The sequence below is a fragment of the Oceanidesulfovibrio marinus genome, assembly GCF_013085545.1.
Lineage (GTDB): Bacteria > Desulfobacterota > Desulfovibrionia > Desulfovibrionales > Desulfovibrionaceae > Oceanidesulfovibrio > Oceanidesulfovibrio marinus.
The window spans coordinates 688,329-919,014 of record NZ_CP039543.1 but is presented as its reverse complement, the minus strand read 5'-3'; the positions used below and the strand labels follow the sequence as shown (position 1 = coordinate 919,014).

The following is a 230,686-nucleotide window of genomic DNA, read 5'->3' as shown; positions in this document are numbered from 1 at the left end:
GGACGGCACCGAGATTGCGCTTTTCCGCCTCCTGAACAAAGGCGTTCTCCACGGCGTAGGCCGCGTCTTCCTCGCAATCCTTGTTGAAGAAGAGCCGTAGAGGCTCACCAGCATGCTCCGGAAACTGGACCATGAAGACGTTGTGCGAGGCGAAGACAAGGTCGTCGTAGGCGTACGTGGCCTCGAAACCGATTGCTTCCATGATTTCCCGCAGGACGCCGAGGGGACGATTATTCGGTGTGGATTCCTGTGTCATGATGCTGATCCGTTCTTTTTGAAGGGAAGGCGACGGACAGGCGTGTGACCAGCCGCAACCGTGAATACATGAAATGACATACAATAAGAAAACGCCGCGGGCCGGAACAGACCCCGCGGCGTTTCGCAACGTATTGGCAACGGCGGCGCCTACTGGGCGTCGATGGTGTTGTCCTGCTGTTCCTGGGCCAGATCCTCGGGGCTCAGGTTCCACCAGGCCATGCCGTCGCTGGTCTTGCGGACCTTGATGAGCTTGGTGTTCTCGCAAAGAATCTTGTTCATGAGAAAGACCCACTCGCCGTCGATCTCGTTCCACACGCCGTACACCTTGCACTGATCGCCACGGCGCAGCATGGAGAGGTCCTTGTCCACGAAGTCGGACGGCCCGACATGCACAAGGATCTCCTCCTTGGTGTCGCGGTCCTCCACGATAATGCCGGTGCCGGGTGCCATGTCCGGGAAGGGCTCGATGGGCACGGTGCGCATGAATGTCGCGTAGAACTTTTCCCGGTCCTCGGGAATGTAGAGCTGCTCGTACTCGCTGTCCTTTTCCCAGCCTTTCAGATTCATGTCGTCCGCGGCGTGCGCCGGCAGGGCGAGCAGAACGCCGAAAAAGAGCAGGGATGCGATGAGGCTGAATCGGTGGAGCATTGTTTCCTCCGAAGTAATTTGCAGTGTGCACAAAGCTTGATCTGCCGATAACAAAGCAGTGTAGGTATTTTATCCGCATTTGCAACCGATTTCTCTTGGCCGGACGTGTTCCAGCTCCCTCCGGGCCGCCTTGTGCCGGGCTTCGGGACCGCGTATTCTACCAAAATGGGACCACCCTCGGTCGGCGTGGTCTGGCACCGCAAACCGGCCTGTGGCCAGCATACATGGAGGCATCGATGCCGGCGAAGATGAGCTTTGGAACGGATGGCCCCGAGGTCACACGCGTGGGCCTGGGCGGAGAGGGCGTGTTGCGAACCTTCGGCCGCGAGGAGGAGGCGCGGTCCGTCATCCAGGCGGCCATTGACAACGGTATCGGCTACTTCGACACCGCGCCCGCATACTCCGGCAGTGAAGGCTATCTGGGAGAGGCGTGGCGCGCCAATCCCGGCGTGCGGGAGACGGTGTTCCATACGAGCAAATCGGCCCAGCGCACGGCCAGCGGTGCTTTGGCTGATCTGGATCGCACCCTCGAAACCCTTGGCACGGACTATCTCGACCTCTGGCAGATCCACGACGTGCGCACCATGGACGACGTGCAGGCCATCGAAGGGCAGGGCGGCGCCCTCGAAGCCTTCGTCACTGCGCGGGAAAGGGGGACAGTGCGGCACATCGGCGTCACCGGCCACCACGACCCGCGTATCCTCACCCATTGCATCACGCACTGGCCGCTGGATAGCGTGCTGCTGCCGGTGAACCCACTGGAAGGGGCCCTAGGCGGGTTTTTGACCGAGACGATGCCGGCGGCGCTGGAGCGCGGCATGGCCGTCATCGCCATGAAGATTCTGGGCGGCGGGCATTATGTCGCACCGGAAAGCGGCCTCACGGCGCGCAGCCTTCTGGCCTACGCGCTGTCGCACCCAGTCACCGTGGCCATCGCAGGGTGCTCCACGCCCGAGGAGGTCAAAACGTTGGTTACGGCCGGAGCCGAAGACGCGCCGCCGATGGGCGCCGATGAGCGCCGGGCCCTGGAAGATGCCTTCCGGCCACATGCCAGGCGGCTGGCTTTCTACCGCGGCGTGCTGTGACCTGCCGGGCGGAGCGTATCTACCGTCCGATTTTCGGTCAGATTTCAGTGACATCTTTCTCCCCGAGTTTATTGACACTTCTGTACGAGTATGCAATCTTTAGAGAAGCTCTAGACTCTTCCTACGCGAAATCTGGACTCTTTCAAGGACCTTCCAGCTACAGGAGCACTGTCATGGATCCGTGTGAAGCGCTGCGAGAACACCACCGACGGGAAATGGAACGACTGGAAAAGCAGCAGCTCGAGGACGCAAAACGCAGAGCGCAGGATCTTCGGGAAATCGAGATTATCGTGGAAGAAACCGTACGCATCTACACGGAACGTTCTGATCAGGAGTGCGTGTAGGACATGCGGCGCGCGTGATCATGCGCCGCATCGCCAACATGCCTGCTCCACCTGCTGGGTGTCTTGCTCGGTTTTTCGTGCCGGGCTTGCGGAAGGCCCTGTTCCCGTTTATAAAAATTCGATGATTGCATCCATCCGCCTTGAATCGAAAACGGTGAGCTTTGTCCTGGCCGCCGTGCTTCTCATCAGTGTCGGTTTTGTCATTCTTGGCGTCAGCCACAAGGATACAGGGCAAAAGATACTGGGGAAGGCCGAGGCCGATCTGGCCGCCTTCACCATTCGCTTTACCGAGCTTGCGAACCAGGACAATCAGGACGCGATTTCCGTGAAGGTGACCAGCGCCATGGTTTCCCATTGCATGCGGCTGAGCGAGGTGTGCCGCCTGTCGCAACGCCGTCTGGTCAGGCAGGGCGATCTCGTCCAGCTTGCCCGGTTCGAGCGGGATATAGTGAATGTAGTCGCCGTGGCGACAAGTAACCTGACTGTCGTACAAGATCCGCGAGTTCTTAACGCAATGCTCGTATTCCAATCCGCCGGGGTGGAGATGGCGAGCAGGATTCGGGCCTTCCGCCTGGGCACTTGAGCCGTTTTTTCGGGTTGCGGCGTTTGGTGCTTCATGCGTATAGTCCGCCTGGCTTTGTCCTGTGTCGGCAGGTAAATGGGTGTTTGCTTGCGCTCGAAAAACCTTCCCGCAGAATACGCGTACGGATGGAAAGAGCTCCCTGACGGCACCTTTGTCGTGCCGTCTCGGATGGCAAGGACGTTGCATTTGCTGATTGCGTTCGTCGGTTCAAATGACGGTATGATCAGGCCAGCACACGATACAACAACGAGCACCCAAGCCCACGGCTGAATTGATCCATGGCTGAGAAGTCACTCTTTTGCAAAACGACGATTTGGAATCTTCTCAAGAGGAACGAGCCCCTCTTCGGTGGATGGACCGTTGTCGACTTCATCGGAGCCGGCGCCTTTGGCTGCGTGTACAAGCTGGAGCGCGAGGACCTGGGACAGAAGTTCACCTCGGCGCTCAAGGTCATCTCGTTGACGCGGCGTCTTTCCCGCCACGAGCGTTCCATCAAGCAGTTGGAAGACTCCATCAGCCAGGATGCGCGCGAGCTCGTCCACCTCTACAGCCTGGGCGGCCACCAGAACATCGTGGGCTGGCACAACCACCAGGTTTTCCATCAGAAGGATGAGGAGTCCGTCACGGCGCTTGTGGCCGTGATGATGGACTATCTGCCCAACTCGCTGGCCGAGGAGATGAAGAAGGGGCCGATTCCCTGGCGCCGGACCATCGAGATTCTCTCCGACTGCCTGCGCGGCCTGGCCCACATCCACGCCAAGAGCGTGATCCATCGCGACATCAAGCCCGAAAACATCTTCATCACCGCGGAAGGCACGGCCAAGATCGGCGATTTCGGCGTTGCGCGCCGCGTTTCCGAGACCGACCACGCCGAGACCCGCGTGGGCACGCCGCTGTACATCGCCCCGGAGGTCATTAAGGACCCCTTCGGCCACGGTTACGACTTCCAGGTGGATATTTACTCCATGGGCATGGTCGCCTACGAGATGCTCACCGGCAGGCTGCCCTTCGAGGTGGAGTGCGAGGGCAACAAGAACTGCATGGTGAAGAAGCGCCTCTCCGGCGGCACGGTGCGATTCGAGACCGACGGCGTGCCTGAAGGCGTGCAGCAAGCCATCCTCGGCGCCCTCAGCTACGATCCGCTGACGCGCTACTCCACAGCGCTGGAGTTCCTGGAATCGCTGGAACGCGCCGTGGCGACCGGCGGGCAGGAGTCCATCAGCCCGTTGGAAATCGTCATCCCGTATCCGGACGACCCGGAGGCAATTGCCGGGTCGGAGTCCGCGCCCGAGGCTGCCGCTCCCAAGCCGCAACCCGCGGCCGCGGAGAAGCCGGCGCCGTCAAAGCCCGCTGAAACGCCACAGAGCAAGCCGGCTGCCAGCCCGACAGGAAACGGCCAGTCCAGCTTCTACAGCGATGACGACGAGGACGACGAGTTCTTCAAGCGTTCAAAGAAGTCGCGCACTTCCTCGTCCTCAACCTATCCGCCGCCGCGGCAGAACGGCGCTCCCGCGTCCATTTACGGCGATGTGTACGGCAGCTCGGACAAGGGAAGGCACAAGGTCCACAATATCGGCGTCTCCCTGTTCATCGCCGCGGTAGGATGTGCGCTGGCCCTGTGGGTGCGAGACAACGACGTCTCGTCATCCGCAGTGTTCATCGGCGTTTATGTGCTGGCGGCCGGCTACTTGATCACCATGAGCTATCGCTCCCGTGTGGCCACGGCCGCCGTCTTTTTTCTCTCGCTGATGGTCTACAACTACGTGTACGTGGGCTACTCCTTCGAGGGCATACTCGGCGCCGTGGAAGTGTTTCTGCTGTTCTTCTATATCGGCTGTATCTTCCTCTCCCAGCTCATCCACAGCTATTTCGGCAGGTGACGTGCGCCCGGCGCGCGCCGGGCATATGCCGCGTCCGCATCCAGGCATCCTTGCGATTTTCTCGCATGATGCGTATTTCGTTATCGGGCATATTGGAATGCGCACGTGTGATGGTGTATTCTTATCTGGCATTGGATGTGCATGTCGACCGAAAACGTTGCCGCATCGAATGGGTTTTGACGCGGCAGTTGCGTGCGATACTGCTGCAACCTGTGCAGTGTATTGCTACCTGTTCCACGATAACGATTCTGCCAGGACTGAGACGCACCCGATGAAGAATACTCTGTACTGCGCCACATGCGGATTGAGCGGTGCCGATTACGAGCTGCTCCAGGACATGCTCGCTTTCGAGGATATCAAGGCGTTTGACGGCTACATGCCGCGCAAGCTGGCCATGACCCGCGCCGAGGAGGATATCCAGCGTCTGGAAACGCTGGGGTTGATAACGCGGGGATGCTGGGGACAGTGCGACAGGATGCGCGGCATGAAGCTGACACCCAAGGGCCAACGCGTCATCAGGATGTGGCAGGAAGATATCGAAGCGTTCGCCGGCCCCAGGCAGTGATCACGGCCGGGATGCCGCAGCGGCGACGCTTTTGGTCGAATGCTTACGGAATCATCCGGTCAGCCAGCGCTCAAAGAGTCCAGCCCCTCGGTCCGTGTGTACCGTAGTTTCAGGATAGATTGAGAGAGTCTGCGGCAAACCGTGGCTCGGCATCCTGGCCTGACCAACCCCAGACAATGAAAAGACCGCCGTATGGAACGGCGGCCGCGCAGACTTTCTGTCTATTCATGCGCATCGTTTCCGGATGCGCACGCCCCTGTCAGAGCTTGTCCTTGATCAGGTCGTACCAGACTGCGTACCCCTTCTGATTGATGTGCAGGCCGTCGAGAGACAATGCTTTCTTCAGATTGCCGTTGTCGTCTTCAAAATGCGGCGCCAGGTCTATGAACTCCAAGCCGCTTTGGTCGGCGAGTCTCTTCAGCCGTTTGTTCACATCGCGGATCTTGTCGTTGTTCACGTATTCGGTGATGCGCGGGAAATCCTCCCAGTTCACCGGCAGCAGGGACTGCATGTAGATCTTCGTGTCCGGCAGGGCCAGCTCCAGCGTGTTCACAATGTACTCGTAGCGCTGGACCAGCCCGTGGAACTGGTCGCGGATGATATCGTTCACGCCGAGCAGGATGAAGATCTTGTCCGGCTTCTCCAGGACCAGCTCGTTCAGACGCATGAGCACGCCAAAGGTGGTATCGCCGCCAATGCCCCGGTTGCGCAGGCCGTGCTTGGCGAACTCCGGGAAGACCAGCCAGCCTTCGGTTATGGAATCGCCGAGAAAGACCGTGCCGCCGCGCCGTGTATCCTGGGCAAAGAGCACCACACGCACCAGGTAGTGATGGCTGGGCATGAAGGGGGGAATGTTTTTTGCCGCGGAAGTCGTTGCCGAAAAAAGCACCACGGCGCACAGCAGGACGACTGTCGAGAGGATCTTACCAAGAGGCATGAAAAGTCTATACGCACGAGGCGCCGGGAAGCAAAGTGAAAAGCTCGTAGGACTCATCAGTACAGGATGTGCAGCGTGAGCGTGAGTACGACCAGGAACAGGATGCTCAGCGGGGTTCCGGCCTTGACGAAGTTCAGGCTGGTGTAGTTGCCCGGTCCCAGGTAGAGCGCGTTCACCTGGTTGGTGGGCAGGAGAAACGAGTTGGAGACCGCCATGCCCACAACCAGCGAGGCCACGCGGGGGTCGGCGCCAATCTTCTGGGCCATGCCAATGACCAGCGGCACCAATAGCACCGTGGCTCCCACGTTGGACACGACCAGGGTCAACCCTGTGGCGATGATGCCCACGAGCAGATAGAACAGGAGGGGCGACGGCGAGCCCACAATGTCCAGCATGTGGAAGGCCAGCCATTGCGCGGCTCCTGTCTGCTGCATGGCGAGGCCCAGAGGGATGAGGCCGGCCAGCAGGAAGACCGTGCGCCAGTCCACGCCGCGATAGGCATCGTCTATGGAGAGCACACCGGTCAGGATCATGCCCAGGGCCCCGGCCATGAGACAGACCGAGATGGGCAGGCTGGTGAACGCCACGAGCCCGGTGCCCAGGCCGAAGCAGCCCAGGGCGATCCGCGCCTTGTGCGGCTGCAGGACCTCGTAGTCCAGGGACTGCGCGAACAAAAGCTGTCGCAAAGGACGCATGCGGTGGAAGCTTTCCCAGCTCCCGTGCATCAGGATGACGTCGCCGGGCTCCATTATCCATTTCGCCAGAAAACCGTAGTGCGTGTGGCCGCCGCGGGAAACAGCCATGACCGCCATGTGGTACCGGTGGCGGAAGCGGCCGTCCTGGACGGACTTGCCCACAAACTCGGAGTGGGGCGGCACCACGGCCTCCACCAGCCCGGCCAGATCGTCGTTCAGGTCGGCGGCGAAAAGCCTCAGACGCGGCCGGACCAGAAAACCGTGCGCCTCGGCCAGCACCCGCAGCTCCTCGGGCGTGGCGTAGACCGCGATGGTGGTGCCGGGGACAATGCGCGTGCCGCGGTCCGGCGGCAGCAGCTTACCTTCACTCTTCGAGCGGTACAGCCCCACCGTATGCACATGGAATTGGTCGCACAGGGTGCCCACCTCCAGAGTATCCTCGGCCGTGGCCGGATACTTCAGCTCGTAGAGGTTGCCTATGCCCGGATAGAACGGGGAGGGGTCGCCGTCCGGGTCGATCTCCTCGGTCTGGCGCGTTTCGCCGCCGGGCAGCATGCCTTTGCCGAAGATCACAAAATAGGCGATGCCGGCCGCCGCAAGGGCCAGTCCCACCGGCGTCACGTCGAAGAGGTCGAACGGCTTCAGACCAAAGGGCGTCATCAGATCGTTAAGCATGAGCAGCGGGCTGGAGCCCACCAGTGTGATGGTGCCGCCCAGAATGGCCGAAAACCCCACGGGCATGAGCATCTGCGAGATGGGCCGGCCGGTGAGGCGGCTCATGCGCTGGACCACCGGCAGGAAAAGCGCGGCCGCGCCTATGTTCTGCATTAAGCTGGAGCTGATAGACACGGCGACGCACAGAAGCAGGGTGGTGCGTCGTCTGCTGCGACCGGCCAGACGGGTGAGCGGTCGGACCATGCGGCTGACCAGGCCCGTGTGGTCCAGCCCCCGCACCATGATGATGGTGGCGATAATGGAGATGACGGCCGTGGAGGAGAACCCGACAAAGGTATCTTTGCCCTGCACCAGACCCAGCAGCGGCAGGCTGATCATGACCAGGATGGCGACCACGTCCACACGGAGCCATTCCGTGAGGAACAGGAGGATGGTGACTCCGACAACGACGAAAACAAGAGCGATATCGAGTGTGAAGGGGGGGGCGGTCATGGATTCGTTGTCAGCGCTCCATCGTTGCAGGCCGCATGGCCAGATTGGGATCGGTTGAGGAGTGCCACCGCCAGGAAGCGATTTTTGATGAGGGCAACACCGCAGCTCAACGCCGCCGGTGTTTCAGCGCACTAAGTTCAGATGACTCCCGCCATCTTGAGGACGCGTCCCACGATCCCGGACTCTCTGGTGTCGTCCTTGACGATGAGCCAGCCCTGGCCGTTTTTAGTCAGTTCCAGATGCTTGTGGAAGTTGAAATGCTTGGAGAAGGCGAACAACCTGCCGCGCGAGGGGATCACGCAATCCACAGTGGCGTTGTCGCCATCGATGTCTAACGATTCCACCTCCACGCTCTTGAACCTCGCGTTCACGTCCTTCCAGGCGCGGACGGCACGGCGCATGTTTGTTTGCAGGTCATGCTCCATGGGGTCGCCCTCCAGGGAGATGACCGGTGAATCGGCGTAGAGATCGAGCAGGCCATCGAGGTCGCGCCGGTTGGCAAGGCGGATGTAGCGGGCCAGGACAACGTCGATACCGGACTCGTGGACCTCGTCCGGACCCTGTACGGTGGAGGTGTCCTCGCCGGCGGCGGAACTGTGTTGCGTGTCGTGGGAATGTCTGGTCATGGCTTCCGTTTATACAGGTGGACACCGATCGGCGCAACATGTGTGCGGGAAAAGGCCGGAAAGGCAGTCCGGACCCATCGAAAGCGGCGGCAGAAGCAGCTCCCTGTATGGAAACAACAAACCCCGCCAGGTGCGGCCATTCATGTGGATGAACCGTGGCCCGGCGGGGCGAAGAATGCGCAGGGTGATACGCCGCTATGATTGCGCCGCGGCCGTGGGCCGCACCCAGCCTGCCACGTAGATGAACGGTGTGTCCAGGCAAGCCACAAACGCCTTCATCAGGAACGTGGTGAAGAAGATCTCCCAGACCACGTTGGCCGGGAACACGCCCCAGAATGCGGCCAGGGTGAAGATGGCCGAGTCCAGGAACTGCGAGGCCAGGGTGGAAAGGTTGTTGCGCAGCCACAGATGTTTGACGCCGGTGCGCGCGCGGATTTTGTGGAACGCCCAGACGTCGTGCAGCTGGGACACGAGGTACGCCACCATGGAGGCGGCGGCCACGCGCGGCATGAAGCTGAAGATGGCCTGCAGGTGCGGCTGCACGAAGTCGTCCGCATTGGGCGTGAAGAGCAGAGCGATCTGCATGTAGACCGTGGCCATGAGCAGCGCGAGGAAGCCCAGGAGCACGGCGCGGCGGGCCTCTTCCTTGCCGTGGTGCTCGGAAAGGATGTCCGTGGCCAGGAACACGCTGGCGTAGAGTACGTTACCCAGGGTGGTGGTCATGCCGAAGATATCGATGACCTTGAGCACCTGGATATTGCAGAGCACGAGGTTGAAGACCACCAGGGCGAACATGCCGGCCTTGCCGAAGAAGCGGTATATGAAGACTACAAGGGTCAGATCGAGAAGGGCGAAGCCCAGCCACAATGTCTCGTTCATGGAAAATACGTCCTTAACTGGCGTCCTCTGGAGGGCGGGATAAAATCAGTGCTGCCGGAAACAGTTTTGATAGCGCATCATGTGGGGGTTGTGAAGGGGGAAAGGATACGAGAAAAGGTGGTGGCGAAATAGGAGAGGTGATGTGAACTGAGATGGATATAACCTGACACTGACCACCAAAAGGTTGTGGTCATGCCGTCCCTGGCTGGGTATCGATGGAGTTGCGAAGCTTCATCCAACCCGCAGCGAGGAGAACGCCATGACCACGAAACGCAAAGTAGCACGAAGGAAGATGAGTCTGCTAGAGCTGGCTACCGAGCTGGGAAACGTCAGCAAAGCCTGCAAAATCATGGGCTATTCCAGGCAGCAATTCTACGAAATCCGGCGCAATTACCAGACCTTCGGCGCTGAAGGCCTGCTGGATCGTCTGCCCGGGCCGCGAGGCCCGCATCCCAACCGCGTTGACGAGGCTGTCGAGCAGGCAATCCTCGACTACTGCTTGGCCCACCCCACGTACGGCCCGCTCCGCGTCGCCCAACAGCTTGTCCTGCAGGGCGTTCAGGTCAGCTCCGGCGGCGTCCGCGGCGTCTGGAGCCGGCACGGCTTGCTCACCCGACACGAGCGACTGCTACGGCTGGAGAAGAGCGTGCGGGCGCAGCGCCTCGAACTCTCGGACGAGCAGATTCGCGTTCTGGAGCGCTTCAGCCCCGAGTTCCGCGACCGACACATCGAGACGCGCCACACCGGCGACCTCGTGGCCGTGGACACCTTCTTCGTGGGCACGCTCAAAGGCGTTGGACGCGTGTATTTACAGTCTGTTATCGACTGCCACAGCCGCTACGCCTGGGGCCGACTCTACACCACCAAGCTGCCGGTCACCGCGGTTCACGTGCTGAATGAAGACGTGCTGCCGTTCTTCGAGGAGCACGCCGCGCGCATCTCCACGATTCTGTCGGACAATGGTCGCGAGTTTTGCGGTCGACCGGACAGGCATCCGTACGAATTGTTCCTGCAATTAGAAGGTATTGAACATCGCACGACACAGGTTCGGAGGCCGCAAAGCAACGGTTTCGTGGAGCGGCTGCATCGGACGCTGCTCGACGAACATTTCCGCATCAAGGGCCGCGAGAAGTGGTACGAATCGGTGGAGGAAATGCAAGAGGATTTGGATAGTTACCTGAACCACTATAACCGGGAACGCACCCACCAGGGTCGCGGCATGAACGGCCGAGTGCCCTACCAGGCGTTCCTGGACGGCATCGTAAACGACGAGGCAGAGGCAGAAACAATCGAAGAAGCAGCATAACCATCACCCCGCCAGGGGCGGAGTGTCAGGTGAATACTATCTCTGTACAGGTGATGGTAGAAGAGAGTCAATTTTTGTAGTGTGTTATCTGCTTAGATATTGATACTCAGATTGATAAATGGCACATGTCCCTTTGTAATAATTGCTTTAAGCTATCTCGTGGAATATGGGGCCAACAGGATAGTTTGCTATGAATATAACTGTTTAGAGTCTAAAAAAATGATCGATCTGATTCTCTATGTCTTTGGCATTTTATATATTGTCTGCATATTTTTTTGTATTTGTATATATATTTCTGGGTTTGTTGTAAGCATCATTGCGCTGTGTTACCGATTTGAAGTTGATAGGTTGTATAAGGAAATCAAACATCGTGAAGGAAAAATTAGTTTGATTAAATCCAAAATAATGAAACGGGATGTGTGGATGAATCGAGCTTTCAAGATGTACAGAAATATGGTCATCGCTTTGACCCTATTGATTCTGTATTCAATTCTCTGGGCACCACACTTGGATGCTTTCAATGCTTTGATCGGCACTTTCCAGTGATACTAATACGTTTCACAAAAAAAGACGCCGCCCCATGGCAGCGCCTTTCCGAAGCAATCCGTTCTTCGTAGTAGCTCAATGCATTGCTGCAATTGATGGGCACTCGTTTTCATACGGTGCCACCACAACCTGGTTGCGGCCCTGGTGCTTGGCCCCGTACAGGGCGCGGTCCGAGCGGCGAATCAGCTGCGGCGCCGTGATATGCGGCGAATCCGGTGCGATATCCGCGATGCCGATGGATGCCGTGATCCTGAAGTGCGCCCCTTCCTCGAAGAAATCGAGACCCGCGATCTCATGGCGCAGACGCTCAGCCAGGACGGAGGCCTGCACGCCGCTGGTCTGCGGCAGAATCACGGCGAACTCCTCGCCGCCGTAGCGGGCCGGGTAGTCGCAGGTGCGCACGGCGTTGCGGATGGTCCGGGCCACGGCCGCCAGCACCGCGTCGCCGGCCAGGTGGCCGTAACTGTCGTTGATGGGCTTGAAACGGTCGATGTCCAGCATCAGCAGACTCATGGGGTGGCCGTAGCGTTGATGCCGCACGATCTCTTCCTTGAGCCGGCGTTCGAATGCACGGCGGTTGTGGATCATGGTCAGGCTGTCGTAGTCGGCCTCGTTGCGCGCCTCGCTGAAGAGGATGGCGTTGCGCAGGGCCAGGCCCAGGTGGCTCACGGCGGAGTGCATCAGCTCCACCTGGTCGCGCCCCAGCGAATAGTTGATGGAGCCGGCAACGGCGATGCAGCCGAACACGTCTCCGGCCGCCTTGAGTGGCAGAATAAGGGTCCTGCCCTTGGACGGCGGACGCACGATCCGGCCATGGGCGGGCAACTGCACGATGCGGTAGTCCTTCAGCTTTCTGGAGCTCAGGGACGCGGCGCTTTCCAGCAGCAAGCTGCACCAGCTCTGACGGGCGCTTGCGGAAATGTTTTCCGCCAGGAAGAGCTCGGCCTCGAAAGCCGCATCATCCTGCGGCCCCCAGATGCAGGCGTGCAGGGCGCTGATGTCTACGAGCTTGGAAAGCTCGGCCTGGGCGATGCCCAGAAGCTCCACAGGGTCCATGCTCTCGGCCGTTCGGGCCAGGAATCCGTTGATGAACTTGAGCTGCTCGTTCTTGCGCGAAAGAAGCTCCCGCTCCAGAACGATCTCCTGGGTCATACGGTAGATGTCATCGTAGAGCCGGCGCACGGAAATGGCGCGTTCGATGACCGCCGTGAGGCTGTCCTGCTCCAAGGGCGTATTGATGGCGGCGTCCGCGCCGGAAGCCGTGGCGTTCTGCACGGTCTCTGCGTCCGCGTCTTCGCTCAGGATCACCGCTCGGGTGACGCCTTCCAGAACAGGGACAGCCTGGGATGCGCGCCCCCACGCGCTCCAGGTAGCCAGAACGAGAAACGGTTCGTCGCGGTCGAGATCTTCGGCCTGGGGAAGCGTATCGCCGCTCCAGGTTGCAAGACGTGCCCTCCCGCGCGCCGCGTGGCGTATCGCCTGAGCCTCGAGCTCTGTCAGCCCGATCCCCCACATGATCAGTTCGTTGCGTGCCATAGCGCTCACGTCATCAGCTCCTTGTCAGTACAGTAATCGGACAGTAATTTTTGCAGCGTGAGATGGATGACTTCATTTACAGCAATTCCTGCGCCCAGTTTCTATTTTATGAAGAGCGACGGCATGTTGCATAGGTGAAATCTATGCCAGTAGGCAAAAGAGTCGATCATTTGACAGGCCGCGACAGATGTGGCTTTGCTCCCGGTATGACACAGCACGCAGATTGGGGAACCCTGGACCCGTTCTACGAGGGACTTGCTGGCAAGGTGGTCATGGGCCGGCCCGTGGCCAACGCCGGTTTTCTGGATGCCTTGCTCCGGCGCGATCCGTTCCCGCGCTACCATTTCTATCTGGAGAGCGAGCGACTGGCCGCCATGCAGAGCCAGGAGCTGGAGCGGCGCCATCCAACGCTGCACGCTCGCGGCGCCTTTGTCGTGGATACATGGGCCGCGTTGCCGCACGCTCTGGCCACGAACAGGTTCCACGCGTTTCACCTTTCGGATTGCCACAACAGGCCGGGGCCCATGGTCAGGCTGCGCAACCTCCATGCGCCGGACATCTTCCCCATCACCGCCACCACGCACTCCCTGAGCTTCCAGGAGTTCAAGCGGCACGTGCTGGCCCACCTGTGGCAGGGCGTCACCCCGCGGGACTGCACCGTGTGCACCTCGCGTGCGGCAGAGAAGGTCATGCAGGGGTATTACGGCTGGCTACGGGAGGCGTACGGCCTGGGCAACGCGCTGTTCCGCGAGCCTACCCTGGAGATCGTGCCTCTGGGCGTGGAGCCGAAGGCGTACCTCGCGCCGGACCCGGCGGAAAAGCGCTGGCTCCGGGAGATGCTGGCCGCGCACGAATCCGACGAAAAAGTGCAGGGCGGTCTGGCCATTCCAAAAGACGCGGTCATGCTGCTGGCCCTGGGCCGGGTGTCGCCCGGCCTCAAGATGGACCTGCTGCCTGTGGTCCGGGCCGTGCAACGGCTTGTGGTAAAGGGCCGCGATCCCAGCAGCCTCTGCCTCGTGGTGGCCGGCTCCATGCCGGCAAAGGACCCGTACCTGGATCTGCTCCAGGCCCTGGCCAGAAACATCGGCCTGACCGTGCGGCGCGTGCCGCGGCCGGACGAAGGCCTCAAGCGCACGCTCCTGGCCGCCGCGGACATCTTCATCTCGCCATCGGACAACGTACAGGAAACCTTCGGCCTGACCATCCTGGAGGCCGGGGCCTCGGGTCTGCCGGTCATTGCCTCGGACTGGGACGGCTACCGCGACCTCGTGGCCAGTGAAGGAGAAAACGCCACGGGCATTCTGGTGCGCACCTTCGGCCGTCAGGAACAATCGCCGATGGACGACGCCATGGGCTCCATCCTGCCCGGAGATGTCCACCATCTGCGGCTCGCACAGTCCACGGCCGTGGACGTTGCCGCGCTCGCCCGGGCCATCGAGACCCTGGCCAGCGATGAACCGCTACGCCAAGCCATGGGCCGCCGGGCGCACGAGCGCGTGACCGGGCAGTTCTCATGGGATCACGTGGTGGAGCGCCACCTAGCGCTCTGGGACGAACTCTGGACCCGCACGGTGGATGAGGACGCGGCGCGCAAGGCCACGCCGCCGTTCGAGCTGCCGTATGGACGCATCTTCGGCTGGCATCCCTCGGCGAAGTTGAATGGGCTGATTGTTCAGACAAGCCGCAGCGGGGAGAACGTCTATCGCGGCCGGGAGTTCCCCCAGGTCTACGCGGACCTGGACGGCTGGCTGCCGGAGCAGGCGCTCAAGCCGTTGCTGGTGCTGGCGCGCAAGCCCCGCCCGGCGGCCGAGCTTGTGCAGCGCCTTGCCGCGGCGCAGTCCCTGACGCCGGAGGAGGCCGAACGCCTCGCGCTCTGGGCGCTCAAGCACGATCTGCTGGAGATTGTGGAGTAGGGGTGAACCGCCGCAGCTCATGCTATCAACCGGATAGGACAGGCAGCACGACCTTTAGCGGTAGAGCCTTCTGCACAGCTACACTGACTTCACACATTCCTTGAAGAACTCCGCCACACGGCGCATCACTGGCCGGCTGAAGAGCATGCAGACGTGCGTCACGGCCGGGCTGTGCTCTGTGCGCCAGCCATGCATCTTCGGGTCCATGGAGCTGTTGGGCAGCACAAAGTTGTCGATGGGCGAGTAGATGGCCAGGCACGGGAAGGGCGGCGCGACGTCGCGTTTTTCCAGCTCCTGAATCAGCTCGCTGCGATAGATGATGGAGCGGCCCAGCTTGCCCACGGCCAGGGCGGCGAGCTTGCTGCCTTCCAGGGGCGCGCCTATGGTCGTTGCGCCGGCAATCTTGCACTCGCCATTTTCCACAGCCATGCCGCTGGAGGCGTAGCCGCGGATGAGCAGCCCGCCCAGGCTGTGTCCCACCAGAAAGACGGGCCGGCCGCCATGCCTGGCGCGGGTTGCGTCCACCATGCGGTCCAGCTTCTCCAGCAGGGCGAAGTAGTCCGGTCCGAAGGAGTTGTAGGAGTAGGCGTAGACATGGCGCACTCCCGACCGTTTGAGCTTCCAGCGGAATGCCAGCCAGTTGGAGGCGTTGCCGTACAGGCCGTGCACCAGGAGCACCGGGACATCGCCGTTGTCCTCATTTACTTCGCCGCGGCGTTTGGGTGACCAGATCCAGCCGGTCACGGGCGTGGTGAGGGTCTGCAGGTAGATGCCGATCTCGCTCAGAAAGCCGAAGCCCAGGATGCGCCGGATTATGGCGGAGGAGCTGTAGCCCATGTCGGCGAGGGTTTTCACGTAGCCGGAGTTGCGCGATTCATACAGAAAGAAAAGCAGGGTGGTGGCGGCGACCCAGAACCCGGCGGCGCAGGCGATGAGGAGAATGATAAAGAGAGTGGTCATGGGGGTGGTTCTCCGATATGGATACTGCTCGGTTACGGTTTTGTGTGCTACGCCGTGCGAGCTGTCAACGTAAAGCGGACAGGCCAAGGGTCCGGACATTCGTTTTCCTTGACCGCTCATACACGAATGTTATTCTAGCGTACCAATACTGCATACAAAAAGAATCTTGAGCAACTTTTCACGAAGAGTTGGAGGACGAACATGAACGCCATGGAAGCCATACTGACCCGGCGCAGCATCCGCGCATATACCGAAGAGGCGGTTACCGACGAACAGGTAGAGACGCTGCTGCGCGCGGCCATGGCCGCACCCTCGGCAGGCAACGCCCAATCCTGGACTTTTATGGTCATTCGCGACCGCGAGCTGCTGGACGCCGTACCCACTGTGCATCCCTACGCCAAGATGACGCCCCAGGCGCCGTTGGCCATCCTCGTGTGCGGCGATGTCTCTGCGGAAAAATATCCCGGTTTCTGGGTGCAGGACTGCAGCGCGGCCGTGGAGAACCTGTTGCTGGCGGCTCACGCCACGGGCCTCGGCGCTGTCTGGACTGGCATCTACCCGGACGCCAGCCGGGTGGAAGGTTTCCGCCGTCTCTTTTCTCTGCCGGAGCACATCATTCCCCTGGCCCTGGTGCCTCTGGGCCATCCCAAGGAGCACAAAGAGCAGGCGGATCGTTTCAACCCCGACAAGATCAAGCGCGATCGCTGGAGCTGATGAGCATGGATCAGGAAAACGGCGTGGAGTCGCAGATCGAGTGGGACGATTTTCGCCGCGTGGACATACGCGCTGGCCGCATCCTTTCCGCAGAGCCGCTGGCCAAGGCGCGCAAGCCTGCGTACGTGCTGACCATCGACTTCGGACCGCTGGGGCAGAAGCGTTCCAGCGCCCAGATCACCACCCTGTACGATGCTGACGAGCTGCCGGGCAAGCTGGTCCTGGCCGTGGTGAACTTCCCGCCCAAGCGCATCGCCGGCTTTGTCTCGGAGGTGCTTGTCCTGGGCCTGGACTCCGAGTCCGGCGAAGGGGTCTCGCTCATCGGTCCGGATCATGACGTGCAGCCGGGCTCGCGTCTTTACTGATAAAACGGAACCGGCCGCAGCCCCTGGAGCACAAGGCCTTCGAGACGATATCCCAAGAAAATAATGGACGATTGCGTTTGACGCCTAAATATTTGCGCAAAGGTCGTCGATAGAACAAGTACGCCAGCACAATTTGTAATAACGACCAAACAGCGCAAGACCAATGGACGTCAAGAAACCAGGATACGCAGCCGAACACGCAGCCCGGGCCGAGGCCCATCAGGCGCGGACCAGGCGCAACGCCAAGAGCGCGGACGGCAACGCCGACTTTGCCGCGAAGCTTGCCCGCTGCCAGGAAAGCGGAGAACGGGACTCGTCCCGGACTTCTGCGGATCAGGAGCGCGCCGAGCGCGTTCTGGCGCTCAAGAAGAAAGTGGCCGAAGGCCAATACCGCGCCGATCTGCACGAGGTGGCGCGCAATCTGCTGTTCAACGACAACAGCGAACCCCTCCTGTAAATTCCGGCGGCGCAGCCGGAACGCACACCCGGCGCTAGCCGCTGCCGGACACTTCCAGACCTTTCAGCCGACCGTAGCGCGACATGATCAGCGCCACGTAGCGCCGCGTCTCGCCGTAAGGCGGCACGCCGCCGTACTTGAGCACGGCGTCCGGCCCGGCGTTGTACGCCGCCAGGGCCAGCGGCACGCTCTTGAACTTGTTCATCATCCAGCGCAGGTAGCGCGCCCCGGCCGCGATGTTCGCCGCCGGATCAAAGGGGCTGGTAAGTCCCAGCTCGCGCTGCGTTCCCGGCATTATCTGCATGAGCCCCTGTGCCCCCTTGGGCGACACGGCTCCGGGTACAAAGCCGGATTCGAGCTCGGCCACGCAGTAGACCAGCAGCGGGTCCAGGGAGTGGCGCTTGGCCGCCTTCCGGATGAACTTCATGTACGAGCTGCTTGCGCTCGGGTGGGGATAGGGCCGGCTGGCCCAGCGCTGCGGCGTGAGCGAGGAGGGAATGCCGCGCGCGTGGGAGACCTCGGGCAGGTTGGTGAACCCGGTGAGCGGCCCTTCCGGATCGTCGATGGCGTCGTTCTCACGCAGCGACTTCACCAGCTTCTCATATCGCTCGGCGTCGCCCTCCGTGTTGCTCTCGCCTTTGCCGCGCTCCAGATTCTTCAGGGGCTTGTACTTGTCGTTCTTCTTGGTGCGGCTCAGGTGGAGCATGCCCAGCGGATCTTCATACCCGTACCACTCCGCCTGCGCGCACGGCGCGGCCAGAGAACCTGCGGCGATAACGGCGCAGAGGAGGAGGACAAGGCGAATCAGGCGGCGGATGGTCATGGGCGCGTGGGTTGTTGCTGGTGGAGAACGAGAGGAACCCTCGTTCACAATACATGAATATAGGACGCGTCGTTTCCAGGTCAAGCCACCTCGCACGAGCACATCGTGTAAAAAACACGCACAGTTCGGTTGAACTCCGGCACGGTTCTGCATACAAATGGATGATGATGATTCGAGACGGCGTTCGCCGGCTCCCATAACCGCCATGCTCTTCTAATCCCGATACCGCGAGACCAGCCAGGAGGCTTCCATGAGCGACGACCGGAACAGAATGAAAGATAAAGGAAAGAACTTCCTCATTGTCGCGCTCATAATAGTCGCCGCAGTCCAGGCGGGTCTGCTGTTTTCCAAATCGCGGTCGGACTTCATGGAGAAGGGGCCGGCGGCCTACGCCACCAACGAGACGGCCCCGGACAACCAGACTGAGCCCGCCGTAACGCTCTCGGCCCATGACGTGGCCGTTATCGATGCCATCCTGGATCGCGCCCGCGGCTCCTTCGCCCTGGTGGCCTTCAACCGGCCCGTCGTTGATAGCTCCGCCGTAGGTAAGAAGCTGACTCCCGAGCCCGGGATATTCAAGCCCGCAATCGAGGGTGAGTGGGTCTGGGTCAGCCCCTTCATGCTGCGCTTCGACGCCAAGGACACATTCGACAGCTCCAAGCCGTACACCCTGACGCTTGATCCACAAAATATCGTGGCGGCCGGGGAATCCTTTACCGGACCCACGGACTTTACGCTCAAGATGCAGGACTTCGAGACCGAGGATATCTCCCTGAACACCGCGCCGGTCAGAGGCGCGCCGGGCTCTGTACAGATCCGCGGTTCCGTCGAGTTCACCCTGGACGTTGATCCCGAGGAGTTCCTGAAGCACGCGTGGCTGGATGACCCCAGCTCCGAGAACGGCACCGTGCCCATCGTCATGGAGCGCTACTACCAGAGCAGTGAGGTCTACTTCGCCTCCGATCCCGAGCATCCCATCGTCAAGACCGCCGAGCCCAGGGAGCTGACGCTGGTGGTGGACGAGTCGCTGCCTGCCGCCGGTACGAAGTTCACTCTGGGCGAGACCGCGCGCAAGAGCATCACCATCGTGCTGGACCCGAACCTGACCGTGAGAGGAACCGATGCGCGATCCTCGCAGCAGGGCGGCTCCATCACCCTGTCCTTGTCCACCTCCGTGGATGCGGACACGGCGCAGCAGTACATCCACGTGGGGCCGGAGGCCCAGTACAGTCTGAGCTTGGACGGCAACGACCTGGTGCTGAGTGGCGACTTCGCCGCCGGCCACACCTATACCGTGCAGCTGGACAAGGGCCTGCCCGCCCTGGACGGGGCCAAGCTGCCCGAGGCCAAGAGCCTGAAGGTGCGCATTCCGGACCTTGAACCTTCCGTTGCCTTTGACGACACCGGCGTGTTCCTGGCCAAGAGCGGTCTGAAGAACATCGCATTCACCAGCGTGAATGCGGCCGACGCCGACTTCAAGGTGGACCGCATCTACCGCAACAACATCCTTTACCTGCTGCACGACTACTCCACGGGCATGCTGCTCAACGACGGCTACTACTCTGGCGAGCTCTCCAGCTATCTGGGCGATCGGGTGCTCCAGAAAGAGCTGAAGCTGGACGCGCCCAGGAACACGCCGCAGAAGTTCGTGCTGAGCACGGACGAGTATTTCCCGGACGAGCCGGGCCTGTACCGCGTGCTGCTTTCATTGCCCGGGCAGTGGCATGCCTCGCAGCGCTTCGTGCTGGTCACGGACCTGGGCATGGTGGCCAAGCGCGGCGTGGACGACATGCTCGTCTGGGTCGCCTCGTACAAGGACCTCTCGGTCAAGCCCGGCGTCACGGTGCGGCTCGTCTCCTATCAGAACCAGACCATGGCCGAGGGCAAGACCGACGAGAACGGCGTGGTCCACTTCACGGACATGGCCAAAACCTTCCAGGATAACACGCCGTACATCATCACAGCGGAGCTCGGCGACGACATGAGCTTCCTGGTGTTCAACGAGTTCGGCATAGACACTACGGGCCAGAACGTGGGCGGCGTATCACCCACTGCGGCCGGGTACATGGGTTATGTCTATGGCGAGCGCGACATCTACAGGCCCGGCGAGACCGTGGAGGGCGTGGCCGTGCTGCGCCAGGCCGACCTGGCCACACCACCGTCCATGCCGCTTACGTTGAAGTGGGTCGATCCGCGCGGCCGCGAGCTGGCCAAGCTCTCCCTGACCATGAACGAGCAGGGCATGGCCCCATACAGCTTCGACGTGCCGGCCTACGCCCTGACCGGGCACCACACCTTGCAGCTCGAAGTGGCCGAGGAGATCGTGGCCACATACGACTTCCAGGTGGAAGAGTTCATGCCGGATCGCATCAAGGTGGATATTGCCTCGGAAAAGGGCGCGCCGCTGCCCGGCAAGGAATTCACATATACGGTTGAATCTCGCTACTTTTTCGGTCCACCGGCATCGGGCCTGCCCGTGGAAACGCAGGTTCGCCTGCTGCCGGCGCCGTTCGCGCCCAAGGGCTTTGACGGCTACGTGTTCGGCGATTCGGACAAGTCCTTCGAGGACATGGACCTGAGCTCCAACGACGGCGTGCTGGACGGCAACGGTACGGCCGCGTTCACCTTTACCGTGCCGGAAGGGCTGACCCCGCCTGCCGCCCTGGCCGCGCAGATCACCGCCCGCGTGAGCGAGCGTGGCGGCCGCGGCGTGGCCTCCATGCAGCAGATCACGGCCCATGCCTATCCGCGCTATCCGGGCATCAAGCGGCCGAATCGCTACGGCTACGATCCGGGCAGGGATGTCAACTTCGATTACGTGGTGGTCGCGCCCGACGGAACAAAGGTGGCCGGCCAGGACCTCACGGCCGAGCTCTACCTGGATCGCTGGCAGACAGTGCTGCGGCGTACGCCGTCCGGCAGCTTCCACTACCAGTCCGTGCGCGATTCGCAGCTTGTCTCCACCAAGACCGTGGGCAGTGCGGAAGAGGGCGCCTTCACCTTTGCGCCGCCCCAGGCAGGCAGCTACCGCGTGGTGCTGCGCGACGGCTCCGGTGCGTCCTCGCAGCTCAACATCTACGCCGGCGGCTGGGGCTACTCGCCGTGGGCCGTGGAGAACCCGGCGAACATCGAGCTCGTGCCCGACAAGAAGGAGTACGCGCCGGGCGATACCGCCTCGGTCCAGGTGCGCGCACCGTTCTCCGGCAAGCTGCTGGTCACGGTGGAAGGCCGCCGCGTCTACCACGTGGCCTCCTACCCCATGGACTCCAACACCGCCCAGGTCTCCTTCCCCATCAAGGAGGAGTATGGGCCCAATGTGTACGTCACGGCCGTGCTGGTGCGTCCGGCAGAGGCAACCGCGCCGGGCAAGGCGGGCCGCGCTTTCGGCTCCGCACCCATCTTCGTCAACCGCGAGGTGAACAACGCCCCGGTCGCCATCGACGCACCGGAAGTCATCCGGCCCGAGACCACGCTGGACGTGACCGTGCAGGCCGATGCCGGCGCCATGGTTACGCTCTCCGCCGTGGACGAGGGCATCCTGCAGCTCATCGACCAGGAATCGCCCGACCCGTTCCCGTACTTCTACGCCAAGCGGCAGCTGGAGGTGAGCAGCTACGACACCTTCGCCATGCTTCTGCCCGAGGTGGAAGGCCGCGCACCGGCCGGCGGCGGCGAGGGCTCCAGGCTCTCCAAGTACGTGCGCACGGAGTCCCTGCGGCGGGTCAAGCCCGTGGCCTTCTGGTTCGGCCCGGTGCAGGCGGACGCCGAAGGCAAGGCCACATTCCACATGGACATTCCCGAGTTCCAGGGCGCGCTGCGGCTGATGGCCGTCACGGTGAAGGGCAAGCGCTTCGGCGCGGCGGACGCCCAGACGCGGGTCAAGAGCCCGGTGGTCCTCACGCCGACCTTGCCGCGCTTCATGGCCATCGGCGATACGGCCAAGGTGCCTGTGGCCGTGCGCAACGACACCCCGGAAGACGGCGTGTTTTCTGTCTCCTTTAATGTTTCGGGCCCGGGCGAGGTGAACGCCTCCACCATGGACATCGAAATACCCCAGGGACAGGAACGCCTCGCCGTGTTCACCCTGAACGCCACGGAAGAGGGCATCATCCAGGCGTCCTTTACGGCAAAAGGCAACGGCGAGACCTCCAAAGCGAATGTGGAGCTTCCGGTGCGTCCGGCCCTGCCGCCCAAGACGGTGATCCAGTCCGGCGCGCTGAGCGAGCCTAGCATCGAGCTGCCCACGCCGGAGGCCGACACCTTCCGGTCCCAGGGCATGTACCGCGAGGTCTACCTGAGCACGTCGCCGATCGTGCGCTATACCGGCTCGTTGAAGTATCTGCTCGGTTATCCCTACGGCTGCGTGGAGCAGACCACGTCGCGCGTCTTCCCGCTTCTGTACATCGGTCCGCTGGCCGCGGAGCTCGATCCGGATCTGGATACCCGCGGCGTGCCGTACATGGTCCAGGCCGGCATCGAGCGGCTCTACAGCATGCAGGTGGATGACGGCGGGTTCTCCTTCTGGCCGGGCGGCCGCGAGGCCTACGCCTTTGGCTCCTTCTACGCCACGCACTTCCTGGTGGAGGCATGGCACGCCGGATACCGCGACCACGAAAACGAGATAAATCGCGCGCTGGATTACGTCACCGACCGGGTACGCGAGTACCTGGACAAGGATGATGCAGAGCTCGACCGCATCGCCTATGGGCTCTACATTCTCGCCCTTGTCGACAGACCGGACAAGGGATCCATGGACCACATCCGTTCGCGCTACGGCAACAAGCTCTCACCGGCTGCCGGCGCACTCCTCGGTGCTGCGTACGCCATGACTGGCGATACCAACGCCCTGGAAAAGCTGATGGAAGGCCGCTGGGAGGGGAAGAAGGGCGAGACCGGTCGCGAAACCGGCGGGTTCCTGCGTTCGCCCCTGCGCGACACGGCGCTGCGCTTGGCCGTGCTCCAGCTTCAGCTGCCCGGCGACCGCCGCATTGGCGAGCTGGTGCAGGACCTCGTCCGCATGATGGACGCCAAGCGTTACATCTCCACTCAGGAAGCGGCCTGGGCTCTGGTTTCCCTGGGGCGCTTCTACAAGGCCCAGGCGGAAAAACCGCCGTTCTCCGGCCGGCTGCTTGCAGACGGCAAGGAGGTGCGGCGTTTCTCCAGCGACACGACCCTGCGTCTCTCCGGAGAGCACGCCATCCAAGGCGCGAAGAAGCTGGAGATCATGATGGATGAGGGCTACGAGCCCGGCTCCCTGTTCTACACCGTGCGCACCGTAGGAACGCCTACGGAGCAAAGCTACGCACCATACGTCAACGGCCTGAAGGTGGCGCGCACGTTCTACAACAGAACGGGCGACACGATCGATCTGAAGGACGTGAAGCAGGGCGACCTCGTGGCGCTCAAGCTGAGTATCTCCAGTCAATCCGGTCCTGTGGACAACGTCGCCGTGGTGAACATGCTGCCGGCCGGCCTGGAGGTGGAGAACCCCCGCCTGACCACGACGGAACGGTTGCCGTGGCTGGACAAGAAGCCGGACGCGGCGGCGCACCACGACATGCGTGACGACCGCGTGATCTTCTTTGTCGATCTCGGCAACAAGAAGACACGCACGGTGTACGCACTGCTCCGGGCCGTGACCTCGGGCGAGTTCAAGCTGCCGCCTGTGCTGGCGGAAGCCATGTACGATCCGCAGCTCGCGGCATCCACGGAGCTCGGCGCCATGTCCGTCATCTCGGAGCTGCCGGTGGGCGAGGCCGCTGCCGGTGCGGCTTCCGGTAATGCGACCACACTGGAAGTATCTGCAATTAGCGGAGAGCAGGATAACGCAACAGCCGGAACGTCCACGGCGAATGCGACGAGCTCCGAGCAGTCGGAGCCCGGCTCTACACAAGAATAAAAATGGATAAGGACCCGGTAGGGCAGGATGTAATACATGCGTAATACTTTTCGAGTTTTTGCGTATTGCGCGATTGCACTCTGCCTTGCCGGGTATGTCGCATTCTTAGCGCTCGATGCCAGCTTTCCCTTTCCGGACAGGGCCTTGCGTGCTGATCCAGCGGTCATGGTCCGCGCCAGAGATGGTACGCCCATGCGAATCTTCCTGCCGGAAGACGGCCGCCGCCGCTTCCCCTTGGCGTTGCAGGATGTTTCCCCGGTTTTCCAGAAGGTTATCATCGCATCTGAGGACCGCTACTTCCGCTACCATCCCGGCGTCAATCCATTCTCCATTCTGCGCGCCGCGTTGCAGAACCTGCAGGCGGACGGGGTGGTCTCCGGCGGCTCCACCATCACCATGCAGCTTGCCCGGCTGGCTGAGCCGAAATCGCGCTCAATCAAGGGCAAAATCGTTGAGGCCTTCCGGGCGCTCCAACTTGAGTATGGCTTGTCCAAGGACGAAATACTCAAGCTCTACTTGAACAACACGCCGTACGGCGGCAACGTGGTCGGCGTCGGCGCTGCGGCGTACACGTACTTTGGCAAATCGGCCGGGGCGCTCTCCCTGGGCGAGGCCGCCTTGCTGGCCGTGCTGCCGCGGTCGCCGCAGGCGTACGATCCCATTGCCCATCCCAAAGCGGCACAGGCTGCGCGGGATCGGTTGCTGGACACGCTGGAGGAGCGGGGCGTGTTCCCACCGGATCGGGTAGCCCTGGCCAAGGTGCAACCACTCCCCACCAGGCTGACGCCTCCGCCCATGATCGCGCCGCATGCCAGCCGAATGGCCTATGAGCAGCTTAAGCGTTCAGCATTGGCGCGGTCTCCTAAACTGTCGGTATGGGATGTGACGACTACCATCGATCCGGCGTTTCAAAATCAGGCGCTCACTGCCATGCGCCGGCGGCTGACATCGCTGCGGCTGGCCGGGCTGGAGAACGCCGCCGTGGTGGTGCTGGACCGAAAAACCAGGGAGATTCGGGCGCTTGTGGGCACGCATGACTTCTTTGATACCGCGCGCCATGGCCCGATCAACGCGGCCCTGGCCATGCGCTCGCCAGGCTCCACGCTCAAGCCGTTCCTCTACGGTCTCGCCTTTGACGAGGGCATCGCGGTTCCGGAATCCATGGTCCTGGACATCCCCACGGATTACTCCGGCTATGTAGCCACAAACTATGACGATCGCTACCGCGGTCCGGTCACGGTGCGGCAGGCGCTGGTCCACTCGCTGAATGCGCCGGCCGTGCGGATGCTCGCCAAGGCCGGGCTGCCGCGCTTCCACCGGCTGCTGCGGCAGGGCGGACTGGAGCTGCGCTATGGCCCCGGACACTACGGGTTGCCGCTGGCCCTGGGCGCATGTGAGTCCTCGCTCGTGCAGCTCACCACACTGTACGCTGCCCTGGCTGACGAGGGCGTGTGGCAATCGGCGCGTCTGCTCGCCGATCAGTCGGAACCCCTGGAAATCAATCGGAAAGAAACATCCATACAAAATGACGGCTCGGTGCGGTTGCTCTCGCGCGAATCGGCGTACCTGGTGCGCTCCATTCTGGAGGAAGTGCCGCGGCGGGACCTCCCCACGGCGTGGGCCATGACCCTGGATGCGCCGGAGGTGGCCTGGAAGACCGGGACGTCCTTTGGCCATCGGGACGCCTGGGCCATCGGCTTCAGCGCGCACTACGTGGTGGGGGTGTGGACCGGCAACCTGGACGGCCGGGCCGCCAAGGGCATTTCCGGCGCGCGGCACGCCGGGCCGCTTCTGTTCGACGTGCTCCGCGCCGTGGAGGAGCCCGGAGCCCCGCTGCCCATGCCCGACAACCTCGCCCTGGACACGGTAGAGGTCTGCACCGAGGACCGGGAGCTGCCCAACCCGTTCACGCCGCGGACCATGGCCATCACGGTCATTGCCGGCCGGACCAAGCTCAAACGCTCCACATTGCACCAACGCATCTTCGTAAACCCGGACACAGAGTTGCGGGTGGAAGGGCGGTGCCTTGCCACCATCAAGGCCGAGCCGCGCGTGGTGCGCACGCCGCCGGAAGAGCTCATCGCCTGGGAGCTCTCGCGGGGCATCCCGGTGCAGACCGCGCCGCCGCTCTCGCCGGAGTGCAGCGCCGTGCCGGCCACGGGCGGGCCGGCCATTGTCTCGCCTTCGGCAACCACGCCGTATGTACTGCGCTCTGACGCGCCGGACGAGTTCCAGCGCATCCCCCTGGTGGCGCGCACTGACGGCGGCGATTCCAATCTCTACTGGTTCCAGGACGGCGCCTTGGTTGCACAGGGTGGCGTGGCCGAGAACCTGTTCCTCGCGGCCCGGAAAGGTGAGCACCGCATTGTGGTGCAGGACTCCCAGGGCCGTAGCGACTCCCTGACCTTTACTGTGGAATAAAGTGAATAAATAGCGTATGGCTGTTTGAAAAGAAGAGCGCTACGCCCGGAGGAACGCATCTATTCTCGCAATTCATGCTGACAGATAATTCGACCCGCACCGTGGCCAATAGCTGAGCGCACTGCATTATTCTGTTGTCTGCCTGCGTAGTCAATGATGTAGTGTCGCACACGACGGCGACATGGACGGGGTCGGACATCAACGTTTTGGTACATCGCTACTTAAACCAAGGGGAAGGCAGATGAAGCGAGTACTTTGTGTTGTTGCTTTTGTACTGTTGGCGTGTTCCGTTGTGTATGCATCCAACTCAAACAGCTTACCAATGTCCGCATTCGCCATTGAATCGCAGGGGGACGGCTCGTTCGGCCCTGTCTCGGTTAGCGGACAACACAACGGCGCAGGCATTGTGCACATCCAGGCCACGGCATTCGACCAGGAGTTCACCCTGTCGCAGGCCCAACTCGACCATCTGCGCGACTTCATGCCCAACGGCGTCAAGCTTTCTTATGCCGGCGGATTCAATAACCTTCCCAGACGCGTGCACGTACAGTTCACCAAGGGAACCATTCCGTTTACAGAGCAAGCAACCACGTTGATTCTCACGGAAAACGGCGACGCCTGGCTCGACACCTCAGGCAACGTCTATTACGAAGCGGACTAGCTTAGACTAAGTAGCGGCCCGGGCTTCGTATACGGAGTCCGGGCCTTTGTTATGTAAAGGATTTAGAGTGAAGACTGTATTATTGGTTGTAATGATTCTTTTCCTCTGCGTCCCAAGCGTTCATGCTTCGAAAGAAGGCGCATTAGCTCTGTCGTCATTTTTTTTGGAATCCAAAGGAATTGGTTCCTCTGGGCCAGTCCTGGTATCCGGTGAGCAAGATGATACCGGAATTTTGAGCATGCGCGTTGAGGCCTTTGGACAGACATATCTCGTTCCGGCGGAGTTGCTGGCAGGACTAAGCGGTACAACGGCAAACGGCATCCGGCTCGTGTACTGTGGCGGCATGGGAAATATCAGCGCAAGTGTGTACGTCATATTTTCATTCGGCTTTACATCAAGAGAAATACAGACAACAGCTCTAATTTTCGGAGAGGACGGTTCGATCGAAATAAAGCACGAGGAGCATACTCAATAGTTAATGAAGATAGGGACTGCTATTGAAATGCAAAATTACTCGTGACTCAATCTTCCCTCACCGCCGTCCCGTTACTTCCCGCCACCAGGCCAGCAGACGCGGCTCCTGACCGTTGTCCGATGGCTTGTAGAAGCGCGCGTTAACCTCGTCCGGCAGGTAGCGTTGCTCGGCCCAGCCGCCCGGGAAGTCATGCGGATACTTGTAGCCTTCGCCGTAACCCCACTCCTTCATCAATTTGGTCGCAGCGTTACGCAGGTGGATGGGCACCGGGTCTGTCCCGTGCTCGCGCAGGTGGTGTTGCGCACGGCGGTAGGCGGCGTAGCTCGCGTTGGATTTTGGGCTCACAGCCAGATAGACCGTGGTCTCGGCCAGGGGGATGAAGCCCTCGGGCATGCCTACGAACTCCACGGCCTGCTGGCAGGCCACGGTCATGGGCAGGGCCTGCGGGTTGGCCAGGCCCACGTCCTCGGATGCCGAAAGGATGAGCCGGCGGCAGACAAAGCGCGGGTCCTCGCCGCCCTCCAGCAGGCTGGCCAGGTAGTAGAGCGCGGCGTCCGGGTCGCTGCCGCGGATGGACTTGATGAGGGCCGAGGCGAGGTCGTAGTGGCTATCCCCGGCCTTGTCGTGGCGCTGCACGAACTCGGGCAGGGCGGATTTCAAGTGCTCCACGTCGCGCTTGTCTGGCTCCAGGCTGGCCGCGTGCTCCACGAGGTTCAGTAGTGTGCGGGCGTCGCCGTGAGCCACGGTGACGAGAAGGCGCATGGCGTCCTCGGATAACTCAAGACTCAGGGCCTCGGAACCGCGGCGGACGATGGACAGCAAATCCTCGTCGGTGAGTGGCCCGAGCCGGAGCACGTGCAGCCGCGAGAGGAGCTGCCGGGTGACCGAGAAGGACGGATTCTCCGTGGTGGTGGCGATAAGGGTGATCTCGCCGCTTTCCAGGAGCGGGAGGAAGAAGTCCTGCTGCGCCTTGGAGAAGCGGTGCAGCTCATCGAGCACCAGGAGCCGCGCCCCGGCGAGTTGCTTGCGGAGCTGCGCAAGGCCGGCCTCCGGCGCACTGACGCGGATGTACGGCAGGCCGCTTTTCTCGGCCAGGAGCAGGGCCAGGGTGGACTTGCCGCAGCCAGGGGGGCCGAAGAACAGGAGCGAAGGCAGCCGCTCCGCCGCCATGAAGGTGGCGATGCGCTCGCGCAGGTGGCCCTGGCCAACAAACTCGTCCAGGGTATGCGGCCGGATGCGGTCGGCCAGGGGCTGGCGCGCCGGGGCCGGTCCGGCCATGGGGGCGAGCAAGGGTTCGTCCGTCTTCTTTTTCGGGCTCACGATCCGCTCCAGAACGCCAGGCCGAGGCAGAGCAGGGCCGCTGTCTCCCAGCGCAGAATGCGCCGGCCCAGGCTTACAGGGACAAAGCCGGAGCCTTCGGCCGTGAACAGCGCCTCTTCCTTGGGCGAGAAGCCGCCTTCCGGACCGAGGACAAAGAGCATGGGTTCGCTGGCGGCGAGGTCCTGCGCTGTGAGCATGCGCGGTTGCTGCGGGTCCTCCCAAAGGATGTAGCGTCCGGGAATGGAGGCCGCGGCAGCGGCGACCTCTGCCAGGCCTTTGGGAAAGGTGCGCAGCTCCGGTATCCAGGCCGACTCGCACTGCTTGGCCCCGGCCACGAGCTGCCCGGTCCAGGTTTCCTTGGGCTCGTCCGGAATTCTTCCCTGGGAGCGGTCCGCCTGCCAGAACCAGATGGCCGAGGCTTCCAGCTCCACGGCCTTTTCCAGCAGCCAGCTGCGGCGCAGGGCCTTGGTCCAGGCCACGGCCAGGGTGACCGGGCGCGCAGACGGCTGGACCACGCGAATCTCCACCGGTGCGAGGTCCACGCGGTTCTTGCCCACATACTCCACAGCGGCGAGGGCCTCGCGGCCCAGGCCGTCAAAGACGCGGACCTCCTCGCCGGGCTGCACGCGGACCACGCGCGAGGCATGGTGGGCCTCGGCTTCGGTCAGGCTCAGCCTCTCGTCAGGCAGCTCCGGCCAGTCCGAGGAATCCAGATAAAAGGAACGCATAAGCCTCCTCGAAAGGCCGTTTCTAACAGTTATACCAGTTTCTTGCGGGCGGTGCCTTCGGTGTAGAAGGGCAGTTCCACGCGCTTTGCCGGCAGCTCGGTGCGGGCGGTCTTCACGGCGAACTCGTCGGCGTCGGCCTGATCCGCCTGCACAAAAGCCAGGGCCGCGGCGTGGCCGATGCTGGGGCAGTAGGAGCCGCTGGTCACGCGGCCCACTTCCACGCCGTCTGCGTTCAGCAGGATGTCTCCGTGGCGGGCGCTGCGCCGTCCTTCCAGGGCCAGAGCGATGAGCTTTTCGCGCACCTCACCCACATGGGGTTTGCCGATGTAGTCGGCCTCGGAGGTGAGCATGGCGCCGTAGCCGGCCTCGGTGGGGTTGTGGTCCTCGTCCAGCTCATGGCCGTACAGGGGCAGGCCCACCTCCAGGCGCAGGGTGTCCCGCGCGCCCAGGCCGCAGGGCTCCACGCGCACGTCGCTCTCCAGCTTTTCCCACAGGGGCAGGGCCTTCTCGGGCGCGATGTAGAGCTCGAAGCCTCGCTCGCCGGTGTAGCCGGTGCGGCTGACCAGCATGGGCTCGCCGTCGAACTCCACCTGCTTGAAGCCGAAGTACTTGAGGTCGGTGAAGTCCTGGCCGGTGGCGTCCTGGAGCACGTCCAGGGAAAGGGGGCCCTGCAGGTCGATCTTGGCTGTGCCGTCGGAGATGTCGGTCACCTCCAGAGGGCTGTCCACAGGGGGCAGGTTATCTTTGAGCCACTGGCCGATGACATCCACTCGGGCGCCGTTGCAGACGATCATGTACTGGGTTTCGTCCAGGCAGTAGACGATGCAGTCGTCAATGACGCCGCCGCGCTCGTTGAGCACGAAGCCGTAGCGGCAGCGGCCCGGCACCAGGGTGGCGAGGTTCTGGGTGACCACGCGGGAGAGCGCAGCCTTGGCCTCGCGGCCGGAGATGAGGAACTCGCCCATGTGGCAGATGTCGAACAGGCCGGCCTTAGTGCGGGTCTGCTCGTGCTCTGCAATGATGGAGGTGTACTGGATGGGCATGTCCCATCCGGCAAAAGGCGCGGTCTTGGCGCCGCGGGCAACATGCCAGTCAAAAAGCGGAGTCTTCTTCAGGTCACTCACAGAGGGCTCCTTAGCCGGTTTCCAAGAGCGAAGGGAGGAGCTCGGCGCGCGTCTTGCGGATGGACTTGAACTCGTCGAGCAGCGAGACGAGCTTGCCGTAGTTGCGCTTGACGGTTTTGCCGTAGTCGGTCAGCTCCTCTTCCTTCTTCTCCATGTATTTTCGTGCAAGATAGCGATCGGACAGCATGGATTCGCTGATGCCGATGACGCTCTGTACCAGGTCTTCAAAATAGTTGACGATCTCGAACTTGAGCTCTTGCAGGAGCTCGCACGCTTCCTTGAGCCGGTCGAGATGGGAGATGCGGTTGCCCTTGCGGTCCACGCCGTCGGAGATCTCCTCCAGATGGCGCACCTTGCGCGCCTGCTGGATGTAGGAGTACTTGGCCCAGACCTCGTGGTAAAGATCGTACGAGTTCTGGAAGACGTCGTAATTTTCCGGGTTGAGCAGGTAGTTGTCCAGAACCTGTACGACCTTTGCGTAGAAGTCGTCCGAGTAGCTGATGATCCGGCGCTGGTGCTTGGAAAGCCACGAGTACAGAAACTTGAGGCGCTTCTCGTCCGTGTCCGTGTTCTCCACGACCTCGTTACGCTTGAACACGATGGTCCCCACATACTCGCCGCGCACGATGTCGTTGAGCCGCAGGAACATGTTCGTGGCGTCCTTGATGATGTTGAGGCCCGTGTAGGCGCGGCCGGTCAGGGGGTGGATGACCTCCTGGTTCTCCACGGACAGGGCGCGGTCCTGGCGCACGTTGTGGGGGTTGAACTTGTGCTGCTTGTAGCGCACGCGCAGGAGCACCACGAGCTTCTTGGGATCAATGAAGTAGCCGCCGTCCTTGAGCAGGCGGATGACATCCTTCTGCTCCTTTTCCACGCGCACCAGGGCAAGTTTTTCCACGCGAGGGTAGCGTTTTTCCCCATCTTCGGAGTACAGTGTGGTGATTGTCCGGTCGGACTGGCCCAGCACGCGGACCAGGAAACGCTCGCCCAGCTTGTGTAGCTTGCGGGCAAAGAGAGCGGATGAGGTGCGCCGCTCCGAGACGATGGGGAAGCCGTACAGCTCCATGAGGAACGTGTAGACGAAGATGCGGTGCAACTCGTAACGGATGCTGTCGCCCACGGTGAACTTGCCGATGCGCAGGCCGAAGCGCTTGATCTCCGTGTCCAGATCGGACGGAAACGAGCCGTAAACGCCGGTAAGGATGAAGTTATCGTACATGTCCCGCGCCAGCACATGGGCCCGATCCATCTGGAGCAGAAACGGCAGCATCTCATGGTAATGGTCCAGATCGGTGACGTCGCGATTGGAAAACTTCTCGGAGAGGTCGTCCTGCATGCGCTTGGGCAGGCGGTTCAGCAAAGTCTGGAGGTTATTCTGCAGAACGGCGGGCTCCAGCGGGCAGGCCATGCCCTGAGCCGTGTCATTCTGGTCCAGCAGGGAGTGGAGAATGTCGAACTGGAAAATCTCGTCGAAGTACTCCATGGGCCGCTCGAAAGCGACCATGCTGAACCCGGGCAGCTCCTCGTACTCGAAGGGGTCGGACTCGAACGAAGGCAAAAGCTCGCGGGCGTCCACCAGCGGATACTTGGGATGCTCGAAATACGGTTTGATCAGGCAATACTTCGCATGGACGACATCAAGATACGCCTTGAGATCGGTCAGGGTGGTGATCTGCGGGTGGAGGCTATAGTCGTCCGGATTATCGACGAGCGTCCACCTCGAATCCTTGAATGCGTGTTTCCATGTCTTGAGCATCGTAATTCACCCCGGGGTGGTCGCCGCCTGAACATTTATCCATATACGCACACGGCATATTACTCAAGCCAGCAATCGAAAACCGCGCGGATTGGCGCCCGCATTTTTCGCTTTCACAATTCGGCCAATTGTGCTAAATATTTTTTAGAGAAAATCCAGATCGTTAGCAAGTGTTATGAGCTATTCTGAGCAAAATCGCCCAAGGGAAATACATAGCCAACAATATCAGGCTGTTGACATTTGTTCGCCTCTTCCACTAGGTTTCCTGCTCATGGGGTGCTCCATGTCCTCAGCTCCCGGCCGCACTCCTCTCATGCAACACATACTTCTTTTGCCGGAATATTCTCATGGATGAGCACAGCTATCTGGAACGTCTTCTGAGCATCGTCTGCAGCGTCTTCGACGCGTACTCCGTGGTGCTCTACATGCATGACAAGCGTTCCGGAACATACCGGGTTGCCGCACACTTCAGCCTGGGCGACCATGTGCTCACGGAATCCATTGCCGAGCCGGGCAAGGGCTTTGTCGGCTGGATCGTGCGCAACCGCCAGCCGCTGCTCGTCAACAATGTGGACAAGAAGAAGGGCAAGCTGGGCTACTACCCGCAGGATGTGGAAGCCACCATCAAGGCGTTCATGGGCTGTCCGCTCAAGCGCGGCGAGGGCGTCATCTGCCTCGACTCCAAGCGCACCTTCTGCTTCAGCGAGAAGGACCAGAAGATTCTCCATCTCTTCGCGGACTTCCTGCTGGACCTTCACGAGCGGTTCGAGCTGGCACGCGCCAGCCAGAGCCAGTTTCAGTACTACCACTGCCTGCAGCTCATCCACGGCATGCGCACCACCATCAAGCGCTGGCCGGACTTTCTGGGCAAGTTCCTGGCGCTGATGAGCGACGCGGCCGGCTTCGAGCACTCCTTTCTGGCGGCGCGCGATCCCAACGGGGAGCGCTACTACATCGAAGGCGCCCATGTGCCACTGATGACCGCCAAGGACGCCGAGATGCATCTGGACATGAGCGTGGGCCTTGTGGGATTCGTCTTCCGCAACGGCCAGCCGGTCATTTCCGGAGAGGGCGAGGGGGCCTGCAACCTCACACCGCTTTTCGGCAAGGCGGCCAAGACCCAGCCCATGAAGAGCGTACTGCTCATGCCGCTGGTCTTTCAGAAGCAGGTGCGCGGCGTGCTCGGGCTCTCCAGCCCCTCGGCCCTGCCCATCGGCGATGATCTGAAAACCTTCTGCACGATGGCCTCGGAGCAACTGGCGTTGTTCCTCGAAAATCTGTATCTCAGAAGCAAACTGCAGGAGTCCGAGGCCTTTGCCCGGCACCTGCAGGATACATACAACAATTCGCCCGGATCGGCTCCGGCCGGAGGCGCGTGACGACTATGGGACTCCACCGTTTATTCGGTTTTCTCGGCAAAGACTTGGCCATGGACCTCGGCACGGCCAACACCCTTCTGTACACCCCGCGCAAGGGCATCGTGCTCAACGAGCCATCGGTGGTAGCCTTTGACAAGCGCAACAACAAGGTTCTGGCCGTGGGCGCAGAGGCCAAGGCGCTGATGGGCCGCGCGCCCGACAACGTCTCCACGGTCCGGCCGCTCAAGGACGGCGTCATCGCCGACTTCGACGTGACCAAGGCCATGATCTCCTACTTCATCCGCAAGGTCATCCGGGGGCTGCGCTTCGTCAAGCCGAGCATCGTCATCTGCGTGCCTACGGGCATCACCCAGGTGGAGAAACGCGCCGTGGTCGAGTCGGCCGTGGAGTCCGGCGCGCGCGACGTCCGCCTCATCGAGGAGCCCATGGCCGCGGCCATAGGCGCCGGCACCTCCATCCACGAGCCAGTGGGCAACATGGTGGTGGATATCGGCGGCGGCACCACCGAGGTGGCCGTCATCTCCCTGTCCGCCATTGCCTACTCCGAGTCCGTGCGCATGGCCGGCGACGGCATGAACTCCACCATCCAGCGCTTCTTTCAGGACGAGCACCGCCTGATCATCGGCGAGAACATGGCCGAGAAGGTCAAGATCGGCGTGGGCTCCGCCTATACGCTGCCAGAGCCGCTCAAGATGACCGTGCCCGGCAAGGACCTCATCCAGGGCGGCCCCAAGTCCGTTACCATCACCGACGCCCAGATCCGCGAGGCGCTCAAGGAGCCGGTCAAGGTAATCGTCCGCGCCGTGCGCAAGGCCCTGGAAAAAACCCCGCCCGAGCTCGTGGTGGACGTGGGCCAGAACGGAATGCTCCTGGCCGGGGGCGGCGCGCTGCTCAAGGGCCTGGACCAGCTCATCACCCGCAACACGAGCATCAAGGTCCTCGTGGACTCCGATCCCCTGACCACCGTGGTTCGCGGCACGGGCCGCACCATCGAGGAGAAGGGCGCCTTCGACATGGTCTACATCAACTGACCGACTTTGCGCCGGTCCGAGGCATGAGCCGGCGCCGCCTTCCAATCATCGCAGATCCGGCCGGGCCGGAGCCTTGGAGCGTGTCTCGTGGACATCGATCTTTCGAACATTGCCGCAGCAACGCAGGACGCCGTGCGCGAAGCCGGCGCCATCATCCGCACACAGTGGGACCAGCCCCGGCAGATTCGCCACAAGGGCCGCATCGATCTGGTGACCCAAACCGACGTGGCCGTGGAAGAGGCGCTGCGCAAAAGCTTGGGTGCCATCCTGCCCGAGGCTGCCTTTATGGGCGAGGAGGGCTCCAGCGCCACCAAGGTGGAGGGTCTGACCTGGGTGGTTGATCCTCTGGACGGCACCACCAACTACGCACATAAGCTGCCGTTCGTGGCCACGTCCGTGGCGCTGTGGACCGGAGAGGGCGTGGGCCTCGGCGTGGTGTATAATCCAATACTTGAAGAAATGTTCGTGGCGGTGCGCAGCCAAGGCGCTTTCCGGAATGGCGAGCGCATCGGCGTGACTGACACTGATTCTTTGCAGGACGCGCTGGTGGCCACGGGATTTCCCTATGACGTGGACAAGCAGGTGGGCCGCATCACCGCTTGGCTGGACGCTGTGCTGCCCGTCACACAGGGCGTGCGGCGCTACGGCTCGGCCGCGTTGGACCTCGCCTATCTCGCCTGCGGCAACTACGACGGCTACTATGAGATCAACCTGAAGCCGTGGGACATGGCGGCCGGCTGGCTGCTGGTGGAAGAGGCCGGCGGACGCGTGAGCGCTTTCGAACCAGACGCGCCGTTCACGCTGTTTTCGTCGTCGGTACTGGCCACCAACGGGCCCCTGCACGAGGCTATGCGCGCGTTGATTACGGAGTAAGCCGGGTCTCTGGAAAGAGCAGGCCGCGCTCCCAGAAGTAGACCAGGCCGGGGGTGAGCTGCTCGCGGAAGTTCTCCACCAGTGCGGCGGCCTCCTCCTGGTCTACGAAGAGACCACCCTCGGTCTCGTCGGACAGGGGCTGCGGTTCCTCGTCCACGGCGCCTGCCGAGAACAGGCTGACAAAGGCGTAGCCGGTGTGGTGGCTGGCCTCCACCGAAGCGATCATGGTGAGCCGGAGGCCGGTCAGGCCGAGCTCTTCATTCAGCTCCCGCGTGGCTGCGTCCAGGCGGGACTCCCCGGCGCGGACATGGCCCGTGGCCGAAAGATCGAGTCGGCCTGGATAGAGCTGTTTGGTGCGGCTGCGGCGCTGTAGATAGAGCCTGCCGGCGCGGTCGTACACCAATACGAGCACGGCGCGGCGGAAGAGGGATTGCTTGATGGCCGTGGCCAGCGGCATCACGGCAAAGGGCGTGTCGGTTTCGTCCACGATATCCACGAGCTCTATCTCAGCGGAAGGGGCCGGCAGCAGCGGTATATAGTAATGAGCAGACATTCGTGTGTTCCTGTATGGGCATGCGCAAGCAACCGCATTGAAAGGACATGACGGCAGACAGCGCCATATTTCGCAAGCTGGACGACAAGGACCTGCCCGAGCTGCTGGCTCTGGAGAGCGCATGCTTCTCCTGCCCGTGGGGGGAGGAGCAGTACTCCCTGGCTTTCAAGCAGAACATCTGCCACGTTTTCGGCCTGTTCGAGCCGTCCTCGCGCTTGTTGCCGGGCGCTCCAGACCACCTGGCCGCCTACGCCACCATATACCTGCTCCCTCCGGAGATGGAAATCCTGAACATCGCCGTGACCCCGGACATGCGGCGCAAGGGATACGGCAGGCGTCTTCTACGGCTTGTCTTGCAAATAGCACGTAAAATGGGCATACAAAGAACGTTTCTGGAAGTGCGTGAAAATAACATCGCTGCCCAGACGCTCTACGAGAGCATGGGCTTCGAGGCAGTCGGCGTCCGGCCCCATTACTATCCGGACACCGGCGAGGACGCACGACTCATGCGCCTGGAAATGGACTCGGAAAACGGCGACGGCGCCGCCGAACACGACTTGGACCAAGGAGACACGACCGAATGAAAAAGCTCATGGCCGCAAACTGGAAGATGTACAAGACTGCTGCCGACGCCGAGAAGACGGCGCGGGAGCTTGTCGAGGCGACGGACAACCTGCCCGAGGACCGGGAGGTCATGGTCTTCCCGCCGTTTACGGCCATCGCCGGAGTGGTGGAGGCCTTTGCCGGCAACGAGAACTTCATCGTGGGCGGCCAGAACTGCTACCCGGCGGATGAGGGCGCTTTTACCGGCGAAATCTCCCCGCGCATGCTGCTTGATCTCGGCTGCCGCAGCGTCCTGACCGGCCACTCCGAGCGGCGGCACATCCTGGGCGAGTCGGACGAGTTCGTAGGCAAGAAGACCGCCTTTGCACTGCGCTCCGGCCTGCATACCGTGCTCTGCATCGGCGAGACTCTGGAAGAACGCGAAGCCGGCGCCCTGACCGACGTGCTCTCCCGACAGCTCAAGGCCGGCCTGGCCGAGCTGGACAACGGCGTGAACCAGGAAATGTTCTCCGTGGCCTACGAGCCTGTCTGGGCCATTGGCACCGGCAAGACAGCCGGTCCGCCAGAGATACTGGAAGCGCATGGAATCGTTCGCAATATTCTGAGCGATCTCCTGCCCAAGACTGGCAAGAACATCCGCATTTTGTACGGCGGCAGCGTGAAGCCGGCCAACATCGGCGAGATCATCACCCTTGACAATGTGGAAGGGGTCTTGGTAGGAGGCGCGTCCTTGCAGGCAGACAGTTTCAGCCAGATTGTCCTTGGCTGAAAAAAGTTGAAAAAAACACTGGACGACGTTGCAAGTTTGATCTAGTAAAACTGGTCTTTCGCTGATGAGCGAACAAAGGATTTTGGAAGGGATTCCGTGCAAACACTGATCTTGGCATTACATATCATCGCCTGCCTCGTGCTCATCGTGGTGGTGCTCCTTCAATCCGGCAAGGAAGGGATGGGCGTCATCTTCGGAGGGGGCTCGAGCTCCCTGTTCGGTTCTTCCGGCGCAGGCGGTCTTCTCGCCAAGGTAACGGCAGTTGTCGCCGGTATCTTCCTGGCCACCTCGCTCGGCTACAACGTCATCACCAGCCCGACCAAGGTCGAGTCCAGCGTGATGGACGAGGCTCCGGTGCAAAGCCAGCCGCTCGACTTTGAGCATATGGGCAACGCCACGGAGCAGAACCAGAGCGCGGCTGAGCCCGCTGCCCAACCTTCCGAGGACAAGGCAGCCGACGAGCAGCCCGCACCGGCGAATGAAGACACAGGCGTCACTGCTCCCGAGCAACCTGCACAGCAGGGGAACGCCACAGAATAAGTCAGTACCCGCGTGCCGAAGTGGTGGAACTGGTAGACACGCTATCTTGAGGGGGTAGTGGACACCTGTCCGTGGGAGTTCGAGTCTCCCCTTCGGCACCATTTTTCATAAAAGCGGCCATGCCCATACCGGGCGTGGCCGCTTCCTTTTTGGATGAACCTCGGAACACCCCGGAGTTCCCACCAGCCGATCTGCGCGCACAATTCTTTTACAGAGGGCGTGCTTTGCAATCTCGATAAAGCTGACTGCCCCGCAGGGCTTACGTACCTCCCTTCCGATTCAGGAAATACCGTCGGCAACCGGTTCTGATGCATCATGATCCGCGAGTCGCAGTGGTCATCAAACCTTTCAATTCTGGTTGACTCCACAGCATAACACGGTATCACGAAAGGATGGTCGCAACGGGTTGGCATCTCCCCACAGAGCCATGCCCGCATCATCGAGAAGGAGACTGCATGCGCACACTACAGATATGGTTGATGATTCTTTTCAGTTCCCTTGTCTTTTGCCTGCCAGCCGCCGCGCAACAAAACGGCACCATTGTTATCGAAGCCACGCCGCCGGATGCGCTCATCCGCATCATGAACATTTCGCCGCCGTACGAGTCCGGCATGCAGCTGGAGCCCGGCACCTATGACGTCGAGGTGTCCAAGGAAGGCTACATCACCCAGCGCAGGGACGTCACCGTGAAGGGCGGCACGCAGAACCGCTTCAGCTTCGACCTCAAGGAAGCGCCGCCCGAGGGCGCGCTCTTTGTCCAGACTCAGCCCGCGGACGCCACCGTGCGCGTGATGAACATCGCCCCGGCCTACGAGGACGGCATATCCGTGCCGGCCGGCGATTATGATCTGGAGATATCCAAGTCCGGCTTCGCGACCATCACCAAGACCGTGACCGTCAAGGCCAATCAGGAGAACCGCTTCTCCTTCACCCTGACGGCGGAGGCCGCGGCCAACAACGCCTCGCAGACAACGACTCCGGCCCAGCCTGAGCAGAAGTCAGAGCCCGTAATCGAGCAGAAGCCGGAGCCCGTAGCCAAGAGCGGCACGCTCACCGTTGTGACCGAGCCCAAGGATGCCGAAATCCACATCATGAACATCAAGCCGGCCTATGAGGCGGGCATGCCCGTGTCGGCCGGTGATTACGATCTGAAGATTTCCAAGCCCGGCTACGTCACCCTGACGCACACCGTGACCGTGAAGGCCGGCCAGGACAACAGCTTCTCCTTCACTCTGGCTGCGGAGCCTGCCAAGGACGCCCAGGCCGTGACCGAGGCCGAGCAGAAGCCCGGACCCGGCACTACCAATGGAACCCTCACCGTGCAGACCGATCCCAAGAACGCCACGGTCCGCATCCTGAACATCAAGCCGCCCTACAAGGACGGCATCGAGCTGGAGCCCGGCGAGTACGCCATCGAGGTCTCGCATCCCGGCTACATGACCCGCTCCATGGACTACCAGGTGGAGGCCGGCAGCGAGAACACCCTGACGGTGAAGCTTGCGCCGGAGGAGACGGCCGCCGAGCAGACCCCTGTCAAGAAGACGCCGGCCATCGCCTCCGTGGTGCAGCTGGAGGAGTTCTCCAACAACGACCGCAAATGGTTCGAGGCCTCCACGCCGCAGGTGAACATCGCAGTGCAGGACGGCCACTACCACATCGACCACAAGGCAGGATCGGAAGGCTGGATTGCCTGGAATACCATGGACTTCGATCCCAAGAGCCAGTTTGTGATCGAGGCCGTGTTCAGAAAGGTGGATGGCGTGCTGGACTACGGCTACGGCGTCATCTGGGGCGTGACCAACAAGGGCGAGGCCTACAACAGCTTCCGCATCAGCGGCAACGGCCTGTACAGCTACCGCCAGGAGAAGGACGGCAAGGCCGACACGGTGATCGACTGGACGCCCAGCGACGCCATTGCGCCGGGCCTGGGCGCCACCAACACCATCCACATCCGCCGCAACGGCGATACCCTGGAGTTCTACGTGAACGGCGTGAAGGTTAATACGGCGCCGTACAAACCGGCCGGCGGCACCATGGTCGGTTTCAAGGTGGATAACCGCCAGGTCGTGGACGTGGACCAGCTCATGGTCGGCCTGGCCAAGTAGCCATCCGTTCAATAAGACAAAACAAAGGCCCGGGCGGTTGCGTCGTCCGGGCCTTTCGTTTGTTCGCACCATCGTGTTGCGGCGCCGAACAACCGCGCCAAGCTATGCCTCGCCGCGTCCCACCGGGTAGCTGTCGCGGTGCGGCACGGTGGCCTTGCCGAGCCAGTCGATGGCCTTGCCCAGGTGCTCGGCGTTGCGCATGCCTTCCTCATCGCCGGAAACTTCGCCCTTGTTCATGCCGTAGCCCATGTTCCAGTATGTGGAGCCGGGCACGATCATCTCGGACATCAGGTACATGTGGTTGATGGAGTCGAGCACGTGGGTGGCGCCGCCGCGGCGCACGGCCACAACGCCCGCGCCGATCTTGCCGCGCAGCAGGCCGCCGTTGGCTATGGAGACAAGGCCGGCGCGGTCCAGCACGCCTTTGCAATCGGAGCTGACGTCGGCAAAGTAGGTGGGCGAGCCCATGATGATGGCGTCCGCGCGGACGATCTTCTCCATGACGTCGTTGAACGCGTCGTTCTTTACGGCGCAACGCTGGTCCTTGTTTTCGAAGCACTTGTAGCAGGCGATGCAACCGCGCACCTTGTTGCCGCCCACCTGGACGATCTCGGTGTCCCAGCCGGCGTTCTTGAGCTGCTCGGTCACTTTTTCGAGCAGGACGCGCGTGTTGCCGTCTTTGCGCGGGCTGCCATTGATAGCCAGAGCGTACATGGTAATTTCCTCCAGAATTGTATGTGATTACAACGGACAGAAGACAAGAGGGACCATCGTATCAGGAAACCCCATCCTGGCAAGCGGGTAAATTCTATACCTTAATGTAGGATTTCCATACTGGTATGGTTGTACAAGAAAAAAGCCCCGGATGGAAACCATCCAGGGCCATTTCGTCAAGCATTGATTGAATGCAATTTAGATCTTGTCCAGGCAGCTCTTCTCGGCTTCCACGAGGTCTTCGTACGTCTCCCGGCGGCGCGCCAGGATAGCCTGGTCGCCGTCCACGAGGATCTCGGCTACACGGGGACGCGAGTTGTAGTTGGAGCTCATGGTAAAGCCGTAGGCACCGGCCGAGTAGACCGCCAGGAGCTCGCCGGACTCCACGGCAGGCAGGCTGCGCTCCCGCGCCAGGAAGTCGCCGGACTCGCAAATGGGGCCCACCACGTCCACCACGTGCTCGGGCCGGCCCTTGGGCGTAACCTCGCCGATGCGGTGGAACGAGCCGTACAGCGAGGGCCGCACCAAGTCATTCATGGCGCCATCCACGATGACGAACTCCTTGGTCTCACCGCCCTTGGTGTAGAGGACCTCAGTGACCAGGATGCCGGAGTTGCCGGCGATGACGCGGCCAGGCTCCAGGATGACCTTCATGGGCAGGCCGGCCAGCTTCTGCGTCAGGGCCTCGCCGAATGCCGAGGGGTGGGGCGGCTCTTCCTCGTCATAGGTGATGCCGAGCCCGCCGCCGAGGTCGAGGTACTGGATGTCCAGGCCCATGGCCGTGAGCTTGTCGCGGAAGGCCATAATCTTGTCCAGGGCCTCCAGGAAAGGATCGATGGAGGTGAGCTGCGAGCCGATGTGGCAGTCGATGCCCACGGGTTCGATGTGCTCCAGCTCTTTGGCCTTGGCGTACGCGGCCAGGGAGGACTCGATGTCCAGGCCGAACTTGGCCTTCTTCAGGCCGGTGGCAATGTAGGGGTGGGTCTTGGGGTCCACATCCGGGTTGATGCGCAGGCTGATGCGCGCCTTCTTGCCCATGTTCCCGGCGATTTCATTGATCTTTTCCAGCTCGGCCAGGGACTCCACATTGAACATCAGGATGTCCGCGGTCAGCGCCTCCTCAATCTCGTAGCTGCGTTTTCCCACGCCGGAGTAGACGATCTTGGACGGATCGACCCCGGCCTTAAGCGCGCGGTAGAGCTCGCCGCCGGAAACGATGTCCATGCCGGCGCCCATCTCCGCGAGGAGCTTCAGGATGCAGAGATTGGAGTTGGCCTTCACCGAGTAGCAGGTGAGGTGGTCCAGACCGGCAAAGGCGGAGTCAAAGGCCTCGAAATGCCGGCGAAATGTCTTGGCAGAGTAGATGTAGAGGGGCGATCCGAACTCCTTGACAAGGTCGGTAACACGGAGATCCTCGGCATAGAGCTCGCCGCCACGATGTTCAAAAAAATGCATATGTATCAGTCCTTGGCGTTTAGAGCATATTAGCCTTGAAAAGGTTTAGATGCTCTCATGCATTTATCTGAAACAACAGTAAGTTGTTTCAGATGGGAGTCTTGTTTCAAGACGAAAATGCGCTAATTCGAGCAAATTTGGCGGATGCGGCCAGGCGCTGTTCTCCGCTCTTGCCGGAAGACGTACCGCACGCGGCTGAAATATGTCCAATATATTGTTGCAGAATCAACGATATGAAAAAGATGTATGATCCTGCGGGACAGTTGTGGACCGTCAGTTTTATTCCAGGCGTTTTTTTAACGAACTCAGCATGTTGAGAGCTTCCAGCGGCGAGAGGGCGTCCAGATCCACGGACGCCAGACTCTCGGCGATCTGGTTCAGCAGCTCGGCGCGCTCCGGGGCAATATCCTCGAAGCCCGGAGGCTCCTCCGGAATCTCGTTCCTGTGTCCGGGCCGGTCCATGCCGGGCAGGGTGGTCGGGCAGGTCTCGATGCGGGTGAACGCACCGCGGTGGGACTCCCCGCGTTTGGCGCGCTCCTCCAGTTCGGCCAGAATGGCCTTGGCCCGCTGCACCACGCGCGGCGGCACCCCGGCCAGCTTGGCCACCTCGATGCCGTAGCTGCGATCGGACGGTCCGGGCACGAGCCGCCGCAGGAACACGATATCCCCGCCCCATTCCTTGACCGCGATGTTCAGATTGCGCACGCCAGGAATGGTGCCCTCCAGGCTGGTGAGCTCGTGGTAGTGGGTGGCGAAGAGGGTGCGCATGCCGTCGCCGCCGCGGGCTGCCAGCTCCTCCACCACGGACCAGGCCAGGGCCAAGCCGTCGAATGTGGATGTGCCGCGGCCTATCTCGTCCAGGATGATCAGACTGCGCTTGCCGGCCTGGCGCAGGATACGCGCGGTCTCGGTCATCTCCACCATGAAGGTGGACTGGCCCTGGGCCAGGTTGTCCGAGGCGCCCACGCGGGAGAAGATGCGGTCGGCCAGGCCCAGCGTTGCCTTGGACGCTGGCACAAAGGAGCCCATCTGCGCCAGAATGAGGATGAGCGCGGCCTGCCGTAGCACCGTGGACTTGCCCGCCATGTTCGGCCCGGTGATGAGCAGAATCTTGCGGTCCTCGTCCATGGCCAGATCGTTGGGGATGAAGTTGGCCGCGCCCTGCACGGCCTCCACCACGGGATGCCGTCCGCCGGAGATGTTCAGCTCCCGTCCCGTGGTCAGCTCCGGCCGGGTCCAGCTGTTCACGCGGGCCGCCTCGGCCAGGGCCTGCCAGTAGTCCACGGCCGCCAGCACGTCGGCCATGTACAGGAACCGCGGTCTGGCCTCGGCCACCTGGTCGCGCAGCTCCAGGAAGAGCTTGTACTCGAACCGCTTGCGCTCCTCGCTGGCATTCATCAGCTTCTCTTCCAGGCCCTTGAGCTCGTCGGTGGTGAAGCGCTCGGCATTGGCCAGGGTCTGGCGCCGCACGAACCGCTCTGGCGCATCGCCGCTCTGGCCGCGCGGCAGCTCGAAGAAGTAGCCGAACACGCGGTTGTAGCCCATCTTCAGCTTGGGCAGGCCGGTGTCCGCGCGTTCCCGCGCCAGGAGCTCGTCCAGGGCGGACTCGCCGTGCTCCGTGAGGTTCAGGAGCTCGTCCAGCTCAGGCCTGTATCCCTGGCGGAAGAGGCCGCCCTCGGTGATGACCGGCGGCGGGTTGTCCACCAGAGCCGCTTCGAGCAGGGCGTGGAAGTCGGAAAGGTCATCCCAGTTGGCCAGGATGGCGGCCAGGGCCTTGGGCGGGGGCGCGGCCTGGCCATGCTGCTCCAGGAGGTCCCGTACGCCGGGCAGCCGGGCGATGGAGGAGCGCAGTGCCGTGAAGTCCTTGGGTGTAGCGCGGCCCAGAAAGATGCGGGTGATGCAGCGCTCCAGGTCGTACACGGCATCCAGGGCCTCGCGGACCTTGGCGCGCAGGGTCTCGTCATCTGCGAACCAGGCCACGGCGTCCAGCGTCTCCTCGATGGGTCCGGCCTCGCGCCAGGGGTGCTTCAGGCGTTCGCGCAGCAGCCGGCCGCCCATGGGCGTCTTGGTCTTGTCCAGCACGTGGAGCAGGGTGCCCGGCCCGGTGCGGCCGTCCAGCCGGCGGAAGAGTTCCAGGTTGCGCTCGGTCACCTCGTCCAGCAGCAGGTGCTTGCCCAGGGTCAGCGGCTTGAACGGGGCCAGGTGCTCCAACTCGTGCTTCTGGGTCTGCACGCAGTAAAAGAGCAATCCGCCAAGCGCCCTGACCAGCTCGGGCTTGCCGGCCAGGTCGAGCACGGCGAGGTCGGCCACGCGTTGCGCCTTGCAGATGCGCTGCTCGGCTGCGGCGCCGTCAAAGGGGCCCTTGCCGGGCAGGCGCACGATCTGGGAAAAGTTCTGGGCCAGGGAAGCGGGAACCTCGTGCCCTTCCGGAACCAGCAGCTCGCGCGGGCCGATCTTCTGCGCCCACTGCCACAGCTCGGTCTCGCGTGCGGACTCGAACCCGGACCAGTCGCCCGTGGAGTAGTCCAACCAGCCAAGGCCGCCGCGGTTCTTGGAGGAGTTCCAGAACAGCGCGGCAAGGAAGTTGTGGTCCTTGGCCTCCAGGGAGTCTTCGTCCACAACAGTGGCCGGAGTGAGCACCCGGGTGACCGCGCGCTTGACCAGGCCCTTGGCCTCCTTGGGGTCTTCTATCTGATCGCAGATCGCGACCTTGAAGCCTTTCTGCAGGAGCTTGCCCAGATACTCCTTGGCAGCGTGGTGGGGCACGCCGCACATGGGCACGCGCGCCTCGTCGTTGGGGTTGCGGCTGGTAAGGGCGATGGAGAGCTCGCGCGCGGCGATCTCCGCGTCCTCAAAAAAAAGCTCGTAGAAATCACCCATACGATAGAACAGCAGCGCGTCGGGATACTCCTCCTTGATCCCGAGGTACTGCTCGAACATGGGTGTGAGTTTGACAGCGCTCATAGAATGGAAGACCCCGTACGCCGCGACGGGCGGCGCACGGGGCGTGTGTTTTCAGTGTGTGAGCCGGAGCTCCGGCAATACGCCGGACAGTCGGCCGGCTTAGGATTCGGCCGACTCGGAATCCGAATCATTCGAGGAGGAGCTCGTGTACGAAGAGGTGTAGCTCGTGGAGGAGGCGCGCTCGTTCTCCAGCTCGCGCTTCAACCGGTCACGCTCGTGGCGGAGGCTCTTGGCCGCGCCCTTGGAGCGCAGGTACTCGGTGAGCAGATAGATGAACATGAGCAGGCCGCCGAGGAGGAAGGCGCCCACAACGAGGAGGTAGAGCGGAAGCTGGCCCGTCTCCCAGGTAACCCAATGCAGGTCGAGCTTGAACAGCGTGCCGGATGTCAGCACGTCGGAGTTCTGCGCTGCGAAAAGCACAAGGAAGGCGACGATGACCAGGAGCAATATACCTTTGACGAAACGCATGTGTCCTCCTTTCGGCGGTTGTTATGTCCGGCTCGAATTCATGAAATGTGGTTTGAGCTTATCATAACTCGCGAGCAGATGCTCGGGAATGACGCGAGTCTCGGAAAAGACGGCCATGAACGAGGAGTCGCCATTCCAGCGTGGCACGAGGTGGAAGTGCAGGTGCTCGCGGATGCCGGCGCCTGCGGCCTCACCCATGTTCAGGCCGATGTTAATGCCTTCGCAGTTGAAGTGCTTCTTGAGGATTTCCGCGCAAAGCGAGATGAGGTCCATGGCCTCGTGCGTCTCGTGAGGCTCCAGCTCGTACAGGTTCATCACATGGCGGTAGGGTGTGACCAGCAGGTGCCCGTTGTTGTACGGGAACTTGTTCATGATCACGAAGTTGTGCTCGCCGCGATGGAGCACGAGGCGTTCACGGTCCTCGCGCGTATGATCCGGCAGGCAAAAGACGCACTCGTCAGGTTTGGGTCCCAGGATATAATCGATGCGCCACGGCGCCCAGAGGTTTTCCACGTGCAAAGTTCTCCGCTACATTCGTCGTTCAACGTGCGCCCACGATTTTAGTGAGCTCCATGACAGCCTCGGCCGGACTATGTGCGTAGATCAGCTCGTCAAAGCCGGAAAAACGCGCCAAGGCGACGACTTCTTTACCTGTTTTTTGCGACAAAGCCAATTCCGAGCGGGTTCCGGCGCCGCCTTCAAAGGCCAGCACTGCATCGCCGTTGAGTATCACAAGATAGTTGCGCATGGGGCCCAGGCCCGTGGCCACCGGCGTATCCACCCAGTCGTTGGCGTCGGCCGGATCGGAGGTGGGCAGTATGCCCACGGTGCTACCGCCTGCTTTCTTGGCGCCCTTGCACACGGCCTCCATCACGCCGCGCAGGCCGCCGCAGACAACGGTCCAGCCAGCCTCGGCCAGCAGGCGACCCGCTTCCAGCGCGAGCTCGTACTGCGGGCTGCCCGGCAGCGCATCGCCGGAGCCGATGCACGATATGCGTATGGTCTTCATGTCACTGCGCTCCATTGCTCCAGGCCACTCCGACTGTGGGGCAATCTACGGATAAAGGCCAGCAAGGGCAAGGTAGAAAACACGAACCGCACCAGCTGTAGAAAATATCCTGCTGATTGCGTTGCTGTGGAAGTTCAACCCCTCGCATATCTTTTGTACGCGTCAGCCTTGAACTTTTCTTGCGCCTTGCCAGCATGATTATCGAACAGCCTGCCGCAGTGGACTTTTTCAACAGGTTCTTATTCTTCTGTCTTGAGCTTGCGGAAGTTGAGCCCGCCGAACGCCTGCTGTGCAACGCCGATGACCATGAACGCCTTGGGATCGATCTTGGCCACGATATACTTGAGGTCATACACCCGCGAGCGCAGCACCGTACAGTAGATCATGGTGTGCGACTGCTGGGTATAGCCACCCGTGATATCCCAGAAGGATACGCCGCGCCGAAGCTCCGTCATCAGCGCATAGGTCAGGGGCTCTGGCTGGTCGGTAATAATCATGGCCGTGCGCACCTGGGATGTGCCTTCCAGAGTGAAGTCCGAGATGATTCCAGAGAGCACCAGCGTGAGAAAGGCCAGCAGCGCGGACTCCCAGGTAAAGACCACGCCCGCGGCGATGATTACCGAGAGGTCCGTGTACAGGTACGCCTGGGACATGGGAAAGCCGGTGGCGTTGTGCACCAGCCGCGCCGGGATGGAGGTGCCGCCCACGGTGCCGCCGTTGCGGAAGACCAGGCCCATGCCCACGCCGTAGAGAATGCCAGCGTATATGGCCGAGAGCAGGGCGTCGTCCGTGACCGGGAAGCGCCTGAGCACCTCGGGCAGGACGTGGCCGAAGATGTCCGTCAGGAACGAGAAGGCCACAACGGCCAGGATGGTGGAAAACAGGAACCGCCAGCGTCCGAGCTTGTAGAACCCCAGCACCAACAGAGGGATGTTGAGAACGAGGTACAGCGTGCCGGGTGGAAGAGCCGTGTACTTGTTGACGATGATCGCCAGGCCGGAGACGCCTCCGGCGGCGAGGTTGAAAGGCACCTGAAAGAGCGAGTAGCCCAGGGCGGCCAGAGCCGATCCGATAAGGATGAGCCATTGCTGCACCAGAATGCGGCGCACTCGGGTGCGCGGCGGCAGCGTGAGCTTTCTGTGGACTCGTTCGCGGGTACGCCGTGTGAACTTCATGAAAAAGACTCCTCGCGTCCTGCATGTTCCATGGACGCGGCAAAACAAGCGGAATCAGGGACAGGGCCGGTCAGAGGGTGATGTCGCATATCCTCATCCCCGCTTCCTCCGCCATTTTTCGGGGAGCAGGTCTAACAGCGCGGACGTGGAGTCGTCCACCCCGGATTCCGGACGGGAATCACTGCACTCGCTTTTTGCCGGAGCCCCCGCCACGGCGCATCTCCCGCACCAGACGCTCGGCATAGCCAAGCTCGGCCAACAGGGTGGGCGCCTGGCCATCCAGCTTGGCGGCCAGAACCTCACGCAGAATCTTGCCAAAATCCGGGCCGGGCTGCAGGCCCATGGCGATGAGGTCTTCGCCGGTGATCTCCAGCGCTTCGTGGGAGAGCTTGGTCAGATGCAGGGAGATGTGCTTGCGCAGATCCTCGTCCCCAGTGCGCGCCATGATGAACAGGATGCCCTCCAGGGGCAATGACTCCAGGATAAAGTAGAGGCCGCTGCGGGAGCCGTCCGCATACTTCCAGGTGTTGAGCCGATCGAGAGTCTCGACGCACAGCGAGCGGAGGTTCAGGAACTCCCGCCGTTCCCTGGGAGGAATGGCCAGTCTGGTGGCTACGCCGCGGGCGTCCTCGTCCGGAAAGCGCTCCGTGAGCCCCATGAGCACCAGGAGCCACTGCCGCGGGGCCGTGGGCTCGTACAGCAGGGCGTACCAGTTGAGGACCTTTTCGATCTCGCGCAGCAGCTTCTCCACGCGCTGGTTCATGCTGAAGGCCGGGTAGATGGCCTTGAGCACGTCGAACTCCTCCATGCGCAACAGATCCAGCAGGAAGTCCTTTTCCCGCAGCATGAGTTTGAGCTCGTTGAAGAGCCGCGCGCCCGAGAGCCGGTCCACGAGCTTGAGCTGGATGGCGTTCTTGATGAGTCGGGTGGTCTGCTTGCCGATGCGGAAGTGGAAGCGCTGCTCGAAGCGGATGGCGCGGAGGATACGCGTGGGGTCCTCCACAAAGGACAGCGAATGCAGCACGCGGATGACGCGTTCCTTGATGTCGCGCTGCGCGCCGAAGAAGTCCACGAGCCGGCCAAAGTCTTCCGGGTTGAGCTGCACGGCCAGGGCGTTGATGGTGAAGTCCCGGCGAAAGAGGTCCATCTTGATGGACGAAAGCTCCACCGTGGGCAGGGCGGCCGGGTACTCGTAGTACTCCAGACGCGCCGTGGCCACGTCCACCTTCTGCTCTTCCGGCGGCAGGCCGTTCTCGCCTTCCCCTGGCGGCGTGTACACGATGACCGCCGTGCGGAACTTCTTGTGCGCGCGCACGCGTCCCCCCAGCTTTTTGGCCAGGGCCCGGGCAAAGGCGATGCCGTCACCCTCCACCACGAGGTCCATGTCCAGCACGTCGCGCCGCAGCAGAAGATCGCGCACGAACCCGCCCACGGCAAATACCTGATGGTTCATGGACTCGGCCAGGCGGCCGGCTTCCTCCAGCAATTGCAGCCGGTGCTCGGACAGCCGTTCGCGCATCAGCGAGCGGATGCTGCGCTCCCTGGACCGCCGTTCCGGCAGCAGGGTCTCGGGAATGCGCGCCGGCTCCTCGATAAGGTGGTTGATGAGGTCCGTACGCGTGACCACGCCGACCACCATGCCGTCCTCCACCACCGGGCACAGCCGCTGGCCCATGCCCACAATGATCTCCATGACCGGGTAAAGGTCGCTGGCCGGGTTGATGACCTGGCAGTCGCGGGCCATGTAGGCGTCCACGGTCACCTGGCCCAGGCCGTGGGCCTTGGCCTTGTCCGCGGTGGCGTGGTCCAGGATGCCGGCGCAGGAGTCGTTCTCCCGTGCCAACACAGGCAAGGCCTTGAGGCCATACCGCGTCATGATCTCCACGGCCGCGTCGATGGGCTCGTCCTCGTGGATGGAGATGACCGGCGAGGTCATCAGGTCGCGCACCAGGCGCTGTGGGTTGATGTGCGAGTAGAGCAGGGCGAAGAGCTCGTCCTTGACCTGGGTGAGGGTGCGGTCCTTCACCGTGGCCGAGGCCGCGAACTCGTGCCCGCCGCCGCCCAGAGACTTGCAGATCACGCTCACGTCCACATCCGGAGTACGGCTGCGCGCCACCACGTGGACGCGGTCGCGCATCATGCCCAGGGCGAAAAGCACGCGGATATTCTCCATTTCCAGCAGCTTGTGCGCGAGCAAGGCGAAGTCGCCCATGAACTCGTCAATGGCGACCTCGGCCACCACCACGGGCACGCCGTTGATCTCGTGCGTCACTGCCGATTCCAGCAGGTCATTGAGGATGGAAATCTGCTCGGCCGTAAGATCGCGGTGCAGAATGTCCGTCACCACGTTCAGGTCCATGCCCTGGCTCTTCAGATACGCCCCGGCCAGAAAGTCGTGCTCTGTGGTGGAGGCGAAGGTGAACGAGCCCGTATCCTCGTAAATGCCCAGGGCCATCATCGTGGCCTCGTCCTCGGTGAGGCGGATGCCGCGCTTCTCGATCCGGTCCACCAGAATGGCCGTGGCCGATCCCCAGAACACCACGGCGCCGTCGTCATAGGCGATGTCCTCGCCTTCCTCGCTGGAGTCCGGATGGTGGTCCCAGACGTGCACTTTGACCTCGCCCTTGTCCGCGCGCTCCAGAATCGGCTCCACGTGCGCCAGCCGTGACCGCTGCCGCGTGTCCACCACCACCAGCGTCTCCACGCTGTCCGGGTCGATGTCCCGCGGGTTCTGGAAGTTGAACAGATACGTAGCCGACTGGATGAAGAAGTTGCGCAGGTTCTTCTCCTGACTGCCGGGAAAGGCCAGGGCCGCGCCCTCGTACAGCTTGCTCGCAGCGATCATCGCCGCCAGACAATCAAAGTCTGCGTTGACATGCGCGGTTATCACAACGGACGCCTTGATGCGCTCCTTCTTTTTCTTCTTGGACATAAGAGGGATAGGTACCTGCTCGCGTCGCTTTGGGCAATCAGTTGGTATGGAGAATATTAATCAACAGGGGGCATTTCCGAGGGCTCTGCCCTCGGGCACCCGCCAGGGGCAAAGGCCCCCTTTCTGGGGGTCTGGGGGCAGTATAACTGTTCCCCCAGCCGCCGGAGGCTTTCTTTATACGATCACTGCATCACTGGCTCCGCGGGTGATGGGCGCGATGGATGGCGGCCAGGCGGTGGGCCTGGACGTGGGTGTAGATCTCGGTGGCGCTGATATCGGCGTGGCCCAGGAGGATCTGCACGGTACGGAGGTCGGCGCCGCCTTCCAGGAGATGGGTGGCGAAGGTGTGGCGGAAGGTGTGCGGCGAGATATCCTTGGTGATGCCAACCTGGGCCGCGTACTTGCGAATGATCTTCCAGATGGCCACGCGGGAGAGCCCCTTGCCCGAGCGGTTGAGGAAGGCGGCGTCTTCCACCGGGGAAAAGGAGCTGCGCCAGGACTTCAAGTACTCGTTGAGGAAATCCTGCGCAATGTCGTGTATGGGGACGATCCGCTCCTTGCTGCCCTTGCCCCAGACTTTGACGAGACCGGCCTGGGGATCATAGTCCAGGGGCCGCAGGGAGATGAGCTCCGAGACGCGCAGACCGGCGGCGTAAAGGAGCTCAAGCATGGTGCGGTCGCGAAAGCCGAGCTTGGTGGAGAGGTCGCAAGCGCCGAGCAGGGCGCTGATCTCCTCGATGCTGAGCACGTTGGGCAGGTTGCGCGTGAGCTTGGGGTTTTCCAGGTTCTCGGCCGGGTTGGCGGGCAGAAGCTGCTCGTCGAAGAGGTAGCTGAAAAAGCCCCGGAGCGAGGACAATCGCCGCGCCATGGAGCGCGAGTTCATGCCCCGCGCGCGTTCGCGGACAATATAGTAGAGCAGGGAGTCCTCATCCACATCCTCCAGGCTGGAGCCGCGCTCCTGCAGGAAGGCGAGGAAGGTGCCGAGGTCGTGGGTGTAGGATTCCAGCGTGCGCTCGGCCAGTCCTTTTTCCACGAGCAGGTGCTCCAGGTAGCGGTCCAGCAGCGGGGAAGAGACGGCGTCGCTTGGGGATTCAGGGGCAGGGGGTTGGGGCATGGAGGCTCGGGCACGATGTTGACAGTTCTAAAAAACCTATTCTAGGAAAATCCGCGGTTGTAGACAATGACGTCTGTGCGGCGACGTCATCCATAGCATTCCAGTATGGATGGCTGCCCATCATTATATTGGACAGCATTCCCAGGGGTGCGTATCCAGAACGTTACCGTCTATCAGAACCTGACAATCCGCGCGATTTTGCAGAATCCGCGCAATCCAGACAAGGAAAGTGAACATGTCGAATTTCAAGTTTGCCAAGCGGATTGAGACGCTGCCGCCGTATCTCTTCGCCGAGATCGACCGGATCAAGGCCGAGGTCGCGGCGCGCGGCGTGGACATCATCAGCCTGGGCATTGGCGACAACGACTTGCCCACGCCCGATTTCATCATCGACGCCATGTGCGAGGCGGCGCGCAACCCGCGCTTCCATCGCTATCCCTCGTATGTCGGCCTGCTCGCGTTCCGCGAGGCCGTGGCCGAATGGTACAAAACACGCTTCGGCGTGGAAGATCTCGACCCCAAGACCGAGATCATCACCCTGATCGGCTCCAAGGAAGGCATCGCGCACTTCCCACTGGCATTTATCAATCCCGGCGATCTGACCCTGGTGTGCACGCCCAACTACCCGGTGCCGCCTGTGGCGGCCGGTTTCCTGGGCGGCGAAGTGGAGTTCCTGCCGCTGTACGAGGAAAACAACTTCCTCCCGGATCTCGACAAGGTGAGCGAGGAGACCTGGCGCCGCGCCAAGATGATCTACGTGAACTATCCGAACAACCCAACCTCGGCTGTTGCGCCGCGCGAGTTCTTCGAGAAGCTCGTTGGCCTGTGCCGCAAATACGAGGTGATCCTGATGCAGGACGCCGCGTACACCGAGGTGTACTACGACGAAGCCGACAAGCCCATGTCCGTGCTGGAGATTCCCGGCGCCAAGGACGTGGCCATCGAATTCCACTCCCTGTCCAAGACCTTCAACATGACCGGCTGGCGCCTGGGCATGGCCGTAGGCAACGCCACGCTGGTGAAGGGCCTGGGCAAGGTCAAGGAGAACGTGGACTCCGGCGCCTTCGAGGCCGTGCAGCAGGCTGGCATCGTGGCCTTGCAGCAGGGCGCGCCCTACACCGAGAAGTTCCGCGCCGTGTACCGCGAGCGCCGCGACGCCGTGCTGGCCGCGCTCAAGGAGGCCGGTATCGAGTATGTGGAGCCGAAGGCCACCTTCTATATCTGGGCCAAGGTGCCCAAGGGCTACGGCTCGTCGGCCGAGTTCGTCAGCCGCGTGATCCAGGAAAAGGGCGTTGTGCTCACCCCTGGCAACGGCTTCGGCGAGCCCGGCGAAGGCTGGTTCCGCATCTCCCTGACCATTGACACCCCGCGCCTCATGGAGGCGGTGGAGCGGATCAAAACACTGTGATCTACGTCGCCCTGGGCGCCAACATAGCCGGGCCAGCAGGCCCGCCCGAAGCGACCATCGCCGCCGCGCTGAAGCGTATTGCCCAGCGCGGCGGTTTGACGCTCGAACGCGCCTCGCGCATGTACCGGACCGAGCCGCAACACGTGCGCGCCCAGCCATGGTTCCTGAACCAGGTGGCCGCGTTCCGGCCGGTTGATAACGCAACGACGACGCCTGAAGACGTGTTGAATGTGCTGCAGGCCGTGGAGATGGAGCTGGGCCGCGATCGCTCGTGGGAGATCCGATTCGGACCGCGCGCCCTTGACCTGGACTTGCTGCTGTTCGACCAGGTGCGCATGCAGACGCCGCGGCTCACGCTGCCGCATCCGCGCATGCGCGACAGGGCGTTTGTGCTGGTGCCGCTTCTGGACATTGCGCCGGAGCTGGTGCTGCCGGACGGCACTCGCTTGAGCGAAGCCCTTGCCGGATTGCAGTATCGTGTCCATAATGATGTCATCCGCCAATAAAAAGGAGGCGAGATGCTGAAATTCGTCATCATAATCGGCGCGGCGTTCCTGCTGTATCGCATGTTTGCGAACGACCAGAAGAAAAAGAAGGACACCAAGGTCAAGGAACAGGTCAAGAGCGCTTCCCGCGGCGAGATGGTCCAGGACCCGGTCTGCGGCGCCTACGTCTCTGTGGACAGCGACATCCGCGTGCGTGAAGGAGACAAGGTGCACCGTTTCTGCAGCTTCGAGTGTCGGGACAAGTACATCAAACGCCTGGACCAGGGCCATTCCGCGCAGACCGAGTCCCAAACGGCCAGCGCGCAGAAAGAAAACGCCTGAAGAATCGCAAAGCTGCCATCTGTCGCGGCAGCGAATCCATGGTCCGGCGGTTGAGGCTGCCAGGACCCGAAAGCCATTGCACGAAAAGGCCGCCGGTTTGTCACGCCGGCGGCCTTTTTCATGATGAAACGAGACACGGTTTCGCGCGGCCGATTATTCAAGGAGCGAGAAACCACGCACCATGGCAGGGCCCAGGAAGGTCCAGATCAGGACAAGCACCCACAGCCGGCCCCTGGCAAGGTCGTAATCGGCCAGAAGCCGCGACCAGGGGTGTTTCAGCACATAGTGGCCGAACACGAACTCAAAGAGCACGGTCAGCGCGAGCCAGAACAATCCGATGGCAAAGGCCTCGGAATAGCTTGATATCTGCCAGAAAAAGCTGAGAATCCAGTAATAGACAGCGAACAGGATCGTGCCAGTGAGCGTGGAAAGCTGATGCGCCCGCAGCTCCGGTAGCCCTTTGCCGAAGGTCAGCTCGCGAGCAGCACCATTGGCGATGGCGATGGGGACGAGGATAAGCCAGTACAAGAACCAGAGTCCGACCATGGATGTCTATCCTTCATACATGATGAAGCCGCGCCTGGGATATTCTTGCGCGCGCGGCAAGGCTTGCGGCTTTTGCCTCGCCGCGCATTTCGAGGACATGCTGAGGGTGGCCGAAGCCTTTCCGGATGTCCAGCCTTAGCGAGTAAATCTCCAGGAACGGCTTCCATCACGCAAGCTCCAAGATTCCGTACAGATGACTTGGTTTAGAGCCGCATGGACAGCTCGATGTCTTCGGCGAACGGTGTGGACAGGTAGCCTCCTGTTGGCGAGTTCACACGCGCCAGGTAGTCGGGACTGTAGTCTGCATCGTCGGCGATGATGAGCGCCCCCGGCCTGAGACGGCTCTCCACCAGGCTCAGAACCTCGGAGTAGAGCGCTTTGGCGCCATCGAGAAGGAGCAGGTCGATCGATTCCGGAAGGTCGACGCTCAATGTTTGCAACGCATCGCCTTCGCGGATATCCACCAGGTCGATGAGCCCGCCGGACGTCAGGTTTTCTTTTGCCCGCGCCACTTTGGACGGCTCGAACTCGCTGGTGATCAGACGTCCGCCGCCATTGTCCCGCAACGCCGCGGCAAGGTGCAGAGTCGAGATGCCGAATGAGGTTCCGAACTCGACGATCGACCGCGCGCCGCAGCTCCGCGCCAGCATGTAGAGCAGGGTGCCTGTCTCTCGCGAGACGGCGAGGGGAAAGTCTTTCAGCCGTCCGTAAAAGTCCTGATAATCGGTTTTGCTCCGCATAAGCCGAGCCCGCTCTCCATCGGAGAGGTTTGCCGCCGCGAGGATCATCTCCTGGGAAGTTTCCTCCGCGCTCTTGAACAAACTTTCCAGCAACGGAGCAAGGGGGGTGGTAGTCAGGGTGGTCATTTAAGCCTCCGGTTTAAAAAGTTGACTCCTTTTTCAGGTCGGCTTAAAAATACGACTGATTATTCAGATTCACAATTCGCATTGGGGACATCGCGTATGACTGACCATCCAACTAGTGATATTTCTTTACGAAAACAGCCAAAGCAAGCTCGTTCTACGGAGCTTGTCTCCGTCATCTTGGAGGCTGCGGTTCAGGTTTTAGCCAAGGAAGGGATACAGCGTTTCACCACGGCGCGGGTGGCCGAAAAGGCCGGGGTCAGCGTCGGGTCGCTGTATCAATATTTTCCGAACAAGGCAGCGATCCTGTTTCGACTCCAGAGCGACGAATGGCGGCAAACGACCGCGTTGCTGCGCAGCATCCTGGAGGATGACCGGAGACCGCCGCTTGAACGGCTGCGCGCCTTGGTGCACGATTTCATTCGCTCGGAATGCGAGGAAGCCGAGATGCGCGTGGCGCTTAATGATGCGGCGCCGTACTATCGTGATGCGCCTGAGGCGAAGGAAGCGAGAGCATCCGAAGACGACATCGTCATGGTCTTCATGCGGGAGGCGTTGCCCACGGCCTCGGATGCGACCCGCGCGCTAGCGGCCGACCTGATCACAGCGACGCTCAGCTCGGGCGGTAAAAACTTTTCGGAAAGCCCTCGATCTCCCGAAGAGATCGAAACCTACGCCGACGCCATGGCCGACATGTTCTGCGCCTATCTGAGAAGTCTCGAACACGACTGAGCCAGGCTCAGAAATGCGCCTGGAACGAGCGATCGGTGTAAGGCCCGGAATATTGAGAAAAATTCGGCTTCGTATTTTGCCCAGAGAAGGCCGGAATGGACAGATCACGATAGATTGATCATGGCGCAGGCTTTTTTAAACGAGACGGCTCGACACGGCGAAAACTTGAGGAGAGCAATCTCTCACATACTAAAGTTAACATAATTTACATTATGAGACATAAACAAACACGCAGTGTGAGAGCCAAACTTGGTGTCCGGCTCGGAAGCGCCCAGCACTCTGAACATGCTCGTGCCCATCAGATACACCAAGCAATGATTTGCCGTAAAATATCATCTGCCATTAATGTCGCCAGTCTCGAAGATTATCCACCAAGACGATGATTACCATCTCGTCCACAAGCATGGCCAGATCATACTGCGGCGCGACGCTGAGTCTTAGAAGTCATATTCGATTCTTTCCATTCCGACTTGTTCGGAGAGCTCTGCGTGAGCAAGCTCCTGGCTGTCCACGCCATCAAGCCACAACGTCAACAGCATATTGAGAACTTCACGATAGACAGCCGGGATGACCGGCCTCGATTCTGGTCAAACGCTGATCGAGGAAAGATTCCAAAGGTCGGTAGTCTTTACCTTTGTAGCAGCCTCGTTTCGTACGGTTTTAACGTATACCAAGTAATCCACTTATTCCATACGCGCCAGCGAGGTGTGTGCCGTTAGTTCAATATATACGTACTACCCATTGACGCTTGCTATTCCTCTGAGCGAAAAACTTTCTGCCTCTCAACCCCAGTGCCTTTGTGTATTCATAGTATGGATCTCGCAAAAGTCATTACTAACTTGAATTGTTTAATATTTCTTCCAAAAAACGACGGCTGTTCTTGGCCCGAGCGAGCATCGTCCTAGGGAGTCGATCGGTCACTGCGGTCGCTAATCGTGAATAAAGGTCACATTTGACGAGCCTGTGTATACACTATTACTGTACTTGCACAGTTAACCCCAGAAGTACTTTCCCGGAGCTATCCCCACCTGCTCTATTCCCGCGCATCTGGATCTGCCCGCCCCCCATGCTCATCCTCCCGCCCTTTTGATGCTGTTGCTTTTTTGGGGCATGGTGGCAAAGTGGCTGGATACATCCACCATATATCTATGCGAGGTATTCATGAATACGACACTTGATTGCAAAGGTTTGGCCTGCCCGCAGCCAGTGCTGCGCTGTAAGCGATGTATCGAGGACGAGAGCCCGGACTCCATGGAAGTCGTCGTGGACAACGATGCCGCGCGGCAGAACGTCAGCCGGTACTTGCAGAATCAAGGGTACGCGGTGGAGGTTACCGAGGAAGACGGCCTCTTCCGTATTCTTGCCTCCCGCGAAGGCAGTGGCGGCGTGGCCAACGAGCCGTGCGGCTGCGAGGTCATGTCCACACAGGAGCTGGAGGAAGCTACCCAGCGCATTGTCGTTTTCCTCACGGCGGACACCATCGGCCGCGGCGATGACGAGCTTGGCGGAAAGCTCATGCTCAACTTCCTGTCCACTTTGCCGGAGCTGGGCGAGACCCTCTGGCGAATCGTCATAGTAAATGGCGGCGTACGCATGGCCACAAAGGGCAACCCGTGTCTGGAAAAGCTCGCCGCACTGGAAAGCGACGGCGCCCAGATCCTGGTGTGCGGCACATGCCTCGACCACTTCGACCTGCTCGACCAGAAGGCCGTCGGCGAGACTACCAACATGCTCGACGTCGTCACCTCCCTGCAGCTGGCAACCAAAGTCCTCCAGCCGTAACGTGGCCAGAAGACCTAAACAGCAGCCACCCTCCGCAAGGAACGGGCGCAAAGGACCGCAGCGCCGGCGGTCTCCTTCGTCGGACAATGGAGTATCTGCCAAACGCATTACAGAAAAGGAATCGCCGGCGATCCAGTCAAGTAAAGCTTTACGTCCTACCGAGGGTGAGCTGCCCTCCTCCATGCGCATCAACAAGGCCCTTGCCGCGGCCGGCGTGTGCTCTCGCCGCGCGGCGGATGAGCTGATCGCTTCCGGCACCGTACTGGTCAACGGCCAGCCGGCAGAACCCGGAATGCAGGTTTCGGCAAATGACGAGGTCACGGTGGAAGGCCGCGCTGTGGCTCTGCCGTTGGGCCAACGGACGACCTTCACCTACCTCCTGTGCAACAAGCCCAGAAAGTATGTCTCCACGGCCAGCGATCCTCAGGGCCGCCGTACGGTCCTGGATCTCGTACCGGCAGCGCACGCGGATACACGGCTCTATCCTGTGGGCCGGCTGGACTACGATTCCGAAGGGCTGATCCTGCTCACCAACAATGGCGAGCTGACGCACCGGCTGACCCATCCGAGCCATCATCTGCCAAAAACGTATCGGGTGAGCGTGGCTGGCCCTGTGAGCGAGAAACAGCTCCAGACCTTCCGCGCCGGGATGACCCTGGCCGAGGGGGACAAGGTGGCTCCGGTCGGGGTTGAAATAATTAAAGGAGCAAGGAACGGCGGAGATTCCACGCTGCTGGAAATGGTGCTCATCCAGGGCTTGAACCGCCAAATCAGGCGCATGTGCCGCGACGTGGGCCTTGAAGTGAAACGCCTTGTCCGCATCGGTCAGGGGCCGCTGAAGCTGGGCAGCCTGCGGCCGGGCGAATGCCGGCTGCTACGCGAGAATGAGACCACCGCCCTGCTCCGCGATTCTGGATTGGCAAAGCCTGGCAAGGATTGATAGGCAAGCGCTGCAGGATATTTTATCAACAATTGCTTTAATTAAAAATCGCATTTTCGGAGCTGAAAATGGAGCAACGACTCAGCATGGTGAGCCTGGGGGTCGAGTCTCTGGAGCGCGCCTCGAAGTTCTATGCGGCCATGGGCTTCGCCCCTGCCGGATGCAGCGATGAGCACATTGTCTTCTACCAGCTCAAGGGCATTGCCTTGGCGCTGTACCCGCGAGACCTTCTGGCCGAGGATGCACAGGTGCCGGCCGAAGGCAGCGGATTTTCCGGCATCACCCTGGCCTACAATGTTCGCGAGCGTGAGGAGGCGGACCGCGTGCTTGCCCAGGCCAAGGCCGCGGGCGGCACGGTGGTCAAGCCCGCGCAGGAGGTATTCTGGGGCGGGTACTCCGGATACTTCGCCGATCCGGACGGCCATCTGTGGGAGGTGTGCTGGAACCCGTTCTTCCCCATTGCGGAGGACGGCTCCATCATTGTTCCGGAATCGCTGAAGTAATCTCAGCGATCCGAGTTGAGAAAATCGCGCTCAACCATGGGCGTGTAGATGCGCGCATCGCTCGGGGGCTCGAAGTAGCCGTCGGGCCATTGCGCTCCGCGGCGATAGCCCTCCAGCTCGATAACCGCGAGCCGCGCGCCGTCGGCGTCCTTGACCACGGCGCGGCGCAGCCAGCCGCTCTCTTCCTCGATGTCGAACAGAACTTCGGTGACGTACGGCAAGGAATCCGCAGTAACCAGGCGGACACGAGCCAAGCCGTTGCCCAGCTCCTCCCGCGCGGTGGGCCGCAGGTAGGCCAGATAGCGCCGCATGCCCAGGAAAATCTCGTACGCCTGCGCTGGACGAAACGACGTATCGTCGCGATAACGGTACGCCTTGCCTTCATTCGGAAAGTACTCGAATTGCCCTTCGCCGCCCGCCATGTACACCTTTTGCGGCGGAGTTCCGAACTCCACGCGCAGGCGGCGCGGTCGCTCCAGGTCCACATGTCCCTTGATGGTATTCTCCGTGAGCACGCAGGATTCCACGAAAAAATCAGCGCTGAGCCGCTCGGCCGACTCATACGCCACGACCATACGATCGAGCAGCGCGGCGCCTGTCGGGTCGGCCTGCGCCGTTCCGGAGGAAGCTGGTTGGGCGGATGCCGCCGTCTGAGCCAAGGCCGGCATCGCCAACCACAGGGCCAGGACAACGAGAAGCCCGGCTAGACCGAGGCTCCACGTCCGATGCGCACGAAGGGAACAGCGAAGATCCTGCGTCATGACCTTCTGCGCCTCTACTGGGTGAGCGGCGTCTCCTGCGGAAGCGGAGCTCCCTGGGGCGCGCCTGTATTGTCGAAAACTTCTGCGTCCGGCGGCGGAGTGAACTGGAACTCGTCCTTCTTGAACGTGGGGTCGAGCTCCAGCTTGTCGAAGATCACCGTGTTCTCGTTGCCGTAGAAATCGAGGAGGGTTATCTTTTTGAAGAGCGCTTCCTTGGGCTCTACCCAGACGAACGCCTGCACGAGCCCCGGCTCCGGCATCTTGGGCACGAGGTCGAGCTTCACCAGGTCCTGCGCCTCCGGATCGGCGATCTGGGTCACGAAGAAGTCCTCTTCCAGGCTGGCCTTGCCGGAGATGAAGCGGAGCATGGTCTTGGAGTTCAGCAGCTCCTCCACATCATACTTATAGAGCGTCCCTTCCTCCGGGTAATAGTCCCAGACGAAGTCCTGCCCCACCATGAGCAGCTCCTTCTCGGGCGCCACGGTTTCCCAGCGGATAAGGTCCGGCTTTTTGAAAGCGATGACGCCGGTGCGCTCCTGCGTATCGCCGCTGGAGGTGTTCACGAGAATCTGCGTGAAATCGGCGCGGAAGCCGTCCAGTGTTTCATACCGCTTCTGGAGCGTCTTCATAAGCTCCGGGTTGGGGTCGCCTATAACTGTCGTTTGCGCATGAACCTGCGTCGCACCTAGCGTGAAACACAGAAGACAAAAAAATATCAGCGTGAGATGTTTCACGGTTCGCACCATCTCTTTGGGTTATTCGCCGCGTCCGCGCAGCACGGGTCGCGGTTTGGAGCCGTCCGCCGGTCCCACAATGCCGTCCACCTCCATCTGCTCGATGTAGCGGGCCGCCTTGTTGAAGCCGATGCGGAAACGGCGTTGCAGCAGCGATATGGACGCCTTGCCCTGGCTGGTCACAAAGTCCACGGCGTCCAGATACTTCTGGTCGGAGTCCATCTCGCCGGGGCCGATCTCGCCGCCGCCCTCCTCGCCGCCTTCGGATGACCAGCTTGAGAAGTCCATGGAGTAGGACGGCTTTTCTTGACTCTTCCAGAACCCTACAACGGATGCCACGTCCTCGTCGCTTACAAAAGCGCCATGAATTCTTTGTAATTTCCCTCCGCCCGGCTTGAAGAGCATATCGCCTTTGCCCAGCAGATGCTCCGAGCCCACCGTGTCGAGGATGGTCCGGGAGTCGTGTTTGGACGTCACCTGGAACGAGATGCGGCAGGGGAAGTTAGCCTTGATCAGGCCGGTGACCACGTCCACGCTGGGCCGCTGGGTGGCCAGGATCATATGGATGCCCGCTGCGCGAGCCAGCTGCGCCAGCCGGACAATGGACATCTCCACTTCCTTGGCCGCTATAAGCATGAGGTCCGCGAGCTCATCGATGACGATGACGAGGTAGGGAATGGGTTCCGGGTTGTCCAGGGCGATGCGCTGCTCCTGCGTAAGCGTTTTGAGCTTTGCGTTGTATCCAGAGATGTTGCGTACGGCGAGCTTGGCCATGGCCTGATAGCGCTGGTCCATCTCGTGCACGGCCCACTCCAGGGCGTTCTTGGCGTGGCTCATCTCCGTGACCACGGGATGGATGAGGTGCGGCAGGTCGGCATAGACCGCGAGCTCGATGCGCTTGGGGTCCACCAGGAGCATCTTCACTTCGCTGGGCTTGGCCTTGAAGAGCATGGAGAGCAAAAGCGCGTTGAGGCAGACCGACTTACCAGTGCCCGTGGCGCCGGCCACCAGAAGGTGCGGCATCTTGGCCAGGTCGGCCACGCAGGGTTCGCCCTCGATGTCCTTGCCCAGGACCAGGGTGAGCAGCGACTCTGATTTGGCGTACGCGCCGGACTCCAGAACCTCGCGGTAGTGGACCGTCTGGCGGTACTTGCTGGGAATCTCGATGCCTACCGAGTCCTTGCCTGGGATGGGCGCCTCGATGCGGATGGCCATGGCCTTGAGCGCCAGGGCCAGGTCGTCCGTGAGGTTCGCTATCTTGGATATCTTCACGCCCGGGGCCGGCTTGTACTCGAACAGCGTGACTACAGGGCCGGGCCGTACGGCGGAGACCTCGCCCTGCACGCCGAAATCTTGCAGCGTGGTGTGCAGCGCCTGGGCCTGCCGGCGCAGCTCCTCCGTGGGCGTGGACTTGGTGTCGCCTTCCACCGAGGCGAGGATGTCCTTGGGCGGCAGGATGAGCTTCTTGAGCTTCCGCTCGCTGAGCGGTTTTTCGCGGACCAGGTCGGCCTCGGGGTCTATCTGCCCTTCCATGACCACGTCGCGGCCCTCGCCCGTGGATGCGCGCGGCTTGCTGACCGGCACGTCTCCGGCGTCCTGCTTTGGCATTGGCTCTGGCACCGGCTCAGGCGCGGGAGCAGCCTTGGGCTGGGGAGCGGGCTCCGGCTCCCAGGGCACTTCGACTTCCTGCACCCCCGGCTCAACCTCCACCTCCGGACGGGTGCTACGGCGCAGCCGCTCCAGGGCGAAGATGGGGTCATCCTCGTCATAGTCCTCGTCGTAATTTTCTTCATCCAGCTCGTCGCCGCTGATGATGTCCGGCTGGTCATCGGCCGGCTCGGCCACGCCAAGGTCCATGGGCTCGTCGTCATCCGCGCCGTTGTCCCACGACTCCGGTTCGGACTCACCCTGCTCCTGTATATAAGGATGCGGCTCGTCATCGTCGTCCTGGTCAGCGTCAGGCCCAATGTATGACTCGGCGCCGGCAATCTCGTCCTGCTCCTCTTGCTCCAACCGGGCCAGGCGCGCCTCGATCTCTTCGGGCGTAGGATCGCCGCCTTCCTTCTCCAGAGTCTTGAGGAGCTTCTTCAACCGCTCCTTGCGCTTGCTGCGTTCCTGGTACTTGGAGAAGAAATCGCCCACCGAGGTCGTGAGCGGCGCAAAAAGCGGCGCCCAGATGTTTCCGGCCAAAAGCTGCACTGCGGCAAAAAATCCCACCACGGCAAGGATGCGCGCACCCCACGGGCCGAGCACGTAGCTCATCCACTCACCAAGGAGCTGGCCGAAAAAGCCGCCGCCCGTGATCTTGCCTATGGTTATTCCGGCCAGAGCAGTAGAGGAAAGTTCCGCAACAGCTAGCGCGAAGACAGCAAGGCCTACCCAGCGCCACCAGGGAAACTTCAACCGATGGATGAAATTTTTGAGCGCCAGGACAATGAACACCACCGGGAACACGTAGGTCGCCACACCAAAAAGATCCACGAGGATGCCGGCTATGTATGCGCCGGCAAGCCCCGCGCCATTGTGCACCTTTGCGCCTGGCGAGACGACCTGGGAGAAGCTCGGGTCGTGCGGATGGTAGGTGACGATCCCCAGCAGCAGGAAGCACGCAAGGAAGGTGCAGGCGAGACCGAGAATGTCCCGGCCGAGTCCGTTGTGTCGTGATGAAGTAGCCTGCATATCCGGCGTTGCCGCCCGGGGCATTTTAGGCAGACCCCTCCCGGCCGAGGTAGCTCCCGCTCCGGGTGTCGATTTTGATGCGGTCGCCAATGTTGATGAAGAGCGGCACCTGGATGGTGAGGCCGGTCTCCATGGTTGCCGGCTTGAACGTGCTGGACACCGTGTCGCCCTTCACGCCGGGCTCGGTCTCGACCACTTCCAGCACGGTGGACACGGGAATTTCCAGATCCAGGGGCTGGCCGTTGTAAAACAGGACCTTGGCCTCCTGGCCGTCCTTGAGGTAGCCGCCCTTGTCCCCGGCCTGGTCCGGATTGATGTGGACCTGCTCGTAGGAGCTCATGTCCATGAAGACGTAGTCGTCGCCGTCCTTATAGAGGTACTGCATGGCGCGGGTTTCCATGTCCGGCTTGCCAACCTTCTCGCCGGAGCGGAAGTTGTTCTCCACAATGCCGCCGGTGAGCATGTTGCGCAGCTTGGTGCGCACAAAGGCGCCGCCCTTGCCGGGCTTGTAGTGGCTGGCTTCCACGATCTCGTAGGGCGTGCCGTCCCATTCAATCTTGAGTCCGCCTTTGAAATCTTTCGTCGAATACATGGTGCGCCCTCCTCAGGCGTTGTTGATGTGGTGGTAAAGCGCCTGCACCGCCAGGGCGTAGCTCATGATGCCGAAGCCGGCTATCACGCCCACGGCGTGGCGGCCGATGTAGCTCTGATGCCGCAGCGGCTCGCTTCGCGCCCAGATGTTGGAGATATGGACCTCCACACACGGCAGCTTGACCCAGGCCAGGCAGTCGGCCAGAGCAAGGGACGTGTGGGTGTAGGCCCCGGCGTTGAAGACAACGCCGTCAGTCCTGGCCTCGTACGCTTGCTCCAGGCGGTCGATGAGCGCGCCTTCGGAGTTGGCCTGGAAAAAGTCCAGCTGGATGTCGCCGGCGGCGTCGCCCATAAGGGTTTGGACCTGGCCGGGCACGGCGTCCAGACCGGTTGCGCCGTAAATTTCAGGCTGGCGCTTTCCCAGGTGGCCAAGGTTGGGGCCGTTGAGTATGAGGAAGTCGAAACGAGGCGTGGACACGAGTACCCCCGGTAGTCCGATGCTGTCAAAGGATAATGAACTGGTCGTACCACTGGGTCCAAATTAGCATCTGTCTTTGTGGTCCCAGAGTCTAGAATTTGTCAAGATATTTCTTTTCAGGTACATATGGCAAAAATGAGAGGAAGCATGCCCCCTACCCTTATCCTGGAAACCACGGCCTACACCGAAGGTCAGCTCGCGCACAAGGATGTTCCCCAGGTCGCCCTGGCCGGACGCTCCAACGTGGGCAAGTCCTCGCTCATCAACACCCTGGCCGGCAGGCGCAAGCCCATTGCCAAGGTCAGCGCCACGCCCGGCAAGACGCGCTCCATCAACTTCTACCGCGTGGAGCCCGGCGACTTCTTCCTGGTGGACCTGCCTGGCTACGGCTATGCGCGCTGCTCCAAGTCGGAGCGGGCCAAGTGGGCAAAGCTGACGCAGACCTACCTGACCAAGACGCCGGAGCTGCGCGGCGTGGTGATTCTGCTGGACTCCCGGCTGGAGCCCCAGCGCATCGACATCGAGCTGGTGGAGTACTGCCGCTCCCAGAAGCTGCCCATACTGCCGGTACTGACAAAAGCGGACAAGTGCAAGCAGCGGGAACGCGCCCGCGTGCGCAAGTCCTGGGGCCTGCTGCTGGGCAATGTCCCGCCCCTGTTCTTCTCCAGCTTCACGGGCGAGGGCGTGGACGAGTTGTGGGAAGCCATCCATGACGCCACGGCTAACGATGAGCAAGAGCAGGCGGAAGACGCCTGATCCCGACAGTTTTCAAGCACGAACCACAGGTCCGACAGCACGACCGGACATTTCTTTACGCCTGCCGCAGGCGTCGATTCCGGTCTTTTCTTCAATGATAAGGGACTGTCTTCCCTACCATTCCCTGCACGTGGGCATGCGACTCGTTCCGAATGCCCGTCGCTATGGTCGTAGCGCACTGTAATATTCCACACACGTTTGCTCCAAAATAACAATTGGCAGTGCAATCTTCGGAAAAATAAAGTACGCCTATACCCTTTGCGGATCATATCTCAAACAAGCGCACGCTGGCGCTGTGTATCGAAAGGAGTTCACATGGCTTCGAAACGCATTGTTGTAGTCGGAGGCTCCGCAGCCGGCCCGAAAGCCGCCTCCCGGGCCAAACGCATGAACCAGGACGCCGAGGTTGTGCTTATCCAGAGAGCGCCGGAGCTTTCCATGGCCTCGTGCGCCTATCCCTATTTCATCAAGGGTGAGGTGGCCAAGCGTGATCAGCTCCTCAGCACGCCCACCGGCGTTGTCCGCAACCCGACCTTTTTCGAGGGGGCCAAGGGCGTGCACGCCTACGTGGAGACTGAGGTCGAGTCCATCGATCGTGCGGCAAAGAAGATCGTGGCAAAGAATCTCCGCGATGGCTCCACCCAGGAGATCGAGTACGACTCCCTCATCCTCTGCACCGGCGCCAACCCGCGCATGCCGCCCCTTCCCGGATCGGATCTCAAGGGCATCACCCCCCTGCACGCCATGAAGGATGCGGACTTTCTGGCCTCCGTGCGCGGCAATCCCGAGATCAAACGCGCCGTCATCATTGGCGGCGGCCTCATCGGCATCGAGACCTCCGAGGCGCTGCAGCACATCGGCCTGGAGGTGACCGTGGTGGAGCTGCTGCCGCAGATCCTCATGTTCCTGGACTGGGAGCTGGCCCTGGTTGTTGAAAACCACGTCCGCGCCAACACGGTGGACGTGATCGAAGAGAACGGAGTGAGCGAGTACCTGGGCGAGAACGGCGCCGTTACCGGCGTCCGGCTCAAGGACGGCCGGGAGATTCCCTGCGACCTCGTCGTGGTCTCCATCGGCGTCTCCCCCAACACGGAGCTGGCCCGCAACGCCGGCCTTACCATCGGCGAGACCGGCGGCATCCAGGTGGATGCGCACATGAAGACGTCCGACCCGAGCATCTACGCGGCCGGCGACTGCACGGAAAAGGTGAACCGCATCACCGGAAAGAAGTGCCTGGCGCCGTTCGGCGACGTCGCCAACCTGGAGGGCCGCGTGGCCGGCGAGAATGCGGCCATCGGCGATACAGCCACTTTCCCCGGCGTGGTGCTCAGCGGCATCTGCAAGGTGTTCAACCTCTCCGCGGGCTCCACCGGCCTGTCGGAGCGCATGGCCCGGGCCGCCGGCTACGATGTGCTGACCGCCACCAACGCCGGCCCGGACAAGCCCGGCTTCATGGGCGGCAAGCTGGTGATCTCCAAGATGGTGATCGAGCGCGAGACCGAACGCGTGCTCGGCTTCCAGTGCATCGGCGCGGGCGACGTGAACCGCCAGGTGGCCGAGGCCGCCACGGCCGTGAACCTGGGAGCCAAGCTTTCGGACCTGGTGAATCTGGACCTGCCGTACGCCCCGCCCTTCTCTCTGGCGCTGGACCATTTCCTGACCACGGCGCACGTGGCCGAGAACAAGCTCCGCGGCCTGTTCCACGGCGTGAACTGCAACTACGTGCTGGAGGCGTCCAAGAAGGAGCCGAAGCCGTTCATGCTCGATGTGCGCTCGCCCGACGAGTGGGAGGAGATCCGCATTGGCATTGGCGAGATCCTCATCCCCCTGGGCAACCTGCGTAACCGGCTGAACGAGCTGCCCCAGGACAAGGACGCCGAAATCCTCTGCTGGTGCAAAGTCTCCATGCGCGGCTACGAGGCGGAGCGCATCCTGGCCGCCCACGGCTGGACCAACATCAAGGTCATGGAAGGCGGCGTTATGGCCTGGCCCTTTGAGCGGGAGAAGTAGCGTCTACTGTCTTTACTGAATGCTCCGAGGGGCGCTGCCCCTTGGACTCCCCGCCAGGGAGCAATGCGCCCTGGACCAATTCCATATGTATTGAAAAAACAGGGAGGAGGTTCGCCCCCTCCCTGTTTTTCTATATGTTCCTGGCTTAGTCCTTCTTGCTGAAAAACTCTTCGAGAAACACGCTCTCCTGGGGGCCCAGGCTGTACAGGACGGCCGCCTCCTCGCAGACGCGGCGCAGGGTTTCGCGGTCGCTCGCGTCCACGCCTGCTCCCTTGAGCTTCTCGTCCACATAGGACACGGCTTTGCGCACGTGCGGCAGGCTGGGATCTATGACGGCCATGTGACGCCTCCTTTTCGGGCGATTGTAACAAAATCGTATTGTTCCGGATGGTTGCCAAAACAGGGCGCAATGAACTCCTTGCAACGCATATCAGCTTCGTGTAGCTGGGTCTGCCATACAGCGCAATCCCGCGTAGCGTGAACCAGGACATCCCATGCCATTTCTGCTCTCCGCCGTCATTCTCGGAATCGTCGAAGGCCTCACCGAGTTCCTGCCGGTCTCGTCCACGGGCCACCTCATCCTCGTCGGCCACCTGATCGGGTTCACCGGCGCCAAGGCCGCTACCTTCGAGGTGGTCATCCAGCTCGGCGCCATCCTCGCCGTGGTGGTCATCTACCGCCGGCGTTTTCTGGACCTGCTGCACCCGGCTCCGCGTGACGAAAAATGCTTTGCCGGCATGCGCGGCATCGGCTTTCTGGTGCTCACCTCCATTCCCGCCTCGGTGGTCGGGCTGCTGACCAAGGACGTCATCAAGACGTACCTCTTCGGCCCGCAGACTGTGGCCTGGGCCCTGGCCGTGGGTGCGGCGGCCATCCTCGTGGTGGAAGCCAGGCCCCGCAACAGCCGCTACCACAGCCTGGACGACATGACCCCGGCCCTGGCCCTGGGCATCGGCATGTTCCAGTGCCTGGCGTTGTGGCCCGGCTTCTCCCGCTCCGCCGCCACCATCATGGGCGGCATGATCCTGGGCGCGGACCGCAAGCTTGCAGCCGAGTACTCCTTCATCGCCGCCGTGCCGATCATGGTGGCGGCCACGACCCTGGACATGGCCGAGAACATTAGCCTGTTCAGCGCCAACGACCTTATCCATCTAACCGTCGGCTTCGTGGTCTCGTTCTTTGCAGCGTGGATCGCGGTGAAGGGCTTTATCCAGCTGTTGCAGCGCATGACCCTGCGTCCATTCGCCGTGTACCGGCTGGTACTCGCGCCGCTTGTGCTGATTTTCTGGCCGGAATAGAAAAAAATCCCCTTGCCAAGCATGGGCAGTGGTGCTATCTACCCATGCTTCGCAGGACGTGGCAGGTTTCGCGCACGCGCAATTCGTCCGGCCCGCGAACCAAAAATGGCGAGGTAGCTCAGTCGGTGAGAGCATGCGGCTCATATCCGCAGTGTCGGGGGTTCAAGTCCCTCCCTCGCTACCAGAAATTCCAGGGATCGAGCTCAGGCTCGGTCCCTTTTTCTTTGGGAAAACGTCTCGACCGAGCTTTAACCCGGAGCCCGGCGTTCCCTACTGCCCTGCTCCCTCCTCCATCTCTCGCACGATGGGCGCCAACCGTCCGTACATCACATCGGCAATGCGACTCGCCCCCAGCGGTGTGGGATGAATGTGGTCATAGAAGTTCTCCGGCACGCCGGAAAGCGCGGTGACATCCATAATATCCGCCGCCGGCGTCTCCTCGTCGATCACCCGGTATATCCCCTGAAAAGCCCGCACATGGGCGCCGAGGTCCATGCCGTGGAACTCGAATTGACAGCGTTTCTGCTGCTCCAGCGAAAGGTTCGGCACAAAGAGCGTGGCCTGCTTGGCCACCAGAAGCTGCGCGCCCATGATCCGACACGCACCGGCCAGCAGCTCCAGGTTGGTGCGCCATATCTCCAGCCCGCGCGGATCGAAATCGTTGGCCAGCTCCTTGGACTTGGATTCTTTAACACCCTGCCCGGCCTCCCCCATGGCGCGCGTGGAGAAACGCAGCCGGAGCCGTGTCAGCCATTGGGACCACTTGATGAACGGGTCGATCCGCCACGGTTTGTACATCTGGACCACGTGCTCGGTCTTGAATGACCAGGAGCCGTCCGGCAGGGTGCGCCACGAGGCAATGTCGTCTACCTCGTCGAAGTAATAGAGCTCGTTCCAGCCGTGGTACACCACCACGATGTCCGGGGAGAAGTGGCGGATTCTGCTCCACAACCGGCCGTAAGACTCGAAGGATGTGTAGCCGCCCAGGGCGCCGTTGATAAAATCAACATGCAGGCCATCGGCGCGCAGCTTTTCCACGGTCTGCCAAGGCCATGTCTCCTCGTCCTTCAGGTTATGGCCGGTTCCGGCCGTGGAGGAGCCGCCCAGAAAAACGATGCGCACCACGCCGTTCGGTTTTTGGGTCGCAATCTCCGGCGTGGAAATGAAGCCGTAGGAGTCGACGGTCTTGCCGTCATCATACTGTCCGGGCTTGGCCCGATATGCGCAAAAGGCGTCGAGGTACGCCCACTGCGCCATGGGCGCATCCATTTTCGTCCTGCCCGTGAGCGCGTCCAGGTCGATGGTCGTGCCTGTTGCTCGCGTGTAGATCTCCATGAGCGCGAAGTCGAGGACAAAAATCACGATGCCGAGAAAGACGGCGAACTGGAGGATACGCTTTGCGGACCAGCGCTTCTGGTCTGTGCGGGATGTCTTGCTCATGGTCGCGGCGTCCTTCGAGTATGGCGGTTTCAGGATATGTGCTGTATTGCTTCCGGACTGTCTGGATAAATACACAGCTTTTCTTGCATGTTACAAGCCAGGAAATGCAGGTGATCCGCCTCTGGCCTTTCCGAGGCCTCGACTATATGGTCCTCAACAAAAAGGCCCGCCACTCCTGACCGGCATGCATACGAGGATGATCATGGACACAGGCCGTCATGCGCTGCATCCCAGGCTCAAGCCCGTGATGCGCGTCATCACCGTTTCGCGCTGGATGTTGTTCAGCACCGTCGTGCTTCTGGCTGTGGTGTTTGCTGTTCTGTACATCATCCATCCAGGGCGTGTTCTGCTCATTGCGGCGGCCATCACCCTGCCCCTCATGTCTGTGCTCTTTCTTGTGCTGGACCGGCTTGTCATGAAGACCGTCATCCGGCGCATTCACAGCACCAGCACGCTGATGCTTTCCACCCAACCAGAGGCCATGGTCATGCAGCCCACAGGCGTAAGCCTGATGCAGGGGCACATTGTGGAGTTGCGGAAGCAGGATACGGCCCAGGACTCGCCGCCGTGGGGGCTCGCCTGCATCACCACCAGTGGACAGAAATACCTCGGCCGCAAACCGCGTGAGGTGCTTGTCTACCACGACGCTGCGGACCGCGAGTCCAGGCTTGCCTTGGACGGCGGAAAGCAGATCTTCTGGGGCACGCTGACCACAGCGGAGCAGCGCGAGCAGGGCCGGCGCTCCTTGAACCGTGTGCTGTTGCTCGTGCTGGCTCTGCTCGTTGGCATCGGCGTGCTGTTCTATGTGCAAAGCACCATGAGGATGGAGACCGTCCGGGAAAACCTGCGACTGGCCGAGCAAAGCGCGCACTGGCCCTCGGTTCCCGGTGTGGTCCAAAGCTCTGGCGTGGAGAAGCGGAAGGTGAGCCGGGGGCGCTCCAAGGTCACAGCCTATGCGGCGGAGGTGACGTACCAGTATACCGTAGCCGGCGACACCTATACCGGCAGCATCATCCGCTTCTGCTACGCGCCCACGCGCTCGCTCCAGACGGCCCGGGAAGAGGCGGCGCAGTACCCTGCCGGCGGTAGCGTGACCGTGGCGTACGATCCGGCCGCGCCAGCCTTGGGCGTTCTGCAGCCCGGCTACACCGACGCCTGCCAGGCCGATGCGCGGGAGATACGCGTGGGCGGAATCGCCATGACCGGGATGATGATTCTGGTCATCGCCATATTCGCCGCGATCATGTGGTGGCAGAACAAATGCTACGCGCGCACGGCGGCCCGGCTGGCCCGCTACGGTATCCGGTTCTGACCCCTTGGAATGAAAACGGCGGATACTCGCGCACCCGCCGTCGGTTCATCCAGTAAATCTGATAGCTACTCATCGCACGGGCCGAGATAGTGCCCCTCGTAGTCGTGGGTCATTTCCATCTCGTGTTCGCCGTGCATCACCATGGTCAAAGAGCCCTTCATGGTCTCGCCCTCGTAGATGGCCATGCCCTTGCCTTCCAGCTTCCCTTCAGGCGTGTCGCACTTTGTGGTGAAGTGCACGGTGTTGCCGTCCACCGAGTAGTCGGTGGTGCAGTTCGCGCGGGGCTGCTCGGTGCGCGGGGTCAGGTCCTCCTTGGTCAGGCACTGGGTGTGTGTCATTGGGGGCATGTCCATGGGCATGCCAACCATGTTCACCTTGGTGGTGATTTCCCATTTGCCGTACTTGATCTGCTGCGCGGACGCCGTTCCGGCGGTGGCCAGCAGCACGGTGACGATGAGCATGAGACACAAATGGCGCATTGCATGACTCCGATAAGTTAATGGTGATACGGCGTCGGCCGGGGATCATACCGCGCCGCGTTTCAGGATCAGGGCGCGCGCAACCTCAGGATCGGCGCACGTTTCCAAAGCCTCTTTCGGGATGATCTCACCCACCAGGGTATCCAGCCGCAGTATAAACAGATTTTTCGTTTCCATGAGGTCGAGAACCGCGTCCCAGGTATGCTTCACTGCATAGCCCCTGGTCTGGATGGTCACGCCCCTGGCATCGAGCTGCATCTTCTTGGGGCCGAGCACGATGCCGTCCCTGTGCGGCAGACTCATGGCCGCGATCCGGCGCTGAAAGTAGACCGTCAGCGGCAGTACGAGGAGCAGCAGGAGCACCAGCGCTACTCCGAAGGAGGTCAGGTTGATGGCGATGTACTCCGGGAGATAGATGAGCAGAGCCAGAATCACCATGACCAAGGCGATAAACACCAGGAAATTGCTGCGGCTCCTGGCGACGCCAGTGGCCTCGGCGCGCACGCGTTTCATGATTTCCTTCTGAAACTCCAGGAAGTCATCGGTGGTAATCTCGTACGTCAATGTCGAGGGCATCGTCCGCTCGCTGTCGGTTGTGGGGCGCAATGTCCAGCGGTCCGGTACTTCTCTCACGATTCCGGTGTGTAACATCTTTTTTGGCGAATATCACCAGCGGATTATGGAGCCGGCTGTATTCATCACGCTTGCTTCCGGCAACGACCACGGGTATGAATTCCCCCTCTCGCAGCATCCATTTCACCGGAACAATCGCAGACAGGACGCCATGCCAATGTTCATCCTCGATGATCCATATGTTTCTGATTTTCTGAAGCAAACAGTCCTTTCCCGCAAGGGAGCCGTGCTGGACAACGCCAAAGCCCGCGTCAGCCTGAATGACGAGGCAAGCGACGTCCGACTGCTCGACGATGAGGAGTTCGCCGCCGAGGCGCGGAAGGCTCCCCGCATTTACGCCAACTCGGAGAACGCCATCGGCTGGATCGCCGCGAACCTGGCGGACACCAAGCTTCCGGCCATGATCGACGTGTTCAAGGACAAGGTTGCCTTCCGCGATCTCATTGCGCCCTTGTACCCGGATTACTTCTACAAAGGCGTGGCCTACGACGACCTGGACGATGTGGACCCGGAGGAGCTGTTCTACCCTTGTGTGGTCAAGCCGGCCGTGGGTTTCTTCAGCCTGGGCGTGCACCGCGTGGAGTCCGCCGCCGACTGGAAGCCCATCGTGCAGAAAATCCGCGACGAGGTGGAGCGCATCCGCCAGTACTATCCCCCCGAAGTCCTGGACGTGGACCGCTTCGTCATCGAGCAGTGCATCGAGGGTGAGGAGTTCGCCGTGGACGCCTTCTACGACGGCGACGGCAACGTGGTCATCGTGAACATCCTGGGCCATCTCTTTGCCTCGGCCGACGACGTCTCGGACCGCGTGTACATCACCTCCCCGTCCATCATCGAGCGCTGGCGCGAGCCTTTTACCGAGTTCCTGGCCGAGCTGGGCCGCCGCGCAAACCTGGCCGACTTCCCGGTGCATGTGGAGATGCGCGTGGATGAAAATGGGCACATCGCGCCCATCGAGGTGAACCCCATGCGCTTTGCCGGCTGGTGCGTCACCGACCTGGCCTACCACGCCTACGGCGTGAACCCGTACGCCTGCTATCTGGACGGCGCGGCCCCGGACTGGGAGCGGATACTGCCCCAGCGCGAGGGCAACGTGTACGCTGTTGTCGTGGCTGACATAGCGCCTGACGTGGACTGTGCGTCCATTGTTCAAGTGAATTATGAAGAGTTCAAAAACCGCTTTTCCACACCGCTGGAGCTGCGGCCGGTGGATTACAAACGGTACGGCGTGTTCGCCTTCCTCTTTGCGCAGGCGCGGGAGGACGACCTCTCCGAGCTGCACGCCATCCTGGGCTCGGACCTCAAGGAGTTCATGAAGCTGGGATAAGGAATCGGGTCTGGCGCACAACTCGTCCCGGCAAGAACTTGCTAGAGCGAGGCAAGGAATGCGGACCAGGCATTGCCCTGATTCACTCGGGGCGCTACAATAAGGATTGTACTCCCTTGATGGAACGCGCCCATGCTATGGTCGTATTCCGGGGTTGGGCCTTCTGGCCGGCGCCTTTGCCGCAGCCGGAGTGATCCGCACCTGACCCGACCGGGCATGACCGCCCTGGCCGTGGCCAGAACTAAAGGTTTTGTCCCCATGGCACTGCCCGTCTCCAGCCTCATCGTCGCCGCCACCGCCGCCTTGGTCTGCGGCGTGCTGCTGTTCTACAAGCCGCTGACCGCCTCCCCGGCCTGGCGCGCCACGGTCACGCCACTGGCCTCGATCATGGGCAGCGGCTTTCTCGTCTGCGTGCCGCTGCTGTACGCCAACATCGGCAACTACTCCGTCCTGGCCATGGCCGTGCTGCTGGGGTTGGCCTATGCCGTGGGCTCGGTCATCCGCTTCAATATCCGCTATGGCGAGCCGCTGTTCCAGAAACAGAATCCGCCGGACGTGTTCGAGCGCATCGAGCACCGCCTGCACATCGCCCACCGGGACGCGGCGCACCGCATCAAAATCGGCGAGGCCGCCGACCTGCTGGAGAAGATCTCACACGTGGCCTTGTCCGGCGCTTACTGCATCTCGGTGTCGTACTATCTGCAACTGCTTGCCAGCTTCGCCCTGCAGCCCCTGAACCTGCACACGGCCTGGATCGCCAAATCCCTGGTAACCCTTATTCTCGCGGGCATCGCCATCATCGGCTTCACGCGGGGCCTGAAGGGCATTGAGCGCGTGGAGCGCATCGTCGTAGGCGTCAACCTGGCCATGATCGCGGCCCTTGTGGCCGGGCTCGCGCATTTCAACGCGGTCAGTGCCATGGACGGCTCCTGGCACCTGCGGCACCTGGGAGTTTCCGGGGACAAGCTGCACGTCGTCCGCCTGCTCATGGGCATGCTCATCGTAGTGCAGGGTTTCGAAACCTCCCGCTTTCTGGGCTCGGAGCATTCCCAGGGAGAACGCATCCGGACCATGCGCTGGGCCCAGCTCATCTCCACGGTCATCTATCTCGTGTTCATCGGCCTCATGGCCGCGGTCATCGGCAACACTCAGGGCGATCTGCAAAGCGGGATCACGGCCATCGTCGCCCTGTCTGCGGTGGTCGCGCCCATCCTGCCTGCCCTGCTGACGATCACGGCCATCGGCAGCCAGTTCTCAGCGGCCACGGCTGACGACGCCGGCTGCTCCGGCCTGCTGGAAGCCATATTCAAGCGCTGGATGCCCGCTCGCTACGCCTATGTTGTGGTCTCCGCCCTGTCCATCAGCATCACCTGGATGACCGACGTTTACCAGATCATCAGCTATGCCTCGCGTGCCTTCGCCCTGTTCTACGTCCTGCAGTGCGTTGTCGCGCTGCTTGTCATGCGCAAGGTGTCCGACGTGCCAGCACGCAGGGCCAAAACCGGCCTGTACGCCGGCCTGGCACTGATCTGCCTGCTCATCACCCTGTTCGGCATTCCCGCCGGGTAGCGATGGCCAGGCGCGCCTTCAAGCCCTAGACAAACTTCGGACACGCTCCAGACTGGGCCAATACAAAGGGCGGGAGCCCGGCGCTTCAAAACGCCCGGCTCCCGCCCTGTTCTTTTGATTGAGCTATACTGCAGGCCTAGCTGCAGCCACGATCCAGCAGTGTGCCCAGCACCTTTTTCTTCTTCTCGTTCGCCTGCTTCAGGCTGGTGAGGAAGTCGTCGAAGTAGGCGATGGTCTTCTCCAGACCTTCGCGCAAAGGCACCGTGGGTTCCCAGTCCAGCTCCTGCTTGGCCAGGGAGATGTCCGGCTGGCGGCGGCGCGGATCGTCCTGGGGCAGCTCCTTGAACACGATCTCCACGGACGCGCCGATGAGCTCGCGCACGGTCTCCGCAATCTGCAGGATGGAGTACTCGCCGGGGTTGCCCAGGTTGACCGGGCCGATAAAGCCGTCGCGCGAGTGCATGAGCTTGATGAAGCCGGCGATCATGTCGTCCACGTAGCAGAACGAGCGGGTCTGGGAGCCGTCGCCGTACACGGTGATGGGATCACCGCGCAGGGCCTGGCAAATGAAGTTGGAGACCACACGGCCGTCGTTGGGGTGCATGCGCGGGCCGTAGGTGTTGAAGATGCGCGCCACCTTGATCTGCAGGTTGTGCTGGCGATGGTAGTCGAAGAAAAGCGTCTCGGCGCAGCGCTTGCCCTCGTCGTAGCAGGAGCGCGGGCCGATGGGGTTCACGTCGCCGCGGTAGCTTTCCGGCTGCGGATGGATGGCCGGGTCGCCGTACACTTCGGACGTGGAGGCCTGCATGATCTTGGCGCGCAGACGCTTGGCCAGGCCCAGCATGTTGATGGAGCCGTGCACGCACACCTTGGTCGTCTGCACGGGATCGTTCTGGTAATGGATGGGCGAGGCCGGGCAGGCGAGGTTGTATATTTCGTCGGCTTCCAGATAGAGCGGGAAGGTGATGTCGTGGCGGATGACATCGAAGTTCGGATTGTCGAGCAGGTGCTCGACGGTCATTTTCGAACCGGTAAAGAAGTTGTCCACACACAGGACTTCATTTCCGGCGCAGAGCAGGAACTCGCAAAGATGCGAGCCCAGAAACCCGGCGCCGCCGGTGACGATAATGCGCTTCTTCAAATGCATGGGGACTCCTTGCGTTGTTGCCGCACATGATGGCGGATACCGCACGGATGTAGAGCGATGCGCCGCGCGGGTCAAGGTATGAGTCAGATTTCTGTGGGATATATCCGGCCGGTCTGGTGTTTTTCCTTACTTTCCAGTATATTTTATTTAAATTGCAGCATTCTGGCCAGGCGCGTCCACTGGAACACCTCACCCTTTGTCCGTGCAGCGTGACAAGAGCGGGGGGCTCGGACAGCTTGCTGGTCCACGGCCCTGCTCCGGCGCATTCTGCACGATTTCGGAGCCGAGGTATGGTAGAATCTTGCGGATGTATCCGCAACAACACAACGATGATGGGCGGATACCGGTCCCAACGGGCCCTACTCGCCCGGAGCCCTTGATTCTTCATCCGTAGCATGTTTTAATCGGACTAAATTGGTAGGAAACATTGCGGGCGACATCGCCCCCGGAAGTTTTGGGGCTCTGCCGGGCGCCGGGTCGTTTTTTGGCCCCCCGGCACGAATCACCATCAGCAACACCCCATGCGGCCCATCTCCCCCCGCCAGCCGCATGGATCAAGCATTTACAACGACGTTGTGCTTACATTTGTATAGAAACGTCAGTCACGGTGGACAACCAGATGTTGACCGACCATTTCCGTAAGTATCGCTTACTTTGCCTGGCGTTGCTCGGCGGCGTCGTGGTGTATTTCCTGGACGCCGTGATGGACTGGCTCGTCTTCTATCCTGGCAGCTTTTCCGATCTCCTTTACGCGAACGTGCCACCGCATGAGTGGTATATTCGCCTTGTGCTTCTGTTCCTCTTCGTAGGCTTCGGCATATACGCTCAACGCCAGGTCAGCATCCGCGAACGATTGAATGCGGATCTCCAGCAGACCGTGGCGGACAAGGAAGCGTTGCTGCGCGAGGTGCACCACCGCATCAAAAACAACCTGAGCGTGGTCCTCGCCCTGGTGGAGATGCAGCGCGAGAACGTGCAGGACTCCCGCACCCTGGAGACGCTGGACCAGGTTCGTACCCGGCTGGACGCCATCATACTCATCCACAAGCAGATCTACTCCCAGGACCACTTCGCATCCATGCGGCTGGATACCTACCTGCAGAAGCTGGGCACGCGGTTGTTGGACCTCTACAACCACAACGGCCGGCACATCGAGCTGGTCTATGAGATGGAACCGGTGGAGGTGTCGCCCAAAGAGGCCGTGCCGTGCGGCTTGATCTGCAGCGAGCTTTTGACCAATGCCTGCAAGCACGCGTTCGACGCTGGGGAATCCGGCACAGTCACCTTGCGCCTTGCCGCCGTCCCGTCAGGCTTTGCGATGAGCGTTTGCGACAACGGCCGCGGCTTTCCCGAGAGTTTTTCCCTTGATGATTCCACCGGCCTGGGCCTGCAGCTCGTCCGCAGCCTGGCGCGCCAGCTGAACGGCACGTTGCGCTTGCATAATACTGCAGGTTCGTGCATCACGGTCCATGTTTCGTGAACATGATTTCAGGAATCCATCATGCACACAAAAAAGGTAATGATCGTAGAGGATGAGGCAATTACGGCCCTTTTTCTCGAACGAAATATTTCCAAGCTCGGGTACGCGGTCTGCCATGTGACCGACACCGGCGAGGACGCCGTCTCCTTCGCCCAGAACAACCCTATCGACTGCGTCATCATGGACATCCGCCTCAAAGGCCCCATGGACGGCATCGATGCGGGGGCAAGCATCAACCACAGCATTCCGATTATTTATTACTCGGCGTTCGTGGACAAGGAGACAATGAATAGGCTCCGGGCTCAACCGCACCATGCCATTCTGGAAAAGCCCGCGTCCTTTGAGGACATCGCCCAAACCATTGCCGAAGCCGTCCACTGACCAGATTACCCGGCCCCATTCACACGCCACCCTGTACTACAGGCGCTGACCGCAGCAGCGCCTCGATCCATGGCCCTGGCGGCCATGCTGCATTACCTGCGCTTCGCCTATGCTCCCTACCACTCGCGGACTCATTCTGGCCTTTGCCGGCGTGCTCATCATCACCCCGGACACCCTGCTTGTCCGGCTCATGCAGATCGATACCTGGCCCCTGCTCTTCTATCGCGGCCTGGGCATGGCCGCCGGCGTGGGCGTCTACACCCTGCTGCGCGGGCGCAAGAGCCTGGGCAAAAGGCTGCGCGCTCTCGGCCTGATAGGCATTGCCACGGCCGTGTGCTTCAGCACTGCCAACATGCTTTTTGTCAACGCGGTCATGCGCACCAGCGTGGCCAATACCCTGGCCATCATCTCCACGGCGCCTATCTGGGGTGCGCTGCTTTCCGCCGTCGTGCTGCGCGAGCGTCTGCCCCTGCGCACCTGGCTGGCCGTGGTCCTGGCCGCGCTCTGCGTGGTGGTCATTGTCAGCGGCGACCTGGGCGGCGCCGGCAGCCATCTGACCGGGGACATCGTCGCCCTGACGCAGTCCGTCTTCATGTCCTTGGGATTCGTACTCATCCGCAGTCGGCCCGATGTGGAGATGGTGCCGTGCATGGTCCTGAGTGGTTGCATCACAGCCACTGTATCGTTTTTCAGCGCAGGATCGCTGGCCGTGATGCCCCAGGACGTCGGCCTGCTGCTCGTGCTCTGCCTGGTGGTGCTGCCGTGCTCGTTCTTGTGCCTGCTCAACGCGCCGCGCTATATCCCGGCTCCGGAAGTGAACATGATTCTGCTCCTGGAGATGATCCTGGCGCCGATTCTGGTATGGGCCGCCGTGGGTGAGACCGTGTCACGCACCACCCTTGCCGGCGGCGTGGGCCTGTTCGCCGTGCTGCTGATCCACTCCCTGCTGGCCATGCACGCCAATGGCAAAAAGCGCGGCCACGCCGTGCGCGTGGGCGAGGCGAGCGTGACCACAACGGAGTGATCCGCGTATCCTGCCGGAAGGCGCCGTTTTTCCAAGCGTATCCGTTTTTCTCGGGCTGGCAGCTTCGATCACCACGCGACATCCAGGCATCCGCGTCCCTGCGCGGAAACCCCTTGCCAGCGGCGAAAAAGTCCTTATATTGATGGTTCGCGGACGGATGCCGGCGTTTCATCCCCTCCCCTTGCCGGCGCATGCGGTCCGCACACGATCTTTGAATGGGGGCGCACTGGTTTCGACGGGGATGCGGAAGCAGGAGTCGCAGGTCGAGGCGCCGCTGGCCTCGTTAAAAAGCGGCAAACCGATAGTTGCCAACAACGACTACGATTACGCTCTGGCTGCGTAACTAACGCTGCCACATTCCGAGGGCTGACGCCCGATACGCTTTTGGAATGACACCCTTATCGGGCTGGTTCCCGCCGGCGTTCGCCACGGCGGGGGCGAGACACTTTGGTGAACTGGTCGCGGCAGGAGCCTGTTCGTGGGCGCCGCCGCGATGAGATCAAATCGCGAACTAAACCTGTAGAAGCTCACTGTGGAACGTTCTCGGACGGGGGTTCGACTCCCCCCGCCTCCACCAGTTCTTTTTCTTCGTTTCTCACTATCCACGGAACATAAGAACAGCCGATAGGACCAAGCCTTGTTTGGTTGATTCTGTTCGTTGCGTCCGGCTCCTGGCCGATGTGCTGACGGGGTGTGCTGCCTTTACGCACGCGTCAGGGCGTGGCCGCAGGTCCATCCGGTCGGGGAGCTTATGGTTTCCGCTGCCTGAAGGGCTCCAGAGAGAGGCCATGGCGTTTGATATGCGCATACAGCGTCACGCGTGACACGCCGATGTCCTTGGCTGCAGCCCGGACATTGCCGTTTGCAGCCCGCAAGGCATCCATGATGCGCTGCTTTTCCTGGCTGGGTTGTTCCCGTTGTTCTCCTGCTGTTTCGCCCGTTGCGTCTGCTTCGTCCCTGGCGTCGAAGGTATCGGGCGCTGCCATCTGCGCTACCGAAGGCGTATCAGTTCCCGGCGCGACAGTGGCAACCGGTGACCAGAACTCCGACGGCAGGTCCTCTTTGCCGATAAACGGACCATCGGCTACGACAGCGGCCCGTTCAACCAGGTTCTCCAGCTCGCGGATGTTCCCCGGCCAGTCGTAGGCCTTCAGGCAGTGCATTGCTTCGGGGGTAAAGCCCTCCAGCGGTTTGTTCAACGTATGCGTCATCTTTTCCAGGAAGAAGTTGGCGAGCACCTGTATGTCTTCGCGGCGCTCGCGCAAGGACGGAATCGGGATGACCAGCACGTTGAGCCTGTAGTACAGGTCATGCCGAAAGGTCCCATCCGCCACCCTTCTGGCCAGGTCGCGGTGCGTGGCCGCCACAACGCGGACGTCCACCTGACGCGAGCGTTTGCCGCCGACTCTGGTCACTTCGCCCTCTTGCAACACGCGCAACAGATTCACCTGGGCCGCCAGGGGCATATCGCCGATCTCATCGAGGAACAGCGTGCCGCCGTCAGCCAGCTCGAACTTGCCGGGAGCTCCGTGGCGTGACGCACCGGTAAACGCGCCCCCTTCGTAACCAAACAGCTCACTCTGGACCAGATCGCGGGGGATGGCTCCGCAGTTGATAACGATGAACGGCTGGTCGCGCCGATCGCTGGCGTTGTGGATGGCCTGCGCGAACAGCTCTTTGCCCACTCCGCTTTGCCCCAGGATCAAGGTGGTCATGGCGTTTTCACTGGCCTTGTGCGCCAGTTGCAACGCCGTCCGCGTGCTTTTCGAGCTGCCAATAATATCCTGGAAGGTGTAGACGGCCTTGGCCCTGGTGATGCGGTTGGTCAGCTTGTGCACGCGCCGGCTTTCCCGAAGCGTGACGCACAGCCCCCCTTCCGGCACCGGCGACGAAGAGTACACGCACTGCAGAAAGGAGCCGTCTACCAGACGCATGGAGCATTCGTTGTCTTTGACCTTGTTGCCGGAGCGCAGAAAGCATTCCCCACTGATAGTTTCGGCCAGGGACGCGAAATCCCGACCGATCGCATCATCTTGTACGTGAAACAGCTGCTTGGCGTAACGGTTTATCATCCTGACACGACTGTTGGCGTCCAACACAATCACTGCTTCGCCCAGGATTTCCATGATTGTCTGCGTCTCCTGAAGGAGATGTCGCAGGCGCATCTGCTCGGTCACGGCCTTTGCCGCGGCAATGACGAGACCGAAGCCGTGGTGGTTGAAGTTGTCGCGCGCCATGGTCATGGAAAGCGTGCCAGCCAGCTTGTTTTCGTGGTCGAAAATCGGCGCCGCTGCACAGGACCAGCTGTCGAAGTACGGGTTGTAGTGCTCACAGCCAAGAACGCAGGTAGCCTGCTGCTCCACCAGGCAAATGCCCATGGACGTGGTGCCTTCGATGGGCTCACCGCTGACCAAGCCACGCAAAGGCGTGCTGGGTCTGCGTCCGGCCCCCAGGTCGTCGCCGCGGGTGTACAGGTAAACGCCATTGCTGTCAGTCAGAATGATGCAATTGCTGGTGGGGTGAATGTTCTCCAGCAGCTCTTGCATCACGGGCTTGGCTGTGGAGAGCAAAAACTCGTTGCGTTTCAGAACGTTGTTCAACTCTTCGGCGCTGAGACGTACTGAAGGCAGCCCTGTATACGGGGCGCCGGCGGCTGACGAGCGCTTCCAGGAGCGGATAATGTGGGGCCTGATGTGGGTGAACTGGCCGCTCTTTCCTTCGTGGAACTGTTGACGGGCATCATATATTTTTTGCCAGAACAAGGTCTGCGGGCCGCCCGGGGCGACAAAGTTACTGTAAAAGTCGGAGTGTTCACGGAACTCCTGAAGTGTATCCTCAGGAGAACTGTAATCATCGGTGGGTAATGGTGTCCGCATGCTTCACTCCATCCACTTCATAATAGTGAACAATATCACAAGCGACAGAATAGCACCGTTTACATCGCAATTTGTACGCCAGCGTACACTCTCAAAGAAGCTCACACAAGCCACCTGCCCCCTTCCAAGTAAGGGCGCCTGATCCCGTGGCCATTCCTTTGGACTTACCCGCGCAGACAGCCGTACCACATGCCGTAGAACGATGACACGATCTTTACATGTTTCGTGACATGTAAAGGAGTGTTTAACATGTAAAGGCGGATGTAAATGTCAACTTTTTATATAATTTCAGCTAGATATTAATACGAACCATATTGGCATGTCGCTTGCCTACAGTCTGATAAAAACAGGAGCGAGCCATGAGTTCAATGTTGCAGAAACGGTTGTTCATCAATGGGGTGGAGACGCCTGTTTTCGCCCCGGCAAAATCCACTTTGGCTGAAGTTCTCAGAGAGCAACTCCATTTGACCGGCACAAAGGTCGGTTGCGGGCAGGGGCAGTGCGGCGCCTGTTCTGTGATTCTGAACGGCAAGGTCGTCCGGTCCTGCATCACCAAGATGAGCCGGGTTCCCGAGAAGTCCTATATCACCACGATCGAAGGGATTGGCGCGCCGGGCAATCTGCATCCTCTGCAAAAAGCCTGGGCCCTGTACGGCGCCGCACAATGCGGGTTCTGCTCGCCGGGGTTCATCGTCTCGGCCAAGGGGCTCCTGGACGAGAACGACACCCCCACACGCGCCGATGTCAGGAACTGGTTCCAGAAACACCGCAATGCCTGCCGTTGTACAGGCTACAAGCCGCTTGTGGACGCGGTGATGGCCGCTGCCGAGGTCCTGCGCGGCGATGCGCCCGAAGAAAGCCTGGAGTTCAAGATGCCCGAAGACGGGCGTATCTGGGGCTCCAAGTATCCCCGCCCCACTGCCGAGGCCAAGGTCACCGGCACGCTGGACTACGGCGCGGACCTGGGTCTGAAGCTGCCTGACGACACGCTATGCCTCGCTCTGGTGCAGGCCGAGGTGAATCACGCCAACATCCTGAGCATCGATACGTCCAAGGCGGAAACAATGCCCGGCGTGCACGCCGTGCTGACAGCCAAGGACGTGAAAGGCAAAAACCGCATCTTTGGTCTGGTCCAGAGCCCGTACCACAAAGGGGACGGCTGGGAACGCCCCATCATCAGCGATACCAAGGTGTTCCAATATGGCGATGTCCTGGCTGTGGTCTGCGCCTCCACCTATGAAGAGGCCAATGCGGCGGCCAAGGAAGTGGCCGTAGAGCTGGAGATGCTGCCTGCGTACATGAGCGCGCCCGAGGCCATGGCGGACGACGCCATAGAGATCCATCCCGGCACGCCCAACGTGTACTTCACGCAACCGCTGATCAAAGGCGATGAAACCGCGCCCGTATTTGAACGCGACGATGTGGTGGTGGCGCAGGGAGATTTCGTCACCAGCCGGCAGCCGCACATGCCCATCGAACCGGACGTCTCGTTCGGATATATGGGCGAAGACGAGCTGTTGCACATCCACAGCAAATCCATTGCTGTGCACCTGCACGCCTTCATGATCGCCGAAGGCATCGGGCTGACGCCTGACAAGATCGCCATGGCATCCAACCCCATGGGCGGCACCTTCGGCTACAAGCTGAGCCCCACGTCCGAAGCCCTGGTCGGCGCGGCCGTGCTGGTCACCGGAAGGCCCTGCTTCCTGCGCTACAACTACCACCAGCAGATGACCTATACGGGCAAGCGCTCCCCGTTCCACATCAGCGCGCGCATGGCCGCGGACAAGAGCACCGGGCGCATCCTGGCCCTGGAGCATGATTATGCGGTGGACCACGGGCCCTACTGCGAGATGGCCAGCGTGCTGACCGGACGCGGCATCCAGTTCATCGGCGCGGGCTACGACATTCCGAACATCCGCGGCATGGGCCGCACCGTCTGTACAAACCACGCCTGGGGCGCAGCATTCCGCGGCTTCGGCGGGGTCCAGTCCTATTTTGTCGGGGAAACCCTGGTGGAAGACCTGGCCGAGGCCCTTGGCCAGGACCCCCTGGAGTTCCGTTACGCCAACTGCTACCGCGAGGGCTCCACAACGCCCACCGGCGCGACGCCGGACGTCATCGCACTGCCGCAGCTGCTTGATGCGTTGCGTCCGAAGTACAAGGAGGCCAAGGCGCGCACCGCCAGGAACTCCACCGAAAAGATCAAAAAAGGCGTGGGCATTGCTGTGGGCGTCTACGGCGCCGGCGCGGACGGCATGGATACAGCCGAGGTCTTTATCCAGTACGACCCGGATAACGGCGTAACCCTCGGGTGCTCGTGGGAGGACCATGGCCAGGGCGCGGACATCGGCGCCGTGGGCACAACGCACGAGGCCCTGCGGCCCATGGGCATTCCCGTGGAGAAGATTCGTTTCAGCTGGCCAGACTCTTCCAAGCAGCCCCCGGCAGGACCGGCCGGCGCGTCGCGCTCCCAGGTGGTTGTGGGTAGTGCATTGCGCGCCGCATGCACCGCGATGCTGGAGACGCTGAAAAAGGCCGATGGCGGCTTCATGACCTATGACGAAGCCGTGGCCGCCGAAAAGCCCACGCGTTTTGAAGGCACCTACTCCTCACAGGGCAGCGCCTGCGACCCCGATACCGGTCTCGGCGATCCTTTCGTGAACTGCATGTACACGATCTACATGGCCGAAGTCTCGGTGGAAGTCGCCACCGGCAAGGTCAAGGTGGACAGGGTTTCCTGCGTCGCGGACCTCGGCGCCATCAACAACAGGCTGGCTGTGGACGGGCAGATATACGGCTGCATCGCCCAGGGCATTGGCCTGGCCCTGAGCGAGGACTTTGAAGACATCAAGAAGCACTCCACCATGATCGGTGGCGGCTTTCCCTACATTGAAAGCATCCCGGACGACATGGAGATCGAGTACTTCGAAAACAACCTGCGCGAGCATGGACCCTTTGGCGCTTCCGGCGCTGGAGAAGGCCCCATGGTCAACCCCCACATGTCGGTCATCAATGCCATTCACGACGCCTGTGGCGCACGGATATACCGGCTGCCGGCAACTCCGGAACGAGTGTTGGAAGCGATCCGGAAAGCGCAATGATACTGTGCCGTTGGTCACAGACTAAGCTGTAGCCTTCAAAGACAACTGTTGTGGACGGCATCCTGCGATGCCAGAAAACGCAATCGTGTAACACAAAGAGGCGAGCTATGATTACTGCGTTTCAATTGGCCAAGATTATCTTCACTGGTGCTGGCGCACTGGAAAAGGTGCCTGAAACGATCAAGATGCAGGGGTTGAAGAAACCGTTGATCGTGACTGACAAAGGCGTCGTCAAAGTTGGCCTGGCGAAGAAAGTGGAAGATATCCTGACCGCTGCCGGCATCCCCTACGCCCTGTATGATGAAACCGTGCCGAACCCGCATGAAAAAAATGCCGCAGATTCCTACGACCTTTACACGAAAGAGGGCTGCGACTGCCTGATCGGTCTTGGCGGCGGCAGCTCCATGGATGCGGCCAAGGCGTGCGGTATTCTCGCCACCAACGGCGGCCCCTTGGGCAACTTCCGCGGCATGGGGCTCCTCAAGGCCGACCTTCCTTTCTACATCGCCATCCCCACCACCGCGGGCACGGGTTCCGAGTCCACCTGCGCCGCTGTCATCACCAACGCCCAGGAAGAGCACCACTGGAAGATGGTTATTCTGGATGGCCGCCTGCTGCCCTCTGTCGCTATCATTGACCCGCTGTTGATGACCGGCCTGCCCCCGGCGATCACGGCCTCCACGGGCATGGACGCCATGACGCACGCCATCGAGGCGTACATCTCCATCGGCGCCATGGAGTACAGCAACGCCATGGCCCTTGGCGCCATCGAGCTGATCTTCAAGTACCTGCGCCGCGCCGTGGGCAACGGCAACGACATCGAGGCGCGCGAAAAAATGGCCTACGCCCAGACCATGGCCGGTATCGCATTCAGCAACGGCGGCCTGGGGCTGGTCCATTCCATGGCGCATCCCCTGAGCGCGTTCTTCAACTTCCCCCACGGCTTCGCCAACGCCGTGTGTCTGCCTACTGTGCTGGAATACAACAAAATCGTATGCCGTGAAAAAATGGCCACCATCGCCAGGCTCAGCGGCCTGACCGATCTTGGCCCCTATCCCGAGGATACGGCTATTGAGGCCGTGCAGCGTCTCAATGACGACATCGGCATCCCGAGGACCATCACCGGTGTGGCCGCCCAGATCGGAGCCACGGCCGACAGCAAGGACATCGAGGCCATGTCCAAGGACGCCCTTGAAGAGGTCTCGACCATCACCACTCCCAGGGTGCCATCTCTTAACGATGTCATAGGCTTGTACAACAAGTGTTGGTAGCCGCCAACATGGGGTGACGGCTTCAGATGGGGAGAGGAACATACTGTGTGTTCCTCTCCTTCCCACCAAAAGCAGCTACCACATGTTGCGCAACACGCAGGACTCCGGCTTTTTCAACACCCCGGAGCAATGGAGGCCGCTTCGCCCTCCCGGCTTCCTTCCCCGGAGCCCGGCCCCTCGCACCGGGCGCCACGACCGCTCGTGTTGACGGCTCTTATCCGGAAAAGCGTAGCGTCTGAACATTTCGTTCCAGGAAAAAGAACATTGCTCGCACATGATGGGCCCGAGCCCACGCCACGACCCAGCAACAGAGCAATGTCAAAGGCATCAGGGTGAGAAAAATGAAAAGTTCCGATGGAATAGCTATCGTGGGCATTGCCCTGGCTCTGGCGCTGTTCACTGTTCTTCCCGACAATGTCGCGGCCGTGAATGAGTTCTCTCAAGCGCACGGCTTTTTGATGAGTTTTCTCAAGTTCGCAATACTGGGTACGGCTGGCGAGATGGTGGCTCTCAGAATCACCACCAAGAAATACATTCAACCAGGCTTCGGCGTCCTGCCGAGAGCTCTGATGTGGGGCGTCATCGGCCTGCTCATCCACACGGCTTTTACGGTGTACGCCTCGGGTACCCCGGTTTTCCTCAAACAAGCCGGATTCTCCGTCGCTCCCGATGACCTGGTCAACGGCAGCTTCCTGGTTCGCCTGGGTGTGGCCTTCAGCATAAGCACTCTGATGAACATCCTGTTCGCTCCCCTGTTCATGCTGGCTCACGGCGTGGTGTCCATGCACATCGAAAAGACCGGCGGTACGTTGCGTGGTTTGTTCTCGCCGCTGCCAGTCAGCCACCTGCTGGATGAGATTGACTGGAACATGCTGTGGGGTTTTGTTTTCAGGAAAACCATTCCTTTCTTCTGGATCCCCGCCCATACGGTGACGTTCATGCTTCCTCCCGAGCTCCGGGTGCTGTTCGCCGCTGCCTTGGGAGTTGTGCTCGGTGTGATCCTGGCCTTTGCGAGTTTGAAAAGCGTGCCGGCAACAACGTAAGCCCGCGCGCATGCGATGCGCATAGGGCAACGGCAGCGCTTCCATCCAAGAGTTTTGGGCATGTCAGAACCTCACCAGGTTGGCGGGCGTCACACTTGAGGTACTCTGTCATGCACAATACGGCGGTTTGCAGGGCATACCGAAACAATGTCCTGCAAGCCGCTTGAATTTTGCGAGGTGCTTATCGACCTTAACAGACGAACGCACGGATAGGCCCCCCAGCCGATCCGTTGGGCGTCATCGTAGAAATACAGAACAGCCTCAGTCGCAGCTGCAAAGATCGCGAACTAAACCTGTAGAAGCTCACTGTGGAACGTTCTCGGACGAGGTTCGACTCCCCCTTCCACGAACAACATTCTCTACTAGCCGTATGCTTCCTTGAATTCTTCTTCGTTGGTTATGGGATGCTTCTGATAAGGAAGCAACCGTGCAAAAAAGTGCTTTGCAAAGTGCTTTGCATTCAGGTCGTATTTCTTTGCTCTGCCGTCCGCAGTAAACAAATAGGCTCTTTCTGATCCTTTTCTTTCGGAGACCTCAATTTCCTGCACCCACTTGGGCTTATAAAAAAAATCTTTGGCCTTAAGGCAAGCCAAGGTATCTACTTCTCGAAACTCGAATGAATCTTGCGTATTATATTGAGTATGACTCAGAAAGCTATGGGTGGTTATGTTGTAGACAGTGGTCAAGTCGCCTGCGACTACAAATGTTTTACTCTTTTCATTAGAGTTGTTTTCCCCCTGCACCTTGTTCAAAGCCTGCCCTAGCTTCTGCACGAGATCGATGTGAAACCCCTTGAGCTCGGCGCCGAATTCGCTGATCACGGCCGCGTCCGGATTCAACTCTTTCAGGAGCATCAAAGTTCCGAGCAACCCCAAATGGTTGGGATAGAACCGGCTACCGATTTCGCCAGGCGATGGAACCTCCCCCAAGCCGAATTCACGCTTTTTGATCGAGCCGATGTGCGCGATGACGAGGTGAGGAGAGTTCCGAAACGCCTTTGGATACTGCTTGAACAGTGCATCCTTTGAGCCTGTTTTCAATTTAGGGCTTTGCCCGTCGTCGTAGTACCTTTCCACTCCGTCTGACCCACAATCGCGCGGATAGAGCCCGGAGTCCCCAGTAAAAACAACCTTCCGCGTCCCATTTTCCGTGTCGAACTCGAACCCCAGGCCCACAGCCGATTGACGCGTGATCACGTCGTCATGGTACGCGGGCAGGACGGTCAGTACGGTTTTCTTATTGAGCTGAATGCGCTGCTCGTAGCCTGTGGTGGAGGGGCAGAGGGTGACAACATTACCGTATTTTAGATCACGCAAATCCAGCAGGCCCGCAAACTTCCTCTGTACTCCGGCGCTCAGATACAAATTCACCTGCTTTTTTGGCAGGTCCTCCTTGTCCATTCGCCTTTGGAACAGCATCAGGAGGGCCTCCAGCTCAGCTGTATGGTCGTCGTGGGCGTGCGTAACTATGATATGGTCGATTCCGCCTAACCGACCGCCCGTGCGATGAAAATTTTCGATGAAGTCGTATCCAGGATCGATGACGATACCTTCACCGGCGTGCCGAATGTAATATCCGCCTCCCCGGTCCGATTCTTCCGCCGACGGAATAACCGGAGTGTAGGAGTTCCACTCCCGCAGCACCAACAAGAAAGAAAACTTATCATTGAAGTGAGCGTCTTCCGTAATGAACCTGTCCGTTCTGGTTTTCGCAGCCTCCATGTTTTTGAAGTATGTATTCTGCGTCTCAAGATCAATCTCCTCCAGCATATGGGATAGGACCATTTCCAGATTGGCCTCAACGTCGCCGCCGGTGATTGTGAGATCCCGCTTCATCCGTACCTTGCGTTGCTGTGAGTCTTTGGAACGCATCTTGGATGGAAAGCGACGTGCAACAATCGTGTATAAGTATGTCAGCTCCTCTTTTATCGCGTCCTTTTGGAGGAGTTCCTTCTGAATAGAGTCGAAAAGCTTGCGGGCTTCCTTGCGCTGCTTCATCTCAAACAAGGTCAGACTTTTTCGCAACTTTGCTTCAAAGACCCATTTACGGAGCAGCGGATCGTGGACCTCTCCGAAACGGCGTGCTACCTCCTCGTATACTTGGCTTGCCTCATCCGACTTGCCCTGCTGCTCAAAGGCTACGCCCTTGTTCACCAGCGCCCTAGCCACTTGTTCCAAGATGCCGGGCTCTGTGGCCTCTCCGAAGCGACGCGCAACCTCCTCGAATACCTGAGTTGCTTCTGGTTTGCCCTGCTTTCCGAGGACTGCGCCCTTGTTCACCAATGCCCTGGCCACTTGTTCCAAGATGCCGGGCTCTGTGGCCTCTCCGAAGCGACGCGCAACCTCCCCGAAGATCCGGCTGGCTTCCTCCGGCTTGCCTAGCTGACTAAAGGCTAAACCTTTGTCCACAAGCGCCTTAGATACCTGCTCTAAGATGCCGGGCTCCGTGGATTCTCCGAAACGGCGCGCTACCTCCTCGAATATCCGGCTTGCCTCCTCCGGCTTACCTTGCAGCCCGAGGATTACGCCCTTGTTCAGCAGCGCCCGGGCCACTTGCGCCAAGATGCCGGGTTCCGCGATTTCTCCCAAACGGCGCGCTACCTCCTCGAATACCTGAGTTGCTTCTTCTGGTTTGCCCTGCTTTCCGAGGACTGCGCCCTTGTTAACCAATGCCCTGCCCACTTGTTCCAAGATGCCGGGCTCTGTGGCCTCTCCGAAACAACGCGCAACCTCCTCGTAAACCCGGATTTCCTCTTCCGGCTTGCCCTGTTTTCCGAGGATAGTACCTTTGTTATACAGTGCCCTGGCCACCTGCCTTACAAGGAAAGGTTCCCGAGCCTCTCCAAAACGACCGAGGAGTTGATCCGCCGTTTTGAGCGCCTCGTCGCAGCGGCTCTCACTGGCAAGCGCATAGACCTTTTCACCCAACGTCATAGCCTCGAACCATTCCGGCGCAACCTGCCCCTCGAAGCCCTTGCTCAGCAGATGATCAAGCACACCGAGAGCCTTCCCATAATTGCGGATATCCTGGTTCAGGATGCGTACGAGCATCAAGGAGGCTGCGTGGTGCTCAGAATCTCTGCCCCGGATTTCTTCGAGGAGGGTGATAGCCTTCTCCGTTTTCTTCTCCAAAACAAACAGCCGGGCCTCGATAATTCGTGCCCATTCTCCTTGTCCTGAGACGCGCTCCTGCAACTCATTGAAGCCGCGGTGCACTGCACTATCGTCCCAATCTCCAGCCAGCAACTGCAGGAATTCCCTGGTAATCTCTTCGTTCGTCATTGTCTGTTCCTGTCCCAGCGTAAATAAAAGCAACGGGTGTATGCGATACGTCCACGAAGACAGTCCGTGCGAAAAGAGGCGCCAAGTCCTTCACCAGACCACTAGCCTGAACGACCAACAAACTCAAGAACCAATACCATTATCGGGATAGCCACTTACAAGTGACATTGGTGAATAGCTTTCAAATGAAATATCTGTGGCAAAACTGTTATCGGCATGAACTCTAACACATAACACACCGTCCTATTCATTTTTCAAGCACTATTTCTTTTCCCCAAGGACCACGCCGCCGATTTTGCATGTCCAAATTGACAGCGACCTGTCTATTTGACAGTATGCTGTCATGAAGAAGCACAAAGAGCTACGCACTCCGGCCGGTGATGCGTTCAACCGCCTCACTCTGGAGACATTCCATTTCTACGGCATGCTCATCGCCGCCGGCGACGAGGTCGTCAGGGAATTCGGTCTGACCAGCTCGCTCTGGCAGGTGCTCGGAGCCGGGGTCGCATCGGATACCGGACCACTCACCGTGGCGCAGATTGCCCGCAACATGGGATTGACGCGGCAGAGCGTGCAGCGTTCGGCAAAGATACTGGAGCGAAAGGGGCTGATAACCTTTGAGGAAAATCCGGACCACAAGCGCGCCCGGCTCGTGAAGCCCACGCCTCAGGGTCTGGAGGTACTGGATGCGATCATGATCGCCCACGCCGAGTGGGTCAACCGCATTGCCCGGGAGGAGGACGCCCAGGCAATCGATGACGTCGTGCGGCTGATGCGCAGGTTGGCCGCTCGTCTATAACCACTGCAATCACAGGAGATATCATGGACTCCGCTATTCAAAGCGCCATACCGGACTTCCTGGAGCTGCTCGGGCTCGATGAGGAACCTGTCGGACTCTTCTACACGGACAAGCAACCCGAAGACGGGTCGTTTCCCAAGCAGTGCGAGACGCCCACCAGGGAGCGCGAGCAGGCCGGGGAGATCGACTGGCCCGGCGTGTTCGGCAAGTTTTCCTGCGTCATGCGCCACATCCTGATGGCGAGGAAGCAAAAGAAGGCGGCGTGGTTCGCCGCCGACCACTTCGGCTGCCCCGGTGCGGCGTTCTGGCTCGGCTTCATCAAGCCTCAGACTGATACCATCATCAACTATATCTCCGCGGGCATTCCTGGCTGGAGCGAAGGCGAGCTGTACTGCGAATCCCCGGAGGCGCTCGGCCAGGTCTTCCAGGGGATCGATCCGCGGCCGGCGCCCAAACCGTACCTCGTTATCAAGCCGCTGAGCCTGTTCACAGAGGACGAGGAGCCGGAGCTGGTCATCTTCTTCACCCGACCCGAGCCGCTGGGCGGTCTGCACCAGCTCGCCTTCTTTGTGACCAACGACCCCGAGGTGGTCCAGTCGCCCTGGGCCTCCAGCTGCGGCACCATCGTCACCTGGCCGCTCCGCTACCTCTCGCAGGGCCTGAACAAGGCCGTGACCGGCGGCTGGGACCCCTCGGCCCGCAAGTTCTTCAAGGTGGACGAACTCTCCTTCACCGTGCCCTACGCCATGTTCCAGGATATGGTTGCTCGCGGCAAAGACTCCTTCCTGGACAGAGAGGCGTGGCTGAAGACTGTGCGCAAGAAGATTGCGCGCAGCAAGCAGGTCTGGAGCAAGGAGAAGTAGCCATGGATCTTTCGGAGCTCACCGACGATGGCAAGGCGCTGCTCATCAACCCGTTCGAGGTAGAAAAAGGCCGGGACCAGGAGTTTCTGGAGTTCTGGAACCGGGCCGCGGCGTTGCTCAAGCAGAAGGACGGGTACGTTGCGACATATCTGCAGAGAGCCGTCGCTCCCGGCGCACTGTTCCGCTATGTGAACATCGCAGTATGGGACTCGCCGGAGGCGTTCCAGAACGCGGTGAGCGACCCGGAGTTCCAGGCCCTGGTCGGCCTGTATCGGGACGTGTTTCCGCACTTTCCCGGCATCTACAGGACGGTGGACGCCTGACGCAACGTCAACGGACTGCATGTCGTAAGCCCACACAACAGTCCCCCCCATAAAACAAGGCCCTCGGCGCTACGGTGCCGGGGGCCTTGTGCATTTCGTTATGGGCAAACGCGGTATCCGTAGTCTGCGCTTTCCCGCTTTACTGTCCCAACCGGCGCATGAGCTCGGAGAGGTCGTTGGACATGCCGGCCAGCTCCTGCACCGCGTTGGAGGACTGCTCCATGCTATCGGCCGTGTCATTGGTGATGATGTTGATCTCCTCCACCGAGCGGCTGATCTGCTCCGAGGTGGCGGACTGCTGCTCCGCCGCCGTGGCGATGCTCTCCACCTGCGCGGCGTTGGTTTCCATGAAATGTACGATCTCCTGCAGGGCTGTGCCGGACTGCCCGGACAGGTCCGTGGCCTTTTGCACGGCGTCGGACGCGCGGTGCATGTTGTCCACGTTCTTGTTGGTTGCTTCCTGAATCGCCTCGATGCTGGCGCCCACCTCGCCGGTGGCGTTCATGGTCTTCTCGGCCAGCTTGCGCACCTCGTCGGCCACTACGGCAAAGCCGCGGCCGGCCTCTCCGGCGCGCGCCGCTTCGATGGCGGCGTTCAAGGCCAGCAGGTTTGTCTGGTCAGCGATGTCGCTGATCACGTTCATGACATTGCCGATGGATTCCGACCGCTCCGACAAAGTGTTCATATTGGCCAGAAGCTCCGCCGCCGCTGCTTCCACCTGGGCGATGGCTTCCACAGACTGCCTGACCACGTCGGCCCCTTCCAGAGCCTTGTCCCGGGTGACGGAAGAATTCTTGGACGCCTCGCTGGCGTTCTGCGCCACCTCCATGACCGTGGCGTTCATCTCCTCCATGGCCGAGGCGGTTTCGGAAACGCGGTCCCGCTGCATGGACGTGCCTTTGGTAATCTGCTCCACCTGCGCGGCCAGCTCGTCCGCTGACGAGGCAAGCCGCTCGGACAGCCCGTTGGCCTGCTCCACTACCTCAAGAATCCGCTTCTGCGTGGTCTTGATCTCGGTCTGGTCCATGATGATCTCGAACGCGCCGACAACATTCCCGTCGTCATCGGTGATGGGTACGCCGGTGTAGGCGATCTCCAGATCGGCTCCCTGCGGGTGGGCGTCCGTCTCCGACGAGGCCTTGCGCAGCTCCTTCATGGCCACGTTGCAGGCGCAGCTGCCTGTGCCGCAGTCCGAAGTGTGGAACACGTCGCTGCACTTGGTGCCGAGAAGGGACTGCTTGTCCATGCCCAGCAGTTCGCGGCCCTGCGCGTTCATGTAGGTGATGTGGAACTGATTATCGATGGCCATGATCGGCGTGGGCACGGCGTCCAGATAGTGGGTGAAGGCGTCCGCCAGGAGGTTGGTAGAGGTGACGATCTCGGCGAACGACCCCGGAAAAGCGTCTGCATCGCCGCGCTCCTCCAAATGGCCGAAGCGTACGCGGGAGCTGACCTGCTTGAACTCGAGCACAACTTTATTCAGCGTTTCCGGTATCATGCGCATGGCGTCGGCCACCCTGGCGATCTCGTCGCGGCCGCGGATATCGAGCTTGGCGCTGAAATCGCCAGCCGCGATGGCCTGTGCAAAACGCATGGCCTTGCCGAGCTGTGAGGAAATGACCAGCGAAAGAAAGAGCGCGATGATCACGCCGACAGCCAGGGCCACGACTCCAATGGTGGCGATGGTCGTGCCAAGCTGCTGGTTGTGCGCCTGCAGCACGGGGCCGAGCTCCTCCTGCTCCTTGATCACAGAAAGCTTGATCTGCTCGAAATCATCGGCAATCTGCGGTCCGTACGTGTGCAGAGTGGTCTCGACCACCTCGTTGCGCTCGGCCGCGAGGTCCAGCACGGCGCTGCTCGCTTCGATGTACATATTGGACGCTTTGAGAATGTCCTTATAGAGATTGCGCACCTGAGAAGTCTCGCCCTTGCGGTCGCGGTCTTTGATAAGCCCTTGGGATATCGTGAACTCGTCGCGTGATTTCTTGGCATCGGCAGGATCGTGCGTGCTCCACAGGAAGTAGGCCATGGCAAGGCGCCCCTGCATCAGATGTCGCTGCACGGCGGTTGCCGTCTTCAACCCCTCGAACAGCTCGTAGACCGTGCATATTTCGATAATCTTGTTGAGCTTCTCAACCATTTCCGGGCCGGAGGCGACCATGGTCCCCATCTTCTCTCTGCTCTCGGCGGCGATCTCTTCCAATCTTTTGACGCCGGCCATGTACTTTCCCATGCCCAGGACTGCTTCGCCAAGAAGCTTGATGCGTTCAGGATTCTTGACCTCTGTCTTCGCAGTTTCGACAAAGCCTTGAAGCATTGTCATTCTATTTTGGTAATCGTTGAGAATTTCTTCGTTTGGGTTGTTTGCATAGTCAATTGCGCTGACATGAGCCAATAATATATTGGCCTGCATACGCCCGGCAAGATTGGCATCAGTCGCCGTATGTTCATACTGATTAAATCCACGACTTGCATCTTCAAGACCAGTGTATCCTTGCCAGGCGACGACGGCGAACAACAACAGCACGACGCCAAAGCCAATGAACAATTTGAGCTTGATGCTTATTGAATTTAATACGGATAGAAAGCTTGTTGACGGCATTTAAATCTCCATGCAATCAAACTGAAGTAAACTGTAAGACAGTCACAAGAATGAAATAAAAAAATAATTATTACATTTCGCCAGAAGATAACCACCCTAGCGGATTAGACTGTTTGCCCCTTAATGTCTACACGTATATAACCAATCTCAATTATTTAAAAAACGCTTAACCTGTTTCAAGAACGTTCGAATGCGCACATTTTTTCAATTGAAAGCTGTCGCGCCTGGGCCCAGAGTTCCTATCGGTTCTCGACAAAAATGGTTTAGGTTATCGTATTCAATCCTTTGCTCATTCCCAGATGCCGGCTCCCGACAAAGTCGACCGACGGCACAGACTTCCGGACCGCTGCACTGAAAGATTCCTCCCCTGCCTCTGCACCAAAACAAAGACGGCGGAGAGGAGCTTTTTCAGCTCCCATCCGCCGCCGCAGAAAAGGTAATTTCGCTTAAAGCGTTACATCATAAAAATCTTTTTAAATAGCTTCAAATCAGGATTTTTACTCGACGCCGATCGCGAACATGCGTTCCAGATCGTGTTTGGAGAACACCTTGAAGGCGATGAGGGTCTCGGTGGTGCGAATCCCTTCTATGGTAGGGAACTTCTCGGTCACGATGTCCGAGATTGCCTCGTTGGTTTTAGCGCGAATGATGGCCACGAGGTCGAAGCGGCCACCCACCGAGTAGACTTCGCTCACCTCGTCGATGTCCACGAGCTTCTGGGCGATATCCTGCAACTTGTAGTTCTCGACATTGATCAGCACGATTGCGTTGGTCATCGCTGGCTCCTTGCTATCTCAGCAGAATCGTTCGTTTTCGATATCCGGCTCTGTGCGGTGTTCCGCCGCACGCAACATTGTACGCATTCAGGCCCGATACCGAAAGCCCCAAGTGCCCGACTGCGGCCCCAGCGATGGCGCGCGTCAATCATCGCGCGAGGCGCGGCCGTCCGGCGCAAAGTGGTTGTAGGCCAGGGTCAGGCAGATGGCGAAAGCCACCGCAGTGACGCCGAGCAGGGAGTCGAAAAACCGCGGAGATGCCAGCGCCATGCGGATGAGCAGCGTGGACACGGCGAACCCGGAGTTGCGGAACGTGGAGTAGAACGACGGCAGGTACAGCGAGGAGATGAGCACCAGCAGGATATCGCTGAAGATGAGCACCGTATAGAAAACGTCGAAGAACGGCTGGGCATGCCCGGTGCGTAGGGTTTCCATACCCGTCTGCACGGCGATGGTGAAGAAGACGCCCAGCATGATCAGCGCCAGCAGCTTCTTGGTGGCCACAAAGCGGTACAGATCCACGGCGGATTTGCTGCTCTTGCGCTTCACATGCAGCCGGCTGTACACGCCAAGCCCCACGAAGATGATGAGCGAGCCGCAGGCATCGGCGATTATGGGCAGGACAGGGCCGATGCCGTGGGCAATCTCCAGCGGTTCCTCAAAGTGGACAAGCTCCTTGAACGCGTTGCGCAACAGGATGAGCGCGAGAATCTCGAACTGCTTGCCCACAGCGCGGGACATGGAGCACGGCAGCGTGAACACGAGGTCGATGACCTCCTGAATGAGCACGAGGCCGAAGGCCAGCTTGATGGCGTAGTAGTGGCTGGTGGGCGTGAGGTCGGCCAGCGGTTCCGGCAGGAGACCCCGCCGATTCATCTCGATGCCCACCAGGCCCAGCAGGAACAGGAGGATCTGCGCCAAAGCGATGGCCCGCTTGGTGCGCTGGTTTTCCCACAGCGAATGCAGGGGATCGAAGATATGTGTGGTGCCATCCAGCAAGAGACTCGTCAATCTGCCCTCTCCAATGCTCATTTGTGCGCGTATTCCACTCGGTTGCCGATTCCACCTTCATAGCCAGCCTGGGTAACGAGTGCAAGAAGGATGAGGCATATCGTGCTTGCCTTATTCACAACCCCACACAGCGCGGCCGTATCTTTTTGGAACCCGAAATAACCCGCATGGCATGTCGGAGAATGCGGCTTTGTTTTCCTGTATTTCGTATAGGACTGTAGGAATACTGCCTACGCCACTCCTGCCTGAATCTACCCCACTTTTCCACCCTATGATTTTAATCCAGATACTCCATTATCTGTACATATTGACAGTACAACTTTAAACCAAAGGATCATTCGTATGCGACGAAGCTCAACCATTTTTTGCCTGGCCGCTTCTTTATTGCTTATTCTATGCGGCATTGCGTTTGCACAAGGCAATAGCAAGCAGCAAGATGTTAAACAACAAAAGTCTTCAGCAATGAAGCAACAGAACAATGACGTTGTACAAAAGTTGGGCGACAACAAGTTCTTTGCAGAGAACCTCATCCCAATGGACCGTCTCACGGGCCAGGAAGTGGACTTCCAGGGCGAGAAGGACATCGAAGTATCAGATCTGCTGGTCGATCCGGTGACGGGCAACATCCTCTTTGTCGTGGTTTCCTCCGACAGTGTGCTCGGCCTGGGCGGCGATCAGTACGTGCTGCCTTTCGACAGCCTGAAGATACACGCGCAGAGCAGGCAGTTGGCCATTAACGACAAGAGCATCACTCTTGACGACAACACTGCCTATGCACCCAAACGCAATGGCCGCTGGGGTAGCGAAGAGGTCGCAACCTACTGCGCCACCGCGGGCAAGAAGAACCTCATGAAGGAGTCCCGCAACAAGCTGGAGGAAATGCAGCAGATGGTCGCCAATGCGATTGATAAAGTCACCGACACCGGAAGCAAGAAGACAGAGGCCATGGGCCTCGAATGTCTGGTGGAAAGCAACCGGCTCTACAACCGCGAGGTATATGGCGCTGACAACAATGTCATCGGTGAGCTGAGCGGGTTCCTGGTGGACCTCGACGAGGCCAAGATCAAGCTGGCCATCCTGGACCACGGTGCGTTGTGGGGCCTCATGGGTTCCCAGTATCTCATCCCCTGGCAGGCGTTAGGCATCGACCAGCAAGGCAAACGCATCGTGCTCGACGTCAACGAGGACAACCTGGACAAGTTCAGTAAGGCGGATGAGCTGGATTGGAATGGTTCCATTCTGCCAAAGGCTAAGGCCAGGGATATCTATACGAATTACGAGATCGATTACACGGCAGGTTAATCCACTTCATCGCCGGAAGGCGGCGCTGGGTCTTGCCTGCTCCGCCTTCGGCGCATCATAGGAGACAGACATGAACGAAGACATCATCAAAGGTAAATGGAAGCAGCTCAAGGGTGAGGCCAAAAAGCAATGGGGCAAGCTGACTGACGACGATATCGACTATATCGACGGGCAGTACGAGAAGCTCGAAGGCAGGCTCCAGGAAAGATACGGGTACTCCAAGGAGGAGGCTCGCAAGGAAATCAACAGCTGGCAGCAATAGCCATACGAGCGCCTACGCCTCGAACCCACAAGGAGAATCCCATCATGGGCACAATTCTGCTCATCGTCTTGATAATACTGCTCATCGGAGCGCTGCCGTCGTGGCCGTACAGCAGGCGTTGGGGCTACTTTCCCAGCGGCGGGCTGGGGCTCATCCTCCTCATCGTCATCATCCTTTTGCTCATGGGCCGCATCTGATTCGCCAGAGCCCTCTGCGGCTTCAAGCCGCACATCCCTGCCCCGATAAGAAACGGAGCCTGGAGCATATCCCAGGCTCCGTTATTTTCCGTTCAGTGTACAATCCCCTTCAGCTGGGCGCGCGCCTCCTGTGTCAGGACGCGTCATCTGACTTACCGCCGGATGCGGAGCCGGCCTTGCTGGCCGGCAGATCAACAGAGAACGTAGCGCCAACGCCCGGACTGGACGAAACGGACATGCTTCCGCTCAGCGACTCGGTGATGATGAAGTAGGTGACGGACATGCCCAGTCCGGTGCCTACGCCCACGCCCTTGGTGGTGAAGAACGGCTCGAAGATCCGGCGCTGCACCTCCGGGCTCATGCCCGGGCCGTTATCCTCGATCTCCACGTGCACGGCGCCGTCAGTGGCATGGCAGCGCAGCACGAACCGCGGTGCGCGATCCAGCTCCTGATAGGCCCCGGCCATGGCCTGAGCGCCGTTGCGCAGGATGTTGAAGAACGCCTGCTGCAGGTTGGTGGCGTCGCAGTAAACGGTCGGCAGGTCCTCGTCATACTCCCGGACAACCGAGATGTCTCTGAAATCATAGGAATGCTCCAGGTCATGGTCGCTTTTGACAAGCTCCAGGGCACGCTCCAGGATGGGGATGACGTCCTCGTGGTTGAAGAGCCCGCCGCTGCGCCGACTGAAGCCCAACATGTTGGTGACCACACGCCCTGCACGCCGACTGGAGTCCATGACACCGTCGAGCATGGCGTCTATGCCCCGCGCCTTGACGTAGGCCGCCACGTCCTCGAACTGCAGCCCCGCCTCCTCGGCCACGCGCCTGTTCTTGCGGGTGTCCTCCAGAAGCCGCTTGTTCAGCAGGCTGGTGTAGCCAAGGATCGCGGCCAGAGGGTTGTTGATCTCGTGGGCGATTCCGGCGGCGAGCCCGCCCAACGACATCATCTTCTCCGACTGGATCATCATCTCTTCGATGCGCACCCGCTCTGTGATGTCGTCCACGCGGATCACAGCGCCGTCCACGCCGTTGGCGATAAGCGGGTACACGGACACGTCGTTGTAATGTGTCACGCCGTCCCGCTCCTCGGCCACCTTTTCATCCACTATGGGCTTTCGCTCGCGGATGGCCCGGGTAATCTTGTCCATCTCGTTGGCCCATTCGGGCATCACGTCGGCCAGCTGTTTTCCTTCAACTTCTGCTTTAGCAAATCCGGTTGCATCGGCGGCGCGCATATTCCAATGAGTTATCCGCCCTTCCGGGTCCACCCCCACGAGCATGGACGGCATGGAGTCGATGATGTTGCTCAGAAAGTTCCGGAGGTGCGCCAGCTCGTTGTTGGAAGAATGGATCTGGGACACGTAGTTGCGCAGCTGCAGGTTCTGGTACGCAGTCAGGGACATCAGGTTGGCTATGAGAAAGAGGAAGTCGCAGATCCTGTTGAACTGCTCCAGAGGCATGACCGTCACCTGTGCAAAGGCGCGGGAGAACGCCGCCTCGTCCGCGCCTATTTCCTTGGCGTAGGCGAGAATCTGGTTGGAATCGAGCTCTTCGTTGCGTATCTGGCCGATCAGCCAGTTGGCGAGATGGTGGCCGTCCACGGAGATGCTGGCCCCGCAGTCCCACAGCCCGGCGCTCATGCATTGGCTCACGTTAGGCCCGGCCGTGTTCAACCGGCCTATGACAGCGTCCGAGCGCATGCAATTGCACAGCCCCTTCTCTGTTTTGCGGATCACATCCTGACAGAGAGTAGAAAAATTACTGGGTTGTGTAATAGGTTCGCCGCTGGGAAGCGTGATGATAGAGGCAACCCCTGTGGCGGCGGCAAAGGCGTCCTGAATCGCCTGTATGGAGTCGAGGTCGAACAGGTCTGTAAAGCGGATGCCGCCAGGTGTTGTGGAGGTTTCGCTGTTATTCAGTGCTGCCAGTTCCTTTTCCGCAACGGCCAGCTCGTCGACAAGAAAGGCTATCTTGTCCTGGAGCTCCTTCCTTTTCACAGGGCCCCCTTTATTGCATGTTGCAACCTTCCATGGGTCTCATCATAGAATGTAATCACGGTCAAGTAATTCAAGGACGGCGGGGGTTATCCGCGATTACACACGTGTGATAAATAGAGCGAAAACGAACAGCCGAAGAGACATCTATGCGGCGTCTGCAAGCTGGACGCGCATACACAGAAAGGTGAGGAAGTACGGCTCAGTGCAAGAGGAAGAATGTGGCCATGCCGAGGAAGATAAAGAACCCGGCCATGTCCGTTATGGCGGTCAGGAAGATGGAGGAGGCCTGCGCCGGATCGCGGCCCATGCGCTTGAGCATCAGTGGAATGGTGGCTCCGGCGGCCGCGCCCAGCAGCATGTTCAGCCCCAGGGCCGCGCCCATGACGCGCGCCAGAACGCCGTTTCCCGTAACGAGGTAGGCCACACAGAAGACCAGAAGACCGATGACCACGCCGTTCATCAGGCCAATGCGCGCTTCGCGCGCCACCGCATGGACCGATTTTTTCTTGTCCAGCGTCTCCACGGCAAGCTGGCGAATGATGACGGCCAGGGACTGCTGTCCGGAGTTGCCGCCCTGGTTGGCCACGATGGGCATGAGCACGGCGAGTATGGCCATCTGCGCGATGGAGCCCTCGAACACGTGCACCACGCTGGCAGCCAGCACGGAGTTGGCGATGTTCACGAGGAGCCACGGCAGCCGCTTGGCCACGGAGCTGCGCCACGGCGTGTCCACGGTCTCATCCTGACCGGCGCCGACCATGCCGAGCATGTCCTCGCTAGCCTCTTCGTGGATGATGTCCATGACGTCGTCGTGGGTCACCACGCCCAGGAAGCGGCCCTCGTAGTCCAGAACCGGCAGCGCGAGGTAGTTGTAGCGGCGCAGAAGGTGCGCCACTTCTTCCTTGTCCGTATCGAATCGCACGGAGATCACCGGCTGGTCGCTGATGAGGTCTTTGAGCAGGCGGCCCGGCTTGGAAAGCAGGATGTCGCGCAGGGAGAGCACGGAGACGAGCTTGTCGTCCTCGTCCACGAGATAGGCGTAGTACGGAATCTCGATGTCTTCGTTCTCGATCTGTCGACGGATGAAGGTGATGGCCTGATCCGCCGTGAGGATGGGATCGAGCACGATGTTGTCCGTGTTCATCACGCCGCCGGCGGTGTCCGGATCGTAGCGGTACAAATGCCAGATCTCGGCCTTGTCCTCCTTCTGCAGGCGGCGGACGATGCGCTCGCGCTGGGTGTCCTCCAGCTCGTGGAGCACGTCGGCGGCGTCGTCCGGATACATCTGCTCCAGGATGTCGGCGGCAAGCTCGGGGTTCAGACGCGAGATAAGCTCCACGCGATGGTGCGAGTCCATTTCCGAGATGGTCGCGGCGGCGTCCTCCGGAGTGATGGATTCGATGAGCGCAAGCTGCTGACCCAGAGACATCTGCTCCAGGTGGTCGGCGGCGTCGGCCGGATGCACCGTGTCGAAGTTTTCGGGGTCGAGCACGATGTCGTCCTGCTCTTCCCCCCGCTCTTCCTGGGGCATCGGCGCGTCATCCATCGGATGGTGCTGCGCCTTCATGGCCTCGTCCAGCCCGAGCCCTTCGCTGGCCTGTGCTTCGCTCTTCTCTTCGCGGTTTTCGGTATCGCTCATCATACGTCGTGTTCTCCGAAAAAAGGTGCGACTGCACGAAGTGTTTCACCCCTTCCGTACATCGCACCCTGAATCCCACCTTAATAGCCTTGAATGGAGGCCCGAGTCAAAGCCTTCCCTCGGCGCTGCCTGATTTGTGGCGAAAAAGAGTTGAATGCAACAAAATTTCGCCGTAATCTGAAGCTTCAATGTCTGCTTCATCTCTCCCAGCTTTCGACGCCTTTTTCTCGGGGCCTGCTCGCGAATACCTGCTGCGGGCATTGGACCTGGCCATCGAGGAAGACGGCGAGGACCTCACCAGCAAGGCGCTTTTCACCAGCGAACGCTTCACCGCCGTGGTCGTGGCCAAGCAGCAATGCGTGGTGGCCGGCCTGCCCATGGTGCCCATCGTGCTGGAGCGCACAGCCACACACATCGGCGCAGAGCGCTCCTGGAACCTGACCATGAACGCGAAGGACGGCGACACGCTGGAGTACGGCGATGAGCTCTTCCAGCTTGAAGGGGACGCCCTGCTCCTGCTCACGGCCGAGCGCATCATACTCAACTTTCTGTGTCATCTGAGCGGCATCGCCACCCTTACCCGGCGCTATGTGGACGAGCTCGCCGGGTCGGGCGTCACCCTGCTCGACACCCGCAAGACATTGCCCGGCCTGCGCTATCCGGAAAAGTACGCCACTGTCGTGGGCGGCGCGCAGAATCATCGCAAGAATCTGTCGGAAATGATCATGCTCAAGGACAATCACATCGATCGCGCCGGAGGCATCATCCCGGCGACCGCCATGGTCCGCAAGGCGTACTGCCCCTGCCCGCCTATCGAGGCGGAGTGCCGCACCCTGGACGAGGTGCGCGAGGCCGTGGAGGCCCGTGTGGACCGCATCATGCTCGACAACATGGGACCCGAGACCATCCGCGAGGCGCTCGCCCTCATCCCGGACGGCATCGAAAGCGAGCTCTCCGGCGGCGTGTCCCTGGAAACCCTGGCCGAGCTCGCCGCCACGGGACCAGATTTCATCTCCGTCGGGCGGCTTACCCACTCCGCTCCTACGGCCGATCTTTCCATGCGTATGCGGAGGACCTCATGAGCAACGCAGCACAACGTATCGAAGAGATTCGCGGCGCCCTTGGCTCCGACCTCGTCATCCTGGGCCATCACTACCAGCACGACAGCGTCATCCAACACTGCGACCTGACCGGCGACTCCCTGGAGCTTGCCCGGAAGGTGGCGAACCTGTCCGCGCGGTACATCGTTTTCTGCGGCGTCTTCTTCATGGGCGAGGCAGCCGCCCTGCTTGTCGAGCCGGAGCAGAAGGTCTTCATGCCGGACAGGACGGCGTCGTGCACCATGTCTGAGATGGCTCCCGGGCCGCTGGTCGGCAACGTCATGGACTGGCTCAAAAGCTCGGGCAAGACGATCGTCCCCCTGACATACGTTAACTCTTCAGCCGCGGTGAAGGGCATTGTCGGCGCCAACGGCGGCGCAACCTGCACCTCGGCCAACGCCGAGATCATGCTCCAATGGTGCATGGGACGCGGCGATGCGGTGTTCTTCCTGCCGGACAAGAACCTCGCCCTGAACACTGCCAATACGCTGGCCCTGCCCGACTCGCTGCGAATGGTTCTGGACATCCGCAGGGGCGGCTCCAATATTCAGCCCGATGTCGTGCGCGAGAAGCAACTGCTCATCTGGCCCGGCTGCTGCTCCATCCATGCGGCGCGCTTCAAGGTCCGGCAGATCGAGGAAGCCCGCGTCAAGCATCCTGACTGCACCGTAATCGTCCACCCCGAGTGCACGCCCGAGGTGGTGCAGGCTTCCGACGTCTCCGGCTCCACCTCCACCATCATCCGCTACTGCGAAGACGCCCCTGCCGGCGCGACGATCTACATCGGCACCGAGATCAACCTCGTGGAGCGTCTCGTGCAGCGCTATGCCGGGGAGAAGAACATCGTCCCCCTGGCGCACTCCGCCTGCCAGAACATGGCCAAGAACACCGAAGACAAGCTGGCCGATCTTCTCGACGACATTGCCAAATCCCATGAAAAGGGTACGCCCACCAAGGCCGAACCCGTCACCGTTGACCCAGGAACTGCCGCCAACGCCCGGAGTTCTCTGGAACGTATGCTCGAGGCCTGTGCATGAACGACGCACGCCTTACCACCCAAGCCCTGGTTATAGGCTCCGGCATTGCCGGCTGCTCCGCCGCCCTCACCCTGGCCGATGAAGGGTTCGAGGTCATTCTGCTTTCCTCCGGCCCCGCTCTGGACACCGGCAACACCGCCCTGGCCCAGGGCGGCATCGTCTTCCACGGCCCAGACGAGGACCCACGGCTCCTGGAGCAGGACATCAAGCGCGCCGGACACGACTATAACTACTCCCGCGCCGTGCGCTTTATCAGCCGCAAGGGCCCGCAGGCCGTACAGGAGCTGCTGGTGGACCGGCTCGACATCCCCTTTGCCCGCGGCAACGAACCCGGCGCCTGCGAATGGGATCTGCGGCTGGAAGGCGGCCACCAGGAGCACCGCATCCTCTACTGCGCGGACTACACCGGCCGAGCCATCATGGACGGCCTCATGGCTGCGGTGGAAAAATCTCCCAACATCCGCGTACTGACCAACCGCAGCGCCATCGACCTGCTCACCAGCCACCATCACCCCACGCAGCTCCAGTTCAAGTACCACCTCACCAACCAGTGCGTGGGCGCCTACGTGCTCAACGAGGAAACAAGCCACGTGGAGACGATCCTGGCCGATTTCACGGTGCTCGCCACCGGCGGCGTGGGCCAAGTCTATCTGCACACCACCAACACCGCCACCTCCACCGGCTCCGGCCTGACCATGGCCTACCGCGCCGGCGCGTGGTGCATGAACACCGAGTTCGTGCAGTTCCACCCCACGGCGCTGTACCACCGCGCCGAGCGCCGCTTCCTCATCTCCGAGGCCATGCGCGGCGACGGCGCCCGTCTTGTGGATTCCCAGGGCGTGCCGTTCATGGACCGCTACGACCCCCGCGCCGACCTCGCCCCGCGCGACATCGTCACCCGCGCCATCCTGGACGAGATGCTCCACACCGGCGAGCCCTGCGTCTACCTGGACGCCGCCCGCTTCGCCAAACCGCACAGCGGCGACCTCAAGACCGCCTACCCCACCATTTACAAGCAGTGCGCCAAGATCGGCATCGATATCGAAAAGGACCCCATCCCCGTGGTCCCGGCCGCCCATTACTTTGTCGGCGGCGTGCTCTGCGACATCCACGGCCGCACTACCCTGGACCGGCTCTACGCCGTGGGCGAGACCGCCTGCACCGGCGTGCACGGCGCCAACCGCCTGGCCTCCACCTCGCTGCTGGAAGGCCTGCTCTGGGGCCGCTCGGCCGGCGCGGACATCAGCCGCAAGCTCTCGGCGCACCGGGCCGTACCGCGCAAGCTCAAGGATTCCATCCCGGACTGGAACCACCTCGGCGATGTGCGCAACGAAGACCCGGCCCTGGTGCAGCAGGATTGGTCCACCATCCGCCACACCATGTGGAACTACGTGGGCATCGCGCGCACCACCCCGCGCCTGGCCCGCGCCGCGGACGACATGCGCAGCCTCTACCGCCACCTGCTCGACTTCTACAAACGCACCCCGCTCTCCAAAAACCTCGTCTCCCTCTTCCACGGCTGCCATACCGCGTACATCATCACCATGGCCGCCCACCGCAACAAGCGCTCCATCGGCACGCACTACCGCGTGGATGAGTAGGAAGAAGGAAGAGAAGAGAAAGGCTGAAAAGAATTAGAGAAGGGGCTTCGCCCGCCCGCGAGGGGCGCTGCCCCTCGAACTCCCTGCCAGGGAGCTAAGCTCCCTGGACCCATTGCTTGGGCTTATTTAATGCAGTTCTGAGGACTTGCCCTCGTTACGTCCTTTATATGGACAATGCTGGAGGGATCATCACGACAAAGAGCTGCAGTACCAAAGCACAAAAATGGTGGATAACTGTGAATATTTTTCTATTTGCTACGTAGATTGGAATATTGATTGCGAAGATAGCAATCATTAGTATTCCGACAATTTTGTATTGGTAATATACAAACGACTTGATACCGGCATCAAAAATTACAGAACCTGCAGCAACAACAGATATCAAATATGCAGCAAGCCACATAGATATTGCTACCGTCAGAAATCTAACCATACTACGCATTGTATAAAACAACAATCCACCAACCATAATAAAAATTAGTACAGTTACTTTGTAGGCCATAAGAACATCACCCTTCCAACCCCATAATCACCTCGCGTATCACACTATCCTGCCATTCCCTGTATCGCTCATCCAGTCGCGCGTCAGACCTGTCTGCACGTACGTGATGTAACTGATGGAATCCCTGTCGAAGCAGCTCATCATCGACAGGCGGCCATTGCTCCAGAGCCTCTTCGGGTGTGATGCGACCCTCGAGCAAATAGCGCAGAATCTGCGCTCCGTGCATTCTTGCGACTCGCAATCTGTCAATCATGCAAATATTCTGTGCAAAACCAAGATGAATTGAATAGGAATAAGCGGTAGCAGCAGCAGAATAATATGCCCTGCTATAATTATATTCGCGACATAAATTGTTTTAGCAAACCATCCATCAAATCTGTATTTCCACAAGATGAGTACTGGAATTACAGTATACAAACCGTCAAGCAGGACTTGGGTCATGCTGCCAAATCCCAATATCATGGAGAACAGATAATCGAGAACAATGTATACCAAATAGGCACCAGCAAAGAATGTACTCCCTCTAGCCAAGAAGCTCATGCGCTTCGGTTCTTCCTGACTCATCGTACTGCTCGGATCTACGATTCCGGCATTTCCGCTTGCGCCATATGGTTTCGTGCCCATTAATACACCCTCTTTCAATGGCATAGCTCTGCTGCGATTCAGTCAGCGATCCACACCTGTCTGAAGTCAAGCGCATCCCCTTCCCAATACACGATGGAGTTCGCTCCCTCCGGGTTGTAGAGTCGTATAGCGTCGGTAAGGAGCTCGAAGTACGACGTCTTCCTCTCACCCTTGTCACTTGCAATATATTCAATCATCCCAGGAGGTACAAAATCAACGCAGGTATAGGCCATAGCGCTACGCGGGAATGTGATGACATGCCGCACCTCGGTTGCCGATCTGTCTGCCCTGGCCAGGACTACGAATAGCGCCCCGGCGTTCGCTTCCCGGCTCTCGGCCAGCATGGCGGTGTCTTGGACTCCGTCGCCGTCGAAGTCGCCGAAACCGTCGAGGCGCAGCCAGCACGGGGAGACTGTAGTTGATATCCTGACGGAAGATTGCCCCCTTCGACGTCCCCTGAAGCCAGATTCTGCGTAATCCCGAAAGCGACCGATGCTCTCAAAAATACAAATACGACGGTGAGAATCCAACAGATGCCCGCCGCAAGGCGAATTCTTTTTTGATTCGCTTCGCTCATCCTTCCGATTTGCCTGTCCTGGAAAATCGTAGCCCCATTTCTGGGGTCCAGGGGAATTAAATTCCCCTGGCAGGGGGCGTGGGGACAGCGTCCCCCAACCACCGAAGGCATTTCTTGATCTCTCTCACATCCCGGTGCCACGGGTTTTAATGAAGGTGCCGGCTTCGAGCTCGCGGTAGGCCGTCTCCAGTTCTTCGTCGGTGTTCATGACGATGGGGCCATACCAGGCCACGGGCTCGCCAAGGGGCTTGCCGGACACGAGCAGGAAGCGCAGCTCGTCGTTGCCGGGATTGGCGATCTGCACGCCATTGCCGGGACCGAAGACCACGAGGTCGCGATTGGCGCAGGTGGTCGCTTCCGGACCGAACTGGCCGGCGCCGGCGATGACGTAGGCAAAGCACGTATACTCGGCCGGCGTGGGATGCTCGAACGCGGCGCCAGGCGGTACACGCACATCCAGGTACTCGGGATCGATGACGATATCCTGCACCGGGCCGCGGGTCTCCCCTACTGTGCCGGCGATGACGCGCGCCACGGCCCCGCCTGTGGTCGTGACCTCGGGGATGGTCTCGGCGGCCACATCGCGGTAGCGCGGGTCCATCATCTTGTCGCGAGCCGGGAGGTTAGCCCAGAGCTGGAAGCCCACGAGCCGGCCGTCTGCGTCGCCCTGGGGCATCTCCTGATGCAGGATGCCGCTGCCGGCCGTCATCCACTGCACATCGCCCGCGCCGATGCTCCCGGCGTTACCCATGGAGTCGCCGTGCTCCACATCGCCGCCAAGCACGTAGGTGATGGTCTCGATGCCGCGGTGAGGATGCCAGGGAAAGCCTTTGATGTAGTCCTGCGGCGAGTCGCCGCGGAAATCGTCGAGCAACAGAAACGGGTCGAGGTCCACGCCCTGGCGGAAACCAAAGGCGCGGTGCAAATGCACGCCAGCGCCTTCGATAGTCGGCCTGGACGCATAAACGGCCGCAACGGGCCGGACGGCTGGATGCGACATGGGGACTCCTGGATTACAGGATGGCGTCTACCCCCGCCGCGACAATCGCCTGTCCGCGTACCGCGTCACGAGAAAGAAGGTGACGCCACCGCCAACCATGATGAACAGGAGACCGGGAAAGCCCATCCAGCTGTTCGTCTCCACCAGCCGGGACACGCCGTAGAGCACGAGCACGGCAAAAGTCACCCAGCAGACGAATGCGGCAAGGCCGATGAAGATGGACGCCGTCCTCTTAGTGACAGGCACGCGATAGTCGTCGCAACTGACCGGGGGATCGACTGGTTCTTTAGTGTTCATACCCTCGTCTATGGCACGCTGCCCAGCCCGGGTCAATGGCTTGCCGAACGAGGTCCGAGGGCTCTGCCCTCGGGCACCCGCCAGGGAGCATGGCTCCCTGGACCCACTCCTGGGGTCCAGAGGAATTGAATTCCCCTGGCAGGGGGCTTTGGGACAGCGTCCCCCGATCGCCGTAGGCGTGTAACCTGACAGTTCATAAATCAAAACAAAAGGCCGCCTGGCGGATATGCCGGGCGGCCTTGGTATTTCGTGTGCGCCAAAGGCTAGGCTTTGGCCGGTGCTGCACCCTGTGGCAGCGGTTCTTCGGGCGGCTGGAAGGCCAGCAGGATGGGGGACGCCACGAAGATGGAGGAGTAGGTACCCACGCCGACGCCGATGAGCAGGGCCAGGGCGAAGTCGTGGATAACGCCGCCGCCGAGCACGAAGAGCGCCACGACAACGACGAGTGTGGTGCCCGAGGTGAGCAGCGTACGGGACAGGGTCTGGTTGATGGAGACGTTGATGGTCTCGCCGAAGTCCTTGGAGATGCGGTTGCGCAGGTTCTCGCGGATACGGTCGAAGACGATGATGGTGTCATTGAGCGAGTAACCGATGATGGTCAGCAGCGCAGCAACGATGGTCAGGTCGAACTCCTTGTTGAGTATTGAGAAGATGCCCACGGTGATGATGACATCATGCACCAGGGCCACGACAGCTCCCAAGGCGTAGTTCAGTTTGAGGTACCAGCACAGGGCCAGAGCCACGATAAGGGCGATGATGGTGAGATAGCCGGTGGCGATGCCCACCAGCCCCAGCACATACATGCCGCCGGCCAGGGCGGCGGCCATGATGCCGGCAGCCCACCAGCGCTGCTCGAACCGGCCCGAGATGTAGATGGCGATGAGCAACACAGCGTAGAACATCGCCTCCAAGGCCTTCTGGCGCAGGTCCGCGCCCACCTTGGGACCAACCATCTCCACGCGCTGGATCTCGTGGCCCAGCTCGGGCATGGCCTTGGCCAGCGCCGAGTCGATGCCCTGACGCAGAGAGTCGGTTTCGATGTCACTCTGCGCGATGCGCATCAGGTATTCGTTGTCGCCCTGCATGCCGAAGCGCTGGACGGTGAGCCCTTCCAGTCCGATGCTCTCCAGAGCGTCGCGCAGCTTGTCGAGCTCGACTTCATTGTTGAACTTGAGCTGCACGTTGATGCCGCCGGCAAAGTCGATGCCGTAGGCTGGTCCGCCCTTGATGGCCAGCGAGACAACGCCGGCCAGAATGAGCAGCCCGGAGATGAGGAAGGCGACCTTGCGGTAGCCGATGAAGTTCACAGTGGGAACTTTTTTGAGGATATTCAAGCCCATGGATCAGCTCCAGGATTTCACTTAGATGGAGAGCCCCGCCTTGGCCGGCCGCTTGACAAGCCAGAGGTCGAAGAGGATGCGCGAGACGAATATGGCCGTGAACATGGACGCCAGGATACCCAGCGTCAGCGTGACGGCAAAGCCGCGGATGGGTCCGGTGCCGAACTGATAGAGAATGATGGCGGCGATAACCGTCGTCACGTTTGCGTCGAGGATGGTCAGCGTGGCGCGGGAGTAGCCCATGTCCACGGCGGCGCGCGGGGTCAGCCCGTTGCGCAGCTCCTCGCGTATGCGCTCGTAGATCAGCACGTTGGCGTCCACCGCCATACCGAGGGTAAGGATGATACCTGCGATGCCCGGCAGGGTAAGCGTAGCGCCGAAGCCAGCCAGCCCAGCCAGCACCAGGAAGATGTTGAGCATGAGCACGGTGTCCGCCACGATGCCGGCGAAGCCGTAGTAGATGACCATGAAGACGATGACGAGGGCGCCGCCGATAAGCGCGGCGTTGATGCCCTGGTCGATGGACTCCTGACCGAGGGACGGGCCCACGGAACGCTCCTGCAGGATGGTGACCGGAGCGGGCAGCGCGCCGGCGCGCAGGACGATAGCCAGGTTGTGTGCCTCGTCTGTGGTGAAGGAGCCTGTGATGGAGGCGCGTCCGCCGGAGATGCGGTCCTGAATGACTGGCGCGGAGTAGACCTTGCCGTCCAGAACGATGGCCATGCGCTCTTTGACGTGCTCGCCGGTGAGGCGCTCGAAGAGGCGGGCGCCGCGGCTGTTGAACGTAAGCGTCACGTAAGGCTGGTTGTAGGAGTCGAAGGCGGTGCCGGCATTGGTGATGTACTCGCCGGTCAGCACGGCGTCGCGCTTGAGAACGATGGGCGTCTCGGTAGAGGAGCCATCGGCATTGGTGTGCTGCATCATGGCCAGCTCATCGCCGGGCGGCAGAATGCCCTTCTGAGCCTTGGCGATGTCCGCATTCTCGTCCACCATCTTGAACTCAAGGTGCGCGGTGCGGCTCAGGATATCGATGGCGCCCTGCTGATCCTTCAAGCCCGGAAGCTGAACCTGGATGCGGTAGTCTTCGCGTTGCTTGCGGATATCAGGCTCGGAAACGCCGAACTGGTCGATGCGGTTGCGGATGGTCTTTACGGCCTGGTCCAATGTCAGGTCGGCCAGGTAGTTCTTGTACTTCTCGGTCATGATCAGGTCGTAGCGAACCTGGCCGTCGTCCAGCGTGGTGCGGGAATTCACCCGGAAGTTCTCGAAATGCTCGGCGATGATCTCGTCGAGCTTGTCCCGGGAGTCCGCCTTGGGCAGCACGAACTGGAGGTGGTTTTCCTTGGTGACGGTGGGCCGGAGGATGAAAACGCCGTCATCCCGAGCGATGTCGCGCAGGTCGCGGCCGGCCTGGGAGATGTTGTTTTCGACGGCCTTGTCGATGTCCACGCCCAGGGTCAGGTGCATGCCGCCCTGGAGATCGAGACCGAGATTGATTTTGGTGTCGGGCAGCACCTTGCCCAGAGAGGATTCCCTGACGGCCGGAATGCTGGGCAGGACATAGATGAGCCCGATGAGTGTGACGAAAAGCGTAATGCCGATGCGCAGGCGAAGATTGCCGCTCATGTGTGGATCCTGGTTCGCGGTCGGTGTGTAGTCTTGACGGAAGACGCGGCAGGCATACCGAAAAATGCCGGCGACGGGAAGTTACGCATGCGCTCCACGGCTTCCCGTCTGCCGCACAAATCGAAATACGGGCGCAAAAGCGTCCGCGTCCTTATTTTTCTTCCGTATCCTTTGTGGCCTGCTCTTTGGGAGCCCTCACATTGTCCGCCAGGCCGGAGACGTAGCTCCGGTTCACCTTGATGACGAGGTCCTTGGCGAGCTCAACGGACAGTACGTCTCCGTCCACCGCGGTGATGCGACCATACATGCCGCCGCCGGTGATGATGTAGTCGCCCTTTTTCAGGTTGGCGAGCAGGTTTTTGTGCTCCTTCGCCTTCTTCTGCTGCGGACGGATGAGCAGGAAGTAGAAAATGACGAACATGAGGATGAGCGGGGCGAACGCGGTGATAGGGTTGCCGCCCCCTGCTCCGCCGCCCTGGGGCGCTGCGCCCATGGCATGTGCGATGGATTCAAAAAACATACGAGCTCCTTTGGTCTACGCGTATCGTGTACTGTGCATGTGTATGCCGAGAGATTGCCGTGCGCCTGGTTTTGGTCGCCACGCACCCCCTCGGCTGGCGCGCTCGCACGCGCCTCGGCCGAGCCTGCGCCATACGGCGCGAAACTGTGGTCGCAAAAGAGAATTCAGTTATCCCACCCTCAAAGAGTATGTCAAGAAACACCGAGCTTCTCGTGGCTCAGTTTAAATTTCAGTAAGGAAGGGGAACTTTTCCGGTCCTACAGGGATTCGATGGTCTCCAGCAACAGCCGGGTCACCTTCTCCGCATTGGCGCCAAAAATGCGCAGAATCTCCTCCCACGTCACCGGCTCCTCATCCGTTTTCCAGCAGTCGTAATCCGTGCTCATGGCCACGGCCGCGTACGGAATGCCGGCTTCGTTGGCCAGAATGGCTTCCGGCGCCGTGGACATGTTGATCACATCCGCGCCCCAGGCACGGAACATGTTGGACTCCGCGCGTGTGGAGAAGCGCGTGCCCTCGATGGTGATCACGGTGCCCTGCTCATGGTGCTTTATGCCCATCTTCTTGCAATGGTCGATAAGTTCGCCGCGCAGGTCCTCATCAAAGGGATCGGCCATGGGCGTGTGCACCGGGGCGTGCGGCTCGAACCGATCGTAGAAGGTGAGGGGCCGGCGCCGCGTGAAGTCGATGAACTGATCGAGGATCACGAGGTCGCCGCGCTCGATCTCCAGCCGTAGCGAGCCCACGGCCGTGGTCGCCAGGATGCACTCGCACTCCAGCTGCCGTAGCGCATCGATGTGCGCGCGGTTGTTCACGCCGGTCGGCGGCACGGTGTGCTCCCTGCCGTGGCGCGCCACCAGAAAGACATCCTTGGAGCCGATGCGCCCCGCCTTGACCGGGGATTCGAGCGTGCCCCACGGCGTTTCGATGTCGAGGTCCCTGGGCTTGGTGAAGATAGCCGGGTTGTCCAGTCCACTGCCGCCGATGATGCCGATGCGCTGCATCCGGAATGCTCCTGGTGAATGGTTGAGGGATCAGAGGGTGAGCAGGCAGGAGTAGCCCTGGTTCTCCAGCTTGTCCTTGCCGTCCAGGAAGCCGAGCTGCACCAGGAAGCCGAGGCCGGCAATCTCGCCCCCCACGTTCTGCACCAGCTTCAGCATACCGGCCGCGGTGCCGCCGGTGGCCAGCAGGTCGTCGATGACCAGCACCTTCTCGCCCTCGGCCACGGCGTCCTCGTGCATGCACAGGGTGTCGGAACCGTACTCCAGATCATAGGTCACGCTGACAGTATTATAGGGCAGCTTGCCGGGCTTACGCACAGGCACGAAGCCGATGCCCATCTTGTAGGCCAGCGGCGCGCCGAAGATGAAGCCCCGCGCCTCTGCAGCGAGCACCTTGGTGGCGCCGGTGTCCTTGAACTTCTCGTACAGGCTGTCAATGGCCGCGGCAAAGGCCTCGCCGTCGCCCAGCAGCGGTGTGATGTCGAAAAAGACGATGCCCTCCTTGGGGAAGTCGGGAATATCGCGGATGTAGCTCCTCAAGTCCATGACTCGCTCCTTTTACTTTGCAGACAAATTGGATACCCTCGCAGGAAGGCTCTGGCGACCCTGTGGTGTCGCCTCGGAGCTTCTACTCGCGAACAGGAACGCTTGTCAAAAACTCCGGGGCGTCTTCCCTCAGAATATCCATGAAAATCCAACACTGCGACACCATTCTGCGCGCTGCGTGGCTGGTGACCCAGGACAATGACCGCCGCGTCATCGAGAACGCGGGGGTGGCCATTGCCGACGGCCGCGTGCTTGCCGCCGGCCCCTGGGACGAGATTTCCAGCCAATATCAAGGCAAAGAGCTGCTGCCGGGACGCGAGCTGCTGCTCATGCCCGGCCTGATCAACGCGCACACCCACGCGCCCATGACGCTTTTCCGCGGTCTGGCCGACGACCTGCCGCTCATGGAGTGGCTGCACGACTACGTCTTCCCCGTGGAGCAGAAGCACACGCCGGAGACCGTGCGCCTTGGCGCCCTGCTGGCCTGCGCCGAGATGACCCGTTTCGGCGTCACCGCCTTCTGCGACATGCACTTCATGGCCGCGCACGTGGCCGAGGCCGCGGAGCAATCCGGCTTGCGCGCCATGCTGGGCGAGGCGCTTTTCGGCTTCCCGAACCCCTCCTACCAGACCTTTGACCAGGGCTTTGCCAAGGCCGAAGCTCTGTGCGAGACGTACCGCGACCACCCGCGCATCACGCCCACAGTCGCGCCCCACGCCGTGTACACCACCACGCCCGAAATGCTGGAGCGCACCTGGAGCCTGGCGGAATCTTCCAATACGTTATGGGTCATCCACCTGGCCGAGACCACGACCGAGACCGCCGAGTGCATCGAGAAGTTCGGCGCGCGGCCCCTGGCCTATCTGGACTCCATCGGCTGCATCGGACCGCGTACCATGTTGGCCCACGGCGTGGACCTCAACACCGAAGAGATGGACCGCCTCGCTCAGGCCGGCGCGACCGTGGTCCACTGCCCCAAATCCAACATGAAGCTCGCCTCCGGCGTGGCTCCCGTGCCGGAAATGAGCCGCCGCGGCGTGCAGACCGCCCTGGGCACGGACGGCGCCGCCTCTAACAATACCCTCGGCATGTTCACGGAGATGCGCTTCGCCGCCCTGCTGCACAAAGCCCACACCCTCGACGCCACGGTCATGGATGCGCAATCCGTGCTGGACATGGCCACCTGCGACGGAGCCCGCGCCCTGGGCATGACCGCCGGCGCCGGAACCATCGCCCCTGGCGCGCCGGCCGACATCATCGCCCTGGACCTCACCCGGCCCAACCTGCGGCCCTGCTATAACCCCATATCCCACGCCGTGTACGCGGCCGAGGGCGGCGAGGTCTGCCTGACCATGGTAGACGGCGAAGTCCTCTATAAGGACGGCGCGTTCACGCGCATCGACTATCCGGCCCTGCTGAACGAGGTGCGCGGACTCGGCGCCTGGGTGCGGCAGCAGAGCGGGAGGAACGCATGAACCACACGCCCCCCCTCTTCCTGACAGCGCGCTGGGTGATCGGCCCGGACGGCCCCATGGAGAACGGCTGCGTGCACATCGAGGACGGTCGCATCCTCGGCGTCTGCCCACGCCATGAGGTCCCAGCCACATTGTTTGAAGACGCGCCCAATGCCGAGCACCGCGACCTGGGTGAGGCGTGCATCATGCCCGGCCTGATCAACGCCCACTGCCACGCGCCCATGGCCATCCTGCGCGGCGTGGCCGACGACATGGAGCTGCTGACCTGGCTGGAAAAGGGAGTCTGGCCGCTGGAAAAAGAGTTCACCCGCGAGATGACCTTCCTCGGCGCCATGCTCGCCTGCGCGGAAATGATCGCGTCCGGCATCACCTGCTTTGCGGATATGTACGTCTGGTCCGGGGAGATCGCCCGCGCCGTGGAAGCCGTGGGCCTGCGCGCCGTGCTCAGCGAGGGTCTGCTGGGATTCCCCACCCGCACCTACGGGAGCGTGGAGGAGAGTCTGGCCCTCTGCCGATCCTTCATGGAGGAGTTTAAGAATCACCCGTTGATCCGCTTTGCTCCTGCACCGCACACTGCCTTCACCACCGTGTCCAAGCAGCTGGTGGAGAGCTACGCCATGGCTGGAGAGTTTGACGCGCCCTGGCTCATCCACGCCGCCGAGACCGCCTCGGAGAACGCGCGCGTGCAGGAGCTGCACGGCCAGCGGACTATACCCTTCCTGGACTCCCTGGGCTGCCTGGGCGAGCGCTCCGTGCTCGTGCACGCCGTGGACCTCACGGACGAAGAAATTGAGATCATCGCGGCGCGCGGGGCCAAGGTTGTGCACTGCCCGCGCTCCAACTGGAAGCTCGCCTCGGGCATGGCCCCGGTGCACGGCCTGGCCGAGGCCGGCGTAACCGTGGCCCTGGGCACGGACGGCGCGGCCTCCAACAACACCCTGGACATTTTTGGCGAGATGCGCGCCGCCGCCCTGGGCGCCAAGGTGCGCGAGATGGACCCCACGGCCCTGCACGCGCCCCAGGCCCTGGCCATGGCTACGCAGAACGGCGCCGCGACCCTGCGCCTGCCTTTTTCCGGAACCCTGGCTCCGGGCCAGCCGGCCGACCTCTGCGTGCTCAATCTGGCCGCCCCGCACCTGCAGCCCTGCCACGACCCCGTGTCCCACGCCGTGTACGCGGCCCAGGGCTCGGACGTCTGCCTGACCATGGTGGCCGGCCACGTGATCTACGACCACGGCGCCTTCCTCACCCTGGACTACCCGGCGCTGCTGGATGCCGGCCAGGAGATCGCCGCGCACATGCGCGAGATCATGGACCGCCAGGAACGGCAACGGTGCGAAGATACCCGGCCACAGGACTCGGACTGAGAACAGGGCTCGCGGTCGCAGGACACGGGCTGCAACCGCTGCCACGTCAGAAGAAAGGCCAGGGAAATGTGCTGGAGCGATGTCCGGACATGCGCCGCGGGAATCGCCCTGCCAGTCCTCGCGCGCCTGTTCGCGAAGATGGCGCAAAAAACCGCTGAAAAACCATGCGCCAGGGCTTGACAGCAGCGGCTCATCTTCTATATCTAGTCTGCTTTTCGATTCGCGTATCCCGGAAGCGCCGACGATGGGGAGAGTTCATCGGCACGGCCCTTCTTGAATAAATCGACAATATTTTCCGGAGGTTCGATATGTCTGCAGCACAACTGCAAGGCGCCGAGCGCACCCCCCAGGGCGTGGTCATGAAGGGCATCACCATGGAGCCCGTGGTTGAGAAGTGCGAAGGCTGCGAGCGCATCAAAGAGTTCGAGGGCGAGAAGTACTGCTCCACCTACCCCCAGCCCGAGCTGAAGTGGAAGCTGGGCGTGTGCAACTTCGCCACCCACGTGAAGGCCGAGCTCGACAAGTCGGGCAAGGTCAAGGTCAACCCGCTGAAGGCGTCCAAGCGCGCCGCCCGCGGTCGCTAGACCTTTCCGCGATCCAAGCGTTGCAAAGCGCCGGTTCTCCAGATGGGGAGCCGGCGCTTTTTGTGTTGTTGGGGGTCAGTCCGGGCTCATGATGACGCGGCTCACCCGCGGTCGTGATTGCGCATGATGCCCGTGAGCCCGGCAAAGAGCAGCGTGGTCAGCACCCACCCGGCCAGGGCGGAATGCATAAATCATGATCATATTTCAAATTGAATACATATAGGGCATTATTGACAAATTCCACCGGCGGAATAGACCGTGAGTCAATTTTCTCAAGCAACAACTTGACACATCGTTCCTGGTTCAATTGTCTTATTGACAATTTGTTGTCTTGAATCACTATAGACTGCCTAAGCAAAAGAGCTACATGGCTTTTAACATTTTTCACGTTAACTATGTCTTCAAAAAAAGCATCCTTATAGAATATTTGGCTAGGACCAGAGACACCATCTTGAATATTTTTGAAATCAATGTACTTATGAATCTTGTAGAATTCTCCGTCTTCTTCGAGAATAAACGTATTAACTAACCCCTTTTTTATTAAATCATTTATATTTGCACTATAGCTACTTAGCACCTTACTATTCTGCATAATTAAATTATAAATTTCAATTATTGAATTTATGTAATCGTCTTTCTGTGGCCTTGTTGCTCTTTTCCCCTTTCTATATCCTAAAAAATGAAGTTTGCCTTGATCAGATTGCCATATCCAAAATATGCAAACAGAATATAGTAATAACAGCATCTCTCCAGTACTATTCATTTTTTGCGCGTCGCCAAAGAAATACAAAGTCAATACCACAACGACCCAGATGACAGAAATAATATGAAAGCTTTTCATTTTTACACCTCAGATTCATGTTCTGCTAAATTATCGCATATAATTCTATTTCAAAACATCATACTATTCAAGTAACCAACGACATATACCGCCCTCCTGATTCCCGTCCAGAAACCCGCTTCTTCCCCATGCCCCCAGCATCGCCCTTCCCCCAACCATTCCCGAATCCCTTTCCCCTCCTCTTGTCCCCTCTGCACCTTTGTCGTAATCTCTCGGTTTCTGCGACCTTTGCCCGCCTCGGGCGGGTGACCATAGCCGCGGCCACCACCGCATCAGACACCCGAAGGACTATTTGCATGAGCAAGCCCATCTATGAATACATCGACTCGTTGCGCGAGAGCGTCATCGACCTGCAGAAAAACCTCGTCTCCCGGCCGGCATTGGGACCGGAGAACGAAGGCCCGGGCGACATGGGCCCTGGCCAAGGCGAAATGGTGAAGGCCAAGTACATCGAGCAGTATCTGGACAGCCTCGGCATCGGCCCAGTGGTCTGGATCAATGCGCCGGATGCGCGCGTGCCGGACGGCGTGCGTCCCAACCTCGCCGCCACCCTGCCCGGCAAGTCCGAGCGTACCCTCTGGGTCATCTCCCACATGGACGTGGTGCCCTCGGGCGACCTCTCCCTGTGGATCGGCGACCCCTTCACCCTGCGCGTGGAGGGCGACGTGCTCTACGGCCGCGGCGTGGAGGACAACCACCAGGGCATTGTCAGCTCACTGGTAGCGGCCAAGGCGTTCAAGGACCAGGACGTCACCCCGGACATGGGCCTCGGCCTGCTCTTCGTGTCCGACGAGGAGACCGGCTCCGGCTTCGGGCTCGACTACGTGCTCAAGCACAACCCGGACCTCTTCGGCGCCAACGACCTCTTCCTCGTGCCGGACTTCGGCGCTTCGGACTCCAGGCTCATGGAAGTGGCGGAAAAGCACATGCTCTGGCTCAAGATCACGGTGGTGGGCAAGCAGTGCCATGCCTCCACACCGGGCGAGGGCGTCAACTCCCTGGTGGGCGCCGCCGCGTTCATCATGAAGCTGCAGGAGCTTTACGCCCTGTTCGACAAGAAGGACCCGCTCTTCGATCCGCCCATCTCCACGTTCGAACCCACGCGCAAGGACGCCAACGTGCCCAACGTGAACACCGTGCCGGGCAAGGACGTGTTCTACCTGGACTGCCGCATCCTGCCGGAGTACCCCATCGACGATGTGCTTGGAAAAATTAAGGAAATCGGCGCGTCGGTCATGCGCAGCTACGGCGTGACCCTGGAGTACGAGGTGGTGCAGCGCAACGAGGCGGCCCAGCCCACGGACGTGCAGAGCGAGGTGGTCACCAAGCTGGCCGACGGCATCAAGAACGTGTACGGCGTAACGGCCAAGCCCCAGGGCATCGGCGGCGGCACCGTGGCCGCATTCCTGCGCCGCGCCGGGCACCCGGCCGTGGTCTGGTCCACCTGCATCCACAACGCACACCAGCCCAACGAGCGTTCGCTGATCTCGGCGCAGCTTGGCGACGCCAAGGTCATTGCGCACATGCTGGGCGCCGCCGGCAAGTAGCAGGTCGCTGGAATACCCGTGCTGACTGCGTTTCCTCGAAAAGCTCAGACCCACGCGTATTTCCAACTACGCGCCGGATTTGAGCTTTTCTTGTGTCGCGCCGGCGTGATGGTCGAGCAGCTTTTCAAACAAATCCTTTTGCAACAATCGGTTCAAGACTCATGACTCCAATGCTGGAGGAACGCTTCGACGTCGTGGTGGTCGGCGCAGGCCACGCCGGGTGCGAGGCAGCCATGGCCTGCGCGCGCATGGGGCTGTCCACGCTGCTGCTCACGCTCAACGTGGACCGCATCGGCCATCTCTCCTGCAACCCGGCCATCGGCGGCCTGGCCAAGGGCCACATGGTCAAGGAGATCGACGCCCTGGGCGGAATGATGGGCCTATGGGCGGACGCCGCCGGCATCCAGTTCCGCATCCTGAACACGCGCAAGGGCCCGGCCGTGCGCGCCAGCCGCGCGCAGATCGACCGCGAACGGTACATGAAGGCGGTCAAGGCCTCGCTCTTTGCGCAGGAAAACCTCGCCATCCGCGAGGATCAGGCCGTGGCCATCCTCAAGGAAAACGGCTGCGCCGCCGGCGTGCAGACCGCGCTGGGCGAGACGTTCCGCGCGCGCCACGTGCTGCTCACCACGGGCACCTTCCTCATGGGCCGCATCCACGTGGGCCTTACCAACTTCTCGGGCGGCCGCCTGGGCGACGCCGCGGCCGTGGGGCTTTCGCAATCGCTTACCGAATGCGGCCTGACCCTGGGCCGGCTCAAGACCGGCACCACGCCGCGGCTGCTGTCGTCGAGCATCGACTACTCGAAGATGGAGGTCCAGCCCGGCGACGATTCGCCCAAGCCGTTCAGCTTCCGGACCAAAGAAATCACCCTGCCGCAGGTGCCCTGCCACATCACCTGGACCACGCCCGAGACACATGAAGTAATACGTGAAGGTTTCGACCGCTCTCCTTTGTTCACGGGAATTATCGAAGGCACAGGTGCGCGCTACTGCCCGTCCATCGAGGACAAGATCGCCCGCTTCCCGGACAAGGAGCGGCACCAGCTTTTTGTGGAGCCCGAGGGCTTGGAGAGCCCGGAGGTCTACCCCAACGGCATCCCCACCTCGCTGCCGCTGGACATCCAGAAGCGGCTGCTGGGCACCATCCCGGGCCTGGAGAACGCGCGCATCGTGCGGCCGGGCTACGCCATCGAGTACGACTACGCCAACCCCACGCAGCTCAGGCCCACGCTGGAGACCAAGGCGCTGGCCGGGCTGTGGCTGGCCGGGCAGATCAACGGCACCTCGGGGTATGAAGAGGCCGCGGCGCAGGGGCTGTGGGCCGCGTGCAACATCGCAGCGCAGGAGCGCGCTGCCGAGCCCTTCCTGCCGGGCCGAGACCAGGCGTACATGGCCGTGCTTGTTGACGATCTCGTTACCAAAGGCACCACGGAGCCCTACCGCATGTTCACTTCCCGCGCCGAGCACCGCCTCTTGCTGCGCGAGGACAACGCCGATCAGCGTCTGACCCCGCTGGGCCGGGACATGGGCCTGGTGGACGACGCGCATTGGGAGCTTTTCAAGGACAAGGAGCGCGCCCTGGCCGCCATTACCGAGGGATTGGAGCAACGCATGGTCCGGCCGGACGCCGCCACCCGCGAAGTATTGGAAAATCTGGGCGCGGCCGCGCCCCACCGCGCTGTGAGCCTGGCCGAGCTGTTGCGTCAGCCGCAGCTTGGCATTGGGGATCTCGCCGCCTTCTGGCCGGAGATAGCGGAGTACGCAAAGGTGCGGCCGGACGCCCTGGCCGAGGCCGAAACCATGGCCAAGTACTCGGGCTATCTGGCCCGGCAGGAGCATCTGGTGGCCCGCGCCGCCGAGCAGGAGCAACGAACTCTGCCGCCGGAGATCGACTATGCCGCCGTGGCCGGGCTCTCACGCGAGGCCGTGGAAAAGCTGGAGTCCGTGCGGCCCCACACCCTGGGCCAGGCCGGTCGCATCTCCGGCATCACGCCGGCCGCGCTCTCCTGCATCGAGATCCATCTGAAGAAAATGGAACGCGCGCGGAGCGAAGGAAAGCATTGACGGATTGCATCTTGCATGAATAGTTGCAGACAGGCATAATTTTCCATGCATTGCATGCCACAGTGAGAAACCCGTGTCGCCGCCGTCCGCGGCCGTGGGTTCATGCGTCCAAAGGAACCACAGGGAATGATACTCCCCTTTGTACAACAGACGCCCACGCCCAACTTCGACCGGCCGTTTCTCAATGAGGTCAAGGAAAGCTTCCATCGTCTCTGGAACAACCCCGATGCGCTGCCGTATCTTGTGGCCACGTTCCTTGCCGTCGGCATCGTCATTATCCTGGGCGTCCTCTATAACCAGTTCGTAAGCCGCCGGCGCTACCGCAGCGCGCTGCCCGCCGGCTGGTTTGTCGATCCGGGCAAGATTCGCGAGATTATGGAAACCGCGCTGGACCAACGCTCCAAGATCGAGATGCGCTTTCTGCCGGCCGAACCCTCGCGGCGGTCCACAAGCTGCTCCCTCCTGGAGCTGGGTGTGGAGGCCCTGACCCTGGAGCTGCCGGACTATGTGGAGTCCGGTCCCTCGTGGCTGCATCGCGAGGTGGAGTGCTTCTTCCGCGTGCCCGAGGAAAAGGGACAGATTTCCTTCTACCGATTCACCTCCGTCATTCAGAACGTCTCGCGCACCGTAGACGGCTTTGCCCAAGCGGAGCTGGCCTTCCCGAAGCTGTTGCACAACCACCAGAAACGGAACTTTCTGCGCATTGCACCGCCTGCCTACCTCTTCCTGGGCGTGGCCATGTGGCTGGAGCGTCGGCTGCCCACAGACGAGCACGGCTGCCCGGCGGCCAACCTGTCCAGCTGGGGCAAGCCCATGTTCACCTATATCCCGGACAAGAACGGCAACCCGGTACGGATCGCCAACATTTCCGCCGGCGGGCTGCGGCTGGACATCGAGCGGAGCGCGGTCAAGGGCCGGGAGATCGAGCTTCGGGTCTCGGACCGCATCGTAATTCTGCTGGATCTGTATGACCCTGAATTAGAACGGAAACAGCGTTTCTGGCTGCGCTGCCGCGTGCAGAACATGCAAGAGGACTACGATACCCGCAACCTGGAGCTGGGCGTACAGTTCGTGAGCGTGGGGCGGCTGGCCGAGGACGCCGACCGCGAGGTACGCTGGCACGACGTTGGCGAGGACGGTATCGAACCCCTGGCCGTGTGGGTCATGCAGCGCCATCTGGAGCTGTTCCGCGAAAAGGGCCTCGACTGAAAAAATTCCGAGAAATGACGTCCTTCCCCTATTGATTTGTCGCTTTCGAGGATTTATTCGTTACAGTATAGAATACGGCACGGGTAGTGATGGACCGTGGCATCTGGTACCGGGGTCGATTGCGGCCCGGGCCGGTCCCTCTTTTCCGCCTCCATCGTCGGACGGAAACCCCGCTTCAGGAATCATCAGCAAGGAGTTCCTCAATTGGACGAAGGCTCAGAGAGCGGTTTTTGGCCGTTTCTCAGTAAATTGTTCAGCACGAGAAACGGCTCATCCATCGAGCAGTACATTCTCGAAGCCAAAAGCGATGGCAAGCTTGAACCCGTTGAAGTCGCCATGATTCTCAACGTCCTGCATCTCGGCAGACGCCAGGTGCAGGAGATTATGGTGCCACGCACGGATATCGTTTGCGTCGAGGAAGGTTCGCCGCTGTCGGAGATCGTCTCCAGCATCATCGAATCCGGTCACTCGAGAATTCCCGTCTACCACGAAAACCGCGACAACATTATCGGCATCGTGCATGCCAAGGATCTGCTCAAGACCCTCGTGCACTCCGACGGTGACCAGGGCGTTCCCGCCACCACGGAGCTGGGTGATCTCATCCGCAAGCCTTTCTTCATCCCCGAGACCAAGAACGTTCTCGAACTCCTGCAGGAATTCCGGCTGAACAAGATCCACCTCGCCATCGCCCTGGACGAGTACGGCGGCACTTCCGGCCTTGTCACATTCGAAGACGTGCTCGAAGAGATCGTCGGCGAAATCGAGGACGAGTACGACGCGCCGCGTCCCGAGGAGATCCAGCCGCTGGACGACGGCTCGTATCTTTTGTCCGGCCGCACCTCCCTGGAGGACCTGCACACGCACACCGGGTTGGACCTCGTCTCCGACCAGGTGGAGACCGTGGGCGGCTACATCAGCGAGCACGCCGGCCGCGTCCCTCTGGAGGGCGAACGGTTCCAGATGGACGACCACGAGTTCGAGATCAAGGAAGCCGACCAGAAGCAGATCCGCTGGATTGTGCTCCGTTCTGCAGCAGAAAATGAACAACAGTTGTCCAGTGAGCATTAGACAACCTTTTGGATCTACAGCAGCAATGTAAAAAACAACAAGTGTCCAAGGACACTGCGCCGACCGCAGGCCCCTTGCAGCCCCACTGCCGTGCCTGACCAGGGACCAGCCCGCACGCGGCCTCCACTCCTCTTTTTGCCATGACACGACGCGATGCGGTTCTCTCCGGCCTTGCCATAATGGTGCTGACCTTTCTGGGGTTCGCCAATCCGCTGTGGCAAATTCCCCTGACCGCCCTGGCCCTGCCCGGCGGCCTCTACTGTATTGGCGTGGCCTCGCCCAGCCGCAAAACGGCCTTTGTCCGCGGCCTGCTGGCTGGCGGTCTGGCCTATGCGGCGTGCTTGTACTGGGTGGCCGTGCCGGTGCACGACTACGGCTTCATGCCCTGGGTGCTGGCCGCGCCATGCCCGGTGCTGCTGGGGCTGGTCATGGGCTGCTACGCCGGAGCGTACACGGTGCTGGCGCGCATTGCCGGACGCCGGCTGCGGCCGCCGTGGTCGGCCCTTGCCGCCGGTATTTTTTGGGGAGCACTGGAGGGACTGCGCGGCGTGCTGTTCACAGGTTTCACCTGGCTCGCCCTGCCCTCGGCCTTCGTACCCTGGCCGGACATGCTGCAGACAGCCTCCCTTGTGGGTTCGGACGGCCTGGCGGCGATTCTGGCGTTTCTGGCTGTGCTGCCGTGGGCCGGGTTCTTTGCCAAAGGATTGCGCACGCGCGCCCGGCTGGGGTGGCTCGCGGCCGGTATCGCAGGCATGATCATTCTCGGTTTCATCGGTTCTGTCGGTCCGCTCTTCCTGCCGCCGGAAACAGGCACGGCCCGCGTGGCCCTGGTGCAGGGCAACATCGACCAGAGCCTCAAGTGGAACCCCGCATTCCAGCGCGGGACCGTGGACCGCTACGTGCGGCTGACCACGCACGCCGTGACCGACTCGCCAATGGACATCAACCTGGTGATCTGGCCGGAAACGGCCATGCCCTTCTACTTCCAGGAGAATAACGTCCTTTCCCTGCGCGTGCGGCAGCTTGCCGAGGACCTGGGCACGGCCCTGCTCCTGGGCTCGCCTGGCTACAAGCGCGACCAGGACGGCCTGCAGTACTTCAACCGCGCTTTCCTCCTCGACTCGCACGGGGAGACGGCCGGCTACTACGACAAGGAGCACCTGGTCCCCTTCGGCGAGTACATCCCCTTTGGCAGATACCTGCCGTTCCTCACCAAGCTCGTACAGGGCGTTGGCGACTTCACATCCGGCACGCACTCCGGTCCTCTGGTGGTGCCGGCCAACGGGAACACACCCCGACTCAAGCTGGGCGTACTCACCTGCTACGAAACCATCTTCCCGGAGCTGGCGCGGCGGCGTGCGCAAAAGGGATCGTCCGTCCTGGTGAACATCTCCAACGACGCCTGGTTCGGCCGCACCTCGGCCCCGATGCAGCATCTGCAGCTCTCTGCACTGCGCGCCGTGGAAGAGGGCCGCACACTCCTGCGCGCCACCAACACAGGGATATCGGCCATTGTTGAGCCGGGCGGCCGCATCCGAACCACCACGCCCCTGTTTGAAGAGGCCACGGTGGAGGCCGAGGTCTCCCTGCACGAAGGACTGACGCCGTATGGCCGTTTCGGCGGTCTTATCTTGCCGATTCTCATAGGAATTGGTATGCTCATAATGTTTTACGCCATCCGCAGACAACCTGACGCCTGAGCCGCTTCCACAAGCCGCCGGGCGATACCGGAGATAGATTTCGATGCTGCAACTCACTGATCTGAAGATGCAAACTTCACCCCTTTTCGAACAATTCGACTCCCTCTGGAGGCGTCTTTGACCTCGAACAGGCCAAGGGGCGTTTGCAGGAAATAGAGAACGAACTTGCGAAGCCGGGCTCTTGGGACAATCCGGAAGCAATGACCCCGCTGCTCCAGGAAAAAAGCCGGCTGGAAGACAAGGTAATGGATTGGGAAGGCCTGCTGAAGGCCAAGGAAGATCTGGAGGAGTGGCTGGTCTTCGCACAGGAGGACGAGTCCCAGGAGATTCTGGAGAGCCTCGACGCCCAGCTTGGCGTGCTCGGCGATCGACTCCAGCACACCGAGATGGGCCTGCTGCTCGGCAAGCCAGAGGACAGGAACGACGCCATCCTGGAGATCCACCCCGGTGCCGGCGGCACCGAAGCGCAGGACTGGGCCGAGATGCTGCTGCGCATGTACCGCCGCTGGGCCGAACGCCACGAGATGAAGGCCTCCATCCTTGATATGCTGCCCGGCGACGAAGCCGGCATCAAGAGCGTGGCTCTGAACATCAAGGGCGAGAACGCATACGGATTGCTCAAGGGAGAAAGCGGCATCCACAGGCTCATCCGCATATCGCCGTTCGACTCTTCCGGACGACGCCACACCTCCTTCGCCTCGGTCTCCGTGCTGCCGGACATCAACGAGGAGATCGTGGTGGACGTGAAGGAAGAGGACTTGCGCGTGGACGTCTTCCGTTCCAGCGGTCCCGGCGGCCAGTCCGTGAACACCACGAGCTCGGCGGTGCGCATCACACACATCCCTACGGGCATCGTGGCGCAGTGCCAGAACGAAAAGTCTCAGCTCCGCAACAAGGAAACCGCCCTGAAGATTCTCAAGGCGCGCCTCTACGAGCGGGAGCTCAAACGCCGGCAGGAAGAGCGGCAGAGCGAGTACGACAGCAAGGAAGCCATCGCCTGGGGCAGCCAGATCCGCACCTACACGCTACAGCCGTACCGCCTGGTCAAGGATCACCGCTCCGGCAGCGAGATGGGCGATGTGGAAGCGGTCCTCGATGGGCGCATCGATCCGCTCGTACGGGATTATCTGCTGTACAGACACGGGGAGACATCCAGCTGACATGAACGCAGGTGAACACACGCCCGAGATTGAAGAACTCAAGGCAGAGCTCAAGCTGCTGGGGGAGCGCCTCGGCGCCGCCTTGAATACGGGCCCGCACTACAAAGCCGGGGCTGCATGCTCCGTTGTGGCGCGCCTCCTGCCCGTACTCGGCGATGCCGATTTCGATCGCATCGCGCGTGATCCGGAGCTTCGCAGCTGGATTACCGTGCCCCTCGATCAGGGTGATGTGTACACGCATATCATCCACCTGCAGAAACGGCTGGAAGAGCTCTCCTACAAGACCGATCACGACATGCTCACAGGCCTGCTCAACCGCCGGGCCTTCGAGTGCTTCCTGGAGCAGGAGCTCAACCGCGCCAAGCGGCAGCATACCCGCGTGGCCGTAGCCATTCTGGATGTGGATAACTTCAAGGCCATCAACGATCGCTACGGCCATTTGTGCGGCGACCAGGTGCTGGCCACTCTGGGGCGGATCATCGACAACTCCACCCGCGCCTACGACACATGCGCGCGCATAGGCGGCGAGGAGTTCGCCATCATCCTGCCCGGCTCCGGCCCGCTCAAGTCCCGCGCCCTGCTTGAACGGCTGCTGAGCCTCTTCCGCGAAACCGAGTTTCGCTGCGAAACGCTCGAGCCTTTCACTGCAACCTTCTCGGTCGGCCTCGCCTATCTGCGCGGCGGCGACAGCTTCACGCCGAAGACCGTCCTGGAAATCGCCGACCAGGCCCTGTACCGAGCGAAAGGGAAAGGAAAAAACACCGTTGAGATGGTGAAAATGGCTGTGGAAGAGCTCTACCCCAAAGCGACAATGGTCCAGTCCGATGAGAAGCGTTTTCTCTTCGGCTAGCGCCTTACTAGGAACCTGTCCATGAACAAGAATGCGACTTTCTCCATCTCAGTACTCTCCGGCAAAGGAGGCGTGGGCAAGACCAACGTCGCCCTGAACCTTGCCTACTGCCTGTTCAAGGGCCACCACGACCTGTTGCTTATGGATTGCGACATCGGGCTGGCCAACCTGGATGTGCTGCTCGGCATCACGCCGGAACGAAACATCCAAGACCTTTTGGACAGCGACATATCTCCGGAAGATGTCACCGTGCCTCTGGCCGAGACCAAGGGCTTCGACTTCCTGCCGGCCGCTTCCGGCGTGCCGGAGCTGCTGGAGCTGGACGAGGAGATGCAGGCCACCCTGTTCGAGCGGCTCACGCCGCTGTTTTCCCGCTACCATTTCCTGTTCATGGATCTCGGCGCGGGCATCACTTCCACGATTCTCTCCTTTGCGACCATGAGCAAGCTCCGCCTTGTGGTGGTCACGCCGGAGCCCACTTCGCTCACGGACTCGTACGCCATGATCAAGGTCCTGGCCACGCAGCACAACGTCAAGGACTTCCATATTGTGGTCAACCAGGTGGAGTCCAAGCGGGACGAGCAGGAAACCTTCGGCCGGCTCAATGCGGCCTGCGAGCGCTTCCTGGGCTTTCCGGTCTCACTGCTGGGCAGCATCCAGTACGACAAGGCCATCTCGGAGTCCGTGCGGCGCCAGGTGCCGCTGATGAAACATGCGCCTAACAGCCCGGCGGCCAAGGATATCTTCCAGCTCGCCCTGAAACTGGCCAAGCTGCGCGAGGAGCGTCACGCCGCGCTCGTAAAGGAAACCGTGCTGAACCTTCCTTCGGGCTGGGATTTCGGCTCCTGACGCCATCTTTCTTGACGTAATCGCGGAGTCTGTATAATCCGTTGAGAACTTGAGAAATGTAGTGCATATTAGGTGTCTTCTCGGGGGAGGAGACAAGTACCGCGTTGCGTGTCACCGGGGGGAAAAACTGAACCGGAGGCAGCCATGAACAAAAGTGAGCTGATCAAGAAACTGTCTGAGGAGAACAATATCCCGTTGGACGAGGCGGCTCTGGTGGTCAACACCTTTGTCGGTTCGGTCAAGGATTCCCTCTTCAATGGCGACCGCGTAGAGATTCGCGGCTTTGGCTCCTTCAAGATCAAGGGCTACGGTGGCTATGTTGGCCGTAATCCCAAAAGCGGCGAGGTCGTGGAGGTCAAGCCCAAGCAGCTTCCCTTCTTCCGTGCCGGTAAAGAACTCAAGGATTTCCTGAATACATGACTTTTCCTCGCATCATCACCGGCATCGCGCTGAGTGTCCTGGTCTTTGTTCTGGGCGCCTGCGCGGTCCGCGCTACACCTGCGTTCGCCAAGGACCCTGTGCTGGTTCTGCTCTTCAGCTCCGACTCCAAGGGGAACTTCGACCCCTGCCCCTCCTGAGGGGGGAAACTTGTCGGAGGGCTGGCCCGGCGGGCCGCCATTATTGAAGATATGGAGCACACCCTGCAGTCCGAACGGATGCTCACCCTTGCCGGCGCCAACGAGTTCCTGAACCCGACCGACGCCGCCGAGAACCCCAAGGACAGCCTCGCTCCTGCGTTTGTGGAGTCCTACAAGCGCATGGACTATGACGGCGTCTATCCTACCGTCATGGAAGGGGACTGGCTCTCGGAAAACGCGGGTGCGCTGCCCCCGTTCATCAAGCCTGTCGGGAATACCGGGTTTGTGGACACCTTCCAGGTAAGCGGCCACACCGTGGCCGTGGTGGTGTACCCTGCTCCGGGTCGCGGTCCCTTCCCCACGGACGAGCAGGTGCAGTGGGCCGAGCAGACCGTCAAGGAGCAGCAGGGCAAGAGCGATCTCGTCGTTGCCGTCAGCCACTGGAGCAAGGCCGGCGAGCAGAAGTATCTGGAGTCGGCCTCGAACCTTCCGGACATTCTGCTGGGCGGCGGTCCCGGCCCCGGTCTGCCGGAGGCCCTGGCCAACAAGGGCTCCACCCTCTGGGTGCGCTCCTTTACCAAAGGCCGCGTGCTCAACAAGATCTCGCTCTACGACTGGCCCGACAGGGACTCCGGTCGCGTCTGGGACTTGGGCCGCAACGTCAACGCGGACACCGTCATCCTGAACGAGAAGATCCAGGGAGACGCCGAGATCGAGGCCATGTTCCACTCCTGAGCAATCCATATTCTGTCCGTATCGATGTCCGCGAAATAATGTATTGGACATATCGTTCGACAGATGGTCTGCTTGGACCGGAACACGGCGTTGGAGCGGCGCGGCGCCGCTTTGTCCAGCTGTGTCAAACGAGCAAGTATTGTATAAGAATATAAGGTAGATATTGTGAACGTACCGTTCTACAAGATGCAGGGTTGCGGCAACGATTTCGTGTTCATCGACAACCGCGAGCTTGGCGTACCCGTATCCGCCATGGCCGACTGGGCCTGCGCCATCTGCCCCCGGGCCTTCCGCGTTGGCGCCGACGGCGCCATCTTCCTGGAAAATGCTCCAGAGGGCTCCGAGGCCGACTACATCTGGCATTTCTACAATGCCGACGGCTCCCGCGCCGAGATGTGCGGCAACGCCTCGCGCTGCGCCGCACGCCTTGCCGCGCGCATCGGCCTGGCTCCTGCGCAGCATGTGCTGGGCACGGACGCCGGCCCGATCAAGGCCGAGGCGGACGAGCTCACCGGCCGCGCCAAGGTGCAGCTCACCCCGCCCAAGAACCTTGAACTCGGCATCACCATCACCGTGGACGGCAAGGAGTACGAGGTCCATCACGTGGACACCGGCGTGCCGCATACGGTACTCTTGTTCGACGATGTCTCTTCCGTGGACGTGGCGGGCCTCGGCCGCGCCATCCGGTTCCACGAGCGGTTCGCACCGGCCGGCACCAACGTCAACTTCCTGCAGGTGACCTCGCCGGAGCGCCTGGAGCTGCGCACCTACGAGCGCGGCGTGGAAGCGGAGACCCTGGCCTGCGGCACCGGCGCCGCCGCTTCTGCGGTCATTGCCAACGCCCTGGGCCGCACCGGGGACACGGCCGAGGTGTGCACCACGGGCAAGGAGATTCTGACCATCTCTCTGGAAAACGGCGACGTCTTCCTGGAGGGAGCGGCAAGCTTTGTCTATCGGGGCGAGTTCGACCCGAAGGACCTGGGTCTGTCTCTGTAGTTTCAGTCCGCCCGAAACCGGAAGGACGGACCGGAACCGACGCGCACCCCGGGCTCACGGAAAACCGTCATGCCAGGCATGCTCGCTTCGGCGTGGGACCGTGTATGCCGGTTGTCGCCGTTGTACTTCGACTGGATTCAGGTCGATCCGTCGACGCGCGTCATCACCGCCTCCCCGCTCCATCCGGCCGCCAGGTACGGCAACGCCTGGATGGGCCAGGACCTGCCCTTTTCCGTCTTCACCAGGCTCGAACCAGTCCTGGAGCGCACGCGCAACGTCTTTCTGCACGGCTGGGGTGATCCTTTCGCCAACCCCTCCTTCTTCACCATGGTGCGCATCTGCAAGGAGCACCGCTGCACTGTGAGCACGGCCACGCGGGGCAGGCTCCTGGAGGCCGCGGACTGCGACCACATCGTAGCCGCTGGCATCGACCAGATATCCTTTCCCATCGACGCGCTGGACGACGCCACGAGCAGGGAGCGCACCGGCTTTAGCCTGGATCAGACCGTTGCCGTCATCCGCATGCTGCAGGAAGCCAAGCGCCGGGTGAACAGCGCCCTGCCCGTCATCGACGTCCGCTACACCCTGACGCGCTCCCGGCTGGATGAGGTGTACGGCCTGCCGACCTTTCTCGAATCCCTGGGTATCGAGTCCGCCATCGTCACCACGCCGGCCTTCGTGCCCTCGGCAGAGATGGCCGACGAGTGCCTCGTGCCCCGCCGGCCGGAGCAGCTCAGATGGCTCATCTCCCACCTGGACAGGCTCTTTGCCCGCGGCCTGGATCACGGCGTGGTCATCCGCTACTTCGTCCTCTCCCCCGGCAAAAAGCGGCTCACGTGCATCGAGAACGTCACGGAGTCGTTATTCCTGGGCGCGGACGGCCGCATTTCGCCCTGCGCGGCCGGGCAACTGCCTGTCCGCGGCGATGTGGCGCAGTGGTATCTGGGAAAGGAGACCCCCTACCAGCCCATTGTCTTCGGCTCGCTGGCCGAGTCGGAGCTCGCGGAGATCTGGCACTCGAAGGCGTACAGGAAGTTCCGCCAGCCCTTCTACTGGAACAGGCTCTCGCAGCGCTGCGAGCACTGCCTGACTCCCTTCCGCGTGTACGGCTAGAAGCTATCTCACAAGGCTTTTTTGCCCGTGTAGCGGCGTCAGGCTCCCACCGCACGAAGGTCGAATATAGCGGATATCCCCCCTCCGCGCGGAACTCGCTTTCCTAGCCACATGTCCAAGTATCTATTGTTGAGATGGCTTCTAGTCAGATCTCAATCTGCAAAAAACACATTGGATCGGCTGTTTTCGCGGCCCAGGTCCTTGGCTTTGTACATGGCCTCGTCGCTGCAGATGTACAGCGCCTCGGCGTCAATGCCATGGTCCGGGAAAACGCCGATGCCGAGGCTGTAGCGCACGTTCAGGGTGTGGTCGTTGATCACGACCGGCTTGTCCAGGGCGTGCAGGATCTTGTTGGCAAGACGCATCATGGCGCTCTGCTCTTCGACATCTGGCAGGATGAACGCAAACTCGTCGCCCCCGAGCCGCGCCGCTGTGTCCGTGCCGCGAAGCAGCATGGCCAGTCGCCGCCCTACCTCCTTGAGCACGTTGTCCCCGGTGTGGTGCCCGTAGGTATCGTTGATCTTCTTGAACTGGTCGATGTCCATGATCATCAGGCAGAAACGCGAGTTGTTCCTGCGGGACCGGGCAATCTCGGCATACAGCCGCTCATAGAAGAGCGCACGGTTCGGCAGGCCGGTGAGCATGTCGTAGAACGCAAGGTTGCGGATGGTTTCCTCGGCGTTGTGCTGCTCGGTGACATCCTGGAGCATCAGCACGTATCCGATCAGATCGCCGTTGTGCTGCCCCTTGATGGCAGACAGCCGGCCCTGGACATGCACGGTTTTGCCATCGCGCTGCCGTGTGAACTGAAACGTGTGGAAGTGCTTCTCGTGGATGATCCGCAGAGCCTGCTGCAGACGCCCGGTGTCGATGCTCTCGGACTCGTGGATGTCATGAATTTTTCGGTTCAGGGCCCGGCACGCCGGCACGTCCAGAATCGCTTCGGCCGCCGGGTTGTAGTAGACGATCTTGAGGTTGGCGTCGGTGGCGATGATGCCCATGTCGATGGACGAGCTGAGGATGCTGTCCAGATAGAGAGTCTTTTCAGAGAGCCGCTGTATCACCCGGTCCAGCTCCTTGCCCTGCTGCCGGATGATCGTCTTCATGGTGTCGATGTACTGACTCTCCAGGCCGCGGATCATGTCGGTCTGGGTAATCACGCCGATGGTCTTGCCGTGGTCGTCAACCACCACCAACCGACGGATGCCCTTCTCGCGCATCCTTTCCGAGGCATCGTAGGCGGAATCATGCCTGTGCGCGGTGTGCACCGGCGCGCTCATCACCTCTTTGACCGGGCAGTCCCAGGCGACGCCTTTGCCCGCAGCAAGGCGGGCCACGTCGCGCTCCGTAAGCACGCCTCTGGGCGTGTTGTCCTCGCAGACGATGAGGAAGCTGACAGAGCGCTCGGCCATCTCCCGGGTCGCCTCCATCAAAACAGCATTTTCCGAGATCGTGAAGACCTGCTTGTTCATGACCTGGTCTACGGTCTTCACGCGGACAAAGTACTCGTAGCCGAGATGCTCCAGAAGATCGGACTGCGTGGTCACGCCCACGGCCTCGCCCTTGTCGTTCACAACCACGATATGCCGGATCTGGTTGTCGGCTATCGCTTCAAACGCCTCGATTATGTGGCTTCGCTGGTTGACGGTGAACACGTGCTTCGTGTGCAGCTCGCCGATGGGTCGGTCCATGAACCCTGTCCCGAACTCCGCAATGCAGCGAACGACGTCGCGCTCCGTGAGGATGCCGATCGGCTTTTTATCCTCCGTAACAACGACGCAGCTGATCGAATGCTCGCGCATCAGTGAGATTGCCGCGCCCATCAGGGCATCCGGTGCGACGGACACCACCTGATCGCAGTATATGTCCTGTATGGACTCCTTCAGCATGCTTCACACCACTAGAATCCGGCCGTTCATACTGCCACACCGGGACAGTACTTGGATTCGGACTGCGCATGCGCTGCAACTCTCCTCGGCAGTACGTGTTGCGCGCACCCACATGACTTTGGATAATGTTATTGGTTTTGCGGGGGGACAAAAGTTTCTGTATCAGGAAACACATCTAAATGAAAGTAAAAAAGCCCCGACGCAACCAGTGCGCCGGGGCCAGTGCAACATACTTTACGAATGCGGCTTACAGAGCGGAGAAAGCCTTCTCGAAGTTCGGAACGACCTGCTTCTTACGGCTCATCACGCCTTCCAGCCACACTTCGGCGTCGCCGGCCACGCCAAAGGCCTTCTCGACCACGGACGCGTCATCGGAGACGATCAGCATCTGGGAGCCTTCCTTCATGATGTCGGTGAGCAGCAGGAAGACGGAGTGGCGGCCATCGGCCTTGACCTTCTTGATCTCCTCGGCGAGCTCGGCCTTGCGGGCGTCCAGCATGGAGAGGTCAACAACCTCGAGCTGGCCGATGCCGACCTTCTTGCCGGACATGTCGAAGTCCTTGTAGTCGCGGAACACCAGCTCGGAAGCGGTGGCGCCGTCCACGGCGGACTTGACCTTGAACATCTCCATGCCCAGGGCCATCATGTCGGAGACGCCGGCGATCTTGGCCAGATCTGCAGCCACAGCCTTGTCCTCTTCGGTGCAGGTCACGGACTTGAACATGACGGTGTCGGACAGCAGGGCGCAGAGCATGGCGCCGGCGAGGTCCTTGGGGATCTCGACGTTGCTGGCCTTGTAGGCCTTGTAGATCATGGTGGCGGAGCAGCCAACCGGGCCGACCCACATTTCGAGCGGGCTGGAGGTGGTCAGGTCGCCGAGCTTGTGGTGGTCGAAGATGGCGAGCACGTTGGCTTCGGCGATGTCGTCAGGCAGCTGGGCGAGGTCGGTGGTGTCCACGATGACCACGTCCTGGCCGGCCACGGAGGAGACGATCTCGGGCTTGGCAATGCCGAACTTTTCGAGCACGAAAACGGTCTCGGGCGTGCACTCGCCCAGGGTCACGGCCTTGGTCTCGGTACCGGTCTTGGTCTTCAGATCGGCCGCAGCCAGGGCGCTGACTACGGTGTCGGTGTCGGGGTTCTTGTGTCCGAAAGCTAAAGCGGCCATTTCTACCTCCTCAGATGGTTGGTTGCACGGTTGCGCGTCGCCGCACGCAGAAACCGGGCTGTCGCTTTCCGGCCTATTTCAGGTCAGAACTCCTGCGGAATCCGGTGGCGCGAGCCTCGGCTGCGACGATATAAAAATATCCTGTTCTTTCAATCTATTGCCATCTTCCGGAAATCGCTTTGCAGGGACTGCCGCAAGTAGCTAGTGCGAAATATCACAATCATCATCCACTGACAACCGCCAATTCGCCGGGAGCCCGTCACACCACGTCGTAACGCGTCCGTATCCTCTGCGGCAAATGTCTCGTGAAGAAAATCACCACCAGCGGCAAGGCCCGGCATGCAAGGCGTCTGGTCAGATCGACCTGCCCTGGATGCGTGCTTTCGACTCCATACGCAGGAATGACGCGTCAATGAACAGCAGCCCCGGCCCGAATCGAACGCCGGGCTGGAAAGAGAAAGCACAACGTCTGCGGCAGGCAGTCGCAGTTGTGAACTACTGCAGCAGGACGAGCAGAAAGACCGCCACCACGCCGGCGGCGAAAGTCCGGTAGGCGTTCTTCACACGCAGAGAGAGCACCCCGCCCACCGAGGCCGTGATCCAGAGCATGGGCCAGCTGAAGTGGGAAAGAGGCGCGAAGAGGGCGTGTCCCGCCAGGTGGATGACCACCCCCAGCAGGGAGAGCGCAGCGAGCATGCAGACCATGACAAGCAGCAGATTGGAGGCTGCGAGCTGGATGAGGGAGTAGCGCACGATAACGTGGGGCTGGCTGCCGCGCTCTGAGCCCTTGGCCCAGGCCAGCAGCCGGTTGTAGCCGCGGTCCTGCCAGGAGCGCTGCATCCGCTCCAGCCAGGCCCCGGCGTAGGCCGCGGGAATGCCCAGGGCCAGAGCCGGTACGCACTCCCCTGCCCCATTGAGGCCGAAGTGGCGCATCAGGCCCAGGGTGACGCACACCGAGAGCAGCGCGTTGGGTGGAATGTAGGTACCGGCCGGAATGAGGTCCAGCCAGAAGAGCTCGAAAAAGAGGCCGACGGCCACGCCATCGCCGATGTCGCCCAGGACGAGGCCCAGAAGTGGGCCGAAAACCAGGGGACGTTCAATGACGCCGAGGTTCAGGGTAAAACGCAGCCCCGAAAAAACCACAAAAAAAAAGCGATCAGCACGACGTAGAACACGTCCATGAAGGTAGGTACCGTCACCATGTCGCTTTCACCTGCACCGGTTCTGTGGGCAGACAGCGGAAATCGAGCTCCACCCCCATCTTCTCCAGCCCGCGTAGACAGACAGCGTCTTCCGGGGAAAGGGCCACGTGGGGGCAGATCTGTTCGCTGCCTGGTGTGTAGTGGAGGTTGCCTATGTTGAGGATTTTGATGGCAAGGCCGTGCTGCATGGCGATGCGGGCGTCGCGGCAATCGGCGAACAACGCCAGCACCGAGGAGCGATCCGTACGGGCGTCGTTCTCGATGAACTCGTTGGCGTGCTCCGCGTCGATGAACCGCGCGCGCACGTTGGAGGGGATGGCCAGGGACATGATCTCCTGGCGCAGCACATCGCCCGCGAGCTCCTTGTTGCAGACCAGGAGGGTCTTGGCGCCGGTGTACGGCAGCCAGGTTTCGATGACCTGGCCGTGAACGAGTCTGTTGTCCACCCGCGCCCAGAACATGGCTATTTGCCGCCTACCTTGGAGCGCAGTATCTCGCCGGCCACGACAATGCCCTGGCTGCCTGCGGCCTTTGCGTCCAGGGCGAGGTCCGCCGGCTCCTTGGAGCGGCTGCCCAGAACCTTGAGCAGCATGGGCAGGTTTACGCCCGTGACCACCTCCAGGTTCTGCGCGCCCAGAAGAGAGAGGCTCAGGTTGGTCGGCGTGCCGCCGAACATGTCGGTGAGAATGATGACGCCCTGGCCCTGGTCGCAGCTGGAGACGGCGACCTGTATCTCGTTGCGCGTATCCTCCACAGCGCGGGTGCCGTCCACACTGACGAACTCGCACCACTGCTGCTTGCCGAGGATGAACTCCGCGGCTTCGATGAGGCTGGCCCCGTAATGAGCGTGGGTCACGACGACAACGCCGGTCTGGACCGGCGTTTCGAGCTGCTTTGCGCTCTTGACCTTTTCCGTTGTGCTGGTTTCCCGCATGGGCATATTCCTGAAATTGAAAAACCGCCAAAGGCGGCTGGCGGCGCATCGCCGCGGCGGCCGCCTCCGCCGCCGATTTTAGCCGAGCTCCACGTGGCGATGCTCGATCGATACTACATAATTCGACTCTTTCAAAGACTTGTACAGGGCCTCGCTCACGGCCACGGAACGGTGGCGTCCGCCTGTGCAGCCGATGCCCAGTGTCACGCGGTAGCGGCCCTCGGCCTCGTACAACGGAAAGAGATATTCGAGAAATTCCCGGAGCTTGACCAGGAATGTCTTGCCCGGTTCAACGCCCAGCACGTACTCGGCCACGGCCTCGTCCTTGCCGGTCAGCGGCCGCATGGACTGCACAAAGTACGGGTTGGGCAAAAATCGCATATCAAAAATAAGGTCCGCCTCGGCCGGCGGGCCGTACTTGAAGCCGAAAGAGATGATCTGGATGTTGAGCCGGCCTTCCCCTTCCTCCAGAGCGGTCCACTTGCGCTGGATCATCTTGCGCAGATCGTGAACAGAGTAATCCGAAGTGTCGATGACGATATCCGCCATCTTCTTGATGGGATAGAGCCGTTCTCGCTCCAGGTTGATGGCCCCGTCCAGGCTGAGCGGACCGCATTCGTCGCCCTCCTTGCCGTCCATGGCCATAAGCTGGGCCACGGGATGGGGCCTTCTGGTGGAGGAGTAGCGCCGCACCAGAACTTCGTTGCGCGCCTCCATGAAGATGATCTGCGGCTTGAGCCCCTGCAGCTTGAGCTCCTCAAGGGCTTCGAGCCAGGACTGGGGAAAGGTGCGGTCGCGGAAGTACATTCCCACCACGAGACCGCGGAACTGGAGCTGGTTCTGGCCCGAAAACAGGGCAGTCAGCTTGGGTACGATGGAGGCCGGCAGACCATCCACCACGAAGAAGCGTAAGTCCTCGAAAACATCGATGGCCGTGGACTTTCCGGCTCCGGAGAGCCCGCCGACGATGACCAGCGGAAAGGAGCCTTCGGCGTTCACGTCCTCGAAAGAAGCTCCCATAACTGCTCCTTGCCTTCCGCTTCCAGAAACTCCCTGCGGAAGGACTCTTCCTTCAGCAGCCGGGAGATGTGCGCGAGGATGCGCAGGTGCATGCCGGCCACTTTCTCCGGTGCGAGCACGAGAAAAAAGATCGTGCAGAGCTTGAAGTCCAGGGCCTCGAAGTCCACGCCCTGCGGACTGCGGCCCACCACGAGAACGATCTCGTGCAGATCTTCGAGCTTGCCGTGCGGTATGGCGATTCCATCGCCGATACCCGTGGTGCCCAGGTACTCGCGCTCGAGCAGCACCTTCAGCGCTTTGTCGGCGTCCAGGTCGGGAATTTTCGTGGCCACGGGGGCGATGAGCTCGGCGAGCACAGCACCCTTCTCCGTCGCCTGAATGGTGGGTATGACCAAATCTTTGTCCAGATAATCCGCGAGTCGCATGGAGCTATTGTCCCGGGTCGATAAGACCGAAGTCGTGTTTGTTCATACGGTATATCACGTTAATGCGTTCCGTGTCCGCATTCCGGAAAACAAGAAAGTTGTAGTCCAACGTGTCCAGCTGCATCGCGGCCTCGTCCACGTACATGGGCTTGGGCTCTATGGAGTCCGTGGCCATGATGGTCCGTTCGCGCATGCCGCTCTCGTTCTCGGAGATGGTGAAGGTCTCGATGTTGACGCGGCTGCGGTCGCCCTTGCGGCGGTCCTTGTCGCGGTCCTTGAGCTTGCGCAGCTGGGACTCCAGCTTGTCCAGAACCATGTCGATGGTAGCGTACATGTCCTCGCTCGCCTCGGTGGCGGTGAGGTTGATGTTGTCGCCTGCCAGCGAGACCTCGGCCAGATGGCGGAACTTCTCGACCCCGAGGTTGACCTGCATCTCGGAGTTGTCTTCCTTGGAGTCCACGTATTTGGAAAGCTTGCCGAAGCGTCGGTAAGCATACTTCTTGAGGTGTTCGGACGGCTCAAAGCCCTTGAAGGTGATGGCTATGTTCATAGATTCCCTCCTTTCGCAATTCCTGGGCGGGGATCGGGTCAGAAAACCTGTTTCCGCTTGGAAGACGATGGAATGTCCAGTGCGGACCGGTACTTGGCAACAGTTCTGCGGGCGATGTTCACCTGCAGCTCATCCTTGAGCATTTCCGCGATCTTCTCGTCGGAAAGCGGCTTCTTGGGATTCTCGCCGGAGATCATCTTCTTGATGAGCGCCTTGACGCTCTCGGAGCCGACCTGGGACCCGTCATCCAGGCCGAGGGCGGAGTTAAAGAAGAACTTGAGCTCGAAGATGCCATGGGGCGTGGCGACGTACTTGCTGGTGGTGATGCGGCTCACCGTGGACTCGTGCATGCCGATGTCCTCGGCCACGTCCTTGAGGATGAGCGGCTTGAGATGGGTGACGCCGTGCTCGAAAAACTCGCGCTGATGCTTCACCACGCTCTCGGTCACCTTGTACAGGGTGCGCTGGCGCTGGTACAGGCTCTTCATCAGCCACACGGCGCTGCGCATCTTGTCCTGGAAGTATTCTTTTTCCTTGGAAGACCGGCCTTCCATGGCCTGCATGTAGTCGGAGTTGAGCTCCAGCCTGGGCAGCCCCTCCTCATTCAGCAGGATCACGAAATCGTCGCCGTACTTGTAGACGTAAACGTCCGGCGAGACGTAGACCGGCTCCTCGCTGCCGAAGCTCGCTCCGGGCATGGGGTCCAGCTCGGTGAGCTTGTCCAGGTAGCCCTTGAGCTCCTCCATGGAGATGCGGAACTTGCGGCACAGCGGCTTGTAGCGCTTCTTCTCCAGATCCTCCAGGTGCTCGCGCACGATCTCTTCAAGCACGGGATCGTCGATGCCGTAGTTTTTGATCTGCACGAGCAGGCACTCCGACGGCGTGCGCGCGGCCACGCCTACGGGGTCGAACTCCTGGATCGACTTGATGACCGGCTCGATCTCCTCTGGCGAGGCGCCGGTAAGCACTGCCAGCTCCTCATTCGTGGCTTGCAGATAACCGGAGGAATCGAGGTTGTTGATAACCGCGAGGCCTATGTCGATCTGCCTGTCATTGAGCCGGGAGAGCCTGAGCTGCCATTCCAGGTGCCCCTCCAGCGAGGTCTTGCCGGAAATGCGCGCCTCGAAGGAGGTGGCCTCCACGGCCTCGAACTCGCGGACCTGGGCCTGCTTGGAGGTAGAGGAGAAGTCGCCGATGTAGTCTTCCCAATCGGCGTTGCGCATGAGCTCCTGATCGCTGGCCGGCGTGGTCTCGACCTCGGGAACCACTTCGGCCTGCTCCAGCGCCTCGGCCTCGGCGCCCTCCTCCAGAAAGGGGTTTTCCAGGAGCTCCTGCTGAACAGTATCCATGAGCTCCAGCCGGGAGAGCTGCAGGAGCTTGATGGCCTGTTGCAGCTGGGGCGTCATCACCAGCTGTTGGCTGAGCTTGAGTTGTTGTCTGAGTTCCAGACCCATGGCGGTTACGGACCTTCCCCGTCAGGAGTACGGATAATAGATATGAGGCGTTGCGTTTTTAAAACACTTTTCAGAGAGGGGAACTCCAGGGTTCCTTCAACACGAGAAGGTTTCACAATACTGCAAAAACGCCCATACATTGCAGGAGAAAGAAAAGACGGCATAATTGTTGCTGACACAAAACGCGTTTTGCCACAGATGTAGCACGGTGGCAACGAGTTTTCCCTGCGGGGCGCGCGTAATTCGCCGCCCGTAAGACAGGAAGGGAAATGAAACTACGCAGATAGCGCCCGGAGATTCTAGCGATTTAAACGTCGGGAAGCGGCCTTGGCCAGGGCCATTCCCTTGCGCCAGCTTTCCAGCTCCCCGTCCAGGCACCCTTTGCAGAACAACACCAGCCGGATCGCCTCGCGAACGGCGCCGCGGCCTCCCGGGCGGGAGAGCACGTGCGCGGCCACCTGCAGCACCTCGGGCTGGGCGTTGGGCACGGCCATGGGCAGGCCCGCCATCCGCATGGGCCCTATGTCCACCCAGTCGTCGCCCACGTAGGCAGCCTGGTACGGCGCAACGCCATGCCGCTCGCAGAGAGCCTCGAACGCGGTAGACTTCTCCACCCTGCCGGCCACATACTCATCAATCTCCAGCTCATTCACGCGGTTGGCCACGGCCTTGGAGTCCAGCCCGGTGATCACGCCGATGTGCAGGCCAACGGCCTGGGCCGCTTTAATGCCCAGGCCGTCCTGCACGTCGAAACGTTTCGCATACTGGCCGTTCTCGTCGTAGTAGAGACCGCCGTCGGTAAGCACACCGTCCACGTCGAACACGAGAAGCTCTACCGCTCTGGCGCGGCGTACGATCTCCGCGCGGGACATGCGCCCGCGGAGACCGGCAGTATGGCGTCCGAAAATCATTCTTATCCTTTATACCCTTTGGCGGCTTTAATAAACTCCCGGAACAGGGGATGCGGATGCATGGGGTTGGACTTGAACTCCGGATGGAACTGGCAGCCCAGGAACCACGGATGGTCCGGCAGCTCCACGATCTCCACCAGGGTCTCGTCCGGCGAAAGGCCGGAGAAGACCATGCCCTTCTCCGCAAACTTGTCGTAGTACGCCTTGTTGAACTCGTAGCGATGGCGGTGGCGTTCGCTGATCTCTTCTGTCTGGTACGCCTCGAACGCCCGGGTGCCCTCTTTGAGCACGCAGGGGTACGCGCCCAGGCGCATGGTGCCGCCCTTGTCCGAACTCTCGTCGCGCTTCTCCGTCACCTGCCGGCGGAAGTCGAACCACTCGGTCATCAGGTAGATGACCGGCTCCTTGGTGCTCGGCTTGAACTCCTGGGAGTCGGCGTCCAGCTCCATGACGTGCTGCGCGAACTCGATGACCGCACACTGCATACCCAGGCAGATGCCGAAGAAGGGAATCTTCTTTTCACGGGCGTGGCGGATGGCCAGCAGCTTGCCAGGGATGCCGCGGTTGCCAAAGCCGCCGGGCACCAGAATGCCGTCCAGGCCCTTGAGCTTGCTGGTCACGTTCTTGGCCGTGATCTCCTCGGAGTTCACGTACACCAGGTCCACGGCCACGTCGTTGGCCACGCCGCCGTGCACCAGGGCCTCGTGCAGGCTCTTGTACGCCTCCTTGAGATCCACGTACTTGCCTACGATGCCGATGGACACGCGGCCCGCGGGGCTGGCCAGCTTCTCCACCAGCCTGGTCCACGGCTCCAGATGCGGGTTCTTGGCCGGCAGCTTGAGCATGATCGCGATCTTCTGGTCAATGCCTTCCTCGTAGAACTTCAGCGGCACCTCGTAGATGTTGCTCACATCCACGGCGGCGAACACGGCGTCTGCGTCCACGTTGCAGAACAGCGCGATCTTGCGGCGCAGGCTCTGGTCCACGTCCACCTCGGCCCGGCACAGGATAATGTCAGGCTGGATGCCGATGGAGCGCAGCTCCTTAACGCTGTGCTGGGTGGGCTTGGTCTTCAGCTCGCCGGCGGCCTTCATGTACGGCACCAGGGTAAGATGGATGTAGAGGACGTTCTCCTTGCCCAGGTCGCCGCGCATCTGGCGAATGGCTTCCAGGAACGGCAGGCCCTCGATGTCGCCGACCGTGCCGCCGATCTCCACGAGAACCACGTCCAGGTCCTCGCTGGCCAGCGCCAGCACGGACTCCTTGATCTGGTCCGTGACGTGCGGAATGACCTGCACGGTGCCGCCCAGGTAGTCGCCCCGGCGTTCCTTGGTGATGACCGTATTATAGATGGAGCCGGAGGTGCAGTTGTTGGCCCGGGACATGAACACGTCCAGATAGCGCTCGTAGTGGCCCAGATCCAGATCGGTCTCGGCGCCGTCTTCCGTCACGTACACTTCGCCGTGCTGGAAGGGGTTCATGGTTCCGGGGTCCACATTGATGTACGGATCGAGCTTCATGATCGTGACCTTGAGGCCGCGAGTCTGAAGCAGGGCACCGATGGACGCAGCGGCGAGCCCTTTTCCCAGGGAGGACAGAACGCCTCCGGTAATAAAAATGAATTTCGTACGCATCTATTCTCCCTCTGTGTAAGTTGTCCGGCGGCGTCCCCGGAGCGCCGCGCCGCAGCATATGGAAACAAAAAAGGAGGCAGCGCCTCCTCGACTGTGCTCTACAATGGCGGGACCAGTCCTGTTGACGGCCATCGCCTGCCGCACTATGTTCAGCCTCGCCCGGAAAAGCGTTGTGGTTCTAGGATGATCCACGCTCTCATTCGTGAGCAGGCGCCGATCCGAAAGGCTCGGGGGCCAATCCCGCCGGGCTCGGACGGCATGCTCACGCTTTCCGGGACTCTATAATTTGCCTAGACGAACGTTAGAGTCAACACAAATTTCCGCCCGCGTCCCACATGGCTTTGCGGGCCCCAATGGAGAACATCATGGCCCGCGTCAAGGTCATCGTCATCACCGGATACGGCACCAACTGTGAAATTGAATCCGCCCATACGGCCCGGCGCGCCGGCGCCGACGAGGTGGACATCGTCTACTTCTCGGACCTCACCTCCGGGCGCGTCCGCGTGGACGCCTACAACTTCTGCGTCTTCCCGGGCGGCTTCCTGGACGGGGACGACCTCGGCGCGGCCCAGGCCGCGGCCCAGCGCTGGCGTCACGCCACCGTGGACGGCGAGCGCATCCTGGACCAGCTCCTGACCATGCTGGACGCCGGCGGCATGGCCTTGGGCATCTGCAACGGATTCCAGCTCCTCGTCAAGCTTGGGCTGCTGCCCTGCCTGGATGGTATACGCCTGGAGCGCCAGGTGAGCCTGGCCGTGAACGACTCCGCCCGCTTCGAGGACCGCTGGGTCTCCCTGCGCGCCGAGCCGGACTCCCCCTGCATCTTCACCAAGGGCATCGACCGGCTGGAGTTCCCGGTGCGTCACGGCGAGGGCAAGCTCGTGGCCGCCTCGGACGCCGTCATGGAAGGCCTTGAAAAGGCCAACCTCGTGGCCCTGCGTTACGTGGACCCGCTCTCCGGCGCGCCCACCCAGGAGTACCCGTACAACCCCAACGGCTCACCCAACGCCATTGCCGGGCTCACCGATCCCACTGGCCGCATCCTGGGACTCATGCCCCACCCCGAGGCATATAACGATCCGACTAACCACCCGCGCTACACCCGCGCGCGCACCCAGCAGGACGAGCTGCCGCCGCTGGGCACGATCATCTTTGAGAATGCCGTGAACCACCTGCGAAACAGCTAGCGGATGGAGACTTCAGTATTCTGGACGCGCGCATCGCATCGGAGCATCACCCCGTGACCGCGACGGAAGAGTTCCCGTTTCCGGAATATTCGGGCCTGCGCTCCTGGGAGGACGTCATGCGCCTGGCCCTGGAACAGGCCGAACGCGCGGAGGATGAGGGCGAGGTCCCCATCGGCGCGGTGGTGCTCTCGGCAGAAGGACGCGTTCTGGGCTACGGCCGCAACCGGCCCATCTCAGCCCAGGACCCCACGGCCCACGCCGAGATCGAGGCCTTGCGCGCCGCGGCCGCGGCCGTGGGCAACTACCGCCTGCCCGGCGCCGTCCTGGCCGTGACGCTGGAGCCCTGCCTCATGTGCATGGGCGCCATGATCCACGCCCGAGTCGCGCACCTGGTCTATGGAGCGCCCGACCCCAAGACCGGCGCGGCAGGCTCCTGCATGGACACCGCGGCCTTGCCCTTTCTCAACCACCGTATGGACGTGACAGGCGGCGTGCTGGCCGACGAGTGCGGCGACTTGCTGCGGCGTTTTTTCAAGGCGCGACGGTAATCCACCCCGCCGCCCAAACGCCGCCCTGCCTACCCGAGTACGAATTCTTCTCTGCAGCGCCTATCTCTACTTGCTTTCAGTCTCGGTGTTGTATATAATAATCGACTTCCAACTTGGGAGGAATGACTCCCACCGACATGCGGAGAGGTAGCGAAGTCCGGCCGTAACGCGCTCGACTCGAAATCGAGTTATCGGTTAGTAGCCGATACGTGGGTTCGAATCCCACCCTCTCCGCCAGCGAAATTATAAGCCTTGCTTCTCGGTATCTTACCGGAAGGCAAGGCTTTTTTCTTTCCACTGCTCCAGTAAACTGTTACAGCGGAGCCATGGAAAAGATGCCCGGACACCCCCGACTTTTTCGGCGCGGAGCGGTCTATTATCACCGCGCAGCCATCCCAGTTGACATCAAGGATAACTACCCCAAGACCGAGGAAACCTTCTCGCTGAAGACGAAGGATTACCAGGAAGCTGTTCGCAAGGTCCGCGTGGCAGCCGCTATAGTTGATCGTAAATTTGAGGAGCACAGGCGCATGCTGGCTCAACAAGCCAAGCCGCCTGTGAAAGAGCTGTCCGAAGCTGAGATCAAACGAATCGGGGAAGTCTATTACGCGTACCGCCTTGAGGAGGACGATGAAACGCGCCTCCAGGGCTTCGCGCCGGAAAGGCGACAAACCAAAATTCTTGTAGGCGATCCAGACCAGATCAACGACCTGTTCGCAAAGCATGCCTTCAAGCCTTCATCCTTCGATGAATATGTCGAAGACCACGAGGCTCTGAACAGCATGACTCGCCACGACTTCGCTCGAGGTGAGGTTGATCCGTTTTTCATCTCAGAGGCTGAGGAAATACTGACCTGGGACAACGTCAACATCAGGCTCGACAAATCTTCCCCAAGCTGGCGTAAACTGGCGCGTGAGCTTCAGGCCGTAAGTATCAAGGCCGCAAAAGCCATCCAGCAAAGGAACGAAGGCGAAGTCGTAGAAACCCCTTCTACTCCTGGAGTTGAGCCTCAGTCCTTTGTCCCATTGCTTTCCGTGGCCGTTGAGGCGTGGGCCGAGGAAAAGGCTAGAACGAGCTGGGTGCCCAAGACCGAGCGCGAACATCGGGCATGGATGAGCCATTTCATCACGGCCATGGGTGACAAGCCAATCAATGCCTACACAAAGTCCGATGCACGTGCCTTCAAAGCCATGCTCCTCAAGCTCCCGTCGAACTGGATCAAGCACAAGGAGTTGAAGGACCTTCCACTCAATAAAGCAGCCGAAAAGGCCCACAAACTCGGCTTGCCTCCCATGTCTGACAGCAACGTCAACTAGCTCCTGGGCTTTGTCGGCTCCTTCTGGAACTGGGCAGCGGATAACTACGACGAAGCTCCTCCAAGTCCCTTCAAGGGCTTGAAGATCAAACAGCGCAAACGCTCACGCGAAGAACGCGATCCGTTCAGCGTTGACGAACTCCACGCCATCTTTTCTGCTCCGATCTATACGGGGTGCCGGTCCGAACACTTTTGGTCTAAACCGGGCAAGCTGATCCTCAAGGACTCTGGCTATTACTGGGTGCCGATCATCAGCCTCTTCACAGGCGCTCGGCTAGGCGAGATCATCCAGCTTTATGTCGAAGATATCCGAGAAGAAAACGGCATCCTCTTCTTCGACATCAACGACACTGGCGAAGACAAGCGCCTCAAGACTGCCTACTCGAAACGCGCCATCCCAATACACCAAAGCCTCTTAGACATGGGCTTCATGAGTCTCGTCGAGAAACGTCGCAAGCAAGGCAAAGAGCGTCTTTTCCCAGACCTCCCCATGGGCGAGGACGGCTACTACTCATCGCCCTTCTCTAAGCGCTTCAGCCGGTTCCTGAGCACGGTCGGGGTCAAAAGCAAAAAGAACGCTTTCCATAGCTTCCGCCATTGTTTCGAAGACGCCTGTCGCGACTCGGACATCTCCAAAGAAATCATGGACGCGCTTCAGGGACACGGCGAGGAAGGCATGTCGGAGCGGTATGGGCGCGGCTACTTGCTCCAGAAGCTCAATGAGGCGATGCAGAGACTTCGATACAGGGGCCTTGCCCTGGACCACCTTCATCAGAATAACCGCTAGAAATTTTTTGGTACAAAAATGTGAGCGGTTCTTTCTATACGTCGCGTTGCCCATTCCCCCCGTGGGGGGCTTCCTGCATCGCCTAAGACACCGAAATGAACCCTGAGAATTTGGCGCGAACTACAGCTTGGAGCGTGCCGCTTTTGCTCATGTTGTTTTCGCTGATGCCCTCCCCCCACCTTGAACCATGGTACGTGCGCACCTTGCTGGCCAGGAGGGGAAGGCGATGTGCGGAGCATGGACGACGACACCCCGAAGGTGCGGCGCGGCAGGTGGGTATGATCGACCACGGGCACATGTCCATCTAGAGTGTACCCCATCCTTACACTCAGGGTACCCATGAAATGTGTTCGCCTAGAATCGAAATTAGGTTTTCTTGACGTTGTGTCCATGGTAGTCTATGGCTCTATCCGAACAGTACAGGCACGACCTACCCGGCCACACCACCAAGGAGACAGCCACCATGACGAATACGACCACACACAGCCAGCGAGAGAACGGCACCAACGGCGGGCAGCAGGTTGGATACCTACGGGTGAGCACGGTGGACCAGAACACCGGCAGGCAGCTTGAAGAGGTTACCCTGGATCGGCGGTTCGAGGATAAAGCCAGCGCCAAGGACACCAAGCGCCCCAGCTTGGAGGAGTGTCTGGCCTACCTGCGGAGCGGGGATACGCTGCATGTTCACTCCATCGACAGGCTTGCCCGGAACCTGTCAGACCTCCAGAAGATCGTGGATGACCTGACAAGCCGTGGCGTGACCGTCCAGTTCCACAAGGAGCGCTTGACCTTCACCGGGCAAGATAGCTCCATGCAGAAGCTCATGTTCCAGATGATGGGAGCCTTTGCCGAGTTCGAGCGGGCCTTGATCCGGGAGAGGCAGCGCGAAGGGATCGCGATAGCCAAAGCCAAGGGCAAGTACAAAGGCCGCAAGAAGGCGCTCACGAAGGAGCAGGTGGAGGAGATCAAAGCCAGGAAGAATCGCGGGGAACCCATGGCGAAGCTGGCGCGTGAGTATGGTGTGAGCCGGACCACGCTGTACGCTTCGCTGTGACGCTTCATCCTCGTGGATCATGTCGTCAACAAGGCGCTCTAGGCTTCTGGCCTGGGGCGCTTTTCTTTTGCTCGACCGAGGACAATGTTTCACGGAGATATTTCACAATGCGTCTGTTTGATCCGATGGCCCTCAAATAATACCAGCACCTTGTGACCAACACACATCCAGACGCCATAGATTGCTTCAGAAGCGCCGAAGGGTGTTTCATGACCGACGGCCTATCCCCATGGCGTTTCGTGCCGGAGAAAGGCGCACAGGGCGTCGTTCTGGGTGAGAGGTGGGAGGGTGGGGACTGAGGATCAATGACCACGAAAAGAGTGGGCACAATCTGCCTCCCCTGGGTAGATCATCCACCCCTTCCCGGACTTCAAGGGCAACCAAGTCCGCAAGGGCCTGGAAGAGGAGTTCGGCAAGATGGCCGTGGAGTCATTCCGCGAGGCCGGGCGCTACTTCAAGCTCAATATCCCCCTGGATGGGGAATACAAGATCGGCTCGAACTGGGCCGAGACGCACTAGGAGAGAACAGCATGGCCAGGACCAACACCATCACCACGCCCACCAAGAACTGCGTCACCGTGTCAGGCGACATGGAGTACGGCCAGATATGCCGCGTCATTGAGAGAGAGTCGCGCCACTTCGCCTGCTACATCATCAAAGACGATGACGATGAAGTCGTCGCGCTCGATAGTGGTGAGGTCATCTACGACGACACCCTCCAGGTCGAGGCCCTCCCGGCAGGCACCACCGTGACCATCACCGTTGGCTAGCTGCCAACAAGATATAGGAGAGAACTAATGAGCCTTATGGACTACAACATCGGCCCGACCACCCTTGGCGCAATCCAGCAGCACCACGACATCACCAAAGAGGACGTGGAAGTAACCATGCGCAAGCACCGCCCCTACCTCGATAAGAAGTTCCTGGAAATCACCAAGACCGAGTCTGGTCAGGAGATCATGAACTTCAAGTTCCCCATGCTCGAAGACAGCGAACACCCCAAGCGGAGGGTTCGTGTGATTCAGGATGAGAATGGGGAACCGTGGTTCGTGGCGAAGGATGTGTGCGTGATCCTCGGGATCGACACGAATAACATCCAACGGGACTTGGATGAAGACGAGCGAATGACCCTCAACAAGAGGGCCATTGGAATTAACGAGCGGGGAAATCAGGATATCCTCGTTATCAACGAAGCTGGTCTCTACTCCCTCATCCTCCGCTCCCGCAAGCCCGAGGCCAAACGGTTCAAGCGGTGGGTGACCCACGAAGTCCTCCCCACCATCCGCAAGACCGGCGGCTACATCCACGCCACCACGGAGATGTCCGACGCCGAGATCATGGCGCGGGCCATGAAGGTGGCCGACTCCACCCTGGAGCGTGTGCAGAAGGAGCGGGACAAAGCCCTCAAGGCCAACCTGGAGCTGGCCCGCCGGAACGTGAAGCTGTTCCACCAGAACGAGGCGATGACTGGCCCCACCGAGTTCTTCCATAACTACATGGACTCCACCGGAACCATGAACTTCACGGCGGTCGCCAAGGTGCTGGACATGAACGTCTCGGACCTGACCCGCCTGTTGCGGGAGCATGGGTTCCTCTACAAGTCCACCTACCCCAGCGGTCAGTACAAGAACCTCCCCATGAAGCACCTCCAGGACCGGGGGCTGTTCAAGGTATTGATCGCCGCCAACGCCGGGAATGGCTGGAGTGGCCATCAGACGCGGGTAGTCCGGAGGGCTGACTTTGGACGTCGAGTCCCCCAACCCCTCCGAATTATCCTTGCAGGACATTTCCTCATTCCATATCTTTCACCTTTCCCGCATGCGGGGTGGTTAGTTTATGGTTGAGCAAGAAAAGCTTATCTCACGAGAATAGATGATGAACAAACAAGAAGAGGACCTCCCCGACCCCCTTCGAGACCGCCCTTTCAATCCCTGGCGAGAACCAAAAACCGAGAAGGCCCAGGCGATTGTCCGCGACGTCGTCAATCAGCTCCAGGACTACGAAGTCCAATTCCAGCTCCGCCAACGGAAGCGCAGAAAAGCAGACCAGGAGACTTTCGAGGCTACCATCTCCGCTCTGGTCTGCGATCTGATTCACCACCACCTTACAGCCTCGGGCAACGGCGTTTTCATCACCCGTTCGCATGTCCAACTCGGGCAAGTGGGGCGCTACAAGCCTCGGGCGTTTTCAAAGACGTTGCCTGATATCTTGAACCGGCTGTCGAGTCCTGAACTGGCCTTCCTCGAACAGAAGATGGGCCATAAGGGCTTTTTCGGCCCGGCGAAAAAAACGACCATCCGCGCCGGTGGAAGTCTCATCATGCAAGTCCAGGAGCACGGAATCACGCTGGACGACCTCAAGCGCTCAGACAACGAAGAGGTCATCCACCTGAAGCGGACCAAAGACGGGTACTGGGATGAAGCATCACTCATCGACTACGAGGACACCCCCACGACCACCCTCTACCGGGAGCAGATGGGGAAGATAAACAGCTGGCTCGAACAGGCCGACCTGGAGTTCGACGAAAGCTGCCAGGACGAAGACTGCCCGGTTGATGTCACAGGCCGCCGCCTGCATCGTGTTTTCACCAGAGGGCGCTTTGATAGAGGGGGCCGCCTGTTTGGTGGCTTCTGGCTGGGGCTGAAGAAAACGCAGAGACGCAAAGGCCTGCTCATCAATGGCGAGGAGGCCGTGGAGTTGGACTTTTCCCAGATGGGGCCTCGGATCATCTATGGTTTGTGTGGGCGGCGGCTGCCCATGGACGATGCCTACATGATCCCTGGCTTTGAGGCGTACCGCCCTGGGATCAAAAAAGTCATGAACAGCATGTTCTTTGTGGAAGCTCCACTCACACGTATGCCCAGGGGTGTGAGGAAGGAGTTCGAGGATAATCACTCCATAGCCGAGGTGACGAATGCCATCGAATCCGCTCACCCCGCGATCAAGCAGACCTTTTATACCGGCATCGGCCATGAGGTTCAGTTCATCGAGAGTCAAATCCTTGTCGACATCCTCCTCTCCTTGATCGATCAAGACACCACCGCCTTGCCCATCCATGATGCAATCCTGGTTCCAGCATCACGGAAGGAGATATCGAAGAAGATCATGCTCTCGATCTTCTCCCGCCATGCTGGAGTAAAGGGCTTAATTAAGGAAGATGTTTGAGGGAATCCATCAATCAATCATGCCTAGGTAAACTATAAATCACCCCACTCTCCCTTAGAGGGACCCGTAAGCTATGACGAACTGGAACACGCGTAAGAAAAGGCATGACGAGGTAGTCGCCAACGCCAAACGACCGAACCACATGTACGGCTACTGCCGTGTTATGGGATGTAGCAAGCCAGCCAGAGCCGGAACATCGGACGGGCTGGACCAGCGCTTCTGCCGCGCCCATGCCGAGCACTACCAGCGCCATGGGAGCCCGTACAAGGGATCGTACACGGCCAAGCAGCTGAATCCATACCGCCAAGCCGCCCTGTTGTGGCTTCTGGACAATGAAAACCTGCCGTGGGTGGAGAATGCCATCCAGCGCGTAAAAGGCCTCTACCAGCAAGCTGGGCCGCATGTGGAGGCTTTCCGCTTACGTGGGCTGAAACCAAAGGAACGAGCCAAGGCAGCCATCGCCCGCCTCCGAAAGAAGGAAGTCGACCCGCGCGTGGTCATCGCGGCGTGGCTGGCCGTCGAGATGCTTGTCCTGGATGACCCGCAACCGGACTCAAAAATTGAGTACAAACGCGTCCAGGCCGCCAAGATCGTCCACCGCATGGCCTCAGGCTCACACAAGCGTTGGGAACGTGAGGTGCAACGCCGTGGCAACCTCGGACAGTCTACGCAAGTCGTGGTCGAGGAGATGCACGTCTACCCGCGAAGCCGTGGTCGCGTCCTGCGCCAACTGGGGGAGATGCTCGAATCAGCAGTGGAGTTGCTGGTCGATCACCACCTGGAGGAAGCTCATGCCTTTAAGCGTGGACGGGACAAGCTGGGGAAATACGAGGATAGGCCGTATCCAAAACGACTGGGTTGAAAGAAAGGAACGGTTTCCCTGAGAGACCTGAGACTGGTAGACGCGATAGCTTTATAGTCTAGTGATGGATTGACCCCGAGGAGGCAAGGAACGCGAAATAGCCGCGCAGGCCTTGCCAGTCAATGCAGTCGTCACTTTGGGATAAAATCAATCTTTGGTAGTCACGATAGACTTATAATCTTTTACACATCACCGAATAATCCATTCGCGGATCATCCCCGCGGGCGCGGGGAACACTTATCAAGTTTGCCGAGGCGCTGCCCGGAGGTCGGTTCATCCCCGCGGGCGCGGGGAACACACTGCCGGAGAAAACCACCTCGCCGGCCATACGCGGTTCATCCCCGCGGGCGCGGGGAACACTCGTAGAAATCGGCCGGGAAAAACGTGCAGAGCGGTTCATCCCCGCGGGCGCGGGGAACACGCAAACTCTAAATCTACTGGGTATGCTCACTACGGTTCATCCCCGCGGGCGCGGGGAACACAACTCCCGCGAGCCGCCCAGGTCCTGGAGCGTCGGTTCATCCCCGCGGGCGCGGGGAACACAACTCCCGCGAGCCGCCCAGGTCCTGGAGCGTCGGTTCATCCCCGCGGGCGCGGGGAACACAAAGGATTCCCAATCGAACATGGGCACCGGCGCGGTTCATCCCCGCGGGCGCGGGGAACACGGCTATGGCGCCGGGCGTTATTGGCATGATCGCGGTTCATCCCCGCGGGCGCGGGGAACACAGTCGTGGCAGGTTGGGGAAGGAAGGATAATCCGGTTCATCCCCGCGGGCGCGGGGAACACGACTGCCGGGGCCGGGACAATTTCGGCCGGCTCGGTTCATCCCCGCAGGCGCGGGGAACACTGGATGCGAACTGGCAAGGAGACCACTCCGAGCGGTTCATCCCCGCAGGCGCGGGGAACACTGTACCGCGTGCGCGAGTTGGCGGCGTATTTCCGGTTCATCCCCGCAGGCGCGGGGAACACCAGCACGGTGCGGTTGACGCCAAGCCGTGCGGCGGTTCATCCCCGCAGGCGCGGGGAACACTGCCATGACTCGATTTCGTACAATATTTCCATCGGTTCATCCCCGCAGGCGCGGGGAACACATTGAATGTGTAGCCGCTACTGACCAACGCGACGGTTCATCCCCGCAGGCGCGGGGAACACTGGCAGCTGGCCGCGGTGGGGCTATGAACGAACGGTTCATCCCCGCAGGCGCGGGGAACACTGCAATGACGATGCAATGATTTCGATATTTTGCGGTTCATCCCCGCAGGCGCGGGGAACACTTCATGTCCTCGACGGACTCAAACATCCAAACCGGTTCATCCCCGCAGGCGCGGGGAACACACGTGCGCGATGTTGCCGACGGTGACGATGAACGGTTCATCCCCGCAGGCGCGGGGAACACGCGATGAATGTACAGCATTTACAAGGTATAGGGCGGTTCATCCCCGCAGGCGCGGGGAACACGCTCCCTTGGCCGCCGGCGGCATCTTCGCCGTCGGTTCATCCCCGCAGGCGCGGGGAACACATCGCGGTGCCCAGATAACGGCTGGTCGGAGACGGTTCATCCCCGCAGGCGCGGGGAACACGAGGGCAGGGTGGGCGTCGAACTGGTGATCGCCGGTTCATCCCCGCAGGCGCGGGGAACACAACGCGCCCGCGCATGGAAATCTGACGGCGGCCGGTTCATCCCCGCAGGCGCGGGGAACACCGGCAATACCCAGCCATTGCTGTAAATCCACCCGGTTCATCCCCGCAGGCGCGGGGAACACGATGTTGCGCACGTTGACGAGCTGGAGCTGCACGGTTCATCCCCGCAGGCGCGGGGAACACACAAACCTCACGTGGTGTACACTGCTCCGGAGCGGTTCATCCCCGCAGGCGCGGGGAACACATGGCTCACCCCATCGGGCAGCACTGCGCATGCGGTTCATCCCCGCAGGCGCGGGGAACACGATCAACGGGGTTGGACGTCATCAGGCCAGCTCGGTTCATCCCCGCAGGCGCGGGGAACACGAGAAGCGTGTCCAGCGTGCTGGACGCCACATCGGTTCATCCCCGCAGGCGCGGGGAACACGATGGCGCTCATGATTCACCACCTCCCTGCAGCGGTTCATCCCCGCAGGCGCGGGGAACACGGGGAGAGCGGCGTTGGGTTCCCAATCCAGAGACGGTTCATCCCCGCAGGCGCGGGGAACACGTGGCCGCCGTGGTTCCATCCATAAACTCGACCGGTTCATCCCCGCAGGCGCGGGGAACACATTCTTCGCCCATTGCTCCATTGTCCCGTCGTCGGTTCATCCCCGCAGGCGCGGGGAACACACCCGAAGAAGGCGCGAAAAATCCAGATCACACGGTTCATCCCCGCAGGCGCGGGGAACACTGCAATCCACAGAAGCGCCTGAACAAGTTGTGCGGTTCATCCCCGCAGGCGCGGGGAACACAAAACATTAAGGCACCCCGCGTCCAAAACCACCGGTTCATCCCCGCAGGCGCGGGGAACACAGGTCCGCTACGCCGCGTCCCAGGATTCCCGCCGGTTCATCCCCGCAGGCGCGGGGAACACACCGCCAACGCGACTATGGGTGACGGCATCGCCGGTTCATCCCCGCAGGCGCGGGGAACACGGGAGTGAGGCGCTGGAGAAGTATACCAAGCAACGGTTCATCCCCGCAGGCGCGGGGAACACACCGCCAACGCGACTATGGGTGACGGCATCGCCGGTTCATCCCCGCAGGCGCGGGGAACACCTCCTTCGCCCAGTCGAGGCATTTGTTGTTGTCGGTTCATCCCCGCAGGCGCGGGGAACACAGGTCCCTGGAGTAGCCCAGCAACGCCAGCCCCGGTTCATCCCCGCAGGCGCGGGGAACACTCTTACGTCCAATACACCTTCACTATTCACCTTTCAAGGAACAGAATCAACGTACCAGAATCAATCAGTCGTTATCTGCCTGGCGTTCTTCCTGCCCGCCTTGCTCATCTTCACCAGGAAGAGGCAGGAAGCTCACCAAGCGCACACCATCCATCTCGCAGGGGATGCGACGATTTTCCCCAAGCGTCTCGAAGGAAAAGCCCCCCTCCTCTCGGCTGGCCCAGGCCATCACGGCGTTGCCTTCTTCCAGGTTGTCCGCCACCTGGCCCCAGATCATATCGCGGACCTTTTGCGAATAGTTTCCCACGAACACGCCGGCGCGGATTTCCAGCAGCCACACCGCAAGACGTCCGCGAAGCCGGGGCGGCGCGTTTTCAAGAACGATGACCATCATCGCCTATGCCCTCCTCGTCCCGGAACGCCGGCCCCACCGCATCCTCATAGGGGGGCGGGGGCTCCTTGTCGCCAGCGGCCAGGACTTCTTCGATGACCGGGATGATGCGCTTGAGCAGTTTCGAGGTGCGGAACACATCGCGACAGGCGCGCCGCACGCGTCCTTCCACATCGAACTCACCCTTGCTCACTTCCTTGAACGCAACCGGCACGACCGTTTCGAACTTGAAGAGGTCCGCGATGTCATACACGAAGGACAAGGGCTTGCCCGTGTGCAGAAAGCCTATGGCCGGAGCGTAGCCGGCGGCGAGTACTGCGGCTTCCGTCACGCCGTAGAGGCTGGCTGTGGCCGCGGAAAGCGCCTTGTTGACCGGATCGGCCGTGTCCCAGTTCTTTGGATCGTAGGCGCGCCGCTTCCACGTGACGCGATGCTGCTTGGCGAGCAGATCGTACATGCTGCGCACGCGGGCGCCCTCTATGCCGCGGAGCTGCTCCACGCTGCGCTTGTCCGGCGCGCTCTCATTGAAGCGCACGGCGAACATCTTCTTGACCACCTTGAGACGCGCCGCCGGGTCCAGGGCCAGGCTCGCCTGGTAGAGGAGCTTGTCGGATCGGGCTCCACCGGGCTGACCGGCGGCGTACATGCGCACCCCGCCTTCGCCTGTCCAGACCAGCAGCGTGCCCGAGCGTGCGGCCAGGGCCACAGCGGCGTGGGACACCCGGGTGCCGGGCTCCAGCATGATGCAGACAACGCCGCCCACCGGCACGTGGGTGCGTATACCTTCTTTGTCTATGGCCACAAAGGCGCCGTCCTTCACATCCAGGCGGCAGCGCTCCAGAAAGATGAGAGACAGACGCTCCTTCATGGGAATGGGCTTAAGGGGCGGCAGCATCAGGCCGCCCTCTTCACCGTGAGTAGTCCGCAGCCGTAGGCTTTGGCCGGGCCAATGCCGTGCATCAGAGCGTGGAGCAGCAGGTCCGGGTCGGTCACTATGGCGAAGCCTTTCATGTCGAGCACGGTAACGTACACGCGTCTGCCGGCTTTGGATTTGACAAAGCTTTCCCGCGTATAGCCGTCCACCAGGAAGCCATGCTCCTCCACCTCCAGGCCCAGCCGTTCCTGCCGGGCGGCGAGCCACTCGAAGCCGGTTTGCTGCGCAAGCGCCGTCCGTGTGGGCCATTCGTTTTGGGACACGCCCTGCTCCTCCAGCTTCTTGCGCGCGTCCTGGACCACGTCGTGGCGTATCTGCCTGCCGTTGGCATCCCTGGTCTTGCGCACGGGGTTGACGCGCAGGGCAAAGTAGAGGCGGTCCCCGGCGTGGAGCTTAGGCTCATACTCCTTGGTGCGGATAGACCAGACGCCGTCCGCGTCGTCCGGCTGGCGGGCCGAGACGGCAAGGAACTCGCTTTCCCCGGTCTGGCGATAGATGAAGTCGCGCGTACGGTCCGGATGGTCGCCAAAGGCCCGCCACAGCGCCTGGTGGGCGTCGTATACGCCGCACGTCACAGCCGTCCGGCAATCCATGGTCATCAGGCTCATGTACATTCTGATCCTCCTATCCTTCGTCCTGAGCGCCACCGGGCATGGCGATGCGGTACTCCGGCCGCAGACCGAACTGCCAGCGCGTGCGGCTCAAAGGTACGTCGCGGACCTCGGTCCGCTCCTGCCAGCCATCCAGAGGCTCGCTCGTGTAGACCTCGGCCGCCGGGGCGGCGTCCATGGCCTGGAGAACATCGCCATCCGGGTCATACGCGTCCAGGGCCTCCAGCGGGCCGTCGTGCTCCTGAACCAGGGGATGGAACGGCAGCGCGGGCGGGCAGCTCTTACGGCCCAGGCACGGCGTAAACACCGGTTTGCACAGGGCATGAGCCAGATCATTGAGAGAGTGTGGCGGATCGTCCACTCTGGGCCAGATGGTGACGACGAACAGCGTATCCACGAGGTACTCGCGGGTGGAGAGCAGTGTTCCGGGGTCTTCGTTTTTGGGAATCAGGCCGCCCACCTCGTCTGCGCGGGTGCGATAGGTGCGCTTGGCCAGGCGCTTGCCGCACTGGATGGTGTGGTAGTCGGCCATGCGCGCGCCCTTGGTCGCCGGCTGCACGGCCATGGCGTAGGCGCGGTCCAGCTCTGTGTGGCGTTCGTCCTCGTCCCTGCGGATGCCCAGGGCGCCGGCCAGCAGACCGAGCACGCCGGAGCGCGAGGGCCTGGGCAGGGAAGGCCGCACCTCCCCCACCGCCACCGCGCCCCAGGACTGCATGGGGCCGTATATCTGAAAGGTAAGATAGCGCTGCATGGTTACCCCCGCACGAACTCGCAGACCTGCTGCAGGGTTCCCTTGCTTTCAGCGCCACTCACGTCGAAGAAGACGTACGGCGTCTCGTCGCCGTAGACCTGCTCGAACTTGCTGCGCACCTGCATCAGAGCGTCCACGGCCTTTGCCAGAACATCTGCGGGCTTGTCGATTCCCTGGAGGAACGCGCTGGACAGGGTGCGGGGCTGGGCATCGCCTTTTTCCGCCAGGCAGAAGGAGGCGTTGGCGCGGGAGGCGAAGCTGTTCTGCTTGCCCGTGGGGCTCACGGTGCAGGCCGTGCGGACCAGGGCTTCCAGAGCGCGGGAAGCCGCGTCTTCATCATCGGCCAGATTCTCCACCAGCAGGTCGCGGTCGATGCAGACGTAGAGGTAGTAGAGGCCGGCGCCGAACTCGAACACGCCCATGTGGCCAGCGCCGGTTTCGTCGCGATTGAGGTCGTCCACGGCGGTGAAGAAGTCGTCCTCCTTGACCACCTTGTGCACGGTCATGGCATGGGCCACCTGCACGGCGGCTTCCACATTGAAAGGCTTGCTGGCGGCGAGCATACGGCCGAACATGGCGATATCCACCGCGCCGGGGCTGTTGCGCAAAAGGTCCAGCTCTTCGGCATCGGGCTTCTTGCCATCTGCGCGGCGCTCTTCCACGAGCTTGGCGATGGCCTCGATCTCGGCCGGGCCGAAGTGGGCAAGCTGCTCGATGTGCATCTCCTTCATCTTGGCCTTTTCGCTCACTTTCTCGGCATCGGCCGCGCCTTCCTGCGCTGCTTCCTGCTCGGCCTCTTTCTTGGCCTCCGTGGACTTGCGAAGCGCGCCGAACACGCCGGCCACGGCCTTGGCGATCTCCTCGGCCTTTTTCTCCGCCACCGTGGGCAGGCCTGCGGATGCCTTGCTGTCTTCAAGAATCGCCTGCAGGGTCGCGCCCTGAGTCAGCGCGCGGTACACGCACTCGCCCATGGACTTGGTGCGTGTGCCCATGGCGCCGTCAAAGGCCTGGCGGAAGACATCGGAGGTGCGCCAGGCGCGCTTGAGGCTCTGGGAGGAGACACGCAGCCGGGGCGTGTTGCCCACGATAACGCTCTTGGGCTGGCCCAGGTCGTCGCGGTTGAGGTTGGAGGCGGGGTAGCTGGTGAGGATATGCAGTTGGATGAAGCGGCTCATGGTCGTTCTCCTTGTGATTATAGATAGCTAGGCGGTGTAGTAGTTGAGGGCCCAGTTGCGTTTGACGGTGTCGCCCCAGTAGAACACGCTGCGAACCAAGCTGTTCACGTGGGCGCTGCCGTCCAGGTAGCGGATGAGCCGCATCAGCATAAGGTAGAGTTCGTCCCTATCCTCGATAGCCATGAGCTTTTTGAACCGCTGGTCGCGGACATCCTGGCTGCCTTTGTTGGAAGCGGCGAGCTGCCTGGCAAAGTGGCTCTTGCCGGAAAACACGGTCACATGGGCCAGCAGGCCGGCTGCCGGGGCGAGGCGTTCAATATCGTCCGCATCCAGGGGGAATCCCTTGGACGCCAGATGGGTCACAAATCCGCGCTGGTACGCCGGCGAGCAAAGAATTTCCACAGGCGTCTTGGCGCGGCGCAGCTCGGCGCGCTGGCCGCGGTTGTCATCCAGCCCCATGCGCCACTCTCCTACAGCGCTCCAAAAGTCAGTGTTGTTCTGGTACGTTCCGAAGTTGCTCATGCCGCCTCCTTGGCGGTGATGGTGCCGCCGAGATGGTTTTTGTAAACGCCCTGGTTCAGCTTGCGCATTTCGTTAAACGCCTTGCTGGCGCGGCGGGCGTGGTCCGGGTGGGTCAGCTCCGGCCCGGCAACGCGCATGAACAGCGTGTCTGCCTCATCCCGCAGCGCCCTGGCCCAGCCCTGCTTGACCTTCGCGTCCGAGGCTACGGCTTTTACAACTTCCGCAAGCTCCCTCGCCGCCACAAAGAACGCGGCGCGGGTATCGGCCCAGAAGCTTGCCGAGAGATCGGCAAAAAAGGACGAGCCGAACGCCTTGGAGCGCGCCGGGTTGCTGGTATGCACTACAGCCGTGCGAATCGCCTTGGTCAGGTTGTCGCGCACCATGCCCGCCGCTTTCACCAGTGTTTCCACCTCGGTGCGGAAGTCCTGCACGACCTCGCCGTCCAGCGGCAGGATGGGGAAGGAACCCTCGCACCAGCCGCGACACTTAGCGCTCTTCATGTCATACCCGCCAGCCAGCAGGCCGTATTCATTCGCAATATCGGCGCTATCCTCACGCGCAGCCTGGACACATCGGGCAGGTTCGGCAAGGCCGTTGGAATCCCCGTACACAAGGGGCAGCCAGTTGGTGTAGGCCGTGGCGTACGAGGTTCCCTTGCCCGAGAACCAGGGCTTGTCCGCGCTCTGCCTGCGATACGGCGTGAGCGGATGCATCCAATCCTCGCCATAGTTGTAGCCGTGAGGGCGACGTATGAGCTGATGAAAGACAACCTCGGCCTCGTCACCGCAGAGGTCGCAGCGGGCATGATCTTCTACGGGCAGTAGCAAGTAGCGCCGCGGCATTCCCCAGTAGTGGTGCAGGAAGTGGCCGTCCGCGCGCCTGAAGACCTTGCCGTTCTCACTGGTGCGTGTGGGCGCGGCCCAGGGAAAGACGGCGCCGGGCAGTCCCTCCGCCGTCGGCGCGGGCTCCACGTCGCGCGCATTGAGCGGCAGCACATTGGCCCACACGGTTTGCCAGAGGTTTTCCACCAGAACGATGGTGGATAGCGGCCCGCCGCCGCGCAGGGATGTGCGGTTGCCCCGGCCGCCCGAAGGCGCGAAGGCCTGCATGGTCTGCAAAGCCATGGCCGCGCAGCTGGGGCACATGGTCTCGATGTCGCGCCTGACAAAGAAATCAAGCGAGCTGTCGCCAGGATAATTGATGAGCAACGCGCCGATGGGGATGGCGCTCTTGGCGTGGGCCTCGGGATCGAGGGTCAGATCCTGCTGAAACAGCGGCCGCTCACCCAGCAGCTCGAAGAACCGGGCATACGGCTCCATGGCCTGCCGCAGCGTTTCCAGCGACGGCGGAGCGTCGTACCACTGCTCGCGTTTGGTGACGTTTTTCGGCGGGCAGGCCGTTTGCACAAGACCGATAAGGAACTCAAGCAAGGCCAGACGGAAGTCGTGGCGCGGCGGGGCAAGGTCGAGAGGGGGATCATCCGCGCGAGTCAGCTCCCAGGGAGCGATGCGCTCCACCCGGCCGGATGCGAGCACAGCCGGCAGCCATCGATCCCGAACAAGGTTCAGGGACATGCGTGCCTCCTGTTTTTTTGGACGCAGTTATCCTATTCCGTACGCATTAGCCGGTACGGATTTGAAACACTCAGCGAGCTAGAAATCAAGAGAAAGGTAAGAAAGAAGGCTTCCACAGAAGTTTCCTGCGAAAATATCTCCGCAGGATACTTATTCTATTCGCAATCCTTTCGCCCGGCTGTACCGCACCGCAACCAGCGTCCCATCCTTGGGGACCTGCCCTGTCCACTCGTCGCCGCCGGATTGGCGCAGCGCCACCAGCCGCACCCAACGGCCTTTGTCGGGCATGGTTTCGGCAAACGCCTCCAGCGCGACGCTGGCAGGCTCTGAGCCCGGTCTATCCACCCGTTTGGTGGACACCGAGACCTCGGAGAGCGCGCAGGCCTTGGCCCCTGCTCCGCCGACCCACAGAGTGATGCGTCCGTCTTCCCCCACGCAGCAGAGGCGCAGTTGCACGCGTTCGTCCCCTATGCGTGTTGCCGCGGCCGTATCGTCCGACCAGCCAGCTCCGGCGTCCAGAGAATAGCCGGAATCGAGCGCCAATACGTTCTGATACGCCAGGCTCCGCGCGGCCAACTCGTCGCCCAACGGCCTCAGGTCGGCCTCTTCCAGCACGGCCGGAGCCTCGATTGCCTCGCCGTATGCTCCTTCCATGAGCACGCGGGCATCCCCCGGCAGAACGATGCGTCCGTGCTCTTTCAGCAAACGCGCTGTGCGCCAGAGCAGTGCTTGCTTGCGGTACACGAACCGCGCCGTGCCGAGCAGCGCGCCGTACCAGTCCGCCGCGGGGTCGTCGACCGGCTCGGGCGAGAGGATCACCAGCCGTGGGGTTCCGTATCCCTCCGGCCGCTCCCGTGTGTGGCGGTGGCACCGCCCTGCCCGCTGGATCAAGGCGTCCATAGGCGCCAGGTCCGAAAGCATCAGGCCCACATCGTAATCGAGAGACTGCTCAAGTACCTGCGATCCCACAAGAATATACCCGGCGCGGTCCTCGGACGTAGAGCCCTTGCCGAAGCGGCGCAGGATATCCTTCTCACGCGCCAGCCTATCGCACATGGCAAAACGGGCGTGGCACAGGATGACTTTGTTCGGCGGCAAGCCGTAGTCCGTTACCAACCGCTCCGCCGTGTCCATAGCCTGGTCCACGGTGTTGCGCACCCAGCAGGCGCACGCGCCATCCCTGTGCACCTGCACCAGGGTTGCGAACATGGCGGATTCATCGTGCACCAGCGCCACGGCAGTGGTCTTGCCGTGGCCCTCCGCCGGTATGGGCTGCTCGAAGACCTCGCCCGCAGCGTTTACCCGCGTGGCCAGCGGAAAGTCATCCTTGTCCAGTTGTGCCGACTCCGCACGCCCCAGGCCGCGTTGAAAGGCGTGCACCAGCTTGAGGCGGAGTGATTGCGGCAACGTGGCCGTAAGCAGGACGGCGCTGGAGCCCATGGCGGCGATGAACGTGAGCAGCGTAGCCAGGAGCTCGCCTGTGTAGAGATCATAGGAATGGACCTCGTCCGCGATGAGTACGGTCCGGCTCAGCCCGGCCAGGCGCAAGCTCTGGTGCTTGGCTGGTAATACGGCGAGCAAAGCCTGGTCCAGGGTGCCGGCTCCGCACGGCGCGAGCAGCGCCTTCTTGCGGTTGTCCGCCAGCCACTGGCTGCACGTTACGTCGCTCCGTTCGCCCATGCGCGGCGCGGCGTCGTCCTCCAGCGCGATGGTCTGCAGGAAGGCATCTTCGATGTTCTGTTGGCCATGCGCCAGCATAAGCGAGGGAACGCCGTCCTTCTCGTCGAACAATGCGCGGTAGGTCGCTGCAAGCCTGTGGTACATGGCATTGGCCGTAGCCATGGTGGGAAGTCCAACATAAAAGCCGCTGCATCCGCCCTGCTCCATGATGGTGTGCACGCACAGCAGCGCGGCCTCTGTCTTGCCGCAGCCTGTCAGGTCTTCAAAAATGTGGAGCTGCGGGCTGGCATCGACTACCGCGTCTTCCATGGCATAGCGCTGGAGCGGCCGAGGGGAATACCCTTTCAACTGGGGCAGCAGGGAGGAAAAATCCTGTCCCTGCGCCGCCGCAGGATGGAGGAGTCCGCACATGCGCACGGCGGTACGCGCCCGCTGCTGCGCCAGGGCATAGTACGCCCCCGCATCCATGGGATCTGAACGATAGGGAAAGTACTCCTCGCTGGAGCCGATCCAGTCCGCCGCAACCATGAGCCCTGCAAACAGCCAGGAGAGCGGCCTGAACCGGTCCTCATCGTCAAAAAGCTCAGGCGGCTCCGCAGGCAGGAAGAGCTCGGCCATCTCGCCGGCATGATGGAGCGCCGCCTCATTGGAATAGGAGAAATCCCTTTGGTTGACCTCCGTGTCATCGACCGGTGCGCCGTGGTGGCCGATGGCGGCCATGGCGAGCGGCGCAAGCATGCGGAAGTGCGCGCGCCACGCAGCGCATTGCGGCAGGTCGGTTGTGCGGCTCATGATCCGATTGCGATAGAACCACCACCCGGCCTTGGTATGGTGCGGCGGTGTACCCGCCCGGAGATACGGCGGATGCCCCCATGCTGCCGCGATATCGCCCCGCAGCCATTGAAAGCCCGCGCTGAATTTGCCGATATCGTGAATGGCGGCGAAGAACTGGAGAATCGGCTTGATGACCGCGTACGGACAGCAGGCGAGCCCTTCCACGCGCTGGCGCAGCACGCCGTCCATTTCCAGTAGCTCAGTCAGGACCGCGGCCACATCGAGGCAGTGGAACTCCACAAGATGGCTATTATTCGAATTGTGCTGGGCTTTGCCCCAGAAGCGAACAGACTCCATGGGCAGCATATACATGATTTAGGTTGTGGGTTCACCTCATTCGCGCTGCGTTTCCTACTTGAACTGTCGAGTAAGAATCTTGAGGACGACCTGAGCACTCTATAATGTCAGCTTGTGCTCTCTTGAAAGTGTTACAGAAACACGTTACATTTCATTTTTGAGCAGTGTACTTAACACTCTGAGAAGTAAAGCTTTTCCTTCCTGGCAACGAGGATCCCACCCTCTCCGCCAGATAAATACAAAGGGTTCCAGCGTGTTGTGCTGGAACCCTTTTCCTTTTCCTAACCTATTCCTAACCTGGCGATCATACCCGGCATCCCGGCCGGACCGACGATAGGGTTACAAATGCTCCCCCAAATTTGGCTGTGGGAGATGTACGAGACGGTGGAGTAAATTTAAAAAGATCTTTGGATAGTCACCTGAAACACTACAGCCGCGTACGCACCGACCAGGGCCACAATATGAACGGCCGAAGGGCCCTTCAGCCCGCCTTTCGGCGGCAACCAGCGTCGGTCTCGTCGTACCAGCCCCCCAGGCCGACGGATGCGTGGCCCTTATGTACGTCGGTCCTCCCGGACCTGTATATACGCTTGAATCCCAATCGGGGCCGGGCTGTTATGATCATGGAAAGGAAGATATTAGGAATGAACAATCGACTCGGCCGCCCTTGGCGTGAGGAGGTTGCTCGCTCCGGCCAGCTCGATGCGGTTATCGCCCTGCCGCTGAAAATCTTCAAAAAAGTCGCCATCGGGTTCGCCATCGTTATTCTCCGCCCTGCCCCAATCCACGACAATGTGCTGTGCATCTACGCGGAAGGTCCTCCATCAAACACGGCAAAGGTCGACGATGTTTTCAATGCGGATCTCGGCGCCTCGATCGTCGATGCCTACAAGAACAGAACGGCTATCGATGGCTTCGCACAACCAGTGTTGTGGGACGACTTGAAGAACATGGGTTACGAACTCCGCCCGTCGGTTCTTGTTCCTAGTGGCAAGAACCCAAACCGCATCATCGCCGGCCTGCTCGAACAACGCCGAGATGTCGAGAGAGAACTGCGTCTGGAAAGCGATGCGATCAGGAAGACGATTGAGCGGCTTGGCGAGGAATGATTAGAAATCCGCAGAATAGCCCCTTCGCGGGACCGAATGTACTTTTCTATTCGGGCGCTACCGCTCCCGGCCCGCCTCGTGCCACGCCTTTTGGATAGGCGAGAGGAGATACTCGGCCACGGTGCGTGAGCCGAGCATGATCTCGGCATTTGTCTGCATGCCGGCCGTCAGCTCGTACGAGATCCCGTCCTGGACGAGGCGTTTGGTCTCCAAGGCCACAAGCGCCTTGTAAACCAACGGCTTGCCTGTCGGCTGCTGATCCGTACCGGCGGCGCCGTTGCCGTTGGTGCTCTCATCGGCAGCGTCTGCGCTCACGCGGAGCACGGTTCCTTCCGCCATGCCGTACTTCTGGAAGGGAAAGGCGGCGAACTTCAGCTTGACCGGCTGCCCTTTTCGGACAAAGCCGATGTCATCATTTGAAACCCAGACCTCAGCCCGCAGCGGCTCGTCCTGTGGCACCAGGGTCAGGAGCACGGTGCCCGGCTGCACGACAGTGCCTTCAGTATGGGTCGCGAGATCCTTGACCACGCTGTCCTGCGGCGCCTTGAGCTCCAGCAGCCCCTGCTTGTGGGTTTGCTTGGCCAGCTCCTGGGTCAGCTTGTCCAGCTGTCCTTCCAACTCGTCCCGCTCCGCATTCAACTTCTTCCGATAATCGGACTCGAGCTGGGCCAATCGTTTTTCGGACTGCGCCACACTGGCATTGGCCGAGGCGATCAAATAAAGCTGCGTCTTGAGCTCCTGCTCCTTCTCGATCACTTCGCGATGCTTGTCCGACGCGGCAATGGGCGAAACATAGTTATCCTTGGCCAGCTTTTGATATGCCGCATCCTGCTCATGGTAATACGGCAGTGTCGCATCGAGCTTGGCGCGCACCTGCTCTGCTGCTGCCAGCTCCTGACGGGCCTTGGCCAGACGTGTCTGCTCTTCCGCCAGGGTGGCGTTGAGCGCCGCCCGGTTCGCGCGAAACTGGGAATGCACGTCCTTGGCGATGCGTTGCGGGTCTTCCGGATTGATAATGAACTCCTCGCCGGCCAGCTCCGCTTCGATGCGCCGCAGGTTGAGCCGCTTGCGCTGGAGCTCGAGCCTGATGGCTTTCGCCTCGGCATCGCCGATATAGGGGTCCATCCGCATGAGAATCTGCCCGGCCTGCACCTTCTCCCCTTCCTTGACCAGAATCTCCTTGAGAATGCCAGCCTCGGAGGGTTGGACGATCTTGAGATACGATTCCGGGATGAGCTTGCCTTCGGCTACCGCCACGATGTCCAAATGTCCGAGCATTCCCCAAAGAATCAAAAATATTATCAAACCAAGCAGAACCCAGAGGATAGTTCGTCCCAACGGATTGGGAGGCCGATCGGTGAGGCGCAGGATCGGTGGAAAGAAATCCATGGGATCGGCATCGCTGGCGAAGAGCTTTTCCGCTTTCATGAAAGTATCGCCTTGACTGTGCTAGCTATCTTTTCAACTGCGTTTTCAGGAGAATATTCTTGATTCCGCTGTGCAAAATCCTGGACAGATCGTCTACATTCCTGGTCGTTCAGCAGGGCTGACAAGTCTGCACTCAACCGCTCGGCGCTTCTGTCTTCTCTGGCAGCGACGCCGCCCCACTCGGCCACGCGCAACGCCAACATGTGCTGCTCAACAACCTTGGCCAGGATCAGCTGTGGCACGCCACGTAGTAGGGACTCGGTCACGACGCCGCTGCTGCCGTAGCTCACCATGACGTTCGCATCCTGCAACAGATGGTTGAAATCGGTCGGCGAGAGGACAATCCTCAATCGAGGTCCGGCCAGCTTTCTGGCCTGGGCCCTGGTGATTCCCGGTATGCGGGCAACCACCTCGGCCCTGCACTCCCGCAGAACAGTCATGGCGTTCAGAAAACCCGGCACGCCAGGCCGCAGGTAGGCGAGAACGCGCCCTTCTCCTGTGCCTTGCCAATCGACGCGTTGGGTTCGCGGCTGAGAGAATATGGCCCCGACATACGTGCCGCCCGAGCGCTGTGGATAATGGTCCAGCTCCGGCAAACAGGTGAGCAGGTTTTCGCCGCCGAACAGCTCAGCCAGCGCCAGGTCACTGGTGTATGAAAAACTGCGGGCGACCTTGGAAATTTGCTCGTTCACCGCTGCATCGGCCCGCTTCAAACGCTCTTCCGGGATGTCTTCCCATGTCCGCATGCACGGCATGGGGAAGACTGACGGCGGCGTCGCAAATCCATTGCCGATGTTGATGGCCGGGATATCCGCAATTGTGCACGCCAGAAGCGCCGTCGGGGCATGGTCGACAAGGACCAGGTCTATTTCGAGCCGCTTCAGCAAGGTGAGCCAGGCGTGCACGAGTCCACGTAGCAGATCGAAATCCGCATAGCCCTCGCCGAGCAGCATCTCCGAGTAGTTCGCCGCCGGTCTCGCACGTGACTTCCGAAACATCGGAACCGGCGCCTGCACATAGGAAAACGCGGCGTCCCCAAGAATCTCGGAGGCGCCGCGAACATCACGCACAGCAAAAACAACGTCATAGCTCGCACGCAGCGCATTGGTCACGTGCAGACAGGTCGTCAGATGGCCGTGGTTGCCGCCCAGCTCCCAGCCAATCAACAGGCGCTTCACGATTAACGCCCTCCGGCAGCATTAGCCGAGCTTTGCTACGCCTTCGGACAATCCGTTGAACCGCTGCAGATCAGCGCCACAGCCGGCGGCCAGGGAGAATTTGTCGTCCCGCCAGGCATACTTGGAGCCCATGCAGCCATTGCCGGCCTGGTTCAGGCAATCGATGTCGGCGCCTTTGTGGACGTCGGACCAGCTATCGGAATACGGCGCTTCACATTCGGCCAGCGCGCGTTCCATGGCTTTCCAGCGGGCGAAGAAGCTGTTTGATCCGCTTTTATCGCCATCGTGCTGTTTGTCGAACTCTTCGCAATACTTACCAAAATCCTTCGCTGCCGGGTATCCACCTTTCCGGTCGTGAGCAGACCATCCCTGCTGACCATGGTTGCCGCAAGAAGAGTTATTGCCTCCTCCCCAACCTCCATACCAAGGATCAGAGTGGCCACAGCCTCCGCCATAACCACCATGGCTTCCACTCCATCCTCCGGTCCAACCGCCTTGATGATCGCCACAACCACCCCAGCCTCCGCCGGAGTAACCACCCCAATCGCCGCCCCAGCCACAACCGGGGAACCAGCCCCAGCCGTCATCGTGGCTGCCGCAGCCACCACCATGGTGACCGCCTCCATGATCTCCGCACCTACCACCGTGATGTCCGCCATGATCGCCACAGCCGCCGCCGTGGTGGCCACCGTGGTCGCATCCGCCGTCGTCTCCTTGTTCAACGGCGATGCTGAAGACGTCGGAGGCGTAGGAGTCGTCACCGTGCCCATCGGAAGCAAAGACTTTGATGTCCACGCTTCCTTCTGCATCGGTAGGAACGTGGCCGGAGAAGGTTTGCGTCTCCGAATCGAACTGCAACCACTCCGGCAGGGCGGAGCCGTCCGCACGTGTGGCCGAGTAGGTCAACGTATCGTTCTGGTCGATGTCGGAGAACGTACCCGCCGGGATCTGCCAGCTGACATCGGTATTGGTCTGCACAGTCTGGTCTGCGATGGGCGCATCCAGAACCGGAATATCGTTCTGGCCCTCCACGGTAACCGTCAACTCACCGGCTGTGGCCGCAATGCCGTCCGTCGTGGCGTAAGAGAAGTGCTCCTGTGCGGTCTCGCCAACGCCCAGCGCCTGCACAGCCTGCGAATCGTTGTCCAGCGTGTAGGTGTATGCGCCGTCTTCCCCCAGCGTCAGCTGACCGTACACACCGTCCAGCGCGCCGGGGCTCGCGACCGAGAGCACCGTACCGTTATCAACATCCGCGTCGTTGGCCAGCACGTTGCCAGTAGCGGTCAGCACCCCATCTTCCTGCACCGCGGCGGTATCCGTCACAGTCGTCGGAGCGTCATTGGCGCCGACAATGGAGATGATCAGCGATTCGCTCTGCTCGGCTATGCCATCAGACACGGTGTACGAGAAAACCTCGCTTCGTGTTTCGCCCTGCGCTAGGGCCTGCACCTCGGCAAAATCGTTATTCAGTGCGTAGTGATAACCGCCATTGGCGTCGAGTGTGAGTGTGCCGTAGAGCCCGGCCAGTGTACCGGGGTTGGTCACAGTCAGTATGGCGCCTGTATCAAAGTCGTGGTCATTGGCGAGCACGTTTCCGGCAGCGCCCTGCGCCGAATCTTCGGTAACGGTGAGCCCGTCCGGCGTCGCCTCGGGCGCGTCGTTCGAGCCGGCAACATCGATGATCAGCGAGGCTGTGGATGTGCTCGGCTCAAAGGGGTTGTTGTTCACGATGTCGTACGAGAAGACGTCGGCAACGGTCTGCCCTTCCGCCAGCGCCTGTACAGAGTCAGCATCATTGTTGAGTGTGTAGGTATATGCGCCGTCCGCAGCCAGGATCAGCGTCCCGTACACGCCCACGTACACGCCGGGAATCGCCGTAGCGTAACCGTCCGCATCGTCGTCATTCGCCAATACGTTGCCTGTGACGCTGGTCAGCACATCTTCCTGGACAGCGTTATGGTCATTGACCGCCAGGAAGGGCTCATCGCTCGCGTAATGGTCGATCTCTTCATCCGTATACGACGTCCCGCCGCAGAACTTCAGCGTATGCACCGAGTTGTCACCCGTCAGCCAGCCGTCCAGTGTCAGCGTCTCATCGCTGCCCTTGATGCCAATGACCAGATCCGAACCATCACGGGTCAGCGAGATATCATCCGGCAGCAGGCCACCGGTCAGAACAACCTTGTCATTGCCGACCCAGTCGTACACGACATCCTGGCCGCCACCCGGACCAAAGAAGTAGATATCGTCGCCATCACCGCCGAAAAGCTGGTCATTGCCGCCGGCGCCGGCGATCCTGTCGTTGCCGGCCTCGCCGTACAGCACGTTATCGACCGAGTTGCCGCGGATACGATTGTCGAGCGCGTTGCCGTAGCCGTTCTGCACACCATTGGTCAGATCGAGGTTCTCGACGTTGTTACCGAGACGGTAGCCGTCGATGTACGCTTTGACAGTGTCCGTGCCCTGGTTCGCGCTTTCCGCGACCACATCGTCTTCGTTGTCCACGTAGTACGTGTCATCGCCTGCGCCGCCGGCCATATGGTCGGCGCCACCGCCGCCGTTGATGATGTTGTTGCCGATATTGCCGGCGATGTAGTTGTCGTCGGAGTTGCCTACCACATCGATGTCCGCCTCGCCCATGAAGCGGATCTCTTCGACGTTGTCCGGCAGCACCATGCTGACCGAGCTGTAGATGGTGTCATACCCCTCACCGGCGTACTCGATCACCGTATCCCACTCGGCGCGATAGGTCGGCTCCGGATCATCATCGCCAGTGCCGATATCGCAACCGGGCTCCGGCGGATTCGGGGGTATCAGCTCCATCTCGCCGTCGACGATGTAGGTGTCATCGCCGGTCCCGCCGCGCATGATATCGATCCCCTCGCCGCCATCCAGGTAGTCATCATTCCTCGCGTTCAGCGGCCCGTCATCGCCGCCGTACAGTTCGTCCGCGCCGGTTCCGCCGTACAGCTCATCGTTGCCGGAGCCGCCGTCCAGAATATCGTTGCCCGCGCCGCCTTCGATGTAGTCGTCGTTCGACAGGTAGTCGCCGCCATAGCCGCTCATGCTGTCCGTAATCAGCATGCCGTCGTCGCCGCCGTAGATAACGTCGTCGCCTGCATCGCCGAACAGTCCGTCACTGCCCGAGCCGCCGTCTATGGTATCATTGCCGTCGCCGCCGTAGATAACATCGCTATTGTCATAGAGTCTCTGGCCGCCATAGCCGCCGGCATACGAGGCGTCATCACCGCCGTAGATAATATCGTCACCATCGCCGCCGTACATCTCATCGCCGCCGGCGCGGCCATCCAGCGTGTCATCACCGTCTAGACCTTCCAGGTGGTTATAGCCAGCGTTGCCTATTATGATGTTGTCTTCGGCGTTGCCGGTGCCATTCAGCGCGTCCGGCCACTCACCGCTCGTATTCCCAAGAAGCGTCAGGTTCTCAACATTGTCGGAAAGGGTCCAATCCACGTCGGAGGTAACGGAATCGATGCCCCCGGAGGCCAGCTCGGTTATCTGATCATCTCTGTCATCAACAACATAGGAGTCGTTGCCTGCGCCGCCGATCAGAATGTCCTTGCCCCAGCCGCCGTCCAGATGATCATCGCCGGCATATCCTGTGAGCGTGTTGTCGCCCTCGTTGCCTAGAAGGATATTGTCCTGCGCATTACCCGTGCCATCGATATGTTCCACACCGATCAGGGTGAGATCCTCGAAAGTATCGGTCAGCGTCCAGGTGATGGAGGAGACGACGGTGTCGTGTCCCTCGCCGGCCACTTCGGTCACCGTATCGGCTGCGTTGTCCACGTGGTACGTATCGTCGCCCGTACCGCCGATCATAACGTCGATGCCAGCGCCGCCGTCCAGGTCGTCATTTCCAGCCAGACCGGTCAGCGTGTTGTCCTCGGCATTGCCGGTGATGGCGTTGTCCAGCTCGTTGCCGGTGCCGATCACGGCGGTTCCGGTCAGCGTGAGATCCTCGACGTTCTCCTCAATGGCATGGTCCAGGCTGGACTGCACCAGGTCGCGGCCGGCATCGGCCTCCTCCACGATCGTGTCGCCTTCGGAGTCGAACACGTAGGTGTCGTCGCCCTCGCCGCCAACCATGATGTCGTCTCCGGCGCCGCCGTCCAACGTATCGTTGCCGGCCAGACCATACAGCTCGTCATCGCCTTCCAGCGCCACGATGCGATCGTCCAGGGCCGTACCATAGATGATGTCGTCTTCCTGGGTGCCGGTGAAGTCCAGCCCCTTGGCCACGAGATCCTCATAGCTGTAGGTGCCGTCCTCGAACTCGAAGAACTCGATGGTCTTGCTGCCGTACGGATCATCCGGGTCGAAGTCGTCCAGGTGGATCTCGCGCCCATCCTCGGTGGTGATCAGCAGCGATCCCAGACCGAGGCGCACGGAAGCAAAGGTCGCGCCTTCAATCCGAAGCCTGTCATACGTTCCTTCACTGTCCGCAATATGCGTAACGCCTGCATCCGCAGTGACAACATATTGGTCGTCGCCGCTGCCGCCTACCAGGGTGTTGTCGCCACCGTCGGCAAAGAGGTAGTCGTTGCCAGCACCGCCGTCCAGATAGTCGTTGCCGGCGCCGGCGTACAAGTCGTCGTAACCATCGCCGCCAAAAATCGTGTCGTCGCCAGCGCCGCCGGCGAGGTAATCGTAGCCCATGCCGCCGTCGAGGTAGTCGTTGCCGGCCAGCTCGGTAAAGGCGTTCGGGTCGTCGCCTTTGAGTATGTCGTTGCCTGCGCCGCCGTACAGGATGTCGTCGCCACCGCCACCGACAAGGCCGTCATTGCCGTCCCCGCCGTCCAGGAAGTCATCACCGAAACCGCTCTCGGTAGCGATGCCGCCATCGCCGTACATATTGTCGTTTCCGGTACCGCCGAACAGATAGTCGTCTGCGCCGCCGCCGTAGAGATAGTCGTCGCCCTCGCCGCCGTTGAGGGTGTCGTTGCCATGGGCGCTCACAGCGACCTCATCCCCATCGCCGTACAGATCGTCATTGCCGACGCCGCCGTACAGGGTATCATCGCCGCCGTGGCCGAGCAGAATGTCGTCGCCCTCTTCGCCGTTCAGGTAGTCGGAGCCGTGGAGATCAGCAGAGAGATCGTTGGCGTCCCCTCCCAGTCTGTCATTACCGGCGCCGCCATAGAGTGTATCGTCGCCCTGGGCTCCGAACATGGTGTCGTTGCCGTCTTCGCCATCCAGGTAATCGCGGCCGGCCGTGGTCTGATCGAGCGAGTCACCCTGCATGTAGTCGTCGCCGGCCCCGCCATACAGAACGTCGTTGCCGCCTTCACCATAGAGCGAGTCATCGCCAGCGCCGCCGTCCAGAAAATCATCACCATGGAGAGAATCATCATCTGGCAGGCTGCCGGAGTTATATGCAAGAGTACCGTCGCCTCTGAGTACGTCGTCGCCGTCCTCGCCAAGAATGATGTCGGAACCTGTACCGCCCAACCCTCTGTCGTCGCCGCTGCCCAGATAGATCGCGTCATTCCCGGCTTCGCCCGCGGCCATATCATTGCCCGCGCCGGCGTACAGCACATCGTCGCCGACTCCGTCGGTGCTCTCCAGACTGATATTCATCAGGTTCCGCTGGGTAGACGTTTCCCCATTGGGCCCGGTAACGGTCTCTTCCTCAAAATGCCAATCCTGCCACCGACCGTTAAAACTGAAGGTGTCCAGATCACCCATGATCCAGTCGTCGCCGCCGCCTGCAACAATGAGGTCATGGCCGTCGCCGCCGAACAGAATGTCATCATCGGCTCCGGAAAACATCGAATCATTGCCGTCGCCGCCGTCAATCCAATCGCCCAGCTCTCCCGTCGCGGCCTGACTGTTGCCGTTAACGATGAGCACCTCAGTACTGCCGGAGGAGCCGCCATACAACACGTCGTTGCCAGCGTCACCGATCAGGCCGTCGCCGCCGGAGCCGCCCTCCAGGATGTCGTTTCCGTCGCGGACAACGAGATAATCCCGACCAGCGCCGCCATCGATGTGCATGCGGCCGGTGGCGTCGGATGGCATGATGTATGTGTCGTCATCGCTGCCGAGCTGGACATTCTGAGTAGCACTGCCATCAGAGCCGTTCACGTCCAGGACGTCGAGGCTGAACTGGTTGCTCTCGATGGTGATGGGCGCGCCGTTCTCGTCCGTGGTCTCGATGACGGCAGTGAAGGTCACGTTGGAGTTCTCGGCAAGGTCCTGATTGGTCAGAAAGGCCAGGGAGAAGAAGTCCTTGCCGGACGAACCATCCAGCACGACCTCGCCGCCGGAGAAGCTGTGCGTCTCGTCGCCTGTAACGACAAAGACGTTGCTCAGGTCGATCTCGCCGTCTGCGGAAGCGATTATCTTGAGGACATCGCCTTCCTTGAGGCTATCCTTGAGCGCCAAATTGATGGACGCGGAGTTGTACTCGTTGGTGGAGGAGGCGATGTCATCAGAATCAGAGGCATCAAAGGGGGTGGAGCTTTGACCAGTAAAAGCTGCTTGGTTGGATGAAGTTCCGAGTTCAATGCCAAAGCGATCCTTAACATCGGCGGCATTTTTAATGGCATACAAAGTAATGCCTTCGTTCGAATTGAATGCTGCGCCGTTTATCGTTAGAGTTTCAGCACTCTTATCAAACGAAAATATATATTGACCAGTGCTATCAATCCATTTATGGGCTACGTTCTTAACAGCATCTGCACTTTGAATCTGGAGGCCATTAACGACTATTTTATTGCCTAAACTCGCATCGAGAATTTTATCAACACCGTCACCTTTATCATATACATAGGTGTCCTTACCCTCATAGCCTTGTAACATATCATTGCCATTGCCTCCAATCAGAACATCATCACCATCACCAGAGATAAAAATTTGATCCTTCTCTCCAAACCCAATAATAAGATCCGATTCGTTGCTGGATATGGTGTTCAAGTCACCGCTTAATATTATTTTTCCATAATTATTGTTATAATATTGCATTGGCAAACCCAGTTCTCTATAAATGGTTTTAGCTAACACATCAAATTTACTATCAGTCAAATCCATTACAGTAGTCGCACGGACAATTTCACCTAAGTCGGTAACATATTTATCCATGCTTAAGTACTCTAAGATTTTATCCTTTCTGTAAGCAATAAGCTGCTGTACCAATTGTGAAAAACTTGTTATATTATTCTGCGCAGAAATTAATGTAGAAATACTATACCCATCCAACAATTCAATATAATTTGAAAAAGCAATCTGATTGCCATCCGCCAAGTGTCCATTATCATTTAATGTGATATTGTACGAAGTCTTCCCAGCAGGATCTACTACGATTTTAGTTGGATCATTTTTGGCACTCGAATATTCGTTCCAAACTGCAATCAAAGCATCTGCCATTGATCCAAAGCCGATAAGATGTGTAGCTGCAGCAATACCAGCCTCGGAAAATGTTACCAAATCATGCGTACCAACCACTCCACCAGACTGTGTATATGTTATATTGAAAGTTTTACCTATCAAATCAGATAAATTAAAATTTGTATTGGATGCACGCCCATTCGCCTCACTTTTGACTGCACTATACATATCAATATATGGCTTATTCCCAAATTTTGGCACCCCGGAAAAAGCTATTATTGCGTAAAGTTCCTGTGCAATTGGATCTTTTCCGATATCTTTTACAGTCGATGCACCCAAAAAACCATTCCCCACACTATCTTTGTCGAAATAATTATAGTATGTTGCATTTTTTTGACCTACTTGATACATACCCGTATAGCCAGCATCATTACTAATGTAATATCTGCCGCTTGACTCGATCGTACCCAAGGCATGAAAAAAGCCACGCCATCCCTTATCAGCTATAGCCTCTTTCGTAAGATCGCTCTTCTTTTGGGTAAGCTGGTCTACTGTCTTTTTCCAATTTATTGGGGCCATGGTCATTCATCTCCCTTAGTGGATTCTGTCAGATTGCATTGATTGTTAAGGAAAAATTGCTCCCCATCTGTCGTGAGATAACAATCAGAAAATGCATTAATTTCACATTTCCTGCAAAATGGCGGAAATTTTAATTTTCCATACTCAGCATGCGAACCTCTGATTAATTCGTAATAGTCATCTCCCACCGAATATAATAATGAATTGCATGCGTAGTAATCTTGTTTACCGTCAAAGTTTAAATCAACTGACAAAAAACAATCAAACCCTTCCAATATCGAAATTTTATTGGACATCAGATGGGCGCTTTCAAGAGTTTTTCTGATTTTTTTAAGTTTGTCATTACTGTATATTTTACTGATATATTTATTTTCTGCCAACCACATGCGATGATTTCCAGGGTATGGTACGCAGATATTTCGCTGATGGTTCGCCAATGAATAGCTTTCGTATGGAAGACGAGCGAACTCAATCCCTCTTGAATTGCCTTTTATTCTGAGATCAATGTTCGTCCGATCTACTTTACCATTCTTAATAAGCGAGCGGAGATTATGTAGATTTTTTTTATTGAAAGGTTGCTTAGGAGAATCAATGCTGCTTCCAGGGTAGTATTCCGTAGTCGAATAATCATAGCGAGGGAATTGTGGATCCAAATGGATTAATGCATCAATACTCTGAACAACCTTTTCTCCTTTCTCATTATATAAACTATAATGGCTAATTCCAATCTTCTTTTCCTTATCAATCCACTCCACGTTCAAAAACGCATCGCACATGGGAAAGCGATCCACGAGCTCTTTGGGTGGATTTTTCATAAAGCCGACATTGTCGATCTTTGGCGTTGCATTTATTGCGTCGCTTTCAGCAGCGCTGGACGGTGTTGCACACAGCAGCATGCAGCAACAGGCGGCGGCCAGAATCCACCAATGCGTCGATGCGGTCTTTCTCATACAATTCTCCGATGCGGGTCTGCGGTCAGCAGTCTTCCTGCGCCATTTCCTCGATATCTGTCTGTGCCCTATCGCGAGCATCTCGTTCCCTTGGCGGTATTCGCCCTTGGATCATCCTGTTGCCGCCCTACCTTGGCGGTCTGATTGCCCCATGCGCTTATGGTGAACGCACGACATCCAGCGCGCCCAACATGCCAGCGTGGGCACCAATCAACTACTTGGCGAACCTTGTCGGAGGAGGGATCAGCGAGGCTGGGAAACGAATTCGAACCTGCTTTCTACTTCGACTCCGTCTTTTCGCTTTCGTGCTGCGGCCGGCAGCCCTGGGCAAATCCACACAGCGACTGACACACATTTGTCACTTTGCCCAATAACTACACAGCTTACGTACCTCTTAACCAACACTTACGATTGCATCAAGAGAAAAGTTTATATTGTATTTCCATAACCAGCCACGCAATTACAACTAATTCGAATACCGGTGGATCAGCGACGTACATCCTATATTTTAGATCGAAATAGTCTGAAATTCTAAATTTTTGTATAGTCCATTATTACAGTATATTATTATCGGATAATGGTTTTCATTCACCGATGTAATCTGTACGCTGTTGCCAAATTTTTTTCGAAGTCCCGCCGCTCCACCGTGATTTATATATTACACGATTTTCTGCCGTAGCCATTTAATTTGCAAATACCGCAGGCAGCACCATGTGCTGCACCCATCACGTAGTGCGCATGTGCTGCACCGTTGCGCAGCAAAGATGTACAAGCAAAGAGAGGAGCGCCGCCGCTCAGTCCGCGGTCAGCGAGGAGGACGCGTCTTGGACGCCGCTGCCGATCGCCCGGCAGCCGGTGCAGGCTTGGGGAATGCGCCGTGCCTCGAGCTCATCCAAAAGCTCGCTGTCCGAGCGGTAGTGCGCGCTGCTCTTGATGTAGCAGCACGGGTAGTCCCTGCCCTCCACATCGTAGAAACGCATGAATGGTCGAGCTAGGTGGCGGCATGGTCCTGACCGTTCGGGCGCGGCGGCTTTGGGCTGCCACTTGGGGTAGCGGGCTCTGTAGTCGCTCTTACCCTGCAGCGGCTGCACCACGTGCCGGACAAGCCCGCGACGCTGCAGGTACTGCTTGAGCGCGGCGAGATCCTGTCCGAAGTGCACGGTGTGGATGATGATCCGCTCCGGCCCCATGGCGTCGCAGAGCGCTTCCAGGCGGCTGAGGACATTGGGGAGATCGCGCCGGCCGATGCGCTCGGCAAAGTCCGGGTCCACTGTATCCAGGGAGAATCCGATTATCGGGAACAGCCCGGCCATACGCGCGGGATCGACCAGGCTGCCGTTGGTGATGGTGTATGGCGTCAGGCCAGCCTCTTTCACCAGCCCGGCCATTGTCCAGAATTGTGGATGCGCAAGGGGCTCCCCTTCCCCCTGGAGCGAGACGGTGCGCGCGCCGGGCTGGAGGCCATGGAGAATTGACTGGAACAGCGCCATGTCCATGTGCCTGGGCGTCCAGGTCCGGCCGATGCAGTAGAAGCAGCGGAAGTTGCAGACCGTGCTGACCTCGATCTGGATGAAACGCAGGGGCGAAGGCGTGCTCATCACGCACCCGGTGCGGCCTGTTGACCGCCGCCTTCCGGCGCGGGCCGCCGCGCGCCGAACTGGACCACCTCATCCACCTCCAACCCTCGCGGCACCTGGTGGGTGATGAAGAGCATGGTCACATGCCCCTTGAGGCGGTTGATGGTCTTGGCGAACTGCTCGGCCGTCTGGCCGTCGAGGTTGGACACGGCCTCGTCGAAGATCAGGATTCTGGGCCGCTTCAGCAGGGCGCGGGCAATGGCGATGCGCTGCTTCTGCCCGCCCGAGAGGCCGGTGCCCCGCTCGCCTATCTCGGTCTGGTAGCCCTGGGGAAGGCCCTCGATGACGTCGTGTATCTCCGCCGCCTTGCAGGCCGCGATGACCTCCTCGAACCCGGCGTGGGGATGGGCCATTATCAGATTGTCGTAGAGCGTGCCGGAGAAGAGCACGGTCTCTTGCGGAACCACGCCGAAGGTCTGGCGCAGCTCGTTCACAGAGAGGTGGCGGATGTCCTTGCCATCCAGGGCGATGTGCCCTTCCACCGGCAGATAGAAGCCCAGCATGAGCTTGGCCAGGGTGGACTTGCCGCAGCCCGACGGGCCCATGATGACCGTGAGGCTGCCGGTCTTGAAGTTGATGTTGAGGTTGCGGAACAGCCAGGGGTGGTTCTCGGAGTAGCGGAAGGAAAGATCGTGGATGGAGAGCTTGCTTTGCGGGGAACGCTCTCGGCTGGGCGTCAGGGCGTGGGGCTCCTGCGGCATGTTGAGGATGTCCCCCAACCGTAGCACGGCGATGTTGGCCTGCTGGAACTGCTGCCAGAGCCCCACGAGACGCAGCAGCGGCTGGCTCATCCTGCTGGCGAACATCTGGAAGGCGACCAGCATGCCCACGGTGAAGCCTTCGTTTTTCATGACCAGGAGCGCGCCGACGATGAGGATGGAGAGGGTCATCGTCTGCTCCAGGCCGTTGGCGATCACGTTGTACGTGTTGCCCACCTGCTTGGTCGAAAAGCCGGAGGCCAGATATTGCGCCAGGATGTCGCTGTATTTCTTCTCCACGTCCGGCTCCATCTGCAGGGACTTCACCGTGGACATGCCGGAGATGTACTCCGTGAGATAAGCTTGGTTCTTGGCGCCGAGCAGGAACTGCTTGTTGATCTTCTCCCGGAATATGGGGGCGACAATCAGGCTGATGACGGCGATCAACCCGAGCAGCCCGATGGCGATGAACGCGAGCTGCTGACTATAGATGAACATGACCGCCAGATAGATGAAGAGGAACGGCAGGTCGAGAATGAGCGTGACGGCGGCGCCGGAGACGAACTCCCGGATTGTTTCCACCCCGCGAATCCTGGCCGTGAGCACGCCGGTGGGGCGGCTCTCGAAGTACGGCAGCGGCAGCCGCATTAGATGCCGGAACACCTTGCCGCCGAGGATGGCGTCGACGCGGTTGCCCGTGTGCAGCACCAGGTACTGCCGCATCCAGGTCATGACCGCGGTGAAGATCATGAACATGATCATCGCAATGCCGATGACCACCAGGGTGCTGTTCGTATGGTGGGCAATGACCTTGTCGATAATGACCTGCGTGAACAACGGGGTTGCCAGGCCGACGAGCTGGATAGCCAAGCTGGCGAGCAAAACATCCCGCCAGATGGACTTGTACTTCAGAATTTCCGGAATGAACCAGCGGAACCCAAACTTTTGCTCCTTGATCTCGGGCTCGGCGTCAATGTCGTCCTGGCTCGCGTCCTTGGTCTCGCGGGCAACGAAAATGAGCTGGGGCTGGAATCGATCCGCGGCTTCTTCGATTGGAATAGTCTCCGGCGTCTGCGAGCCGGCTCGGAACCCGAGGATTTGCTGCCCATCGTTCTTGAGGATGAGCATGGGCACAGCGCTCTCCGGGCGCTCTTCTGTCGCATCATCGCCTTGCTCATCCGCCGCATCATTACTTTGCGCCTCATCTGTTTGGCTCTGCTCTATGTCTGTGCGCAGAAAGGCAATGATCGGGAGCGGCACGGAGCGCCAATCGAGCCCGGCCAGCTGGCACGGGCCAATCTTCAGGCCGAGATCACCGGCAGCCTCGTGCAGCGTGTCCAGGGTAAACGGCGGCGGGTACGACTGCGCCGAAAGGGACGCATCAAAAGGGATGCGGTGGAGCTGGCAAAGGCTGCCAAGAAGCCAAAAAAAATCCTCGGCGCGAATCGTGGCTACCTCGCGCTCGTGTACCTGAGACTCCATGGTCTCCGCCCTCGATTTTCAGCAAATTTAATGGGTCACGCGTACCAGGACATCATTTCACCAGGACGCGTGTACAATCGTAGATTGTTCTGCAAATTGCGTTGCAGACAGCAGTACTCCCAGCTGGCCTGCCCGGAAATTGGTCAAGCACAGCCACCCAAGTACTGATGTGAATTGACTATGTCAATATCGAGTATAGCCGAATCATTATGGGAGACGAAACGGAAGGCTAAGCCATCTTACACTTTATAATTGCCACGACAGAAATACCATAAAGCCCGAGGCAGAACAGAAGGCGGGTCATTTTCGTGAGGCAGGGCCGCAGCCACGACGTTGATGCGTCCAGCCACGGCGTCACGCATGGGAACCCGTGCCAAAACAAGCACTGGCAATATTAGACGTTAAATTCACTTTGACATGGAACTATCAGGATCCCTATTATAAATTTCCTTGAGCAACACCTCAAATTCAGTTTGACCCTGATAAACGTTCATAAAAATAAGGTTCAACAATTTATCAACTACAATTACGTGACTGCTAAAATGCTCAAACTGCTTTTGGAACTGCTTCAAAAAATGATCAGCATGCAAAGACTTGCTAAGCATTTCTTTAGCAACAGATGCAATGCTTGTCCTCACTTTGTTGACATCAATCGTAAAATATTATCTCGTCTTGAGATGACAGCTGCACACTAATACGAGGAGGCATTCCCTAGCCATCATTTGGCAACAGTCAGTTGTATATATGATGCTTTCCTGATGCAAATGCTTCAAGCTCTTCAATATCGTACATTACTCGACATCCAAGTTTATGGTACGCTGGACCACGCCCCTGGCATCGCCATACAGCTAATGTTCCCGGTAGCGACCCCAGACATGCAGCAGCATCACTTGTATTCAGTTTTGATAATAATTCAGTGTGTCTCCATTGGATCACTTCGTCCTATAAATAAATACCGTATACCTTTCTTCCATTCTTACTCAGAAAAATTCATCTCGATCAACATACAACACGATAGTATGACTAGTTAAACCAGTCATCCCGAGTGCATTAAAACCACAAGAACAGAATACATTTAGTACAACATCAACAATATGTTATTGATTTAGACATATGGATTGACCGGAGCTGTAATTCAGATAAAAACCACAAGCAATTTTTCTATCGAGTTGAAATAATAGAGGCATGAAACAAACTATTTTAATTATTTATTACAGCACTTTACAAACAAATACAAAACTCGGAAAGTCATTTTTTACGGAATTAATTCGTTTTTATTTTCAAATGCGCATCCGGGAGCGCCTTGTCAGGCGCGCTCTAGGTATCTCCCACCTCATGCCTCAAACACCTTAATAAATCGGAAGATATACTGTCTGTTGCGTTCTCCTTAGGAGGCACGCCCGTGTATCTGGGATTTGCAGATTCGAGGAAAAGAACCGAACGACTTTTACTTCTTGCCGATCAACTCGGCTGCCCGTTCGCTTGCCTGCTTCATGGTCTCTTGGAGAAACTGGGCGCAGTGCTTTGTCATCGCCGAGCTCTTGTGGGTGAGGAATTGGCCGATCATATCGAGGGAGAACTCGCCAGAGTTGGCCAGAGTGACTGCGTAGTGATGCCGTAGCCCGTGGAAGATACGGAACTTATTCGGAAGGCCCGCTTTCTTCTTGATCCGCGCCATCACAGTGCAGTTCTAGCGCAGCTTTCCCGTAGATTCATGAAAGATGATCGAAATGTGGGGCATGTTTTCATCCCGCCAGGCCATCTGTTCCTCCCGACTTTCGGCACGGCCCAGGTAAGGGAGTACTGCCCCCTTCCGTCGGCGCGGGGCATCATCTTCCTTTCCTTACAGGGCGGTTTTCGTTGCGAGGTTCAAACAAACAAATTCCACGAATGCCCATTGACACACAGCTGACATCAAACTAAAATGTTAGTTAAATATTATTTGAATGCAGACCTATGCCCATTGGCCTTGCAAAGAAACGATCTTCGGGACGCGCATGGAAGAGACGAGACGCCAAGCAGAAAGAAACTCGGGATCGGCGGGCAGCCTTGACGCTCCGGAGGATAAGATGCCTGCATTCCCTGGCGGCCTAATCCCAACGCCATCACAGAGTTGTCTGTGGGTTGCCCTCCTCCTGTATCGCACACGAAAAACAGCCGCGCATACGACCGCGTTCCGGAAGCGACGCGACACAGTCCCGCGCTCTCATTGGTTCAAAGCCTCTCAGTCTGGCTCCGAATATCGTATCCCCGAAGTACGCATAGGGCATGTACAGCAAACAATCCCACGCAGGCGCAGACTTACGAACGCCGCGACCGACGCACGAAAGTCATTTTTGTTCACGATGCGCACGGACGCCGATCGGGAGGTATACCCCGGCCGCACCGTGCACCGGATCAGGGCATCGATACACAACACAAACAAAAGGAGACTCACGTGAGAGCATTACTGCAGGCAACTGTGTTCATGCTGTTTGTCGCCGGCCTGACAATTGTCGGGCCTGGCCTGGGGTTTGCGGAGTATCCGGAAAGACCGATCAAAATCATCGTGCCCTATTCGCCGGGCGGCACGTCCGACACCCTTACCAGGATTACCAGCCAGTTCCTGGAAAAGGAACTTGGGCAGCCTGTAGTCATCATCAATATAAACGGAGCAGGCGGCGCCCTGGGCTGGTCCCAAGCCAAGGATGAGAAGCCGGACGGCTACACCCTGACCTGCTACAGCCCGGCAATGGCACTCCTGGAAGCCATTAAATCGGCCAACTTTACTCAGAATGATTTCCAGCCCATCGCCATGGTTGGCAACGTCTACCTTACCGTAGCAGCCAAGGGCGACGGTAAATACAAAACACTCAAAGATTATCAGGCCGATGCCAAGGCGCGCCCCGGAAAGGTGACGCTGGGCATGGGTCGAGGCACCCTCAGCCAGTTTGTGGCGGCCATGGTGGCGGATGGCATGGACGCGGATCTGAACTTGATCAACGCCGGCGGCGGCGCTGAAAAAAAGACGGCCGTACTCGGCGGTCATGTGGACGCCATCGTCGAACCGACACCCGGTGTGCTGCCTATGGCGAAGGCTGGGCAACTGCAGGTACTGGCGGTGCTCTCCCCCGAACGCCAACCATTTGCACCCGACATCCCCACAGCCAGGGAGCAAGGTGTTGACGTAGTCGCTCCGTTCACCCAAGGCCTTCTGGCCCCCAAAGGAACCCCTGAAGACCGTGCGAACGTGATTTCCCAAGCCCTTAAAAGGGTGACGGAAAATCCCGAGTTCCAGAAGCGGGCTGCGGAGGTGAGCCTTATAGTCGAGTACGGCGACTCGGACCGCTTTGCGGAAGCGCTGACCGACGTTCGTGCGAAGATCCTGCAAACAGGAAAACGACTGGGCTATTGAGGCAGAAGCTCCGGAGCGAGATCGCGTGGCCCATGGCTAGTAATACGGCAAGCGCCTTGGGAACCAAGCGGTCTGTGGAGCATGTGACGGATATCGCCGGATCGGCCGTCCGTCTCGGTCGATCCGGCTTGTGGAGGGATATTCTGTGAGAAACACGGATCGTTACATGGGTATCGCGGTGCTCGTCCTCTGCGGAGTCCTCTTCGCCGACACGTTCACCTTCAGGAAAACCGAGTGGGAACTGTTAAGCATGGCCTTCTGGCCACGCCTGCTGTTGCTGATTCTGGCCGGTTTGGCGATTTATCTGATCGCCAAGGGCAATCTTGAACCAGGCAAGCAAGCGGAGCCGCTGGCCAAGAAGGCCTTCTTGGCGGCCGCAGGAGGCTTTGCCTATGTTCTTCTTCTCAAACCGGTCGGTTTTCTGATCCTGACGCCGATATTCATTTGGGTCTTCTCCTATTGGATCAGTCGAAGGGATTGGCCGTGGCGCCTGCTGGAATCGGGAATCACTGCGGTGGTGGGCACCCTGGCCATTTATGGGCTGTTCGTTCTGGGCCTGAAACTGATCCTGCCTTCAGGTCTCTTGGGGGGCTAATGCCATGAATGGTTTGAGCTTCGATTGGGGCGCCATTTCCCAGGCGCTCGTTACGATAGTTGAACCTTGGACCCTTTTGCTGATTTTCTGCGGGGTCTTGGGTGGGCTAGTCCTTGGCATGATCCCCGGGTTGACCGCGGCCATGGGAGTGGCCCTGATGATCCCCTTCACCTTCACGATGCCTCCCCAAATCGGCATGAGTCTGCTCGTGGCGGTCTTCGTGGGGGGCATTTCCGGCGGATGCCTGACAGCAATCCTGATTCGAATGCCGGGTACGCCGTCCTCCGTGGCCACCGTCATCGACGGGTTTCCCATGGCGCAAAAGGGACAGGCCGGCCGGGCCATCGGCAACGCAGTGGTGGCTTCGTTCTTCGGAACCACGATCAGCGCTATCATCCTGGTATTCTCCGCTCCCCTTCTCGCAACGTTCGCCCTGAAGTTTTACTTCGCAGAGTACGTGGCCGTCGGCATCTTCGGGTTGACCGCTGTTGCAGCCTTGACCGGGAATACCGTGTCCAGGGGCTTGCTTTCCGCTGTATTGGGCATGCTTGTCGCGACCATCGGCATATCAGAAGCAGATGGCCTCCCCCGATTTGATTTCGGCTTCACTCAAATGACGGGTGGAATCCGCCTTCTCCCCGCCCTGATCGGACTGTTCGCCATCTCCCAAATCATGCACGAGGTGAGCCGCACAAAAAAGTTGCAAATCACCACAACAGCCCCCATTGACCGGATTTTTCCTTCTCTTGCCGACATCCGTCACAACTTGATCAACTACGTCCGCTCAAGCATTATCGGAACCGTGGTGGGAGTGATTCCGGCCATGGGAGGCGGACCAGCCGGCTTGATCTCATACGCCCAGGCAAAAAGTTCGTCCAAGACACCGGATCAATTCGGCAAGGGCTCTGTGGAAGGCGTCATTGCGGCCGAGAGCGCCAACAACGCCACAATCGGCGGCGCCCTGATTATCATGCTCACGCTTGGTATTCCCGGTGACCCGGTGACCGCCATTCTTTTGGGCGGACTGATGATCCACGGTCTGCAACCCGGCCCCCAACTTTTCATGAATAATCCGGAAGTTATTTATTCCACGTACTTTTCGGTTTTCTTCGGCAGCCTGTGCATGATGGTCATCATGCTCTGCGCTTCCAGAATGCTGGCAAAGGTCGCTTCGGTCCCGACGCAGATACTCATGCCCGTACTGTTCGTGCTCGCGGCGGTGGGAACCTACTCCCTCAACAACCGCGTGTTCGACGTCGGCGTAATGTGCGCCTTCGGAGTTGTCGGATACATTTTCGACCGCTGGCGATACCCCCTGCCGCCGTTCGTCCTGGGGCTTGTGCTCGGGCCCATCGTGGAGATCAACTTCAGGAAGATGTACAGCTCGTACGGGAACGCCTGGGATCTTGTTACTCGACCTATATCCCTGAGCCTGTTGATCCTGTCCGTGCTTTCCATACTGTTTTCAATCTGGCGACATCGCAAGCATCACCGGGAGATGTCCGCATCGACCTGGGAAGAGGAGACCGCGGCATGAGTAAGCTGATTGTTCCGAGTGTCGGCATTCCCTCCTGGGTTCGCGAGACGGACATACCGCCATTGCATATGGTGAGAATGCCAGAGAAAGATGAAGGGCAACCGGTTGATTCGGCCGCGGAAGCGACAGTAACGGCTCTGGGGCGTTCCTGCCGGCTCGCCTCCCTTCCTGAGGGCGCCTCCGTCGCCGTGACCGTGGGCAGCCGGGGCATAGCGGGATTGACGGAAACCGTTGCCGCCGCAGTGAACTGGCTGAAGCAACGAGGGTTCAAGCCGTTCATAGTGCCAGCCATGGGCAGCCACGGTGGAGCCACCGCGGAAGGCCAGGCCGGGGTTCTGGAAGCCTTGGGTGTAAGTCAAGCCACTGTTGGCGCACCGATACGCGCCACAATGGAAACGGTTGATTACGGTGTGACGAGCCAGGGCATCCGCTCCCATTTCGACGCCGCCGCCGCCAAGGCCGATGCCATTCTGCTCATCAACCGCGTCAAATCCCACACCAGCTTTGAACGCCCCGTGGAAAGCGGCCTGATCAAGATGTTGGCCGTGGGCCTTGGCAAAGCTGAAGGGGCGCGCAACGTTCACCGACTGGGAGTCCGCGGCTTGGCTGAAGTGCTGCCGGAATTGGCCGCAATCGCCTTGAAAAATGCACCAGTGGCCTATGGGCTGGCCCTGGTGGAAAACCGGAACAAACAGCTTGCCAGCATCGACGGCATCGAGCCGGAGGACTTTTTCATGGTGGAGGAGCGCTTGCTCAAACAAGCCAAAAACCACCTCGCCCTGCTGCCGTTCAACCAGTTGGATGTGCTGGTAGTAACCTGGATGGGGAAAAATATTTCGGGCATCGGGATGGATTACGCGGTGACCGGGAGAACGGACATCCGGGGGCTGGCCAACCCGGCAACCCCTTTCGTGACCAAGCTGGCCGTTCTGCGGTTAACCCCCGAATCGCATGGGAACGCCATGGGGCTGGGCTTAGCCGACTTCACGACCAAAGCGCTGGTCGAGTCCTTGGACTTGACGACATTATACACCAACGCCATGACGTCCACCTTTGTCGAAAAAGGCAAACTTCCTCTGGCGTTACCCACGGAGCGGGAAGCCATACAAGCGGCTCTGGCAACCTGCTGGAGGCGCGAAGGCGAGCCGGTGCGCATGGCAGTAATCCGGTCCACTCTGGCCCTCGACCGCTTTCTTGTTTCCGAGCCTCTGGCTCAGGAGTTGATTGAGCGCGGCTTCATCACGGAGATGGAGCCTGCCGCTCCACTTCCCCTTACTGAGAAGGGTGACCTTGCCGACGTTTTCTGATCTTTCCGTAAGGTTTGTTACAACGGTAAGTTACCCGCGAAAAACGATACCGCGACAAGGTGAGACGCAATGAGCAAGGAGTTATTACGAGAAGTTGCTTTCCGACGGTTTAAAGAAAAATTGTTCGCCCACACTCTGGAACCCGGACAATTTCTTTCCCAGCGGGAACTGTCGGAGATGTTGGATGTGCCGCTGGCTCCCATGCGGGAAGCGGTGCAGAGACTGGCTTCCGCCGGCTTGGTGAGAATCATTGCTCAACGAGGCGTCCAAATACTGGAACCATCACCTCAAATGCTCAATGAGGCCTTTGAGCTTCGAATCATCCTGGAGTGCGCCGCGATCAAAACCATCCCTCTGTCGAGCATATCGGAACAGTTGCGCGAGAACGAGGAGCTGGTCCTCCGGTTGCAGTCCATCCTGGTCGAACCCCTGGGATTCGAGCGGATCAAGGAGGTCCTGTCTGTGGACTGGATGCTCCACAAGCAACTCATCCAAGCCATGGGGAATGAAACCATCGAGTCCGTGTACAACATAAACGCGGATAAAATTCGCCTGGCCCGGCTCCGGCAACACTTTCGCGCCGAACAACTTTATCAGGCCTTGGACGAACATATGAAAGTCATCAAAGCGTTGCTTGACCAAGACAAAGATACCGCGGCCGCTTACATGGAACTTCACTTGAAAAACGCCCTGACAAGGGGCTTGGGCATCTCGAACTTGTATCGCGGAAACAACTTGCATGAGTTTCCCGCTAAATCACATCCCTCAACGTAATACGGATATACCATCGGAGGTAGGAAGTTGATGAACAACTTACCCATTATTGGAATCACCATGGGCGAGGCTTCGGGCATCGGCCCGGAAGTTCTGGTGAAAATGCTTAATGACATCTCGGGAAAAAACGTTTGCAGACCCTTGGCCATCGGGGATGCGCGAGTTCTGGAGCTGGCCTGCCGCAAGTTCGATGTTCCTTTGAAGTTCCGCGCCATCGGCCACCCGAAAGAAGCTGACTGGGGCTCCGAGGAGATCAACCTCATAGACCTCCAGGACGTCCCCCTCGAAAAGCTCGAAGCGGGAAAACACAACGCGGTCACCGGCCGGGCCATGCTCAACTACACGGACAAACTGATCGAGTTCTACAAGGAAGAGAGCATTCACGGCGGAGTGGGAGGCCCCCACAGCAAGAAAGCCGCGGACTTGGCCGGCTACAACTTCCTGGGCTATCCCTACTACATCGCCGATATGATCGGCGAGCCAGATCCCTTTATGATGCTGGTGGCCAACAAGACGCGGGTGGTGAACACGACGCTGCATGTTTCCTTGCGAAAGGCCCTGGACATGATCACGAAGGACCTGGTTTTCAAGGCAATCAAAGCCGGAGCAGAGGCCATGGCGTTGTTCGGCGTCGATAAGCCGCACATCGCCGTTTCGGGGTTGAATCCTCATTCCGGCGAGGAAGGCATGTTCGGAACCGAAGAAGAGGAACACATAATCCCGGCCATCGAAGCCGCGCGGGAATTGGGTTTGAACATCGATGGACCAGTTCCAGCCGACTCCCTTTTCTACCAGTGCACCACGAATCCTCGCTATGACGCCTACGTGGCCATGTATCACGACCAGGGACACATCCCTGTAAAAGTGGATTCGTTCATGGATGCCTCGGCCGTCGCCATAGGCATCCCCTATATCTTCGCCACTGTTGACCACGGCTGCGCGCCGGATATCGCCTGGCAGGGAAAAGCCAACCATGGTGTGCTGCGCACCACGGTCGAACTCATCTCGCAAATGGCCAAAAACAAATACAACCTATGATCATTTTGGACTATTTCGATTTTCAAAAAAGCTTGAATGTCTAACAAAATCGATTGTTCCGCCGAGCGCGAGCGGCTTGGCGACTGACGAAGACAACAAAGCAGGCGTAGTAGAGTCAATGTGCAGTTTGGCGATGCCAGGAGGCAAGCCGCTCGAATGGAAACAAGGTCTTGTGAGGCGCTCTTAAAAGCTTTTATGTCTTTCCTGGAAATGGTTGGTTATTTCAGTGAGTTATCTTGATTTGCGCTTAAAGAATGCGCTGGTTTTCGCCGGGGAGCGTTGCGAGCTGACGTCGCACACCTCGTGCTAGATAAGGATGAACATCATGGAGATATTGTTGGATTACGGAGACGGCAAGATGGCTGTCGATCTGCCGGAAGACAGCGTGGTGGTGCGTTATGGCCAGACCTACACCGATCCACCTGCCGTTGATCCTCGCGAAGCCGTCCGTAAGGCATTGGAAAACCCCCTGGGTTCGCCGCCCCTGTCGGAGCTGGCAGGACCGGACAAGAAAGTGGTCATCGCCTTTCCGGACAGGGTCAAAGGCGGATCATCACCCAACAGCCACCGTCGGACTTCCATTCCCATTATTCTGGAAGAACTCCTCGCTGCGGGAACAAAGATGGAGAACATCCATCTGCTTTGCGCCCCGGGGTTGCACCGCCACAACACCCTTGAGGAGTTTTACAGCTATCTCGGCAAGGACATTGTCAATCTATTCTATCCGGACCGCATCAGCAATCACGACGCCGAAGCCGATGATCTTCTGGACCTGGGCGAGGATGAAATGGGCAATGCGGTACAACTCAATCGCCAGGTTGCGGAAGCGGACCTGGCGATCATGATTGGCCACTGCGCCGGCAATCCGTATGGCGGATACAGCGGCGGCCACAAGATGGTGGCTACCGGGTTGTCCGGATGGCGATCCATTGCCAGCCATCATTGCCCGAAGACCATGCACCGGGAAGACTGGCTCGGCGCCTCGCCGAAATCACACATGCGAAAACAATTTACCAGCATCGGCCAGGCCATGGAAAAGGGCATGGGCAAGCAATTTTTCGTCGTGGATGCTGTTCTGGGGCAACATGCCCAGGTGCTGCAGGTCGCGGCCGGCACACTGGCCGAAGTGGAGAAGGCTACCTGGCCCCTGGCCGCCCAGCGAACGAACGTGCACCTGGACATGGACGAGCGGGCGGACATTCTGGTGGTGGGCCTGCCCAGGAACTTCCACTACGGCCCGGGCATGGGAAGCAACCCCATACTCATGAGCCTGGCGATTGGAGGGCAGTTGACACGGTGCTGGAACGCGCTGCGGCCTGATCCGATCATCATCGCGGCAGCAGTATGCGACGGGTGGTTCAACCCCCATTGGTTTCCAAGCTACGAGGAAACCTACCACGCGTTGCAACGCCATTGTACCGCGGCCGAGTTCCTGACTTCGTCGGACATGATGGATATCGTAAACAACAAGGAATACCGATATAGCTATTCCAATTATAATACCTATCACCCCTTTCATGCCATGTCCATGATCAGCGGCGGCTCCGTCCCGCAACTCAGATGCCCTGCAGTGTTTCTCGTGGGCCCCCAAAAGCCGGAGTACGCACGGGGAATGGGGATGATCCCGGTAAGCACCTTTGACCAGGCCATGGAACGCGCCAGACGCTTAGTCGGAGCAAAGCCCAGGATTCTGTGCACGCCCGAGTGCTTTTCCGGCGGTACCGCAGTTCATTTGCACATGAAACAATAATGCCGCCGCGCCGGGACCTTACTTGTACCCGGCGCGGCCTTGGGTGGTGTGCGATGTCCAAGGTAGCCCTTGTCCAGCCCATAGGGGAACCCGGTGTGCGCATGCTCAGGGAAGCCGGCCACGATGTTGTCGCTTTCGACAATCCGTTGTCGGCTTCCCAACTGAAAGACACGTTGAAGAGCACGCCGGACGTCGAAGGAATGATCGTAAAGAATGCGGCGATCAATCGCGAGGTCATCGAAAGCGCGCCGCGACTCAAGGTAATCGCACGCCACGGCGTCGGGCTGGATCGTATAGATCTCACTGCTGCCGCCGAGAACGGCGTAGTCGTAACGCATACGCCAGAAGCGAACTGCATATCCGTGGCGGAACATGCCTTGGCCCTGATCCTGGCCCTGTCCCGCAATCTTATCACGTGGGACCGCGCGGTTCGCGACAGTGATTTCGAAGTTCGGAAGCGCCTGCCAGGAAGAGAATTAAGCGGAAAGACACTGGGCATTTTGGGAATGGGCAAGAGTGGCAGGAGTCTGGCCCAAATGGCGCTGCATGGCCTGCGAATGCGGGTCGTCGCGTATACCCCGCACCCCGACCCGGCGAAATGTCCCGGTGTGAAGCTGATTCCTGATTGGCGTGAAGTGCTCGGAATCGCGGATTACGTTTCCCTCCACATGCCCTTGACGCCTGAAACCGAAGGCCTGATCGGCCGCACGGAATTGGAGCTGATGCAACCCGGCGCTTTCTTGATCAATTGCTCCAGGGGACAGATCGTCAAAGAAAAAGAGCTCATCGAAATACTGATGGCCGGACGAATTGGCGGAGCCGGGCTGGATGTCTTTGAAGAAGAGCCCCCGCAGGAAGGCAATCCGCTCCTCCAGATGGAAAACGTGATTCTCACCCCCCACGGAGCCGCGCATACGCATGAGGCCCTGGAGCGAATGGCCGAACAAGCCGCCCGGAGTGTGATCGATGTTTTGAATGGCCTCCCTCCCACATGGCCCGCTCCCCTGCCTCCCCCTGCCCCCTGAGGTGCTGAGTCTCAGGGGCGCATGAGGCACGAAATGGGATACATTCGGTAGACCTTTCATGGCCTGTCTACAGCCTCGGAATTTCCTTCATGCCTCGTATCCATCTAGCAGAGCCGCGAACGGGGCTGCTTCTTTCTGCTTAATCAGCAGCGCGTGTGGGCCCTGCGCCGAGAGAATTTCAGCCTCTCTGAACTTGCCACTTAGCCTAATGGACAATGGGCATGGACCAGGGGAGAGGTCATTCCCAACCACCGCATTGCGGTGCCAGGCTGTGACAGGAGCCGTTGAACAGTCGGAACAGCCGTTAGCCGTCCAAGCCCGGCGAGCGCAACCGTCGTCCAGCGCGCCACCGATCGATCCCAACGACCTTCCCTTCCATAGCTCCTGCTGAACCGCATCCGTACACGCTTTGGCGGAGCAAGAGCGCCTGTGCAAACGCGAACCCGCTGATCAAACAACGGGGATGACCTGCCCCATGCTCTTTAGAACTTTAGGCCTAAAAATTAACAATACCAAGCTGTTAAACATGACGATGCTGGAGCCAAGGCGAAAGCGATTAGACAAATACGATCACTTATTCGTATTTTTCCAGCATGAATATTTTCAGGCTAAGAATGTCCTGTTTGATGAAGGGCCTGCTTGCGGTTTCTTTTCTCGCCGCAGCGTTACCTTTGACGAGCTGCGACACTGCGGGTGGTGAAGAGCCCATTGAGGAACCTCCAGTACGCGTCATCGCTGAGCGTGCAGAAAAAGCGGTCTTCGGAGAGCGCCTCTCGTTTTCAGGAACCTTGACGGCGGAGCAGGATGTTCTGCTCTCGCCTCGTGTCGACGGACTCGTTTCAAAGGTGCATGTGGATGCCGGAGACAGGGTGCAGTCCGGCAGCCTGCTCCTGGATCTCGATCGGCAGGTTGCACGCCAGGCGCTGGCGCGGATGCGCGCGCAGCTTCAGCAGGCAACGGCCGTTCGCCGTGAGGCGGAACGGCAGCTGGCGATCTCGCAGCAGCTTGGTGAGGGAGACTTCATCGCGACGTCCCAAATTGAGGAACGTGAGTCCGAGTTGGCGATTGCGCTTGCAGCCGAGGCATCGGCCAGAGCCAGCGCGAAAGAACAACAGGAGCTTATCGATCGCCATAGCCTTCCCGCGCCATTTTCAGGCGTGATTTCCGAGCGCATGACCGAAGCCGGTGCATGGGTTGCGCGGGGGACGTCCGTGTTTCGTTTGGTGGCGTTCGACCGCGTCCGTCTCGATCTGCAAGTGCCACAGGAACGCTTCGAACAAATTGACGAGAACGCCCAATTACGGATTTATTCTCAAGCGCTTGGAAGTGATTCTCTGCCGGCGCGCATCATTGCGAAAGTGCCGGCTGCAAATGCCGGTACACGAGCCTTTCTATTGCGCCTGCTCGTCGACGATTCCACAGGGCGGTTGCTCCCCGGCATGTCCGCACGGGCAGAAATCGTCTTGCCGCCTCGTCCCGACGCAATATCCATCCATAGCGATGCCCTCCTTCGCCAAGCTGATGGCGGCCAAAGCGTTTTCGTCGTCGAAACTGTCGGCGAAACGCACATCGCCAAGCGCAGAACTGTCCGTTTTCTTTATCGCCAGCAAGACGAAGTCGCGATCACCGGCAATCTCCACGCCGGGCAGGAGGTCGTGGTTGAGGGAAATGAAGCGCTTCAGGAAGGACAAACCATCAGCCTGGTCCGGCAGAATCAATGAGTTTCGAGAGCATTCTTCGTCATACCACCCTGCTTGCGGTGAGCGTTCTGGGCCTTTGCGTGCTCGGTCTTCTCGCGGCGTTCAGCGTTCCGGTGCAGATGATACCCGATGTCGCAACCCGCACTGTGATGGTCGAGACCCAGTGGCCTGGGGCCACGCCCCAGGATGTGGAACAGGAGATATTGATCGAGCAGGAGCAGTACCTGCGCACATTGCCCAATCTCCAGCGTATCATCTCAACAGCAAGCACCGGGCAGGCGGGCATACGATTGGATTTTCCGTTCGGTGCCGACGTCAATGAGGCTCTGCTTCGGACAAGCAACGCGCTCAGCCAGGTTTCCGACTATCCGGAGAATGTCGATCAGCCGGCTTTGACCACGACTTCGTCCTCCGAAGAGCCTTTCATGTATTTCGCCATTACGCCACGCCCCGACAACGGCATGGATCTCGACCTGGCGATGGTGCGCGACTTTCTAGACGACGAGGTTCGTCCGCGAATCGAGCGTATTCCCGGCGTGTCTCTGGTTGGCATCATGGGGGGAGCCGAACGGCAGGTCCGTATTGAGGTCGACCCTGAACGGCTGGCCCAGCGCGGACTGGATATGAGCGATGTACGCGACGCGCTCAGGGCGCGGAACCTGGACACATCCGGCGGCGACCTCGACATGGGCAAGCGTCGTATGTTGGTGCGTACCGTGGGTAGATTCGCCGGCGCTGCCGAGATCACATCGTTGATCGTCGCCGAAGAGAACGGAACCATCACCCGTCTGTCCGAGCTGGGCAACGTGCAGCTCGATCATTACGAGCAGCAGGAGCTCACTTTCGTTAACGGCGAGCCTGCGCTGTTTCTGTCGGTGCGGCGCGAAACCGGCGCGAATGTTATCCAGACTAAATACGCCGTGCTTCCTGAGGTCGAAGCGATTGGGCGCGAGGTTCTGGCGCCCGAAGGTCTCCAGATTTCGCTGTTCTCGGAGGATGCTCGATATGTCGAGCAATCGGTGGCGAGCGTCTGGCGGGCGCTCGGGATGGGCGCCCTGCTCGCCTCGCTTGTGCTTTACATCTTCCTGCGATCGATACGGACAACCGCGATCGGCGTCATCGCCATTCCGCTCTGCACCATCGCGGCCTTTGCCGGCCTGCTGCTTGCCGGCCGCACGCTCAATGTAATCTCGCTGGCCGGGATAGCTTTCGCGCTCGGTATGACCGTCGACAATGCGGTCGTCGTGCTGGAGAGCATCGACCAGGAGCGCAGGCGCGGGCTGAAGCCATTCGACGCCGCCGTAGAAGGCACGTGGCGCGTATGGCGGGCAGTCCTCGCTTGCACGGCAACGACGATAATCGTGTTTCTGCCGATACTACTGGTCGACGATGAGGCTGGGCAGCTTTTCTCCGACATTGTGATCGCGTTCGCGGCATCAATCATCGCATCGCTCCTTGTTGCCGCCTCGGTCGTCCCCGCCCTTGCTGCACGATTGATGGGGCCGCACGAAGACGAGCCCCCTGCTGGAGGCGGATATTTCGATCGGGTTGCGCAGCGCCTCAACTGGTTCATCAAATCGCGAATGCGTCGGCTGTTGGTGATCGCAGGCACGGTTGCAGGGGCTGTCCTGGCGCTCATTTTGCTGACGCCGCCGGCGGAATATCTTCCCGAAGGCGAAGAGGCGCGAGTCTTCGCCAACATGGTTGCTCCGCCTGGTTACAGCCTGAGCGAGATGGAAGGCGTAACTGAAGACCTCATCGCCGATTTGCGTCCCCACAGAAGAGGCGGCGCATCCTATGATGCGCAACAGACGGCGAATTTTCCGGACATAGAGATGTTCTCCATGTTCGTCGACGCCCAGGGGATAACGGTGGTGACTGATCCGAGCGATCCCTCCCAGATCGAGCCACTGCGCAGGGCTTTGGAGAAACGGATGACGGCGGTGCCCGGAATGCGGGCATCGACAGCGCGTGGCTCGGTCATTTCGGCAGAAGATGGCGGGACGCGGAGCATCAACATCGAAATATCCGGCAACGATCTTCAGCAGATATACAGGGTGGCCGAACTGGCCTTTGCCCGGGCTGAACACTTGTTCCCCGATGCTCAGATAAGCTCGGAACCCGGTTCGCTGACGCTGGATCAACCGCTTCTGGAACTCCGGCCGCGTTGGGATCGCATAGCCGAGGTTGGACTCGATTCCAGCCGCTTCGGCTATTCTGTGGCGGCCTTGAGTGACGGTGCGTTTGTCGACCGCATGATCCTCGATGACCGTCAGGTCGACATTTATTTATTCAGCAGCGCGGGGATGGCTCAACGCCCCGAGGATCTGCAGCATCTGGCTATCGCGACACCGTCGGGAGCCGTTCTGCCTGTGTCTGCGCTCGCTGATTTGCACGAAACAGTCGATACAGACAGCATTCGGCGCGTGAACGGCCGCCGGACGGTGACACTTTACATAGTTCCCCCTCGTTCTGTGCCGCTGGAAGCCGGCGTCGAACAGGTCCGGCGCCAGATCCTCGACGAAATGAGCATGGCCGGCGAAGTGCCGGACGGCGTATCATTGGACATCACGGGGGCCGCCGATCAGCTCGATTCAACGCGGCAATCGCTGTTCAGCAATTTTCTGATCGCCATCGTCCTGTCCTACTTGGCGCTGGTCGCCACGTTCCGGCATTGGGGGCACCCCCTGCTGGTAATGATAACCGTGCCGTTGGGAGCGGCAGGCGGCATGCTGGGGCTCGCGCTTCTCAACGGCAGCGGCGCGTTGCTCGATCTCTTTGGTCTTGGACGCATCGATCAGCCTTTCGATATGATTACGTTGCTTGGCTTTCTGGTGCTGCTGAGCGCAGTGGTGAACAATCCAATTCTGATTGTGATGGAGGCCTATCACGGCCTGGGGGAAGGCGCCTCGCCGGCCTCCGCCGTCGAACACGCCGTACGCACGCGGCTGCGGCCGATCTTGATGTCGACCTGTACAACGGTCATCGGGCTCCTCCCGCTCGTGGCGATCCCGGGCGCCGGTACCGAGCTCTACCGGGGCCTCGGCGCGGTCATGCTGGGCGGCATGCTTACATCGATGGTCGTCACTCTGACGTTCCTGCCGTGCCTGCTGGTCACCGTCATCGAGTCCATGCCCGTTGTCTCGGAAAAATCGCGAAACCTGCTCGAAGCCCTGGTGACCCGCCCGCTGGCATGGCTGCGCCGGCATAGAGCGCCGAGTGCCTGAGGGGGCATGTTCCGCCTGTACGACAGGGTGGGTCGACTCCATCGTCGTCCAGGAGCTGCTCGGCGCGGGTCATCGCATGACAGTGCTCACCGCTCCGAAGAAGTCTTGGCATCAAACTCCTTGGGTATCCGGCGTTGCGCAGGCTTGGCCGATAGCGTATTCCAAGCCTTCGGAAACCTCCCAGAGAGTTGCCAATCCGCTCACGTGCTCAGAGTGATTCGAGTGATTCCCGCGTTGCAAAGACATACGATTCCAGTCCGACCCATCCTGCGCTTTATGAGAATGAAGGCGTTGCCGCGACAAACCATCATGGACAGCCCGAGTCCACAGGGAGCAGGGCTGCCATGACTACCGCCGAGTCGTCGCCCGCTCACTCTCTACTGCGCTTCGAACTCCTGGTGCTCTATGCGATCGCGCTTCTCGCGTTCTGCAACATCGCCGTCTTCTACTCGTTCAATATCTACATGGAACGCCTCGGGATAGCTGCCGAATGGCGGGGGCCGTTGCTGGGAATGGAACCCCTCGCCGCACTGTTCCTGCGGCCGCTCATCAGCCCGCGGCTCCATCTGCGCAATGGGGTGACAGTCATGGCCGGCAGCCTTGTCCTCATCATCGCCGCCCTGCTCGCCTATCGTTTCGCAACCACTGTCCCGACCCTGGCACTGGTGCGGCTCCTGCACGGCACCGGATTCGTTGCGCTTGTTTCCGGAGCAGCCGCCGTTTTCGTGCACTTCATACCCCCGGGCAAAAGCGCGGCGGCTTTCGGCGTGTTCACCATCATGACCCAGGCCCCCTTCGCCATCATGCCGCCGTTCATGGAGATGATGCTACGCCATACCGGCAACGAGGCAGTGGCGTATGCCTGGGTCTCTCTCATCATGCTTCCTGCCCTCGCGTTGCTGTACCCGCTACGCAAGCGCGTCGAGAGGCTGCCGGAGGAGCCGGACACGAAGCTCGCTACCGGGCTTGATCGCATTCGCGAATCGCTTCTCCCCAGGAACGTACGCCGACTGCTTCTGGTAAACCTGCTCCTGTTCATGGCGGTGACCACGGTCTACTTCTTCATAAAGGACTACGCCCTCTCCATCCGCATGGACCGACCCGGCCTTTTCTTCACGTTCTATATCTGCGCGATGCTCACGGTGCGTGCTTTCGGCAGCCCGTTTTTCGACAGGCTGGACAAGCGCAAAGGCATCACCTTCGCGCTCCTGCTCCTCGCCGCCTGCATGATCTTTCTGGGCGAGACAAAGGCGCAGTGGGCCGTTCTCGGGCTGGCCGTGATCTACGGCTCGTGTCTGGGCGCCGCCATGCCGCTCCTGGGCTCCGCCGTATATCTCGCATCCCCGCCGCAGAGCCGCGGCCTCAATACGAATCTCATGCTCTCCACCATAGACGCCGGATACGTTTTCGGTCCCCTGCTCGGAGGAGCGCTGCTGGCCAGCGGGCTCATGCCAAGCGGGCTGTTCCTCGTGGCAGCAGGATTCGCCGTGCTCGCCAGCATTGTGACGTGGGCAACCCGGTTCCAGATGGAATCCGGCTCACCAAAGGCCGAGCCTGCTGGAAGCTGATCGTGAAGAGTCTGTGCTGCGCACCCGGCAGGCGAATGGGTAACAGTGAAGAGGTGGAGAAATGACAGCATCGCGAACGGAAAACCTGGCCAGATTGCGTCAAAACGCACGTCCCATAGCGCCCAAGCAAAAATTTGTGGTGGACGACTTCAGGCCAGAGGATGCAGAGGGAATCGCCAGGCTTTTCTTTGCCGAGTACGGCGAATCCTTCCCCGTAGACAATGTGTACGATCCTGAGGAGATGATACGCCTCAATGCTTGCGGCGACCTGCACCAGGTGGTTGGGCGCACGGAGAACGGGGATATCGTGGGCCTGTACGCCCTCTTCCGCAATCCCCCTGGCCGGCGCATCATGGAAGCGGGTTCCTGGATCGTACATCCGGCGTACCGCACAACAACGCTGGCCCTGCGATTGACGCTCAGGCTCCATCAGAATATTCCCGAGCACCTGGGTCTCGACGCGCTTTTCGGCCAAAGCGTCTGCGACCACATACTCACCCAGAAGCTGGCGGCTCGCTTCGTTTCTCCCGCGTGCGCCCTGGAGATCGAGGTGCTGGAGCCACGGGCTCAGGTTCAGGAGGGCTGGTCCACAGGCAGGATATCCCTGCTCGACCAGATCCAGCTTTTAAACGATGCCCACCAGGAACTCATCCTGCCGGACGAGTACGCCAACGTGCTGCCCGGCCTGTACGAGGCGCTTGACCTGCAACGCTCTTTCGTGAAGGACGGCGAGCCGGCGGAACACACCGCATGTTGCGTCAACCACGCAGAGGCTGTCAGCTTCGCCCGCATCACCGTGGAAAAGATCGGCAAGGATTTCGCTGAAACATTCGCCAATCTGGACGGCCAGTGTTCCGGCCGTCACGTCTCACAGCTCGTGCTCCCTCTGTGGCAGCCCGGTCTGCCTGCGGCGGTTTCGACAGCGCGCAGGGCCGGCTACTTCCTTGGGGGAATCCTGCCGGTGTGGTTCGACAGAGACGCGCTTTTACTGCAACGGATTGCTGGCGATCCCATCTGGGACAACATCCAGCTGCTCACGGAGCACTCGCAGGAGTTCCTCAGGATCGTGCGCGCCGACTGGGAATCGGTGCGAGCCGCCGGATAGCCGCAACGTGTGGCTTGAGGGATTCGACGAAACGGTCCTTGCTTGAAGATAGGCCGCACCTCGCAACGCGCGGATGGCATGTCCAAGGCGCCGGGAACCGAGCGCTATGCGATCGATGAATATCCCGAGGTGCTTCTCAGGGTCGGAGTCAAACGCGCCGGCGTTCCCCATGCGCGCATCAAGGCCGCGGTCCCACGGTGCTCCGCTGCGAAGCGGCCGGGCAGCCTCTCATCGGCCGCACGCTCGGCATGACCGCCCTGCGCGATGCGGCGAAGCTTGTGCGACCTGCCGTCAGACCCATCGACGATATCCGCTCGTCGGCGGCGTACGTCGCGAGGTCGCCGGCAACCTTCTGCTACTCCTCACGCAATTGGTATGAGCCTGCGGCTCAGCTTTCCCGGAGCGCTTCGGTGAAGGCCTGACAGAACATCTCCATCACAGGCCGCTCCACTAGGCTCACCCGTATCCAGTTGGGAAAACGAAAGCCTGTCATGGTGCGCACCATGATGCCTCTGGTCATGAGCTTCCGATACATGAGGGTGTCTGGCATGGGCAGTCGGACCATCACATAGTTGCCCTCGTTGGCAACGTACTCCAGTCCCAACTCGTCAAAAAGTGAGCAGAGCAGCGATTTCGCTTCAGAAACCATGCGCCGGGTGGCCTGAATGAAGGGCCCGTCGTCCTCAAGCGCCGCGGCGGCGGCCATCTGGGCGAGTGTATTCACGGAGTAGACGATATGCGTCCGGCGCACGATGTTCACCACCTCCGGCGAACCGCAGAGATAGCCAATCCGCGCTGCCGCCAAAGCGTACATTTTCGAGAAGGTGCGGAAAACGATGATGTTGGGATGCTGGCGCATGAGCTCCATCCCGTTCGGATAGTCCGCCTTGTCCACGTATTCGAAGTACGCCTCGTCCAACACGATAATCCGGCCATCCCCTGCCCGTTCCAGGAAATCCTTCATCGTGTCGGCATCCCAGTAGGTGCCGGTGGGGTTGTTCGGATTGCAGACGAAAAGAATCTTGGTGCGTTCGTCCATGGCCTCCAACATGGCCTGCGGATCGAAAGCGCCTTCGCGGAGCGGAATGAGCCTGGCTTCTATGCCGGAGAACTCCGCCACCCATTCATAGACGGCGAATGTCTTGTCCGCGGTTATTATATTATCCCCTTCTTCACAGAAGGCCTTGATGACACTGGAAATAACCTCGCACGAGCCGTTTCCCACGAGGAACTGGTCCGGGTCCTTGGAAAACTTCTGCGCGAGCTGCAGGCGCAGGTCGAAGCAGTCGCCGTTCGGGTAGACCGGCACGGTCTCCGGGGAGAAGGACTCCACCAGACGGTGGACAGCCGCTGGAGGGCCCAGCGGATTCTCGTTGTTATTCAGCCTGTGAAGAGTGTCCACATGGTACATGCGCTTGAGCACATGGTCCGGCTTGCTGGGATAATACGGTTCGAAACGCTGGATATGTGCCGGGACGAGCCGGTCAAGAGCGGGGAGCGACATGCTGGAACACCACCAGGTCTGATTTGCCGGCAAAGGGGAGCACAAGAGCAGGTTCGAAGCCGTTGGCCATGAGCGCTCCTCCGAGGCAGGCCTGTTCTCCCAAGGCCAGATCCAGAGTGAAGAAGATGTTTTCGTACCCGGAGCTCCTCAGGTGGGCTGCATGCTTCCGGATGTTCTCCTCCACATCGAGGCCTGGAATCAACACCCGCAGGTACGCCTCACTCAGCTCCTGGTTCAGCTCCGCAGCAAGGACCGAGCGCGCCGGCATCTCTATGCCGATGTTCTCCACGGTGCGGATGTCGCGCATGAGTGAGAGCCGCGCATAGGTTTCCTCCAGGAAATCGACCATGCCGGCATGGGCCCAGATCACGGCGCCGTCATCCTCGCGCAGCAGGCGGAACCAAATGCGCTGTTCCGCGCAGACGATGTTCTTGTGGCAGTAGTGGATCCTGGCCAGCGCTTCGAATCCCTCCAGGGGCAGGTCGTCGGTGGCGCGACGGCTGCATACGCCGATGGTCCGGCTGCGGGCCAGGCAGTTGAGCATGTTCTCGGTAAGGGCTTTCGCGACAGGCCCGGAGTTCTGGCTGAAGACGTACGGTCCGCAGAACCCCACGCTCCTTTCCGATGTCTGTTCCCAGAACATCATTCCGAGGATGGCTCCTGCATCGTCCTTGGCCACGGAGAGGACGATTCCGCCTCCGGCCGCATTGTCCACGAGCTTTCCCGCCATGGAAAGGTCCGGATGGAGCTTCTCGGCTGGATAAAGGCCTCGTGCCAGGGCGCAGGCCTCGGCCACCTCGGCCGGATGCGGGTCATCCACCATACGCAGAGCTCCGCGAGCAGCGGTGAGGCCGCGATCCGACGGCGTTGTTTCCGGATAGACCTTGTCCTGGCTGAGCACGAGCTGCACGGTCCCGCCTTCCCGGGTGATGGAGAAGCCGTCCGAAACGCCGGCGGCGAGCAACAGGCCCATATGGTCCATGTTTTCGTCTGTGGGCGTGAGCTCCTGCGCCGCCGTCAGGTTCATGGCCCACAGATCTTCTACGTCCGCCTGGAACCTGAAGACCGCCTGGACACTGCTTCCCCGGCGCAGCAGGCGCAGCAGTACGGCGCATCCTGGGGTGGTTCTGGCCAAATGGACGAATATCTCTTCCACCGCCATAACCAGACGCACGACTTTTTTCGGAGGAAGTCCCAGCGTTGGGGCGCCGTGTTCCACCACAGCCTGGGCAGCCGGCAGCCAGCGGACATGGGCCGGCAGTTCCAGCGTTACTGTATCGGGTGCTTTGGGCATGGCGTGTACTTTTCTCTCAGAATCCAGGACTGGACAGGCTCGCTTTCGGATATGCGGAAGGCGCTTTCATAACGCCACGAGCCAATCGGCGCAAGAATACTCGCGGACAGAGACCCACCCTGGGCGGAAAACACACAGGAAGCACCAGCCGAAATTCAATCGAGAAATACACATCGCGATCGGCCGGGTACGCGGAAGGAGAAACCCTTCCCCCCGCTCATGCGGCGGGCTGGCGGGCATGAATTCAGCCGCTTCCGGTATCAACGGACAGCCGCCTCTCCGCCAGGAATAACAAAGGCTTTCAGCAAGCGACGTTGATAGTGCAGCGCCGGGCATTGGGCATTTCGATGGATTGACCAATTGTTCACGATTCCTATCAATTTGCCATCATTACTTTTTTGTACTGTAACATTACCAACCACAACATATGCACAGGGATACATGCGGATAGAAACGTTATTTGTGACCGGCACCGGAAACATCAACGAAGATTTCCTGATTACGGAGGGAAATCTGTTCGGCGTGTTCGACGGTGCAACCAGCCTGACTCCCGCTACGTACGAGAATGGTCTCACAGGCGGATTCCTGGCCTCGAACGCCGCCGCCAAAGCTTTCAAGCAAAATGACCGGCCCCTGTTCGAGCTTGCGGAACGCGCCAACCTGCGCATCCGGCAGGCCATGATCGAGCGCAATGTAAATCTGGATGACAGAGGCTGCCTCTGGAGCACGAGCGCCGCGGTGGTCCGCATCCGAAGCGACACGCTTGAGTGGGCGCAGATCGGGGATTGCCGGATCATCTGCATATACACCACGGGCGAGTACGAGTTCCTGTGCGAAGGATCGAACCAGGATGTCGAGACCCTGTGCCTGTGGAAGGACATCTGCCGGACCACGGACGCCCCGATCCATGAGGCTATGCAGAACCAGCTCCTCAAGGTCCGCTCCGGCATGAACAGGGATTACGGCGTGTTCAACGGGGAACCCGAGGCCCTGAATTTTCTCCACTCCGGCGAGCGCCAGCTTGCCGGCATCTGCCAACTACTCCTTTTCACCGACGGATTGCTGCTGCCAAACCCAACCCCTGAGCAACAGCCTGATTTTGATGAACATGTTGATATCTTCAGGCAAAACGGCCTTCAGGAGCTCGGAGACCGCATCAGGACCCTGGAAGCCACGGACATGGATTGTCGTATCTACCCGCGATTCAAGGCGCATGACGACATAGCGGCCATTGCCGTCCATGTGTGACTGTCTGCGCGCGGGTTTTCAGTGCACCTGTTTTTGCGATTCCCCAGAAAAGTCCAAGGGAGGACACCACATGAACATTGGAAACTGCATCAGATGGGCCGTCTTCACCCTGCTGGCGGCCATTCTTGTCCCCACTGTAGCTCTTGCCTCCGACGCACTGGAAGAGAAGGTCGTCGTCTACTCGACCCACGGCGAGTCCATGCTGGAGGTTGTGGCGGATGCTTTCGAAAAGGAGACCGGCGTGAAGGTCGAGTTCATCAACCTCAAAGGCGAGCTGGCCGACAGGGTTCGCGCCGAGAAGGCCAACCCCCAGTCCGATGTCATGTACGGCGCGCCTTCCTCCGTATATCAGGAGCTCAAGGCGGAAGATCTCTTCGCTCCCTGCACGCCGAGTTGGGCGGACAAGATCCAGCCCATCTTCAAGGACAAGGACGGCTACTGGTACGGCACCATCCAGACCCCGGTGCTGATGTTCTACAACAGCGAAATGATGAGCAAGGACGAGGCGCCCAAGGACTGGTGGGACCTGGCCGACCCCAAGTACAAAGACACCATGGTTTTCAGAAACGCCCTGTCCTCCTCGGCCCGCGCCACCTACTCCTCGCTGCTGCAGCAGTTCGAGAAAAAAGGTGAGCTGAAAGAGGGATGGAAATTCCTGAAGGCGGTGGACGCCAATACCAAGCGGTACTACGGCAGCGGTTCGCTCCAATTCCAGGCCGTGGGCCGGAAGGAGGCTGCCATCAGCTTTGCCGTGCTCAACTCGATTATCGACAACAAGATCAAGAACAAAATGCCGCTGGAGATCATCGACGCAACCAGCGGTTCTCCGGTCATCACCGACGGCATCGCAGTGATCAAGGGCGCGAAGCACCCGAACGCGGCGCAGGCCTTTGTGGAATTTGCCGGCGGCGCCAAGGTCCAGTCCATGCTCGCGAACCAGTTCAACCGCATGCCCACCCTTCCCGATGCAATAGCCAGCTCCCCGGCATGGATGGGCGAGATCAAGTTCCGCGTCATGGACGTGGACTGGGGCGCTCTGGCCTCCAAGCAATCCGAGTGGATGCAGCACTGGGATTCGGAAATAAAAGACTCGGGCAAGGATGCGAAGTAGGAGCGACCGAATGGAGGGCGTTGTCCTCGAAGGTGTAGGGGTCTCCTACGATGGAGTCTGGGCCTGCAAAGACATCCATCTGGGCATACGCAAAGGAGAGTTCTTCACCTTTCTCGGCCCTTCCGGTTGTGGAAAAACCACTCTGCTGCGCCTGATCGCGGGGTTCATCACTCCGCAATCAGGCGCGGTTTTTCTGGATGGCAAAGACATCACCCATCTGGCGCCGGAAAAGCGCAAGGTGGGCATGGTGTTCCAGAACTACTCCCTGTTCCCCTTTCTGACCGTGTACCAGAACATAGAGTACGGGGTGGCCATTCAAAACAAGACGCCCCGGGAGCGGAAGGAAACCGTTGCGCTCTACATGGACATGGTCGGGCTGGCCGGATTCGGCGGCCGCAAGGTGACGGAGCTTTCCGGAGGCGAGCAGCAGCGCGTGGCTCTGGCCAGATCCCTGGCTGTGGAGCCCAGCGTTCTGCTACTTGACGAACCGCTTTCCAATCTCGACGCCCGCCTTCGCGACGCCATGCGAGGCGAGATAAAATCGCTGCAGAAGCGGCTGGGAATAACCACCATCTTCGTGACCCACGATCAGACCGAAGCCCTGACCCTTTCGGACCGTGTGGCCGTGTTCAACAAGGGCCGCGTGGAGCAGATCGGGACACCCCTGGAAATCTACAACGCGCCGCGGAATGTCTTCGTGGCCGGGTTCGTAGGCGACACCAACCTGTTCCGGGTAACAACGGACAACGACAGAGCCCGTCTGGCCCATGGAATCGAGCTACGGATGCCAGGTGCGGCGCGTGGACAAGGCCATCTTTCCATCAGACCTCAGGACATAGAGCTATCCAGCTCTCCCGTGGATGCGCCCAACACCTTGCAGGGACAGCTGGCCGGGCGCCAGCTGAACGGGGTCTGGATCGACCTGATCGTGCATGTGGGTGAGTTTGTCTTCCGTGTGGCGCAACTGAATACCGCCGCCCGTAAGTCGGAACCGCAGCCCGGAGAACCTGTCTGGATGACCCTGCCCGAAAAAGCCCTCAGACTGCTTGAGGACTGATGGGGAGACGCCGTGGCCGCAGGTAAGAAGCAACTGACCAGCCGGATTGTCCCGGGCTTCGGCTTCCTGGCGCTGCTCTGGGTGCTGGTGGGATACATTCTGTATCCGGCGCTCACCACGTTGTGGAAGAGCCTGTCTGTGGACCACGGGACCGGAATCGGCCGCTACGTCGAGTTCTTCACCTCATCCTCCAGCCTGCAGGTTCTGCAGAACACCCTCCTGCTCGGCGTGCTGACCGTGGTGCTGTGCGCCTCGGTGGGCATTGGTCTGGCGTTTCTGGTACACTACTTCGAATGTCCCCACCGTGAATTGCTGGACAAGCTCCTGCTCCTGCCGGTGATGATGCCCGGAATCATCATCGTCTTTGCTTTTGTACAGCTCTACGGCGAGAGCGGCCTTGTAACCAAGACCCTGGAGTCGCTACTCGGGCTGGAGAAAACGCCGTACAGCTTCTCCGGTCTACCAGGCATCCTGTTCGTGCACGTGTATACCCAGTACGTCTATTTTTATCTCACGGTTTCACTGGCAATCAAACAGATCGATGCTTCGGTCATAGAGAGCGCCAGGGTTCTGGGGGCGTCGCGCGCAAAGGTGTTCCGCTCGGTCATCCTGCCGTTCACCACGCCGGCGATCATCACCGCCGCGGCTGTGACGTTCATGACCGGCATCGGCTCCTTTGCCGCGCCCAGCATCATCGGCGGCGGGTACAAGGTTCTGACCACCCAGATATTGCTGTCCAAAGCCAACAACTACATGGAGACCGCCGCCGTGCAGGTGGTGGTCCTGACGACCATTTCCATGGGCTTTTTCATGGTGTTGCGTTGGTACGAGAAGAAAAAGCTGTTCATCAGTTCGGTCAAGGGCGTGCCATTTCAACCCATCCGGATACGAACCCGCCGGCTCCGCTGGTGCGCTTCGGGGATCAAGCTGGTCCTGGTCCTGCTGATCCTGCTGCCCTTTGTCACCATCATAGTCCTGTCATTCGTGGATTCGGGCTCGTGGATGGTCTCCATCTATCCCCAGAGATTCACCCTGGAGAACTTTGCGGCGATCTTCTCCAAGGCGCGCAAGTTCGCCCCCTTCATGAACAGCATCAACATGTCGATCATGGCCGCGTTGTTCTGTCTGGTCGTTGCCGTGCCAGCGTCCTGGATCATCGAAAAGACCCGGAACAGATTGAGGGGGCTGGTCGATTTTCTGGTCGTACTGCCCTGGGCCATGCCGGCGAGCGCAATCGCCATCAACATCATCACGGCCAACAGCACGCCCAGCGTGTTTTCCTTCAACATGGTCCTGGTGGGCGCGTACGTACTGCTGCCCCTGGGCTACTTCATCAAATCCCTGCCCATCGTGGTCAGGATCACACACATTTCATTCCAGGGGCTGAACTCAACCCTGCTGGAGGCGTCCAAGAGCCTCGGTGCATCAGGGTGCCGGACATTCTGCAAGGTCACCCTCCCCATCCTTTATCCGGGGCTCCTCGCCGGATTCCTGTATGTCTTTGTGCGCAGCATAGGCGAGTACACGGTTTCGGCCTTTCTCTACACGGCGTCCAACAAGCCCATCTCCATAGCCATGGTCAACGCCATCTTCGAGTACGATATCGGCCTGGCCATGGCCTACGGCACGGTGCTCATCGCGCTGACCGTCTGCCTGAGCATTCTCATCAGCCGTGTCAGCCCCGTGCTGCGGTGACTGCTGGACCGTACCTCCGACTCTCCGAACAAGGCGTTTCGAGAACCGGGCCGCTGCCTGTCGACAACCGATCTGGCACGCCGGCCCCACGCTTGCCATTGTACAACTACACAGATAGTATAAATAATTGCACGTTACGGGACATCCCGTGAATAATACAGGCGCACCGTCAGCCGGCCTTGCACCGCTTCACGTCCGATGCGGTGTGCCGGACAACCATCCGTCATCCTGTCGCACACTCCCGGGACGCGGTCTCAGGCAACGCGGCAGGTGGGCTCCACGCCTTTTTTCTTTAATAATACACGCCTGTGTGTCGGGCGGGGGGCCGGACGCAACGCCCTGCCGCTGTCTGACCGGGCCATGATGCGTTCCCAAGGGCTATTTCGTATGGAAGCCAAGTATTTCGAACCATTCCTCGACGCCTTCAAAGAGGCTGTCTGCATCACCGACAGCCAGGGCGTCGTCCTGCATATCAACGCCAAGTATTCCAGGCTGACCGGGATTGAAAAAAAGGACATCGTCGGCAAGAACCTCCAGGAGCTCGTGGATGGCGGGCACTTTGACATCGTGCTCAACCCCATCATCGTCAAGGGCAAGGTGGAGACCTCCCGCATCCAGAACCTCATGAACGGCAAGAAGCTCCTTCTGGACGGGCACCCGATTTTCGACGACCAGGGCGAGGTCGCCTGTGTCGTGACCTTTATCTACGACATCACCACCCTGGAGGAGCTCAAGGAGCAGGTCATCGCCCAGCGGGAGCTCCTGGAAACGTTCAAGAAGCTGCAAAGCATAGACGCGGGCGAGCAACGCATCTGCCCGCTGGTCGTTCACAGCGAAGCCATGCGCCGGGCAATCGGCCAGATCGGCATGCTCGCCGAAACAGACGCCACGGTGCTGCTTCTGGGCGAGACCGGCGTGGGCAAAGACGTGTTCGCCAGGCGTCTGCACGCCTCCAGCCCCCGGGCCGACAAGCCGTTCATCAAGGCCGACTGCGGCAGTATTCCGGAAAATCTCGTGGAGACGGAGCTGTTCGGCTACGCGCCGGGTACTTTTTCCGGCGGCATCAAGCAGGGCAAGGTTGGTTTGATCGAGGCCGCCTCCTCGGGGACGCTGTTCCTCGACGAAATCGGCGAGCTGCCCCTTGCCATGCAATCCCGGCTGCTGCGCCTGCTCCAGGACTGGGAAATCAAGCGCGTGGGCTCCACCACGCCGACCAAGATCGACGTGCGCGTCATCGCTGCCACCAACAAGGATCTGGAAGAGGAAGTCGCCGCCGGCCGGTTCCGCAGCGATCTGTACTACCGGCTCAAGGTGGCGGTCATCCGCATCCCGCCCCTGCGCAAGCGCAAAGGGGACATTCTGCCCCTGGCCCAATGCTTTCTGGAGTTCTATGGCGCCCGGTACAAACGCTCCTGCGAGCTCACCCCGGCGGCCGGCCAGGCGCTTACCGAGTACCGCTGGCCCGGCAATGTGCGCGAGATGGAAAACCTCATCCACGGTCTCGTCATCACCAGCGCCAATGATCGCATTGATGAAGGCGACCTGCCTATCAAGCGCAGCAGCGCGCCGCCCATCAACATCGCGGACGCCGAAGCACCTGACCTGGACATAGCCGACAGGTCCTACAAGGACATCATGCGGGAGCTGGAGAATCAGGTACTTCTGGCGGGGCTGAAGCAGTACGGCTCGCTGCAGGAGATGGCCGAGCATTTCCAGCTCGACCGCACCACTGTGTTCCGCAAGGTCCGGGCCATGGCCAAAGATCTCAACATGCCCATGCCTGTAAACAAGCGGCGGAAGCGGAAGTCCACTAAGGACTCGTGAGCCTGCGGCCCGCGCTCGAATCGGCCGGCCATCGACTTCATGTACAGCTTTAACATTCCCCCGTTTGTAAGCCAGGACAGCGGCAGATCCAGTAGGCCGCTGTCCTGGCGCGTTCCAAGGTCATGCCGCATCCGTGCGGATCGTCACACGAGCGTTTGCAGCTGCTTGAATGAGGCCTCCTGGAGGGAAGCGTCCGCATAGGAGTAGCTTCGGCCGAGGTACTCGTACTTCGGCTGTCCCATGCGGTGGAAAGGCAGCAGCTCGTAAGTGACGTTCGGACGCTGGGCAATGAACCTGCGGATAGCAACGATGTCTTCCGCCGAGTCGTTGAACCCTGGAATAACAGGTGTGCGAGCCTTGATTGGCAGCGTGGGGAATGTCTCGCAAACCTTGTTGAAATTACTGAGAATCAGATCGTTGCCGACCCCGGTGAACTCCTTGTGCCTGACGCTGTCCATGCACTTGATGTCGTAGATGAGGTTGTCGAGCAGGCCGCAGGCTTCCTGCAGGACATCCCAGGAGTAGTGGCCGCACGTCTCCATGGCTGTATTGATGTGCCGCTTTCTCGCCTCGCGCAGAAGCGCGGTCACAAACTGGGGCTGTGCCATGGCCTCGCCACCGCTGAGCGTCAGCCCGCCACCGGATCTGGCGTAGAAGAGACTGTCCTCCTCCACACGGCGCAGCACCTGGTCCACGGTCTGCCGTTCGCCATACATCGTCTGCGCGCCGGAAGGACAGGCATCCACGCAGGCGAAGCAGTCCGTACACCGCTCGCGGTCGATGATGAGCAAATCGCCGACAACCGTGATGGCTTTGGTCGGACAGACGTCCACGCAGCGGCCGCACACCGAGGCTGTGAGGCATCGGGTCGGGTTGAAGGCGCGCTCCGGGTCGAGCAACTGCGACTCGGGGTTGCAGCACCAACGGCAGCGCAGCGGGCACCCTTTCAGAAAGATCAGAGTGCGGATGCCGTGGCCGTCGTGCACGCTGAACTTCTGCACATTGAACACAATACCGGTAACGTCTTTGTCTAACATGACATGATCCTTTGCATCGCGCGCATTATTTCGTCTTCTTTTTCCCCGATGGCCGCAACGCCAGCACATGAAGGGAAAGGAACCCCAAGGGATCGGGAGTCATGCGCGCACGGCTCCCGATCCGCCCCATGGTGCCGATGTGTGTTACATATCGGCGTGTTCGGTCCGCTCGATGATGTCATTTTGCAAATCGCGGGACAGGTCACAGAAGTAGGCACTGTACCCGGCGATGCGCACGAGCAGACTACGATAGCTATCCGGGTCTTCCTGGGCGGCAAGCAACGTCTGCTTGTTGACGATGTTGAACTGCAGGTGCCACAGCTTGAGGTCGCACCAGGTCCGGATGAGGTCGATGATCTTCTGCGTGCCCTCCTCGCCTGCCACGCACTTGGGCGACAGCTTGATGTTGAGCAGGCGCGAGGCGCGGTTGATCATGCCGTAGTTTTTCGTGTGGTAGTTGGACAGAAGCACTGCCGTGGGACCGTTTTTGTCCGCGCCGTGGGAGGCGGAAGAGCCGTCGGACAGCGCGGTCCAGGCCTTGCGACCATTGGGCGTGGCCGAAACCACCTTGCCGAAGGGCACGTGGGACGTGATGGGCACGTAGCGCACGTCGACGTGTACGCCGCGCTCCTCGGAGCTCTTCTTGGCTGCCACCTGGGTGAAGCGGTCGATGTCCTTGGCGATGGAGTCGGCGTAGGGGTCGTTGTTGCCGTAGCACGGCGCATTGCGCAGCATCTCGCGCACGGGCTCATGGCCCACGAAGTCTGCGTCCACAGCGTCCAGCACCTGCTTCAGGGTCAGCTTCTTGTCCTCGAAAACGAGCTTCTTGATGGCGGCCAGCGAGTCCACGATCGTGCCGTAGCCCAGGAACTCGAAGTAGGAGTAGTCCACGCCGCCCTCGATCTTGGGCTCGTGCAGGTCCTGGAGGTTCTCCATGCACAGGCTGTGCAGGAGCGAGGAAAGCGGCGCGGCAAAGTGCTGCGGCCGCAGGCAATCCACCACATACTGCTGCTGAAATGCCTTTTGCAGCAGGTTCAGATGCTGCGTCTTGTACGCCTCGTAGAACTCCTCCCAGGTCTCGAACTTGGTGAAGTCGCCGGTCTCGACGCCGATGAGCTCATCGTTGTAGCAGCGCATCCGACCGTTGCGCATGAGCATTTCCAGAGCCGAGGCGAAGTTGATGTAGACGCAGCCCGAGGTGTAGGTGTCGCGGTTGGGCATGCGCGCCTCGGTGCAGCCGGACACGGCGTAGTCCAGAGCCTCGTCCATGGGCGCGCCCTTGATGGCGTACAGCGGCACGACTTCCTCATCGTTGATGAGCTTGGGGAAGCCCGAGCCGTCCTTGACGGTCAGGGCCACCTCGTACAGATAGCGCTCCGGCGAACGGCTGTGGATGCGCGTGGCCAGGTCCGGGTAGTTGAGCGGGAAGTCGCGCTTGGACTCCAGGAACAAGTAGGTCAGATCGTTGGTGGCGTCCTCGCCGTCCGGGGTCTGGCCGCCGATGGTCACGGCCTCCCAGTGGGCGTAGCCTTCCTGGAACTCGTTGCCGGTGGGGTTGATGTAGAGGTCGATGAACTGGGCCATGTCCACCCACATGCACTCCAGCAGCTCGCGGGCTTCATCGCGGGTCAGCGTGCCGTCCTCGATATCCTTGGCGTAGAAGGGATAGAGGTACTGGTCCATGCGGCCGTTGGAGATGATGGCGCTGGCCTTCTGCTCCAAGCGGGAGAACATCTGCACGAACCACTGGCACTGCATGGCTTCGCGGAAGTTGCGGGCCGGATAGGCGGGCACGCGCTCGCAGGTCTCGGCGATGCGTTCGAGCTCCATCTTGCGGGTGGGATCGGTCTCGCTGGCGGCCAGCTCCCTGGCCAGATCAGCATGGCGCCGGGCCCAGATCATGATCGCGTCGCAAACGATGATCATGGCTTCCAGGAAAGGCTTCTTGTCCCAGATGCTGACGGAGTCGTTCTCCTTCTCCAGAGCGGCGAGCTTGGCTTTGGCCTCGTTCTGCAGGTCGATGAAGCCGCGCGTGATGGCCTTTTCGTAATCCGGCACCCACTGCAGGGCGGAACGGTAGGACGAGGTTTCGCTGACCACGAACTTGGACTTGAGGCCGCGCTCGTCGTCGTAGGTCACGGTGCGCAGCTCTTCCGGGAGCACGTTGTTGAGATGCTCGTGGTAGGTCTTGCCTTCCCAGTACGGGGCGATCTCTTCCACCAGGGTCTTCATGTTTTCGGGCGAAATCCTGAATGGGCTCTTGGCGCGGTTCGGCAGGTCCTTCATGACCTCGATGTAGAAATCGCCGTCGATCTCCGGGTAGAGGATGCCGTAGCGGCCGAGCTGCCCGGCGCGGCCGGCGAGGAGCTGATTCGGCGTGATGTAGACGGTGATCTTCTCGGCGACGTTCTTCAGCGCCTTGGCCCAGCGGAGGGTCAGCAGCTCGCCTTCGGTCTCCTTCATTGACTGCGTGAAGTACAGTGCCCGCTCGATATCCACGACAGGCACGGTGAACTGGTTCGTCTCCAGAATCTGGTACACACGCTCGCGTCCCTGGCGATCGACCTTTTGGGTGGCGATGCGCTCTTCTTGGGGGGACAGGCAACACTCTGCAGCAGCTATCATAATTCTACTCCTAGAATTTATTGAATAATGACGTTGAGTTCTGAGTTGCAACAATGCCCCTGAGTAAGCATCAACCATGCCAGCCTATTAACAGGCTAAAATAGCGAGTCTTTTTGTGAAATATGGATCAAGACCTTTTCCTCCTCCGCCGGTAGTTTTGTGCAGATCTGCACAGTAATGTATGTATTGCATTAGAATAAAACGAAATCTGAATATTTGTGCAAATCTGCACAAAAATAGTTTGTGCACAAATGCACAAGTACTGATTCAGACGAGGCAACGGCAACCTCCCCGCTACTGACCGCGATGCCTGGCAGCAGGGACGTCAATGAGCGACTGAATCCGCGGCCAAGACGACTCCGCACGCAGCCGTTGCCGCGCCCATCCTTATCTGGATGCAATGCTGGAATGTACTGGTGCGCTGGTGGCGATCACCGGTTTAAATAAAGAAAGGGTTCCAGCATCGTATGCCGAAACCCTTTTCGATTCCCAAACCTGTTTTGAACAACGTCAGGCGTTTTTCCCGGCCATGTATGCCTCTTCCATGGTTCGGGTTCCTTTGACCCTACCCGCGTCCCAGATGCCAGTCACGGCGATGGTGCCCTTCTCCGTGATGCCGCTCAGGCAGTTGGTAAAGACCCGCAGGCTCTGCACGGTGCTGTCCACCGGGAGCTTGCCACCCGCGGCGGACACGATGAAGTACACGTCCTTGCCGCGGATCATGGAGTAAATGGGGCAGATCCTGTCGATAAATGTCTTGAGCTGACCGTTCATGGAGCGGAAGTACACCGGAGTGGCCAGGACCAGGACATCGGCGTCGAGTATTTTTTCATGGATCTCCGGCATATCGTCCTGCTGGACGCAGGTGCCTCTCCCGCCGACGCAGGAGCAGCATCCCGTGCAGTAGTTGATCTCCTTCTCCGACAGACGAATCTTATCCACGTCGTGGCCGGCTTCCTGCGCGCCACGCATGAACTCGTCGCACAGCAGATCGGAGTTGCCGCCCTTTCTGGGGCTTGCCGATATAATCAATATTTTCTTGCTCATGTCGTTCCTCGGAGTTTTTCTAATCCAGTTCGATCCGAACGGTTATTTGCTGGTCCAGCGTATCCATGACTGAAAGCGGCGCTGCGATCCTTCCGAGGGTCACGAGGTTGCCGAACTGCTGCGAAATTTCTTCATCCTTGTACAGGATGGCGAAGTAATTCCCGCCTGCTTCGAAGGAGATGTCGCCGTTGGACCAGCCATTGCGCAGGTCGTTTTTGTCATACGGCAAGGGCTCGGCCATCATACCGCAGTAGTCGTGGTCGTACTTCTGGAGCCGCAGCGAAAGCGGCAGCCTGTCGACAAGCGCCCTGGACGATCGGCTGTTGTTCAGGACAGCGGAAATCTCGGTTTCGTCGACGATCAGCTTTATGTTGGTTTCATCAGCACCGCTCCCCTCTGACACGGCATGGCATGTTGCGGCGAACGCAAGGGAGGCTACAAGAATACAACAGATTACTGTCAATATAAGCATCGTGAATTCCTATGGTTTATATCAACTGAAACGTTCAAAACAGATCGTTCCGCTTATGGCTCGGAGCGATTGCTCTCCTTGTCCGCTTCGCTGACAGTCTTGATAAACTTCGCTGGCACCCCGCCAACAATCTCGTCCGGCGCAACATCTTTGGTGACGACCGCTCCGGCAGCAACAATGGCGTTATCACCAATGGTAACCCCCGGAAGTACTGTGGCATTTGAACCAATCCAGACGTTCTGGCCGACAACAATGGGAGCCGGATAGTTCCAATGCCGTTTTTCCCTGGTGAAGCCATGGTTTATGGTCGCAAGCACCACCTTGTGCCCGATGAGAGCCCCATCCTTGATGGTAATCCCACCCTGATCCTGAAAATTGCAGCACGAATTGATGAAGACGTTGTTGCCTATGCTCAGGTTCTTCCCGAAGTCTGTGTAAAACGAGGGAAACAAAGTGAATGTTTCATCCACCTGCTTGCCTGTAAGCTCAGACATAAGCGCCCGAACTTGCTCCGGCGTGTGATACGAGTTGTTCAGCTCGGCTGTTATCCGCATGGCTTCGTTACTGAAATGCACCAGGAGACTATGAATTTCCGTACCGCCCTGCACAGCCTGGCCGTTATTGAAGTATTCCAACAAGTCATCGAGATTCATTGTGTGTCCTCTTACTTTCTATGCGCAGGTAATCGCTTGAATATTGCTCACCTGGGGATTGCGTGCGAACAGGAGAATAATGATACAGGCGAGTATGGCCAGGAAGCCGTAACAGACAGCAATCTGGAAGAGACCCATAAAATGGGACAGCTGCCCTGCTATAAAGCTCGGAACTGCCGCGCCCGTATATGACGTTGCGTAAATCAACGACAGTACGCCGGCGCGTTTCTGCGGAGAAACATCTGCCAGCAAAGAGCGGATACTGCCGGTTACGACCGTGCCCTGGGCTGCTCCTGCTATGGCGCTTGTCAGCAGGAAGACGCCTACTGCAGACATCTTCAATGCCACAAGAACGCCACCGACAGCCAACGTAAAGACCACCATCCCCAGTCGCTGTGCTGTCGCCGGAGAAAAGCGCCCTGCAAGAGGACCTCCGATCACGCAAGGAAGCAAATACGACGAAAACACAAGAGCGGCTGTCAACGTATCTTGTGTCCCAAGCTGATCCGCCGCGATGGAGGGGCCATACGCCTGAAAGAACCCGCCCAATGCCCATGTCGCCACAAACGTACAGGCGGCCACCGGATAGAGCCGCCGGTCAGCCTGGGGCAGAGAAAATTTGGGCCGAAGAGAAGCAAGGAGCCCGGGCGTCCGTGTGACGGTTCCCTTGCTCAATGTAACCAACAGGGCGGAAACTACAATTCCGGCCAGAACAACCAAGTAACAGAGCACTCTTGGATACGGCCCATACTCTACAAGCGCACCCGATGCGATGGCGCCTAAAGTCAGACCAGTCATCGGGGAGTTCGCTACAACGACAGCTGGGAGCCAGTGCGGTGATGAAGGCGCGCTATCGACGACATACGATGCGATTGCACTGGATGCCAGACCACACGCCAAGCCCAGAAGCAGACGGCCTATGACCAGAGGCAGCGCACTATCGACATCCAGCAAAAGTATGCAAGCGACGGCTTCAAGCCCAAACACCAGAAAGGTTACCGGCTTTCGGCCCAGGTGGTCTGAAATGCGACCGAATATGAGCAGCGCCGTGATCGCGCCCACGAAGTAGACGACCGCCGTAAGGGAAAGGTCACTATACGTGAGCCCGTCGGCGCGGCGGTATATATCATAGAGCGGAATCGGCGTAGCCGAAACCGCAAACGCCATTAATAACGATATGGTGGCTGCGATAAACCCCATATTCTCGTGAGACTGTTGCAACGTTCCAGATCCTTTGCTTCAACGTACGTTATTCCTTGCTGCTGCGTTTTGATGATTGCTCAATCGCATCGAGCAGCTCATGCAGCTTGAGTGCATCTTCAAAACTCGGGGCCTCTCTCGTGCCGTTGCGAATATCGTTGGCAATCCTGGCGTACACGCAAGCAACGTTACGGGGAATGACGCTCTCCGGCAGACCGTTGTACATTTCGGCGGGCGGCGTGAGAGGCTTCATCTCTGTATCTTCGCCACGTGCACCCAAGATGGACAACTGCGTCATTTGCCCATGTCCAATATCACCAGTCACCTGGATATCGCCTTCCGTGCCATTGATCTCCCAGAGGAAGTTCGTTCCACGCGACAGTCCACCACGATAATGGGCAGAGAAGGCTGCTCCGCTTTGCAGCACGCCATGCACCATGATCTGGTCCTCCGCCGTGGTCGGAACCGTCTCTCCTGTGTCGGTGATGTGCACCATATCGCGCCGTTTCAGCATGCGGCCGGAAACCTCCGCAAAATCTCCAAGGACCTCTTTCAGACCGGCCATGGTATGGCCGAACGGAATGGTCAGCATGGTCGCGCCGTTGGATTTGTCGAAGAGGTAGGCGAGATCGGCAATCGTTTCCGCGCCCCAGTTTCCTCCGTCGCCGATCAGGGACGTTGACAGCACCTCGCCAACGTACCCGTCTGCAATGAGTCGGCGCAGGTGCTGCACTTCCGGGGCAACGCGCATCTGGTTTCCTACGGTCGCGACAACGCCCTTTTCTTTTGCCAGCTTGGTCAACTTCAGCGCTTCTGCCAGACCATTTCCCAATGGCCATTCGCAATGCACGTTCTTTCCGGCATTCAGTGCAGCAGTCACCAATTCGTAGTGATACGGCACCTTGACCGTCACCACGACAAGGTCAATCGCATCCGAGGACACAAGATCGTGCGGTGTGGCAAATGCATGCGGCAGGTTGAATGCCTTGGCCGTTTGTTGTGCACTTTCTGGAGTTGAGTTTGCAACGCCGACAACTTCAAAATCATCCGGCAGCGATTTCAGTGCCGGCATATGCGCCATCGAGGCCCAGTGGCTATCAGGATTCAAACCGATAACGCCTACGGAAATACGTTTTTTGTTCATCACAGCAGCTCCCTTTATATAGTGCCGCGCTCTATACCTGTATCAAGAACAGGAACGGATGCCGGGCATGTTCAAAGGGCAACGGCCCCCCAGCCAGCGGAAGCCAGGGGGCCTGTCAATTCTCTTCAAGCTCATCGCCGCGACGGCGAAAGCCTTCGATTCATGCAGATTACGACAGCGACTTGGTGAAGAAGTCTTCCAGCTTGTCGAAGGGGATCATGTCCACCCGGTCATAGAGGTCGATGTGCCTTGCGCCGGGGACAATGAAGAGCTCCTTGGGCTCTGCGGCCATTTCGTACGCGTCTTCAGTGAAGTACCGCGAGTGCGCCTTCTCACCCATGATGAACAGAATCGGCCTGGGCGAGATGGTGTCGACGTAGTTCATCAGCGGAAAGTTCATGAACGCCATGTTGCTTGTGGCCGTGAACGGACCGTGCGACCTGGGATGGTGGCCGCGCTCCATGGCGTAGTACTCCCAGAACTCGCTGCTGATGGGGTCCAGGCCCTCGGGGATGGACGTGGTCGGCTCACTCGGGAAGCCCTCGGGCAGCATCGGGCTGCCGTTTTCAAAGTCTTTCCAGCGCTGCTCGCCAAGCTCGTCGAGCATCTTGTTGCGCTCCTCGGCGGACATCGAATCTTCCCATCCATTACGGATCACACGGCTCATATCGTACATGCTCGCCGTGGCAACGGCCTTGATACGATGATCGACCTGTGCGGCTTTCAGGGCGAATCCGCCACTGCCGCAGATGCCGATGGCGCCAATCCTGTTCCTATCCACAAACGGGCGGGTTCCCAGGAAGTCAACGCCTGCGCTGAAGTCCTCGGAGAAGATCTCGGGGGACGAGATATGCCTCGGCTCGCCGCCGCTCTCGCCGTTGAACGATTCATCGAATGCAATGGCCACGAATCCGCGCTCCGCCATTGTCTGCGCATAGATGCCCGCGCCCTGCTCCTTGACGCCGCCATAGGGCGTGCCCACGACGAGAGCCGGATACTTTTTAGACGTGTCCATATCCTTGGGCATGTACATGTCTGCGGACAGGGTAATTCCGTACCTGTTGGGGTAGGAGACTTTTTCGTGCTTCACCTTGTCGCTTAACTTGAAGGTCTTGTCCCAGGTCATATTGTCCTCCGCAAAAGTTGTATCAGCCAAAATAAAAACAAAGCCGAATGTCAAAAGTGCAAGAAGTAGCTTCATGTTTGCTCCTTGGGGCCGCCGGCCCGAAAATCTTCTGTGAGTTTTTCCGCGTATCCGGAAATTACCAATCCCCGGCAATTGCCCCTGCTCAGGACGAGCCGGAAGGGGCAGCATTCGTACTATTGTCAATAGCCATCTCGGCGGGACAAAGGTAGACACGATTTTATCAAATTCTTGCACAATCCTCTCGGACCAAGCGTTTTTGAGGGCTCTTTGCCTATAAAAAAGCACGCTTGGGAGTCGCTGATGCGCCCAAACGTGCTCTCTGCAGGGCTGTTGCCTGTAGCCTCGTGGATTCTGTCTGTACCCGGCGGATGTGTGTCGTTCCCCGTGCATGCATCGCAGCGGCTCTGCGCCACGAACGACAGCATAATCCACGGCATCCGCCCCTCTGCCCCATCCAGTGGTGGCAGCGCTCTTTTATTGCTCGCAGACACCCAGCATGCGCAAAAACACATCGTTGAGCTTTCCCGGCAGGTCCTCGGCGCGCTGGGTCCCTACCATGGCCTCGTCGCAACCGCCACGGAAGCTGTAAAACATCATCACCGCGGTCCAGCGTTCGTCATCAACGCGCCAGGCACCGGCCCTGGCGCCCTCACCGATCAGCCGTGCAAGGTATCGGGTGATTTCGGAATCCGCCATGGCATGGCGAAACGGCATGCCCGCGCCGTAGATCACGACGTCATGGAGCTCGCTCATGTCGAAGTAGGCATCCACCGCCGCGTCGATCCAAGCTCGGATGCGTCCACGCCAATCATCGGGCTGGCAGCTTTCAACGTGCGACTGGATGCGGTTCACGATCTCTTTGTCGAAACCTTCCCGCAATATCAGGAGCAGGTCAGCCTTGTTCGCGAAGTAATGGTACAGCGTGCCCTTGGCGAAACCGGCAGCTGCGGCGATCTCGTCCATCGTTGTGGCGTCGTAGCCCTTTTCCACGAAGAGCTTGCCGGCAGCGTCAATCAAGGCTGCGCGTCTCAGATTCGCCTTCCGTGGTCCAGGCGGGGCCCCGATCCGGTGTTTTCTCTTGCGTTCTTTTTGTTCTGGCATGCTATTAGATTGTTTCATTTTATTTCCTTTTTATCGACGCTTCCAGCTCAACCGGCGCATTGCTCTCTGTAATACCATGGATGACCATTAACATTTTTTTCGACTCTTAGTCGATTTTAATATTGACTCTTAGTCGATTTTCTCCCAAGGTCAACCTAAAGGCGCGGTTTAGGGCGATTGTCGCCCGTACCAACTTCGGGAAAACTACGCGCAATTCCTCATGCGCCGGCGCCGGTTGTGGCAGCCATGAACGAATTGCGGACCGGGGCGAATGTATCGACTTCGGTCAGTTCATGAACTGTAAAAGCGGGAGTCGTACACAATGGAAATACGCAGAAGCTATTGTGGTCTCTGTCATCCCCGATGTGGCACGTTGTTGCACATTGAAGATGGCAAAGTTGTTAAAATTACCGGCGATCCAGATCATCCTATCACGCAGGGAGCTCTCTGCGAGCGTGGCAGATTGATGCTGGATCACATATATCATCCGCAACGCCTGAACTACCCTCTCAAGAGGGTCGGCAAGAAGGGCGAAGGCAAGTGGCAGCGAGTGACCTGGGAACAGGCATTGGACGAAGTAGCCGCAAAGCTCGCTAACCTGAAAGACAAGTACGGTGCGGAGACCCTTACCTTCACGCACGGCACAAAACGGACGTATCATTGGGACTGCCGCCGCTTTTTCAACCTCTTCGGCTCTCCCAATACATGCGGTGTCAACACCATTTGCATGTGTCCCAGCTACGCCACGGAGTATGCCACATATGGCGGCATGGTCATGGGGAGCGAGTTGTTGGGCGCGCAGTGCATCGTTCTGTGGGGCAACAACGCCTCCAAATCAAGTCCCATCGGCTCCTATCCCAAAATTCTCCATGCGCGAAAGAACGGCGCCAAGCTGATCGTCATCGACCCCCGAAGGACAAAAGAGGCGGAGACGGCGGATTTATGGCTGCAGATTCGCCCGGGCACGGACCTTGCCCTGATGCTGGGCTGGATTCGCCACATCATTGCGAGCGACCTGTACGATCACGAGTTTGTCGCCAACTGGACCGTTGGCTTTGAAGAGCTCAAGGCCGCTGTGGAACCTTATACTCCGGAGAAGGTTTCCGAGATCACATCGGTGCCTGCGGATCTCATTATAGAAGCCGCCAATACGTATGCCATGATCAGCCCTGCCGTGATTCCTTTCGGACTGGGGCTGGACAAGCAGGGCGTCAACTCCACGCAGTGCGCCAGAGGCCGGGCGATTCTCCGGGCCATTACCGGCAACCTGGAGATCCCTGGCGGTGATGTCTTCACCCTTGCTGGCGAGATCGGAAAAATCCATGATGCCGAGTATCTTGAGCTGAACCACCTTATCCCTGCAAGCCAGAGAGCCAAGCAGCTCGGCAGCCAGGAGTATCCATTCTTCGGGTTCCCGGGTTGGGAAAGGAACTCGGCCGCCAACAAAAAGCTGCCCAAGGGCTACGCGGCCGCACCCGAGGCATGGCACTCCAACCTGGCGCACGCCAGAGAGGTGATGAACGCCATCATCACCGGCAAGCCGTATCCGGTGAAGGCTGCAATCACGTTGGCGAACAACCCGCTGCTTGCCCTGCCCAACACGCAGCACGTGTTTGAAGCGCTGCAGGCTCTGGAGCTCTATGTGGTCATGGAGTACTACATGACCCCGTCCGCAGCCCTGGCCGACTACGTCTTCCCTGCTTCCACCACTGTGGAGCAACCGGAGCTCTGGCTGACTCCCGGATTCTGCATGTCCTGCCCGCAGGGAATCGAGCCGCTTTACGAGCGCCGCAACAGCTATGATTTCTACCGGGGACTGGGCGTACGGCTTGGCCAGGAAGAACACTGGCCCTGGAAAACCGTGGAAGAAGTCTACGACCATTGCCTGGAGCCAGTCGGGCTGACGTTCCAGCAGCTGGTGGACCAGTACGGCGTCCTGGGCAAAAGGGAGTATCGCCGCTACGAGAAATTCGGGTTTGGCACCCCTTCCGGTAAGGTCGAGCTCAAGTCCTCGATCTTTGAAGAGCTGGGAGCGGCCCCGCTTCCCGAATACCACGAGCCGAAATGGAGCCCGGTAAGCAGCCCCGATCTGGCCGAGGAGTACCCGCTGATCCTCATCACGGGAAGCCGCTTCATGCCGATGTATCAATCCGAGCAGCGGCAGATTGAAAAGGCCCGGAAGAAAGTCCCGGACCCCCTGGTCTCGATCCATCCCGACACGGCTGCAGAGCTGGGACTGTCTGAAGGGGACTGGGCCGTGATCTCGACTCCGAAGGGTTCGATACGCCAGCGCGTCAAGATTACGGACGCCATGCACCCCAAAATGGTTGATCTGCAACACTCATGGTGGTTCCCGGAGCGCGATCCGAGCCTTCCGGATCTCTTCGGCGCCTTCGAGTCGAACACCAACATGCTGTGTCCGGATGATCCGGAGTTTTGCAGCCCGGAAATAGGCAGCTGGCCCCATTCCGCATTGTTGTGCCGCGTTGAAAAGGAGCGTGAAGCGGAAATGGCCTCGTAAGCTCAGACCGCGCAAAGCGATTGCTGCCTTGGGGTCTCACCGCCCACGTGATGAGAGGCAGCTCAATCGCGGCGCTTTGAATATTAAACCGTGAGCCGGCTACCGCAGCTGGCTCACGGTTTTTTGCTGTGGGTCGCCGAACAACTCGTGGCTTCCTGTCGATCCCCCCGGCAGCACGGCGCACCGATGGGATCAAGGAGGGATCTACAATGCTCTTCCGTTTCGCCTATCGCACTATGATGGTATCGCCGGGAGACAATACGATGTTCTGTTCAAGATTCTTCCCGGAAGCAACGTCGCTGTAGTCAAAAGGCATTACCGTTTGCCCGCTCTGCGATTCGCGCACCACCAGAATGTCGTCGTCAGCGTACGGCGTCAGCCCGCCGGCCAGGGCTATGGCCTCCATTACCCGAATATTCCTGTACATGGGAAAGCCGCCCGGCTTGACCACCTTGCCCACGATGAAGATGGAGCGGCTGTTCATCTCCTTGAGCATGACGGCGATGCGCGCTTCCAGCACATACTCCTCCATGCGTTCCTGCATCTCGGCCTGCACTTCGGCTATGGTTCGTCCCACGGCCTGGACCTCGCCGATGAGCGGGAACGAGAACATGCCGTCCGGCCGTATGAGCACGTCGCGCGTCAGGTTCTCTTCCTTCCAGACCATGACCTCGACGACATCGCCGGGTCCGAGTATGTACTCGCCATCCGCAGCCTGCACAGCAGCGGTCATGAAAAGAACAGCAAAAAGAGATATAACAACTGTTGATATGATACGCATGTTTCCCCCTCCCCATACGCAACGTTCTTTCACGCCGCTCATTTATAGAACCCACGCCATGAAATACCCAGAACCACCTTGTTTCTGAAGTCGTATGATCCATCCATTTGCTGAACATAGGAGTGCTGGGCGCCAAGGGTGAGATACCACTCCTCGCTCAAGGCATACTCAATGCCCGGTGAGACAGAAAATGTATGCTGGTCACGCGAGTTCTCACCATAGGATTGATTGTAACTCCAGTCTGCGCTCCCTGTTATACTGAACCGCTCGCTTATTTTCCAGACGAGTGCGGCGTTCAGGTAGTCGCGAATGGAATTCGTTCCGCTCGACGATGGAGAAATCGATCTGGAGTAGCTGATAGACCAGGTCGCATATTGCGTTGCATACGAGATGCTGATGCTGCCGACGCCGGTGACATAGTCGTCGCCATCCCAGCCGTGCTGGTAGCCGAGGCCAACGGAGGCATCGGCATTGATCCGCTCCGATATCCTGTAGCCGCAGCCGATGTTCACGGAGCCGCTGTACTGCGTTCCGTCTTCATAGGTGCTGACCTCGCCGTCCGTGCTCAATGTGGCGCTGAAAATTTCGGAAAACGAATGGGTCCATCCGATGGTCACACTATTGGACGTGTAGTCGTCTCCTTGGCCGTCATACATCACGGATGCGAATGCATAGCCGAGAGACAATGCATCCAGCTCGGTCATCAATCGCGTATATCCGAGTGGAATGTTCAGCGAGTATCGTGTGCCGGATGTTCTGTAATCGCCATCATACGTGCCAAAGACATCGAAACCATTGCTCGCCTGGAACGATGCCGACGCCGAGAGATCGCTTCGTTCATCGAGATTGTATTGCCAGCTCAGCGCATGCGACTGATCGACGCGGTTCAACTTGGCGTCTGACGAGTAGAATAACAGTCTCAGGGTACTGCTCCACGCCACGCTGTTGCGCTCTTCCTTTCGTGTTGCAGTAAATGATGGCGAGATCACGTACTCAAGACCGCCGTCGCCCTCATACACTTGGTTGTCGTCGTAGCCGAGCTGGAACGAAACGCCCGGTGCGATGCTCCAGTCCGCTGCGGAGACGTCCGGCGGGCAAAGCAGCAGGAGCAGCCACGCCACCGCCAACAGGTACCCCCCCAGAACGACGTGGCTGCCCCTTCGCCTCTGCCCTGACCAATCGGCCTGAGCATGATGTGGCCGGCAACGACCAAGCGTGGCAGCAACGCGCCGTCGCTCGCCGTCGCGATCCTTTGCTTGCGGTTCCATGGCCGGGGCAATGCACACCATGTGCCACAAGGGTTCCGGTGTGATCACGGTTACCGGGAGCTTGTCAGGCTGATTCAGCTGGAAGCGCCCATTCCAAGTAAATACTTTTATTACGCATGGTTATGCCGCCATTCCCCAACAGCTCCAAAGAAGACGCCTGAGTCGGCTGTCTCCCGGACTTGCGGATTGCGGAGCTGTCGTTCGTCTTCGCGGCGGCTGGTTCGCCAAGCTTTTTTGGATTCTGTCTAGCAATCCTAGAGAGACAGGCCGGCACAGCAGTCGCGCACCTACTTCGCCGCGCTCCTGTAATCGCTCAACCCACAAATATTACTGATGAAAAACATCCATCAATTTTTGGCATGCATTTAGCTTCCAGGGTGCATCCAACTCAAACAGCCGCCTCCAAACTGCAGGGGTTCGCGCGACAATGACTGAACGAAGAAAAGCCACCCGTCACTCCATCTACCTGCCGGCACTCCTGCACTGCGAAGAAAGCAATGGAGGCGGCAAGCAATCTCGATACTTCACTGCGACAATAGTTGATATTTCGCAGGTTGGACTTCGCCTGAGCATCATAAAGGATCATTCCAAATACATTGATACAGATAAATTCAAAATATATTTCACAGCATTCGATAATACGTACATGGTGTGCTCCGAATGTGAGCTTGTCTACATGGTCTCTTCGCGGAGGAAGATGTTGATCGGCGTTTCGTTCTGCGAGCATAACGCCGCGCTGGAAAGCGAGATACAGCGGTATACCAACTGACCCACCTCACCCGGAACTGCACAACACCGCAACTTACGATGGAACGACCAGGAACCCGCTGATGAATCATACAACATACACATGGCTGGTGACGGGTGTCGCAGGTTTCATCGGCTCCAACATCCTGCAGCACCTCCTCGACCGCGACCAGATTGTTATCGGTCTGGACAACTTCTCCACAGGGCATCCGGAGAACCTCGATGAGGTCCAGGCCGCTACAGACGAGACAGCCTGGAATCGATTCACCTTCATTGAGGGCGATATCTGCGACCCGAAGGCCTGCGCCGCGGCGTGCAAAGGCGTGGACTTCGTGCTGCACCAGGCAGCCCTCGGCTCCGTGCCGCGGTCCATCGACGATCCCATCCACACCCACGAGTCCAACCTCTCCGGCTTCCTCCAGATGCTCGTGGCCGCCCGCGACGCCGGGGTGCGTTCATTCGTCTACGCCGCCTCCAGCTCCACGTACGGCGACAGCCCTCTGCTCCCGAAAGTCGAGGACTTGATCGGCGAGCCACTCTCGCCCTACGCCGTGACCAAGCTCGCCAACGAGCTCTACGCCAAGGTGTTCAGCAAGCTCTACGGGCTGCCCACGGTGGGGCTGCGCTACTTCAATGTCTTCGGTCCGCGGCAGGACCCCAACGGTGCATACGCCGCCGTAATCCCGGCCTGGTTCTCCGCCCTGCTCCACGGCTCCTCCCCATCCATCAACGGCGACGGCGAAACGAGCCGGGACTTCTGTTACATCGACAACGTGGTGCAGGCGAACATCCTGGCCGCGGTCTGCCCGTCCGAGCTCTCGTCCGGCCAGATCTTCAACATCGCCTGCGGCAAGCGTACCACGCTCAACGAACTGTTCCAGCTCATCCAGCAGGAGGTCGCGAAGTACGCCCCGGATGCTGCGGACGCGGAGCCCACATATCTCGACTTCCGGCCCGGTGATGTGCGCCATTCCCTGGCCAGCATAGACAAAGCGCGAAACATCCTGGGCTATCTGCCCGCCATCGACGTGGCGGAGGGGCTCAGGCTCGCGGCGCCGTGGTACGCGCATCGCCTGGCAATGTCAGACGCCGGAGCCTTGTAGCCACACGGAGGAGCATGCTCTACCCCGCCCTTGCGCAAATCGCCATCCTCTTCGCCACAGGCTATCTGGTGTTCGCCGCCGTGTGGCGAAAAAAGAACGCGGTGAATCTCGCGCTCATTCTCGGCGTCTTCTTCCTGGGCCTGCTGGAGCTCGGCACGCTGCTGCAGCTCTCAGGCGTCCATGGGAACATCCTCCTGCGCCGAATAGCCAATATCGGCGTGGCCGGGCTCGCGCCGTCGTGGTTCCTTTTCTCCATCATCTTTGCCAGGCAGAACGCCCGCGCCCGGATATCCTCATGGCGCAAGGATGTCTTCTACGTCCTCTGCCTCTTTCCGCTTATCGCCGCCGCGCTTCCGGCGCAGCTTCTCTCCGTGGCCATCCCACAGAATGAGCCCATGCTGATCACGCCGGTCACGCTGGCCTGGAACGGGGCTCTCGTGGCCGCCTTCATCCTTATACTGGTGCAGCTGGAATCCATCCTTGCCAACTCCACCCATGCAGCGCGCTGGCACATCAAGTACGTCCTGGTCGGCTCCGGCGTCATCGCCGCCACCCAGGTACTGCTTATCAGCCAGACCATCCTGGGCAAGGCCATCGATCCCTCGCTGCTGGCCATCCGGCCCGCCACCACGATCATCGCCATCACCCTCTTCGTGTTCACGCACGTGCGGCGCGACGACTCCGTCAGCATCTACATCTCGCCGCGCCTGGCGTACAAATCCCTGGTGCTGTTCAGCGTAGGCCTCTACCTCATGCTGCTTGCGCTGTTTCACGGCAGGCAGGCTTCGCCGCTGGGCTTCATGTCGCCTTCACTGTTCATTGTCGTGGTCTTCCTGGGCGGCATCCTCCTGCTCGTGGTTTTGCTCTCGGAACGCGCCTCCCGCACCATCCGGGGCTTCATCCAGACACACTTCTACACCGATCGCTACGACTACCGGCAGGAGTGGATGAAGTTTACGGCGCGCATCTCCCTGTGCAAGAACAGCGCGGACCTGCACCACGCCATCCTCTTTTCCTACTGCGACACCTTCGGCCTGGTGGGCGCGACACTTCTGCTGCCTTCCCGCGGCAGGGACGCCTTCCAGGATGCATCGCGCATCGAGATGGACCCGCTGGAATGCGCCGTGCCGGCGGACGCCTCCCTGCCCGCTCTGCTGCTGGAGGAGCGAAGCCCCATGGATGCGGACGCTCTGGAAAAACGCGGCGGCGACGAGCTTGCGGAGCTCATTGCCCGGCACCGTCTCAGCGGCGCCCTCCCCTTGCTGAGCGGAGAAAATCTGGCGGGCATCATCCTCCTCGGCCCGGCCATCGCGGCCGGCGATGTGTTCACCAAAGAGGACATCGACCTGATGACGGCGCTGGCCAGCCAGTCCCACACGGCGCTGCAAAACCTCCAGCTCGCGGAAGAGCTCTCCCAGGCAAAGGAGCTTGAGGTGTTCGGCAAGATCTCCGCAAGCCTGACGCACGACCTGAAGAACCATGTCCAAAGCCTGGGCCTGATCCTCGCCAACGCCAAGAACTACATCCACGACCCGGAGTTCCAGGAGGACATGCTCGACTCGCTCTCCACGGTGCACAGCAAGATGATTCGCCTCATCGAGACGCTCCGGCAAGTTCCCCGACGCTCGTATCTGGAGCTGGCGCCGCACTCGCTGAAGGAGCTGGCGCATGAAGTGCGGCGCACCCTGCCAGGCGCGAACATCCGGATTCACGGCCAGGACGTGGCCGCCATGGCGGACCGCGGGGAGCTGGCCAAGGTGCTCACCAACCTGTTCCTGAACGCCGTGGAGGCTTCCAAGGACAACGGCCAGCCTCCCATCGAAGTGGGCGTGACCACCGAAAACGGCAAGGCCGTCATCCGCGTACAGGACCAGGGCTGCGGCATGGACCAGGAGTTCATCGCCCGCCATTTGTTCAAGCCCTTCTCCAGCACCAAGGGCACGGGTCTTGGCATTGGGCTTTATCAATGTCGAGAGATTGTTGCGAACCACGGCGGCCGGCTGGAGGTGGCCAGCACCCCCGGTGCCGGCAGCACCTTCTCTGTCCACCTGCCCCTGGCAAAGCTGCCGGAAGCGGAGCCCAAAAGCGATATTCCGGCGCGCACAACACCATAGTTACAGCCTATGCAGAACAGCGAGCACACCGTTCTCCTTGTCGATGACGACGACGCCATCCGCACCCAGTTGCGGTGGGGTCTGTCCAAGGAAAGCTTCACCCTGAAGCTGGCCAATGACCGCCCTTCCGCCCTGGAAGCGCAGCGTAAGCTGCATCCCAAGGTGGTGGCGCTGGACCTGGGGCTGCCGCCCGATGCCGGCGGCGTGAGCGAGGGGCTCAAGTGTCTGGAGGAGATGCTCCGCGTGGACCCCTTCTGCAAGGTCGTCGTAATTACCGGCAATGACACCCGCGACCACGCCCTGGCCGCCATCGCCAGCGGCGCCTACGACTTTTACCGCAAGCCCGTGGACCTGGAGGAGCTGCGCGTGATCATCGAGCGGGCCCTGCATGTGAGCGGCCTGGAGGAGGAAAACCGGCAGCTCCGCGAGCAGGTGGACGCCGGCGACTCCTACGACATCGTGGGCGACTGCCCGGCCATGCAGGACGTGCTGGAGACCGTGCGCAAGGTAGCCGGATCGGACATCCCGGTGCTCGTGCTCGGGGAGTCCGGTACAGGCAAGGAGCTCGTGGCCAGGGCCCTGCACAAGGCCAGTCCGCGCGGCGAGGGGCCGCTCATGGTCATGAACTGCGGCGCCATTCCCGAGAACTTGCTCGAATCCGAGTTCTTCGGCCACGAGAAAGGCGCCTTTACCGGGGCCCACGCCCGCGTGAAGGGCAAGGCCGAGTACGCCCACCAGGGCACGCTGTTCCTGGACGAGATCGGCGACCTGCCCCTGCACATGCAGGTCAAGCTGCTGCGATTTATCGAGGAGAAGCGCTTTCAGCGCGTGGGCGGCCGGGAAGACATCGACGTGGATATCCGGCTGGTGGCCGCCACCAACGCCAACATCGCCGAGGTGATCGAGCGCGGCGACTTCCGCGAGGACCTCTACTACCGCCTCGGCGTGGTCGTTATCCACCTGCCGCCGCTGCGGGAGCGCGGCCGCGACGTGGAGACCCTGGCGCGCTACTTTGTCTCCAGAATCGCACGCGAAACGCCGCGCCGGCCTCTGGACCTCTCCCCGGCGGCCCTGGAGGCCATTCGCGCGCACTCCTGGCCCGGCAATGTGCGCGAGCTTGAAAACAAGATCAGGCGAGCTGCGATCCTCTGCAACGGACCGCGCATCGAGCCTGGGGACCTCGACCTCAACGGGACGGCCAGCCATTCGGGCTCCATCCCCGGCGACGCCACGCTCAAAGATGCGCGAAACTGGCTGGAGCGGGAGATGGTGGCGCGATCCCTGGACCAGAACGAGGGCAACATCTCCCTGGCGGCCAAGGCACTGGGGATCAGCCGGCCCACGTTCTACGACCTGATGAAAAAGCATGCGCTCAAGAACGCCTGACACCGCCGCCGCAGGCTCTCTCGCGTACGCATCGCTTGCGCAGGTCGTTTCCCGGCGGCTGCCCGAGCTGTGCCTCGTCCTGGCCCTGCTCGTCGCGCTTTACGCCGGCATCATCCCGGAGATGGTGCGGGAATGGAGCCAGAACGAGAACAACTCCCACGGCTTCAT

Annotated in this window: 189 protein-coding genes, 3 tRNA genes, 1 other RNA gene and 1 CRISPR repeat array (2 of these 194 only partly in view); of the genes, 102 read left to right on the top strand and 91 right to left on the bottom strand. The window is 60.1% G+C overall.

Translation table 11 applies throughout. The features are described 5' to 3' along the window. Positions 1-202: the 5' portion of a hypothetical protein gene (locus E8L03_RS04065; RefSeq protein ID WP_144234594.1), read on the bottom strand. It extends 86 nt beyond the left edge of the window; only the first 202 of its 288 coding nucleotides appear in the window; the start codon lies at positions 200-202; its stop codon lies beyond the left edge, outside the window. Positions 203-405: 203 nt separating this feature from the next. Beyond that, positions 406-906, bottom strand: a complete 501-nt coding sequence (locus E8L03_RS04060; protein ID WP_144234593.1) for a hypothetical protein — start codon at positions 904-906, stop codon at positions 406-408. 236 nt (positions 907-1,142) lie between these two features. Between E8L03_RS04060 and E8L03_RS04055 the strand changes: the two genes are divergently transcribed. The 5 genes from E8L03_RS04055 (at position 1,143) to E8L03_RS04035 (ending at position 5,363) form a co-directional block, all read left to right on the top strand. After that, entirely contained in the window at positions 1,143-1,991 is an 849-nt protein-coding gene (locus E8L03_RS04055) for an aldo/keto reductase (RefSeq protein WP_244963659.1), read from the top strand. Positions 1,992-2,164: 173 nt separating this feature from the next. After that, a complete protein-coding gene (locus E8L03_RS04050) occupies positions 2,165-2,335 on the top strand; it encodes a hypothetical protein (protein ID WP_153307162.1) in 171 nt (56 codons plus the stop codon). A gap of 121 nt (positions 2,336-2,456) precedes the next feature. After that, the gene (locus tag E8L03_RS04045) at positions 2,457-2,918 is read left to right on the top strand and encodes a hypothetical protein (RefSeq protein WP_144234591.1); all 462 of its coding nucleotides are present in this window, start codon (positions 2,457-2,459) and stop codon (positions 2,916-2,918) included. Between the two features lie 278 nt (positions 2,919-3,196). Further along, positions 3,197-4,798, top strand: coding sequence for a serine/threonine protein kinase (locus tag E8L03_RS04040; RefSeq protein ID WP_171266645.1), 1,602 nt, complete (start codon positions 3,197-3,199; stop codon positions 4,796-4,798). Between the two features lie 271 nt (positions 4,799-5,069). Next, positions 5,070-5,363 carry a hypothetical protein gene (locus tag E8L03_RS04035; protein WP_144234589.1) on the top strand — a complete coding sequence of 98 codons (294 nt, stop codon included), beginning with the start codon at positions 5,070-5,072 and terminating at the stop codon, positions 5,361-5,363. Positions 5,364-5,622: 259 nt separating this feature from the next. Here the strand turns inward: E8L03_RS04035 and E8L03_RS04030 are convergent, their stop codons facing one another. The 4 genes from E8L03_RS04030 to E8L03_RS04015 all read right to left on the bottom strand — a co-directional run bounded on the left by E8L03_RS04030 (position 5,623) and on the right by E8L03_RS04015 (position 9,667). Continuing rightward, positions 5,623-6,300 carry a GDSL-type esterase/lipase family protein gene (locus E8L03_RS04030; protein WP_167512372.1) on the bottom strand — a complete coding sequence of 226 codons (678 nt, stop codon included), beginning with the start codon at positions 6,298-6,300 and terminating at the stop codon, positions 5,623-5,625. 56 nt (positions 6,301-6,356) lie between these two features. Then, positions 6,357-8,162, bottom strand: coding sequence for an SLC13 family permease (locus tag E8L03_RS04025; protein ID WP_144234587.1), 1,806 nt, complete (start codon positions 8,160-8,162; stop codon positions 6,357-6,359). A 137-nt stretch (positions 8,163-8,299) separates the two neighbouring features. Continuing rightward, complete coding sequence (locus tag E8L03_RS04020; RefSeq protein ID WP_144234586.1) at positions 8,300-8,788, bottom strand: Cif family virulence factor; 489 nt, start codon at positions 8,786-8,788, stop codon at positions 8,300-8,302. A gap of 195 nt (positions 8,789-8,983) precedes the next feature. Next, positions 8,984-9,667 carry a queuosine precursor transporter gene (locus E8L03_RS04015; protein ID WP_144234585.1) on the bottom strand — a complete coding sequence of 228 codons (684 nt, stop codon included), beginning with the start codon at positions 9,665-9,667 and terminating at the stop codon, positions 8,984-8,986. Positions 9,668-9,926: 259 nt separating this feature from the next. On the opposite strand from E8L03_RS04015, the gene E8L03_RS04010 reads away from it, so the two are divergent. Beyond that, positions 9,927-10,973, top strand: coding sequence for an IS481 family transposase (locus E8L03_RS04010; protein WP_171266644.1), 1,047 nt, complete (start codon positions 9,927-9,929; stop codon positions 10,971-10,973). A gap of 621 nt (positions 10,974-11,594) precedes the next feature. On the opposite strand, the gene E8L03_RS04005 is transcribed toward E8L03_RS04010, so the two are convergent. Next, positions 11,595-13,055 (bottom strand): GGDEF domain-containing protein, encoded by a 1,461-nt coding sequence (locus E8L03_RS04005; protein ID WP_244963718.1) that lies wholly within the window; start codon positions 13,053-13,055, stop codon positions 11,595-11,597. A 206-nt stretch (positions 13,056-13,261) separates the two neighbouring features. On the opposite strand from E8L03_RS04005, the gene E8L03_RS04000 reads away from it, so the two are divergent. After that, entirely contained in the window at positions 13,262-14,968 is a 1,707-nt protein-coding gene (locus E8L03_RS04000; RefSeq protein WP_171266642.1) for a glycosyltransferase family 4 protein, read from the top strand. 78 nt (positions 14,969-15,046) lie between these two features. Here the strand turns inward: E8L03_RS04000 and E8L03_RS03995 are convergent, their stop codons facing one another. Further along, on the bottom strand, positions 15,047-15,928 hold the full coding sequence (locus E8L03_RS03995) for an alpha/beta fold hydrolase (protein ID WP_171266641.1): 882 nt from the start codon (positions 15,926-15,928) through the stop codon (positions 15,047-15,049). A gap of 201 nt (positions 15,929-16,129) precedes the next feature. On the opposite strand from E8L03_RS03995, the gene E8L03_RS03990 reads away from it, so the two are divergent. The 3 genes from E8L03_RS03990 to E8L03_RS03980 all read left to right on the top strand — a co-directional run bounded on the left by E8L03_RS03990 (position 16,130) and on the right by E8L03_RS03980 (position 17,464). Further along, a complete protein-coding gene (locus tag E8L03_RS03990) occupies positions 16,130-16,642 on the top strand; it encodes a nitroreductase family protein (RefSeq protein WP_171266640.1) in 513 nt (170 codons plus the stop codon). A 5-nt stretch (positions 16,643-16,647) separates the two neighbouring features. Next, positions 16,648-17,007, top strand: coding sequence for a tRNA-binding protein (locus tag E8L03_RS03985; RefSeq protein ID WP_171266639.1), 360 nt, complete (start codon positions 16,648-16,650; stop codon positions 17,005-17,007). Between the two features lie 163 nt (positions 17,008-17,170). Further along, positions 17,171-17,464, top strand: a complete 294-nt coding sequence (locus E8L03_RS03980) for a flagellar biosynthesis anti-sigma factor FlgM (protein ID WP_144234579.1) — start codon at positions 17,171-17,173, stop codon at positions 17,462-17,464. 34 nt (positions 17,465-17,498) lie between these two features. On the opposite strand, the gene E8L03_RS03975 is transcribed toward E8L03_RS03980, so the two are convergent. Continuing rightward, positions 17,499-18,287 carry a lytic transglycosylase domain-containing protein gene (locus E8L03_RS03975; RefSeq protein WP_244963657.1) on the bottom strand — a complete coding sequence of 263 codons (789 nt, stop codon included), beginning with the start codon at positions 18,285-18,287 and terminating at the stop codon, positions 17,499-17,501. Between the two features lie 250 nt (positions 18,288-18,537). Between E8L03_RS03975 and E8L03_RS03970 the strand changes: the two genes are divergently transcribed. From E8L03_RS03970 to E8L03_RS03955, 4 genes are all read left to right on the top strand, one after another. Further along, positions 18,538-24,186, top strand: coding sequence for an alpha-2-macroglobulin family protein (locus E8L03_RS03970; RefSeq protein ID WP_171266638.1), 5,649 nt, complete (start codon positions 18,538-18,540; stop codon positions 24,184-24,186). Between the two features lie 144 nt (positions 24,187-24,330). Beyond that, entirely contained in the window at positions 24,331-26,607 is a 2,277-nt protein-coding gene (gene pbpC / locus E8L03_RS03965; RefSeq protein ID WP_171266637.1) for a penicillin-binding protein 1C, read from the top strand. Positions 26,608-26,929: 322 nt separating this feature from the next. Then, a complete protein-coding gene (locus tag E8L03_RS03960; RefSeq protein ID WP_171266636.1) occupies positions 26,930-27,268 on the top strand; it encodes a hypothetical protein in 339 nt (112 codons plus the stop codon). Between the two features lie 67 nt (positions 27,269-27,335). Continuing rightward, entirely contained in the window at positions 27,336-27,743 is a 408-nt protein-coding gene (locus E8L03_RS03955) for a hypothetical protein (RefSeq protein WP_171266635.1), read from the top strand. 57 nt (positions 27,744-27,800) lie between these two features. Here the strand turns inward: E8L03_RS03955 and E8L03_RS03950 are convergent, their stop codons facing one another. The 4 genes from E8L03_RS03950 to E8L03_RS03935 are packed head-to-tail and all read right to left on the bottom strand — an operon-like array spanning position 27,801 to position 32,671. After that, positions 27,801-29,021 (bottom strand): replication-associated recombination protein A, encoded by a 1,221-nt coding sequence (locus tag E8L03_RS03950; protein WP_171268431.1) that lies wholly within the window; start codon positions 29,019-29,021, stop codon positions 27,801-27,803. 38 nt (positions 29,022-29,059) lie between these two features. Further along, positions 29,060-29,791 (bottom strand): 16S rRNA (uracil(1498)-N(3))-methyltransferase, encoded by a 732-nt coding sequence (locus E8L03_RS03945; RefSeq protein WP_171266634.1) that lies wholly within the window; start codon positions 29,789-29,791, stop codon positions 29,060-29,062. 29 nt (positions 29,792-29,820) lie between these two features. Beyond that, entirely contained in the window at positions 29,821-30,915 is a 1,095-nt protein-coding gene (gcvT, locus tag E8L03_RS03940; protein ID WP_171266633.1) for a glycine cleavage system aminomethyltransferase GcvT, read from the bottom strand. A gap of 10 nt (positions 30,916-30,925) precedes the next feature. Continuing rightward, positions 30,926-32,671 (bottom strand): hypothetical protein, encoded by a 1,746-nt coding sequence (locus tag E8L03_RS03935; RefSeq protein ID WP_144234571.1) that lies wholly within the window; start codon positions 32,669-32,671, stop codon positions 30,926-30,928. 347 nt (positions 32,672-33,018) lie between these two features. On the opposite strand from E8L03_RS03935, the gene E8L03_RS03930 reads away from it, so the two are divergent. From E8L03_RS03930 to E8L03_RS03920, 3 genes are all read left to right on the top strand, one after another. Further along, complete coding sequence (locus tag E8L03_RS03930) at positions 33,019-34,050, top strand: GAF domain-containing protein (RefSeq protein ID WP_144234570.1); 1,032 nt, start codon at positions 33,019-33,021, stop codon at positions 34,048-34,050. Between the two features lie 5 nt (positions 34,051-34,055). After that, complete coding sequence (gene mreB / locus E8L03_RS03925) at positions 34,056-35,081, top strand: rod shape-determining protein (RefSeq protein WP_144234569.1); 1,026 nt, start codon at positions 34,056-34,058, stop codon at positions 35,079-35,081. Positions 35,082-35,168: 87 nt separating this feature from the next. Further along, the gene (locus E8L03_RS03920; RefSeq protein ID WP_244963655.1) at positions 35,169-35,954 is read left to right on the top strand and encodes an inositol monophosphatase family protein; all 786 of its coding nucleotides are present in this window, start codon (positions 35,169-35,171) and stop codon (positions 35,952-35,954) included. Here E8L03_RS03920 and E8L03_RS03915 read toward each other — a convergent pair. Beyond that, entirely contained in the window at positions 35,944-36,507 is a 564-nt protein-coding gene (locus E8L03_RS03915) for an NUDIX hydrolase (protein ID WP_171266632.1), read from the bottom strand. The two genes, E8L03_RS03920 and E8L03_RS03915, sit on opposite strands and share 11 nt — an antisense overlap. Before the next feature lie 47 nt (positions 36,508-36,554). Between E8L03_RS03915 and rimI the strand changes: the two genes are divergently transcribed. The 5 genes from rimI (at position 36,555) to E8L03_RS20875 (ending at position 40,485) form a co-directional block, all read left to right on the top strand. Continuing rightward, positions 36,555-37,091 (top strand): ribosomal protein S18-alanine N-acetyltransferase, encoded by a 537-nt coding sequence (gene rimI, locus E8L03_RS03910; protein WP_144234567.1) that lies wholly within the window; start codon positions 36,555-36,557, stop codon positions 37,089-37,091. Then, positions 37,088-37,840 (top strand): triose-phosphate isomerase, encoded by a 753-nt coding sequence (tpiA, locus tag E8L03_RS03905; protein ID WP_171266631.1) that lies wholly within the window; start codon positions 37,088-37,090, stop codon positions 37,838-37,840. The genes rimI and tpiA overlap by 4 nt, the downstream gene beginning before the upstream one ends. 96 nt (positions 37,841-37,936) lie before the next feature. Next, entirely contained in the window at positions 37,937-38,380 is a 444-nt protein-coding gene (gene secG, locus E8L03_RS03900) for a preprotein translocase subunit SecG (protein ID WP_171266630.1), read from the top strand. 14 nt (positions 38,381-38,394) lie between these two features. Beyond that, positions 38,395-38,481 (top strand) — tRNA-Leu (locus E8L03_RS03895). A 354-nt stretch (positions 38,482-38,835) separates the two neighbouring features. Continuing rightward, positions 38,836-40,485, top strand: a complete 1,650-nt coding sequence (locus E8L03_RS20875; RefSeq protein WP_216367940.1) for a PEGA domain-containing protein — start codon at positions 38,836-38,838, stop codon at positions 40,483-40,485. 102 nt (positions 40,486-40,587) lie between these two features. On the opposite strand, the gene E8L03_RS03880 is transcribed toward E8L03_RS20875, so the two are convergent. The 9 genes from E8L03_RS03880 to xerD form a co-directional block, all read right to left on the bottom strand. Beyond that, a complete protein-coding gene (locus E8L03_RS03880) occupies positions 40,588-41,199 on the bottom strand; it encodes a flavodoxin family protein (protein ID WP_144234564.1) in 612 nt (203 codons plus the stop codon). Positions 41,200-41,397: 198 nt separating this feature from the next. Further along, on the bottom strand, positions 41,398-42,654 hold the full coding sequence (gene lysA, locus E8L03_RS03875) for a diaminopimelate decarboxylase (protein ID WP_171266629.1): 1,257 nt from the start codon (positions 42,652-42,654) through the stop codon (positions 41,398-41,400). 279 nt (positions 42,655-42,933) lie between these two features. After that, entirely contained in the window at positions 42,934-45,618 is a 2,685-nt protein-coding gene (gene mutS, locus E8L03_RS03870; protein ID WP_244963654.1) for a DNA mismatch repair protein MutS, read from the bottom strand. 99 nt (positions 45,619-45,717) lie between these two features. Continuing rightward, positions 45,718-46,086, bottom strand: coding sequence for a LapA family protein (locus tag E8L03_RS03865; RefSeq protein WP_144234561.1), 369 nt, complete (start codon positions 46,084-46,086; stop codon positions 45,718-45,720). A gap of 21 nt (positions 46,087-46,107) precedes the next feature. Then, a complete protein-coding gene (locus tag E8L03_RS03860; RefSeq protein ID WP_144234560.1) occupies positions 46,108-46,599 on the bottom strand; it encodes an HIT family protein in 492 nt (163 codons plus the stop codon). A 28-nt stretch (positions 46,600-46,627) separates the two neighbouring features. Then, positions 46,628-47,095 carry a TIGR00725 family protein gene (locus tag E8L03_RS03855; RefSeq protein WP_171266628.1) on the bottom strand — a complete coding sequence of 156 codons (468 nt, stop codon included), beginning with the start codon at positions 47,093-47,095 and terminating at the stop codon, positions 46,628-46,630. Positions 47,096-47,334: 239 nt separating this feature from the next. After that, positions 47,335-48,270, bottom strand: a complete 936-nt coding sequence (locus E8L03_RS03850; protein WP_171266627.1) for a YitT family protein — start codon at positions 48,268-48,270, stop codon at positions 47,335-47,337. Positions 48,271-48,448: 178 nt separating this feature from the next. Then, positions 48,449-51,202, bottom strand: coding sequence for a CBS domain-containing protein (locus E8L03_RS03845; protein ID WP_144234557.1), 2,754 nt, complete (start codon positions 51,200-51,202; stop codon positions 48,449-48,451). Between the two features lie 190 nt (positions 51,203-51,392). Beyond that, the gene (gene xerD / locus E8L03_RS03840) at positions 51,393-52,316 is read right to left on the bottom strand and encodes a site-specific tyrosine recombinase XerD (protein WP_171266626.1); all 924 of its coding nucleotides are present in this window, start codon (positions 52,314-52,316) and stop codon (positions 51,393-51,395) included. Between the two features lie 235 nt (positions 52,317-52,551). Between xerD and E8L03_RS03835 the strand changes: the two genes are divergently transcribed. From E8L03_RS03835 to E8L03_RS03825, 3 genes are read left to right on the top strand one after another with little or no spacing between them, the layout of a single operon-like run. After that, complete coding sequence (locus tag E8L03_RS03835; protein WP_144234555.1) at positions 52,552-53,724, top strand: pyridoxal phosphate-dependent aminotransferase; 1,173 nt, start codon at positions 52,552-52,554, stop codon at positions 53,722-53,724. Next, a complete protein-coding gene (gene folK, locus E8L03_RS03830; RefSeq protein WP_171266625.1) occupies positions 53,721-54,230 on the top strand; it encodes a 2-amino-4-hydroxy-6-hydroxymethyldihydropteridine diphosphokinase in 510 nt (169 codons plus the stop codon). Before E8L03_RS03835 ends, folK begins: the two co-directional genes overlap by 4 nt. Positions 54,231-54,242: 12 nt before the next feature. Then, positions 54,243-54,551, top strand: coding sequence for a transcriptional regulator (locus tag E8L03_RS03825; RefSeq protein ID WP_144234553.1), 309 nt, complete (start codon positions 54,243-54,245; stop codon positions 54,549-54,551). Between the two features lie 153 nt (positions 54,552-54,704). Here E8L03_RS03825 and E8L03_RS03820 read toward each other — a convergent pair whose 3' ends face one another. Together E8L03_RS03820 and E8L03_RS03815 are read right to left on the bottom strand one after the other, a co-directional pair. Further along, positions 54,705-55,097 carry a hypothetical protein gene (locus E8L03_RS03820; RefSeq protein WP_171266624.1) on the bottom strand — a complete coding sequence of 131 codons (393 nt, stop codon included), beginning with the start codon at positions 55,095-55,097 and terminating at the stop codon, positions 54,705-54,707. Positions 55,098-55,300: 203 nt separating this feature from the next. Continuing rightward, positions 55,301-55,963, bottom strand: coding sequence for an O-methyltransferase (locus tag E8L03_RS03815; protein WP_171266623.1), 663 nt, complete (start codon positions 55,961-55,963; stop codon positions 55,301-55,303). Positions 55,964-56,059: 96 nt separating this feature from the next. Here E8L03_RS03815 and E8L03_RS03810 point away from each other — a divergent pair, with 96 nt between their 5' ends. The 4 genes from E8L03_RS03810 to E8L03_RS03795 all read left to right on the top strand — a co-directional run bounded on the left by E8L03_RS03810 (position 56,060) and on the right by E8L03_RS03795 (position 59,917). Further along, the gene (locus E8L03_RS03810; RefSeq protein WP_144234550.1) at positions 56,060-56,692 is read left to right on the top strand and encodes a TetR/AcrR family transcriptional regulator; all 633 of its coding nucleotides are present in this window, start codon (positions 56,060-56,062) and stop codon (positions 56,690-56,692) included. A 1,161-nt stretch (positions 56,693-57,853) separates the two neighbouring features. Continuing rightward, positions 57,854-58,474, top strand: coding sequence for a sulfurtransferase-like selenium metabolism protein YedF (yedF, locus tag E8L03_RS03805; RefSeq protein WP_171266622.1), 621 nt, complete (start codon positions 57,854-57,856; stop codon positions 58,472-58,474). A 181-nt stretch (positions 58,475-58,655) separates the two neighbouring features. Continuing rightward, positions 58,656-59,414, top strand: coding sequence for a pseudouridine synthase (locus E8L03_RS03800; RefSeq protein WP_171266621.1), 759 nt, complete (start codon positions 58,656-58,658; stop codon positions 59,412-59,414). Between the two features lie 68 nt (positions 59,415-59,482). Further along, positions 59,483-59,917 carry a VOC family protein gene (locus E8L03_RS03795; RefSeq protein WP_171266620.1) on the top strand — a complete coding sequence of 145 codons (435 nt, stop codon included), beginning with the start codon at positions 59,483-59,485 and terminating at the stop codon, positions 59,915-59,917. Positions 59,918-59,919: 2 nt separating this feature from the next. On the opposite strand, the gene E8L03_RS03790 is transcribed toward E8L03_RS03795, so the two are convergent. The 5 genes from E8L03_RS03790 to E8L03_RS03770 form a co-directional block, all read right to left on the bottom strand. After that, the gene (locus E8L03_RS03790; RefSeq protein WP_171266619.1) at positions 59,920-60,678 is read right to left on the bottom strand and encodes a LolA family protein; all 759 of its coding nucleotides are present in this window, start codon (positions 60,676-60,678) and stop codon (positions 59,920-59,922) included. Between the two features lie 14 nt (positions 60,679-60,692). Beyond that, the gene (gene lolA / locus E8L03_RS03785; RefSeq protein ID WP_167512367.1) at positions 60,693-61,307 is read right to left on the bottom strand and encodes an outer membrane lipoprotein periplasmic chaperone LolA; all 615 of its coding nucleotides are present in this window, start codon (positions 61,305-61,307) and stop codon (positions 60,693-60,695) included. Between the two features lie 126 nt (positions 61,308-61,433). Then, positions 61,434-64,091, bottom strand: coding sequence for a DNA translocase FtsK (locus tag E8L03_RS03780; RefSeq protein ID WP_171266618.1), 2,658 nt, complete (start codon positions 64,089-64,091; stop codon positions 61,434-61,436). A 25-nt stretch (positions 64,092-64,116) separates the two neighbouring features. Then, positions 64,117-64,683: an elongation factor P gene (gene efp / locus E8L03_RS03775; RefSeq protein WP_144234545.1), complete on the bottom strand. Its 567-nt coding sequence runs from the start codon at positions 64,681-64,683 to the stop codon at positions 64,117-64,119. Between the two features lie 12 nt (positions 64,684-64,695). After that, on the bottom strand, positions 64,696-65,160 hold the full coding sequence (locus E8L03_RS03770) for a type II 3-dehydroquinate dehydratase (RefSeq protein ID WP_144234544.1): 465 nt from the start codon (positions 65,158-65,160) through the stop codon (positions 64,696-64,698). A gap of 147 nt (positions 65,161-65,307) precedes the next feature. On the opposite strand from E8L03_RS03770, the gene yihA reads away from it, so the two are divergent. Further along, on the top strand, positions 65,308-65,916 hold the full coding sequence (gene yihA, locus E8L03_RS03765) for a ribosome biogenesis GTP-binding protein YihA/YsxC (RefSeq protein WP_171266617.1): 609 nt from the start codon (positions 65,308-65,310) through the stop codon (positions 65,914-65,916). Between the two features lie 315 nt (positions 65,917-66,231). Beyond that, a complete protein-coding gene (locus E8L03_RS03760) occupies positions 66,232-67,926 on the top strand; it encodes an FAD-dependent oxidoreductase (protein WP_171266616.1) in 1,695 nt (564 codons plus the stop codon). 145 nt (positions 67,927-68,071) lie between these two features. Here the strand turns inward: E8L03_RS03760 and E8L03_RS03755 are convergent, their stop codons facing one another. Beyond that, complete coding sequence (locus E8L03_RS03755) at positions 68,072-68,266, bottom strand: hypothetical protein (RefSeq protein WP_144234541.1); 195 nt, start codon at positions 68,264-68,266, stop codon at positions 68,072-68,074. A gap of 154 nt (positions 68,267-68,420) precedes the next feature. On the opposite strand from E8L03_RS03755, the gene E8L03_RS03750 reads away from it, so the two are divergent. Then, the gene (locus E8L03_RS03750; RefSeq protein WP_171266615.1) at positions 68,421-69,224 is read left to right on the top strand and encodes an undecaprenyl-diphosphate phosphatase; all 804 of its coding nucleotides are present in this window, start codon (positions 68,421-68,423) and stop codon (positions 69,222-69,224) included. Between the two features lie 107 nt (positions 69,225-69,331). Continuing rightward, positions 69,332-69,408 (top strand) — tRNA-Met (locus E8L03_RS03745). A gap of 86 nt (positions 69,409-69,494) precedes the next feature. Here the strand turns inward: E8L03_RS03745 and E8L03_RS03740 are convergent. Beyond that, a complete protein-coding gene (locus tag E8L03_RS03740; RefSeq protein WP_171266614.1) occupies positions 69,495-70,664 on the bottom strand; it encodes an SGNH/GDSL hydrolase family protein in 1,170 nt (389 codons plus the stop codon). 202 nt (positions 70,665-70,866) lie between these two features. Here E8L03_RS03740 and E8L03_RS03735 point away from each other — a divergent pair, with 202 nt between their 5' ends. Continuing rightward, positions 70,867-71,976, top strand: coding sequence for a DUF3592 domain-containing protein (locus E8L03_RS03735; RefSeq protein ID WP_171266613.1), 1,110 nt, complete (start codon positions 70,867-70,869; stop codon positions 71,974-71,976). 65 nt (positions 71,977-72,041) lie between these two features. Here the strand turns inward: E8L03_RS03735 and E8L03_RS03730 are convergent, their stop codons facing one another. Both E8L03_RS03730 and E8L03_RS03725 read right to left on the bottom strand, forming a co-directional pair. Then, positions 72,042-72,455, bottom strand: a complete 414-nt coding sequence (locus tag E8L03_RS03730) for a DUF3617 domain-containing protein (RefSeq protein ID WP_144234537.1) — start codon at positions 72,453-72,455, stop codon at positions 72,042-72,044. Between the two features lie 45 nt (positions 72,456-72,500). After that, entirely contained in the window at positions 72,501-73,031 is a 531-nt protein-coding gene (locus E8L03_RS03725) for a YcxB family protein (protein WP_171266612.1), read from the bottom strand. 208 nt (positions 73,032-73,239) lie between these two features. On the opposite strand from E8L03_RS03725, the gene E8L03_RS03720 reads away from it, so the two are divergent. Beyond that, positions 73,240-74,415 (top strand): ATP-grasp domain-containing protein, encoded by a 1,176-nt coding sequence (locus E8L03_RS03720; protein ID WP_244963651.1) that lies wholly within the window; start codon positions 73,240-73,242, stop codon positions 74,413-74,415. A gap of 258 nt (positions 74,416-74,673) precedes the next feature. Then, positions 74,674-75,984, top strand: coding sequence for an amino acid permease (locus E8L03_RS03715; RefSeq protein WP_144234534.1), 1,311 nt, complete (start codon positions 74,674-74,676; stop codon positions 75,982-75,984). A gap of 136 nt (positions 75,985-76,120) precedes the next feature. Here the strand turns inward: E8L03_RS03715 and E8L03_RS03710 are convergent, their stop codons facing one another. Next, positions 76,121-77,131 (bottom strand): UDP-glucuronic acid decarboxylase family protein, encoded by a 1,011-nt coding sequence (locus tag E8L03_RS03710; RefSeq protein WP_144234533.1) that lies wholly within the window; start codon positions 77,129-77,131, stop codon positions 76,121-76,123. Positions 77,132-77,750: 619 nt separating this feature from the next. On the opposite strand from E8L03_RS03710, the gene E8L03_RS03705 reads away from it, so the two are divergent. From E8L03_RS03705 to ssrA, 4 genes are all read left to right on the top strand, one after another. Further along, on the top strand, positions 77,751-78,611 hold the full coding sequence (locus tag E8L03_RS03705) for a sensor histidine kinase (protein ID WP_171266611.1): 861 nt from the start codon (positions 77,751-77,753) through the stop codon (positions 78,609-78,611). Positions 78,612-78,632: 21 nt separating this feature from the next. Continuing rightward, a complete protein-coding gene (locus E8L03_RS03700) occupies positions 78,633-78,992 on the top strand; it encodes a response regulator (RefSeq protein WP_144234531.1) in 360 nt (119 codons plus the stop codon). Positions 78,993-79,101: 109 nt separating this feature from the next. After that, positions 79,102-80,016 carry a DMT family transporter gene (locus E8L03_RS03695; RefSeq protein ID WP_171266610.1) on the top strand — a complete coding sequence of 305 codons (915 nt, stop codon included), beginning with the start codon at positions 79,102-79,104 and terminating at the stop codon, positions 80,014-80,016. A gap of 217 nt (positions 80,017-80,233) precedes the next feature. Further along, positions 80,234-80,593: a transfer-messenger RNA gene (gene ssrA, locus E8L03_RS03690) on the top strand. Positions 80,594-80,765: 172 nt separating this feature from the next. Here the strand turns inward: ssrA and E8L03_RS03685 are convergent. After that, entirely contained in the window at positions 80,766-82,892 is a 2,127-nt protein-coding gene (locus tag E8L03_RS03685; RefSeq protein WP_171266609.1) for a sigma-54-dependent Fis family transcriptional regulator, read from the bottom strand. Positions 82,893-83,260: 368 nt separating this feature from the next. Here E8L03_RS03685 and E8L03_RS03680 point away from each other — a divergent pair, with 368 nt between their 5' ends. From E8L03_RS03680 to E8L03_RS03670, 3 genes are all read left to right on the top strand, one after another. Next, on the top strand, positions 83,261-85,996 hold the full coding sequence (locus E8L03_RS03680; protein WP_144234815.1) for a molybdopterin-dependent aldehyde oxidoreductase: 2,736 nt from the start codon (positions 83,261-83,263) through the stop codon (positions 85,994-85,996). Positions 85,997-86,103: 107 nt separating this feature from the next. Continuing rightward, positions 86,104-87,267 (top strand): iron-containing alcohol dehydrogenase, encoded by a 1,164-nt coding sequence (locus E8L03_RS03675; RefSeq protein WP_144234497.1) that lies wholly within the window; start codon positions 86,104-86,106, stop codon positions 87,265-87,267. 341 nt (positions 87,268-87,608) lie between these two features. Beyond that, the gene (locus E8L03_RS03670; RefSeq protein WP_171266608.1) at positions 87,609-88,310 is read left to right on the top strand and encodes an Mpv17/PMP22 family protein; all 702 of its coding nucleotides are present in this window, start codon (positions 87,609-87,611) and stop codon (positions 88,308-88,310) included. A 362-nt stretch (positions 88,311-88,672) separates the two neighbouring features. Here E8L03_RS03670 and E8L03_RS03665 read toward each other — a convergent pair whose 3' ends face one another. Next, positions 88,673-91,591 carry a tetratricopeptide repeat protein gene (locus tag E8L03_RS03665; RefSeq protein ID WP_171266607.1) on the bottom strand — a complete coding sequence of 973 codons (2,919 nt, stop codon included), beginning with the start codon at positions 91,589-91,591 and terminating at the stop codon, positions 88,673-88,675. Between the two features lie 343 nt (positions 91,592-91,934). On the opposite strand from E8L03_RS03665, the gene E8L03_RS03660 reads away from it, so the two are divergent. The 3 genes from E8L03_RS03660 to E8L03_RS03650 are packed head-to-tail and all read left to right on the top strand — an operon-like array spanning position 91,935 to position 93,576. Continuing rightward, entirely contained in the window at positions 91,935-92,390 is a 456-nt protein-coding gene (locus E8L03_RS03660) for a MarR family winged helix-turn-helix transcriptional regulator (RefSeq protein WP_171266606.1), read from the top strand. A gap of 23 nt (positions 92,391-92,413) precedes the next feature. Beyond that, positions 92,414-93,253, top strand: coding sequence for a DUF169 domain-containing protein (locus tag E8L03_RS03655; RefSeq protein ID WP_144234494.1), 840 nt, complete (start codon positions 92,414-92,416; stop codon positions 93,251-93,253). 2 nt (positions 93,254-93,255) lie between these two features. Further along, complete coding sequence (locus tag E8L03_RS03650; RefSeq protein ID WP_144234493.1) at positions 93,256-93,576, top strand: antibiotic biosynthesis monooxygenase family protein; 321 nt, start codon at positions 93,256-93,258, stop codon at positions 93,574-93,576. Positions 93,577-93,715: 139 nt separating this feature from the next. On the opposite strand, the gene E8L03_RS03645 is transcribed toward E8L03_RS03650, so the two are convergent. The 3 genes from E8L03_RS03645 to E8L03_RS03635 all read right to left on the bottom strand — a co-directional run bounded on the left by E8L03_RS03645 (position 93,716) and on the right by E8L03_RS03635 (position 97,965). After that, positions 93,716-95,899 carry a methyl-accepting chemotaxis protein gene (locus E8L03_RS03645; RefSeq protein WP_171266605.1) on the bottom strand — a complete coding sequence of 728 codons (2,184 nt, stop codon included), beginning with the start codon at positions 95,897-95,899 and terminating at the stop codon, positions 93,716-93,718. 776 nt (positions 95,900-96,675) lie between these two features. After that, on the bottom strand, positions 96,676-96,954 hold the full coding sequence (locus E8L03_RS03640) for an Lrp/AsnC family transcriptional regulator (protein ID WP_144234491.1): 279 nt from the start codon (positions 96,952-96,954) through the stop codon (positions 96,676-96,678). Between the two features lie 144 nt (positions 96,955-97,098). Further along, the gene (locus E8L03_RS03635) at positions 97,099-97,965 is read right to left on the bottom strand and encodes a hypothetical protein (protein WP_235896535.1); all 867 of its coding nucleotides are present in this window, start codon (positions 97,963-97,965) and stop codon (positions 97,099-97,101) included. Between the two features lie 534 nt (positions 97,966-98,499). Between E8L03_RS03635 and E8L03_RS03630 the strand changes: the two genes are divergently transcribed. The 3 genes from E8L03_RS03630 to E8L03_RS03620 all read left to right on the top strand — a co-directional run bounded on the left by E8L03_RS03630 (position 98,500) and on the right by E8L03_RS03620 (position 99,726). Continuing rightward, positions 98,500-99,267, top strand: a complete 768-nt coding sequence (locus E8L03_RS03630) for a PRC-barrel domain-containing protein (RefSeq protein WP_171266603.1) — start codon at positions 98,500-98,502, stop codon at positions 99,265-99,267. A 70-nt stretch (positions 99,268-99,337) separates the two neighbouring features. Continuing rightward, positions 99,338-99,529, top strand: a complete 192-nt coding sequence (locus tag E8L03_RS03625; protein WP_144234488.1) for a CsbD family protein — start codon at positions 99,338-99,340, stop codon at positions 99,527-99,529. A 44-nt stretch (positions 99,530-99,573) separates the two neighbouring features. Beyond that, a complete protein-coding gene (locus E8L03_RS03620; protein WP_171266602.1) occupies positions 99,574-99,726 on the top strand; it encodes a DUF3309 family protein in 153 nt (50 codons plus the stop codon). Positions 99,727-99,859: 133 nt separating this feature from the next. Here the strand turns inward: E8L03_RS03620 and E8L03_RS03615 are convergent, their stop codons facing one another. Both E8L03_RS03615 and mgtE read right to left on the bottom strand, forming a co-directional pair. After that, complete coding sequence (locus E8L03_RS03615) at positions 99,860-101,722, bottom strand: PocR ligand-binding domain-containing protein (protein ID WP_171266601.1); 1,863 nt, start codon at positions 101,720-101,722, stop codon at positions 99,860-99,862. Between the two features lie 199 nt (positions 101,723-101,921). Then, positions 101,922-103,361 carry a magnesium transporter gene (mgtE, locus tag E8L03_RS03610; RefSeq protein WP_171266600.1) on the bottom strand — a complete coding sequence of 480 codons (1,440 nt, stop codon included), beginning with the start codon at positions 103,359-103,361 and terminating at the stop codon, positions 101,922-101,924. Positions 103,362-103,549: 188 nt separating this feature from the next. Between mgtE and nadC the strand changes: the two genes are divergently transcribed. From nadC to nadB, 3 genes are read left to right on the top strand one after another with little or no spacing between them, the layout of a single operon-like run. Continuing rightward, positions 103,550-104,443 carry a carboxylating nicotinate-nucleotide diphosphorylase gene (nadC, locus tag E8L03_RS03605; protein ID WP_171266599.1) on the top strand — a complete coding sequence of 298 codons (894 nt, stop codon included), beginning with the start codon at positions 103,550-103,552 and terminating at the stop codon, positions 104,441-104,443. Beyond that, the gene (gene nadA, locus E8L03_RS03600; protein ID WP_171266598.1) at positions 104,440-105,498 is read left to right on the top strand and encodes a quinolinate synthase; all 1,059 of its coding nucleotides are present in this window, start codon (positions 104,440-104,442) and stop codon (positions 105,496-105,498) included. The genes nadC and nadA overlap by 4 nt, the downstream gene beginning before the upstream one ends. Then, positions 105,495-107,099 (top strand): L-aspartate oxidase, encoded by a 1,605-nt coding sequence (gene nadB, locus E8L03_RS03595; protein WP_171266597.1) that lies wholly within the window; start codon positions 105,495-105,497, stop codon positions 107,097-107,099. The genes nadA and nadB overlap by 4 nt, the downstream gene beginning before the upstream one ends. 163 nt (positions 107,100-107,262) lie before the next feature. Here the strand turns inward: nadB and E8L03_RS03590 are convergent, their stop codons facing one another. The 9 genes from E8L03_RS03590 to E8L03_RS03550 form a co-directional block, all read right to left on the bottom strand. Further along, complete coding sequence (locus tag E8L03_RS03590) at positions 107,263-107,601, bottom strand: hypothetical protein (protein WP_171266596.1); 339 nt, start codon at positions 107,599-107,601, stop codon at positions 107,263-107,265. Positions 107,602-107,850: 249 nt separating this feature from the next. Next, positions 107,851-108,249 (bottom strand): hypothetical protein, encoded by a 399-nt coding sequence (locus tag E8L03_RS03585; RefSeq protein WP_171266595.1) that lies wholly within the window; start codon positions 108,247-108,249, stop codon positions 107,851-107,853. Between the two features lie 677 nt (positions 108,250-108,926). Then, positions 108,927-109,802, bottom strand: coding sequence for a pirin family protein (locus E8L03_RS03580; protein WP_171266594.1), 876 nt, complete (start codon positions 109,800-109,802; stop codon positions 108,927-108,929). 27 nt (positions 109,803-109,829) lie between these two features. Continuing rightward, positions 109,830-110,099, bottom strand: a complete 270-nt coding sequence (locus E8L03_RS03575; RefSeq protein WP_144234480.1) for a hypothetical protein — start codon at positions 110,097-110,099, stop codon at positions 109,830-109,832. 263 nt (positions 110,100-110,362) lie between these two features. Continuing rightward, positions 110,363-111,439 (bottom strand): protein translocase subunit SecF, encoded by a 1,077-nt coding sequence (secF, locus tag E8L03_RS03570; protein WP_144234479.1) that lies wholly within the window; start codon positions 111,437-111,439, stop codon positions 110,363-110,365. Between the two features lie 21 nt (positions 111,440-111,460). After that, positions 111,461-113,065 carry a protein translocase subunit SecD gene (gene secD / locus E8L03_RS03565; protein WP_144234478.1) on the bottom strand — a complete coding sequence of 535 codons (1,605 nt, stop codon included), beginning with the start codon at positions 113,063-113,065 and terminating at the stop codon, positions 111,461-111,463. A gap of 151 nt (positions 113,066-113,216) precedes the next feature. After that, positions 113,217-113,585, bottom strand: a complete 369-nt coding sequence (gene yajC / locus E8L03_RS03560; protein WP_144234477.1) for a preprotein translocase subunit YajC — start codon at positions 113,583-113,585, stop codon at positions 113,217-113,219. 257 nt (positions 113,586-113,842) lie between these two features. Beyond that, complete coding sequence (locus tag E8L03_RS03555) at positions 113,843-114,589, bottom strand: MTAP family purine nucleoside phosphorylase (protein WP_171266593.1); 747 nt, start codon at positions 114,587-114,589, stop codon at positions 113,843-113,845. Between the two features lie 30 nt (positions 114,590-114,619). After that, a complete protein-coding gene (locus E8L03_RS03550) occupies positions 114,620-115,132 on the bottom strand; it encodes an adenine phosphoribosyltransferase (protein ID WP_144234475.1) in 513 nt (170 codons plus the stop codon). Positions 115,133-115,272: 140 nt separating this feature from the next. Between E8L03_RS03550 and E8L03_RS03545 the strand changes: the two genes are divergently transcribed. The 3 genes from E8L03_RS03545 (at position 115,273) to E8L03_RS03535 (ending at position 118,558) form a co-directional block, all read left to right on the top strand. Further along, complete coding sequence (locus E8L03_RS03545; RefSeq protein ID WP_171266592.1) at positions 115,273-116,607, top strand: amidohydrolase family protein; 1,335 nt, start codon at positions 115,273-115,275, stop codon at positions 116,605-116,607. Beyond that, a complete protein-coding gene (locus E8L03_RS03540) occupies positions 116,604-117,974 on the top strand; it encodes an amidohydrolase family protein (protein ID WP_171266591.1) in 1,371 nt (456 codons plus the stop codon). Before E8L03_RS03545 ends, E8L03_RS03540 begins: the two co-directional genes overlap by 4 nt. Positions 117,975-118,282: 308 nt before the next feature. Then, the gene (locus E8L03_RS03535) at positions 118,283-118,558 is read left to right on the top strand and encodes a PxxKW family cysteine-rich protein (protein WP_144234472.1); all 276 of its coding nucleotides are present in this window, start codon (positions 118,283-118,285) and stop codon (positions 118,556-118,558) included. Positions 118,559-118,715: 157 nt separating this feature from the next. Here the strand turns inward: E8L03_RS03535 and E8L03_RS03530 are convergent, their stop codons facing one another. Then, positions 118,716-119,399: a hypothetical protein gene (locus E8L03_RS03530; RefSeq protein WP_144307339.1), complete on the bottom strand. Its 684-nt coding sequence runs from the start codon at positions 119,397-119,399 to the stop codon at positions 118,716-118,718. Positions 119,400-119,695: 296 nt separating this feature from the next. Between E8L03_RS03530 and E8L03_RS03525 the strand changes: the two genes are divergently transcribed. The 12 genes from E8L03_RS03525 (at position 119,696) to E8L03_RS03465 (ending at position 133,270) form a co-directional block, all read left to right on the top strand. Further along, positions 119,696-120,946, top strand: a complete 1,251-nt coding sequence (locus tag E8L03_RS03525) for a M20 family metallo-hydrolase (protein WP_171266590.1) — start codon at positions 119,696-119,698, stop codon at positions 120,944-120,946. A 161-nt stretch (positions 120,947-121,107) separates the two neighbouring features. Beyond that, positions 121,108-123,012, top strand: a complete 1,905-nt coding sequence (mnmG, locus tag E8L03_RS03520) for a tRNA uridine-5-carboxymethylaminomethyl(34) synthesis enzyme MnmG (RefSeq protein ID WP_171266589.1) — start codon at positions 121,108-121,110, stop codon at positions 123,010-123,012. Positions 123,013-123,138: 126 nt separating this feature from the next. After that, on the top strand, positions 123,139-124,221 hold the full coding sequence (locus E8L03_RS03515) for a PilZ domain-containing protein (protein ID WP_171266588.1): 1,083 nt from the start codon (positions 123,139-123,141) through the stop codon (positions 124,219-124,221). Positions 124,222-124,425: 204 nt separating this feature from the next. After that, positions 124,426-125,289, top strand: a complete 864-nt coding sequence (locus tag E8L03_RS03510; protein ID WP_144307343.1) for a hemolysin family protein — start codon at positions 124,426-124,428, stop codon at positions 125,287-125,289. A gap of 140 nt (positions 125,290-125,429) precedes the next feature. After that, positions 125,430-126,989 (top strand): apolipoprotein N-acyltransferase, encoded by a 1,560-nt coding sequence (lnt, locus tag E8L03_RS03505; RefSeq protein ID WP_171266587.1) that lies wholly within the window; start codon positions 125,430-125,432, stop codon positions 126,987-126,989. Between the two features lie 43 nt (positions 126,990-127,032). Beyond that, a protein-coding gene (gene prfB / locus E8L03_RS03500) for a peptide chain release factor 2 (protein ID WP_144307345.1) occupies positions 127,033-128,149 on the top strand; the annotation gives its coding sequence in 2 pieces (ribosomal slippage) (positions 127,033-127,107 and positions 127,109-128,149; 1,116 coding nt in all). Position 128,150: 1 nt separating this feature from the next. Continuing rightward, positions 128,151-128,999 carry a GGDEF domain-containing protein gene (locus E8L03_RS03495; RefSeq protein WP_167512652.1) on the top strand — a complete coding sequence of 283 codons (849 nt, stop codon included), beginning with the start codon at positions 128,151-128,153 and terminating at the stop codon, positions 128,997-128,999. Positions 129,000-129,020: 21 nt separating this feature from the next. Further along, positions 129,021-129,848 (top strand): MinD/ParA family protein, encoded by an 828-nt coding sequence (locus E8L03_RS03490; protein ID WP_144307347.1) that lies wholly within the window; start codon positions 129,021-129,023, stop codon positions 129,846-129,848. 144 nt (positions 129,849-129,992) lie between these two features. Further along, positions 129,993-130,268 (top strand): HU family DNA-binding protein, encoded by a 276-nt coding sequence (locus tag E8L03_RS03485; protein ID WP_144307348.1) that lies wholly within the window; start codon positions 129,993-129,995, stop codon positions 130,266-130,268. Beyond that, complete coding sequence (locus E8L03_RS03475; protein ID WP_420705171.1) at positions 130,265-131,161, top strand: UshA-like (seleno)protein family 2; 897 nt, start codon at positions 130,265-130,267, stop codon at positions 131,159-131,161. The genes E8L03_RS03485 and E8L03_RS03475 overlap by 4 nt, the downstream gene beginning before the upstream one ends. Positions 131,162-131,347: 186 nt before the next feature. After that, positions 131,348-132,157: a diaminopimelate epimerase gene (dapF, locus tag E8L03_RS03470; RefSeq protein ID WP_144307379.1), complete on the top strand. Its 810-nt coding sequence runs from the start codon at positions 131,348-131,350 to the stop codon at positions 132,155-132,157. Positions 132,158-132,226: 69 nt separating this feature from the next. Then, complete coding sequence (locus E8L03_RS03465; protein WP_171266586.1) at positions 132,227-133,270, top strand: radical SAM/SPASM domain-containing protein; 1,044 nt, start codon at positions 132,227-132,229, stop codon at positions 133,268-133,270. Between the two features lie 152 nt (positions 133,271-133,422). Here E8L03_RS03465 and E8L03_RS03460 read toward each other — a convergent pair whose 3' ends face one another. The 11 genes from E8L03_RS03460 to E8L03_RS03410 all read right to left on the bottom strand — a co-directional run bounded on the left by E8L03_RS03460 (position 133,423) and on the right by E8L03_RS03410 (position 144,457). Continuing rightward, positions 133,423-135,159 (bottom strand): CBS domain-containing protein, encoded by a 1,737-nt coding sequence (locus E8L03_RS03460; RefSeq protein WP_171266585.1) that lies wholly within the window; start codon positions 135,157-135,159, stop codon positions 133,423-133,425. Positions 135,160-135,406: 247 nt separating this feature from the next. Continuing rightward, a complete protein-coding gene (locus E8L03_RS03455; protein WP_144307352.1) occupies positions 135,407-136,327 on the bottom strand; it encodes a manganese-dependent inorganic pyrophosphatase in 921 nt (306 codons plus the stop codon). Positions 136,328-136,822: 495 nt separating this feature from the next. After that, positions 136,823-137,470, bottom strand: coding sequence for a PTS sugar transporter subunit IIC (locus E8L03_RS03450; RefSeq protein WP_144307353.1), 648 nt, complete (start codon positions 137,468-137,470; stop codon positions 136,823-136,825). Positions 137,471-137,522: 52 nt separating this feature from the next. Further along, positions 137,523-137,990: a PTS sugar transporter subunit IIB gene (locus E8L03_RS03445; protein WP_144307354.1), complete on the bottom strand. Its 468-nt coding sequence runs from the start codon at positions 137,988-137,990 to the stop codon at positions 137,523-137,525. Between the two features lie 2 nt (positions 137,991-137,992). Then, positions 137,993-138,463: a PTS sugar transporter subunit IIA gene (locus tag E8L03_RS03440; RefSeq protein WP_144307355.1), complete on the bottom strand. Its 471-nt coding sequence runs from the start codon at positions 138,461-138,463 to the stop codon at positions 137,993-137,995. 78 nt (positions 138,464-138,541) lie between these two features. Further along, complete coding sequence (gene rapZ / locus E8L03_RS03435; protein ID WP_171266584.1) at positions 138,542-139,483, bottom strand: RNase adapter RapZ; 942 nt, start codon at positions 139,481-139,483, stop codon at positions 138,542-138,544. Further along, positions 139,459-139,908 (bottom strand): PTS sugar transporter subunit IIA, encoded by a 450-nt coding sequence (locus tag E8L03_RS03430; RefSeq protein WP_144307357.1) that lies wholly within the window; start codon positions 139,906-139,908, stop codon positions 139,459-139,461. The genes rapZ and E8L03_RS03430 overlap by 25 nt, the downstream gene beginning before the upstream one ends. 4 nt (positions 139,909-139,912) lie before the next feature. Further along, positions 139,913-140,458 (bottom strand): ribosome hibernation-promoting factor, HPF/YfiA family, encoded by a 546-nt coding sequence (gene hpf / locus E8L03_RS03425; protein WP_144307358.1) that lies wholly within the window; start codon positions 140,456-140,458, stop codon positions 139,913-139,915. A 38-nt stretch (positions 140,459-140,496) separates the two neighbouring features. After that, a complete protein-coding gene (gene rpoN, locus E8L03_RS03420; protein WP_144307359.1) occupies positions 140,497-141,912 on the bottom strand; it encodes an RNA polymerase factor sigma-54 in 1,416 nt (471 codons plus the stop codon). A 299-nt stretch (positions 141,913-142,211) separates the two neighbouring features. Beyond that, positions 142,212-142,784, bottom strand: a complete 573-nt coding sequence (locus E8L03_RS03415) for a KdsC family phosphatase (protein WP_171268426.1) — start codon at positions 142,782-142,784, stop codon at positions 142,212-142,214. 41 nt (positions 142,785-142,825) lie between these two features. Continuing rightward, on the bottom strand, positions 142,826-144,457 hold the full coding sequence (locus E8L03_RS03410; protein ID WP_144307360.1) for a CTP synthase: 1,632 nt from the start codon (positions 144,455-144,457) through the stop codon (positions 142,826-142,828). Between the two features lie 365 nt (positions 144,458-144,822). Between E8L03_RS03410 and E8L03_RS03405 the strand changes: the two genes are divergently transcribed. From E8L03_RS03405 to E8L03_RS03365, 10 genes are all read left to right on the top strand, one after another. Beyond that, on the top strand, positions 144,823-145,644 hold the full coding sequence (locus tag E8L03_RS03405) for a phosphoribosylformylglycinamidine synthase subunit PurQ (protein ID WP_171266583.1): 822 nt from the start codon (positions 144,823-144,825) through the stop codon (positions 145,642-145,644). A 53-nt stretch (positions 145,645-145,697) separates the two neighbouring features. Then, a complete protein-coding gene (tadA, locus tag E8L03_RS03400; RefSeq protein WP_244963649.1) occupies positions 145,698-146,192 on the top strand; it encodes a tRNA adenosine(34) deaminase TadA in 495 nt (164 codons plus the stop codon). Positions 146,193-146,333: 141 nt separating this feature from the next. Next, positions 146,334-146,429, top strand: a tRNA-Ser gene (locus E8L03_RS03395). Between the two features lie 89 nt (positions 146,430-146,518). Further along, positions 146,519-147,508: a DUF6538 domain-containing protein gene (locus E8L03_RS20870; protein ID WP_216367939.1), complete on the top strand. Its 990-nt coding sequence runs from the start codon at positions 146,519-146,521 to the stop codon at positions 147,506-147,508. A 78-nt stretch (positions 147,509-147,586) separates the two neighbouring features. Beyond that, entirely contained in the window at positions 147,587-148,294 is a 708-nt protein-coding gene (locus tag E8L03_RS20865) for a site-specific integrase (RefSeq protein WP_216367938.1), read from the top strand. A gap of 463 nt (positions 148,295-148,757) precedes the next feature. Beyond that, the gene (locus tag E8L03_RS03385; protein ID WP_171266582.1) at positions 148,758-149,348 is read left to right on the top strand and encodes a recombinase family protein; all 591 of its coding nucleotides are present in this window, start codon (positions 148,758-148,760) and stop codon (positions 149,346-149,348) included. A gap of 530 nt (positions 149,349-149,878) precedes the next feature. After that, positions 149,879-150,118, top strand: a complete 240-nt coding sequence (locus tag E8L03_RS03380) for a hypothetical protein (protein WP_171266581.1) — start codon at positions 149,879-149,881, stop codon at positions 150,116-150,118. 27 nt (positions 150,119-150,145) lie between these two features. Further along, positions 150,146-151,192 (top strand): BRO family protein, encoded by a 1,047-nt coding sequence (locus E8L03_RS03375; RefSeq protein ID WP_171266580.1) that lies wholly within the window; start codon positions 150,146-150,148, stop codon positions 151,190-151,192. A gap of 28 nt (positions 151,193-151,220) precedes the next feature. Next, positions 151,221-152,513 carry a hypothetical protein gene (locus E8L03_RS03370; RefSeq protein WP_171266579.1) on the top strand — a complete coding sequence of 431 codons (1,293 nt, stop codon included), beginning with the start codon at positions 151,221-151,223 and terminating at the stop codon, positions 152,511-152,513. Between the two features lie 73 nt (positions 152,514-152,586). Continuing rightward, a complete protein-coding gene (locus E8L03_RS03365) occupies positions 152,587-153,375 on the top strand; it encodes a hypothetical protein (RefSeq protein WP_216367937.1) in 789 nt (262 codons plus the stop codon). Between the two features lie 208 nt (positions 153,376-153,583). Beyond that, positions 153,584-156,239: a CRISPR direct-repeat array (repeat unit 29 nt; unit sequence CGGTTCATCCCCGCAGGCGCGGGGAACAC). Between the two features lie 64 nt (positions 156,240-156,303). Here the strand turns inward: E8L03_RS03365 and cas2e are convergent. From cas2e to cas3, 8 genes are all read right to left on the bottom strand, one after another. Continuing rightward, complete coding sequence (cas2e, locus tag E8L03_RS03360; protein WP_280530785.1) at positions 156,304-156,630, bottom strand: type I-E CRISPR-associated endoribonuclease Cas2e; 327 nt, start codon at positions 156,628-156,630, stop codon at positions 156,304-156,306. Beyond that, complete coding sequence (gene cas1e / locus E8L03_RS03355) at positions 156,614-157,525, bottom strand: type I-E CRISPR-associated endonuclease Cas1e (RefSeq protein WP_171266577.1); 912 nt, start codon at positions 157,523-157,525, stop codon at positions 156,614-156,616. The genes cas2e and cas1e overlap by 17 nt, the downstream gene beginning before the upstream one ends. Continuing rightward, a complete protein-coding gene (gene cas6e / locus E8L03_RS03350) occupies positions 157,525-158,178 on the bottom strand; it encodes a type I-E CRISPR-associated protein Cas6/Cse3/CasE (RefSeq protein ID WP_171266576.1) in 654 nt (217 codons plus the stop codon). The genes cas1e and cas6e overlap by 1 nt, the downstream gene beginning before the upstream one ends. A 10-nt stretch (positions 158,179-158,188) precedes the next feature. After that, positions 158,189-158,926, bottom strand: coding sequence for a type I-E CRISPR-associated protein Cas5/CasD (gene cas5e / locus E8L03_RS03345; RefSeq protein WP_171266575.1), 738 nt, complete (start codon positions 158,924-158,926; stop codon positions 158,189-158,191). A gap of 2 nt (positions 158,927-158,928) precedes the next feature. After that, positions 158,929-160,101: a type I-E CRISPR-associated protein Cas7/Cse4/CasC gene (cas7e, locus tag E8L03_RS03340; protein ID WP_171266574.1), complete on the bottom strand. Its 1,173-nt coding sequence runs from the start codon at positions 160,099-160,101 to the stop codon at positions 158,929-158,931. A gap of 27 nt (positions 160,102-160,128) precedes the next feature. Further along, positions 160,129-160,623, bottom strand: a complete 495-nt coding sequence (gene casB, locus E8L03_RS03335) for a type I-E CRISPR-associated protein Cse2/CasB (RefSeq protein ID WP_171266573.1) — start codon at positions 160,621-160,623, stop codon at positions 160,129-160,131. Further along, positions 160,620-162,197: a type I-E CRISPR-associated protein Cse1/CasA gene (gene casA / locus E8L03_RS03330; protein ID WP_171266572.1), complete on the bottom strand. Its 1,578-nt coding sequence runs from the start codon at positions 162,195-162,197 to the stop codon at positions 160,620-160,622. The genes casB and casA overlap by 4 nt, the downstream gene beginning before the upstream one ends. 150 nt (positions 162,198-162,347) lie before the next feature. Continuing rightward, entirely contained in the window at positions 162,348-165,008 is a 2,661-nt protein-coding gene (gene cas3 / locus E8L03_RS03325) for a CRISPR-associated helicase Cas3' (RefSeq protein ID WP_171266571.1), read from the bottom strand. A gap of 644 nt (positions 165,009-165,652) precedes the next feature. Between cas3 and E8L03_RS03320 the strand changes: the two genes are divergently transcribed. Further along, positions 165,653-166,117, top strand: coding sequence for an N-6 DNA methylase (locus tag E8L03_RS03320; RefSeq protein ID WP_244963647.1), 465 nt, complete (start codon positions 165,653-165,655; stop codon positions 166,115-166,117). A 57-nt stretch (positions 166,118-166,174) separates the two neighbouring features. On the opposite strand, the gene E8L03_RS03315 is transcribed toward E8L03_RS03320, so the two are convergent. The 7 genes from E8L03_RS03315 to E8L03_RS03285 form a co-directional block, all read right to left on the bottom strand. Beyond that, a complete protein-coding gene (locus E8L03_RS03315; RefSeq protein WP_244963646.1) occupies positions 166,175-167,395 on the bottom strand; it encodes an HlyD family type I secretion periplasmic adaptor subunit in 1,221 nt (406 codons plus the stop codon). Between the two features lie 146 nt (positions 167,396-167,541). Then, a complete protein-coding gene (locus tag E8L03_RS03310; RefSeq protein ID WP_171266568.1) occupies positions 167,542-168,723 on the bottom strand; it encodes a glycosyltransferase in 1,182 nt (393 codons plus the stop codon). A gap of 21 nt (positions 168,724-168,744) precedes the next feature. After that, positions 168,745-176,652 carry a VCBS domain-containing protein gene (locus E8L03_RS03305; RefSeq protein WP_171266567.1) on the bottom strand — a complete coding sequence of 2,636 codons (7,908 nt, stop codon included), beginning with the start codon at positions 176,650-176,652 and terminating at the stop codon, positions 168,745-168,747. Between the two features lie 2 nt (positions 176,653-176,654). Further along, positions 176,655-177,602: a hypothetical protein gene (locus E8L03_RS03300; protein WP_171266566.1), complete on the bottom strand. Its 948-nt coding sequence runs from the start codon at positions 177,600-177,602 to the stop codon at positions 176,655-176,657. Between the two features lie 794 nt (positions 177,603-178,396). Continuing rightward, complete coding sequence (locus E8L03_RS03295; RefSeq protein ID WP_171266565.1) at positions 178,397-179,200, bottom strand: radical SAM protein; 804 nt, start codon at positions 179,198-179,200, stop codon at positions 178,397-178,399. Next, positions 179,200-181,419 carry a peptidase domain-containing ABC transporter gene (locus E8L03_RS03290; RefSeq protein ID WP_171266564.1) on the bottom strand — a complete coding sequence of 740 codons (2,220 nt, stop codon included), beginning with the start codon at positions 181,417-181,419 and terminating at the stop codon, positions 179,200-179,202. Before E8L03_RS03290 ends, E8L03_RS03295 begins: the two co-directional genes overlap by 1 nt. A 1,447-nt stretch (positions 181,420-182,866) precedes the next feature. Beyond that, positions 182,867-183,097, bottom strand: a complete 231-nt coding sequence (locus tag E8L03_RS03285) for a site-specific integrase (RefSeq protein ID WP_244963645.1) — start codon at positions 183,095-183,097, stop codon at positions 182,867-182,869. 759 nt (positions 183,098-183,856) lie between these two features. Between E8L03_RS03285 and E8L03_RS03280 the strand changes: the two genes are divergently transcribed. The 13 genes from E8L03_RS03280 to E8L03_RS03220 all read left to right on the top strand — a co-directional run bounded on the left by E8L03_RS03280 (position 183,857) and on the right by E8L03_RS03220 (position 200,861). After that, positions 183,857-184,813 (top strand): tripartite tricarboxylate transporter substrate binding protein, encoded by a 957-nt coding sequence (locus E8L03_RS03280; protein ID WP_144307282.1) that lies wholly within the window; start codon positions 183,857-183,859, stop codon positions 184,811-184,813. 166 nt (positions 184,814-184,979) lie between these two features. After that, on the top strand, positions 184,980-185,408 hold the full coding sequence (locus E8L03_RS03275; RefSeq protein WP_144307281.1) for a tripartite tricarboxylate transporter TctB family protein: 429 nt from the start codon (positions 184,980-184,982) through the stop codon (positions 185,406-185,408). Between the two features lie 4 nt (positions 185,409-185,412). Then, positions 185,413-186,945: a tripartite tricarboxylate transporter permease gene (locus E8L03_RS03270; RefSeq protein WP_171266563.1), complete on the top strand. Its 1,533-nt coding sequence runs from the start codon at positions 185,413-185,415 to the stop codon at positions 186,943-186,945. After that, on the top strand, positions 186,942-188,252 hold the full coding sequence (locus tag E8L03_RS03265) for a nickel pincer cofactor-dependent isomerase, group 22 (RefSeq protein WP_171266562.1): 1,311 nt from the start codon (positions 186,942-186,944) through the stop codon (positions 188,250-188,252). Before E8L03_RS03270 ends, E8L03_RS03265 begins: the two co-directional genes overlap by 4 nt. 69 nt (positions 188,253-188,321) lie before the next feature. Then, entirely contained in the window at positions 188,322-189,026 is a 705-nt protein-coding gene (locus tag E8L03_RS03260) for a GntR family transcriptional regulator (protein ID WP_144307278.1), read from the top strand. A 30-nt stretch (positions 189,027-189,056) separates the two neighbouring features. Continuing rightward, complete coding sequence (locus E8L03_RS03255; protein WP_171266561.1) at positions 189,057-190,064, top strand: PdxA family dehydrogenase; 1,008 nt, start codon at positions 189,057-189,059, stop codon at positions 190,062-190,064. Positions 190,065-190,389: 325 nt separating this feature from the next. Then, a complete protein-coding gene (locus tag E8L03_RS03250; protein WP_171266560.1) occupies positions 190,390-191,814 on the top strand; it encodes a lactate racemase domain-containing protein in 1,425 nt (474 codons plus the stop codon). 53 nt (positions 191,815-191,867) lie between these two features. Further along, positions 191,868-192,839 carry a hydroxyacid dehydrogenase gene (locus E8L03_RS03245; protein ID WP_171266559.1) on the top strand — a complete coding sequence of 324 codons (972 nt, stop codon included), beginning with the start codon at positions 191,868-191,870 and terminating at the stop codon, positions 192,837-192,839. Between the two features lie 626 nt (positions 192,840-193,465). Beyond that, positions 193,466-194,560 carry an efflux RND transporter periplasmic adaptor subunit gene (locus tag E8L03_RS03240; RefSeq protein WP_171266558.1) on the top strand — a complete coding sequence of 365 codons (1,095 nt, stop codon included), beginning with the start codon at positions 193,466-193,468 and terminating at the stop codon, positions 194,558-194,560. Next, on the top strand, positions 194,557-197,766 hold the full coding sequence (locus tag E8L03_RS03235; RefSeq protein ID WP_171266557.1) for an efflux RND transporter permease subunit: 3,210 nt from the start codon (positions 194,557-194,559) through the stop codon (positions 197,764-197,766). Before E8L03_RS03240 ends, E8L03_RS03235 begins: the two co-directional genes overlap by 4 nt. A gap of 344 nt (positions 197,767-198,110) precedes the next feature. Then, entirely contained in the window at positions 198,111-199,334 is a 1,224-nt protein-coding gene (locus E8L03_RS03230; protein WP_144307272.1) for an MFS transporter, read from the top strand. A 61-nt stretch (positions 199,335-199,395) separates the two neighbouring features. Further along, positions 199,396-200,439, top strand: coding sequence for a hypothetical protein (locus tag E8L03_RS03225; RefSeq protein WP_144307271.1), 1,044 nt, complete (start codon positions 199,396-199,398; stop codon positions 200,437-200,439). A gap of 197 nt (positions 200,440-200,636) precedes the next feature. Further along, positions 200,637-200,861 carry a hypothetical protein gene (locus E8L03_RS03220; protein WP_244963644.1) on the top strand — a complete coding sequence of 75 codons (225 nt, stop codon included), beginning with the start codon at positions 200,637-200,639 and terminating at the stop codon, positions 200,859-200,861. On the opposite strand, the gene hisC is transcribed toward E8L03_RS03220, so the two are convergent. Together hisC and E8L03_RS03210 are read right to left on the bottom strand one after the other, a co-directional pair. Beyond that, positions 200,828-201,943, bottom strand: a complete 1,116-nt coding sequence (hisC, locus tag E8L03_RS03215) for a histidinol-phosphate transaminase (RefSeq protein WP_171266556.1) — start codon at positions 201,941-201,943, stop codon at positions 200,828-200,830. The two genes, E8L03_RS03220 and hisC, sit on opposite strands and share 34 nt — an antisense overlap. Next, entirely contained in the window at positions 201,924-203,237 is a 1,314-nt protein-coding gene (locus E8L03_RS03210) for a hypothetical protein (RefSeq protein WP_171266555.1), read from the bottom strand. The genes hisC and E8L03_RS03210 overlap by 20 nt, the downstream gene beginning before the upstream one ends. Before the next feature lie 462 nt (positions 203,238-203,699). Between E8L03_RS03210 and E8L03_RS03205 the strand changes: the two genes are divergently transcribed. The 5 genes from E8L03_RS03205 (at position 203,700) to E8L03_RS03185 (ending at position 210,172) form a co-directional block, all read left to right on the top strand. Further along, positions 203,700-204,485 (top strand): protein phosphatase 2C domain-containing protein, encoded by a 786-nt coding sequence (locus tag E8L03_RS03205; protein WP_235896744.1) that lies wholly within the window; start codon positions 203,700-203,702, stop codon positions 204,483-204,485. Positions 204,486-204,555: 70 nt separating this feature from the next. After that, positions 204,556-205,596 (top strand): extracellular solute-binding protein, encoded by a 1,041-nt coding sequence (locus E8L03_RS03200; RefSeq protein WP_171266554.1) that lies wholly within the window; start codon positions 204,556-204,558, stop codon positions 205,594-205,596. A 10-nt stretch (positions 205,597-205,606) separates the two neighbouring features. Continuing rightward, positions 205,607-206,653 (top strand): ABC transporter ATP-binding protein, encoded by a 1,047-nt coding sequence (locus tag E8L03_RS03195; RefSeq protein WP_144307266.1) that lies wholly within the window; start codon positions 205,607-205,609, stop codon positions 206,651-206,653. A 12-nt stretch (positions 206,654-206,665) separates the two neighbouring features. Continuing rightward, a complete protein-coding gene (locus E8L03_RS03190; RefSeq protein WP_244963642.1) occupies positions 206,666-208,348 on the top strand; it encodes an ABC transporter permease in 1,683 nt (560 codons plus the stop codon). A gap of 387 nt (positions 208,349-208,735) precedes the next feature. After that, complete coding sequence (locus E8L03_RS03185) at positions 208,736-210,172, top strand: sigma-54 interaction domain-containing protein (RefSeq protein ID WP_171266553.1); 1,437 nt, start codon at positions 208,736-208,738, stop codon at positions 210,170-210,172. A gap of 143 nt (positions 210,173-210,315) precedes the next feature. Here E8L03_RS03185 and hpsH read toward each other — a convergent pair whose 3' ends face one another. From hpsH to E8L03_RS03140, 9 genes are all read right to left on the bottom strand, one after another. Continuing rightward, complete coding sequence (gene hpsH, locus E8L03_RS03180; protein ID WP_171266552.1) at positions 210,316-211,209, bottom strand: (2S)-3-sulfopropanediol dehydratase activating enzyme; 894 nt, start codon at positions 211,207-211,209, stop codon at positions 210,316-210,318. Positions 211,210-211,353: 144 nt separating this feature from the next. Beyond that, positions 211,354-213,834, bottom strand: coding sequence for a (2S)-3-sulfopropanediol dehydratase (hpsG, locus tag E8L03_RS03175; RefSeq protein ID WP_144307263.1), 2,481 nt, complete (start codon positions 213,832-213,834; stop codon positions 211,354-211,356). 510 nt (positions 213,835-214,344) lie between these two features. Then, the gene (locus E8L03_RS03170; RefSeq protein WP_171266551.1) at positions 214,345-214,881 is read right to left on the bottom strand and encodes a flavodoxin family protein; all 537 of its coding nucleotides are present in this window, start codon (positions 214,879-214,881) and stop codon (positions 214,345-214,347) included. A 19-nt stretch (positions 214,882-214,900) separates the two neighbouring features. Further along, positions 214,901-215,353: a cyclophilin-like fold protein gene (locus E8L03_RS03165; protein ID WP_171266550.1), complete on the bottom strand. Its 453-nt coding sequence runs from the start codon at positions 215,351-215,353 to the stop codon at positions 214,901-214,903. Between the two features lie 53 nt (positions 215,354-215,406). After that, positions 215,407-216,006: an acyltransferase gene (locus E8L03_RS21080; RefSeq protein ID WP_171266549.1), complete on the bottom strand. Its 600-nt coding sequence runs from the start codon at positions 216,004-216,006 to the stop codon at positions 215,407-215,409. Between the two features lie 18 nt (positions 216,007-216,024). Continuing rightward, positions 216,025-217,206, bottom strand: coding sequence for an MFS transporter (locus E8L03_RS03155; protein ID WP_171266548.1), 1,182 nt, complete (start codon positions 217,204-217,206; stop codon positions 216,025-216,027). A gap of 49 nt (positions 217,207-217,255) precedes the next feature. After that, a complete protein-coding gene (locus tag E8L03_RS03150; RefSeq protein WP_171266547.1) occupies positions 217,256-218,350 on the bottom strand; it encodes a Gfo/Idh/MocA family protein in 1,095 nt (364 codons plus the stop codon). A 169-nt stretch (positions 218,351-218,519) separates the two neighbouring features. After that, the gene (locus E8L03_RS03145; RefSeq protein ID WP_144307257.1) at positions 218,520-219,476 is read right to left on the bottom strand and encodes an alpha/beta hydrolase; all 957 of its coding nucleotides are present in this window, start codon (positions 219,474-219,476) and stop codon (positions 218,520-218,522) included. Positions 219,477-219,971: 495 nt separating this feature from the next. Further along, positions 219,972-220,616 (bottom strand): TetR/AcrR family transcriptional regulator, encoded by a 645-nt coding sequence (locus E8L03_RS03140; RefSeq protein ID WP_171266546.1) that lies wholly within the window; start codon positions 220,614-220,616, stop codon positions 219,972-219,974. Positions 220,617-220,920: 304 nt separating this feature from the next. Between E8L03_RS03140 and E8L03_RS03135 the strand changes: the two genes are divergently transcribed. Further along, the gene (locus E8L03_RS03135; RefSeq protein ID WP_171266545.1) at positions 220,921-223,119 is read left to right on the top strand and encodes a molybdopterin-containing oxidoreductase family protein; all 2,199 of its coding nucleotides are present in this window, start codon (positions 220,921-220,923) and stop codon (positions 223,117-223,119) included. 226 nt (positions 223,120-223,345) lie between these two features. Here E8L03_RS03135 and E8L03_RS03130 read toward each other — a convergent pair whose 3' ends face one another. Together E8L03_RS03130 and E8L03_RS03125 are read right to left on the bottom strand one after the other, a co-directional pair. Next, complete coding sequence (locus E8L03_RS03130) at positions 223,346-223,852, bottom strand: polysaccharide biosynthesis/export family protein (RefSeq protein WP_167512648.1); 507 nt, start codon at positions 223,850-223,852, stop codon at positions 223,346-223,348. Positions 223,853-223,938: 86 nt separating this feature from the next. After that, positions 223,939-225,168: an outer membrane beta-barrel protein gene (locus tag E8L03_RS03125; RefSeq protein ID WP_171266544.1), complete on the bottom strand. Its 1,230-nt coding sequence runs from the start codon at positions 225,166-225,168 to the stop codon at positions 223,939-223,941. 427 nt (positions 225,169-225,595) lie between these two features. Between E8L03_RS03125 and E8L03_RS03120 the strand changes: the two genes are divergently transcribed. The 5 genes from E8L03_RS03120 to xrtA form a co-directional block, all read left to right on the top strand. Next, entirely contained in the window at positions 225,596-225,937 is a 342-nt protein-coding gene (locus E8L03_RS03120) for a PilZ domain-containing protein (RefSeq protein WP_171266543.1), read from the top strand. Between the two features lie 61 nt (positions 225,938-225,998). Continuing rightward, positions 225,999-227,018, top strand: coding sequence for an SDR family oxidoreductase (locus E8L03_RS03115; protein WP_171266542.1), 1,020 nt, complete (start codon positions 225,999-226,001; stop codon positions 227,016-227,018). A 14-nt stretch (positions 227,019-227,032) separates the two neighbouring features. Further along, entirely contained in the window at positions 227,033-229,132 is a 2,100-nt protein-coding gene (gene prsK / locus E8L03_RS03110; protein ID WP_171266541.1) for an XrtA/PEP-CTERM system histidine kinase PrsK, read from the top strand. A gap of 9 nt (positions 229,133-229,141) precedes the next feature. Then, positions 229,142-230,518 (top strand): PEP-CTERM-box response regulator transcription factor, encoded by a 1,377-nt coding sequence (gene prsR / locus E8L03_RS03105; RefSeq protein ID WP_144307249.1) that lies wholly within the window; start codon positions 229,142-229,144, stop codon positions 230,516-230,518. Further along, on the top strand, positions 230,499-230,686 hold the 5' portion of the coding sequence (gene xrtA / locus E8L03_RS03100) for an exosortase A (protein ID WP_171266540.1). Its footprint extends 721 nt past the window's final position; the window shows 188 of its 909 coding nt (coding positions 1-188); its start codon is at positions 230,499-230,501; its stop codon lies off the right edge, out of view. Before prsR ends, xrtA begins: the two co-directional genes overlap by 20 nt.

Coding starts and splice junctions, on each gene's coding strand:
- E8L03_RS04060 (WP_144234593.1), bottom strand. CDS start 906: ATGCTCCACCGATTCAGCCTCATCGCATCCCTGCTCTTTTTCGGCGTT.
- E8L03_RS04055 (WP_244963659.1), top strand. CDS start 1,143: ATGCCGGCGAAGATGAGCTTTGGAACGGATGGCCCCGAGGTCACACGC.
- E8L03_RS04050 (WP_153307162.1), top strand. CDS start 2,165: ATGGATCCGTGTGAAGCGCTGCGAGAACACCACCGACGGGAAATGGAA.
- E8L03_RS04045 (WP_144234591.1), top strand. CDS start 2,457: ATGATTGCATCCATCCGCCTTGAATCGAAAACGGTGAGCTTTGTCCTG.
- E8L03_RS04040 (WP_171266645.1), top strand. CDS start 3,197: ATGGCTGAGAAGTCACTCTTTTGCAAAACGACGATTTGGAATCTTCTC.
- E8L03_RS04035 (WP_144234589.1), top strand. CDS start 5,070: ATGAAGAATACTCTGTACTGCGCCACATGCGGATTGAGCGGTGCCGAT.
- E8L03_RS04030 (WP_167512372.1), bottom strand. CDS start 6,300: ATGCCTCTTGGTAAGATCCTCTCGACAGTCGTCCTGCTGTGCGCCGTG.
- E8L03_RS04025 (WP_144234587.1), bottom strand. CDS start 8,162: ATGACCGCCCCCCCCTTCACACTCGATATCGCTCTTGTTTTCGTCGTT.
- E8L03_RS04020 (WP_144234586.1), bottom strand. CDS start 8,788: ATGACCAGACATTCCCACGACACGCAACACAGTTCCGCCGCCGGCGAG.
- E8L03_RS04015 (WP_144234585.1), bottom strand. CDS start 9,667: ATGAACGAGACATTGTGGCTGGGCTTCGCCCTTCTCGATCTGACCCTT.
- E8L03_RS04010 (WP_171266644.1), top strand. CDS start 9,927: ATGACCACGAAACGCAAAGTAGCACGAAGGAAGATGAGTCTGCTAGAG.
- E8L03_RS04005 (WP_244963718.1), bottom strand. CDS start 13,055: ATGGCACGCAACGAACTGATCATGTGGGGGATCGGGCTGACAGAGCTC.
- E8L03_RS04000 (WP_171266642.1), top strand. CDS start 13,262: ATGACACAGCACGCAGATTGGGGAACCCTGGACCCGTTCTACGAGGGA.
- E8L03_RS03995 (WP_171266641.1), bottom strand. CDS start 15,928: ATGACCACTCTCTTTATCATTCTCCTCATCGCCTGCGCCGCCGGGTTC.
- E8L03_RS03990 (WP_171266640.1), top strand. CDS start 16,130: ATGAACGCCATGGAAGCCATACTGACCCGGCGCAGCATCCGCGCATAT.
- E8L03_RS03985 (WP_171266639.1), top strand. CDS start 16,648: ATGGATCAGGAAAACGGCGTGGAGTCGCAGATCGAGTGGGACGATTTT.
- E8L03_RS03980 (WP_144234579.1), top strand. CDS start 17,171: ATGGACGTCAAGAAACCAGGATACGCAGCCGAACACGCAGCCCGGGCC.
- E8L03_RS03975 (WP_244963657.1), bottom strand. CDS start 18,287: ATGACCATCCGCCGCCTGATTCGCCTTGTCCTCCTCCTCTGCGCCGTT.
- E8L03_RS03970 (WP_171266638.1), top strand. CDS start 18,538: ATGAGCGACGACCGGAACAGAATGAAAGATAAAGGAAAGAACTTCCTC.
- E8L03_RS03960 (WP_171266636.1), top strand. CDS start 26,930: ATGTCCGCATTCGCCATTGAATCGCAGGGGGACGGCTCGTTCGGCCCT.
- E8L03_RS03950 (WP_171268431.1), bottom strand. CDS start 29,021: ATGGCCGGACCGGCCCCGGCGCGCCAGCCCCTGGCCGACCGCATCCGG.
- E8L03_RS03945 (WP_171266634.1), bottom strand. CDS start 29,791: ATGCGTTCCTTTTATCTGGATTCCTCGGACTGGCCGGAGCTGCCTGAC.
- E8L03_RS03935 (WP_144234571.1), bottom strand. CDS start 32,671: ATGCTCAAGACATGGAAACACGCATTCAAGGATTCGAGGTGGACGCTC.
- E8L03_RS03930 (WP_144234570.1), top strand. CDS start 33,019: ATGGATGAGCACAGCTATCTGGAACGTCTTCTGAGCATCGTCTGCAGC.
- mreB (WP_144234569.1), top strand. CDS start 34,056: ATGGGACTCCACCGTTTATTCGGTTTTCTCGGCAAAGACTTGGCCATG.
- E8L03_RS03915 (WP_171266632.1), bottom strand. CDS start 36,507: ATGTCTGCTCATTACTATATACCGCTGCTGCCGGCCCCTTCCGCTGAG.
- rimI (WP_144234567.1), top strand. CDS start 36,555: ATGACGGCAGACAGCGCCATATTTCGCAAGCTGGACGACAAGGACCTG.
- tpiA (WP_171266631.1), top strand. CDS start 37,088: ATGAAAAAGCTCATGGCCGCAAACTGGAAGATGTACAAGACTGCTGCC.
- E8L03_RS20875 (WP_216367940.1), top strand. CDS start 38,836: ATGCGCACACTACAGATATGGTTGATGATTCTTTTCAGTTCCCTTGTC.
- E8L03_RS03880 (WP_144234564.1), bottom strand. CDS start 41,199: ATGTACGCTCTGGCTATCAATGGCAGCCCGCGCAAAGACGGCAACACG.
- lysA (WP_171266629.1), bottom strand. CDS start 42,654: ATGCATTTTTTTGAACATCGTGGCGGCGAGCTCTATGCCGAGGATCTC.
- mutS (WP_244963654.1), bottom strand. CDS start 45,618: ATGAGCGCTGTCAAACTCACACCCATGTTCGAGCAGTACCTCGGGATC.
- E8L03_RS03865 (WP_144234561.1), bottom strand. CDS start 46,086: ATGCGTTTCGTCAAAGGTATATTGCTCCTGGTCATCGTCGCCTTCCTT.
- E8L03_RS03855 (WP_171266628.1), bottom strand. CDS start 47,095: ATGAAGACCATACGCATATCGTGCATCGGCTCCGGCGATGCGCTGCCG.
- E8L03_RS03850 (WP_171266627.1), bottom strand. CDS start 48,270: ATGAAGTTCACACGGCGTACCCGCGAACGAGTCCACAGAAAGCTCACG.
- E8L03_RS03845 (WP_144234557.1), bottom strand. CDS start 51,202: ATGTCCAAGAAGAAAAAGAAGGAGCGCATCAAGGCGTCCGTTGTGATA.
- xerD (WP_171266626.1), bottom strand. CDS start 52,316: ATGCCCCAACCCCCTGCCCCTGAATCCCCAAGCGACGCCGTCTCTTCC.
- E8L03_RS03835 (WP_144234555.1), top strand. CDS start 52,552: ATGTCGAATTTCAAGTTTGCCAAGCGGATTGAGACGCTGCCGCCGTAT.
- E8L03_RS03825 (WP_144234553.1), top strand. CDS start 54,243: ATGCTGAAATTCGTCATCATAATCGGCGCGGCGTTCCTGCTGTATCGC.
- E8L03_RS03820 (WP_171266624.1), bottom strand. CDS start 55,097: ATGGTCGGACTCTGGTTCTTGTACTGGCTTATCCTCGTCCCCATCGCC.
- E8L03_RS03815 (WP_171266623.1), bottom strand. CDS start 55,963: ATGACCACCCTGACTACCACCCCCCTTGCTCCGTTGCTGGAAAGTTTG.
- E8L03_RS03810 (WP_144234550.1), top strand. CDS start 56,060: ATGACTGACCATCCAACTAGTGATATTTCTTTACGAAAACAGCCAAAG.
- yedF (WP_171266622.1), top strand. CDS start 57,854: ATGAATACGACACTTGATTGCAAAGGTTTGGCCTGCCCGCAGCCAGTG.
- E8L03_RS03800 (WP_171266621.1), top strand. CDS start 58,656: ATGCGCATCAACAAGGCCCTTGCCGCGGCCGGCGTGTGCTCTCGCCGC.
- E8L03_RS03795 (WP_171266620.1), top strand. CDS start 59,483: ATGGAGCAACGACTCAGCATGGTGAGCCTGGGGGTCGAGTCTCTGGAG.
- E8L03_RS03790 (WP_171266619.1), bottom strand. CDS start 60,678: ATGACGCAGGATCTTCGCTGTTCCCTTCGTGCGCATCGGACGTGGAGC.
- lolA (WP_167512367.1), bottom strand. CDS start 61,307: ATGAAGACGCTCCAGAAGCGGTATGAAACACTGGACGGCTTCCGCGCC.
- E8L03_RS03780 (WP_171266618.1), bottom strand. CDS start 64,091: ATGCAGGCTACTTCATCACGACACAACGGACTCGGCCGGGACATTCTC.
- efp (WP_144234545.1), bottom strand. CDS start 64,683: ATGTATTCGACGAAAGATTTCAAAGGCGGACTCAAGATTGAATGGGAC.
- yihA (WP_171266617.1), top strand. CDS start 65,308: ATGCCCCCTACCCTTATCCTGGAAACCACGGCCTACACCGAAGGTCAG.
- E8L03_RS03760 (WP_171266616.1), top strand. CDS start 66,232: ATGGCTTCGAAACGCATTGTTGTAGTCGGAGGCTCCGCAGCCGGCCCG.
- E8L03_RS03755 (WP_144234541.1), bottom strand. CDS start 68,266: ATGGCCGTCATAGATCCCAGCCTGCCGCACGTGCGCAAAGCCGTGTCC.
- E8L03_RS03750 (WP_171266615.1), top strand. CDS start 68,421: ATGCCATTTCTGCTCTCCGCCGTCATTCTCGGAATCGTCGAAGGCCTC.
- E8L03_RS03740 (WP_171266614.1), bottom strand. CDS start 70,664: ATGAGCAAGACATCCCGCACAGACCAGAAGCGCTGGTCCGCAAAGCGT.
- E8L03_RS03735 (WP_171266613.1), top strand. CDS start 70,867: ATGGACACAGGCCGTCATGCGCTGCATCCCAGGCTCAAGCCCGTGATG.
- E8L03_RS03730 (WP_144234537.1), bottom strand. CDS start 72,455: ATGCGCCATTTGTGTCTCATGCTCATCGTCACCGTGCTGCTGGCCACC.
- E8L03_RS03725 (WP_171266612.1), bottom strand. CDS start 73,031: ATGCCCTCGACATTGACGTACGAGATTACCACCGATGACTTCCTGGAG.
- E8L03_RS03720 (WP_244963651.1), top strand. CDS start 73,240: ATGCCAATGTTCATCCTCGATGATCCATATGTTTCTGATTTTCTGAAG.
- E8L03_RS03715 (WP_144234534.1), top strand. CDS start 74,674: ATGGCACTGCCCGTCTCCAGCCTCATCGTCGCCGCCACCGCCGCCTTG.
- E8L03_RS03710 (WP_144234533.1), bottom strand. CDS start 77,131: ATGCATTTGAAGAAGCGCATTATCGTCACCGGCGGCGCCGGGTTTCTG.
- E8L03_RS03705 (WP_171266611.1), top strand. CDS start 77,751: ATGTTGACCGACCATTTCCGTAAGTATCGCTTACTTTGCCTGGCGTTG.
- E8L03_RS03700 (WP_144234531.1), top strand. CDS start 78,633: ATGCACACAAAAAAGGTAATGATCGTAGAGGATGAGGCAATTACGGCC.
- E8L03_RS03695 (WP_171266610.1), top strand. CDS start 79,102: ATGCTCCCTACCACTCGCGGACTCATTCTGGCCTTTGCCGGCGTGCTC.
- E8L03_RS03685 (WP_171266609.1), bottom strand. CDS start 82,892: ATGCGGACACCATTACCCACCGATGATTACAGTTCTCCTGAGGATACA.
- E8L03_RS03680 (WP_144234815.1), top strand. CDS start 83,261: ATGTTGCAGAAACGGTTGTTCATCAATGGGGTGGAGACGCCTGTTTTC.
- E8L03_RS03675 (WP_144234497.1), top strand. CDS start 86,104: ATGATTACTGCGTTTCAATTGGCCAAGATTATCTTCACTGGTGCTGGC.
- E8L03_RS03670 (WP_171266608.1), top strand. CDS start 87,609: ATGAAAAGTTCCGATGGAATAGCTATCGTGGGCATTGCCCTGGCTCTG.
- E8L03_RS03665 (WP_171266607.1), bottom strand. CDS start 91,591: ATGACGAACGAAGAGATTACCAGGGAATTCCTGCAGTTGCTGGCTGGA.
- E8L03_RS03660 (WP_171266606.1), top strand. CDS start 91,935: ATGAAGAAGCACAAAGAGCTACGCACTCCGGCCGGTGATGCGTTCAAC.
- E8L03_RS03655 (WP_144234494.1), top strand. CDS start 92,414: ATGGACTCCGCTATTCAAAGCGCCATACCGGACTTCCTGGAGCTGCTC.
- E8L03_RS03650 (WP_144234493.1), top strand. CDS start 93,256: ATGGATCTTTCGGAGCTCACCGACGATGGCAAGGCGCTGCTCATCAAC.
- E8L03_RS03645 (WP_171266605.1), bottom strand. CDS start 95,899: ATGACAATGCTTCAAGGCTTTGTCGAAACTGCGAAGACAGAGGTCAAG.
- E8L03_RS03640 (WP_144234491.1), bottom strand. CDS start 96,954: ATGACCAACGCAATCGTGCTGATCAATGTCGAGAACTACAAGTTGCAG.
- E8L03_RS03630 (WP_171266603.1), top strand. CDS start 98,500: ATGGACCGTCTCACGGGCCAGGAAGTGGACTTCCAGGGCGAGAAGGAC.
- E8L03_RS03625 (WP_144234488.1), top strand. CDS start 99,338: ATGAACGAAGACATCATCAAAGGTAAATGGAAGCAGCTCAAGGGTGAG.
- E8L03_RS03620 (WP_171266602.1), top strand. CDS start 99,574: ATGGGCACAATTCTGCTCATCGTCTTGATAATACTGCTCATCGGAGCG.
- mgtE (WP_171266600.1), bottom strand. CDS start 103,361: ATGAGCGATACCGAAAACCGCGAAGAGAAGAGCGAAGCACAGGCCAGC.
- nadC (WP_171266599.1), top strand. CDS start 103,550: ATGTCTGCTTCATCTCTCCCAGCTTTCGACGCCTTTTTCTCGGGGCCT.
- nadA (WP_171266598.1), top strand. CDS start 104,440: ATGAGCAACGCAGCACAACGTATCGAAGAGATTCGCGGCGCCCTTGGC.
- nadB (WP_171266597.1), top strand. CDS start 105,495: ATGAACGACGCACGCCTTACCACCCAAGCCCTGGTTATAGGCTCCGGC.
- E8L03_RS03590 (WP_171266596.1), bottom strand. CDS start 107,601: ATGGCCTACAAAGTAACTGTACTAATTTTTATTATGGTTGGTGGATTG.
- E8L03_RS03585 (WP_171266595.1), bottom strand. CDS start 108,249: ATGCCATTGAAAGAGGGTGTATTAATGGGCACGAAACCATATGGCGCA.
- E8L03_RS03580 (WP_171266594.1), bottom strand. CDS start 109,802: ATGTCGCATCCAGCCGTCCGGCCCGTTGCGGCCGTTTATGCGTCCAGG.
- E8L03_RS03575 (WP_144234480.1), bottom strand. CDS start 110,099: ATGAACACTAAAGAACCAGTCGATCCCCCGGTCAGTTGCGACGACTAT.
- secF (WP_144234479.1), bottom strand. CDS start 111,439: ATGGGCTTGAATATCCTCAAAAAAGTTCCCACTGTGAACTTCATCGGC.
- secD (WP_144234478.1), bottom strand. CDS start 113,065: ATGAGCGGCAATCTTCGCCTGCGCATCGGCATTACGCTTTTCGTCACA.
- yajC (WP_144234477.1), bottom strand. CDS start 113,585: ATGTTTTTTGAATCCATCGCACATGCCATGGGCGCAGCGCCCCAGGGC.
- E8L03_RS03555 (WP_171266593.1), bottom strand. CDS start 114,589: ATGCAGCGCATCGGCATCATCGGCGGCAGTGGACTGGACAACCCGGCT.
- E8L03_RS03550 (WP_144234475.1), bottom strand. CDS start 115,132: ATGGACTTGAGGAGCTACATCCGCGATATTCCCGACTTCCCCAAGGAG.
- E8L03_RS03545 (WP_171266592.1), top strand. CDS start 115,273: ATGAAAATCCAACACTGCGACACCATTCTGCGCGCTGCGTGGCTGGTG.
- E8L03_RS03540 (WP_171266591.1), top strand. CDS start 116,604: ATGAACCACACGCCCCCCCTCTTCCTGACAGCGCGCTGGGTGATCGGC.
- E8L03_RS03535 (WP_144234472.1), top strand. CDS start 118,283: ATGTCTGCAGCACAACTGCAAGGCGCCGAGCGCACCCCCCAGGGCGTG.
- E8L03_RS03530 (WP_144307339.1), bottom strand. CDS start 119,399: ATGAAAAGCTTTCATATTATTTCTGTCATCTGGGTCGTTGTGGTATTG.
- E8L03_RS03525 (WP_171266590.1), top strand. CDS start 119,696: ATGAGCAAGCCCATCTATGAATACATCGACTCGTTGCGCGAGAGCGTC.
- mnmG (WP_171266589.1), top strand. CDS start 121,108: ATGACTCCAATGCTGGAGGAACGCTTCGACGTCGTGGTGGTCGGCGCA.
- E8L03_RS03515 (WP_171266588.1), top strand. CDS start 123,139: ATGATACTCCCCTTTGTACAACAGACGCCCACGCCCAACTTCGACCGG.
- lnt (WP_171266587.1), top strand. CDS start 125,430: ATGACACGACGCGATGCGGTTCTCTCCGGCCTTGCCATAATGGTGCTG.
- E8L03_RS03495 (WP_167512652.1), top strand. CDS start 128,151: ATGAACGCAGGTGAACACACGCCCGAGATTGAAGAACTCAAGGCAGAG.
- E8L03_RS03490 (WP_144307347.1), top strand. CDS start 129,021: ATGAACAAGAATGCGACTTTCTCCATCTCAGTACTCTCCGGCAAAGGA.
- E8L03_RS03485 (WP_144307348.1), top strand. CDS start 129,993: ATGAACAAAAGTGAGCTGATCAAGAAACTGTCTGAGGAGAACAATATC.
- dapF (WP_144307379.1), top strand. CDS start 131,348: ATGCAGGGTTGCGGCAACGATTTCGTGTTCATCGACAACCGCGAGCTT.
- E8L03_RS03465 (WP_171266586.1), top strand. CDS start 132,227: ATGCCAGGCATGCTCGCTTCGGCGTGGGACCGTGTATGCCGGTTGTCG.
- E8L03_RS03460 (WP_171266585.1), bottom strand. CDS start 135,159: ATGCTGAAGGAGTCCATACAGGACATATACTGCGATCAGGTGGTGTCC.
- E8L03_RS03455 (WP_144307352.1), bottom strand. CDS start 136,327: ATGGCCGCTTTAGCTTTCGGACACAAGAACCCCGACACCGACACCGTA.
- E8L03_RS03445 (WP_144307354.1), bottom strand. CDS start 137,990: ATGTTCTGGGCGCGGGTGGACAACAGACTCGTTCACGGCCAGGTCATC.
- E8L03_RS03440 (WP_144307355.1), bottom strand. CDS start 138,463: ATGCGGGAAACCAGCACAACGGAAAAGGTCAAGAGCGCAAAGCAGCTC.
- rapZ (WP_171266584.1), bottom strand. CDS start 139,483: ATGGGAGCTTCTTTCGAGGACGTGAACGCCGAAGGCTCCTTTCCGCTG.
- E8L03_RS03430 (WP_144307357.1), bottom strand. CDS start 139,908: ATGCGACTCGCGGATTATCTGGACAAAGATTTGGTCATACCCACCATT.
- hpf (WP_144307358.1), bottom strand. CDS start 140,458: ATGAACATAGCCATCACCTTCAAGGGCTTTGAGCCGTCCGAACACCTC.
- rpoN (WP_144307359.1), bottom strand. CDS start 141,912: ATGGGTCTGGAACTCAGACAACAACTCAAGCTCAGCCAACAGCTGGTG.
- E8L03_RS03415 (WP_171268426.1), bottom strand. CDS start 142,784: ATGTCCCGCGCGGAGATCGTACGCCGCGCCAGAGCGGTAGAGCTTCTC.
- E8L03_RS03410 (WP_144307360.1), bottom strand. CDS start 144,457: ATGCGTACGAAATTCATTTTTATTACCGGAGGCGTTCTGTCCTCCCTG.
- E8L03_RS03405 (WP_171266583.1), top strand. CDS start 144,823: ATGGCCCGCGTCAAGGTCATCGTCATCACCGGATACGGCACCAACTGT.
- E8L03_RS20870 (WP_216367939.1), top strand. CDS start 146,519: ATGGAAAAGATGCCCGGACACCCCCGACTTTTTCGGCGCGGAGCGGTC.
- E8L03_RS03385 (WP_171266582.1), top strand. CDS start 148,758: ATGACGAATACGACCACACACAGCCAGCGAGAGAACGGCACCAACGGC.
- E8L03_RS03380 (WP_171266581.1), top strand. CDS start 149,879: ATGGCCAGGACCAACACCATCACCACGCCCACCAAGAACTGCGTCACC.
- E8L03_RS03375 (WP_171266580.1), top strand. CDS start 150,146: ATGAGCCTTATGGACTACAACATCGGCCCGACCACCCTTGGCGCAATC.
- E8L03_RS03370 (WP_171266579.1), top strand. CDS start 151,221: ATGATGAACAAACAAGAAGAGGACCTCCCCGACCCCCTTCGAGACCGC.
- E8L03_RS03365 (WP_216367937.1), top strand. CDS start 152,587: ATGACGAACTGGAACACGCGTAAGAAAAGGCATGACGAGGTAGTCGCC.
- cas2e (WP_280530785.1), bottom strand. CDS start 156,630: ATGGTCATCGTTCTTGAAAACGCGCCGCCCCGGCTTCGCGGACGTCTT.
- cas1e (WP_171266577.1), bottom strand. CDS start 157,525: ATGCTGCCGCCCCTTAAGCCCATTCCCATGAAGGAGCGTCTGTCTCTC.
- cas6e (WP_171266576.1), bottom strand. CDS start 158,178: ATGTACATGAGCCTGATGACCATGGATTGCCGGACGGCTGTGACGTGC.
- cas5e (WP_171266575.1), bottom strand. CDS start 158,926: ATGCAGCGCTATCTTACCTTTCAGATATACGGCCCCATGCAGTCCTGG.
- cas7e (WP_171266574.1), bottom strand. CDS start 160,101: ATGAGCCGCTTCATCCAACTGCATATCCTCACCAGCTACCCCGCCTCC.
- casB (WP_171266573.1), bottom strand. CDS start 160,623: ATGAGCAACTTCGGAACGTACCAGAACAACACTGACTTTTGGAGCGCT.
- casA (WP_171266572.1), bottom strand. CDS start 162,197: ATGTCCCTGAACCTTGTTCGGGATCGATGGCTGCCGGCTGTGCTCGCA.
- cas3 (WP_171266571.1), bottom strand. CDS start 165,008: ATGGAGTCTGTTCGCTTCTGGGGCAAAGCCCAGCACAATTCGAATAAT.
- E8L03_RS03320 (WP_244963647.1), top strand. CDS start 165,653: ATGAACAATCGACTCGGCCGCCCTTGGCGTGAGGAGGTTGCTCGCTCC.
- E8L03_RS03315 (WP_244963646.1), bottom strand. CDS start 167,395: ATGCTCGGACATTTGGACATCGTGGCGGTAGCCGAAGGCAAGCTCATC.
- E8L03_RS03305 (WP_171266567.1), bottom strand. CDS start 176,652: ATGGCCCCAATAAATTGGAAAAAGACAGTAGACCAGCTTACCCAAAAG.
- E8L03_RS03300 (WP_171266566.1), bottom strand. CDS start 177,602: ATGAGAAAGACCGCATCGACGCATTGGTGGATTCTGGCCGCCGCCTGT.
- E8L03_RS03295 (WP_171266565.1), bottom strand. CDS start 179,200: ATGAGCACGCCTTCGCCCCTGCGTTTCATCCAGATCGAGGTCAGCACG.
- E8L03_RS03290 (WP_171266564.1), bottom strand. CDS start 181,419: ATGGAGTCTCAGGTACACGAGCGCGAGGTAGCCACGATTCGCGCCGAG.
- E8L03_RS03285 (WP_244963645.1), bottom strand. CDS start 183,097: ATGGCGCGGATCAAGAAGAAAGCGGGCCTTCCGAATAAGTTCCGTATC.
- E8L03_RS03275 (WP_144307281.1), top strand. CDS start 184,980: ATGGGTATCGCGGTGCTCGTCCTCTGCGGAGTCCTCTTCGCCGACACG.
- E8L03_RS03270 (WP_171266563.1), top strand. CDS start 185,413: ATGAATGGTTTGAGCTTCGATTGGGGCGCCATTTCCCAGGCGCTCGTT.
- E8L03_RS03265 (WP_171266562.1), top strand. CDS start 186,942: ATGAGTAAGCTGATTGTTCCGAGTGTCGGCATTCCCTCCTGGGTTCGC.
- E8L03_RS03260 (WP_144307278.1), top strand. CDS start 188,322: ATGAGCAAGGAGTTATTACGAGAAGTTGCTTTCCGACGGTTTAAAGAA.
- E8L03_RS03255 (WP_171266561.1), top strand. CDS start 189,057: ATGAACAACTTACCCATTATTGGAATCACCATGGGCGAGGCTTCGGGC.
- E8L03_RS03250 (WP_171266560.1), top strand. CDS start 190,390: ATGGAGATATTGTTGGATTACGGAGACGGCAAGATGGCTGTCGATCTG.
- E8L03_RS03245 (WP_171266559.1), top strand. CDS start 191,868: ATGTCCAAGGTAGCCCTTGTCCAGCCCATAGGGGAACCCGGTGTGCGC.
- E8L03_RS03240 (WP_171266558.1), top strand. CDS start 193,466: ATGAAGGGCCTGCTTGCGGTTTCTTTTCTCGCCGCAGCGTTACCTTTG.
- E8L03_RS03235 (WP_171266557.1), top strand. CDS start 194,557: ATGAGTTTCGAGAGCATTCTTCGTCATACCACCCTGCTTGCGGTGAGC.
- E8L03_RS03230 (WP_144307272.1), top strand. CDS start 198,111: ATGACTACCGCCGAGTCGTCGCCCGCTCACTCTCTACTGCGCTTCGAA.
- E8L03_RS03225 (WP_144307271.1), top strand. CDS start 199,396: ATGACAGCATCGCGAACGGAAAACCTGGCCAGATTGCGTCAAAACGCA.
- hisC (WP_171266556.1), bottom strand. CDS start 201,943: ATGTCGCTCCCCGCTCTTGACCGGCTCGTCCCGGCACATATCCAGCGT.
- E8L03_RS03210 (WP_171266555.1), bottom strand. CDS start 203,237: ATGCCCAAAGCACCCGATACAGTAACGCTGGAACTGCCGGCCCATGTC.
- E8L03_RS03200 (WP_171266554.1), top strand. CDS start 204,556: ATGAACATTGGAAACTGCATCAGATGGGCCGTCTTCACCCTGCTGGCG.
- E8L03_RS03195 (WP_144307266.1), top strand. CDS start 205,607: ATGGAGGGCGTTGTCCTCGAAGGTGTAGGGGTCTCCTACGATGGAGTC.
- E8L03_RS03185 (WP_171266553.1), top strand. CDS start 208,736: ATGGAAGCCAAGTATTTCGAACCATTCCTCGACGCCTTCAAAGAGGCT.
- hpsH (WP_171266552.1), bottom strand. CDS start 211,209: ATGTTAGACAAAGACGTTACCGGTATTGTGTTCAATGTGCAGAAGTTC.
- hpsG (WP_144307263.1), bottom strand. CDS start 213,834: ATGATAGCTGCTGCAGAGTGTTGCCTGTCCCCCCAAGAAGAGCGCATC.
- E8L03_RS03170 (WP_171266551.1), bottom strand. CDS start 214,881: ATGAGCAAGAAAATATTGATTATATCGGCAAGCCCCAGAAAGGGCGGC.
- E8L03_RS03165 (WP_171266550.1), bottom strand. CDS start 215,353: ATGCTTATATTGACAGTAATCTGTTGTATTCTTGTAGCCTCCCTTGCG.
- E8L03_RS21080 (WP_171266549.1), bottom strand. CDS start 216,006: ATGAATCTCGATGACTTGTTGGAATACTTCAATAACGGCCAGGCTGTG.
- E8L03_RS03155 (WP_171266548.1), bottom strand. CDS start 217,206: ATGGGGTTTATCGCAGCCACCATATCGTTATTAATGGCGTTTGCGGTT.
- E8L03_RS03150 (WP_171266547.1), bottom strand. CDS start 218,350: ATGAACAAAAAACGTATTTCCGTAGGCGTTATCGGTTTGAATCCTGAT.
- E8L03_RS03145 (WP_144307257.1), bottom strand. CDS start 219,476: ATGACCTGGGACAAGACCTTCAAGTTAAGCGACAAGGTGAAGCACGAA.
- E8L03_RS03140 (WP_171266546.1), bottom strand. CDS start 220,616: ATGAAACAATCTAATAGCATGCCAGAACAAAAAGAACGCAAGAGAAAA.
- E8L03_RS03135 (WP_171266545.1), top strand. CDS start 220,921: ATGGAAATACGCAGAAGCTATTGTGGTCTCTGTCATCCCCGATGTGGC.
- E8L03_RS03130 (WP_167512648.1), bottom strand. CDS start 223,852: ATGACCGCTGCTGTGCAGGCTGCGGATGGCGAGTACATACTCGGACCC.
- E8L03_RS03125 (WP_171266544.1), bottom strand. CDS start 225,168: ATGGAACCGCAAGCAAAGGATCGCGACGGCGAGCGACGGCGCGTTGCT.
- E8L03_RS03120 (WP_171266543.1), top strand. CDS start 225,596: ATGACTGAACGAAGAAAAGCCACCCGTCACTCCATCTACCTGCCGGCA.
- E8L03_RS03115 (WP_171266542.1), top strand. CDS start 225,999: ATGAATCATACAACATACACATGGCTGGTGACGGGTGTCGCAGGTTTC.
- prsK (WP_171266541.1), top strand. CDS start 227,033: ATGCTCTACCCCGCCCTTGCGCAAATCGCCATCCTCTTCGCCACAGGC.
- prsR (WP_144307249.1), top strand. CDS start 229,142: ATGCAGAACAGCGAGCACACCGTTCTCCTTGTCGATGACGACGACGCC.